Below are 230,686 nucleotides of genomic sequence, written 5' to 3' on the forward strand. Positions count from 1 at the left end.
TTGTATATGAAGCATCAATCGATTCATAAACATGCAAAGCAACTTGATTTAGTTGAATGCTTAGTTAAAATGAACAACGAAAAATCAGACCAATCAGCCCATCTGTAAAGATTTGGAAAACGCAACGTATCACACAGTGAATAAAACGAAGCAAGTATCCATACCAGTTGTGCTGGCGACCATAGCAAGAGTGAACCACCTGATCCCTTCCCGAACTCAGAAGTGAAACCTCTTAGCGCTGATGGTAGTGTGGGGTTACCCATGTGAGAGTAAGTCATCGCCAGCTCATTATTCTAAACACCCCCATTCCAATGAATGGGGGTGTTTTTTATCGCGCGGGAAAAATATATTAGTAGGGAATAAATATAAAATAGTAAGGAAGAGCTGTGCTATAAATAATAAGAAAATTAATCTATTAAGTATGCATAATAAGGGAAGAGCAACTATGATAATTTATGGTGATGTCGGTTCGGGTAATTGCTATAAGATAAAACTATTACTTTCCTTATTAAATATTAATCATAGATGGATCCACGTTGATATTTTAAACAAAGAAACTCAAACAGCTGATTTTTTATCTTTAAATCCTAATGGAAAAATACCTGTATTAGTCCTAGAAGATGGTCGCGTTCTGAGTGAATCGAATGCTATCTTAGGTTACTTGGCTGAAGGAACAAAATTTATTCCTACAGATCCTTTTATTAAAGCCAAAATGTACCAATGGATGTTCTTTGAGCAGTATAGTCATGAACCATTTATTGCAGTTGCTCGTTTTATTAATAAATATTTAGGGTTACCACCAGAAAGAATAGAGGAATACCATAATTTACAGCCAAAAGGCCATAAAGCACTATCTATTATGGATAAAGCTTTAGTAGATCACGACTATCTTGTTGGAGATCAATTAACTATTGCTGATATTGCCTTGTATGCATATACGCATGTCGCGGAAGAAGGTGGTTTTGATTTGGAGCTATATCCAAATATTCAAGCTTGGTGTCAAAGAATTCGAAAATATTTAGGTTATGTAGATATGATTTAAATAAAAAAGAACTCATATAGAGTTCTTTTTTATTTCTGAAACTCTGATTTAGAAATGTGCTTCCAAGCCTACATATGGGCCTTTAAACTCAAATTTAAGGTCATTGTTATCGTAGTCATCTAAGTCGATATTAAGTACGCGATAGCCTGCTGTAAGGCCAAGATCAATTAGTAGGTTATCTGCAAATTTATATTTTACTTCTGCCAGTGCATCTGTAATTCGCGCATCATCAAAGTTTGTATAAGTTGCTTCACCTTTAGCACTTAAGCCTGTAAACGGTAGTTTTACTTCACCTGACAAATAAGCAATAGGATATGTTTTATCAATATCCACGCGCTTACCTGTGTACGCAGTAATATCACCATTTAATATAGTTGCACCAAGACCAGCATCTACACTTACGATATTATCTAGTAACTCGTAGTAGAGGATAAAATCGCTATGATCTAAATCAACTTTATAATTGGCTTGACCTAAAGTTTCTGATTTAGTTTCGGTATCTAAATTTACATAACGAATTTTGGCATTGGGAAGAAATGGAATTGGGTGCTCTACTGCTAATGAGATTTGAGCACTACCTTTTTGGTCTAAGTCTTGATCTTCGGATGATTGAGAAGACATATTCGCTTTACCGTCATAAAACCAGTAACCGACGTCTCCTTTTATTCCTACGAAGTCTGCTTGAGCAAAGCCACTTAAGCCCATCCCGAGCGTTAATAAAGATATTTTTAATATTTTCATTTTTACATCCACATAAAAGAAATCTTTGAGCGCATGATATAGACATCTTGCTACAGATGCATTGATAAAAAATAAGGATCTGAGATGTGTGATATGAATAAATTTTTAATCCTTAAAAAAGTTTATGTATTTCAAAGAATTAATATTTTTTATTTAATTTAAATGAATTTAATCTTTTAGAAAATTTAGTATAAATTTTGTCAATCGTACTGACTTATTAAATTTTAATTGATAACTGGAGAGTTAAAAATAAATTAGTGGATAAGTTGAGTAATTAAAGGAGCTTTTTTAAGAGTTGGCAGAAAATGTCATTGAACAATAATGTTGAGCTACAAGTAGTAGAACGTAAATATTAGCTGAAAAATAACCAATTGTGAAAAAAACTCAGAAAATTCGTAAAATTTCTGACGGAAATTACAGTAAAAAGAAATAAAAACAGGTATTGTTCAGCTATATAGGGGCAAAAAATGGACAAAAATCTTTAAGGAAGAATTTTCTATTTTTGCTTGTTTGTTAAGGGAATAAAAATACTCAAAAGGTGCTTTTTATTTTCTACAAACACAAAAGTATTTTTTGGTTCTTTTTTTGCATGCGGAATAACAATCAACAATAGCAGTAAAAATAAGTAATCTTTTAACATTAGGTGTTCTATGACAGATTCTCGTGAAAACTGGACGTCACGATCTGGTTTTATTATTGCAGCCGTTGGTTCGGCTGTAGGCTTAGGTAATATCTGGCGCTTCCCATACGTTGCTTATGAAAATGGTGGCGGTGCGTTTCTTATTCCCTATCTATTGGCACTCATTACTGCTGGTTTACCGTTGCTATTTTTAGATTATGCGGTAGGTCATCGTAGTACTAACTCCCCGCCTAAAGCTTATCGTGCCCTATTTAAAGGCGGAGAAACTTTAGGTTGGTGGCAGGTTTGTGTCTGTATTATCATTGGTTTGTACTATGCAAGTGTACTCACTTGGGCTGGTAGTTATGTTTATTTCTCTATTGGCCAAATGTGGGGAAGTGATCCAGAAGGTTTCTTCTTTAATACCTATTTGCAAACCACAAAAGCAACTGGTTTTGATTTACAGTTTGTAGGCCATTTATTCTGGCCGATTGTTGGGATTTGGGCACTTACTTTAATCATTCTTTATGGTGGTGTGAAAAAAGGTGTGGAATTATCAAATAAGATTTTCATGCCTTTATTATTTATTCTCTTCACTATTTTAGTGATTCAATCATTACGTTTACCAGGCGCGGTTCAAGGCTTAAATGCTTTCTTTACGCCGAACTGGTCAGCAATGATGGATTATAAAGTTTGGTTAGCGGCTTATGGCCATACTTTCTTCTCCCTCTCTGTCGGTTTCGGGATCATGGTGACTTATGCATCTTATTTGAAACCAAAAACGAATTTAACAGGTTCTGGTTTAATCGTTGGTTTTGCAAATGCATCAACAGAGATTTTGGCTGGTATTGGTATCTTCGCAGCGCTTGGTTTTATGGCACATGCTGCAGGTACTGAAGTTAAAGATGTGGTGAGTGGCGGGATTGGATTAGCATTTATTGCATTCCCTAAAATTATTTCAAGTTTAGGTGCAGGTGCCGATTTATTTGGCTTCTTATTCTTCTCTTCCCTTTTCGTCGCTGGTATTTCTTCGATGGTGAGTATTTTGGAAGTACCTATTGCAGCAATGCAAGATAAATTGAAATGGGGTCGTAAAAAAGCTGTAACCATTATTGGTGGTGGTAGTGCGCTTGTATCAATTATTTTATTCTCAAGTGTAAACGCAATTAAACTGGTTGATATCGTTGACCACTTTATCAATAACATCGGTATTATTGGCGGTGCTTTACTTTCTATTATTACCGTGGCTTGGTTTAAACGTTCTGCTCTAATGGAACTTCGTGATCACGTTAATCGCATCTCAACTATTCAATTAGGTAAGGGATGGGATTTCACTTTAACAGTCATTACATCATTAATCTTGTTAACTACACTCAGTATGACTGTATTTAATTTGATCAAAAATGGCTATGATACTTATAGTATGAGCTTACAAGGTGTATTCGGCTGGGGAAGCGTGATTTTCTGTGCAGTCGTTGCAATCGTTTTAAGCAAAATGAAAGATCGCTAGGAGGATAGAATAATGAATACTTCAGCAATCGTGATGATGGTAATTTCGATGGTGTTTTTATGGGGCGGCTTGGCTTTATCCATTATCCATTTATCGAAACATCCTGAAGAGTTAGATGACGTTTTAGAAGAAGTAAAAGATCAGCACACACTTTAATGCTGATCGAGTAAAAAAGCAGGCTTAAAGCCTGCTTTTTTTTATGCAATTTTTTGGATTTTACAATAATAAAACCCATCACCAGACTGCGCTTCTGGCAGTAATTGGCGACCATAGGTTTGCTCAATTCCCCAATCGGCTTCAATTTTAATCTCTTTTGCATTTGGATTTTCAGCAAAAAATTTCATCATCTGCTGTTCATTTTCAGCTTTTAAAATTGAACAGGTGATGTAAAGCAATGTACCGCCAACTTTGAGTTGTTGCCACATGTGGTCCAAGATCTGCTTTTGTAGCTCAATGGTTTGAGCTATATCACTAGATTGGCGTAATAGGCGTATGTCAGGATGACGACGAATAACCCCTGTAGCAGAGCAAGGTGCATCGAGCACTATACAATCTACTGGCTGTGCAGGTACCCATAGAGTTGCATCGGCTGCTAAAATCTCTGTATGACTTTGATCAAGTGCTAAGCGATTTAAGTTCTCAGTTACACGCACTAAACGGCTTGGGTCCTGATCAATCGCAATGAGCTGAGCAGGTTTAAATTTTTCAAGTAAATGAGCAGTTTTACCGCCTGGGGCAGCACAAGCATCAACTACTATTTTATCGTTCAAATCTGGCAATAATGTTGCGCAAAGCTGAGCGTGTTCATCTTGTACCGAAAACCAACCTTGTTCAAAACCGGGTAGTTGAGTAATTTGTACAGACTGTTCAAGAACAATACCTGTCTCAGACAAAGTACATGCACGTGCCTGAATTTCTAAACTCTGTAATTTTGCTAAATAAGCATCGCGGCCAATATGACGCTGGTTCACTCTTAAGGTTAAAGGAGCGACTTGCATCAAAGATTGGCAGAGAGATTCCGTTTGTTCACCCCAATCCTTTTTTAAGCGTTTGAAAAGCCAACTTGGTAAGCCATGCGCCTGCTGTAAACCTTGCTGAAAGTCATCAGTTTCACGAGTAGCTCTGCGTAAAATTGCATTCACAATGCCGCTGAGTGCAGGGAAACCAAGTTGTTTTGTCGCATCTACTGTTTCTGAAATAGCAGCATGTGCTGCAATACGCGTGCATAAAACTTGATAAAGACCAACATAAAGACAAGTTTCTACTGTTTCATTATTTAAAGGCTTGCTGAGTAGAGGTAGGCTAATTGATTTAAGTGCAAACCATTGGCGCAATGTGCCTAAAACAAGTTCGTGAAACAAAGCACGATCACGCTCTGCGACCTGATTCAGCTGTGTATTTAAAATACTAGCGAGTGATTGGCCTTGCTGAACTTTTAATAATGTCTGGACGACTTGAGCACGCAGGTTAAAACGTGAGGAATTTGAGGTAACCTGACTCATGGCAAAATTTGTCCTACGTGAAGTTTTTGAGTTTGTGCAATTTGTTGAGCGTTTAATGCTTTACCACCCGGCCACTGCACACTAGTCAGACAAATAAATGTATTTTCACCGCAGGCAACATGCACACCTTGTTTATCGATTGCAATAATTTCACCAGCTTGAGCATTCGCTTTGCTTTGGCTAGAAACTAGAGAGTTCCAGACACGCAGAGCATTATTTTCATCTAACTGAATGAAGGCAACTGGCCAAGGGTTGAATGCACGAATATTTCGGTCAACTTGAACAGCATCAATTAACCAATCAATACGAGCTTCTGATTTTATGAGCTTATGAGCATAGACCGTTAAGCTTTCGTCTTGAACTTCGCGTTCTGCCAAATATTTTTGTAGTGTTTCTTCTGACTCAAGTACCGTACAAATTGCTGTTGCACCTTGAGCGGCGAGTTTGTCATGCAAAGTCGCTGAGGTATCTTCGGCAGTGATTGGGCAGTATGTTTTATACATCATATCGCCTGTATCTAAACCAGCAGCCATTTGCATGATGGTGATACCAGTTTCGTCATCACCCGTTGCAATCGCACGTTGAATTGGTGCTGCTCCACGCCAGCGTGGTAATAATGAACCGTGAATATTTAAACAACCATATTTAGGTGTATCGAGCACAGTTTGTGGAAGAATTAAACCATAGGCTGCAACCACCATCACATCTGCGCCTAAAGCTGCCAGTTCTTGTTGAGCTGCTAACCCTTCTTCGGTTGAAGCTTTGAAGTGAAGAGGTTGATAAACAGGGATATTATGCTCAAGTGCAAGTTGTTTTACGGGAGATGGCGTTAGTTTTTGTCCACGACCCGATTTACGATCTGGCTGAGTATAAACCGCGATAATTTCATGGGAAGTTTTTAATAAAGCCGCCAATGCTGTTGCAGCAAATTCGGGGGTGCCAGCAAAAATAATTTTCACAAATGCAATCCAAAAAGAGTTTAGGCGTAGTATACGTGAAAAACGATTGAAGCCCTAAACTCATGGCGATTGAGCATTTTAGTTTTTAAATAGTGAACAAAAAATTATTGAAAAACTTTTATTGATAAAAAAAGGTTATGAAAAAATAAAAAATTATTCATGTAAGTTTTGCTAAATATTGACTGTCTATTACTGTTCTTGGCTTTCAGAATATTATTTGCTTCTATAGAATGGAGAATGATCAAATTATGATGATGAGTCAATATTCCGACTGATCTAACGCTATATCAGTATCATCCGCCAGAGCGGGAAAAATTCCGCTCAAGCACAACTTGTTGGAAACACTAATGCCTGACTATCGTTCAAAAACATCGACACACGGAAGAAATATGGCTGGCGCACGTGGCTTATGGCGTGCAACAGGAATGAAAGATGAGGATTTCGGCAAACCGATTATTGCGGTGGTCAACTCATTTACCCAATTTGTGCCGGGCCATGTACATCTTAAAGATCTAGGGCAGCTTGTCGCAGCAGAAATTCAGGCAGCAGGTGGTGTTGCTAAAGAGTTCAATACGATCGCAGTAGATGACGGGATTGCAATGGGGCATGACGGCATGCTTTATTCATTACCATCACGTGATTTGATTGCTGACTCAGTTGAATATATGGTGAATGCACATTGTGCTGATGCAATGGTATGTATTTCTAACTGTGACAAAATTACTCCGGGAATGCTCATGGCTGCGATGCGCCTGAATATTCCTGTTGTTTTCGTGTCTGGCGGACCAATGGAAGCTGGTAAGGTTAAGTTCCGCGGTAATGAAAAAGCGATTGACCTTGTTGATGCAATGGTTGTTGCGGCTGATGAAAGTTATACAGACGAAGAAGTTGAGGAATTTGAACGTTCGGCATGTCCAACCTGTGGTTCATGTTCAGGGATGTTCACTGCAAACTCAATGAACTGTTTAACCGAGGCTTTAGGTCTATCTTTACCGGGTAATGGTTCGATTGTTGCGACACATGCAAACCGTAAGAAACTATTCTTAAAAGCAGGCCAACTTATTGTTGAATTGGCTAAGCGCTATTACGAACAAGAAGATGCAAGTATTTTACCTCGTTCGATTGCAACAAAGGCTGCATTTAAAAATGCGATGACCCTTGATATTGCAATGGGCGGTTCAACCAATACCGTTCTGCATTTATTGGCTGCGGCAAGTGAAGCAGAAGTTGATTTTACAATGGACGATATTGACGAGTTATCACGTCGAGTTCCTGTATTGTCGAAAGTAGCACCTGCAAAACAAGACGTTCATATGGAAGATGTTCATCGTGCTGGCGGTATTATGGCTATTTTGGGCGAACTTGATCGTGCGAAGTTGCTTGACGTATCTGTACCGACTGTACACGAGAAAACTTTAAAAGATGCGTTGGATAAGTGGGATATTATTCGTACTGAAGATGCAGACGTTTATGAATTCTATCGTTCATCACCAGGTGGTGTTCCAACTCAAGTTGCATTCTCGCAAAATCGCTATTATTCAACGTTAGATGGCGACCGTGAAAAAGGCGTTATCCGTAATGCAGAACATGCATTCTCTAAAGATGGTGGTTTAGCTGTTCTATACGGCAACATTGCGCTTGATGGTTGTATCGTGAAAACTGCAGGCGTTGATGAATCAATCTTGAAATTTACGGGCACAGCACGTGTATTTGAAAGCCAAGATGCAGCTGTAGATGCAATTTTGGGTCATGACATTAAAGCTGGTGATGTTGTTGTGATTCGTTATGAAGGTCCACGTGGTGGTCCAGGCATGCAAGAAATGCTGTACCCAACTAGCTATCTTAAATCGAAAGGTTTAGGAAAAGACTGTGCATTGGTAACAGATGGTCGTTTCTCTGGTGGTTCATCAGGTCTTTCGATTGGTCACGTTTCACCAGAAGCAGCTGAAGGTGGTGCAATTGGTTTGGTTGAAGATGGCGATACCATTGAAATCGATATTCCAAACCGTACCATTCACTTAAACGTTGATGATGCGACTATGGCACATCGTCGTACAGTGCAAGAAGCGAAAGGCTGGCATCCGAAAGAAGAACGTAAACGTAAAGTATCAAAAGCGTTAAAAGTTTATGCAATGCATACAACAAGTGCAGCGAAAGGAGCTGTACGCGTTCTATAAAATATTCAATTTTAATAATTGATTAGGAATCATGCACCCTTTAACACGATGAATTGCTATCATGTTAAGGGTGCATTTTTCATGTCTGGTAAAAAAAATCAGCTTGTAGAAAAAGGTGTTTTTAGATCATTCTATGGGTTTGCCATAAAATGGTGATAAAATCTTCACCTACGTAGAAACTTGCTAAAAACATGACTTATTTTCTGCGTGAACTAAGGTAGTTATATTTCAATCTCGACTACTGTTTTACCTTGCATTATGATCAAAACAATCTTTGATCTCGCTTAGGATTTATTTTTAGAGGCACAACTCATGTCACTGCTACGCCGTTGGTTTGACCCTATTCGATCGAGCTGGTTTTACCAAAAGCCTTCTCGTCAAGCGGTGTTACCCACGGAAAATGGTTTAAGTATTTATTTACGACTTGATGATGTGTATAGCTATTTGGCTGTTCAGCAATTGTCTCAGCTAGATGAAATTTTAAGTGATGAACTTAAGCCTTTAAAAATTATTATTTCCCATACGGCTTCTGAACCTCCAAACAGCATGTCGCATGAAGAGTGGCAGAATTATTGTCTGAATGATGCCAAGATATTAGCCAAACAACATCGTTTCGGTTTTGATGAATTTCCAGAAATCCCAAGCCCAGAATCTTTAAAACAAGCGGCAGTCATATTAAAAAGAACCCCATTACAAGGTCAGAATTTCTTCCATTTACTAGAAGATATTTTCCACATGCTTTGGCAGCAACAATATGGAAAGTTGCGTACTTTACATGCTATGGCAGTTAAACATCAGCTTCCTCAACATTTTTCAGAACGCATTTTTACGGATGAGCCTGTACCTGCGGCATACTTTGAATTTGGTGGACGTAAATATCACGCAGTAGATGATTTATTACGTTTAACTCGTCGTCTGAAGCAGCAAAAGTTACTGACGGGCAATCCAATTTTTTTAATTAATCATATCGAATGGCGTGAACATTTGATTAATGATGCTGAAGCACTTACCGAGATTCAGACCCTTCATCCTGAGCTTGATATCTATATTGCTTTAGAAGATCCAATGAGTTGGCTGTTACTTGCCTATATTAAGGAAGAACTGGCTGATTATTATGATATTCAACTAAAAGTTTACCCTTTAAGTTATCAAGGTCGAGACTGGTTTGACTGGAGTTTGGCGACACGTGTTTCTAAACGAACAGGTGTGGCCTTTACACCATTTTGTCGCCCTACTGAGGAAAGCACATTAGAGATGGCAAAGCTTTTCTATAGTGTGCAAGAGAATCAGCAAATCGATACAATTTTTACGATATTGCAGGCAGTTTGGACAAAAGGAAAAGATTTATCTTTCTTAAAACATTTCCAACAGTTACAGCAACAACTTGGGATTGAGCAGCTAACCGACCAAGATGTGCAATCTGTTTTGGAGCAGAATGATGCACTTTGCAAAGACAAGCATCAGCCTGATTTGCCAGTTTTAGAGCTGCGTATTGATGGTCAGAGCTACGTATTTAATAGCTTGTATCGTGTATGGATGATCGAAAGTATTTTTAGCAATGTATTAGAAGAGAAATATAAAACAGCCTCAACTTTTAATTGAGGCCTACTTCTAAAAACAAGAATAGGGCAATACCTGTTTTTTCCGTAGCATATCCTTTAAGGAATCGGAGATAAACAGTGACTTTTTTAGCAATTATTATGGTGGTCTTTGCCTTCGCTGGCATGATTAAAGGCATGATTGGTTTAGGATTGCCCGCAGTATCTATGGGCTTACTGACCATCGCAATGAGCCCTTTTCAGGCAGCTTCTCTTCTGATAGTTCCTTCAATGGTCACCAATGTCTGGCAACTTTTTGCTGAAGGACATGTCTGGGCTTTTATTCGCCGTTTCTGGACTTTGCTTGTGGGCATTGTTGTGGGCTCAATATGGAGCTTTCTACCCACTTTAAGTCAAAGCCATGGGCATAGTAGTGAGATTTTATTGGGCTGTATGTTGGCCTTATATGGACTCTATGGTCTGTGCGTGAAGAAACTTCCACACTTAGGGAAGTATGAACGTTGGCTATCACCGATTATTGGATATATCGGCGGGGCAGTGACTGTAGCAACTGGTGTCATTATTATTCCAATCGTTCCTTATTTGCAGTCTTTACATTTAAAGCGTGATGAGTTGGTTCAGGCTTTAGGACTAACGTTTACTGTCTCTACCATTTGTCTTGCAGTCTTTTTACACCACAACCCGATGTCGGGAATGGCATTGGATTATCGTTTATCTTTCGCTGCATTGTTGGCGGCGCTCGTTGGAATGTGGTTAGGTAAAAAAATCCGTTATCGGTTAAATGAGCAGTTATTTCGTCGTATCTTTTTTATAGGTTTGGTGTCATTAGGGCTTTATATGATTTTGCACTAAACTAAATTTTTAAGGGCGATGTTGCAATAAAAAATCGGCAAATTGCTTATAACTGTTAGGGAGCTGATTGAAATTTTGTGTAGCCAAAAGCAGTTTACGATTTGCCCAAGCACCTAGCAGTTGAATGGAATGAAAGTCATAGTCCGATTGCAAACGCTGGGCAGCGCGAGCTGGCATAATCGCAATTCCGACACCTTTGGCGACTACCTCAGCAATCGCCCCAAAATTAGGTAAGCGCAAACGGTACTGTATATTAAAGCCTAATAGCTTAGCTTGAGTTTCGATAGACTGTTGCAATGAATGATGGGGTTTAAGACCAATAAAACCATAACTTAAAGCCTCTACCAAATTCAGCTCTTGGTGTTGAGCTAAGTTGTGAGTAGGAGGACAAATCAGAACTAATGGATCGCTAGCAAATTCCTTAGTTTGCAAATGTCTGGTATCAAAAAAACTTGAGACCAGCCCAAGATTTGCAACTCCCTGCGTTAATGCCTCTACAATTTCTGAACTTTCTGCCTCATGTAAATCAATGTTCATTTCGGGATGAAGCACCAAATATTGTGGTAATAACGGAGGCAAATATTCGCTTTGAGCAGAAGAGTTACACCAAAGCGTTAATGACTCTGTGGTAGGCGGCTTAAAACGCTGCATTTCTTGTTCGAGCTGCTCTTTTTGTGCCATAAGTTGACGTGCATGCTCAACAAAAGCGTGTCCTGCTGTGGTGAGCTCTACACCAGTGGTGTGACGAATAAATAAGGGTGTTTCAAAATATTGTTCGAGTTTTTTAATACGTTCGCTTGCGGCTTGAAGTGAAATCGCAGAGCGGTCTGCACCTTTGGTTAGACTACCTGTAGAGACAATATGAAGAACCAGCTGTAAATCAAAAAAATCAAAACGCATGACAGGGAACGTATTGAAGGCTAAAAAGTCATCATACTAAATCGTAATAAAAAAAGGCAGCTTGCGCTGCCTTTTTGAATTTAGGTTTTATCTTTTAAACTAAACAGCCAATTTAAAATAATGGCCGCAAAAGTTGCTGTACCAATACCACCTAAATTGAAATTACCGAACAATAATTCAAAGTTACCAGCACCTAAAATAATCGTGACCGAAGCAACAATCAGGTTTTTATTGTTAGAAAAATCAACTTTGTTTTCAATCCAGATTTTTGCACCGGCAATGGTAATCAAACCAAATACAACAATAGATGCACCTGTTAAAACTGCGCTTGGGATCGTACTAATCACCGCGCCAAATTTTGGAGATAGACCTAAGAAAATTGCAAAGACACCTGCGATCACAAAAACAATGGTTGAGTACACACGAGTGACTGCCATCACACCAATGTTTTCACCGTAAGTGGTCATCCCCGGAGCGCCGACACTACCAGATAGTGTTGTTGCCAAACCATCTGCAACAAATGCTTTACCTAATTGTGGAGTCAGGTTTTCACCAGTCATCGCGCCAACAGCTTTAATATGTCCTAGGTTTTCTGCTACTAAGATAAGTGCAACTGGTGCAATAATTAGCATAGCATTCGTGTCAAAGGTAGGATGTGAAAAGCTTGGGATCCCAAACCATGCGGCTTGTGAGATCTGGCTAAAATCGATTGGTTTACCTAAACCTAGTCCATTAGTGGTGATGGCATAAATTACATAGGCCAAGATCAAACCAATCAATAGAAGTAAACGTTGCAATAGGCCACGAGTAAAGACTGCAATACTGCCCATACAAAGTACTGTAATTAAGGCCATCCACATTTCAAATGGTTGGCCTGCAACACCTTTAATCGTAACAGGTGCAAGGTTTAGACCAATAATCATCACAATGGCGCCAGTCACCACAGGTGGCATGAGTTTTTCAATCCAGCGTGTACCTGTAAGCATCACAATAAAACCGATGATGGCATAAAAAACACCACATGCTACGATTCCACCTAAAGCCATGGATAGATTTGGATTGGCACCTGAACCTGTAATATGTCCAGTTGCAGCTGCAACCACACCAATAAAGGCAAAACTTGAACCTAAGTAACTTGGAACACGACCACCTGTAATTAAAAAGAACAAGATGGTACAGATGCCAGACATTAAAATAGCAAGGTTAGGATTAAAACCCATGAGTAACGGTGCTAAAACAGTCGCCCCAAACATGGCAAATGCATGTTGAATACCCAAAACAGCACTTTGAACGGGTGGAAGATATTCATTGGTAGAGACTGGCCGATGGTCAATATCACCTTGGTAAGGCTGCCATTTTGGAAACCAATTGGACATAAAATGAGCTCATTATTCTTTAATTGCTGCAATGATACTCTTTCTTGGGAAAGCATTTAATCTCTAGTGAGAAGTATGTAAGTGAAAAGTAATTATTTTTTAACGATTGGTATAATTTTTAAAAAACTAAATATCCGTATTTAGTTATTTTTTTCTCATAAAAATTAATTTTATGATTTTTAAAAAATATTCAAAAAAATAGAAAATCGAGGAAAGTTTAAGAAAAATAGAGAATTTTGCAAGTAAAAAGCAGCACATCGGGACGCACTGCTTTATAAAACAATCGGTAAAATCAGCCTAGCCCGTATTACGTAATCCAGCGGCAATACCTGCAATACTCACCATAAGTGCATGGTCGACAGGGGTGTGCTCTGCCTGACGCTGCGCTAGATAATCGCGACGACGCTTCATGAGTTCAGCCTGTAAAAGATGCAAAGGAAGTAGGTATGGCTTACGAACCTGCATAGATTGATCAAGAACATCATTATTACTCAGAAGCTTTGATTCATCTTTTAATGCAAGCAAGGTTTCAACAGCATCTTTTAGTCGTTGGCGTAATTGGTTGCCGAGCACTTTCAAATCTTCATCTTCAGTCAAATGAGACTCGTAATAGAGTGCAATGTTGGCATCGGCTTTAGACAATACCATTTCCAGCATATCAATGAGTGTTTGGAAATAAGGCCATTGCTGGAGCATTTCATCAAGTGTCGCTTTTTGCTGATCTGCAATCACTTCATTAATAGCTGCGCCAGTGCCTAGCCATGCAGGTAACATCAAACGGATTTGAGTCCATGCAAACACCCACGGAATCGCACGTAAAGACTCGATGCCACCACTCACTTTACGTTTTGCAGGACGCGAGCCTAACGGCAACATTTGTAATTCAAGCTCAGGGGTAACCGTACGTAAATACTTCACAAAGTGTGGATTTTCACGGACTGTTTGGCGATAAACCTTAACAGAATGATCTGTCATACGGTTCATGAGTTCACGCCATTCGGCCTTAGGTTCTGGTGGTGGTAATAATGTCGCTTCAAGTGTTGCTGCGGTATAGATTTCAAGGTTTTGCATCGCAATACCTTCTAGACCGAATTTGAAGCGAATCATTTCACCTTGTTCTGTGACACGGATTGCCCCAGAAATTGAACCAGGAGGTTGCGAGAACAAAGCCTGTTGGGTTGGTGCCCCACCACGGCTAATTGAACCGCCGCGACCGTGGAATAATGTCAACTGTACGCCGTGTGTTTGAGCAATTGCTGTTAGCTCTTCTTGAGCACGATATTGCGCCCAGTTGGCAGACATGAAACCAGCATCTTTTGCAGAGTCGGAGTAGCCAATCATGACTTCGTGTTTACCCTGAATGTGCTGTTTATACCAATGCATATTGAACAGCGTATTCATGGTAGTTGCAGCGCCATCTAAATCTTTTAAAGTTTCAAATAGAGGAACTACACGTAAAGGGTGTTGAATACCTGCTTCTTTTTGCAATAACAACACAGCTAAAACATCACTTGGATATTCAGCCATCGAAATAATATATGCCCCTAAGGATTCAGGCGGTTGGTCTGCCAAAGTACGCATGGTTGCAAATACTTCTTGAACATCTGGATGACCAATCAAACTACCTTCAGGCTCATTAATATATTTCGGTAAAAGCGGGCGTTTGCTTTGGAGTTCCTGAATGAGGAAATTTTGGCGCGCTTGTTCAGTCCATGATTCAAAATTACCTAAACCTAAATACTCAGTAATTGCTGAAATTGCTTGGCGATGACGGCCTGATTCTTGGCGAATGTCGAGTTTAAGTAGTTCAATACCAAAACAGTTCACACGATAGATGAAGTCGAGAAGCTGACCATTCGCAATTTCAGGTAGGTTACTGTCGATTAAAGAACGGTAGCACAGCAATAAAGGCTGTAAGAGTTCGTCTTTGCTTTTAATGACATTGCTGTCGTCTGCTTCTAAGCCTTGTAAACGCTGAGCTAACCAGTGGCGAGTTGCTTTTAAACGCTCGCGTGTTGCACGTAAATATTCACGATAAGGTTCTGCATGTTGGCTACCAATTGCTTGAATCATTTCTTCAGAACAAGTCTGGATTGAAAGTTCCCAACGTAAATTTTCGATATCTCTTAAATAGAGGTCCGCAGCTTGCCAGCGTGATAACCAGAGTACTTCTTGGGTAATTTGATGAGTAACATTTGGGTTACCATCTCGGTCTCCACCCATCCAAGATGCGAAACGTACTGGTGCAATATTAAGTGGTAAATTGAGTTGGCAGTTTTCTTGAACTAATTCATTTAACTCGCGAATGAATTTAGGTACAGCATTCCAAAGTGTTTGCTCAATTGTGGCAAATCCCCATTTTGCTTCATCGACTGGAGTAGGGCGGTGCTGTCTAATTTCATCTGTTTGCCAAGCTGAACTAATTTGTTGCTTTAAGTTTGCAAGTGCATTTTGGCGTTCGCGTGGGGTAAGTTTTTGCTGATCAAGCTGTGAGAGGCAAGCGTTAATATCATCGTATTTTTGAATCAGGGTACGACGACTCACTTCAGTTGGGTGCGCTGTAAGTACTAACTCAATCTTAAGATCACAAATTTGCTGGAACAGTTTTTCTGTCGAAATACTTTTATCTTTAAATTTTTGAAATAAGTGAACAAGCGGATTCGGAGAGTTTGCATCCGAATCAAATTCTGCCTGTCTGCGGCTACGGACCACATGATATTGCTCGGCAATATTGGCAAAATTGAGGAAGTGAGAAAAAGCGCGGGTGAGAGGTAATAGCTCTTCATCGGGCAGTTCTAAAAATAATTGTTCTAATTGCTTTTCGGCTTCAGCTTGACCATCACGTGCACCTTTGGCAAGAGCACGGATTTGCTCGATCTGATTAAACAGTTCTTGTCCTGCATGTTGTTTTAGGGTTTCACCTAACAAATTACCAAGTAAGCGGACATCCTCACGCAGTGGCGCATCGATTTGCTGAACCATGCTATTTTCTCCTGTTCTTATTCTTATCGAATATAGCGCGATTAGCGAACATTCCAAGCTTTGAGCGTAAGAAAATGTGAATTTTTGCTTAAAAAATAACATTTAATTCGCTTGTAGCGTCTTAAAAGCTGGCATGCACTCAGCGTAACTTTTGACAATCGGACTTTGGTTTAACTCCCATATTTGAGTAAGAATAAATGAATTGCATCGCGAATAATTTGCTCTAGCTCCTGAGCATTTGGGGCAGCAGTAATGCCCAGTAAAACCTTGTGATGGCGTACACCAAGCAATAAAGACAAAAGAAGCTCGGTTTGATAGGTTGGGTCATCGGCTTGGATAAAACCTAATTCAGCCGCTTTTTGGAAGAATGCGGCTAATTGATTTTGCAGTCGAGTATGTGATGCATCAAAAAACTGTAGGGCGAGTGGGCTCTGTTCTGCTGCAAGCTCTAATAATACGTGATCAAGCTTTAATGCTTCAGGTGAATAAATAATCTGCAAAGCACGTGAACATACGATAAAGAGTGTTTGATAGAAGTCTGCTGATGTATCTAAGTCAAATTGTTTAGTATCCAGTGTCTCTTCACAAGTTTCTGTAATCGCACAGATAAATAGATTCACTTTATCTTGAAAGTGGTTATAAACCGTGAGTTTAGTAACGCCGGCTTCCTGTGCAATCTGGTTCATGCTAGTACCGTGATAACCGGATTTTAAAAAAATAGCTTTCGCGGCTTGTAGGATACGAGCACGCTTTTCCAGATCTTTGGGGCGACCACTTTGATTAACTGTTTGCACAAAATCCTCTAATAAAAGTTTAAAAAAAATAAATATTTATAAGTTTTTTTTAATTAATGTACCCATAGGTATATTAATTAAAAAACAAACAAACTATGATGCAAGCATATTGTGCCTTAAAAAATCAGTTTGAATAAGAGCGATAAGATATGAATCTGTTAAAACCTCTCATCATGAGTATGGTGATTGTTTGTACGGTCACATTAATGGGATGCAGTAAAGAAGCACCCAAAACAGAAGAAATACCCTATGTGATGGTGGCGCAACCATTAACCACACTCAATGAACAAAAAAGCTATGCAGGGGATGTGCAGGCTAGACAACAAACGGCTTTGGCATTTCGGGTTGGTGGACAAGTTACTGCACGCTATGTGGATGTAGGCGACCGAGTTAAAGTTGGACAAGTATTAGCAAAACTCGATGTGGCAGATGCGCAGTTACAATTAAATGCTGCTAAAGCCCAACTGGATAATGCACAGGCTTCAGCGAAAACAGCAGCAGATGAACTTAAACGTTTTCAACAATTACTCCCTATTAATGCAGTGAGCCGTTCGCAATTCGATACGGTAAAAAATCAATACGATGCGGCACAAGCGGCACTACAGCAAGCTCGTTCTAATTATGAAGTTTCTGCCAACCAAACTGGTTATAACCAACTCGTTTCTAATAAAAACGGGGTAATTACTGCGCGAAATATAGAAATTGGACAAGTGGTTGCAGCAGGACAAGCTGCTTATCAACTTGCAATTGATGGAGAGCGTGAAGTTGTTATTGGTGTTCCTGAACAAGCGGTTAGCGAGATTAAAGTTGGTCAAACCGCTTGGATTACCTTGTGGTCTAAACCGAATGACCGATTTGCCGGTTATGTGCGCGAAGTTTCCCCAGCGGCGGATCAGTCCCGTACATTTACAGTGAAAGTTGCACTTAAAGAAGGTCAATCTGTTATTCAGCTTGGACAAAGTGCACGCGTATTTTTTACCTCAGTTCAAACCAATGTGATGAGTGTGCCACTTTCGAGTGTTTCAGCAACAGATAATCAACCTTACGTATGGGTCGTTAATGCGAACCAGACTTTGCGTAAAGTACCTGTAAGGATTGGTGCATATGGCAAAGATAGCGTACCTGTGCTATCTGGTTTGGCTCCAAATGATTGGGTTGTGATTGGCGGTGTACATTTGCTTCGTGATAAACAGAAGATTCATCCGATTGATCGTGAAAACCGTGCGGTGAAAATTCAGGGAGCAACCCAGCCATGAAATTCAATCTCTCGGAATGGGCATTAAATAATAAAGGTATCGTCCTTTATTTTATGCTGTTACTTGGCATTATCGGCGCCATCTCTTATTCAAAACTCTCACAAAGTGAAGACCCACCATTTACCTTTAAAGTCATGGTCGTACAAACCTATTGGCCTGGAGCAACAGCGAAAGAAGTTTCAACGCTGGTGACTGACCGTATCGAAAAGGAACTCATGACAACAGGGCAGTATGACAAGATCATGGCTTACTCCCGCCCGGGTGAGTCGATGGTTACGTTTGTTGCCAAGGACTCGCTGACATCAGCACAGATCCCTGACGTTTGGTATAACGTCCGTAAGAAGGTGAATGATATTCGCCATGAACTGCCAAACGGTGTACAAGGCCCATTTTTTAACGATGAATTTGGGGACACTTTCGGTAATATTTATGTACTGACAGGCAAAGACTTTGATTATGCACTTTTGAAAGAATATGCAGATCGTTTGCAATTACAGCTTCAACGAGTCAAAGATGTCAGTAAGGTCGAATTAATTGGTCTACAAGATCAGAAAATCTGGGTTGAGATTTCTAACACTAAAGCGGTACAGCTCGGAATTCCAGTTACAGCGATTCAAGAAGCCCTACAAAAGCAAAATAGTATGGCAAGTGCGGGCTTTTTTGAAACGAGTACAGACCGTATTCAAATTAGAGTAAGTGGTCATCTGCAAAATATTGATGAAATTAAAAAAACACCTTTATTGGTCGGTGATAAAACAATTCAGCTTGGTGACGTCGCTGATGTCTATCGTGGTTTTAGTCAGCCTGCTCAGCCACGTATGCGTTTCATGGGGGAAAATGGTATTGGCATTGCTGTTTCGATGCGTAAAGGCGGTGACATTATTGCCCTGGGTAAAAATCTAGAAACAGAATTTGCCCAATTACAAAAGACCTTGCCACTCGGCATGAAATTGCAAAAAGTTTCTGACCAACCTGTAGCAGTACAACGTAGTATTCATGAGTTTGTGAAGGTACTCGCTGAAGCAGTCATTATTGTTTTGTTAGTGAGTTTTTTCTCTTTAGGCTTCCGTACGGGATTGGTGGTTGCTTTTTCTATTCCTTTAGTTTTAGCAATGACCTTTGCTGGTATGAGTTTATTCGATGTCGGGCTGCATAAGATTTCACTTGGTGCTCTGATTTTGGCGTTAGGCCTGTTAGTCGATGACGCGATTATCGCCGTCGAGATGATGGCCATTAAGATGGAGCAGGGCTATAGCCGGATTAAAGCCGCCGGATTTGCGTGGAAAACTACCGCATTTCCAATGTTAACCGGAACGCTCATCACTGCGGCAGGTTTTTTACCGATTGCTACGGCTCAGTCTAGTACAGGCGAATATACGCGCTCTATTTTTCAGGTCGTGACCATTGCTTTATTGGTGTCTTGGATTGCAGCAGTTCTATTCGTACCTTATTTAGGTGAAAAGCTATTACCAGATTTTACTAAGTTAGGACATCAGGCGCCTTGGTATGTCCGCTTATGGGCAAGATTAACGAAAAAACCACAACCGCAAACTGTGGCAATTTCACAGGACCATCATTACGATCCTTATCAATCTAGTTTCTATTTACATTTTAGAAAGATGGTCGAGTTTTGTGTGACCTACCGTAAAACCGTGATTGCAACGACGGTGGGGATTTTCGTGCTATCTGTACTCATGTTTAAGATGGTACCTCAGCAGTTTTTCCCACCTTCAAACCGTGCCGAAATTTTAGTCGATTTAAAACTTGAAGAAGGCGCTTCTTTAACAGCAACAGAACAAGCTGTGAAAAAGGTTGAGAACTTCCTGTCTAAACAAAAGGGTATTGATAACTATGTGGCCTATGTAGGGACAGGTTCACCACGTTTTTATTTACCTTTAGACCAGCAATTGCCGCAAGCCAGCTTTGCTCAGTTTGTTGTACTCGCATCATCACTTGATGATCGTGATGACATTCGTCGTTCGTTAGAAACACAAATTAAGCAGTTACTCCCACAAGTCCGTACTCGTGTGTCATTACTCGAAAATGGCCCACCTGTTGGTTATCCATTGCAATATCGTGTGTCAGGTGAAGATTTAAATCTGGTACGTAAAGAAGCGCAGCAAGTCGCTAAAGTGATCAGCGAGAACCCGAATACCACCAATGTGCATTTAGACTGGGGCGAACCAAGTAAGATTATTTCTATTCAAATTGATCAAGACCGTGCTCGACAAATGGGTGTCTCTAGTCTGGATTTAGCGAACTTTATTAATGCATCAATTACAGGTAGTGCGATTGAGCAATATCGTGAAAAACGTGAACTCATTGAAATCCGCTTACGCGGGGACCAAGCAGAGCGCGTTGAAGTGGCTTCACTGGCAAGCTTAGCTGTGCCAACGAACAATGGAACCACTGTACCTTTAGCTCAAATCGCGAAAATTGAGTATAAGTTTGAAGATGGTTTGATCTGGCATCGTAACCGCTTACCGACGATTACTGTTCGCGCAGATATCCGAACTCAACTACAGCCAGCTACAGTAGTTGGTGAGTTAGCTGAATCAATGGATAAGTTACGTGCTGAATTGCCAAGTGGCTATCTAATTGAAGTGGGTGGAACCGTAGAAGAGTCTGCACGTGGACAAAATTCTGTGAATGCGGGTATGCCACTCTTTTTGGCAGTGGTCATGACATTACTGATGATTCAGCTCAAAAGCTTGTCTCGCTCGACGATTGTGCTGTTAACAGCTCCACTGGGTTTAATTGGTGTTGTTTTATTCTTATTGTTATTTAACAAACCATTTGGCTTTGTGGCCATGTTAGGCACAATTGCGCTCTCTGGCATGATCATGCGTAACTCGCTTATTTTGATTGATCAAATTGAGCAGGACCGACAAGCTGGACATCCAACTTGGGAAGCAATTATTGAAGCGACAGTGCGTCGATTCCGTCCAATTATTTTGACTGCTTTAGCCGCAGTTCTGGCCATGATTCCACTTTCTCGAAGTATTTTCTTTGGTCCGATGGCAGTTGCGATCATGGGCGGATTGATTGTTGCCACCTTACTGACATTATTTTTCCTACCTGCACTCTACGCAGCGTGGTTTAAGGTGAAAAAAACCGCATAAAATACATAATTTTTTTGTGAATAAAGGTGCGAAATATTGAAAACTCCAATATAGTAGCACCTGTCTTTACACAAAAAATACAGGATTATTTCGCTGCATAAAAAATAGGCAAAATGCAGTGAATTGAGGTGAAATACAGATGGGGCAAGACCATATCGAACAGCATCGCCGTTATATAGTAATTTCTTATGCGTTCATGTTTCTTGCATTGTTTACGGTTATTTTTGCGGCCTTTGCTTATTTGGTCGCTCGTAAAGTGGCAGTTGTAGATAATGCAGAAGTTTGGATTCATGCGCATGCGCTATGGATTATGCGCAACGGGATTCTATTTCTATTTATGGCAATTTTTGCTGTTGTCTGGTTCATTCCGCTCTTCTTCTTTGCATGGGATAGTAATCTTTGGGTCACAGCCTCTACGGTTGCTGGCGTAGTTTTTAGCGCTATTGCGTGGTTATTTCTATTAAATGCATGGTTAAAAGGCTTGTCTAAATATTTAAAAAATAAGGCAGTTTTTTAATATATCTATTTTTTAAACATTTTCCCCTTGTAAATCCGGCTAAAGCCCCCCATTTAGTCGGCAATAGAGTATTGATAAAATTCCGTGAGGAGCACCGCCAAAAATGGCTAAACGTGATTATTATGAGGTTTTAGGCGTTTCAAAAACCGCAAGTGATGATGAGATCAAAAAAGCCTACCGTAAATTGGCGATGAAATATCATCCTGATAGAAACCCTGACAATGCCGAAGCTGAAGAGAAATTTAAAGAAGCTGCTGAAGCTTATGAAGTTTTATCGGACAGCGAAAAGCGTAGCATGTACGATCGCATGGGTCATAATGCGTTCGAAGGTGGCTTTGGCGGGGGCGGTGGTGGCTTCGGTGGATTTAGTGCAGAAGATATTTTTAGCCAGTTCGGTGATATCTTCGGCGGCGCATTCGGTGGTGGTGGACGTCAACAGCGTCAACGTCGCGGATCAGATCTACGCTATGTAATGGAACTTACCCTTGAAGAAGCTGTAAAAGGGGTGAAAAAAACTATTACCTTTACTGCTCCTGCACCATGTGATGTGTGTGATGGTAAAGGCTCTAAAAATCCAAAAGATGTTGAAACCTGTAAAACTTGTCATGGTTCAGGACAAGTTCGTATGCAGCAAGGCTTCTTCTCTGTACAACAAACATGTGGTACGTGTCGTGGCCAAGGTAAAATTATTAAAAACCCTTGTCAGGCATGTCATGGTTCAGGTGTTGCCGATCGCCAACAAACGTTGGAAGTTACAATTCCAGCGGGTGTAGATAATGGTGACCGCGTTCGTTTGAGTGGTAAAGGCGAAGCAATTCGTGATGGCCAATCAGGTGACTTGTACGTTGAAGTTGTCGTTCGTGAACACGAAATTTTCCAACGTGATGGTGCCGATCTTTATATGGATGTACCAGTAAGCATTGCTGATGCTGCGCTTGGTAAAGAAATTGAAATTCCAACTTTGGAAGGCCGTGTTAGCCTTAAAATTCCTGAAGGAACTCAAACAGGTAAATTATTCCGTTTACGTGGTAAAGGCGTTCGTCCAGTACGTAGCAGCATGGTCGGTGATTTACTTTGCCGTATTGTGGTAGAAACACCAGTCAACTTAAATTCTCGCCAACGTGAATTACTTAAAGAGTTGCAAGCTTCTTTTGATGGCGAAGACAGCGCTTCTTCACCGAAGAAAAAATCATTCTTTGATCGTTTATTTGATTAATACTTGATTAGACAAGAACTTAAAAAGAAGGCGGATATTTTATCAATATCCGCCTTTTTATTGCGCTGATGTATCTTATTATTTTTATTCTGCTTAAAAGAAAAATTATGTCTGTTTACTCTGTAGGGTGAGCAACATCAATATCATTAACACTTACAGTCGGTTCGCTAGAAGCAAGAGTCGGAGCATTTTCGATCACTGTTGCGGCTACTGCTTGTGGCTGTACAGCTGCTTTAGGTGTTTCTGCTGTAGTTTCGCCAATAATCGGGTCAATATCTTCAACTTTAACGTCAGCATTGGCATTGCTTGTTTGAGCTGTAGGCGTTGGTGTTTGGGTATTTACGTTTGTTGTAATACGCGCTTTAGATAAACTTTCTAATGTGTCTCCTGGCTGGATTGCAGGCTCTGCAAATGCCACTGAACTCATAATCCCCATCATCACTGTGAAGCTAATAATTCTCGAATGCATGCTGAACTCCTTTATAGTCATCTTTTTCTCATTCGTGGCTTCGTAGTGTGCCGATCAATTCTTTAACTTTTGTGAAAACAGATTAAATTTTGATTCATCTCAAAAAATAATTTTTACTTTTTAAGATGAGCAAAGAGTTTTGATATAGTAGACAAATTACGTAAAACCGAAGATTGGAAAGGATTATGTCAGCAGCTCCACGCATTGGTATTTTAGGCGCAGGCGGTCGTATGGGCCGTATACTTATTCAGGCAGTTCAACAAGCAGGCTATCAATTAGGAGCAGCCGTTGTACGCCCAGAAAGTACTTTAATCGGTGCTGATGCTGGTGAACTTGCAGGAGTAGGTTCAATTGGAGTGAAGCTTACAGGGAGCTTGGCAGAGGTTCTTAAAGACTGTGACGTCGTAATTGACTTTTCTACTCCTGTTGCAACATCTGAGCATCTAAAGCTATGTCGTGAAGCTGGGGTAGCTATAGTAATCGGGACAACGGGCATGTCAGATGAGCAAAAAGCTGAGTTAGACGAAGTTGCCACCCAGATACCTGTGGTTTACGCTGCGAACTATTCAGTAGGTGTAAATGTATCAATCAAGTTACTTGAGCTTGCAGCAAAAGTATTTGGCGATACAGTAGATATTGAAGTGATTGAAGCTCACCACCGTCATAAAGTAGATGCGCCGTCAGGTACAGCATTAATGATGGGTGAAGCAATTGCAGATACTTTAGGTCGTAACTTAAAAGAAGTTGCTGTGTATGGACGTGAAGGGCATACGGGCCCACGTGACCGTCAAACAATTGGTTTTGAAACTATTCGTGGTGGTGACATCGTTGGCGAACACACAGTGATGTTTATTGGTGAAGGTGAGCGCGTTGAAGTGACTCATAAAGCGACTAACCGTATGAACTTTGCTGCTGGTGCAGTACGAGCTGCTGCATGGGTTGTGGGCCGTGAAGCGCGTAAATATGACATGAAAGATGTTTTAGGATTGAACGACGTACAGGTATAAAACCCTGTACGTATTCCATGTGTAGCGAGAAAAACAAGATAGAGCAGAACATGAATAAAAAACAAATTGCCTTGACCACTCTTCTTTGCTTAAGCAGCCTCTGGACGGGGGCTGCTTCTACAGAAAAAGCTAAACTCAGCTTAGACCGTAATAATATTAAAGTCTGGACCTATCAAAAAACTGATAATCCAGTCTTTCAATATAAAGCAGAAACCACATTTGATGTGCCACTTGAACGCGTTGTTGCTGTGATTTTAGATGTAAATCGTGCTGACCAGTGGGTGCCTTATATGGGCAAAGTTGAAATGTTGTCTCAAGATGAGAAAAAAGGTGAGTTCACACTGTATATGGTGTTGGATTTTCCGTTTCCTTTGAAAGATCGTGATGTCGTTGTAAAGGGAAAAATGAGCAAGGCCGCAAATGGTGTTGTGACAATTAAAAATACTGCAATTAGCGGAAATTATCCGATACAACCTGATGTAGTGCGCTTAACACGCTATGAAGGGGATTGGACATTCCAGAAACTTGCAAATAATAAGGTGAAAGTAACGACCAGTGGTTATGCTGATCCTGCTGGTGCAATTCCGTTGAGCTTTGTAAATATGTTTGTTCAACAGCAACCTTATCAGATGCTGCTTAAAATGAAGCGGGAAGTGACCAGTCCAATTTATGAACACCCTAAATTACCAGATATTTTAAAATAAATAGCTTAAAAAAAGCGCCTGAGATCAGGCGCTTTTTTATTAATCTGAACATTGCTGTAAAGCTTGTGCAGGGCTGCTTTCGCGTTTGATTTGAAATAAAACCAATAACAAACCTAACCCTGCCAACAATGCGCCAGCAAAAGATACTGCGCTATAACCCCAACCTAGATCGAGTACTAACGCGCCTGCTGCTGCTCCTACTGCGTTACCTAAGTTAAATGCACCGATATTCACTGAAGAGGCAAGTCCCGGTGCTTCATGAGCGACTGACATTACACGCATTTGCAAAGGTGGTACTAAAGCAAAGGTTGCTGCACCCCAGATCACTAATGCAATGGCTGCTCCAATCTGGCTTTGTGCAAGAATTGGGAAAGTCACCATCATCACAATTAACAGAACCAAGAAACCAATCAAAGTTTTATTAATCGACAAATCTGCAAAACGTCCGCCTAAATGGTTACCAATTGAGAAACCGACACCAATCAATACCAACATGAACGTAATGAACGTCGGTGAAGCATGGGTAAACTCAGTCAAACTTGGTGCAATATAGGTATAGAGCGTAAACATTGCACCTGCACCGAGTACGGTAGTGAGTAGCGCAAGGACCACAGGAGTACGCGTTAATACCTTCAACTCAGCTTTCACATTTGGTTTTTGAGCAACCATACCTTGAGGGAGCGCTTTCCATAAAGCGAGCATGGTAATTACACCAAGCAAAGAAATCGCAAGGAAAGACATACGCCAGCCAATGTTTTGCCCAACGCATGTTGCTAACGGTACACCACCGATATTGGCAATGGTTAAACCCATAAACATGGTGGCTACAGCACTGGCCTGTTTGTGCGCGGGTACAATGCTTGCCGCTACAACAGAGCCAATCCCGAAGAAAGCACCATGGTTCAAGCTTGTAATGAGACGAGCACCTAATAAGCTCATATAGCTTGGTGAAAACGCTGCGATTAGGTTACCGACCGTAAAGATCGCCATCAGCAAAATAAGTGCATTACGGCGTGCAAAACCACCGAACCATAGGGTCATGAATGGGGCACCTAGCATGACACCAAGTGCATAACCTGTAATTAACATACCGGCCGTTGGAATTGAAATCCCTAAATCATTAGCGATATTCGGCAACAATCCCATTGGTGAGAATTCAGTGGTGCCAATGGCAAAGGCACCAATTGCCAATGCCAATAACGAGAACGCCGTATTTGATTGAGTGTTCATGAGTTTAGTCCCAAACTGGTGCCCATGGCTCTGGGCTAACTTCACGACTGTTACGATCAAGTTCGGCAATCATTTGCATTTCAGCTGAAGTTAACTCGATATCCTGTGCTTTTAAGTTGCTAATCAGGTTTTCACGTTTAGTCGAAGATGGAATGACTGCAAAACCACGTTGCAATGCCCACGCTAGTGCAATTTGCGCTGTCGTTGCTTTATGTGCTGCTGCAATTTCAGTTAAAACAGGGTCTTGAAGCACTTTGCCGTATGCAAGCGTCATATATGAAGTCACATCAATATTCTTCTCTTGTAAGAAATTCACAAGCTTATGGTTTTGAAGATAAGGGCTTAACTCAATCTGGTTGGTTGCAATATGCTCTACACCAATTGTGTCAATTGCTTGTTGAGTAAGCTCAATATTGAAGTTTGAAATACCAATTTGTTTAGTTAAGCCCTGTTGTTTTGCTTCAAGTAAAAGCTTCATAACTTCAGGAATCGAAACGCCTAAATCTGGTGCTGGCCAATGGATCAAAGTGAGGTCAACATGGTCAGTACGAAGCTTTTGTAGGCTCTCTTTTAAGCTTGGAATAAACTTATCTTGAGCAAAATTATCTACCCAGATTTTTGTGGTTAAAAATAAGTCCTGACGTGATACACCGCTTTCGGCAATCGCTTGACCAATTGCTGCTTCATTGTCATAAATTTGAGCAGTATCAATGACACGGTAACCTACGTCTAAAGCAGTTTTAACAGAATCAATAACTGCTTGTTCTTTAAGACGGAAAGTTCCTAGACCAAAACGTGGGATATTCATGTGTTTACCTAAATTTGAATAATCATTTAACTTGATGTGCATTTTGCTTTTTTTATTGTTGCGAAAAAATAGATGAATAAGCAAAATATCTTTGATCATTAGTCAATAATGGAATAAGACATGAAATCAACAATTGAAGAGCTGGTCGCGTTTATCGCAATCGTTGATACGGGCTCTTTTGTTGCGGCGGCAGAACATTTAAAACAAACGCCTTCAGGAGTCAGTCGATCTTTAACACGCCTAGAAGCTAAGTTAGATGTGACTTTGTTAGAACGAACGACACGTAAATTGAAACTCACTCAAGAAGGGCAGCAGTTTTTGGTAAAAGCCCGTAAAATCTTAAATGAGCTAAATGCGGCTGAAGAAGAACTACAAAAATCTGATCAGGGGACTGCGGGACTTATTCGCATTGATTCAGCAACGCCGTTTGTCTTACACGTAATTGCGCCATTAATGCATAAGTTTCGTGAGAGCTATCCAAACATTGAAATTGAGTTAAATAGTAATGATCAGGTGATTGATCTACTACAACATAAAACCGATGTTGCATTCCGATTCGGAGAACTTAATGATTCAAGTCTTCATGCCAAATTAGTATGTAAAAGTCGCTTATTTATCGTTGCAAGCCCTGAGTATTTAGCAATTAAGGGTACACCGACACAACCTGAACAGCTTGAACAACACGATTTGATCGGTTTTACCAGACCTGCATATATCAATAGTTGGCCGATTAAAGTTGGTGATGAATATTTTTTTGCGCAATCAAAAATTAAAGCATCGAGTGGAGAAACGGTACGTCAGCTGACGATTAGAGGACATGGTATTGCACGACTATCTGAATTTGAAATTTGGAAAGATATTGAAGAAGGGCGATTGATTGCCTTATTTGAAGACCAAATTGAACATCAATATCAAAGCATCCATGCTGTGTATTATCAACAAGAGCATCTACCAAAACGAATTCGTTTATTTATTGAGTTTTTGGCAGAACAGTTAAAAGACGGTTTTAAAAACGCTCTCTAAAAGTAGTGTAACTGTCAGTTGGAAAATGAACTTCTAAAAGTGGGGTCGTTTGTCCTTGTGATGAATGTTGAGACAGAAAATAGCTTTTTTGATGTTCTCGGCAGCTAAAATACAAAGTCGAATAAACCGAGTTCACCATTACAACTTCATTTGAGCTATTCCGTTTATATTGATAATGAGAAATCGTAATGGTCTTTTCATCAGTGCGTTGCTCCATTTTATAGTCTTGTTGATTTGTCATTTTTAAATAACCTTCTATGAGACTTTGGCAAACAGTATGTCTGTACTGCTCATCTTTTGGTTGTTGTTGGCAACCAGCTAAAACAATAGTAAATAACAATATAGCTTTTAATTTCATGACCTTGCTACTTTCTGAGTTGATTTCTATAGCCTAAAGGTGTTCTATAAACCAGTACAGATACAGAAATTTTTAAAAAAGCAGCACAGAATGACCTTCCAATATCAGGTTCTTGCCAATCAATTAGCGCATCGTATTTATCAAGATGAGCTTAAACCTCACCAGAAACTTATTTCTTTACGAGATTTTGCTCGTCAGCACAGCATTAGTTTAAGTACAGCAAAAAGTTGTTATGAGTTACTTGAGGCGAGGGGGCTTATTTATGTAAAGCCGAAGTCAGGTTATTTTGTGGTTGCTCGTGCACAATCGGGCCCCATTCCTGAAAGTCCAGATTTCTTGTCTTTACCTCGACAAGTTTCAAATCTGGAATTGCATAATCAAATTCAGGAAGCTGCCTTACAAAGCCATCTTGTACCATTAGGCTCTATTCAGTTAACGCCTCATTTTATTCCTGTGGAAGGTTTACGTCGTTCTATTCAACGGGCTTTAAAAAATTGTCAGCCTCAAGACTTTCTTTATTGTAATAAACAAGGGCATGAGCAATTAAGAAAAGCGTTATCTGATCATTGGCGTGAAGATGGAATTTTTATCGCGGCAGAAGATATTTTTATTACCAATGGCTGCATGCCTGCTTTATCTTTGGTGATTCAACATCTAACAGAAGTAGGCGATAGTATTTTAATTCCGACGCCTACTTTTAATGGACAACTACAGCTTATAGCCAGTTTAAAACGGCAGATTATTGAAATTCCAGCGCATCATCGTGGTATCGATCTTGAGCGCTTAGAATCATTTATGAAGCAGGGTTTAGCCAAGGTTTGCTTAATGACAGCCAACTATCAGAACCCATTGGGATATTGTTTAAGTAATGCAGAAAAGCAAAAGATTGCCGAATTAGCAGCGAAGTATCAGTGCTTTATTATCGAAGATGATATCTATGGGGAGTGTGGCTACAGTGGTGAACGACCATTACCTATTCGCTATTGGGATCGTGAAGGCTATGTAATTTGGTGTGGATCGGTTTCTAAGTCATTGTCGAGTGCGTATCGGGTAGGGTGGTTCTGTTTAAGTGCGAAGCTACAGCATTTAAGGCTTGAGCTGGTAGCCAGTAATATTGGGGTCAATACACCGCTACAATTAGGCCTAGCTGATTTTATTTATAGTCGTGGTTACAGGGAGCATTTAGAGCAGTTAAGACCGAATTTGATGCGGCAAGTCGAGGAATATCGTAGTTGTATTTTAAATGCCTTTGAAGGTATTCCAATTGCACTGAGTCAACCAGAAGGCGGCTATGCACTCTGGATGCAGTTACCTAAAACTGTAGATAGTTTGGCGCTCTATTACACTGCAAAATCTCACGGAATTACCGTAGTTCCCGGGCATGTTTTTGGTGAGGATGAACGCTATCGGCATTTTATTCGTTTAAATGCAGGTCATGAGCTAACAGGAGATGTCCGCCAAGCCATTAAAGATTTGGCGGACTGGTCACGACAACAGATTAAATCAGTGAGTTAGCCTTATTCTGCAAAGTCTGCTTTAAGCACAATGCGGTAGCGTGCCTGACCCGAGTGTAGACGTTCAATTGCTTCATTGAGCTGTGACATTGGAAATAGCTCAATTTGAGGCGCAATTTTTTTGCGTGCAGCAAACTTTAAAAGCTGACGTAGTGCAGCAGGTGAGCCTGTAGGTGAACCAGTCACTGACTTGGCACCACCAATAAGAGAGCCAACAGAAACAGGAACAGGCTCAAGCGTAAGACCTAAGAAATGTAAGGTTCCGTTTGGTGCCAGTGTTGCAATAAAAGCAGACCAATTTAGAGTCACATTCACGGTACTTAGCAATAGATCGAATTTACCTTTTTGAGCTTTTACTGCCTCTGTATCGCGACTATTTACCACATGGTCCGCTCCCATTGCTTTGAGTTCTTCCGTTTTATCTGGGTTAGAACTAAAAGCAGTGATTTCACAGCCCCATGCTTTAAGTAGCTTAATGGCTATATGGCCTAAACCACCAATGCCAATTACACCGACATGATGCGTTGCCTGAATTTTGTGTTTGAGTAGTGGATCAAAAACGGTAATTCCGCCACACAGTAAAGGACCTGCACTTTCAGCATCTAAATCGTCAGGGAGGGGAATGGCCCATTGCCAACCTGCACGGACTTTATCAGCAAAGCCACCAGCATGCCCTACGATTGTTGCAACATTTCCACCTGTACACAGTACTTGCTGACCACCAATACATTCATCACAGGCTTGACAACTTTCAGCTGTCCAACCAATACCGACACGTTGCCCAATTTGTAGACCTTTTGCTTCTGAACCCAAAGCAACAATTCGTCCAATAATTTCATGACCTGCAACCACAGGGTACACGGTCGAACGCCATTCATTATTTAAAACAGAAATATCAGAATGACATAAACCACAATATTCAACTTTTACCTCAACCTGATGCGGTTGTAATTCACCTGCGTCAAATTGATAGGGAACCAGTTTTTCACCTGCCTGCATTGCAGCATAAGCTTGAATCGTATTATTGCTCATCGGAAACTCCTTAAGCGGCTTTGAACCGTTCTGGTGGGTTATGAAGCTTTAAATTGACAATCGTTTTCATGATCATCGACCATGCCTACTGCCTGCATAAAAGCATAGCAGGTGGTTGGGCCAACAAATTTGAAACCATTCTTTTTAAGAGTTTTGGAAAGTTTTACACTCAGTTCGGTTTGAGCAGGGGCCTTACGATAATCTACAACATCATTGTTTTGTGGAGCTGCATCTACAAACTGCCAAAGCCATGTAGGAACATCACCGACTTGTGCTTTGAGCGCTTGCCAAGCAATAGCATTATCACGAATGGCTTTGAGTTTCCCCAAGTGACGAATTAAGCCAGCATCGGATAATTTTAGTTCTAGAAAATCATCTGTAAATGAAGCAATGTCTGCAATCGGATGATTAAAAAAGTGTTGACGGTAGCTTTCTCTTTTTTTTAGTACGGTAATCCATGAGAGGCCGGCTTGCTGACCTTCGAGACAAAGCATTTCAAATAATCGTGCCTCGTCGTGTTCGGGTTTACCCCATTCCTCATCATGGTAGGCAATATAGAGTGGATCGTCGGAACACCATCCGCAACGTTGAGTTTTCATGATAATGCTCCTTATATTTATCTTAGAATTTTAAAGTTTAAATAAGACCCATTCATTTGGGCGAGTATCCCAATAATACAGTTCTGCTTGTGTTAAGTCTTCAAACTTCAGCCAAAAGTCTTTGCCGACTTTGTCTGAAAAACCGGTACTGATTAGTAGGGCATCATCGCTGATTTCCATGATCCAGCCTTGATAGCTATTGCCATTTAAAATGATCTTTTGCTGGTTACCAGACTCGGCAAACTCTACTAAGCGATTGATCAGCGCTTCCGACATAAAATGTTCCTAGCGTAAATATGAATAAGGATTAACAGCACCACGACCTTTACCATCTAGATAAAGACCATAATGAAGATGAGGTGAAGTATAACGTGCATTGCCCGTATTGCCGACATAACCAATGAGGTCGCCCTTTTTGACATAGTCGCCTACATTTAAGCCACGTTTGTGACCATCAAGATGGGCATAATAATGCCATGTTCCTGCTGGACCTAAAATCCAGATCACTTTGCCACCTAGATTATTATTACGAAGATCTGCAACGAGTCCTTCGGTTGCACTGTACACTTTGGTTCCACGTGGAGCCAAAATATCAATTCCTTCGTGACTACGGCCCTGACTCCGAGCAGCTCCCCAAGTGTCTTTTAATTCATCGCGGTCAATACCTTTTACAGGCACAGGCAGTCGATTTGGAAGCTGCATACTTTTGAGTTTGATGACTTGAGCGGGTGGAAGTGGGGCAGGTTTTTTAGGTGCACTGGTACAGGCAGCCAAAAGAATAATCAGAAAACCAAGTGAGAAATGAGAAACAAAACGTCGCACAAAATACTCCCTGTCACAGCCATATCAAAATTATTTTACTCACTATGTCATGAACGGCTTGTCGAGATCAATTTTTTCATCGCGGTTGGAACACCTTTGGCAATGGCTTGTTCCGGACTCAACCATTGGCCTTCAAGTTCAATAGCCAGATGTTCTTTTTGATCAGGTTCCACGTGGAACACATGAGCATTAAGTAACCATGTGAAATGAGTGAAGCTATGACTGATCTGAAAATTTTGTGCTTGAGGTTGTAGTTTGAATTGTTGGCTTAAGCTCAGTCGTTCATGTTCATTTTCTAAAATAGGTAAACAGAATAAACCGCCCCATAGACCATGAGCTTGGCGTTGTTGCCAGAACCATTCACCTTCGCACTGAATAATAAGAACATCTGCTGTTTTAACAGGCGGTGTTTTTTTCGGCTTTTTAAAAGGTAATTCTTGTTCTAAACCTTGCTGATAAGCCTGACAATGAGCTTGCATTGGACAATATAAACAAAGCGGTTTTTTAGGCGTACAAATGGTTGCGCCGAGATCCATAATCGCTTGAGTGTAGTCATGGTTGCGATGTGTAGGGCAAAGCTCTTCAGCCAGTTTCCACATTTCACGTTCGTGCTGTGGTTTGCTTAAATCATCTTCAATGGCAAAGAAACGAGCTAAGACGCGTTTCACGTTGCCATCCATGATGACGCCGTACTGACGTAAACCTAAAGACATGAGCGCGCCTGCGGTAGAGCGACCAATGCCAGGTAACGCAATCCATTCTTCTAACGTTTCAGGAAATTTACCTTGCTGCGTGACAAGACCAGCCGCTTTATGCAAATTGCGGGCACGAGCGTAATAGCCAAGACCTGCCCAATAAGGTGCGACTTCATCCCAAGTTGCATGACCTAAAGCTTCTACCGTCGGGAAGCGTTCCATAAAGCGATCAAAATATTGCAAGACCGTTTTCACCTGAGTTTGCTGTAGCATAATTTCAGAAACCCAAACTTTGTACGGATCATCGGCAACTTGCCAAGGCAAATCGTGACGACCATGTTGGTCGAACCAATTTAAGAGGGCATCAGAAAAAGAAAATTCAGGCATGAACAGCTATAGAAGAAAAGTAAGGGGTAAATTATAGCTGAAATTTAGATGAAATTTTGTTTAAAGCAGGCAAACAAAAAGAGTGTATTGAAACAGAGACTACTTCAAAGCGCGTAATCTCTGTTTCAATCAGATAAAAGGATTAATCCTTTTGTACACCCCAACGTTGATCAAGTTTCAACGGTTGGTTTTTATAGTAAGGAATGACATGAATGTGGAAATGATCTGAAGTTTGTCCAAACACTTCACCATCATTAAAGCCAATATGAAAGCCGTCTGGTTGATGACGAAGCTGTGTCTCATGACGGGCAATTTCAAGAAGTGTAAGTAAGCCTTGATGTTCTTTAGACGTAATGTCAAAAAAAGAACTAACATGGCGTAGTGGTGTTACTACACAGTGGCCTTTAGATAACGGATTAGAATCAGGCAAAATTACGGCAAATTCATTCTTATCAATGATGTCATATTCATCAAATTCGCAATACGGACATTTCTTGTCAGTCATTGTTGTATCCTCTCATGTTATTCCATTAAACCCCGAGTGCGGGAAATAAGACTAGGCTTTGCTCTAGCTCAACGGGAGTATAGTTATTGAAGTATGGTTTAAAAAATACAGTAAAAATATTGCAAAGTCATAAACATTTAAGGGAGCAAATGCAAAAAAACCATTTGCTCCAAATTTGCTTCTTTTATTTTAGAGTACGATCTAATAAAGCGTACATTTTAGCAAGGCCTTGTTTTTCCGCTTCGCTATTGTAGCCAAGGTCCACACCGTTCGCTTTAGCTCTTTCATCGGCAAGCGGGTTACTAAAGCCATGTTTAGCACCTTCTAAAACCACTACCTCGTGTTTAACCTCAGCAGCTTGCATCTCTTTTTCAAAATTAGCAACATCTTCTAAGGTGACCATACTGTCTAGTTCACCATGTAGAACTAAAATTTCACCCTGAATGTTGCCTTTTTGAGCAGGAGCCTTCGGTGCTAATGTGGCATGGAACGTTACAATTGCTTTAAGTGGAGCACCTGAGCGAGCAAGATCCAACACGACTTTACCACCATAGCAAAAGCCAATCGCAGCCAATTTCTCGTTATTTACTTCTGGTTGGGCAGCAAGGGTTTGCAGTGCTGCATTAGCACGATCAGTCACCGTGTCTAAATCTTCAAATGTCTGCATCATCCATTCATAGGCTTGAGCTGCTGTTGTCGTGACTTTTTTATCGCCATACATGTCAATAGCAAGAGCTGCATACCCGTGTTCAGCAAGCTCACGTGCGCGTTGCTCAGTATATTCATTACGACCCCACCACTCAGGACCAATAATGATACCTGGTACCGGTTCTTCACTCTCTGGAGCCGCAAAGTAACCAATTAAATGGCTGCCATCTGGTGCAGTATATTGAATTTCACGGGTTTTAATTGCTGTACTCATGACATTAATCCTGAAATTAAACTTGGTTTAAACACGCTTGATTAAAGCATAAAAAATAAGAAGTAAAATAAAGAACTATGTAAAAAACTACATCAAAATAAAAAGATAGATATTTCTACGCAATAAAAAAGAAGGAAACCAGTTCCTTCTTTTTATATGGTGATGATTAAATTTAAGTCCGGCCTCGGGAAATGAACCCAATTACAGCTAGAATTACAGCCACAACTAATAAAATCACGGCAAAGTCTTTAGATAGTCCTGCAACACCACCAAACCCTAATAGACTGGCAATGAGTGCAATCACTGCAAAAATTATCGCCCAACGGAACATAATGCTGTCCTCCTTATTTTTCATTGTCATTTAACTATATAGTGTGTTTTTTAGCCCGAATGTGTCGTTTATGTGGTTGAAATGTATATTAAACAATCATTTTGTGATGCCATAAATACAGCTTCTTTTTTAGTACAGACCACTTCAATGCTATACTGATACATCGTTTTATCTCATCAGCTGTTAAAAGATTATGTCTACCGAGATCTCACTTCGACCACTCTTTTGGAAAAATTATCCGTTAGAGCAACTAACTCAAACTGAGTGGGAGGCTTTATGTGATGGGTGTGGTTTATGCTGTCTGGTAAAACTAGAAGATGAAGATACACATGAGGTGGCTTATACCAAAGTGGCTTGTAAGTTACTCGATTGTGGTACAGGGCGTTGTACGGACTATCCAAATCGTCAGCAGCAAGTACCTGATTGTTTACAATTAACGGTAGAGTCTCTAAAAACAATTCATTGGCTGCCCTCAAGCTGTGCTTATAAGCGCTTGAATGAAGGCAAGAATTTACCTTCTTGGCATTATTTAAATACGGGTTCTAGACAAAGCGTGGTTAAGGCGAAAAAGTCAGTTGCAGGACGTTGTATTTCTGAAGTTGATGTACATGAAGATGATCTTGAAGATTATGTAGTACGTTGGGTACGTTAAATAGATCTTAAAAGGCGTTGTTTGATTACAGCGTATAATAAAGTAACATTTTTATCGTCATTTTTTTGCTCATCTCCGTTATATAACAATAAAAGCAAAAGGAGATAAAAATGATGAGACGATTAGCAGCCCCCTTATTATGTAGTAGCTTTTTTTTGTTAATGGCCTGTGGGTCTAATAATACCAACTCAAAAAATCTTGAACAAAATACGACTGCGAAAACAGATCAGTCTGTTGCTGTCAAACAAACTTATCAGGTCGAAGCAGTCGCACATTTTAATGAGCCTTGGGCTGTGACCAGTCTGCGTGATCAACGTTTATTAGTGACTGAACGGCAGGGTAAATTAAAAATTTTTAACCCTAAAAATAAACAAATATTAGATGTCCAGAATGTCCCTGCAGTGAACTATGGGGGACAAGGTGGTTTAGGAGATGTCATTTTACACCCTGACTTTACCAAGAATCATTGGGTTTATCTTAGCTATGCTACAAAAGGACAAGGCGGATCTGGAGCAGTGATTTCACGTGCGAAATTAGATTTATCTAATCCTAATCAGCCAAAACTTAACGATATAAAGCAGATTTGGCAGCAAGTACCTAAAGTCTCAGGACAAGGCCATTATGGACATCGCATGCTTTTTGGTACAGATGGTAAGCTGTGGGTCAGTTCAGGTGAACGACAAAAGTTTGATCCTGCCCAAAACATGAAAAGTAACTTTGGTAAAATCTTGCGTTTAAATGAGGATGGCACCGCGGCTGTAGGTAACCCTTTTTATAAGCAAGGCGGGGTAACTGCTGAGATATGGTCACTTGGACACCGTAACCCGTTAGGTATGGCTTTTGACCGCCAAGGACAGTTATGGGTGGTTGAGATGGGGCCTAAAGGTGGTGATGAGCTTAATATTATTACTAAAGGTGAAAATTATGGTTATCCAATTGTTTCAAATGGAGACCATTATTCGGGCCAACCTATTCCAGACCATCACACTCGCCCAGAATTTAAAGCACCAGAAATTGACTGGACTCCTGTAATCTCGCCATCGAGTATGATCATTTATCGCGGACAACAATTTCCTGCATGGCAAAATAAAGCCTTAATTGGCGGGTTATCTTCCGAAGCGATTATTGTGGTGGATTTAGAGCATAAGCCCGTGAAAGAAGTGCAAAGATTGGATATGAAAAAACGTATTCGTGGGTTGCATGAAGCACAAGATGGTTCGATTTGGGTGATTGAAGATGGTTCAAATGCGCGTTTACTCAAGCTGAGTAAGAAATCCTCTTAATGCTAAGCAAGAGCCTGTAAATAAAGAACGTGTCTCATAGATTCAAATTGTAGATTTCTGTGAGACACAATAGACTATAGCGAAAAGACGATAAAGCCATTTGAGATGTCAGACACCCATATTCCACTTCCCGAACGCCTGCGCCCAAGAGACTTGTCTGAAATTATTGGGCAAGATCATTTATTAGGTGAACATGCACCATTGCGTCAAATGATTGATCAGGGTCATTTGCCTTCTATTATTTTTTGGGGACCACCAGGCGTTGGTAAAACAACAATTGCTTTGCTTTTGGCTCAGGCAATAGACCGTCCATTTGTGAGCTTGTCCGCGCTGAATACGGGCGTAAAAGAATTACGTGAAGTGATTGCAGAAAGTGGTGATTTACTGACACCTGTGGTTTTTATTGATGAAATTCATCGTTTTAATAAATCACAGCAAGATGCTTTATTGGGTGCAGTTGAAAAAGGCAAAATTACTTTAATTGGCGCGACCACTGAAAACCCGTCTTTTGAAGTGAATAGCGCACTTTTATCACGCTGTCAGGTCTATACCTTAAATAGTTTAGATAGTGAGGCAATTCAAACACTACTCAACAATGCACTTCAAAGCGATAAATTCTTAAAAGAACGTTATATCCATATTGAAGAATATGATGCACTTATTCAGTTTGCAGCAGGTGATGCTCGAAAAGCGCTTAATTTACTGGACTTGATTGCAAGTACTTTTGAACCAGAAGTTGAAAACACGATTACTAATGCGGTTGTGGTAAAAGTCGCTCAGCAAAATATTGCGCGTTATGACAAATCTGGCGAGCAGCATTACGACCTTGTTTCTGCCTTTATTAAATCAATTCGTGGTAGTGATCCAGATGCAACCCTATATTGGATGGCACGTATGCTTAAAGGCGGAGAAGATCCGGTTTTTATTGCAAGACGTATGCTGATTGCCGCCTCAGAAGACATTGGAAATTCTAACCCTAATGCGCTATTGCTTGCAGGTGAGTGTTTCCGCTCCGTACAAGCGGTGGGCATGCCTGAGGCTCGAATTATTCTAGGCCAAACAGCGGTTTACCTAGCAACGAGTGCAAAAAGTAATAGTACTTATTTAGCGATTAATAAGGCTTTGGAACTTGCTGAAAAAACGGCAAATTTACCTGTGCCTTTGCATTTGAGAAATGCGCCGACCAAGCTTATGAAACAACAAGGCTATGGTATTAATTATCTCTACCCTCATGACTACCCAGAACACTTTGTGCTGCAAGACTATTTGCCGCCTGAGTTGAAGGGAACCAAACTCTATGAGTCTGCAAGAAATAAGCGTGAGGTTGAAGGTGAGCGTTTACAGCAACGCAGATGGCAGCAGGAACAATAGTTCCTGCTTTATGCTATTCCAGCTCTTCAGTGACCTGACCATAAATCAGTAGCGTGAACACACCTGTACCGCCAATAATATTGCCGATAGTGGTTGGGATGAGGAAAGTAAACAGATACTTGCCAATAGAAGCTTCTCCTTGCCAGACCAGGTAGGACATTTCTGTAGAACCAACCACTACATGAGTAAAGTCACCCAGTCCTATCAAATACGTCATAAAAAAGATGAGCAGGAATTTATTACTGACCGAGGGCAACATCCAGACCAATGCTGCAATTAATAGCCCTGACATAATGCCTTTAAGCAGATTCTGGGTTGCAGAAAAGGAGCCCACATGATGTGCGAGTTCATCCAATGCTTTGTCAATATCTGGAGTAAACAGGTGAGTAGTTAGGAAAAATAAACTCGCCAAAGCTGTTCCAATAATGTTGCATAGAATCACAATGCCCCATAAGCGTCCCACTGCTCGTAATTTATCGAAAGTAAAGGGATTAAATAAAGGCACAACTGTGGTGATAGTATTCTCAGTAAAGAGTTGCATGTGACTCAAAATAGCGATCAAGAACCCAATGGTATAACCCACATTAGTGATTAAATCGGTCCAGACTGCATCAGCTGGGAGATAAGCAGCAATAATCGCTTTAAATACAAATGAAAAACTGATGACTAAACCTGCGGCAATCCCTGAAAAGATCAGTGCAGTTGTTGGACGATCAAGCTCTTCGGCACCATCACGGCGGATAATTTCATAAACTAAACGGGGAGACAGTTTCTCATGTTCTTCAACTGCCATTTTTTCACGCCAGCTTAAGGTTTTCTCGACTTTCTTTTCCTCTATTTCATGGTCCATTAGATTTACTCCTCACTGAATAAATATCTTATATTTATTGTTTTATTTATTGTTAAGGCAGTGTTCAGGATAAATCTAGTCTATTCATAACAGCTTTATGTGTCTTTTTATAAATTGAATGCACAATGGCTGGATCATCAACAACAAGATTAAAGAAAAGTATAAGCTCTTAAAGTACGGATGAGCGCCATATAGTCGCCTTGAGAGGCTTTAGCAATAACAGATTCAACCTCTGCCTGACTCCAGCCTTGTTTTAAGGCAGTAGTGCTAAAGTTGTTTAATAGGACCAGAGGATTTTCACCAAAATGGATTGGATGATCCGTTACTCTCTTTTCAAGCTTAGATAATTCCATAGGTTCACCCTAGTTTTTAAATTTAATTATTGTGAAGTACTTTGTGTTTTTCTAGATTTTAGTGTTTTAAATTAAGTTTATGCAAGTGTTAATTTATTGAAATAGACAAATCTGTCTACATTATTGGACTTGTATAGTACTGAACATAAAAAAACCGGGCTTTGGCCCGGTTTTTTATGAAGTTTTACTGATTAGATGTCAGATAAATCTACGCCTAAACGAGCAGCAACTTCTTCATAAGCTTCAACAACACCGCCTAAACCTTGACGGAAACGGTCTTTGTCGAGTTTTTTCTTAGAGTCTTTATCCCATAAACGGCAGCCGTCTGGAGAGAACTCATCACCAAGCACGATACGGTCATGGAAAACACCGAATTCAAGCTTGAAGTCCACCAAAATCATGTTGCCTTCAGCAAATAATGCTTTTAATACATCGTTTACTTTATAAGTTAAAACTTTCATTTGTTCTAACTGTTCAGCAGTCGCCCAACCTAAAGCAATCGCTTGAGATTCGTTAACCATTGGGTCGCCTAGACCGTCATCTTTATAGAACAATTCAAATGTAGGAGGAGTTAACTCTTTACCTTCTTCTACACCTAAGCGACGGCATAGAGAACCAGCTGCGTAGTTACGAATTACACATTCAACTGGAATCATTTGAAGTTTTTTAACAAGCACTTCAGTTGGAGAAAGCAATTTTTCAAAATGCGTTTCAATACCCGCAGCAGCAAGTTTTTCCATGATGAAGGCGTTAAAACGGTTGTTCACCTTGCCTTTACGATCTAGTTGTTCGATTTTTTCGCCGTTGAACGCAGAGGCATCATCACGAAAGACTAAAATCAGATGGTCGGCATTGTCTGTTTCATATACAGATTTTGCTTTACCAGTATAGAGCAAGGTTTGTTTTAACATGAGGGAACCTTTTTAAAAAAAATGCCTAGTAAACGACTAGGCTGGCCAATTTTGGTAAATCTGGTTTAGCACTTCAGCAGCCACATCTGGGCTTGCAAAAGTGTTATCTACATTAAATAAAGCAAGAGTATGACTAGAACCTACACCAGTAAGTTTAAGCACATAAGTATTGTCATTTACTTTAATCGTCGCCTGATTGCTGCCTTGAGCGATGATGTTGAAATTTAAAGTACTTAACGTAGCTTTGGTGTATTGCCAGATCTCGGCTGTATTTCCATCAACTTTTAACAACGGATTTTTATTACCGTCAGTCACAAGCTGAGGACGTCCAAGCGCAGTCGCCGTTTCAGTAGAGGCATCTAGTGTCGCATTACCTTGCGTTTGTTCAGGGCGTGGCAAGGCATAACGGTTGCCACGCTTGTTTTCAAACTTCGGTGCGTTATCGATAGCGCGCTGTTCTACAGTTGGTGCAGGATACAAAGGTGTCGCTGGTCGTACAGTTGCATCGGCAGGATACTCAAGCGGGGCAAGTTGCTTGGCATTTTTATAATCTAAAGAGTGATTATTAATTGCGAAGCGACCACAACCAGCTAAACTTAAGGCTGAAACTGCAAGGACTAAACCAAGACGTAATTGCATCATAAATTGCTCTTATTAAATAATTCCCGCATCTTTTAGGGCATTGCGGAGAGGTTCGCGATATTGCTCAGCGAGAGGAGTGAGTGGTAAACGAATACCAGTATCAATCAGTCCCATCTCATGTAGTGCCCATTTCACAGGAATTGGGTTTGATTCGCAAAATAGAATATTGTGTAAATTTGCAATCTTATTGTTAAGCGTCTTCGCTTGTTGTTCATCTTTGGCAATCGCAACAGCACATACTTCACTCATTGCTTTAGGTGCAATATTTGCAGTAACCGAGATATTACCATCAGCGCCAAGAAGCATTAGTTCCCATGCTGTTTCATCATCACCTGAGTACACAGCCATCTTGCCATTTAACGCCTCAATTAAAGCTTTACCACGAGGTACATCACCTGTTGCATCTTTAATACCAACAATATTCGAGATCTCTGCTAAGCGTACAGCTGTGTCGTTTGAAAGGTCTACGCCAGTACGACCAGGTACGTTATAGAGAATAAGTGGTAATTCAACAGCTTCAGCAATCGCTTTATAGTGTTGGTAGAGGCCTTCTTGGGTTGGCTTGTTATAATATGGTGTTACAAGTAAAGCAGCATCTGCGCCAAGCTCTTTAGCAGCTTTAGTTAATTCGATTGCTTCACGGGTTGAGTTTGCACCAGTACCGGCAATAATTGGAATACGTTTATTGGCTACACGAATAATTTCTTTAATAACCTGTGTGTGCTCTTCCATGCTCAATGTTGAGGCTTCGCCGGTTGTACCGACGGCTACAATACTGTTTGTACCTTGTTCTATGTGCCACTCAACCAGCTTCTCAAGACCCTTCCAATCTACACCACCGTCTTTCAACATTGGTGTGACGATTGCGACGATTGAGCCTTGAATGGTCTGTGCTTGCTGAGTCATTTTTAAAAATATCCTATTTATCCATCCGAATCTGAGGTAAGAAAAACAAAATGTGGGATGGTTGCAGTATTTTGATTGTCCAGTTCTAACAATAACAGATTGTTGAATGACAATTATGCAAATTATGACTGATCAGACGCATAAGAACAATACGCCTAACGGATAATCGCGATGTAAACTTGAGGAAAAGATAGGATGTTTTCGTTATTGCGCATTAAGAACACCCACTAAACACAACAATACAGTCGGATTCAGCTGAGCCTTACTTAATATCGGCTATTTTTGTGGCAAGATAGAATGCAATTTCCCATTTGGGATTGAAGATGACATGAAAATGAATAAACAACCACAAAATGCGGTTTTAATCGTAGTTGATGTACAAAATGGTTTTACACCGGGTGGAAATTTAGCAGTTGCTGATGCCGATAGAATTATTCCAACGATTAACCAACTTGCTGGTTGTTTTGAAAATGTCGTCCTGACTCAGGACTGGCACCCGGATAATCATATCTCTTTTGCAGCCAATCATTTTGGCAAGCAACCATTTGAAACCATTGAACTCGACTATGGACAGCAGGTGCTTTGGCCTAAACATTGTGTACAAGGTACTCAAGATGCCGAGTTTCATCCTGATTTAAATATTCCGACAGCTCAACTGATTATCCGAAAAGGCTTTCACGCTCATATTGATAGCTACTCGGCTTTTATAGAAGCTGATCACTCTACAACGACGGGTTTAACAGGTTATCTAAAAGAGCGCGGTATTGATACGGTTTATGTGGTCGGAATTGCTACGGACTTTTGTGTAGCATGGACTGCTTTAGATGCAGTTAAGCAAGGTTTTAAAACTTTAGTGGTTGAAGATGCTTGTAAAGGGATTGATCTGAATGGTTCTTTAGAACAAGCTTGGCAAACCATGCAGCAACAAGGTGTTATCCGTATTCAATCGAATGATCTGTTGAGCGAGTTTTAAGTATATTGCTCTAGTTTTTAACTTTCATATTTTATTTTTAGGGATAGAAAGTATGGATGCATTCCTGCGCTTTACCCAATTTATTCAAAAAACTTTTGCCCTATGGGTGATTATTTTTGCAGCATTGGCGCTATGGCAGCCTGAACTTTTTGTCTGGCTCAAAGCGTACATTCCATGGATTTTGGGCATTATTATGCTTGGCATGGGAATGACCATGACTGTAGACGACTTTAAAGGTGTATTACAAAGCCCTAAAGCGGTATTGATTGGCGTCGTAGCGCAGTTTGTCGTAATGCCTGGCTTAGCATATGTTCTATGTAAATTATTTAACTTACCGCCTGAAATCGCGGTTGGAGTCATCTTGGTAGGTTGTTGCCCAGGGGGAACCGCTTCAAACGTGATTACCTATATGGCCAAAGGCAATGTCGCTTTATCGGTAGCCTGTACATCGGTATCAACGCTTTTAGCTCCTGTATTAACGCCTGCGATTTTCTATCTGCTTGCTAGTCAATGGCTAAAGATTGATGCAGCTTCGATGTTTATTTCGATTTTGCAGGTGGTGCTACTACCTATTGTAGTCGGTCTAATTTTAAGAACATGGCTTAAACGTCAGGTCGAATCTTATATTCAAGTCATGCCTTTAGTTTCGGTCATTGCAATTGTCGCGATTGTGGCAGCCATTATTGGTGGAAGCAAAGCAGCAATTTTACAGTCGGGTTTGCTTATTTTAGCTGTGGTGATCTTACATAACGGGCTTGGATATTTATTAGGTTTTACCGCGGCACGTTTCTTTAAACTACCTTATGCGGACAGTAAGGCGATCGCTATTGAGGTGGGGATGCAAAACTCTGGCTTAGGTGTTGCACTTGCAGCAGTACATTTTGCTGCTTCTCCGATTACAGCTGTACCAAGCGCAATTTTCAGTCTTTGGCATAATATTTCTGGGCCTGCACTAGCGACTTATTGGGCAAGTAAACACAAACAAGAATAACTGTATAAACAACATACATGACAAAAGAAGGCCAAACGAATAGTTTGGCCTTTTCATTTAAAGCAGATTTTATAGGAGCTTAATTTAGAACTGGTATGTCTTTTGCTTTGGATTGATGCACTAAAAATAACGTGAATATGAGTATAAATCGTAAAGAAAAATAAGGCATTTCCTTGATGAACCAGATTTTTAAATTATTTATTCCCATGCTCTCAAGCAATTTAATTCTAGTTTTAAGTGGATTGGTTGATATTGCTTATGTAGGGCATTTTAGTAACGATCATGTAGCAGCATTATCGGTGACCTTATCTCTATATACAGTGATCTATGTCATTGGTATGGGGATTCTACAAGGTGTGATACTTAAGCTTTCAGAAGCTTATGGTTGCCATGACATACCACGTATTCGTCAAATTTTTATTCAAGGCATTTGGCTGATGTTATGTTCGGCATTGCTGAGTATTGGCTTGCTTTACTTGTTCCGTGATTTGCCCAAATTGTTTGGTGCATCTGAACATGTTGTTTCAATTACTAAAAACTGTATTTGGCTTTTGGTATTTATTTTACCCGCGCATTTATTAATGCGCTTATTTGCAGCTTTGTCTCAGGTCACTGAAAATGCGCATAAGGTTTTATTATCAGATAGTGTTTTCTTCATTCTTAAAATTATTTTGTCCTATCTTTTGATTTATGGTGTCGCTTCATTTTCAATTCCACCACTTGGTGCAATAGGGGCTTTGTTAGCCACTCTCATTGTACGGTGGTTTATGTTGGCTGTTTATTACGTATTTTTCTTGGAAAAAGGATACATCTTTATTGAGCATCCCGAACAGTCGATTGAAGATAGCCGAGAAAGTCTGCGGATGATTTTAAAAATAGGTATCCCGACAGCAATTATGGCGTTGATGGACGTTATTGCATTTTGTTCGGTTGCTATTCTGATTCTGCCTTTTGGGAGTGTGGTGTCAGCAGCACATCAAATTGTCGTGAGCACTGGCGGGTTCATGTTTATTATCCCTTCATCGATTGTATCGGCTTATAGCATTTTGGTATCGCGATCAATTGGCAGCGGGAACATGGAAGAAGCCGATAAAATTGCCAGGCAAAGTATATGGGTAATTATGGCAGTGAGTGGCTGTCTGTCTCTGTGTTTATGGTTGGAGCGGGACTTAATTGTTACGTTCTATTCAGATGATTTGGCCGTGCAGATTTTGGCTGCATCCTTGTTGTTGATTGTCTGTATGTTTCATTTTCTAGATGGCTTAATGGCGTTATTGGCCTCTTTGTTACGCTGTTGGGATGTGTCGATTTTACCGATGCTAATTTTCTTGGTCGTGGTGTTATGTTTCGGATTAGGCGGTGGTTGGTGGATGGCCTATAAAGGGCTGCATTGGCAGGATATCTCGATTTCTGCGATGGGAGTTTATGGTTTTTGGTGGATGGCTGCCATAAGTTATTTAGTTGCTTGTCTATTGAGTGCCATGTGTTTCCGTTTTAGAAAACAATTAAGAGGGTTTTGATTAGGTAGATCAACACAATCTTAAAGAGGATGTTCTACTAACCAATCTTCAATCTCATTTTCAGAAATCACTTCAAAACCATATCGCTGCAAAAGCGCTGTGGTGATTCCAACTCCCGTAATTTTCTCACCTTGAAAAGTACCGTTATAAATTTTTTGGCTACCACAAGATGGGCTATTCTCTTTTAAAACCACACAAGTCGCTTTTATTTGCTGTGCAATTTCTAGAGTGCGGTAAGCACCCTTTAAATATAACTCTGTCACATCTAAACCAGATGAATCAGTAATTTTTGCTTTGCCATCAAGCACATCTTGACCTGTTCCGCCCACAATTTCTGCGGGTAAACGGGGAGTGGTAAAACCACCCAATAGCTCTGGGCATAATGCTTGGGCTTTTTTATTGATTAATAGCTGCTTAAGTAAAGTATTTGGACAGGATTTACCATCATATCGAACAGGTTCACCAATTAAACATGCGCTGACTAAAAGCATAGTTTTCCAAACTCAAAGCAAGAGAGATTTTTGAAGATAAAGAATCATAAACAGAATATCGAATATGACAATTGATTTTAAAAACAGGCAAATTAAAAGATTAATTAAATTATGTAATTCATAATTAAGTTATGTATTGCATAATTTAATTGTTTTTAGTAGCATCTAATTCAAGGTAAATGGCCATTGGAGATCCAACAAGGATGTTGGTCTCCATAAATCTATAAATGATTTTTAGGAAAGACGATTTTTAAAGGTTTATTGAAAAATCTCAATCGTACTTTTAGATAACAAAGGACAGTGTGTATGGAAAACAAACACCACATGGAACGGAAATTAATCATCAAAGGCTCTACGCTCATCATATCTTCGTTTTAATGACTCGTTTTTTTCTCATAGGATGCGTTGGGTTAAGCCAATTTGACGGTTCAGGTCTTCACCCAATGATGACGTATTCTATAGAGAAAGGAGCTGAGTTCATCAGCAATAGAGATAAACGGAACAGGTAATCACCAGAGGGAAACTAGATGGATATTTTAGAGAACCCATTAGAATTATGCGGTTTTGCATTTATTGAGTTTGTTTCAAAAGAAAATGAATTAGATCCAGTTTTTGAAACAATCGGCTTTTCAAAAGTAGCCAAGCATAAATCGAAAGAAGCGTACTTATGGCGTCAAGGAAATATCAATATTATCCTGAATTATCAGCCAGAATCTTATGCTTCATTCTTCTTTAATGAACATGGTCCATCTGCTTGTGCGATGGGTTTTAAAACACGTGATGCAGCAAAAGCTTTCCAAAAAGCAGTAGAGCTTGGTGCTGAACCAATGTATTCAAAAGTTGGGCCAATGGAGCTCAACATTCCGGCAATTAAAGGTATTGGTGGTATGCCAATCTTTTTAGTTGACCGTGATATTTATGAAAATGACTTTGTTTTCTTTGATGATGCCGAGAAACGTCCAGTAGGGGCAGGCTTAAACGAGATTGACCACCTAACTCATAACGTCTACAAAGGCCGTATGGAGTATTGGGCAAACTTCTATGAAAAAATCTTTAACTTCCAAGAAATTCGCTACTTTGATATTAAAGGTGAATATACTGGCTTAACGTCTAAAGCATTAACTGCACCAGACGGTAAGATCCGTATTCCGTTAAACGAAGACTCTGACAAAGGAAACGGCCAAATTGCAGAGTTTCTATCTGACTTTAATGGCGAAGGTATTCAGCATATCGCGTTTATTTGTGATGACTTAATCTCGACTTGGGATAAGTTAAAAGGCCTTGGTCTGAAATTCATGACACCGCCGCCAAATACGTATTATGAAATGCTAGAAGATCGTTTACCTGAGCATGGTGAACCGACTGATGAATTAAAACAGCGCGGTATTTTGCTTGATGGTAATACTAAAGACGGTCAGAAAAAGCTTTTATTGCAAATTTTCTCTGAAAACATGATTGGTCCAGTTTTCTTTGAATTTATTCAACGTAAAGATGATGATGGCTTTGGAGAAGGTAACTTCAAGGCGTTATTTGAGTCGATTGAACGTGACCAGATTCGTCGCGGCGTTTTAGAAGCTAAATAAGCTGAGCTTATCTCTAGTCTAAAAAAACCAAGAGTTTGATCTCTTGGTTTTTTTATCGCTATTGATTAGCGGCTTTTAATATATTGATTAATGAGGTTCACTTCATTTTTTAAGATTTCAATCGTTTTACTATGAGGGTCGACTGGTAAAAACATTTCACTGTCTAGAGCGACAATACAAAACTCAATGCTCTGGTTTGAATTAAATACAGGTAAACCCACCGCATTAATTCCCGTCAGTAAATCACCTTTCGCTGCCGACATTTGTTGCTGGCGAATGGTGTCTTTAAGCTCTGTAAACGCTTGCCAGTTTTGTGGTGCGATGTGCAGACCAAGTTCTTGATGCTTTTGCCATTCTGCTTCCATTAATGGACGAACAAAATGCTCTGGAAGATAAGAAGCAAATAGACGTCCCGCAGCAGAATTGACTAAAGGCATAATCGAGCCGACTTTAGTAACAATCGAAATAGGGTGGTTTGATTCAATCGACTGAACCACGACAGGGCCTTTTGGTGACCATTTACTAATTTGTATACCGCAACCAATTTTGTTTTGTAGGTCGTAAATTAAATGCTGTACCAGCTGTAGTGTGTCGCTATGTTGAACACAGTTGAGACCTAAGCGCCATGCCTGATCACCTAAAGCATATTGTCCATCATCAAGCTGTTTTGCATATTCCATACGAATAAGGCTGACCAGATAGCGGTGAACCTTGGCAGGATGCATTTCGAGCTTGCTCGATAGATCTTTGAGAATAATAGGTTGATTGTGTTCCAAAAGGGCGTTTAGTACAGATAGACCGACTTCAAGTGATTGAACCCCCCCAGATACTTTTTCTTCAATCATTTAAATACCCTTAATAAATTTACTTCAGCTGTTAAACAGTGACGATCAAAACATAAATTGAAATTGGTGCGTTTTACATCATGCCTGAGCCTAGTGAAAAATAGAAATCACCTTTTTCTATTAGCGAAATTGACATGTTTAATAACCAACAACTTTCTAAAATCACTATGCTCTTATTTATAGCGCAATTTTCTAGAAATTTAGCGGTTTTAAATAATATAAATCGGCATTGATATAGAACTGCTCTTAAAACAATTCTAATCAATGCCGATTTTTTATTACGCTCTTTAAAAATTAGGTTCCTAACTCTTCTTCATGCAAGAAATGGGTGTGGTGTGGAGCGCGTTTGGTTTTGCTCCATTCCTCTAGCATTTCAGTTTTCATTTCTTCTGTAATTTTTGCAATTTTTTCTTCAGCATGAGCATCGTTATAAGTCAGTTCTAAACGATGGCCATTTGGATCAAAGAAGTAAATTGAGTGAAAAATACCATGGTTGGTTACGCCTAAAACTTTCACACCATTTTCTTCTAAATGTTGCTTGGCAGCCATCAACGCATTTAAGTCTTCAACTTCAAAAGCAATATGTTGTACCCATTGAGGCGTATTTTCGTCTCGGCCCATTTCTGGTTGAGTTGGCAATTCAAAAAATGCCAAAACGTTACCTTGACCAGCATCTAAGAATAAATGCATATATGGGTCAAAGGCTTTAGTTGACGGCACATGGTCTTCAGCAAAAGCTAAAATGAAATCCATATTGAGCATTTTTTTATACCACTCAACAGTTTCTTTCGCATCCTTACAACGATATGCAACGTGATGTATTTTTTTAATGGCAAATGTCATATTAAAACTCCTTTTTACTATTCCCAATCTGGTTGTTGTTCTGGCGCCGCGTTATAAAAGGCTGGGATAGACAAACAATGGTGATAAATCGATTCAATTTTTGGAAACGCAGATAAATCAATCTTGAAGCGTTTCGCGTTGTAAACCTGTGGGATCAGGCAGCAATCGGCAATGGTTGCTTGTTCTCCAAAGCAAAATTGTCCATTTGAATCTTGAAGTTGCTGTTCGAGATTTTGAAAGCCTTCAATAATCCAGTGTTGATACCAATAATTTTTCTGCTCATCTGAAACATTTAAGTCATTTTTTAAATATTTCAGTACGCGTAAGTTGTTTAATGGGTGAATATCACAGGCGATTGCTTGGGCAAAAGCGCGAACTTTTGCTCTCTCTTGCACATCTCTTGGAAGTAGTTTGGTTTCTGAGTATTGTTCATCCAGATATTCCAAAATACTTAACGATTGAGACAAGGTTAAATCGCCGTCAATTAAAGTCGGAACTAGAGCACTACGGTTTAACTTTAAATAGTCTTCGCTTTGCTGTTCGTTTTTTACCAGATGAACTGGAACAGTCTCATAAGCTAATCCTTTAATGTTTAGACCAATCCGTACTCTGTAGGCTGCAGAGCTACGAAAGTAACTATACAGCTTCATAGTCAGGCTCCGAAGTTTCTGCAAAATCGAAATTTAATGCAGGAAGGACTGTATTTCGAACTTCACCGAAGCCAATGCGAATACCATTTTTCTCACAATGACCTTTCATGATCAGGGTATCGCCGTCTTGCAAGAAACCACGAGTTTCGCCATTGGCAAGTGTTAAAGGCTTGGTGGTGTTCCATGTAAGCTCAAGCAAGCTACCATACGAATCTGGTGTAGAACCTGAAATGGTACCTGAACCCATTAAATCACCAACCTGAACGTTACAGCCGCCAATGGTGTGGTGAGTAAGCTGTTGAGCCATAGACCAATACATATATTTGAAATTAGTTTGGCAAATCACATCAGCTTGCGTCGATTTCGGGCTTTGAATTTCAACACTCAAATTAATGTCGTAACTATTCGCGATATTTTCTTGTAAATACGCTAAAGGTTTAGGCTCTTGTTTTGGGCCTTCCACTTTAAATGGCTCAAGTGCTTCAAGTGTGACTACCCAAGGTGAGATGGCACTAGCAAATGATTTTGAATTGAAAGGACCTAGAGGCACATATTCCCATTGCTGGATATCGCGTGCTGACCAGTCATTGAGTAATACCATTCCAAAAATATGATCCCACGCATTTTCAATTGAGATTGGCTGGCCAAGCTCGGTTGGTTTACCAATAACAAATGCTGTTTCAAGTTCAAAGTCGAGTTTACGCGTAGCTGAGAAAACTGGACGCTCTTCATTTGGAAGTTTAATTTGTCCAGATGGACGCACGACTTGAGTGCCACTGACTACCACAGAGCTAGCACGGCCATTGTAACCAACAGGCAATTCAGTCCAGTTTGGAAGTAAGGCATTTTTAGGATCGCGGAACATACAGCCTACATTGGTGGCATGTTCTTTAGAAGAATAGAAATCGGTATAACCAGGTACTTGAAGTGGTAAATGCAACGTAACGCTGTCTTGCTTAACCAAAACTTCCTGACGCAATGCTTCATTTTCTTGAAGCGTTAAATTTTCAACCGAGAGAAGAGACTGTAGTGTGTTACGAACTTTTGACCAGTTGGCTTTGCCAGACTCGATAAATTTATTGAGTGTTGGCTGGTTAAAATATGTGTCTTGTTCTGAAAGTTTTAAAAGACCGTGCTTTTCAAGAGCAGCGAGATCAATCACCCAATCACCAATAGCTACACCAACTTGACGCTCACTTTCGTTAGCTCTGCTAAAAACACCGTAAGGCAAATTATGAATAGTGAAATCTGATTGAGGTGAAACTTCAATAAAAGAGTTTAGTTTTTGTTCCATTTTCGCTTCCTTGTCTTTATCTCGGGTCTTATACAAATAAAAGTTCGGTCTAGGACTGAGCTACTCAATAAGTTTTAACCTTTGCTTAGATCATCTTTTGTCTTATGAGTTTGATATAGACCGAGCACAACCAATTGCTTCATGTCTCTATAATACTGAATTCATCAAATTACGCAATACATAATTTAATTACACATTTCATAATAATTGTCATTTCTTGTATTTTCTGTTTTCATTCGCGCTTATGAGAAAAGTCACGCAATTATTTTTTTCATGAATCTCTATGAAAATCTGATCAATTTATGATATACGTAATTTATTGGAAAAAAATTACGTGACAAGGATGAGAATAATCATATGTCAGCACAAGAGCAAGGAAACCTGAAACATGGTTTGAGTAATCGGCACATCCAGCTTATTGCATTGGGTGGGGCGATTGGCACAGGGCTTTTTCTTGGTATATCACAATCGATTAAATTAGCAGGTCCATCGGTCATCCTCGGTTATGCCATTGCAGGATTTATTGCTTTTTTAATGATGCGTCAGCTTGGCGAAATGGTGGTAGAAGAGCCAGTCAGTGGATCTTTTAGTCATTTTGCCTACAAATATTGGGGACCATTTGCAGGGTTCATGTCAGGATGGAACTATTGGGTACTCAATGTGCTCGTCTGTATGGCAGAACTAAGTGCAATTGGTCTTTATATTCAATATTGGTGGCCGCAAATTCCGACGTGGGCATCTGCTTTAACCTTCTTTGTCTTAATTAATGGCATTAATTTGCTACACGTTAAGTTTTTTGGCGAAATGGAATTTTGGTTTTCTATTGTCAAAATCTTGGCAATTCTTGCAATGATTGGCTTTGGTTCATATTTACTTGCAACGGGCACAGCAGGTCCACAGGCAAGCATTTCGAACCTTTGGGCACTTGGCGGTTTCTTCCCGTTTGGCGTTGAAGGCTTAGTAATGGCAATGGCAGTCATTATTTTTGCTTTCGGTGGTATTGAGCTTTTCGGTATTACTGCAGCTGAAGCACGTGACCCTGATAAAACTTTACCTAAAGCTGTGAATCAAATTATTTACCGTATTTTGATTTTCTATATTGCGACGCTTTTTGTTTTATTCTCGCTATTCCCATGGAACCAAATGGCACAAGGCGGAAGCCCTTTTGTGATGGTCTTTGCTTCTTTAGATAGCCAAGGCATTGCAACATTATTGAACTTTGTTATTTTGACAGCTGCGGTTTCAGTTTATAACGGCACAAGTTATTGCAGTAGCCGTATGTTATTAGGCCTTGCACAACAAGGAAATGCACCAAAAGTATTTGCACGTATTAATAAACGCGGTATTCCAACCAATGCAGTAATCCTTTCTGCGGCAGTCACTATTTTATGTGTACTGTTAAACTATATTTTCCCTGAAAAAGCATTTGGTTTGCTCATGATGCTGGTAGTTGCAGCGATTGTAATTAACTGGGTAGTAATTTCATGGACGCATTTAAAATTCCGCAAATATATGCAGCGCCAAGGGCAAACAACGAAGTTCCCAAGCTTTATGTATCCGTTTAGCAACTATTTATGCATATTATTTATGCTTGGCATTTTGATCGTGATGTCTTTAACACCAGATATGCGTGTTGCAGTCATGATGATTCCTGGTTGGATCTTATGTTTAATGGTGGCGTACCAATTTAAACGCCGAAAATTAAAAGCTGAGCAGTCTGTACCTGCCTTAGAAGCAGATATTTAATAATTTATTGAGTTGTATCTAAAAAGGACGTCTGACAGGCGTCCTTTTTTATTTTTAAAATTTAGCAACAGAAATTAAAGGATTTTATTATTGTTATAATATAACATTTCATTAATTTAATGATGAGCAATTTTCCCATTTTTGGTGAAGATAGAGCATATTTATGAAGCGTTATTTAGGTTTAATTTTATTATCTCTCACAGCATGTAGCACTCAAACTCCCAAGCCAACAATTCCTCAACACACCCAAACAACTTTACCTCAACCTACAAAAACAGTGGTCAGAATAAAGCCTCAACCCGAGGCGTATGTTGCGTGGTTAGCAACAGCAGACCATCGACAGTCTGTGCAAGCTTACAAGCAATTTCTTAAGCAAAAGGGACTTGCCGATTTAGTGCCAGACCATGAGTTATTACGCTCAGCTCGAGATTGGCAAAAATGTGGAGTTGAGCCTTATGCAGTACCTCCACGCGAGATTTGGTCGAATATTGTTCCGACACTTAGTATTTTAAAAGCGTTAGTTGAGGATGGTGTAATTAATGATTTTGAAGTGACTTCGGTCTACCGAGCGTTATCTCTAAACCGCTGTGCGGGTGGTGCTGATGCTTCTCGACATGTCTTTAATGCAGCGCTTGATTTTCGAATTGGCCCAGAACAGCCGAGTGATTTAGACCAGTTTAATATTCAGCAAACCAAAACCAAACTTTGTCAGTTTTGGGCGACAAAAGGTCAAGCGCTTAATATGGGACTGGGTGTTTATGCTTCAGGACAAATTCATATTGATAGCCAAGGATTCCGTGCCTGGGGGCCTGACCATCATTACAAAACCTCAATTTGTCAGGGATTATAAAAGCAATTTTTTCAACGACTAAGTAAATTGGCTTAAATAAAACTAGAATAAAAACTTGATCCATAGTTATGTTATAACATAACATTATTGTGGTTTAGAAATAGATTACGCCTGTGATCTGGTCATATTAAATGGCCAGCCATGATCAGTTTAAATATTATTCAAAGAGATCAAGCCATGCACACTGCAATCGCCAACTCATTTGCCAAGCTTCCTGTCACTGTTTTATCGGGCTTTTTAGGTGCAGGAAAGACCACATTACTCAACCATATTTTAAATAATCGTGAAGGCCGCCGTATTGCCGTAATTGTCAATGATATGTCTGAGGTGAATATTGATGCGGCATTAGTACGCGAAGGTGGGGCGGAGCTTTCAAGAACAGATGAAAAGCTGGTTGAAATGAGTAATGGCTGTATCTGTTGTACGCTACGAGAAGATTTACTGGTTGAGGTGAGACGTTTAGCTGATGAAGGACGCTTTGACCAGTTAGTCATTGAGTCAACTGGCATTTCAGAACCTTTACCTGTGGCAGAAACCTTTACCTTTGAAGATGAAGATGGAAACTCACTCAATGAGTTCGCTCGACTCGACACCATGGTCACGGTAGTCGATGCTTTTAACTTTCTTAAAGATTACAGTTCAGTTGACTCCCTGCAACAACGCGGCGAGTCATTAGGCGAACAAGATGAGAGAACTGTGGTTGACCTCCTTATCGACCAAATTGAGTTTTGTGATGTGATTGTGCTGAATAAAATTGATTTGATTGATCTGGCGCAGCAAGAGCAACTTATCGCGATTTTAAAAACGTTAAACCCGCGTGCCCGAATTGAAATTGCTCAATTTGGAAAGATCGCTTTAGATAAAATCTTAAATACACAGCTATTTGATTTTGATGAAGCCGCACAAGCACCGGGCTGGTTAAAAGAGTTACGTGGTGAGCATACGCCAGAGACTGAAGAGTATGGCATTAGTAGCTTTGTTTACCGTGCGCGTCGACCTTTCCATCCAGAACGTTTTTATGATTTGGTACAGGCTGAATGGCCGGGAGTCGTGCGTTCCAAAGGCTTTTTCTGGTTGGCTGCCGAACCAACATTGGCTTATTCATGGTCACAAGCGGGTGCAATGGCTCGACATGGCTTAGCTGGTTATTGGTGGGCGGCCGTTGCAGAAGAAGATTGGCCGAGTGACCTAGCCAGCATTGAACAAATTAAGAAAAATTGGGATACCCGCACAGGTGATGCGCGTCAGGAACTGGTTTTAATTGGTATGCAAATGGATGAGCAAGCGTTAATACAGCGCTTAGATCGTTGCTTGTTAAGCGATGAAGAAATGGCTTTAGGACCACAAGTTTGGCAGAGCTGGTCGAACCCTTTTAAGCAAGATGATGAAACCATGTTGATTGCTTAATTAAATAAGCCCCTATTTTAAAGGGGCTTATTTTTATGATTTATCTTTAATGAAAATCTTTCGAATATAGTTGTTGAACGGTGTGGAATAATATTTTTCAATCGCTGCGCTGATGATAAAAGTCAAAACCAGATAGCCAATTAAAAGCATAATTTTGATGCTAGCATCGGTTTGAGCCGGAACGAAGGCAACTTTCATAAGGCCTAGTACTACCAGATGGAACAGATAAGTCTCATAACTTCTTTGCCCCAACCAGACCATCACTTTGGTAAATACATTATGTGCTTGCGTTTCGGACGGATGTTGAAAACACAAAATAAGTAAGCCTGTAGCAAAAGCAAATAAGCTAATACCCCATGTACTGACTTCTTTAATTGGTGCATATAAATAAAGAGCGGCCATACCCAAAATAATCAACCAAGAAAGAGGTTTTTTATAGGGCCAATTTGGCTGATATTTATGAGAGAAAATCGCCGTTAAACAGCCAATTGCTATGCCGTCAAAACTTGAAAAATAATGATATAAATAAGCGCCGCTTTCTTCTCCAAAATGCAGAGATCTAAAATAAGGGCCATATAAAATTACGCCAACAAGTAAAGCAATAAAGACCTTATTACTACGTGTGAGTAGGCACAATAATGGGAAAACAAAGTAAAAAACTTCTTCTACAGAGAGTGACCACAACACGCCCAAAGCGTAGTTTACCCAACCGAATTTAATAATCAGGATATTCATCCAGAAGGTTAAAGCCGCAAAAATTGTTAGTGGATAAGAGACTTCAATGCCATTCGGTGCTTGGTTCATAAAGGGTTTTAAGTCAAATGAACCAAGTACACTTACACCTAAAATGAGTAATACCAGACACGGTAAAATACGCGCTGCCCGTCGGATATAAAAATGCTTGAGGTTAATTGCGGAAAATTGTTTATCTCTTTTTAATGTGTGATGGGTAATTAAAAAACCCGAAATCACAAAAAACATGGTGACGCCATAATTTCCATTTCTTGCGATGACTGTGCTAAATGCTTCACCTAAGAAATCAAAACCTAACCATGTATCTTTGAGTTTATAGGGAATATTAAAATGATGTAAAAGAACCAAAAGGATAGAGATTCCTCGAAGAATATCTATTTTATAATTACGCATTCGATGTGCTTCCAGTTTTATTAATATACTGTGTGGCAGAAGAATACTATCGATCAGTTATTTTAAATAAAAGTTTTAAGCATCATTTCGTAAATTAGAAAAGACGATACTTTTTACATCCTTGAATTGGGCATAGACTTAGCAGAAATAACTATTAAATAAATATTGATAAAATCCTAATATATTTGAATTTCTCTACATAAAACTTTAAATTAGCTCTTATTGAGATATGTTTATTTTTTAAACTTTTTGAAATCTATTTAATTCATAAATTAACATATTGTATGTGGTTGTATATACATAGCATGTCAACTAAAATATCTTTTTGCCTGCTGCCTTTTTGAGTAATTAGTTATGCCCAGAACATCAAAACAAGAACATACTGAGCTTTCGATTGAAGCTGATAGTCCAGTTCCTTTATATCAGCGAGTCAAACAGCTGATTTCACAAAAGATTTATGAAGGTTCGTGGGCTGTAAATAAAAAAATTCCTTCGGAAAGTGAACTGGTTAATCAACTCGGCTGTAGCCGTATGACGGTAAACCGTGCGCTACGTGAGTTAACAACAGAAGGCTTACTTGTTCGAATTCAAGGCGTTGGTTCTTTCGTGGCTGAAGGGCAAGGCCGAACTGCACTTTTTCAAATTAATAATATTGCCGATGAGATTATTGCACGAAACCATAAGCATCACGCTGAAGTTTTAGTCTTAGAACAAATTTATGCAAATGCAGAGCAAAGCGTGTTAATGCAGACTCGCGAAGGCCAAAGATTATTTCACTCGATTATTGTGCATTATGAAAATGATGTACCTGTTCAGGTCGAAGATCGTCTGGTTGATGCAGCATTGATTCCAGATTATTTAGAACAAGATTTTAAAACCATTACCCCAAATGCTTACCTCATGGCAAAAGCACCTGTGTCAGAAGGTGAGCATATTGTTGAAGCCGTTTTAGCATCACCTCAAGAGTGCAAGTGGTTAAAGATTACCAAAGCTGAACCATGTTTACTGATCCGTCGCCGTACATGGTCAAATAAACAACTCATTTCAAGTGCGCGTTTGATCTATCCGGGTAGCCGCTACTATCTCGAAGGGAAATTTAATCCATGATTGAATTGATCAGGGCCGATCAATATACAAAAATGCTTTGGAAAAATGGTGCAGGTTTTACTTTAGAAATTGCCAGAAGCCAAGGTGAAGGAGACTTTGAGTGGCGTATTTCGATGGCAGATGTGACCACTTCTGGGCCATTTTCGCTATTTCCCAATAAGCAGCGCATTATTAGCGTACTCGATGGACAGGGTATGGTATTGCATGTCGATGATCTTCCTGCCAAAACGCTGAACCAAGGTGATATTTTTGCTTTCCATGGTGAGAGTCAGGTTCAAAGTGAACTGGTAGACGGTGCAATTCGAGATTTAAATTTAATTTATGATCCTGCAAAGTTTCATGCCCGTTTTCAGAGAGTAGAGGGTACAGAAGAACAGACTTTTTTAAGTTCGGCAGATCTGATTTTTATTTTTAATCAGGGTGGTGAAACACAAGTAAATGTTGATGATCATTCCTTTCAGATTGCTGCTAATGAGACTTTAAAAATTGAAAAAAATACTGGGGTAACATCGATTCATTTTACTCAAACTCAAGCAAAAAGTTGTTATGTTATTGAGCTAATTCAACGTTAAAACTTAAGTAATTTACTTATTCAAAAGCACATGTCTACTGAAAAGACATGTGCTTTTTTTATACCTGTTATAAAAATAAATTAATTTAATTCATGAGCTTATTAAAATTTTTAAAAAAAATATGAACAAGCCTCTTCACGCCGAAAAATATTTGTGTAGTATATAGATGTATATACAAGTTAATACATTACTATACAAATGCAGAGACAAGTGATGTTCTGCTGATGTAAGCTCAAAGGAAGGAGTCCGCCTGTGACAACAATGACAACAAAATTTCGTGATGTAGAAATTCGTGCGCCACGCGGCACTGAATTGACGGCTAAAAGTTGGTTAACTGAAGCTCCATTACGTATGTTGATGAATAACCTTGATCCGGACGTTGCAGAAAACCCGAAAGAGTTGGTTGTATACGGTGGTATTGGCCGTGCAGCACGAAACTGGGAATGTTTCGACAAAATTGTAGATACGTTAAAAAATCTTGAAACTGACGAAACTTTATTGGTTCAATCAGGCAAACCAGTAGGTGTATTTAAAACTCATAAAGATGCACCACGCGTTTTAATTGCAAACTCAAACCTTGTACCACACTGGGCAAACTGGGAACACTTCAACGAGTTAGACGCCAAAGCACTCGCAATGTACGGTCAAATGACAGCGGGTTCGTGGATCTACATTGGTAGCCAAGGCATTGTACAAGGTACTTATGAAACTTTCGTTGAAGCAGGCCGCCAACACTACAACGGTGACTTAAAAGGTCGTTGGGTTCTTACTGCCGGTTTAGGTGGTATGGGTGGCGCTCAGCCTTTAGCTGCAACACTTGCAGGTGCGTGTTCTTTAAACATTGAATGCCAACAAGCAAGTATCGATTTCCGTTTACGTACCCGTTATGTAGACGAACAAGCGACTGATTTAGACGACGCTTTAGCGCGTATTGACCGCTATACAAAAGAAGGTAAAGCAATTTCAATTGCGCTTCATGGTAACGCTGCTGAAATTTTACCTGAGCTTGTACGTCGTGGTGTACGTCCAGACATGGTGACTGACCAAACAAGTGCGCACGATCCCCTTAATGGCTACTTACCAGTAGGTTGGACTTGGGATGAATACCGTGCACGTGCAAAAACCGAACCAGAAGCTGTTGTAAAAGCTGCAAAACAGTCGATGGCGAAGCACGTACAAGCGATGCTTGATTTCCAAAAAATGGGTGTTCCAACATTTGACTATGGCAATAACATCCGTCAAATGGCGAAAGATGAAGGCGTAGCAAACGCTTTTGATTTCCCTGGCTTCGTACCTGCATACATCCGTCCATTGTTCTGCCGTGGTATTGGTCCATTCCGTTGGGCTGCGCTTTCTGGTGACCCAGAAGACATTTATAAAACAGATGCCAAAGTTAAAGAGTTAATTCCTGATGATGAACATTTACATCACTGGTTAGATATGGCACGTGAACGTATTAGCTTCCAAGGCTTACCAGCGCGTATTTGCTGGGTAGGTTTAGGCTTACGTGCAAAACTTGGTTTGGCATTTAACGAAATGGTTCGTAGCGGTGAATTGTCTGCACCAGTTGTGATTGGTCGTGACCATTTAGACTCAGGTTCGGTTGCAAGTCCAAACCGTGAAACTGAAGCAATGCAAGACGGTTCAGACGCAGTATCAGACTGGCCTTTATTAAACGCGTTGCTCAATACAGCGGGCGGTGCAACTTGGGTGTCTTTACATCACGGTGGTGGTGTAGGTATGGGCTTCTCTCAACACTCAGGCGTTGTGATTGTGTGTGATGGTACAGATGAAGCTGCTGCACGTATTGCTCGCGTTCTGACCAATGACCCTGCAACAGGTGTTATGCGCCATGCCGATGCAGGTTATGAGATTGCGATTAACTGTGCGAAAGAGCAAGGCCTACACTTGCCAATGATCACGCAATAAAAATACACGGAAGAACTGGCGGTGCTTTTTGCAATTGTGAAAAGCACCGTCTCAGCAGAATATAGTGCAAAAAATTAGGAAGCCAACATGGAATTATTGATCCAACCGGGAAAACTGACCTTAGCCGATTTACGTCAAGCTTACCTCAACCCAATTAAAGTTAAATTAGATGAAAGTGCTTCATCTGCAATTAATGCAAGCGTGGCTTGTGTAGAGCAGATTGTAAATGAAGGGCGTACAGCTTACGGCATTAATACTGGTTTTGGTTTACTTGCTTCGACCAAGATTGCTCCTGAAGATTTAGAAAAATTACAGCGTTCATTAGTTCTTTCGCATGCGGCAGGTGTAGGTGAAGCACTTGATGATGCAATGGTTCGTTTAATTATTCTATTGAAAGCAAATAGTTTGGCGCGTGGTTTCTCTGGTATTCGCCGTAAAGTCATTGATGCTTTGTTGGCTTTAATTAATGCTGAGGTTTATCCGCATATTCCTCTTAAAGGTTCAGTAGGTGCATCAGGTGACTTAGCACCACTTGCACATATGTCCCTAATTTTATTGGGTGAGAGTAAAGCACGTTATAAAGGTGAATGGTTACCAGCAGTTGAAGCTTTAAAAATTGCAGGCTTAGAACCAATTTCTTTGGCTGCTAAAGAAGGTCTAGCGCTTTTAAATGGTACACAGGTTTCGACTGCTTATGCTTTACGCGGCTTATTTGAAGCGGAAGATTTATTTGCTGCTGCGACAGTTTGTGGTGGTTTAAGTGTTGAAGCGATGCTGGGTTCACGCTCACCGTTTGATGCACGTATTCACGAAGTACGCGGTCAACGTGGTCAAATTGATGTTGCTGCGGCTTATCGCGATTTATTGACTGATTCGAGTGAAATCTCTCGTTCGCATGAAGAATGTGGCAAAGTTCAAGACCCATACTCATTACGCTGCCAACCACAGGTGATGGGTGCATGTTTAACTCAAATCCGTCAGGCTGCTGAAGTATTAGAAATTGAAGCGAATGCTGTATCTGATAACCCGCTTGTGTTTGCTGAACAAGGTGACGTGATTTCTGGTGGTAACTTCCATGCAGAACCTGTTGCAATGGCGGCCGACAATTTAGCATTGGCAATTGCAGAAATTGGTTCACTGTCTGAACGTCGTATTTCAATGATGATGGACCGTCACATGTCACAACTTCCACCGTTCTTGGTGGCAAATGGTGGTGTTAACTCAGGCTTTATGATTGCTCAAGTTACCGCTGCTGCTCTTGCGAGTGACAACAAAGCGCTTGCACATCCGGCAAGTGTTGATAGTTTGCCAACTTCAGCTAACCAAGAAGACCATGTATCAATGGCTCCGAATGCGGGTAAACGTCTTTGGTATATGGCTGACAACGTTCGTGGCATTTTAGCTGTTGAATGGTTAGGCGCTTGTCAGGGTTTAGACTTCCGTGAAGGCCTAAAAAGCTCGCCTAAACTTGAACAAGCTCGTAAAATCTTGCGCGCTCAAGTGCCTTACTACAGTGAAGACCGTTTCTTTGCTCCTGATATTGAACAAGCAAGTGAATTACTCTCAAGCGGCTGCTTAAACGAGTTACTTATTCCAAAACTACTCCCTAGTTTATCTGAAGTGTGATTAATAAAACGGTCACATGGAGTGGCCGAATCTAACTAAATATCCTCAAGGATTGGAGATTATAATGTCACAAAGCTCCACATTACAGCGGGGGTTGAACACCCGCCACATTCGTTTCTTGGCATTAGGCTCAGCAATTGGAACTGGGCTTTTCTATGGTTCGGCAACTGCCATTAAAATGGCAGGGCCTTCAGTATTACTTGCGTATATCGTTGCAGGGATTGCAATTTATATCGTGATGCGCGCACTGGGTGAAATGGCTGTCCAAAACCCAGTTTCTGGCTCGTTTAGCCACTATGCTTCTCAGTACATTGGTCCTTTAGCGGGTTTTACCACAGGGTGGACTTATGTCTTTGAGATGATCATTGTTGCTTTAGCTGATGTCACTGCTTTTGGTATTTATATGGGGTTCTGGTATCCCGATGTGCCACGGTGGATCTGGATTCTATCGCTGATTATGTTCTTGGGGGCAATTAACCTGATTCACGTTAAAGTCTTTGGTGAACTCGAGTTTTGGCTTTCTATTGTCAAGGTGAGTGCCATTGTTGCCATGATTTTAGGTGGAATAGGCTTAATGTTCTACGGCTTCCATGCTGACCATAGCAGCGTGGTACCGGGGATTCAAAATTTATGGATTTATGATGGCTTTATGCCACATGGGATTGCAGGCCTAGTGGCATGTTTATCTGTGGTTGTATTTGCTTTCGGTGGTATCGAAATTATTGGTATTACAGCAGGTGAATCACAAGATCCAAAAACCACGTTACCAAAAGCAATTAATGCAGTTCCAGTACGTATTTTACTTTTCTATGTACTGACCATTTTTGTACTGATGTCGATTTTTCCATGGAACCAGATCGGTAGCCAAGGTAGTCCTTTCGTACAGATTTTTGAGAATTTAGGCATTCAATCGGCGGCAACAATTTTAAATATTGTTGTTATTACAGCAGCAGTTTCAGCAATTAATAGTGATGTCTTTGGTGCAGGGCGTATGCTTTATGGCATGGCAAACCGTGGTCAAGCACCTCGAATTTTCCAAAAATTGTCACGTAATGGTGTGCCATGGATGACTGTTGTGGTTATGGCTGGTGTGCTATTAATTGGTGTAGTGCTGAACTACCTAATTCCTGAAAATGTATTCATGATCATTGCCTCAATTGCAACTTTCGCAACTGTTTGGGTGTGGCTCATGATCTTGCTTTCACAAGTCGCGATGCGCCGTAAGTTATCTACTGCTGAAATTAAAGCACTTGATTTTCCTGTAATTGGCTGGCCGTATGCTCCTGCTTTTGCAATTGGTTTTATGGTGTTCATTTTAGTCATGATGGGTTATTTCCCAGACTCGCGTCCTGCAATTTATGTCGGAATCACATGGCTTGTTCTGTTAATGATTGCTTATCGTATTTGGGTAAAACCTCAGCAAAATTTGGGAAAGCAAAATAATTCAGTCCCGCAAAATATTGAGATAGAAAGCTAACAAATGAACTGCCCAATGGTTTAACGATTGGGCAGTTTCGAGGAAAGGCGAATGAAAAAACTCTGGCAAAATTGCCACATTGCAACCATGCAAAATGGGCAATATTCCTACATTGAAGATGCTGCAATCGTTACAGATGGGCATCTCATTCAGTGGATTGGAAAACAACAAGAACTTCCTGCCGATACTTATTCAGAAACAGTTGATTTAAAAGGCGCTTGGGTAACCCCAGGGTTTATTGATTGTCATACACATAGTGTATTTGGTGGCAACCGTAGTGTTGAATTTGAAAAGCGTTTACAGGGCGTAAGTTACGCTGAAATTGCTGCAAGCGGTGGCGGTATTGCCAGCACAGTGCGTGCAACGCGTGAAGCAAGCGAAGAACAATTACTAAGCTCAGCACTTAAACGTATTCGCTGTATGCAACAAGACGGTGTAACGACCATCGAGATTAAGTCTGGTTACGGACTGAATTACGAAAATGAACGCAAGATGCTGCGTGTGATTCGTCAAATTGGTGAAGCTTTACCAATGACGGTAAAAAGTACCTGCCTAGCTGCGCATGCTTTGCCGCCAGAATACAAAGACCAAAGCGATGCTTATATCGAGCATATCTGTACAGAAATGCTGCCTAAACTGCATGCTGAAGGTTTAGTCGATGCAGTTGATGCATTCTGTGAGCATTTAGCATTTTCACCTGCTCAAGTTGAACGTGTTTTTAAAACGGCACAATCATTAGGTCTACCCGTTAAGCTTCATGCTGAGCAGCTCTCATCGCTAGGTGGCTCAAGTTTGGCAGCACGTTATCATGCTTTGTCGGCTGACCATTTAGAGTACATGACCGAAGATGATGTTAAAGCTATGGCAGAGTCGGGCACAGTTGCAGTGTTATTACCGGGAGCCTTTTATCTGTTACGTGAAACACAATACCCGCCGATTGAAAGCCTTATTAAACATGGCGTGCGTATTGCGCTATCGAGTGATTTAAATCCGGGTACATCTCCAGCACTTTCTTTACGTTTAATGCTCAACATGGGCAGTACACTTTTTCGCTTAACGCCTGAGCAAGCATTAGCTGGTGTCACCATTCATGCTGCACAAGCGCTCGGTTTAGAGCAAACACACGGCAGTTTAGAGCAGGGTAAAGTCGCTGACTTTGTGGCTTGGGATATTGAGCATCCATCTGAAATAGTTTACTGGCTGGGCGGAGATTTGCCTAAGCGAGTCGTTCAGCATGGAAAAGAAGTTATTTTTTAGACGGTGGCACATGAATCACACATTTAAATGGCAAGGCCGACATGATGGCGAGGGTGAGGCACACCATCGTATCCACCATATCATGAACAAAAACCAACATGCTGAATTTGCCCTGATTGGCTTTAGTTCTGATGAAGGTGTGAAGCGTAACAAAGGCCGAGTTGGCGCTGCCGATGCACCAGATGCAATCCGTACTCAACTTGCTAACTTACCTATTCATCGCCCAGTCAGTATTGTCGATTTGGGTACGGTGACCTGCGAATCTGAGAATTTAGAGCAAGCACAAGCTGAGTTAGCTGAACAAGTCACAAACAGCTTGCAAAATGGTTTAAAGCCGATTGTATTGGGCGGAGGACATGAAGTTGCATTTGGTAGCTTTAGTGGTCTGTTCCAATATATACAAGCCCATGCGCCAGATAAAAAAATAGGCATTATTAATTTCGATGCCCATTTCGATTTGCGTGAAGCAGAGCATGCTACCTCTGGAACACCTTTCTTACAGGCAGCTCGACTTTCAGAACAGCATCAAAAACAATTTAATTATTTATGTATTGGGGTGGCTAACCATGCCAATACTAAAATTTTATTTGATACAGCCGATGCGCTGAATTGTTCATATTTACGCGATCATGAGGTTAATATTTTTAACCTAAACAACGTGCTCGCGGCGGTTGATGCTTTTATTGAAAAAGTAGACTGCTTGTACGTTACGATTGATTTAGATGTCTTCGCTGCTGCGGTTGCACCGGGGGTCAGTGCGCCAGCTGTCAAAGGAATTGATTTGGCGACTTTTGAAGCGATTTTTAAGCATATTCAAGAGACTGGCAAAATCCAATTGTTAGATATTGCTGAGTGCAATCCAAAATTTGATTTAGACAATAGAACAGCAAAACTGGCTGCCTATATTGTTTATCAATATTTGTTTTCTTGAGAAACAATTTTTAATGTAGAAATTCAAAAGTGCACTGAGATTGCTCATGTGCACTTTTTTTTAAGTTCTTGGTCTATTAAAGTCAGATGTGGAATATAGATAGCAACTATAAATAATATAATTAAAAAGAAAATTAATTTATAAAATCATTTAGTTAAAAAAATACTCGATTTTTACACCATTTTATATGCTGCTTGGCACGTAATTTGTTTTGTCTTTATTTTAACCTTTGTTAAATATTTCTGGATAATTAAATGAAAAACAGAACCTTACAATTGGCTTGTATCAGTGTTTTATTTTGGATGTCTCATTCTTCTAATGCTACAACCCCCGAAATAAATACAAATAGCATCGAAAAATCACAATCTAAACAAAAGAGTGATATCTCTGTTCGGGTGAAAGCTTTAAACCAACTTTTACAGGAACAGTGGGAATATACTTTGAAAAATAGTCCTGAAACTGCAACCGTTTTAGGAGATTTACGCTACAACAATCGATGGACAGAGCTTTCAAAAAATCAGATCGAGAAAGATAAAAAAAGTACGCAAAATTTTTTAAAACGTTTTGAAGCGATTGATAGCACAGGATTTTCAGCAACTGATCAATTAAATAAAGATTTAATGATTTATCAGTTGAAAGAGACACTTAAAAATTATGATTTGAAATTGTATGAGATGCCTTTCAATCAAATGTGGGGACTACATTTACAATTTCCGGGATTTATTAGTTCGATTCCATTTGATAATGCTAAGCAATATCAAGACTATATTTCTCGTTTAAAACAAATTCCTCTTATTCTTGATCAAGGTATTCAGTTAGCAAAACAAGGCCAAAAAGATGGTTTGATGCCACCCAAATATTTAATTGAAAAAGTGGCAAAGCAGATTAATAGCATTACAGCTCCCGCAGGGAAGGACAGTGTGTTTGCTTCTCCATTAAAGCAATTTCCAAAAAATATTTCGAAAGCAGATCAAGAGCGTTTAAGCCGTGAATTACTACAGGCCATAGATCAAAATGTTCGACCTGCCTATCAAAAACTCGGGATGTTTATTCAGAAAGATTACTTACCCTATGGACGACAACACGAGGGTATATGGAGCTTGCCAAACGGTGACGAGCTCTATCGCTTTTATGTAGAAAACAATACGACAACTTCTGAAAGCCCTGAAATTATTCATCAGCTCGGACTAAAAGAAGTTGCTCGTATAGAAGCGGAAATGCTGAAAATTGCCAAAGCACAAGGTTTCAATGACTTAAAAAGTTTCCAACAATCCTTAAAAACAAATCCCGCTGTTTTCCCAAAATCTCGTGAAGAAATTTTAGAGATTTATCGGGGATATATTGCCCAAATGCAACCAGAGTTGCCGAAGCTATTTGGTTTATTACCCAAAAATAAAGTCGAAGTTTTGCCTGTAGAGCAATATCGAGAAAAAGAAGCGGCAGGTGCGGAGTATCACCAAGGCACGCCTGATGGTTCACGTCCCGGACAAGTTTATGTGAATACAGGGGATTTCTCTGAGCGTTCAAAAATATCCATGGAAGCGACTGCTTACCATGAGGCAATTCCCGGCCACCATATGCAGATTGATATTGCCCAAAACTTGCCAAATTTACCGATGTTCCGAAAGCAACCCAACCATACCGCCTATATTGAAGGATGGGCACTTTATGCAGAGCAGTTGGGTAAAGATGTGGGTTTCTATAAAGACCCGCTTTCAGACTATGGAAGACTATCGAGTGAGTTGTTCCGTGCTTGTCGTTTAGTGGTTGACACGGGTGTACATTATAAAAAGTGGACCCGTCAGCAAATGATTGATTTTATGCGTGAACACTCAGCTTTAGATGAACCTGATATTCAGGCAGAGGCAGACCGCTATATTGCTATTCCTGCCCAAGCATTGGCATACAAAATGGGCCAACTCAAAATTTTAGAGCTACGGGAGCTTGCGAAACATGAGCTTGGAGATCGTTTTGATATCAAAGCGTTCCATGACATGATCTTAAATGCAGGAACACTGCCTTTAAATATACTCGATGCCCGTATTAAAAATTGGATAAAAGAACAAAAAGCGGCAGCTTAAAATAAAATCCGAAATTTAGGTCAGGTCCTCGTTGGGCCTGATTTAAAAACCAATAAAAAAAAGAATATAATTATAAAAAATATATTTTATTTCAGAACTTTAAAATGGAAAAATCTTTAAAAGAATACCAAGCTATTATTTTTGATATGGACGGTACTTTAGTCGACTCCTTTAGCTTCTTTTTAGGTGCTTTAAATCAGCTTGCCAAGAAATATAAATTTAAATCTGTAGAGCTATATGAAGTAGAGCAGTACAAACATCTTTCACCAAAAGAAATTATGAAAGAGATGAATGTTTCTAGGTGGAAACTGCCTTGGATTGCCAAAGATTTCATTCGTTTAATGAAAGAAAGAGACCAAGAAGTTTACATGTTTGAAGGCATGCGGGACCACTTAATTGAACTCCACAATCGAGGCTATACGCTCGCAATTATTACTTCAAACTCTAAAGAAAACTGTCAAAATCTTTTGGGTGCAGAGCTATGTGAGCTTTTTAGCCATATTGATGGTGGCTCGTCTATATTTGGCAAAGCTAAACGAATTAAGCGTGTTCTCAATATTTTGAATTTAAATAAAGAGCAGGCCATTTATGTCGGCGACCAAACCACTGATGGCGAAGCTGCACATAAAGCAGGTATTGATTTTGCTGCGGTAGGTTGGGGGTATACATCGGCCGAAAAATTAAAAACCATTCAGCCCAAAGTCGTGCTCAATGACTTGGCAACCATGAAAGAATTTTTCTAAATATATGAAATGCAGGACAAACCATGAATAACAATAACAACCCGATTGGAATGATTGATTCTGGTTTAGGCGGGTTGTCTCTCTTTAAGCATATTCGGGAGGCGCTTCCGAATGAAGACATTATCTATTTCGCCGACTCGAAATATGTCCCGTATGGAGACAAAGAAAGCGACTGGATTGTTTCACGAACCACGCATTTAATTTCAAATCTAGTTGCACAGGGTAAATGCAAAGCGATCGTTGTTGCTTGTAACACCATGACGGCTGTAGCGATTGAAACAATCAGAGCGCAAATTAATGTGCCACTTATTGCCATAGAACCAGCGGTAAAACCAGCTGTGGCAATGACCATGAGCAAGCATATTGCGGTTTTGGCAACTGCCACCACAGTGAAGGGCAAAAACTTAAAAAGTTTAATTGAAACATATGCGCAAGATATTAAAGTCTCTTTAGTGCCGTGTATTGGTTTGGCCGAAAAAATTGAAACGGGCAAAGCGCATACCGCTGAAGTTAAGGATTATTTAAAAAATATTTTAGCGCCGTTGGTCGAACAAAAAGTCGATACGATTATTTTAGGATGCACCCATTACCCGTTTGTCTCAGATACGATTCAGGAAATTGTAGGCCGTGATATACAAATTATTGAGCCTTCGGAAGCTGTAACAGCGCAATTAATTCGGCAGCTCAATCAATATCATTTAAGTTCTGAAAGCCCAAATGAGGGGAATCATATTATTTGGACCAGTTCAGACCCGTTGGAAGTTGCGGATGTTAGTTTCTCTTTGTTAGGTAAGCATTTACCTGTAGAAACTACTGATTTTTAAAGCCAAGAAAAACGCCTAGCCCCATAAAAATGAGTCCACCCATCACTGACATAGATTTTTGGGGCTTCTTCGATTTAGTTAATTTTTGACTAATGTAATTGGCTAAAAACACACAAACCACATCAGCAGAAACAAAGATCAGATTCACAATCAGCCCTAAAATGATGAACTGAGACCAAACTGGAAAATCTAATGAGGTATTAATAAATTGAGGTAAAAAAGCGATATAAAAAATAGCGGTTTTAGGGTTTAAAACTTCGACCAGAATGCTCTGCCTCAAAGATAACTGACCATTTTCAACATTTTGCTGAAGAGTCGGGGACGAGGTCGATCTAATTAATTTAATGCCTAACCAAACTAAATACAAAGCACCTAAAATTTTAATAATATCATAGAGTTTTGGAATGATTTGAAAGATGGTCGTTAAGCCTAAAGACGCCGCTATGATATGAAAACAACCTCCTACGAAAATTCCAAATGCAGCCATCAAACCAGATTTTCTACCACGAGAAAGCGTCTGTGCAGCGGTATACAGCATTGCTGGACCCGGAATATAAGCAAAAATAATTGTAGTAATTAAAAATGTAATGAAAAGCTCTAAAGAAATCATGTTTTACCTATCTTATTGTTACTATTTTTGAGTGAATTTTAAACAATTTAAAGTATATGAAATTTATAAGTATTTCAATTTTATAATCAGATTTATGGCTATAAAAACTAAAAATCATCCAAAGAATGATTTAAATTCTTTGGATGATTGAAAATAAGCTTATTTAGCTTTTAGAGTCACTGTCTATTAAGCACTTTTAAGTTCCCAACGTTGGTTTGGGTCATCAGATCGTTGACTAATACCTACAGATGAACCCCAGATATGTGTCAGTACAGCATTTGGTTGGCCTTCTACAAAGATATAACCATCTTCAAATGCCCAATTAGTTTGGTACTGACGACCCGCGCCTTGTAAGAAAACATCGCCACTATGCCAATTCACTGGTTTTATTTCTTTACCATTGGTACTGTTCAATGCTGTTTGCAGTTGTTCAAAAGATTCATTTGATTTTAAGCTGACTTTTAAAATCTTTTTGACCGTATCCATATTTTTTTCATTCGTATGTAAATTTAGAGTTTTTCTAAGCTCTAAAAGGACTTTTACGGCTTCTTTTTTGAGGTCTTGAGTATTTTCATATTCTTTATATGCTTTTACATGAAGCTCCGCCATGCTCTCTTTCTTCATATTTTTTAGTAGAGCATCGATATTGTCATGGCGTAAATGCAATCGGAACTCTGACCTTGTAGTCCAATCTTTTTGATCCAAGACATCTAATTGCACAGAGGCAAGAATAATCTTATAGAGTTGTTCGTTATGCTGAGTGAAAGGGCTATTAGGTAAATCTTTAAGTTCAGGAATATCTAAAAATAGCAACGGAGAGGAAGCATATTCATGGAACTTTTGTTCGATGTGACGAATTGACTCATGAGCGAGTACTGCATCTAAAAAGTCATTCAGCTTAGTCTCATCAAGTTTACCAACAAGCTCCGATTTAATCGTTTCTTCGCCGTTACTATCAATAAAGGTATCTAATAGACTAACGATATCAAGACAATCACTGGTTTTTAAGTGGGCGAGTGTTTCTTCATCTTGCTGTGGTAAAAGACTGAGGAAATGCTCTAAGTCCTTGTCTAATAATTTATATGCAATCGCATCTGTCTTAACATAAGCACCCAGCACCCAACTAGAACGAATATCTTTAACTTTGTTGTATAGCTTATTCTCTCGCCCACTGCGATAGTCGCGGCTGTCAAAATACCAAAGTTCTTCTTCTATGTTTTTAACCTTGTCATGTACTGTAAATAGTCGATCATTTGTATGCGAGTAAGCTATCTTACCCGTTTCTCCAAGTGAACTTACCGCATCTTGTAAGCCATGGGTTTGTCCACCGTATGCGCTTGCGATACATGCACCTGTTTCTTTGTTAACGATTCTAAAGTTTCCACCTGGAAAGCCATTAGCCATGATAAGTCGCTCCTTATAATTAGAAAGTTTTTGTAATAGTCGAAATTTATAGTTATTAGGCAAATTTCGAAGCGTGATTTATATCATGATTTTTCATGTAAAAAGCCAAGTGTTTTTGTTGGTTTTTGTATATAACATGTTGATTTATTTGTATTTATTAGAATGTCTTAATAAACACCAGAGACTATACTTTAGAACTTTATAAATTCAATAAAGCTATAGAGAAATAAGTTCTAGAAAAGATGGGGAGAGAGGGCGCTTATCAACTTATGGAGTAGGGCGTTCTATAAGATGTTTTATCCCTAGATATTCTTCATCTTAGACGTATTTATATAAACTGTTAAATTAAAATTAACGATTAATCTATTTTATTAACTAAGTGTATATAACCAAATTTTATATTTTAAATTTAATTAAAAGCCATAAATATAATAAAGAGATTAATATTATTTAAATGTGAATAAAATTATTATATTTAAACTTTTTTCATTAAAATAAATTGACGTTCTTTATTATACCGATTATGATTTCGTTGCTGGCCTACATTGCCAGTCGGTTTTGACAGACCGTACTTAGCAAATGGGTTATACTTACTCAGTATTTCCCATGTGGAACCTTTGTGCCCCCTTTTTCTCTATGGTAGGGCGGAAGGGGGACGCGTTCGCGCGTGCTGGTCGCTAGGTCTAGTCTGTCAACCCTCTTTCGTTCTGCCACCCTAATCAATTGACGGTGATTTGGTGGTAGGACTCCTTTTTTAAGGAGTTGGCCATGCCACTATTTAAACTTATTTTCTCTCTCAGTTAATAATTTTATTTATTTAAAATATGGATTTTCTATATCCTGATTTTTTAAATTTATAAATTGTTTTTATTTTAAAATTTTAATTATTTTATTTTTCCTGTGTTTTTTTGGGAGGGTTAATCATTATTTAAAAAAATATTTTAATATTAAGGTTGATCGTATTTTTATTTTATTTAAAGATATAAATAATCATGAGAATAATATGAAACTTCATAAATTTATATTAGTTTTAAACCTTGTGTTCGGTGCTTACAGTATTACAAATGATGATGCCAATGCTCAGCAGGAATTTAAAAGAATTTGTTCGTTAGGTGAACACAGGCAAGCCAGTTGCAATTGTATTTGCCAACAGCTTGCACAGGTGTATTCGCCTCAAACCGTACAACGTTTAAAACACACCAGTTTGCAAAGTCCTGATCTCCCACAGGACTTTGCCCCTAACTTGTTCGGCATCATTCGACGCTGCGACAAAACTGAAATGGGCTAAGTTCGCTTAGCTCCTTTATCTCTGTGTCGCAATGATCTCTCAAACTTTAAATCAGCGCAAAAGTAAAAGTCCGTTGTGACATAGGGTCCTAGGAGAGTTCTCTACTATCAAACTAGATTCTCTTTCACGTAAAAGCGTCTGTGTAGCGATATGAACGCAATAAAAAAGCCCGCTATGCAGTTATACATATCGGGCTTAATCAATCAGTTATTAAAGCAAGTGATGCCTTAATAATGATCTTTTTGAATTACTCTACAGTTACTGACTTCGCCAAGTTACGTGGTTGGTCAACGTCTGTACCACGTAATACAGCAACGTGATAAGACAACAACTGAACTGGTACGCTATAAACGATTGGAGCTAGCCATTCGTTTACTGCTGGAATATGCACAACGTGTTGACGGTCTTTTCCACTGATTCCGCTATTTTCGTCAGCGAAAACAAATAATTCACCACCACGTGCCTGAACTTCTTCCATATTTGATTTTAGCTTATCAAGCATTTCATCATTTGGAGCAAGAATGACGATCGGCATTTCATTATCAACAAGTGCTAATGGACCGTGTTTTAACTCACCAGCTGCATAGCCTTCTGCATGAATATATGAAATTTCTTTTAGCTTTAATGCGCCTTCTAATGCGATTGGATAATTCGTACCACGGCCTAAGAATAAGCAGTGATTTTTTTCAACGAATAATTCAGACAAACGCAAAATTTCTGGATCATGTTTAAGCGTATCAAGAATAACTTTCGGGCTGTGCCATAACTCACGCGTAATTTCTTCAAGCAGAGCAGGGCTAATACGTTGTTTCACTTGACCAATTTTCAAGATTAACAACATAAGCGCAGCAAGCTGAGTCGTAAACGCTTTAGTTGATGCAACACCAATCTCAGGACCAGCAAGCGTCAATAAGTGATGATCAGTTTCACGAACCATTGAAGACGTAGCAACGTTACAGATGGTTAAAGTCTGAATGTCGATATTGTTTGCTTTCGCACGTTTTTGAGTTTCGCGTAGTGCAGCTAAAGTATCAGCAGTTTCACCTGACTGTGAAATACAAATATAAAGTGTATTTTCAACAATTACAGGGGTGCGATAGCGGAATTCACTTGCGATTTCAACTTGGCAAGGCACACCAATCAGTTGCTCAAACCAATATTTCGCAATCATTCCTGAGTGGTAACTTGTACCACACGCAATGATTTGTACGCTTTGAATTTTGTTGAAATCTGCATCAGCATTTTTCAAGAAATCATCACGTAAGCTGTTGCCATCAAGCGCTTGAGAAATTGTTTGCTTGATTGCTTCTGGTTGCTCATAAATTTCTTTGAGCATGTAGTGTTTGTATTCACCTTTTGATGCACTACTTACAGTTGCATCAAGCTCTCGTACTGGACGCTCAACGCGTTCGCCATTTGCAAATACTTCAATTGAAGTACGAGTAAGACGTGCAATATCGCCTTCTTCTAGGTACATAAAGCGGTTAGTTACAGGCAAAAGTGCAAGTTGGTCTGAACTAATAAAGTTTTCACCAATACCTACACCAATCACGAGTGGTGAGCCTTCACGTACAGTAATCAGTTCATCCGGATAATCGCTGTGGATAATACCTAGCGCGTAAGCACCTTTAAGCTGAGGTACAACAGTTTCAACAGCTTCTAAAAGGCTATCTGTACTTTTTAATGCTTCAGCAACTAAGTGTGCAACAACTTCAGTATCTGTTTGAGAAGTAAAAACATAACCTAAAGCTTGAAGGTCATCTTTTAATTCTTGGTAGTTTTCAATGATACCGTTATGTACAACAGCAACCTTACCAGACATATGCGGGTGAGCATTGTTTTCAGTTGGTTTACCGTGTGTTGCCCAACGGGTATGTGCAATCCCGATAGCCCCTGTAAGCTGGTGTTCAGCAACTGCATCGGCAAGATTGATTACTTTACCTACACGACGCTCACGTAAAATTTGTTGGTTATTCAGTAAAGCAACACCCGCAGAATCATAACCGCGGTATTCAAGACGTTTTAAACCTTCAATTAAAATCTCGGTTACACAACGTTCTGCAACGCCTCCGACGATACCACACATACTTCAATCCTCTTATTTTTTAACCTTTTGGGGACGTTGATAATTTGCTTTTGAAATTTGTTGCGCACGTTCAAAGGAGAGACTTTGTTCGGCTACATCTTTCGTAATCACAGAACCCGCACCAACTGTTGCGCCATTCCCAATGGTCACCGGAGCAACCAGCGAGCTATTAGAACCGATAAAAACGGCATCGCCAATAGTGGTTTTGTGTTTATTTGCACCGTCGTAATTACAAGTAATCGTACCTGCCCCAATATTCGATTCAGCACCGATTTCTGCATCACCTAAATAGGTGAAATGGTTGGCTTTACTACCCAATCCAATCGTTGTGTTTTTAACTTCAACAAAGTTGCCGATATGTACTTCATTTGCCAATTTAGCGCCTGGGCGTAAGCGTGCAAATGGTCCAATTTGAGCATTTTCACCAACTACTGCACCATCAAAAACGCTATAGGCCTGAACTTTGGTGCCTGCGGCAATTTTTGTATTCTTTAGAATACATCCAGCGCCGATTTCAACAAAATCGCCCAGTTCACAGTCACCTTCAATAATCACATTGACGTCAATACGAACGTCATGTCCAATTTTCACAGAACCGCGTAAGTCAAAACGTGCAGGGTCTGCAAAAGTTACGCCTTGTTGCATAAGCTCTTTTGCTTGCTGTTGCTGGAACTCACGTTCAAGTGCAGCAAGTTGTAAGCGGTCATTGACGCCTTCAACTTCAAAAGCGAGTTCTGGTTGAATAGATGCGATTTCTAGACCATCTGCAACAGCCATTGCTACGATGTCAGTTAGATAATATTCGCCTTGCGCATTTTCATTTGAAAGTTTAGGCAACCACTCATGAAGTTTTGCATTGCTAACACAGTAAATACCTGTGTTGATTTCTTGAATCTGACGCTGAGCTTCTGTTGCATCTTTATGTTCAACAATCGCTTGAATCTTACCTTCTTGACGAACGATACGACCATAACCTGTTGGGTTGTCGACATGTAAAGTAATCATGCCAATGCCCGTTTTACTTGAAACTTCAACAAGTTGCTCTAGCGTTGTTTGACGTACTAAAGGTACATCACCATAAAGAATTAATGAAATACCGTCTTTAGGAAGTACGGGTAAGGTCATTTGTACCGCATGACCTGTACCTAGTTGTTCTGCTTGTTCAACCCATTGAATCTTTTCTTGTGCAAAAGTTTGTTTGACGTGGTCACCACCATGTCCATAAATCGTAATAATATTTTCTGCGTGTATTTTTTTTGCTGTTTGAATGACATGTCCTAAAAGTGGGCGACCCGCTAAAGGTTGTAATACTTTAGGAAGCTGAGAACGCATACGCGTTCCTTTGCCTGCAGCAAGAATAATGACGGTAGTTGACATGAATAACTCTAATGATTTAACTCAAATGGATAATAATTAGTGTACAAAGAGCAGCCCATACACCGGCAATAATATCGTCAAGCATAATACCAAAACCACCATGCACTTGACGATCAATAACGCGTATAGGCCAAGGTTTCCAAACATCGAAAATCCGAAATAATATAAATCCCCCAATCACCCACATCCAATTCATTTGTTGTAAATAAAGCAGGGGAAGGAAGGTAATAGATTGACCTGCAAACTCGTCCCACACAATTCGACCATCATCGTGTACATCAATCACTTTTGCAGTTTGACCACAAATATAAATTCCTACCAAGGACATGATGAGGATAGCGATCAAGCTTAAGTTAAAGCCAAGTGATAACCAGATTGGAACGAAAAGTAGGGCAAAGGCAGAGCCAAAAGTACCGGGAGCTTTAGGTGCGAGACCAGATCCGAAACCAACTCCACAGAAAACGATGCAGCGGTTGAACCAAGACATGTCCTTAAAATGAATCGGTGGCTTATGCAAAGTGTTGGTATCCATGAATTTGCAATGGGTAATCTGAACCCAAGTGCTCAAAAGTTAGTTGTGTTTGCTCAACGATCTCTCCGATCATTGTAATCTTAATGTCTAGTTGTTTTTGCAAAAGTTTTTCATAATTTTGCGGTGTTATTGTAAAACATAACTCGTAATCATCACCACCAGCTAGCGCATATTGCCAGCGCTGCTGTTCCGGTAGTTCTTGTAGTGTTGAATCAATCGGTAACTTTTCTAAAAGTAATCGGGCACCGACCTTTGAAGCTTTTAAAATATGGCCTAAATCTTGGGCTAATCCATCAGAAATATCAATCATACTTGAAGCTAATCCCTTCAGCTGTTGTCCAAGCTGACAACGTGGGATCGGGTAGTCTAGCCTTTTTTGTAATGGATGACCTAGGTGCTGTAAACCATACGCTGCATCACCAACTTGACCGCTCACACAAACATAGTCACCGACTTTGGCACCTGAACGTAACACGGCTTGTCCGGTTTCAATCCAGCCCATGGCTGTGACGGTAATGGTGAGATGAGGGCCTTGGGTCGTATCTCCACCAATGAGAGCAACCCCAAATTGATTACAGCAGTCATAAATTCCCTGACTGAATCCTTCAAGCCATTCATGATCAATTGTGGGTAGGCTGAGCGCAAGTAAAATACTATGCGGTTTTGCCCCCATGGCAGCAATATCTGAAAGATTGACAGCCACACTTTTCCAGCCAATCGCATGGGCAGAAGTATCAAGAGGAAAATGACGTCCAGCAACGAGTGTATCTGCACAGATCACCAATTGTTGGTTTACGGGAGGGGTAATTAAGGCTGAGTCATCTCCAATACCTAAGGTGACATCTGTATAAGATTGTCTGTTAAAGTATTGGTCAATAATAGAAAACTCAGCCATATCAACTTCAAACCTATTAGTTTGCTTGTTGTTTTTCAGCACTACGTAGTGTTGAACTTAAACGATCTAGAACGCCATTAATGTATTTATGGCTATCTGCTCCACCAAAGTGTTTAGCGAGTTCAATAGCTTCATCTAGAACTACTCGGTAAGGTACTTCTAAATGATCACGTAACTCGTAAGCACCCAAGCGTAATGTTGCTAGCTCTACACCATCAAGTGCACTAAGTTCACGGTCAAGTACCGGAATAAGTAATGCATCAAGATCTTCGTGCTGTGCAATCACTTGTGTTAGCAGTTCGTGATAGTAGTTTAAGTCTACCTTGTGCATTGCATTTTCAGCACGGGTGCGTGCTTCGATTTCATGTACAGGGTTGTGACTCATTTGCCACTCATAAATACCTTGTACAGCAAAACGACGTGCTTTACGTTTTGCTGCATAAGCGGCTTGCAGTGTTTGAGACATGCTTTAAATTGCCTTTAATAAATTAACCATTTCAATTGCAGTTAAAGCAGCTTCGCTACCTTTGTTTCCTGCTTTTGTACCTGAACGTTCGATGGCTTGCTCGATGCTATCAGTAGTTAATACACCATTGATGACAGGCAAGCTGCTTTCTAACGCGACTACACCTAAACCTTTTGCACATTCACCAGCAACGAAGTCAAAGTGTGGTGTGCTACCACGAATAACTGCGCCAAGTGCGATAATGGCATCAAACTGGTTTGATGTAGCTAATTTTTTAGCAACAATCGGGAGTTCCCATGCGCCAGGAGCATGAATAACAGTAATGTTATCTTCATTTACACCATGACGTTTTAATGTGTCGATTGCACCATCCAATAAGTGTTCAACAACAAAGCTGTTGAAACGACCCACTAAAATCGCATAACGACCTTCGCTTGCGAGATGTAATAAACCTTCAATACGGCGAATTGCCATAGCAACCTCGATTATTTCGTTGTGATTTGATCAGCAGTGACATATTCCACTACTTCTAAATTAAAGCCAGATAAGGCATTGAAACGTAATGGTGAGCTAAGAAGCTTCATTTTTTCAACACCTAAATCACGCAAAATTTGAGCACCGACACCAATAGTTTGATATTGATGTGAAAGTGCTGCATTGGATTTCACCGGTTTTGGCTTATTTAAATCATCCAACGCTGGTCCCAAGTCTTGCAAATGATCTTGTCCGATCCAGACTAAAACACCGCGATCACTCGCTGCAATCGTCTGTAGGGCACGGTCTAAGTTCCACGCAGGTTCACCATCAGCTTTATTGAGCTTAAGCAAATCGCGAATTGGACTAAAACCATGCACACGTACTGTTGTAACGCCTTCTTTTGGCTCGCCTTTAACTAAAGCCAAATGAATGTCCGGGTTACCAATCTCACGATAACGATAAAGTTCAAATGAACCATATTCTGTTTGAATGGTTTTTTGATCCAGACGCTCAACCGTTTGCTCATTGGTCATGCGGTAGTGAATCAAGTCCGCAATTGTACCAATTTTTAAGCCATGCTTCTCAGCAAAAATTTCTAAATCTGCACGGCGTGCCATTGTGCCATCTTCATTGATGATTTCACAAATGACAGACGCTGGTTCAAGGCCTGCTAAACGTGCTAAATCACAACCTGCTTCGGTATGGCCTGCACGATGTAAAACACCACCTGGTTGTGCCATTAACGGGAAAATATGGCCCGGCTGTACGATATCAGTTGGTTTTGCATGCGCTGCGACAGCAGCTTGAATTGTATGTGCACGCTCTGCTGCTGAAATACCCGTGGTAATACCTTCGGCAGCTTCAATTGATAAGGTAAAGTTTGTACTGTGCTGAGCACCATTTTGGTCAACCATCAACGGAAGGTTTAACTGTTTACAGCGCTCACGGCTTAGCGTTAGGCAAACTAGACCACGTGCATGGGTAATCATGAAGTTAATATCTTCAGGACGAACATGCGTTGCTGCAATGACAAGATCACCTTCATTTTCGCGATCTTCGTCATCCATCAAGATAACCATTTTGCCTGCACGAATATCGGCGACAAGATCTTCAACACGACTCAGCGGCATTCGCTTTCACCTTTTTTTGTCGTAAGACAATTTCTATTTAATAAATTTTGCATAGTTTACGCTGTTTAGAGAATTTTGCCTATGATTCTGATTTATCCAAATTTGTGACATCTAAGAATAGATCGAGATTTATTTATACAAATAAATCATAAGAAAATGGAGTGGTTTTAAATAAAAGCCATGAATTTAAATAAAAAAAACCTAGCCAAAAGGCTAGGTTCTGATGCGCGTAGTAATTTTTTATGAAGCTGCACTACTTGGACTATCATTTTGTGGGATTGATTTTTTCCCCATTAAAATTTCAGTCCGGATATTTTGAGCAAGTTCAGCACATTCTGCATTCATACCATTGATCATAAATGCATGACGTGTCATCACATTGCTTGGGTTTGGCATTGCAACAAGTTGGTAGCTGTCTTGAATTGCTTTGAGCTGTTCATTTTCGAGATATAAAGCTGACTCTTTAGCATGAAGATGCTGTGCTAAACGTTGAGCAGCTTCTTTTGCATCGATTTGCATAGCTTCCACAGCATTACACGTTGCACTACGAGTTTGCAGCGCAAAACGTTTATCTTCACGGTAACGTTTATATAAAACATCTGAAAGTAATTGGAATACGGTTCCAATCATAAGTAGACATTCTACGGCATGCGTATGAGAGGTTGAAATCGCAAGTGTCGCGCCTTCTGCATTAAACTCATCTACTACTTCAATATCTGTGAGCTTCAATTGGTAATGCTTAACGCATAACTCAATACTCTTGTTTAAAAAGAGCTGGCAGAGCTTGAAATAAGGAACAGATACCGATTGGTTAACACTGCTTAATAACTGTTTAGGATCATAAAACTGAATATTGAGTGCCAACGTATGTTGGTCAGCTGAATCTGAAGTTTTCTCGGCTTGTTGGCGAGCTGCTGGTTTCGCTTTCGCTTGTTGTTGCGCTTGTGCAACCAACGTGACCGTATTTTGTTTTTCTAGAGCCAATGCTTGAGTTAACTGCTGAATTTCATGCTTCAAGCGGTTTTCTTCATTAATGCGTGCCAAATATTCGCTTCTTGTTGGACGAGCAACCGCACGATAGGCAAGCCACAATAAAACATGCAAAAACAGAGAAGCTAAAATTGCAAGCCATTGAGTACGAAGAATTTCTCCAATACTTGGCTGAATCAACGTAACTTCGATAGATCCCACTTTCTTTTCATTTTGAAGGGCATCACGAGCAAAAATTTCGCCTTGGCGGGTTTTTGAAATTCCGCTTGTTGCTAGAACCTGTTTGTTCGCATCAAGAATGCGAATAGACGCAACACTTGGATTGGTCGCATAGCGATTGGCAATCAGAGCTAAAGACACCGTATTAGCAGGTTCAAGCTCAGATAAGCTGTCTGCAACGAGCTGACTGGTCATGAGCTGACCTTGACTCGCACGGTTTTCATTAAGCTGGTGTGTCGTTGCAATGACCAATAAAAAGGTATGCAATGCAAAACTAACGATCAGTAGGCTAGCAAATAGCCCTTGTCTAGGCGCAATCAAGTTAAACTTCCAAGGCAATTATATTGAAATTCGATTATGATTCTTACAATAGTTGTCACTCAGACTAGAGTCAATTCATGCGAGAAATCATTCTTATATCCTTTTTAGGACCGGACCAACCAAACCAGTTTACCCGATTAATGCAAGTACTATCCGTACATTCATTGCAAATACTGGATGTAGGTCAGGCTGTTATTCATAATCAACTTACATTAGGCATTGTGGTCGCTTCTGATAATGAAACTGCGACCGCATTGGCAATGAAAGAGATTTTGATTTTAGCACATGATATTGGCTTAACAGTGCGCTTTAAACCAATCACGGGTGCAGAATACGATCAATGGGTAAGTGAAGGTGGTCGGACTCGTTATATCGTCACGGCTTTAGCCCCAGAACTCACTGCGGCACACTTACAAGCAGTTACAAAAATTGTGTCTAGCCAAGGCTTTAACATCGAAACAGTAACGCGTTTATCAGGTCGTGTAGACTTCGAAAGAGATAATAAATTTCCACGTCGTGCCTGCGTACAGTTTGGTCTAAGTAGTGGCCCAACTTTAGATGCACAAGCCATGCGTGCTGCATGTTTACTTCTTTCAAGCGAATTAAATATTGATGTTGCTGTTCAAGAAGACAACGCTTATCGCCGTAACCGCCGTTTAGTGTGCTTCGATATGGACTCAACATTAATTGAACAAGAAGTAATTGATGAGTTGGCGATTGAAGCAGGGGTAGGTGCACAAGTTGCTGAAATTACTGAAAGAGCAATGCAAGGTGAGCTTGATTTCCAGCAAAGCTTCCGTGCACGTGTTGCATTATTAAAAGGGCTTGATGCTGCTGTTTTGCCTAAAATTGCAGAGCGTTTAACCATTACCGAAGGTGCGGAGCGTCTTATCTCGACCTTAAAGGCACTTGGTTATAAAACGGCAATTTTATCTGGTGGATTCCAGTATTTTGCTGAATATTTACAAGGCAAACTCGGTATTGATGAAGTTCACGCCAATATTTTAGATGTGCAAGACGGCTTCGTAACAGGTGAAGTGAAAGGTGCAATTGTAGATGGCGCCCGTAAAGCTGAGCTATTACGCGAGCTTGCAAATAAGATGGGGATTTCTCTAGAGCAAGCGATGGCAGTAGGCGATGGTGCAAACGATTTACCAATGCTTGCGATTGCAGGCTTAGGCGTTGCTTATCGTGCAAAACCATTAGTACGCCAAAATGCAAATCAAGCGATTTCAAGTGTTGGTTTAGATGGTGTGCTGTATTTACTCGGTATGCATGATAAAGATTTAAATCGTGCTTAACCTATGTGGATAAGCTTTAAGCGCTACTTCAGAGTAGCGCTTTTTTTATGCAGAATAGTCATAAAAACAAGCAAGTTATGACAAAATTTTGCACAGAAAAAAGGCAATAAAAAAATCTGAAAAAAACTTATTTTGGGCCTTAAAAACAGCATATTTTTTTGTAATGACACGCCAGAATTGATGCCATATAGGGAATCGAACTTTTTGAATTTTACAAAAATGTAATGACAAAAGAATGTTGCGACAAAGTATGTCGCATTAAGAAAAAACGGGTCTTTTTTTCTAAAAAAAAACATCCATAATGCATCGTAAGCTTCAACACAAATCATGAATTAAAGTTGTTTTTGGAATGAGGTCGGGTATTTAAGACCGAATGTTTTTAGACGTTTTCATTAAGACGGAGGTTTCTATGGTAACAGCGAATTTTGCCGCTATCGCCGGATTCAGCTTAATTGCTGTCGCGCTTGTTGCTGTTTTCTTTTCTCCTTACCGTCGTTGGCTTGGTTTTATGCTTGCAGGGATGTTCTTTTGGGGGCTATTGGAAGTGGTCCGTTTTGGAGTTCAAGTCACTTTTGAAATGCCAGTCACATATAGTTATTTAACTGCACTAAGTCTAGCGATGGTAATGGTTACATTTATTCTGTTACGTGAGGATAAACAAGCACAAAAGGCATTGGCAAATCGCCAATATATAGAACACACGCCAGTATATGAAGATGATCAGCAGCAATGTTCTAGCCGATAATTAAATTGTTATCTAACGGTAAAAAGGTATGCACAGCATGCCTTTTTCATTTACGAAACGTGATTTTTATTATACAAAGCATTTATTAAAAAATAGCCAGTTATGCTACGATAGATGCGTCTGTTGACGTTTCATCTAGATTGCGTTGCCAGCTAAAAAATTATCAATTGATGCATAAAACACAGGCAATGGTATGTCGTTGCTAAGTTTTGCTCTAAAGTTTTCATAAAAATACAATAGGCGTGAATGTTCATGAAACTTTCTTCCATACCTGTAGTCAAGTTACCTCTCGTTGATGTCAGTACAGACCCGTTAGATTTATTGGTAGCAGGTTTAGTGCTGCGTATGAAGCAGTTGGCGCGTACTAGCCCTAAGTTTATTGAACTGATTCATGACCGCACGTTCCGTATTCAGATTGGTACAGATCTAGGCGTTGCACGTCAGATCATTATTAATAATGGTCAAATTGACACGGTTGCAGGTGCACCTGAGAAAGCTGATTTTATTTTGCAATTCGCAGACAGTGAGCAAGGTGTAAAAACTTTGATTAAAGGTGACCCAACAGCATTTATGACGGGTATGCAAGACGGCAGCATTAAAATGGAAGGTGATTTCAGCCTATTGGTATGGTTTAACCAAGTCGCTAAGCTCATTCCACCTAAGTTACCAAAACCAGTAAAAGAAAAAGTACGTCAGGCGCGTGCTTTCATTAAAGAGAAAACTGGACGTTAATTGCTAGACATAAAAAAACTCCCATTTGGGAGTTTTTTTATGTCTATGCTTCAACTTCCAAATTGAAAGTTACTGGCCCATCATTAATGAGGTGTACTTTCATATCCGCAGCAAAAATTCCTGTTTGAACGTTTTCAAATTGAGAATGTGTATATTCAACCAATTGTTCGTATAACGCTTTTGCATCGCTAGGTGGCATCGCTGGGCCAAAGTCTGGACGCAAACCTTTTTGTGTTTGTGCCATTAAGGTAAATTGCGACACAAGCAGGATTCCACCATTTGCTTGAGATACATTCCAGCCCATTTTGCCTTGCTCATCATCAAAGATGCGATATTTCAAAATTTTATCAATAAGCTTTTGGCCAATAGCCAAATTATCATCTCGGCCAATGCCTAAAAAGACTAATAGGCCTTGTTGGATTTCGCCTGTAGTTTCACCGTCTACCACCACTTTGGCTTCAAGAACTCGTTGTATTAAAGCGCGCATAGTTAAAGCAAATTTCTTTAATTAATTGAATTAACGTAGTTTAGCAGAATTTAAATTAAATGATTTTTAAAAGGAAATTTCATGGAACTGCAACAATGGTATAAAACCTCGCAATTCATCCATAAAAATATGCTTTAATGCTAAGAAGCAAGCGAATAATCATTGACTATGTCTCCAATTATCCATTCTTTACTAGATACAGACTTGTACAAATTTACGATGTTACAAGTGGTTTTGCATAAATTCCCGCAAACCCATAGTGTCTATCATTTCCGCTGTAGAAATTTAGAAGATACTGTCTATCCACTAGTAGATATTTTGGATGATTTAAATCAGCAACTCGACTATTTGTGTAGCCTTAAATATAAAGAAGATGAGCTTCAATATTTACGTAAATTACGCTTTATCAAAAGTGATTTTGTTGATTATTTAGAACTATTTCAACTGAAACGACGTTTTATTCAGGCTAGCATTGATGCAGAAGGTCGTTTGGATATTCGTATTGAAGGTCCAATGGTCCAGGCCATGATGTTCGAGATTTTTGTTCTGGCAATTGTAAACGAGTTATATTTTAGCCGTATCAAAACAGACCAAGTTTGGGCTGAAGGCGAACGCCGTTTACAAGCAAAACTCGATTTGATTCAGCAATATGAAAAATCTCAACAGCCGAATGATCCCCCGTTTTTAGTTTCTGATTTTGGTACACGCCGTCGTTATAGCTTTGCATGGCAAAAGCATGTCGTAGCGGCATTTCATAAAACTGTACCAAATGTGTTCCGTGGTACAAGTAATGTGTTGCTGGCTAAAGAGCTTAACATTACACCAATCGGGACCATGGCACATGAGTTCCTACAAGCTTTTCAGGCACTTGATGTACGTTTGCGTGATTTCCAAAAAGCTGCTCTGGAAACGTGGGTACAAGAGTACCGTGGAGATTTGGGAATTGCCCTAACCGATGTGGTAGGGATGGATGCTTTCTTACGCGACTTTGACCTGTATTTTGCCAAACTCTTTGATGGTTTACGTCATGACAGCGGCGACCCGTATGAGTGGGGCGATAAGGCGTATGCACATTACCGTAAATTAAAAATTGATACCAAAACCAAAATGCTGACCTTTAGCGATGGCCTTAATTTGCCAAAGGCTTGGGAGTTGCATCAATACTTTAAAGATCGTTTTCAGGTGAGTTTTGGTATTGGAACTAACCTAACCAACGATATGGGGCAAAAGCCGCTGAATATTGTGTTGAAACTGGTTGAGTGTAATGGTCAGTCGGTTGCGAAAATCTCAGATAGTCCAGGTAAAACCATGACTGACAACGATACTTTCTTGGCCTATTTACGTCAGGTTTTTGAAATCGAAGAACTTGAAGAAGCGGTTTAAGTAAAAAGTAGTCTCGCTATTTTTTATTTTTAAAAGTGAGAATGCTGATATCTGATTTTCTGCTAAAGCGTAGCAGAAAATCAGAGTTTGTTAGATATATGCTTATGCTAAGATTGAAAATAAGCTGGTATAAAAAGAAACCATGACGATGACACTCCCTGATTTTAAACTCGATTTATTAATAGAAGCAGAAGAATTAGTGCCTTATTTAGGCAATGAATATATTCGCATTATAGATTTGAGCCGTGCATCGGTTTATGAACAACTCCATATTCCACATGCCATTCATTTACAGCCTAAATGGTTAGTGGCTCAGCATGAAGAAGCTACTGGTGTTTTGCCGGATGAAGCGGGTTTACAAGCACTGATTGAAAAATTGAATATTTCACCTAATCATCATGTCGTAGTGTATGACGATGAAGGTGGGGCATGGGCTGGACGTTTAATCTGGAATTTGCATTGCCTAGGATTTACCCGTACCAGTTTAATTAACGGCGGTATCCATGCATGGTTAGGGGCAGGCTTACCAACCACAGCAGAAGTCGAAAAAGTTTCTCCTGTTGCAGACTTAATTCAAATTGATTTATCACATGCCGCTCAGTTCCGTGTGAGCTATGAAGAGTTACGCAAACAAGTTGAACAAGAAAGTGTGCAACTATGGGATTGCCGTACGAGTGATGAATATAGTGGTGTCCGTTTAGCAGCGCGACGCGGCGGTCACATTCCAAACGCCCTCCATTTTGAATGGAGTACTGCACTTAATCGTCAAAATCATCTAAAATTGCATCCGCTTGAACGCACGCGGCAGCGCCTTGAACAACTTGGGTTCGATTTACAACAACCTGTAGTTGTGTACTGCCAGTCACATCATCGTTCTGGTTTGGCCTATATTCTGGCTAGACTCTTGGGCTGGGAAGCAAAAGCCTATGATGGTGCGTGGAGTGAATGGGGCAATCGCCTCGATAGTCCTATTATTACTGGAGAATCACCCTCGTGAGTTTCACATCTCGATTAAAAAAAGAATTATTTATTAAGGCACAAAACCTTGTACCACAGCACCAATTGAGCCGTGTGGTAGGTAAAGTTGCTGCGAGTGAAAATCCAGTTGTGAAAAACGCTGTTATTCATGCGTTTAAAGCTAAGTATGGGATTGATTTATCGATTGCTGAACAAGGCAATGCACTGAAATATAAATCTTTTAATGACTTTTTTACCCGTGCATTAAAAGAAGGTGTACGTCTAATTGATGAAAATGCAGATAGTATTGTGTCACCAGCGGACGGTGCAATTTCCCAAATTGGTAAAATTACTGCGGGTGAAGTCTTTCAAGCCAAAGGTCAAAGTTTCTCTGTAGAGAAATTAATTGGCGATCCACAACTTGCTCAGCCATTCCAAGACGGGGAGTTCGCGACAGTTTATTTATCACCACGCGATTACCATCGTGTTCATATGCCGTTTGCAGGTACTTTAACAGAAACGTTATATGTGCCAGGCGAGCTATTTTCGGTAAATCAGGTCACTGCTGAAAATGTACCGGGATTATTTGCTCGTAATGAACGTATGGTGTGTTTGTTTGATACTGAACTTGGCCGTATGGCTGTTGTTCTAGTGGGGGCGATGATTGTTGCTGGTATTGAAACTGTGGCAACAGGCAAGGTAAAACCTTCAGGTCGTATCGAATTACAGCATCATCAGTTAAAGCTAGAGAAAGGTGCTGAGCTTGGACGTTTTTATTTAGGTTCTACAGCCGTTATTTTATTTGAAAAAGATAAGATCGAATGGGAACAACGTTTTAAAGCTGAGTCTGTGGTTGTAATGGGTGAGCGCATGGGACATACAGTTTAGTAAACGATATAATCACCATAAAATAAGTAAACCCTGATTTTAATTATTCAGGGTTTATTTTTTTGATTTAAGTTATATAAAATTAAAATATATAACTATGTTTGGATTTATATTATATAGAAAAATAATTATTATTAAGTGATCTAAATGAGTACGTTATATGAGCTAGTCTATAAATATGTATCTGAAGAGAGCAAAAATATTAATATGATTAAAAATTAATAAATAAAAATAGAATGAAATATTTAAGTTAGACTTAAGTCGAGGTTTTAATTTTATTTGAAGATAAGTTATTAAATCTAAAAAAATTATTTATTTTTTATAACCATGAAGCGCTTTTTTGATATTACACAACTTTAGCCTTGGCACAATGCTTGCTACTTGTTTAGGACTTTACTGTAACTTTCATATTTTTTAGGTTCTGAAATCATGTTAAAAGTTAAACGCCTGACAGCTTCGGTTTTATCTGTACTTTGTATTTCACTCACCCATGCCAATGATTTTAAAGTTTTAAATCAAATTTCAAAACAGCCTACTCAACTTCAAAGTGGCGAATATAAAGGTAATTATTATGTTCCCTCTACTTTAAATACTATTACATGGGGTTATTTGCCGAATCGTGATGCTAAACCTGTGCTTACTGTTCCGTCGGGTAGTGTCGTGACATTCGATACAGTTTCTCATGAAGGTTTGCTTGAAGACCAAGGGCGTAATGCTGAAAAGTTCTTTAAATCGAAGGGTGTAAATTCTAATCAAATATTGGAAGAAGCAAAAACAATTACACAGTCAAATTTAAAGCATGATTTTCATAAAGATGGGCCACATATTGTGACAGGTCCTGTTGCCATTGAAGGCGCACAGCCCGGTGATATTTTGAAAGTTGAAGTACTTAAAGTTGAACCGCGTGTTCCTTACGGTGTGATTTCAAATCGACATGGTAAGGGGGCTTTAGTCGGGGAGTTTCCTAAAAAAGCGAAGCAAGAAAATGCATCGGCTGAACATCCTGAACGCTATGGAAATGTATCGATTTTCACCCCAATTGAAAAAAATGCACAAGGTGAATATGAAGGGGTATTAAAAACAGAATCTGGTAAATCAATACGTTTTCCGCTGTATCCTTTTATGGGAATTATGGGGGTAGCAGCTAATACATCTGAGCCTGTTCACTCTGTACCACCTGCAATGTATGGAGGAAATATTGATATTAATGAACTAGGTGCAGGTTCAACCGCTTATTATCCTGTTCAGGTTAAAGGTGCATTATTCTATACGGGTGATAGTCATTTCGCGCAAGGGGACGGAGAGGTGGCATTAACGGCACTAGAAGCTTCAGCCCGCGCCACGCTGAAATTTACCTTACTCAAAGCAGGTAATGACAAAATACCGGGCAAAGATTTAAAACAACCTTTAGCTGAAAATGCTGAGTTTTGGATTACGCCGGGACTTGATGAAGATCTTGATGAAGCGATGAAGAAATCTACACGTGAAGCCATTCGTTTCTTAAATCAAGAATACGGTATTGACGAAGCAACAGCGTACGCCTATTTAAGTGCCGCGACTGATTTTGAAGTTTCACAAGTAGTAGATAAAACCAAAGGTATTCATGCAAAAATCAGAAAAGCTGATTTTAAAGAATTTGAAAGTAAATAATTGAGATGATCTGAGCTTGGTATTTAAAATATTAAATACCAAGTTAATCTTATCTTAACTATTTATAAGTATTATATAATTTATAATTAAGTATAATAAATATCACACATATTTATTAGTATAAAATCTAATGCAATCACTTCCAAACGTTCTACTATATCTTGCTGCTTTATTAACATTCTGTGCTGCATTACTTCATTTTGTTTGTGTGTTCTGGGGAGCAAATGGTTTTCGGTTTTTAGGGGCGGGGAAAAGTATTGTCCATATGGTTGAAAGAGGGCACTGGTATCCTAATTTTACAGCTATAACTGTGGGGTTAATTCTAACTGTATGTGCTATTTATGCCTTCTTTGCAGCAAAGGGAATACAGGTATTACCATTTACTAAACTTATTTTGTCACTTGTTTCAGCGGTTTTTCTTATCCGTGGTTTTGCTTTTCCATGGTTAAAGTCAAAATTTGTGGGAAATAGTGATTTATTTTGGTATATCAGCTCAGCCTTTTGTTTAATACTCGGTGCTTTATATGCCGCAGGCGTATATTTAATTTGAAACGAATATATTCTAAGTGAACTAGAGTGAATAATTTTAAAAATTAAAAAGAGAGCTTAGCTCCCTTTTTAATTATTTAGTCCAGCCATATTTTTTGAAAATAGTATTGCCTTGCTGTGAAGATAGAAAATCTACAAACCGTTTAGCCTCAGCATCTTTTAGACTATGTTTAGTTAATGCAACACCTATGTCACGATAGACAACTAGCTCTGGTTCGATAGGGATAATTTGTCCAACATCTGGGTTACTAACTCCCCAAATATTAAAGACTAACCAAGCATCATAGCTGCTATTTTCTTCCCAGCTTTTCTTGGCAATCCCTGTATTGGCTGCATAGGTGGCAATATTCTTTCGAAAAGCTTTTGTTAATTGAATATTTCCAGTTCTGCCAGCAATATCTTCCCACATACCGACTTGACCTGCACCATGTGTAACTAAAACTTTAATATTGGGTTTAGCTAGGTCTTTAAATCCTTTAATATTTTTAGGATTTCCTTTGCGTACTAAAATGGCTGCGGGGCGTAAATATAAAGGTTCCACCGAGTCTTTTATAATTTGATCAGAAAAGGTATTTTCGAAATCAGACATCATGGCTTCGGAACCACTATAGATAACATCTGCATCTAGTTTCGCTTTTTCAGACCATTGAGCAGTAGGACCAGAAGTCACATGGACTGCTATGCCAGTTTTATTGGTGAATTGTTTGGCGGCTTCTTTCATGGCGGGTGCGGGCCCACCCGGACCATAGACTTGTACGTTTGCAAAACTATGGATAGATAGAGAACCGAGAATAAGAAAAATCAGGTAGGGTATAAATTTTTGTTTTGACATTTTAATCACTATAGTAATTAAGAAAATATCAGCATATATTTTTTATTATTGAAATTGGATTAATTTTTGCAACGATATTTATAATACATTTCTTTAAAATATATTTAATGAGATTTTAATAGACTATATATAAATGTAAATTATTTTGAGTTAAATATAAATATAGAAGATTCTATGGTAATTTATATTTTATAAATTAATTATTTAAATAGATGTAGTGTAAATAATAGAGGAGTAATCCCTTGATTAAAAAAAGTAATTCTTTTTTTAAAATTTTATTTAGCAGTATTTGTTTGGTGTCTGGCTCTGCTATGGCTGCTCAAATTACCGATTTGGGTAAGCAAATTGTGAACGAAAAACCAGGCTCAATACTCTCTATAGCACAACAAGATGTGACAGATTTATTTCCTCATGCAGATCAGCGCTTGTTAGTTAATTATCGTAGTCGAGGTATTCAGGGCGAGCCTATTGTTGCATCGGCTTTTATTTTATTACCGAAAGGAACACCACCAAAAAATGGCTGGCCGATACTGGCTTGGGCGCATGGTACGACTGGAGTTGCTGATACTTGTGCACCTTCGGGTGACTATGTGGGTGGACCAGTTCACTCATATCAAGAAGTTGCTTCAAAAGCTTTAGATGGTTGGCTTGCACGTGGTTATGCAGTTGTTGCACCTGATTATCAGGGCTTAGGTACACCGGGCGGGCATCCTTATATGAATGCAAAGAGCCAACTACATACGGTTGTCGATGCAGTGCGGGCATTGCATTTGCTTAAGCCCAAGAATTTTAATAAACAGTGGTTGGTGATGGGGCACAGTCAAGGTGGGGCTGCGGCAATTGCAGTGTCTGCCTATGGTCAAAAAGATGCACCTGAACTAGATTTAAAAGGGGCAATTGCTCTTGCGCCAGGCGGCTATCAATATGAAGGCATTGCAGAATATGTGAAAACTAATCCGAACCCAGAACCTAGTGTGGCCGCTTTTTTCCCGATTGTGTTATTGGGAGCACAAGCAGCAGAACCAAGTATTGTTCCTGAAAACTTAGTCAGTGCAGAAATGAATGCGGTGCTAACTCAAGCGCGCAGTCGCTGTTTATCTGAACTTCAATCTGATTTGAAGAAGTCTCCTTCTAGCATATTTCTGCCTAATGCAGACTTAAAACCTCTTCTGGCTTATCTAAAACAACAGTCAATTGAAAATATGGTGCCGACTGTGCCGTTAATGATTGTTCAGGGCTCTAAAGATCATTTAGTCGACCCTAGAGGCACATCTGCTTATTATCAGCAGTTATGTAAATTAAAAAAACCAACTATATATCAAACGATTGATGGCGGAGATCATCGCGATGCATTACGCCAGAGCAATACATTTGCCACTCACTTTTTAAATGTAATAGAGAAAAATCAGACAAAATCGTATTGCTCGAATCTTAAGTAAATTGGTTTAAATAATACAAAAAAGCCGACTTTTCATGAGTCGGCTTTTTAAATGTGAGAGGGGCAAATTTAGGTCATGTTATATAGTCTTTCTTTTGGAAAAACTGCGGTAAATGTTGATCCCTCGTTTTCTTTAGACTGCACATCTAAATACGCACCGTGTTGCATAAGCACGTGTTTTACAATTGCTAAGCCTAAACCTGTACCACCTGTTTGACGGCTACGGTCGCTGTCCACACGATAGAAGCGTTCAGTCAGGCGTGGTAAATGTTTAGGATTAATTCCAATGCCCGTGTCTTGTACACTAAAGTAAGCATGTTCGCCATCATCATGCCAGCCAATGGTAATCGTTCCACCTTTTGGTGTGTACTTAATGGCATTGGTAATTAAATTACTAAATGCACTGGCAATTTCCATGTCGGAACCAATCAAGTCACAGTGGCTATCAATATGTAAATTGAGCGTGTGTCCATAATCGGCATTGTAGGCCTGAGCATCATCAAACAATTGATTCATTAAGCTCGGCATTTCAATAATCTGGTTTTTTGCGATTTTCTTATTATTTTCTAAATTTGATAACAACAGTAAATCATTGACCAAAGCATTCATACGCTTGGTTTGTGATTGCATCTGATCAAATGCACGTTTCCAGCGTGGGCTAATATCTTCCTGATCGGTAAATGTTTCGATATAACCACTCAGTACGGTTAATGGGGTACGAAGCTCATGCGAAATATTATCGACAAAGTCTTTGCGCATTTGCTCAAGGTTATGCATACGAGTCACGTCGTAAGCCACCAATAAACGACTTTCTCCACCAAATCGAGTGAGCTTAACCTGTACATAACGGTCATCATCAAAATTTGAGTGAAGCTTAATCCCATCGGGTGCCTGATCAATATTGTTAAAATATTCAATAAAGGTCGGCTGACGTAAAATCGTTAAGAGGTTTCGGCCACGGTCAAGTGGACTAATCCCTAATAAACGTTCAGCAGCAGGGTTCCACCATTCGATTTGATGTTGGTCATCAATTAGAACTACGGCCTCAGCAAGGGCAACTAAGGAAGATTGCGCTCGGTCAATTAAACCGACCATTTCGGCCTGAACAATTCGTTCCTGACGCTGAGCACGGTAAACATTAAATAATAATGCACCCCAAATCCCGTTAAGATTTGGAGGCACATCATAAGGTTTATTGGCAATCCAGTCATTGACCAGATATAAAGAACGCAACTGGAGTGTAAAAAACACCACAAAGGCGATAAAAATACAGCTCCAGAAATACCCAAGGCCTAAACCGACTAAACCGGCAATAATTAGAAAAAATAATAAGAGCCGTAAATCTTGTTTGGCAAACGTCCATAAACTACTGTAGCGGGAAAGTTTTTGTTCACGTACCTGTTCGGGGACGGGGTAGGGTTCATACATAAATCTTGGTTAACCTGCGGCTAAATCTGCACGTGTTGAGAAACGGTAGCCAGTTCCACGCACAGTCTGAACAAATCGGTCTACACCAAAAGGTTCTAAAACTTTACGCAAACGGCGAATGTGCACATCGATAGTGCGGTCTTCGATATATACATTACCGCCCCACACCTGATCGAGCAACTGGGCACGTGTATATGCACGCTCTGGATGGGTCATAAAAAATGCAAGTAAGCGATATTCAGTTGGGCCCATATCTAAAATGCTGTTGCCAAAGCTAACACGCTGGCTTACAGGATCAAGAATTAAGCCATTGGCATCAATGGTTTTTTCACCACTTAATGCATTAGCACGACGCAGAACTGCCTTAATACGTGAAACCAGTTCACGTGTTGAAAAAGGCTTAGTCATGTAGTCATCTGCACCTGCGTCAAGACCTTGTACTTTGTGGTCTTCTTCTCCGCGAGCAGTCAACATAATGACCGGAATTTCTGCTAGGTTTTCATCTCGTTTTAAGCGGCGACATAAATCGACACCACTTACGCCTCCAGGTAACATCCAATCAAGCAAGATAAGCGCCGGACGTTGGTCGACGATAATTTGATGAGCTTGTTTGGCATCTTCTGCCTGTAAACACTGAAAGCCTGCCATGTCCAAAGACGTATGGATCATTTCGCGAATAGGAAGCTCATCATCGACAATTAAAATATAGTCATCTTTCACAGCGCAATATCCTATAGATTTAACGGTGAACCGTTTTGTAGTTATGACAGGCTTATTACAAAGATTAATTATGACAATTTCATTGCAGAAAAGTCTATAAAATTAAATTTAGCAATAATTTGTGACAAAACTAAGGCAAAGCTATGACCAAATTGTGACATGAAGAATTTAATTTTCTTAAAATTATTCAATAGCTTATAACTTTAATCACTTAACTCGTTTTGCACATTTATGGCTGTCAAAAAACTTTAATATTATTTTGAAACTTGCGCTAATAAAGATAAGAAAACGATACGGCATGCGGTTAAAACCTGCTCAAGCGACTGTTCAAACCCTCCCATGACCCATCGAATCGCAATTTGAGTGACATATCCATTTAAGCCAGTTGCGATTAAAGAGAGCTCATTTTCATGGTGTTGAATTTGCGGCATGGTCAGCATAACAAAGGCTTGAATCATGCGATCAAATTGCGCAAGTGTTTCTTGAATGGTGGCCTGATTATGTAACTCTTGTACCAAAACGGCATCGACATAGATAATACGAGCTAATCTTGGGTCGTCTTTTAAGGTCGTCAGCAGTGCTCTTAAACCAGCATCCACCATTTTTTCTGGATCGGGTGCAGCTTTAATCACGGCTTGCATCAGATTTTGCTGTAATTCTTCAATCATTTTTAAAAAGATGGTTTGGAATAAATCTTCACTTTTCTTAAATGATTCATAAAAATAACGTTCTGTGAGTTTTGCCTCTTGGCAAACATCTTTTACCGTCACTGAAAAAAAACCGAGCGTTCCGTAGGTCGCAATACCTGCTTCAATCAGTTTTTCACGGCGTGCCTCTTTACGTTCAGATAGAGATAACCCTTTGAACTGACGTTCTTTACTCACACTTTTTGTTTTCTTTTTACTGGTTGAGTCGTTAGTCGCCATAAATAAGTCGTTTCCTAAAGAATGGTGTCCTAATTTATAGGTTTTGGCCAAATATGCTCACTATGATAAAGCCCTCAGAAGAATTGTGCCATTCTATCTGAAATTACAGTGTACTATATTGACAATGAGTATTGTCAAAATTATATTGAAGATGTCTGAACTGCACATGCAATGAACCGACTGTGCAAATATCGAAAAACAAAGGATGGACAATGAAAAATTTTAAAAACAAAGTCGCTGCAATTACGGGCGCGGGTTCTGGCATTGGGCAACAGTTAGCAATTCTTTTGGCAAAACAAGGCTGCCATCTTTCGTTGAGTGATATTAATGAAAAAGGATTACAACAAACTGTCGAGCTTTTAAAGCCATACAGTAATATTACTGTTACCACCAAAAAGCTTGATGTATCTGATCGTGAAGCAGTAAAGCAGTGGGCGCAAGAAACTGTGCAAGATCACGGTTCTGTTAACCTGATTTTTAACAATGCTGGCGTTGCATTAGGTTCAACTGTCGAAGGTGCGACCTACGAAGATTTAGAATGGATTGTTGGAATTAACTTCTGGGGTGTTGTGTACGGTACGAAAGAATTTTTACCGTTCATTAAGCAAACTCAAGATGGACACATTATTAACATCTCGAGCTTATTTGGTCTGACTGCCCAACCTACACAGTCTGGCTATAATGCAACCAAATTTGCGGTACGTGGTTTTACCGAGTCATTGCGCCAAGAGTTGGATATTGAAAAAAGTGGCGTGAGTTCTTTGTGCGTACATCCAGGGGGAATTCGTACCAATATTGCTAAAGCTGCAAAAATGAGTGACAGTTTGACTAGTTTAGGTATGGACCCGACTAAATCGATTCAAAACTTTGACAAGCTACTTCGTACTCCTCCAGAAGAAGCTGCCCGTCAAATCTTGGATGCCGTTTTGAAAAATAAACGCCGTTTATTGATTGGTAGTGATGCAAAAATTCTTGATGCATTCCAGCGTTTATTCCCGACCGGATACCAACGTGCTTCAACCATTGTGACTAAGTTAATGAAATAATTTTCAATGCAAAAAAGCCATCAATTGATGGCTTTTTTTATAATATTTAAATAGTTCTAAATAAGAACTTTGATCGTCTTTTTCTTCCAGATAAATTGATAATACAAGCCTTGAATAATACATAGACTGACAAATGCCAAGGCATAGGCAACCCAAATGCCTTTAAGTCCCCACATTGAGCTAAACCAGTAAGCACATGGAATTTCAATAAATAAAATGGCAGAGATGTTAATCAGCATTGGAACGGTCACGGTGCCGCTGGCACGCATGATAGATGCAAAAATGGCACCTGCGCCAAAGAATAAAATTGCCCAAAGTACAATAAATAAAAGCTGCTGTCCTAACACCACCACAGTTGGGTCTGTGATGAATAAAGCCATTAAATATTTTGAAAATAGATAACCAAGTGCAATTAAGGTACCTGTAAATAAAAAGTTCATACCTAAAGCGGTGCGTGTAACACGTGCGAGTAGCTCTGATTTACCCGCACCAATCGCTTGCGCTGCAAAAATTGAGGCTGCGATGGAGATCGAAATCGCTGGAAACTGAATGTAGTTGAGCACCTGATTCACTGCACCATACGCTGCTGTAGCATGTGAACCATAATGGTTAACCAACCCAACAATAACTAAACCCGCCATTGAGGTCGTAATCATTTGAATACCAGTTGGGACGCCTAAGCGTAAAATGATTTTGCTTAGTTCTGGATTATGACGGATATGTTGCAGAAGCTGACGATTCGGCCGAAGTGAATGATTTTTCTTGTTAAGATAAATCGCGAGAAAAATTAATATTGCGATATAACTAATAATTGATGCTATAGCAGGAGCAATAATCCCTAGGGCAGGAAAGCCAAAATAACCTTTGAGAAGAATTGGTGTAATAATTACACCGATGACACTGGTTAAAGCGAGGGCCAGTAAAGGGGTTGTACTGTCTCCCACACCACGTAAAATTGAGGTATAGATAATATAAACGAACAGAAGAGGGCTACCCGCCAACATCCATTGAACATAGGGCAAAGCAAGATGCATTACCTTGGGATCAGTACCCAATAACTCTAAAATATCTTTAGCAAAGAATACACCAAGAATCGCGGTAACGATTCCACCAATGATGGTCATAAACAGGGTAGAACCGACCACACTTTGGACTTTCTCTATATTTTGCGCCCCCCATGCTTGTCCTACTAAAACAGTCGTACCTGTTGAAATCCCGATAATAAAAGCGAGGAGCAAAAATAAGATAGGGAAATATACAGAAACTGCCGCAATTGCATCTACTCCCATCATTTGACCAACAAAGATGGTGTTAATAGTTCCTGACAAGTTCTGCAAAATATTGGTTGCAATCAAGGGTAGCAAGAAAACAAAAAATGTTTTCCATAGATTTTGCTGTTGAATTAAGGACTGTCTTGGTGGCATGTGTTCTCCATCGCCCATCTCTTTGATGAGCGGGGCGGATATTCAACTTAGCATAGTTGGAGCGAATGACTTGTAGTATTTTTACAGGGCTAAGTGGCTAAATTTATTAACATTGATTCAGAATTTCTCCTGCTTTTTGCAGAGTGTCATCATTTTTAGCAAAGCAGAATCGAATCAAGCGTAAAGACTCAGGTGCTTGCTGATAGAAAACCGAAACTGGAATAGCCACAATCTTATGTTGCTCGGCAAGAAACTGGCACATTTCTACATCGTTTAAGTCGGGACGAATTTGACTGTAATCGAGGTTTTGGAAATAAGTACCTTGAGAAGGTTTAAGTAAAAAACGACTATTGTGAATTGCCTGATTAAATCGATCTCTTTTCGTTTGGTAAAACTGCGAAAGCTCTTGAATATGTTCTGGATGTTGCTCCATATATTGTGCTAGAGCAATCTGACAAGGAGTCGTACCACAGAAATTCGCATATTGATAAATCTGGCGGAATAAACGCATCAGCTCAGGTGAAGCGACGCAATAACCTGTTTTCCAGCCTGTCACATGAAAGGTTTTTCCAAAAGAACCAATTACAAAACTACGCTCTCTGAGCTCTGGAAAATGCAATGCACTAAAGTGTTGTTGACCATCAAAAACTAAGTGTTCATAGACTTCATCGGATAAAACCAAAATATTTTTATCTTGAATCAGTTCAATGAGTTCTAACCAGTCTTGTTTATCCCAGATCGTACCTGTTGGATTATGGGGAGTATTCACCACAATCATGCGTGTTTTGTCATTGATCAAATCTTTAACGTGTTGCCAGTTCACCTTAAAGTCGGGTGTTTGCAGGGCAATATGAACCGCTTTACCGCCTGCTAATTCGACAGAAGGGCCATAACTATCATAACTTGGGTCAAAAATAATGACTTCATCACCTGCATTGATGCAGGCTTGTATGGCACAAAAAATTGCAATGGTTGCGCCTGGTGTAATTGTGATTTGAGTAACAGGATCAAGTTGAAGTTGATCACGCTGCTGAAATTGTAAAGCGAGTTGCTCCCGTAAACCGAGAATACCATCCCCAGGCGGGTACTGATTATGTCCAGCTAAAGTCGCTTGAGATAAGGCTTCAAGTAAGGCTTGTGGCGCCGGAAAATCTGGAAAGCCTTGTGACAGGTTGAGCGCACCTAGACGATGTGCCAGTGCCGTCATGGTACTAAAAATAGTCACGCCTTGAGTGGCCAATTTTGACTGTAGCTTAAGCATATTGTTCTCTTATTAAAAATATTTAAAGTTATAAAATTGATTCAATCACTGCCCGAATTACACCGAGTGTCAAACCAATAAATGCACCCACTACCACACCATTTACACGGATCATGTGCAAGTCGCCACCTACTTCATTTTCAATTTTCCCGATCATTTCACGTGAGTCCCATTCATGAATGCGTTCACTCACGTAGCGTATGATTTTATGGCTATATTGATCCGTAAAATTCATGGCAAGTCCTGTCATTTCTTTGTTGAGAACTTCACGTACTTTTACATTTTGAAGAAGGTTTTCACCGAGCTGCTGAATCGCAGCCCGCAGGTTCATTGCAATGCCAGAGTCTTCTTTCATTAAATCCTCTTTAATGGCATCACACAAAATGGTGACAGCACCACTAATAAAATTTAGAACTTGAGGACTATCAAGGAGCGCATCTTTACCACTGTTAAGACGTTGACTGGCAACACTATCGGGTTTCGCTAGTTCCAGCATGAGTGAATGTGCAATTGTTTCAATTTCTTGCCGCCATGGGTGTTCATGGTCTGCCAGCATCGATTCTACTTTTTCAACCAATGAGTCGATGGTACGTTGTTGAACATCAATACCAATCCAGCTTGCGCCTCTTGCAAGTGACCAGACGCCCAGTGCTTTAAACATTTTTCGGGTTAATTCACGGGTTTTATCTGGATTTTGTACGACCCATTCATGAGCGATATCGAGACCACGTTGTAAAACGTCTTGGTGGAAATCATTTTCCAATACTGCACGCAGCATTTCACTGGCGAGTTTGTTGACTTGGGTATTACGTACCCATTGCACACTGTTGTTTTGCACAAAATTAGCAATTTGCTCTTGGCTCACAAACTCAAAAATTTTCGGTACAGTTTGCTGAATGAGCTGCACCACTTGCGTATTGTTTTGCGGACTTGCCAACCATTGACCAATTGCAAGGCTTAAGTCTGTTTTTTCTAAACTTTTTTCGACGACTTGAGGCGAAAGAAAATTTTCCTGTACAAAACGGCCCATTGACTCTGCAATGCGTGCCTTATTGCGCGGAATAATCTCAGTATGGTCCCGTAAAAACTTAGGAATCGGTAACTTACCAAAAGGGTTCCGAAACAGAACTGTAATCGCGTACCAATCAGCTAGACCACCAACTACACCTGCTTCGGCCCCTAGCATTAAAATATGAATAAAACCTGTGTACTCTGGCAGAAAACGGTCGGCTACCATCAGTGCAATCCACAGCACAACGACGATGATCAGCGCTAGGGTAGCAAAATATTTACTACGTTTAAGACTGGGCACGTGGTGAACTTCTTCTGCCATGCTCATAAATTTATCCTATTCATTTTTGTTTTACTGGAGGCTCGGGCGGCGGCAACAGCTCTCCTGTCGGACTCAATCCATATTTTTGTCCGAGTGATTTCAAGATCAAGCTTGCATCAAAAGCGTCTTGAGGAGCCTGCTTTTGATCCCGATAACATTCAATAGTATACGACACTTGAACAGGGTCGATATTGACCACTTGTGGGAAATCATAGAACGGATCATGCCAGAAACCCGGATAGCGACGACCATAGCCATAAGGATAAAAGCTCGGCGCAGATGGATAAACCACAGCCTGACGTGGTGGTTTCTGACTTTGGTTACTTGGGTCATTCAGTACTTTAAAAAAGCGGAAACCTTTTTGCACGGTCGTTTGTGCTGATTTTACCAAAGTGATTTCTTCAGCTGCACCGTAACTCATATTCGGATCGGCTTGGAAACTAATACGAAACGTTTGCGCATTTAAAGGGTATGCGGAAAACTGGCCAAGTTGATCAAAGGTTTTTGGTTTACTTGGAGTCGTCGCACAAGCAGTTAAAGTTAAGGCAGCGCCTAATGCTAAACAAAGAGAGAGATATTTCATGGTGAACTCCCAGCTGAGCATTAAAACAAAGATGACTCAGCATTAAAAATTAATAAGCTTTAAAAACTACTGTTCGGTTCTAATAAAAATTCGGTTTCCTCTGGAGTAGAAACACGTCCAAGAATGGTATTGCGATGAGGATAGCGTCCAAATCGATCAATAATGACTTTATGCTTTTTCTCAAAGCTTAAGTTAATTTCATTGCCAAGACGTTGAAATAGTTTCAAGGCAAATTCATGGATCAATTTTGATTCACTATGCATAAACGGCATATATAAAAAAGAGCGTTGCTCTGGATTAAGCTGTGCATCGAGTTGCAAACTAATTGCTTCTTGTGCCAAAGCTAATGCCAAGCTGTCATAGGCAAAAGATTGGGACTGATCACGATAGATGTTGCGAGAAAACTGGTCTAGTACAATAATCTCTGCCAAACGACCTTCTGCTGTTTTTCGCCAAGACCAGAGTTCTGCTTGAGTTGCCTGTCGATGAACATCAGAAAAATTTTCACGGATTTTTTTGTCAAAATCATCACTTTTTGCAAACCAAAGTGAACGGTGTTCAGGAGAAAACCAGAAGTTTAAAATGTCTTGTTCGTTCATGATATTGACAACTCTTTAGCAATTATTCTTCAATAAAATCACAATTCTTTCGTGTCTTAAATAACAAGATTGTGATAAAAATTGCCAAACTGGAATGATGTGATTATATAAGTAACCGTATCATCTCACGATTTTGTATATAGTGATCTTTAATAAGCGAGCAAATGCATGAGTCAACCCACTACACCATCTCAATCAGTTATTCCTGCTTGGGTGGATTCGTCGCTACTACAAGGCATGTTACGTGGAATAGAGCGTGAAAGCCTACGTATGCAAAGTAATGGGTTCTTATCACAAGAGTTACATCCGAAAGCATTAGGTTCAGCTTTAACACATCCAAAAATTACGACTGATTATTCAGAAGCGTTGATGGAGTTTATTACTTCACCTAAGCCAACCATTGAAGAAGCTTTACATGAGCTCACCGATATTCATGCGGTTGTGCATCGTCATTTAGAAAATGGTGAAAAACTCTGGCCGCTGTCTATGCCATGTATGTTAGACGACAATGAAGAACGCATTCGTCTAGCGCAGTACGGCACCTCTAATATTGGTCGTTTTAAAACACTATATCGCCGTGGGTTAGGAATTCGATATGGTCGTCGTATGCAGACCATTTCAGGTGTGCATTACAACTTATCTTTCCCAGATACACTTTTTGCTGAGCTACAAGCTCATGAAACTGACGAACAATTAAAATCATTAAGTTTGCAGGATTATCGTAGCCATCGTTATTTTGGCCTTATTCGTAATTTTATTCGTTTAACACCATTGGTCATGTTCTTGGTGGGCGCGAGTCCAACAGTATGTCGTTGTTTCTTGACCGGACACAAACATCATTTGTTGCCTTTAATCAAAGGTTCATACTATTTACCGTATGCTACAGCACTCCGTATGGGGCGATTGGGCTATCAAAACTCAGCCCAAAAAAGCTTAGGTATTCATTACAACAATTTGTCTGGCTATCTGGATGGTTTACAAAAAGCCGTTCATTCTCCTTACCCACCATTTAGCCGTTTAGGGTTAAATGATGCATCTGGTGAGCCGTTGCAAATTAATGATCATGTTTTGCAGATTGAGAATGAATATTACAGTCTAGTACGTCCAAAACAGGTGCCTCAAGCAGGTGAAACACCGTCTCAAGCTTTAAAAAATCGAGGCGTGGGCTATGTGGAGTTACGTGCAGTAGATGTAAATCCCTACTCGGCAATTGGCGTTGATGAAACGACAGCAGGCTTTCTTGAAGTGTTAGCACTTTATTGTTTGTTAAGTGATAGCCCCGACTTGTTATGTCCTGAGCAAGACTTGGTTGAGAAAAATCAAACAGAGGTGGTGAACCGAGGTCGAGCGCCAAACGCAACCATTACAGATTTAACTGGGTCATATCACATCGAAGATTGGGCACGTTTACATATTGCAAAAATGCAAGATTGTGCACAGCTACTCGATCAGACCTATGCAACGGACTTGTATGGTTCAGCTTTGGCGGTCATGCAAGCACGAATTGATGAAGTTGATGAAACTTTATCTGCCCATGTCATTGACGATACGTTAAAGCATGGTGGAACTTGGAGTTTTGGTAGCCACATGGCTCAGTTACATGCTGAAAGTTATGAACAGCATGAGCTTAGTGTGGAAACTTTGAAACATTTTGAACAGTTGGCTGCGCAATCTTTACAGCAGCAAGAAAAACTTGAGCAAGATACCAAGATCAGTTTTGATCAATATCTTGAACAATATCGATAATAAAACGAGGTTTTACATGCGATTAAGTTACCGTTTGGTGAGTGGACTACTTGTTTTAGCAAGTATAGTCGGCATGTCTTTTGCGTTGTATCTGGAACATGTAAAAGGTTTAGAGCCATGTCCGCTCTGTATTTTTCAACGTGTTGGCTTAATGGCGATGGGCCTTGTAGCACTCATAGCCTTTTTGCATAACCCAGTTTCCAATGCGTTTAAACGTTTTTATGCATTTTTAGCAGGCATTGGAATTTTATGGTCAGTGGGTGTGGCAGGACGTCATGTCTGGTTGCAACATTTACCACCAGATCAAGTACCAAGCTGTGGCCCAGGTTTAAATTATTTAATTGATGCCTTACCAATGAAAACGGTTTTACAAGAAGTATTGTCGGGTTCAGGTGAATGTGCAGCAATTGATTGGACTTTTTTAGGTCAATCTTTACCAGTTTGGTCATTGGTCTACTTCCTCTTACTATTACTGGTCTGTTTATGGCAGTTATTCCGTTTTTATCCAGTATTTAAGACAACCAAAAAAAGAGCTTAAAGCTCTATAAAAAAGCCCAACACTATGTTGGGCTTTTTATTGCTTGGGAATAGGTCAAAATATAAGAAAACAAATTAAAAAAAAGAATAATGATGTAGACAGATAGGTCTGTTTTTTATAAAGTGCAGCCGTTTTATATCCTTATGATTATAAAAAATGCTTTTTAATATCTTTAATGTTTTGGAAAAAATAGGGTTAAGTGCGCAGAAACGTGCCGTCCATGTGCAATTTTCTAATGAACTACTCAATAGCCAAGTTTTTTTACAACGTATAGAAGGCCAACATCAGCTAAATGGGGGATTGGAAGCTGAGTTGATCTGCCTTTCAACGAGTGCCCAAATTGCATTGAAGCAGTTTATAGGTGTGCAAGTTGCTGTTGATCAGGTCACTGATTCTGGACAATTATTTCGAACTACTGGAATTGTGACAGAAGCGAGTTATGGGCAGAGTGACGGTGCTTTAACACTTTATAAACTCACCTTAAAAGACGCGACAAACTTATGGCACAAGCGCCGTAATAGTCGTGTTTTTATGAATAAAAGCATTATTGAAGTCACTGAAGTTTTATTTAAAGAATGGCAAGAAAGAAGTCCACTTTTTGCGACAAGTTTAAGACTCGACCTCAGTGGTTTAAGTCAGAGTTATGATATTCGCCCATTTATCATGCAACACAATGAATCTGATTATGACTTTCTTACACGCTTGTGGCGAAGTGAAGGCGTTAGTTGGGTAATTGATGAAGCAGAGCTTTTTGTTCTTCACTTTACTGCATCTATACAACCTCAAAAACTTAGATTGGTTGATGATAATAGCCAGTATCAACCTTTAGCACGTCGCAGCATTCGCTATCACAGAAGTAGTGCAACAGAATATCAAGATAGCATTACAGGTTTTGTTGCGGTGCGGACTTTGCAGCCGACTGCTGTACATGTGCAACGTTGGCAACCTGATGCTTTAGCACATGAAGAAGGTGTAGGTTCAGTTATCACTACACACCTACATTCAGAGCAGTTTGATTCAGCGAGTTTGAGTCTTGAACAAGCATGGCATGTAAGTCCTGCTTGGATGCAAGATTTGAAAGGGGAAGATCAGGCCACTGCTTCAACTAGTAATCAGCTAGAGAAATTGAATCAGCAATTTACGGATATGTATGCGAGTCAGGCCAAATACTTTAAGGCGTATAGTAGTGTCCGTGATAGTCAAGTCGGCTATTGGTTTAACCTACAGGAGCATCCTGAAATTGATCAGCATGAAGGGGCTGATCAAGAGTTCCTGATTATTGCTAAAAATTTCTATAACCAAAATAACCTACCGAAAGATTTACATCAGCAAGTTAGCCAGTTGTTAACCCAAAGTCGTTGGGATAAACATGGTTATGATGATATTGAGCGCCAAGGTAATGAGCTGACCCTAATACGCCGTCAGATCAAGACGGCACCTGAATATAATCCAGAACAGCATCGCCCAATTGCTTACCCGCAAAGAGCCAAAGTCGTGGGCCCAGAGGGAGAAACTATTCATGTTGATGAATGGGGGCGCATTAAGGTGCGTTTTCTATTCACCCGTAGTGATGATCATGGGCATGATGGTGGCGCAGGTAGCAATGATAACGATACTGACTCAGCTTGGGTGGATGTACTAACTCCTTGGGCAGGCGAAGGCTATGGAGCACGCTTCTTACCACGTATTGGTGAAGTGGTGGTCATTGACTTCTTTGATGGCAATATTGACCGTCCATTTGTGACTGGGCGCATCCATGAAGCGCAGCGTTCACCAACCAAGTTCGATGTGAAAGGGCAGCTTCCTGATACTAAAAAACTGAGCGGAATTCGCAGTCAGGAAATCAGTGGTAGTGGCTTTAACCAATTACGCTTTGATGACACAACGGGGCAAATTAGTACCCAATTACAAAGTAGTCATGCAGCAACACAGCTGAATTTAGGCAACTTGAGCCATCCGAAAGAACAAGCGACGAGTCAGGGTCGTGGTGAAGGCTTTGAGCTTAGAACAGATGCTTGGGGAGCTGTGCGTGCAGGTAAAGGCATGCTCATTAGTACCTATGCACAAGAGCAAGCTATTGCAGACCATTTAGAGGCGGCACAAGCACAATCCTTACTTTCACAAGGTTATGAAAGCATGAAAATGCTCAGTGAAGTTGCAGCAAAGCAACAGACTGATGCTTTGAACGTGATTAATCGCTTACCCAAATTCATCCAGTCACTTGAGCTAAAAACCACAGGACAGGCATTAAATAGTACGGTAAACCTATTTAAAGAAGGTATTAATAACGATCCTATTCATGCTTTAAAAGACTGTGGCGGCTTTATTCAAGACATTGGTGCACTAGGTGGAAATGCAAAAGGCGTTGTAGACGAATTTAATGCTTTCTTTACTGATGCCAAAGATGCGGTAGAAAATTTAAAAGCATTTATTGAAAATGTTGAAGAGCATGGTGCCGACATCGTTAAAGGAAAACTTGCCAGTATTAAAGACCGCATTCATAAAAATCCATTTGAAAGTATTCAAGAGGTTGGAAAAGTCTTGGCAAATGTCGAGACTAAAGACTTTGACATGATGAGTGTATGTGGAACATTTAGTAAAGGCAGTAAATTGGAAGTATCACCTTCTAAAGCATTAAGTTCTTTGCAAGGCTTTATGGAAGGTTATACCCAAGGTTTAGAAAGTAGTTCCGATAGTAAACAGCAAGAACAAGGCAAAATTTTTAGACAAGCGCTGATGTTATTAGCATCGCCAAATGGCATTGCCTTGACGACACCTGAAAATATTATTTTGCAAGCTTCGCAAGATATTGCAGAAAGTGCTAGTGGCTCCATTAATTTAAGTGCACAGAAAAATATCATTGGGCATGCGCAAGATAAAATAAGCTTGTTTGCCGCGCAAAAGGGTTTCCGTGCTTATGCAGCAAAAGGAAAGCTCGAACTACAAGCACAAGACGATGCTATTGAAGCAATTGCTAAAAAGGTCATCAAGCTCATTTCTACTGAAGAAAAAATCGAGCTTACCAGTCCAAAAGAAATTGTTTTAACAGCAGGTGGATCTCAGCTCAAAATTAATGCGGATGGCGTATTTTCAACAACAGGTGGCAAGTTTGAAAGTAAAGCTGGGCAGCATTTGTTTACGAGTGGGGCAACAGTAAATGCTGAGTTGCCGAAAATGCCTGAGAGTGGAATTTTTAGTCGAAGATTTGATTTTAGTGATATTTTCAATTTAGAAAATTTGAAAGAGGAAATTAGATTTAAAGTTATCAATAAAACAAAGAATACAGAATATGTTGGAATGTTAGATGAAATGGGTCGAACACCAAGAATATTTAGTGATTCATCAGATACTATTGAAATTCAATTTATTAGCAATAATGACAATAAAAGTATTATACCTACGAAGGAATTAAATGAAGATATTTATGATCATGATACTGGGGATTTTGTAGATGATGGAATTCAGAGCCAGCTTGCAGAAGCGCTAGATGATGAATATAAAGATGATCTAGAAGATGATTTTAATAAATTTGGAGTTTAAGAGATGAAACGCAGTCTAATATTGCTACTGAGCACATTTATCTCAATACAAGCTTTTGCTGAAGAAAATGCTTGTGAAAAAATTTGGGATAGCTTCAAAAATAAGAATGAAAGTATCAAAATTGATAAAGTTAATGTCCCATGTAAACAAATTTGGGAAGATAACAATAAAGCAAAGCTTGTAAAGACTATTGGCTTAAACCCAAAAGATCCTCAATGGATGTCAACAGGGGAATGTCAAGTTATTGAAGTGAATAAAAATAAATACCAAGTTTATTATGCTTATCTAAAAAATGATCATAGTGATATAAATATCATTAGTGATACTAATGATAATTATTTTTCATATTTTAGAAATTTAGGTCGCTATGATATGTTTGAAGATAAATTTTTTCCAACAAAAAAAGCGAATAAAAATGGTGTTGAGTTAAGTTGCCCTGGATTGGGGAATTTTGAGAAAATGAAACCTATTTTAAGTTCATATATCAATAATAAAAAAATTGATATTAAACGATTTAGTTTTGAGGACTTAAATAAATGAAAAATGGTAAATCTATAAATCAAAAGTCATATCCATTAACGCGATATGGATTTATTTGTGCCGTTTCAAGAATGGAATCTTCATCAGATTTAAGTTTGCCCTTAACGGCACCAGTAAACATTAGAGCAAGCCAAAATAAAAATTCTCTGGGTTATATTGGTTTTTTCCAGTTTGGGGAAGCTGCACTTATCGATCTTGGTTATTATAAGCATTGGAAAGATAATTCTGATAAAACTGAAGAAAACGATTGGACAGGGAGTTGGACTGGACACAATGGTGTTAATTCTTTATCAGATTTTTTGAAATCTCCTGCTAAGCAGGTTCAAATCATTGGAGAATGGATAGATCTTCTTTGCAAACGATTAAGAAATAGAAGTTTTAATGAATACTATGGGAAAATAATCAATGGAATTGAAATTACTGAATCGGGTGCTATTGCAGGGGCTCATTTAGTTGGTGACGGAGGCTTAGGTTCTTTTTTAGGTATATCAGGTTTTAAAGGAAATTATAAAGAAGTAGATGGAAATAATGTTCATATTAGTAAATATATTGAGATGTTTAACCATTATGACTTAGAAAGCTGTTGTAGTAGAAAAATATATATAAAATTAAAGAACCAAATTGGACAAATAGCAAAAAATAAAAAAGTAACTATTGAATCTGAATATAGTGGTAAGTTTAAACAATCAAAGTTTATTGTAAATGCAGAGTCAGATGAGCAAGGACTATTACCTGTTATTATTAGACATCCAGGCAGTAAAATTATAATTAAGGCAGATGGAAAACAATCAGCTGTTATTACCCAAGCCTCTGATAAAAAACAATCTATTGAATTAAGTGTAAGTGAAGATATTAAAATTCAATCTGTTTTACAAAAACCTGCTGAACCAGAGCCAAAACAAGAAAAAGTTGTTGTTGAACAGAAAACTGTTGATTCGAAGAAAGATGAGGTGAAAACAAATGCTTCTAAAGATATAAAATTTGATATAGCCATAATAGAAAGTGACACAAATAGAAAAATAACGAATATGAGGTTTTTTGTAAGATATAAAGGTAAGATCAAAGAGCATACTTCTGATAGTTCAGGAATAAAAACTGGTATAATTGCAGAAGAGGGTGAAAATTTAGACATATTGGTAAATGGAAGTAAAGGTTACCAAAAAATAAAAACAATATCCGTAACAAAAGGAATGGAAAATAGTTGTATATCAGTCCCATTAGAGCTAGTCAGTGTGAAATTGAAGATACATGATAGTAAAGGTAAAATTTTAAAAAGTACTAAGTTTTTTGTTTCATATAGAGGCAGAGAAATAGAGAAAACAACGGATAATAATGGCTTTATTCAATTAAAAATGTTGAATGCATTTGTTTATAAATTGCTACTTTCAAATAAGAAACCTGTTTTGACATTAAGAAATGATCCAAGTATTTCCGTAATTAATGTCAACTTAAATTCTGCGGCTACAACAATACAGATGCCTCGAGTAGCTCCAAATCCTCCTAGTAAGACAGTACCAGCAAAAGCAACCCCAGCGAAAGAAACGTCATCTAAGAAAGAAGAGAGCTTTGTTGATTACTTAATTGATTTTATTCCTTCATTAGGAAGAATAGAGAATGTTCATACAGAGAAAAATGGTAATCCTTTAACTAAACAATATGGTAGTGATGTCGCTTTTACTATTAAAACAATAAATAAAGAGACAGGTAAGGAAGAAAATCTAGCTTATTCAATTAAATATAATGGCGCAAAAAGAACACATTATACTGGGCAAGATGGGATTGGATTAAAAAAACATCGGGGCGAAGAAGGGAAGAAAATTGAAATTGTTGTAGATGTTGATAGTAAAGAACAAGTACTTTATACCGCTGTATTGAAGAATCCTATGCCAGTTATTGAGTTAAGAATAGATAAGCCAAAAGATGATGGCTCATATTTATTCCCTTTAAAGGCACGGACAAATTCATATAAAAATGGATTTGCTCGATTTGGTTCTAATCGTAGTGGTGGAAAACGTAAACACGCAGGTTGTGATCTGTATGCACCAGCAGGAACCGAAATTAGAGCGATGGCTGATGGTGTAGTAAGAAATATTTATTATTTTTATGATAATACAGATGCTATTGAAATTGTTCATCCAAAACATATCATTCGTTATGGGGAAGTTAGAAAGGGTAAAGCTTTAGTAAAAGCTGGAGATAAAGTTGTAAAGGGTCAAGTAATAGCTTATGTAGGTAGCTTAACAACTAAAGGTATTCCAAGTATGATGCTGCATTTGGAAATGTACTCAAATCCAAATAATAAAGGCACTTTAAACGGTACAAGTGTTTATAAGCGGCGGTCGGATTTAATTGATCCTACACCATTTTTAGATAGCGCATCATTATGAGCATTAAATCATGAAGAATATTTATATCTTAATTTTTATAGGTGCTTTATTTGCATGTAGTAATAAAGACCAAGAGAAAACACCAAGTAGCTTAAATAACGAATCGAATGTAATACATACAGAAGTGTATGAGCAACAATCTCCAGCTATAAGTGAGGCTTTACCAGTAAGTGAACCAACAGTAATTACAGATAAGGTGGTCGATACAAAAGATGATGTTCAAGCAAATCAAATTTCATGTTTAAATAAAAATATTACAGGTTGGTATGGTTTTGATGAAGCTAATGCTGAACCTAAATGTGAAAATTTAAGCAATTTTAGATTGACTTCTTATAAGTGTGATATCTCTAAAAATGCTTTTGGTTCAAATAAAGATGCTCTTTTATTAGAAAATCAAGACAAGCGAATTTTCGCTTATTCTAATGCTAAAGATTGCAATGAGATTCTAGAAATACGAAATTCTAATGCACCATAAAGTTATCTTTTTTAATTTTATTATTTGCAAATAATTTTAGTTTCAAATAAAGATGTATTAGTAATATATTTTTAAACTTAGTATCCGTACTAAGTTTTTATTTATATTTATAAGAAAAATTAATAGATACCCTTGTTATAGATGAGATGGTAATTAAGAGTAAGACTGGACTGTACTAAGTTAACAAAGATTTTAAATACATTATTATGGATATAATTAAAAATTCGATAATATAGAATTTTCCAAAAAAAATTAAAGATAATAAGGATTTAAAAAATTTGATTTTTAAAGAATCTTTTTATTAAATTAAAACCAATTTAATATTTTTAAATTTTTGATTTTAATATTTTTAATTTTATTGTTATCCCCGTTAATTAAATAGGGTAGTTTAGCGCTAATCAAAATAGGTAAGTCATCTTCAATATCATCACTGTATGTTGCAAGCCAAGGTTGTTTGATATCAAGCTTATTCAATCTTCTTACTTTTTCTTCAGACCTACAATGTATCCCACTTATCCATCCTCCCAGCTTGTTTTGTAGAGGAGTACCAATAATTTTTACATTTAGATTGATAGACTCGAGTAAAACATTCGCTAACTTTTCTGGTGCAGCCGTAGCAATAAACACAATTCTTCCATTGGCTAAATGATCTTTAACTTCATTTATACCTTGCTCAAACCAATATAATGAATTGAAAGAATTGTTTTTGATATTCATAGAGAAATTCTTAAAGCTGTATTCTAATTCTTCTTCGTTCAAGCCATACGTTGCAATCCATAAATACAATGAAGCACCTTTAGATTTATATTTCTTAAATTTCATAAGAGGCAAAGCGATGGGCGTAACAATAAGTGCAGCGATAAATCTAAAAATATTGGATTTTAATTTATCTGATAGCCATGCCTTTGTAGAGTCACCCGATAGTAATGTCCCATCCAAGTCAAAAACAACAGTTTCTTTCATATATTTCTCTAGATTTAGTGATAGTGATAAGAATGAATTTTCAAAAAGAGTATTTTTAATAGTTGGTTTATAAAATAATAAAATATTTTATTGTATTGCGATATGGTTATAATAGTTTAACTTGATTATTTATAAATTAATTAAATGAAAAATTTTTGTTTATTATTGCTGGCTTTTTCTGCTAACACATTTGCAAATACAGATAAGTGGAGTGGTACTTATCATTATTATAGTTCAGAAGAACTACCAGGTGGAAATGTTGCGACGATAGAATCTGTCTTAACACTAACACCAAAAAAGTGTGAGTATTCTATTGCTGGCTTTCAAGTTGATAAATCCTATATATGCAAAGTGAAAGAGAAAAATAACGAGCTATATTTATTTAAAGTTCAAAGTGGTGAAAAGTTAGGAAAAGTGGTCTTTAAGAAAGGAAAATACTATCTTTATTCTGATGAAGTTTTAGATATTAAAGACAACTTATTTTTTAAAGATAAACAATAGTTATAGAGCTTTTTTTTAAATATTTTAGATTCTATAAAAAAGCCCAACATAAGTTGGGCTTTTTTTACGTCTCTACAATCCCTTCTAAATCTTCGAGCGTATAGTTCGGCATATCAATAATATGGGTTTGAATACCTTCTTGAACGTAATCATTAGCATGAGGATATAACCAACGAGTAATCTGTTCCGCAACACTCGAGTGATACTGAATCTCAAAGTGATTTAAGCCATAAAACACGGCTTTATGTGAGTCTGGAACTTTAAGCTGAAAACGTGGATTAGGATGTTCGCCGAGTGCACTTTTTACACTCACTAAGTAGTCGCCAATTACTGTTAACGCTTTATTGCGCACCTTTTCAAATTCTAAGGTCCCTGCTACTAAAAAGGTGTTGATGTGTGAAGGCAGTGGAGCAGGCGCGCGGTTATCATCCATCATACCAATACGGGCATCCATATGTTCCCAATCATCATCACGAACGCTACCGTGGCGTAAGTCTAAAATACCATTACTCCGAATATTAACCAGTTGACCGAGTAAGCCCACAAAAGGGAAAGCCCCAAGTTTATCTTGTATGGTAAAGCCAAAGCGCTCTAAAACTGCACCATGATGTGGTGAGCCAATGCAGACTAGATTCTCGACCATATGAATCCATTGATACATATTTTGTTTGCCATAAAACAAGGCACTACGAGATACTAGCCCGCCCATACTATGGCCAATGATATCAATACTGGTAATTCTTGGATTACGTTGGACCAAGTCTTCTAATAAGTTCGAAAAACTGCGTCCATTGGCTGAAATGCGTCGGCCTGTATTGTAATTTAAATACAACATCGTGTTATGGTCACGCTGTGCTAACAGACGTTCCCCAATTCCACCATAATGTGCATTTGACCAAGTCAGATGGTTCATACACAAACCATGAGCTAAAATCACAATACGGCCTGCAAGTTCCCCTTGTTGTATTGCACCGTAGTGATCGTATAACACCATGGGTAAGGCGAGGGGGCTATGCTGTTTCAGTAGATAATCCCCAAAAATCCCATTCAAAATGCCGACTAAAAAATGTAGGCTTGGGGTGAGTGGTTTTTCGTGAAGTGTGGGATATTTTTCAATAATATGACGTAAGCTTGGTGCTAAAAAACAACTACCGTATTTTTGTAAAGCACCATAAGAAAATTGATATGCCTTTTGCACAAATGGTCGTTTTTGAAAGTTTTTAGCATTTTGTGTACTCACACCAAAAGCATTTTTTAATACTTCAATATTAATAACTTGAATTAATTCATGTACACCATTTAAGCTGGTACTGAACAGTTGAGCTAAACCTTCTAATACGTCTGCCTGACTAGGTGGCGTACGATCCCATTTACAATAAGTTTCATGTAGTGGTGTTAAGCTCGGCATATCTTTTCCCCATATACGTTATAACTGACGTTTTAAGCTGTACTTTTTATCAACGGCAGCTAACGTTTCCATCTTAGTAGTTTAAATAACACATGTTTTTAAAATACTGATGAATGGTTAGTTGAGTGGTTTTTCTTGTCTGACAATAGTGTTTTTATATACAAACTGAGAACAAAAATGTGAATTTATTCTCAATTTAGAGGGAAAATATATGAATATTATCTACCTCCATGGCTTTAATAGTAGCTCTCTTTCAATTAAAGGGCTGAGTCTTAGACAGTATTGTAGCGAATTGGGCATAAATGTGCATTTGCCAGACTTAAATAGATCTCCTGATCTAGTGGTTGAGCAAGTTTCAGAGCTGATAGAGTCTTTACAAGATGTAGCCCTAGTCGGTAGTAGCCTTGGCGGGTTTTTTGCGACATATTTTGTCGCGAAATATAATGTTCCAGCTGTACTGATTAACCCTGCTATGCAACCATGGAAACTGTTTGATGAGTTATTTCAAGTTGAAAGTATGCCCTATGTGGTGAATGATCAATGGTCAATTGACCATGTTCAGTTAAGGCAGTTAGAACAACTGGAACTGAATCAACCTGAAAATGCCGACAAAATACTCGTCTTATTGCAACAAGGCGACGAAATTTTGGATTATCGTCAAGCACAACGCTATTATAGTGCTGCAACGCCATCCTCATTGATTTTGACGGATGCTCATGGCAATCATGCTATGGAAGATTTTGAAGAAAAATTACCGTTAGTGATCGAATTCTTTGCGCACACCATCAAATAAGGAAAACGTACAACGTGACACAATATACGGCTCAATCGCTTGAAGTTCTTTCCGGTTTAGACCCTGTTCGTCGTCGTCCAGGGATGTATACCGATACGACTCGACCTAACCATTTAGCCCAAGAAGTTATTGATAATGCTGTTGATGAAGCATTAGCTGGTCATGCCGACAAAATATGTGTCACGGTTTATAAAGATGGTTCGTTGTCGGTTGAAGATAACGGCCGTGGTATGCCAGTCGATATACATCCTGAATATGGACAAAGTGGTATCGAAATTATTCTAACCAAGCTCCATGCTGGTGGTAAATTCAGTACCGATAACTACCAGTTTTCGGGTGGTTTACATGGTGTGGGCATTTCCGTTGTAAACGCTTTATCAACACGGGTTGAGGTCGAAGTTCAACGTCAGGGTAACCTATACCAAATGGCCTTTGAGCAGGGTGAACCAGTAGCACCTTTAGCTGTTCTTGAGGGTAAAGCACCAAAACGTGCGACAGGTACAACTGTACATTTTTGGCCAGAAGCTAAATATTTTGATAGTCCAAAATTTGCGTTAAAAGCACTCAAACACAATTTAAAAGCCAAAGCTGTTTTAGCGGCTGGCTTAAAAATTATTTATATTGATCAAATTAATGATGAAAAAATCGAGTGGCAATTTGAAAATGGCCTCGTCGATTATTTGATGGATGAATTACAAGACCGCGAAATCTTGCCAAACCCTGCATTTGTGAGCAGTGGTCAGGCAGACCGTGCGGCTTGTGAATTTGCGATTTGTTGGAATGTAGAAGGCGGTGAACAGGTTCAAGAAAGTTACGTCAACTTAATTCCAACTGCACAAGGTGGTACTCATGTGAACGGTTTACGCTCAGGTGTAACTGAGGCATTACGTGAGTTCTGTGAGCTGCGTAATTTGCTGCCACGAAACCTCAAACTTTCGGCAGAAGATGTTTGGGATGGCGTGAACTATATCTTGTCGCTCAAGTTCCAAGAGCCGCAGTTTTCAGGTCAAACCAAAGAGCGTCTTTCGAGTCGTGAAGCATCAAATATTGTTTTAAATATTGCTAAAGATGCTTTTTCACTCTGGCTAAACCAACATGCTGAAATCGCGATGCAACTGGCTGAAATGGCGATTTCTAAAGCAGGTCGTCGTTTAAAAGCAGCAAAGAAAGTCGAGCGTAAAAAAATTGTTTCCGGCCCTGCATTGCCGGGTAAGTTGGCAGACTGTGTTGGCCAAACACGTGAGGACAGTGAGTTATTTATTGTCGAGGGTGACTCAGCAGGTGGTAGTGCAAAGCAAGCGCGCGATAAAAACTTTCAGGCGATCATGCCAATTCGTGGAAAAATCTTAAATACGTGGGAAGTTTCTTCAGATGAAGTACTCGCTTCTCAAGAGGTTCACGACATTGCGATTGCCATCGGGGTAGACCCAGGCAGTGATGATTTATCTGAACTACGTTACGGCAAAATTTGTATTTTAGCCGATGCCGATTCTGACGGTTTACATATTGCGACCTTATTATGCGCCTTATTCGTTAAACACTTTCCAGCATTGGTTGAAGAAGGGCATTTGTATGTAGCAATGCCACCATTATTCCGTATCGACATTGGTAAAGATGTCTATTACGCGCTTGATGATGATGAGCTTGAAGCTATTTTGAAAAATGTTAAAGGTAATCGAAATCCGCAAATTACCCGATTTAAGGGATTGGGTGAGATGAACGCGATTCAATTACGTGAAACGACTATGGACCCGAACACGCGTCGTTTAGTTCAGCTTGATTTAGATGATGTTCACTTAACGGCAGGTTTACTCGACAAGTTGCTTGCGAAAAAGCGTTCGGCAGATCGTAAGCAGTGGCTTGAGCAGAAGGGTAACTTAGCTGATATCACTGTTTAGAAAAATGAAAAAATCCCCGTTCAATTGACGGGGATTTTTTATATAAACCTAAGATTGTTAGAAATCACCATAACGATTCCTGCTATTAAGGTTTAGATCATTAAATTAGATAGATCTGTATATTTTAATTTAGGTCGTAATTTTTATAGCCTGTGGAAATTGAAAAATATCACAATTCGCTCCACCTCCAATTCGATCTACTACTGCAAAATCACTTGGTGCCTCAAAGGTAAGCAAAGGATGATGCCATGTGCCTGCCCGATAATTAATACTTTGCTTTCCATTCGAGACGAAAGCACATAGTTTTGAAATATCAGGGGTGTTTTCGTCCAAAGCGGGTGCCACGATAATTAAAAACTTTTGTTGCTGTAGTGGAATAAATGCCTGAGAGCCTTTGGGATGGCGTTCTAGCATTGAAATTTCTAGAGGCAACACACTGGCTTTAATATTACGGAAAATACTAATTCCTGCCTTTGCTTCCCCTTCAATTTCAGTTTCAACGAGCGCATGGTAGCGCTCGGTGTGGGCATCATTAATATGAAAAAAGTCATGCCCGTCACAACAGATGACTTCTCCGAAGGGCTGGAAGTTTTCAATGGTTAAGGGCTGAATTTGAACAGTATTCATCATCATGACTTGGCAATTTTTCCCCATAAACGAACACGGCTAATACCACCATCTGGAATCATGTTAATACGAATATGCGAGATTTTTCCATGTTGTAAAATCTCATTCACATATTCATGAATATGGTCCATTTGCATCGGTTGAGCTTCAAGTAAATAAGACCAGAACATACTTTGAGGAATTAACTGTGCATCGGTTGCGTTTTCAAGGTAAACCGCTTGAATGGATACTTGGGCAGGGAAGTTCCCTTTAAAATGAGCTGTATCAATTTCAAGCTTTTCAATTTTTCCGCTTTTACCCAACGCAAGAATACACCAGTCATAACCCGGTGCACGGCGGCGTTTGGTTTCCCACCCATCGCCCATGTTGACGCCACGGCCTGGGTTAATCAAATTACGCGGGTGTCCAAAATGAGCATCACTATAGGCAACTACGCGGCCACCATTTTCGAGAGCCAATAAATCGAGAGTTTGTTCGCTGTCAGTTACCTGAATATCAACATCACCATAGACACGTAAACGGGCAATACCGCCATCTGGGAAAATATTAAGGCGTATATGAGTGAAAAGTGCATCATTATTGACCATAAAAATATGATGTTGGCTTGGACCAAGTTCAGTATTTCCTAAAACATTCTCCCATTTTGCCCCTGTCAGGTCCCCATTTGGTGCATAACATGCTTCTAATGATGCAGATGCAGGATAATTTCCTGTAAAAAAGCTGGTATCAATATCAAGTGCAGTGATTTTTCCACTTACACCTAACTTCACGATACACCAATCATAGCCTGCGTGACGTTTACGGCGCGTTTCCCATCCGTCCATCCATTTGCCGTTGTCATCAAATTTATCTTCAACAAAAATAGGTGCATCAAATTGCAGCATACGCTTTGCTTCTGCAAAGAAATCATCTGAACACTCAATGACTTGTGCACCAATTCGGGCATCTGCCAAATTGGTTTTCGTATTCAAAATCTCAGGAAGTTCAAAAGCTGGAGCGTGCAATGTTGCCATAGTGGAGTATCCGTATTTCTTGTTAAAAACATGATTTTTCATTTAAAACTGCGCTAACACGGAGCGTGCTGAGACGAGTTTTATACTTAAATATATAAGCATGGTGCATGCCAGTTTTGTGGAAAAGCTAAATAAATTTTGAACGATGGCATGTTTTTAGCATAAGCACCCTATAGGTGAATATCTATAGGAGAGTGTTATGAATGTGGTGATTATTGGTGCAGGAATGGGAGGTCTAACCACAGGCATTGCATTAAAGAAATTTGGTCACCAAGTTCGCATTTTTGAACAAACTGAAAAGATTCTTCCCGTCGGCGCGGCAATTTCACTGTGGTCGAATGGTGTGAAATGTCTGAACTATCTGGGATTAACTGACAAAATCGCCAAACTTGGTGGACAAATGGATGATTTGGCCTATGTGGATGGTTTAACTGGAGATGTGATGACACAATTCAGTTTACTGCCATTAATTGAAGAAGTGGGCCAACGACCTTATCCAGTTGCACGTGCTGATTTACAAAATATGTTAATGGATGAATTTGGTCGTGATCAGATTTATTTAGGCAAAAAAATGGTCAGCCTTGAAGACAAAGCTGATTATGTCGAGGTTCATTTTGCAGATGGTAGCTCAACGCAGGCTGATCTATTAATTGGGGCTGATGGGACTCACTCACTTACACGGGCCTATGTGTTGGGGCAGCAAGTGCAGCGCCGTTACGCAGGTTATGTAAACTGGAATGGTTTGGTTGAGATCTCTGAAGATTTAGCTCCGGCCCAGCAATGGACGACTTATGTGGGCGAAGGCAAGCGAGCTTCTTTAATGCCAGTTGCAGATGGAAAGTTCTATTTCTTTTTAGATGTGCCTTTACCAGCAGGGCTAGATAATAATCGAGATGAATATAAAAAACTTTTAAAACAATATTTTGTTGATTGGTGTCAACCCGTACAGCAGCTTATTGAACGCTTAGACCTGCAAAAGACTAATCGGGTGGAAATCCATGATATTGAACCGTTCACTCAATTTTATAAAGGTCGCGTGGTGATTTTGGGTGATGCTGCACATAGCACGACACCTGATATTGGGCAAGGCGGTTGCCAAGCGATGGAAGACGCGATTTATTTAGCGCGTTCTCTGCAAATTAATACTTTGGGGCTAGAGGACGCTTTACGTCGCTATCAAAACAAGCGGAATGAACGTGCCAATGAATTGGTGCTTCGCGCACGCAAACGTTGTGATGTGACACATATGAAAGATGAAGCGGTTACACAAGCATGGTATGAAGAATTACGTCGTGAACAAGGTGGGCATATTATGCAGGGGATTATTAGTAATATTGTGGGTAATCCACTTGATTAAAAACAAAAACAGCAAGGAACTTTCCTTGCTGTTTTATCTTCTAAATTTGGATTTTAGAAGTGGTATTTAACCAAGGCACTAACGTTATTTTCGTCGGCACCTTTAATACCAAATTTGTTATTCCACACTGAGTGCTCGATACCTAGGTATAGACGTGTATCGGGAGAAATGTGTTTACCTACATTCCATTTCCACTGAGTTGTCCAGTTTAACTCGCTCGCATGGTCGCCTTCAGCAGTTGACCAGTCAAGGAAACCATCTACCAAGAAATCTTCAGATCCTAATTTTAATGGAATACCATAAACGAATGTCATTTGATAATCGTCGTCAATGTTCTCATTATTTGCACGGTAGAAGTTTAAATTTGCATATTGGAAATATGGGATATCTAAATCAACTGCAAAACCATAAAGGAAGTTATCGAAGTTATTGCCGTCTTCACTGTTACCTTCCCAAGTAGTACTAATAAGTACATCTTTGATTGGGCCATACGACAGTTTCTTACCAGATACTTCGCCTAAACTTAGGCGTGGTGATAACTCGAAGTAAGTACTCTTGTGGTCATTTTCACCACGCATGCGGTCCATAAAGAAAAACACATCAGCGTATTTAACTTTTGCTGCATATTCCAAAGTAATGGTGGTTTCTTTGTCATCTACAACTTCATAGTTTTCACCATAAAGTCCAGTCACACTAAAATCTTGCCAGATTGGTTTCGCCTGAACCATGGCAGTTACAGATAACAAGGCACAAGTCGCCGCAAGTTGCTTTAATTGCATTTAAATGATCTCCCCCCAAATAAAGCACGCTAAGGATACAGGGTCTTAAGCAAAAATGAAGCCAAATTTGATCAACGGTTAAAAAAAAGCCCACCGAAGTGGGGCGCTAAAAACTAAATCTTTAATGAATATTTCTTGTGTTTATTGTTTGGCTTAAATGCGCAGTACGTGAGCTGCGAAATGAAGGTAAATGATTAAATAATAAATTCAACAAGATAGCAAAGATACAAGTTGAACTAATGCCTGAATGGAACAAAGTCTGTACCCAAACCGGGAAATGAGCATAAAACTCATGGTTAATAATTGGGATCATCCCTGCTGATAAAGCAGTTGCCACAATAATCAAATTTTTCTGATCGTTATAATCTATCTTTGCCAAAGTACGAATTCCACTCGCTGCAACCGACCCAAACAAGACCAAACCTGCACCACCAAGTACGGGCATTGGAATCGCTGCAATTAAACGACCCATAATAGGTAGTAGACCCAAAATAATCAGAATGACACCGCCTGCTGCGACTACAAATCGACTCTTGATGCCTGTGATCGCAACCAGTCCAACATTTTGGGCAAAAGCGCTTTGCATGAATGAACCAAAGAGAGGGGCAAAAGCACTGGAAAACATATCCGCACGAACACCATTGGCAATACGTTTAGCATCTACCTCAGTTCCTACAATGTCTCCAACAGCAATAATATCGGCTGTGGTTTCAGTCATAATCACCAAAGTGACGATCAACATCGACAAGATAGCGCTGAGCTCGAAAGTCGGTAAACCAAAAGCAAATAAGTGTGGAAATTGGAGCCATGTGCCTGAGCTCACCTGACTAAAATCACCAAAACCCATAAAGTAGGCGAGGATAGTACCGGTAACAATAGCCAACAAAATTGATATGCGACGGATGCCTGCTTGCGGCAGCATATTTAGAACAATCACAATGCCTAAGGTCAGCAGTGCCAAAGAGATATTTTCTACGCTACCCCAGTCAGGCGCTTTATTGTTCCCACCCATCATCCAGCGAATCGCAACGGGTAACAAAGATAGACCAATAATCGTGATGACGCATCCTGTCACAACAGGTGGGAAAAAACGAATAATTTTAGAAAAATAAGGTGCAAGACACAGTCCAATTAGAGATGCAGCAATGACCGCGCCGTAGACAGCAGGTAAACCACCGCCTGTAGTGATAATGGCGACCATCGTTGCAACACCCGCGAAAGATACACCCTGTACCAGAGGTAATTTTGCGCCTAGATATTTGGTACCGATTGTTTGAATCAGTGTTGCCAATCCACCTACAAATAGCGCAGCCGCAATTAACATTCCGATTTGTGCTGAGCTTAAGCCAGCTGCCGTTCCAATAATCAAGGGCGGGGCTACAATACCACCATACATGGTCAGCACATGCTGTAAGCCGTAAGCAAAACTTTTGGAAATTCCTAAATATTCATGCTCTGGAGAAATCGCATTTTTTTGCTGATGATTCATATTTTTCTCCTATTTATATCTGAGTTAGCTACCGCGATAAGTGGAGTAAGCAAATGGGCTGATCAATAAAGGAATGTGATAATGCTGATTGATGTCTTCTATGAAAAATTGGATACAAACACGCGGGAAAAAAGTTTTGACTTGCTGCGATGAAAAATAAGGAGCAATTTCAAATTCAAGTTGATAAGCACCTTCTGCAAAGTCTGTTATGCCAAAATCACTCACTCGACCATCTTGATTGGTGATGGCTGTCGCTATCAGTTCATGGGTTGCTGCATGAAACAACTTTACTTCTACGTCTGCAGCTGGTTTGCCTAAATTCGTATCTAAAATATGAGTGCTGATCATGCTTGTATTTCCTGAGATAGACGTAATAGAGCAATCGCTGCGAGTTGCTCATGTACAATTGTTTTTTCGATAGCTAAGTCGTTTTTTAGTCTTTCATGTAGCTTTTTTAAAATTTCATCACTACTGAGGCCTGCCGCTTTAATTAAAAAAATAAAGCCAAACTTTTGCTCATAATCAAGATTACCTTGCAGCAGAGCTTGTTGTGTTTGTTCATCTAAAGAAATGCCAGCTTGTTCTTTAGATGAAAAATCTTGCTCTTTTGCATTGAGTTGTTTTTTAGCTTCGCGTTCACCAATTTTTGGATGAGTTGCTAAAGCTGCTTGAATCTCTTGCCATGACCACATTTGACTTAATTGTTCTGCATATTCCAAAAGAGATGCTTTTGTTGAATAGGGGCGTTTTGAGATGATTTTTTCGGCCCATGCTTGAATGTGGACACAGTTTTTTAACAAAGTCTTGAGTTGTTCTGGTGGGGCTTGATTAAACTCGGCTAAAAACACTGTTATTCCTAAACTCGTTGTCTTGATATGGAGTTTTAGCAATAACAGTGCCAATAGCGAGTTTTAATTCGCTTATGAATTTTGAAAATTAAAAATCAATTATTTAGTTATGTGATTTTTATACCAATGTTCGGCAATCTCCTGTCGACGACATACCCATACTCGATCATGCATTTGAATATAGTCGAGAAATTTTTGTAATGCTTTAAAACGGCCCGGACGCCCCAAAATGCGGCAATGCATTCCAATCGACATCATTTTTGGTGCAGTTTCTCCCTCTGCATACAGCACATCGAAACTATCTTTCAAATATTGAAAAAACTGTTCTGAACTATTAAATCCGCCTGGTGAGCAGAACTTCATGTCGTTACATTCCAAAGTATAAGGAATAATCAGATGAGAGCGTGATGCACCTGTAGTATCGGTAAGCGTTGTCCAAAAAGGTAGGTCATCGCCATAATAATCAGAGTCATATTGTATTTGTGGAAACTCTGCGAGTAACTGACGTGTATTGGGGCTGTCACGTCCGGTGTACCAACCTATAGTTTTATTTTCAAACAAGTTTTCTAAAACAGTTAAAGCTTGTTCCATATGCTTCTTTTCGACTTCAATATCAGTATCTTGATAGTGAAGCCAGCGGTAGCCATGTGAAACAACATCATAGTCAGCTTGCTTAATTGCTTCTACAATATAAGGATTGCGGGCAAGCGCCATTGCAACTCCGAAAATGGTCATTGGAAGTTTGCGCTTTTGGAATTCATTATGAATGCGCCAAAATCCAGCACGTGAACCATATTCGTACATAGAGTCCATCGACATATGTTTAGCTGGGTAACTTGCGGCACCAATAATCTCTGATAAAAACTGTTCTGAGCCCTCATCGCCGTGCTCAATATGTTTTTCGCCACCTTCTTCATAATTAAGCACAAATTGCACAGCAACCTTGGCATTGTTAGGCCATTTAACCTGTGGCGGTTGCCCGTGATAACCGATTAAATCACGTGAATAAGGAGACTTTTGAATCTGCTCAATAAGTTCTGCTCCAGATAGATAAGATTCGGACACAATTGCTCTCCTTTTGTTCAATTTTTCATAAAAATTTAAAAAATCAGCTTGCATATTTTTATAGATGGACTGATATTGAAGATATGAAGATCTTCAAAATAAATTAAAAGCAGTACGTTTAAGTCAGGAGATAACAAACCATTACACCATCAAAATGTACAATTGAAGTCAGTTCATGCATGCTTAAAACATGCCAACATAAAAAAGTTTTGCATAGAAAAGATCCACAGTAAGAAAGAGAGGATGGTATTTATGAATATTGAAATCCGCACAGATAAAAACATCCATAACAGTGAACGTTTAATTACTTATGTACGTGCAGAACTTACTCAAGAATTCCAACGTCATAGCGAACGTATTACGCATTTCTCGGTTCATTTTAGTGATGAAAATGGGGACAAAGGTGGTGACAAAGATATCCACTGTATGATTGAAGCACGTCCTTCAGGTTTGAAACCAGTTGCAGTACACCATAAAGCAGGAAATATTGATGCTTCAATTCATGGAGCGATTGAAAAATTAAAACGTAGCCTTGAACATACTTTTGAGAAAAAGGAACACCCGAGAGGTGGTCAACCAGAATTCATTGATGATGAAGTTTAATTTAAAATCCTAAAAAGCCCTTCGGGGCTTTTTTTTATATTTAATGAAAATAAAACTATTCACAACATTAGGTTTGCAATGCGATGCAATCAACCTCTAAAATCTTCAGAAGAGATTAGGCATAATAGCCCTAATATATTTTTGAGAGATGGTCATGTTAACCACCCAGCAGCAAGCTTTAATTAAAGCCATAGAAGAATTAGAACTCGCGCAAGTGCAAAAATTACTTGCTGAAGGACTTGATCCGAACTTTATTGATCCGGAACAAGGACCACCTGTATCAATCATTTGTGATGGAATTTTTAAATGGTGGGAAGATGTATCAGAAGCTTATGAAGCGGGTACACCACTATCACAAGAAGAAAAACAACAATCATTACAGGTTTACCTCGATATACTCGAAGCGTTGATTCAAGCCAAAGCGAATGTACACCTTTGGGATGCAGAAGAGTTTTATGGTCCTTTATGGGATGCAGCAAGCTCGGCATGTGCGCCAGCCGTTCAACGTTTATTAAATGAAAAAGTTGATCCAAATACACGTGATGAAGAAGGACTCACTATTTTATCTTCAATCAGTCAGTTGTTCTTTGATTGTGACTTTGATGAAATAGATTGGTCAGAAGCGCTTCAAGAAGAGCGTGAAACATTAGAGTTATTGCGCCAACATGGGGCAAAAATGTCAAAAGAACTAACTACTTGATTGGATAATAGAATGAGAACATTTCAAATTTTAACTTTTGCTCTGACCACTGTTGCTGCTGGAAGTACTTTCGCTGCGGAGTTTTCTTTTGACCGCCCAGGTGCAGGCTTTGGAACAGGGATTACTCCAGTTGGTAAATTGGCTTGGGAACAAGGCTTACCAAGTGCAACTTATACAGAGTCAACGGTTGATGGTGTTAAAGAAAAGACCGTAACTGTAAATGAGGATATGTTATTCCGTACCGGTTTAGCCGACGGCTTGGAATTACAATTAGGTTGGCAAGGTCCAGCATGGACTCAAACCAAACGTGCTGGTAAAAAACATGACACTTCAGGCTTTGGTGATGTCAGCATCGGTTTGAAAAAAGCAATTGATCTAAAAGATGAAAACTTATCAATGGCTGTGTTAGCTGAAGCGATCATTGCCACTGGAAATGATGAATTTACTGCACATGACGATATTTATAGCCTAAGTTCAGCAGTCGCTTATAAATATAATGACTTAGTAGGCACATCAATTACCATGCGCTACGAAGTACAAAATAGTAACTGGGCAGTAACTGCAATCCCGACGATTGATTATAAAATCGCAGGTAAGCTGTCAGGTTATTCTGAGTTTATTTACCGTAAAGCTGAAAGCCAAGACTACGAATATGGTTTAGGGACAGGTTTAGTCTACGCTGTAAATGATCGTACTCAGCTCGATGCAAGTATCGGGGTTGATTTAGAGGGTCAAGATAAGAGCTACAACGGTGGCTTAGGCGTGGCATTCTTGTTCTAATCGAAGCAATTTAAATTTATGTTAATGAAAAAGCTTATTCATCAGGGAATTTTTTATTTTCTAGCAGTTGCTGTTAGTGTCTTTAGCCAGTTGGTTTCTGCGCAAGATAAGCTACTCTCACCCGAACAAGCTTTTTCATTTTCGGTTGAATCTTCTGAGCCGTATACTGCGAGTTTGTCTTGGCAGATTCAGCCAAATTATTATCTCTATCAGCATAAATTTTCCGTACAACAAGGTACTCAACCTTTAACTTTAAAGTTACCTAAAGCGGTTGCCCAATATGATGAAAATTATGGGCAAAGTCAGGTTTACTACCATCAAGTTAATTTCCAAATTAAGACTAAGCCGTCAGAGCACTATAGTGTGACTTGGCAGGGCTGTGCCAAAGACCGTATTTGTTATCCACCTCAAACCATTGAGTTTCAAACCGATGCAGATGGCTTGGTGGGTGTGCAAAACCAAGCAGGAACAGCGCCAAAAAGATTACTAGATTTAGCGAATACACAATCCGACACTTCCTCGGGTTCAGAATCTTTAGAAAAAGAGCAGAGTACAGAGACAGCAGCAGCTACAACTACACCTCAAATTGCGCAAGATCAGATCTGGTCTGCTAAGTTAATTGAACACTCGCTTTGGTATGGAGTTTTATTATTTTTAGGTTTAGGCATGTTGCTCGCATTTACGCCATGTTCTTTACCAATGCTTCCTATTTTAACTTCGCTGATTATTCGAGAACATAAAGGTTTAAAAGCATGGACCATTGCGCTTACTTTTGTGTGTAGCATGGCGTTAGTTTATGCGGGCTTGGGTTTAATTGCTTCTTCGGCAGGTTTAAATTTCCAACGCTGGTTACAACAGCCAGCAACTTTAATTGCTTTTAGTTTGCTGTTTATTGTTTTTGCTCTGAACTTATTTGGTTTGTTTGAGCTTCGTTTACCTCAGACATGGTTAAATCGACTTGACCGTATTCAGTCAATGCAACAAGGCGGCACTTTGGTCGGTGCTGGGGTTATGGGTGTCGTTTCTGCGCTCTTGGTGGGACCCTGTATGACTGCACCACTCGCCGGAACTTTGTTATTTATTTCTCAAACACAAAATCAATGGCAAGGTGCTTTGCTTTTATTCTGCCTAGGTTTTGGAATGGGAATTCCATTGTTACTGGCAAGTATTTTAGGGGCAAAATTCTTGCCTAAAGCGGGCGACTGGATGCATCAGATTAAAGTAATTTTTGCTTTTCTGATGTTGGGTCTAAGTCTTTATTTTATTCGCCCTTTATTACCAGATTGGGGCATGCAAGTACTTAGTTTAGTATTAGGCCTCGCTTTTATAGCCTATGCTGTTTATCAGTTTTTCTGGAAAAAAGGGCAACTACAATGGCTCTACGCGATTTTATTATTAATCGTTACACCTTTTGTAGCCTATAACCAATATCAACATATTCAAAATCGAACCTTGCAAAGTTCTAATCATATGGCCGAGTGGCATATTGCGACTAGTGCAGCAGACTTTGAGAAAATTTTAGCGGCAGCACCTGCTGATCGAGCTATTGTGGTTGATGTCTATGCAGACTGGTGTGTTGCCTGCCAACCGATTGAACACCGTATTTTAAAAGCACCCGAGGTTCAATCTGCTCTTGCGCCATATTATTTAATTAAGCTTGATTTGAGCCATTATGACCAGTCGCATGAAGCACTACTCAAACAATGGAATATTTTAGGACCACCGACCTATTTATTCTTAAGCCCAGAGCAAAAAGAGATTCGTGCTTTACGATTAACGGGTGCTTTTAGTCAGCAAGAACTTTTGCAACAACTCGCGAGTTTGGCAAAGCTCAAAGAATCATAAGGTATTGATAGTTTCGGTCTGATGAAATGTGCGTACCTGATTACGGCCTGAAGCTTTTACCGCATAGAGAGCTTGGTCAGCCTGTCGAATAACAAGATAAGGGTCCTTTGCAAAAGCTGAACTGCTTATTCCAAAACTTGCACTAATATGAATAGGATTATTTTGGGCACTACAGACAGGTAATTCTTGTAAAGCACAGCGACAACGCTCAGCAATTTTTTCAGCTTGAATAATATCGGTGTGGGGGAGTAATAAAATAAATTCTTCTCCACCAAATCGACCAATAATGTCCTCACTGCGCAAATTATCAGAAAGGCACTGCGCAATTTCAATTAAGACCTGATCCCCTTGGTGATGTCCGTATATATCATTAATTTTTTTAAAATGATCGATATCAAGAAGTACCACTGCATAATCAAATTGTTGTTGGTGTAGCGACTCTAAATGTGTGTTTAAACTACGTCTATTTAATACATTGGTTAAAGGGTCGATTTGGCTTAGACGTTGAATATAAGTTTCTCGCTGACGCCATTGGGTGAGTAATATTTCAAATAAAATAAAACAGGCCAATAAAATAGGCATAATAAAAAAAGCCATACTTCCTAACCAAAACGGATTAGTTTGGGCTCGTTGCATAGCAATAAGATTAAATAATGGCGCATAAGGCAAAACACCTTTCATGCTTAGATACGTACATATTGTTAAAATAATCGTCGCAGGTATAAGGGCGCTATAAACAATTTTTCGCTCGAATAACACCAAACCCACACCGATGGTACCTACATAACCGACCATAGTGGCTGGACTGATACTGCCAATTAAATATCCATCGTGGCATAGCATGAGTGCAAAGAACTGTACACTAATCAAAGGAATAACTTTTTGAGCCCATTCATCATTTTTGTAGCGATAACAGGGGATTATCAAAGCGCCTAATAAAAATAAAGTAAATAAATTGAGCAAGATTTGTGATTCAACTAAAGGCAGATTTGCCCATTGCCAAACGCTTGGCGTAATTAAAATATAGCCTTTCCATAAAATCCAACTGAAGTTCATTGCACAGGCAAGTGTGAGCATCAGTGCACTTTTTTGTAATGGAGTCCAGTTGATAATGTGATTATTGTGGATGAAATCGATTATCACCTGTTTTGTTCTATGTATTGGATGAGTGATTAAACGATTTTTCATAGTAAGTAAGGGCTCCTAAATATAGATGCCTCTTTGTTAGACCATCCTAAAATTGGATTGTTTAAATAATTTATATTTTAAACATAACATGATTTTCAATTTATACATGATGTCTTTTATAAAGAAAATGATGTGAAAAGTTTTGGGACTATTCACATCATTTATCAGTAAATTAAGTTTTATCAAGCTCATGAGCAAATTCAGCAATATCTGCCAATGCTTGTTTAGCTTCATCAAACCAAGCATTAAACATCTGGAAGTTATGCCACATGCCCGTATAAAGTTTGAATTGAACGTTAACACCAGCATCTTCAGCTTTTTCTCTAAAACGCTTGGCATCGTCTAATAATATTTCTTTAGAACCCACTTGAACCAAAGTTGGTGGAAGACCATGTAAATCGTCGAAAATAGGGGAAACACGTGGGTCATCGGCTGCGATATGATTGCCTATATAGTACTGAGTACCTGTTTGTAAGGATTCAATAGATAATAAGGCATCATGCTTTTTGTTAAACCGAAGAGACTCACTCGTGAGTGTTAAATCCAAAAATGGAGACAATAAAATTAGGCCACTCGGCATGAGTTCGGGTTGTTCTTTTAAACGCAAGCAAAGTGCTAGCGCTAAATTTGCCCCGCATGAGTCACCCGATAAAATAATATCTTTCGGTTGGATGCCTTGGACCACTAAAGACTGATAGATGTCGTATAGAGCTTCGGTTGCCTCAGGGTAGGGATGCTCTGGTGCAAGAGGATAATCCACATGAATAATCTGCATTTGAGTACGGGCAGCTAAATCCGTCATAAAAGCATGATGTGTTTTGACACTACCAAGGAAAAAAGCACCGCCGTGAATGTGAAAAATTAGTTGAGTCGCAGAATCTTGCGGCTTGATTTCTTCACCTTTAATGCCTGCTAGTCGAATCGGGCGCACGGATACATTTTTTTGTCGTGGGAAAGCACGACACATCTGATCCAGCACAGGGCGTAAGGCAGTAGCCGGCAAATTTAGCTGGCTTGGCTTGCGAATTGTTGTTTTAAGAAAAGTTTCTGTAAAATAATATTTCCAAACATTTGATATATTCATATAGCATCCATTTTTATGCTAGTTTCTTGTTTTCTTGTAAATTTTATTTTGCAAGATTACAAGGTTACACGAAACAGTCACATTCAAAAATTGCAATATCTTTGCGACTTCTGAATACTGAAAATCTTGAAAGACCCAAGGATATTACAAAAATGAAAAAGATTGCTTTAGCTTTAGGACTCATTGGTATGGCTGCATTTGCCAATGCGGCTGATTCACTCAATGGAACGGTATGGAAAACGATTGATGATCAGACCAACAAGCCAAAAGCCGTAGTGAAATTTACGGAACAGAAGGACGGAACCTTAACTGCAACCATTCAGAGCATTTTGACACCAGGTGAAGAAAACACTTGTACAAAATGTGAAGGTCCGTACAAAAACAAACCGCTTAAAGGTGTCACCATTGTACATAATTTAAAAAATGTAGGTGGTAACAGTTATGAAAACGGTACGATTTTAGACCCAAAATCAGGTAAAACTTACAAACTGAAAGGTGAGTTAACCGATGGCGGCAAAAAGCTTAAATTACGTGGTTATATTGGCGTTTCTGCACTTGGTCGTAACCAAACATGGATTCGCGCGAACTAAAAGTTTTAATAAAAAAACGAGCCATTTGGCTCGTTTTTTTATGCTTGAATATTTTGATAGGCGGTTTCATCGAAACCTACAATAAAGCCTTGTGGAGTTTTTAAAACAGGTCTTTTAATCAAACTTGGTTGAGCAATGAGTGCTTCAATGAGGCTTTCTTCACTGCTTAGAGCACGGTTTTGTTCTTCTTCTGAAAGCTTGCGCCAAGTCGTCCCTTTTTTGTTAAGAACGGTATCTTGTCCAATTTCTTTTAACCAGATTTTTAGAGTATCTGCATCAATGCCTTGTTTTTTATAATCATGAAAATCATAGTTAAGCCCTTTAGCCTGCAAGGCATCAAATGCTTTTTTCATTGAGTTACAGTTTTTAATTCCATAAATTTTTAACATTTTATCGGACCATGTCAAAAAGAGAGATCACACAGCCTAACCCAAAATGCTTTTAAGCACTACTTTATACCGATACTTTTAAAACAAATGAAAATTAATGATTAATTGAAAGAGAAATGTCATGTTATTGTCATAAGACAAGGTAATAATGAGCTTAATAAGAAGAAGTTAAAACTAAAAGAACTTAGCGCAAAATAAGAGACAGAAAAGAGAAAACCCGCATTTAATCATCCTGATCATGCGGGTCTCATTTCAACGTCCAATGTCACATCCTTGCAAATAAACTTATCATAAGTTTATTTTATCTTCCTACGGCGTCCTATCCTTTTGCGTCATCCTGACTGCTTCCCTGTGCCGTGGGGCTATAATGCCGTTAAAGCTGTGTAAGAAAAATACTCAAAAACGACATATGCTGTAAGCGAAAACGACAATGTAAGTGAACGAGTGTTCACTTATTCTTGAATTTTATAGTCGATAATAACGGGTGCGTGGTCGCTAAACCATTGATCTTTATAAACCCAAGCATTAATTGTACGTGCTTTCCAGTCTGGCGAGCATGCATGGTAATCAATACGCCAACCTACATTTTTTGCACGAGCTTGACCGCGATTTGACCACCATGAATAAAGTTCTGCTTCTGTGCGAACTACACGGAAGGTATCGACATAACCAAGTTCATCATAGATATGATCAAGCCAAGCACGTTCATGTGGTAAACAACCAGATGATTTCTGGTTACCTGACCAGTTTTTGATATCAATTCGTTTATGAACAATGTTGTAGTCACCACAAATGATGACTGACTTGTTTTCATCACGCCATTGTTTCAAGATTTTTGCGTATTCACCTAAAAATAAATCTTTACGTGCTTGCGCTTCTTCACCACTTGAGCCCGAAGGTAAGTATAATGACGCAATATGTACCGGATGTGACAAACCTAAATCGAATTCCGCAGAAATAAAGCGGCCTTGACTGTCAGCCAGCTCAAACCCTAATCCATCTTTAACAGAGACGAAGGGTAGGCGGCTATATATCGCAGTCCCCGCGTAACCTGCACGCTCTGCTGGAAAGAGATGGGTATGCCATCCTTCGGGTCTGAATTTTTCAGTCCATTGTTCATGGGTAATGCGGCTTTCCTGCATGCATACGACATCGGCATCTGATTGTTCTAACCATTCAAGTAAGCCTTTCGTCACCGAAGAACGTAAGCCATTTACGTTAATGGAAACGACTCGAAGAATTTTTACATCACTTGGATACTGATCCTTTGGTATCATGCGAAAATTTAACCTCAATTGTGAATTTGGAGCACCTCATGACAACGCCTGTGTCATTTCACCCGCAAGCATTTATCGAACTCGCATTATCACGCGGTGTGCTTAAATTTGGTGAGTTTACTTTAAAATCTGGACGCGTGAGTCCTTATTTTTTTAATGCAGGCCTACTCAACGATGGTGAAGCTTTATCTCTTTTAGCACAAGGCTATGCTGATAAATTAACACAATGTGAAAATGTTGATGTGATTTTTGGACCAGCTTACAAAGGTATTCCATTTGTAGCAGCGACTGCTGTGGCTTTATCGCAAGTCCATAATAAGAGTGTGCCATGGGGCTTTAACCGTAAAGAAGCGAAAGATCATGGTGAAGGCGGTGTTTTAGTCGGTGCTGCGGTTGAAGGTAAAAAAGTCTGGATTATTGATGACGTAATTACCGCAGGTACAGCGATTCGTGAAGTGGTAACGATTTTGAAAAATGCTGGCGCAACTATTGCGGGTGTTTTGGTGGCATTAGATCGTCAAGAACGTGGTCAAGGTGAACTTTCTGCAATTCAAGAAGTTCAAAAAGAATTAGAAATTCCTGTGCATGCACTGATTACCATGAAAGATTTAATGGATTATTTAGAAGCGAAAGGCGAAACAGAGGCCCTAGCAAATATGCAAGCGTATCGCGAGAAATATGGTATCTAAGAGTTAGATGTAGAAAAAGGAAGCTAAGGCTTCCTTTTTTGTTTGTCATCCGAACAAATTATTGAGTTGATCTAATAGCACTGGTAATGATAGTCGTGGAACGTGAAAAATCATGAAAAAGCCCGATCGAGTGTGACTGGGTTTTAGTAGGCGAAATAAGAAATTGATTTAAAAGGAATTTTGTATGACTGCATTATGTTAACTCTAGAATTTCTTAAATTAAAAGAAATCAAGTTTTTATTTTTGAGGACTCTTAAATTTTATATATTCCATCTCAATACTAATATAACTGAATTATTTAAATATCTTTATAAAGCATTCAATTTTAGCGTTAATCTTGTAAAATCTAAACATGATAAAAAAAGAGCAGCTATCACATTGGCAAGGTCAGATGGCTATTGGTTTGGGTTACGGTTATTTCTGTGGACAAGCAGGAGATAACAGACCACATCGACATCTTGCGCATCAGATCACTTTTCCCCTCGATCCACTACAATCTATGCAGATTATTGGATACGAGCAGTTACATACGGGTATGGGTTTTTTCATTCCAGCAAATACTGTTCATCAGTTACAGAAAGGCAAGTATTGCTCGATTTATTTGGATGGAACTTATTATTTAGGGCAGGCTATACATCAATTTTTTGCCTCAACATCTCAGATACAAATACTGCCAACAACGCTTCTGGAGCAATTGCGGCTTTATTTTTTGCATACTAATAATATTACCAAAGCCTTTGCTCAATTACAGTGCTATTTTGATTGTATGGTAGCTAGTGAACGTGCTCAATTAATGAATGGCTATATCTATCAACATCTATTATATAATTATGTTCCTTCACGTCAGGAGCTGGCAGCGTTACATCACTTATCTGAAAGTCGTCTAGCACATTGGTTCAATTCCCATTTTGGTATTTCATTACGTAGTTATCGCAAGTGGTTACGCTTGATTATTGCACTTAAAAATCTACATGATGAAAATAATTTAACTGCAGCCGCGTATCAGAGTGGCTTTACCGATCAAGCGCATTTTTCTAGAACCTGTATGCAAATGTTTGGCATACAACCTTCGGCTATCAAAAACATTCAAAACAAGATGATCTTGTTGCCTGAATCTTAAGTAAATTCACTTTTTAAATAAAATATAGCCGTTTTATTCAATTTAAACATCAAACAATCCTGCATGGTAGTGATCAATCTAAATAGAGGACATCATCATGCTAAAGTATAGTCATTTTTTAATACGTTATTTGAGTTATCCGATTTTATCTGTTACGACCTTAGCAATAGTATTATTGATGGCTTATCAAAAAATACCCTATTGGCCATCCGCACTAGTATGCATTGTATCTATTAGCGCTATGGTTGCAATGTTAGAGCGCTTTTTGCCATATCAGCAAAAATGGTTACATGATCAAGACGATACATTCACTGACATTTTTCATGCGATTTTTAATGTAGCACTTATTCTAATAACTGCAACAATTTTACAATTTATCCTGAAATTCGAGTTTTTTTCTAAATTATGGCCTATTCAATGGCCAATATGGGTACAATTTTTACTGGTGGGGATAATTATCGATTTTGGTTTATGGTATATGCATAAACTGAGTCATCGTCGGCGCTGGTTGTGGAAATTACATGCCATTCATCATCAACCTAAACGCTTATATTGGTTAAATGGTGAAAAACGTCACCCATTAAGTGCGATTGCACTAGCAACACCTAGTTTATTGGTGTTAACGATATTAGGGGTACCAACCTTGCTGATAGGTTGTTGGCTAACCTTTACTGCGGTACATTTAAGTTTTCAACACGCCAACTTAGACTATCGGGCAGGGCCATTAAAACATGTATTTGCTGTTGCTGAAGTACATCGTTGGCATCATAAACAGGGCTTTGGCAGTAAAAATTTTGCCGAGGTTTTTGTGATTTGGGATCATATTTTTGGCACTTTTCACTACGAAGAAAAAGCAGTTTCTGCAGATAGTTTGGGCATTCGTACCCCTATATCGAATCGATATTTCAAGCAGCTGTTGTGGCCATTTAAAAAATAGCTGTAATCATAGTTCTTGGACTATGAAATGGTCTAATTAAATCATCAATAACTTTAGAATTATCAGGTATTGATGATTTAAATTTTCATGGATAGAAGTTGAAGTAACTAAACAACAAACTGAAGGGGTGGTGAGAAATCACAGCAAATGCCAATTGGTATATGACTTTTAATTTTAAAAAGTACCGTGCTGAGCTATCTAGAGTTTAGCCTTATTTAATAGTTCATTTAACATAAGGGCGAATCTACGAAATCTTTCTCATCACACTTTTTACACTCCAAGATCCTGCCCAACTTTTCATTACCCCTTATTCACTCATCCCAAAGGCGAAAAGGAAGCGCTAGCAAATATGCAAGCGTATCGCGAGAAATACGGTATCTAAAAAGAAAAAGGCATACTTCTAAAGAGGGTATGCCTTTTTAATATTTTACTTAGAACTGATAATTTAAACGCAATAACACATTACGTGGTGTGCCTGGCATGCTGTCCGAACGCCAGTACTCTTTATTGGTTAGGTTATTTACCGCAAGTGTGACATTCCAAGGGTCTGCACTATAGCCAATTGCTGCATCGACACGGTTAAAGCCTTCCATTTTTACTTGATTATTAATATTTGGATAATAAGAGCCGACATAAGTCACGCCCACCTCGGTATACCACTGTTCAGTTGGTAAATAACGAACAAATAAATTACCAGTGTTCTTAGATGTATTTGCTAAATAGTTACCTTCTTGTTCAGGCTTTTGTTTGTCTTCTTTTACTTTTGCATCTGTATAGCCATAACCACCGCGGACAAAGACATTATCAAGTACACGACCAATAAAACTAAATTCCAGACCGCGTGATTGATGCTGACCCGCAGTTGCCCATACATCTGGTTGTTCATTAGGATTTGGTTTATAGCGGATATTATTTTTACGAATATCAAAGACAGAAAATTGAGTATTTAAACGATTATCTAACCATTCGCTTTTTACCCCAACTTCATATTGCTCGTTATATTGAGGCTCTTTATCCATTTTTGTGACATCGGTGCTTCCAGTAACTTGGTTAACACCCATTTGTCCACCAAATGGTGCAAAGCTCTTAGAGTAAGAGGTATAAAAGCTATGTTCAGGAAGCGGTTGCCATACCAAACCAACATTTGGGCTAAAGCTGCCATCTTTTACATTACGATGTTCTTTAGTCAACTTGTTGGTGGTTGAAAAATCGAAGTAATCGTAGCGCACACCCAGCATGAGTTTAAGTTGGTCATTTAGACCAATTAAATCTTGAATAAATACGCCGTAAGTTGTGCCTTCATTATAGTTATGCTGACTAATCTTTAATGGGCCATTGCCACGACTGTACTCACGTTCACCAGTGATTGGATTAACGTAACCATAAATGGCTGACCCATTTTGAGTTTTATTGGCTAGACGTGGCTCTCGTTGTTCATAAGTCCAGTCTGTACCCACCATAATTTGGTGTTCAAGCTGACCAGTTTTGAACTTACCCTTAATATCAAAGGTATTGGTGGTGGTCTTATTGCTGGTTTGTTGCCAGTAGTAATTTTGGTCGATGTAACCTTTTTTAGTACAAGACTCATTCTTTGAGTTTTTACCATCTAAACCACAATAAGTTCCAAAATAAAAGTGGTCAAAGTTCTGTTCTGCTTGTCGGTAACTTGCTGCCCAGTGAAAGTTCCAATCAGGCGCATATTGATAATTCACATCGGTGCGGACCACTTGCAAAATATCATCAACATAATCGGCGTCTTGGGCAAATCCCATTTTGATTGAAGTTTCCGCAGGCAGAATGTCGCGTGATGGTCCGCGATCAGGCACACGACCTAATTTGTCATAGGTGTATTGTGTGGTCCAAGTGAGTGTTCCATCGTCATTTTTATAAGTGAAACTTGGTGAAAACATTTCAATTTTATTTTCAATGCCAGAGCGGAAGCTGCCTGACTCGCCATATTCTCCAGTTAAACGTACTGCTAAATTGTCATTAATGACTTGGTTAATGTCAGCCGTTGTTCCATAGTTGTCGTAAGAACCTGCATATGCACCAACTGAACTTTTAGAGTCAAAATTGGCGAATTTACTCACCATATTCACAACTCCACCGCCAGCACTACGGCCATATAAAACAGAGGCGGGGCCTTTTAAAATTTCAATACGTTCGATATTTGCTGTACTACGACGTACTTGTCCGCTTTCACGTATGCCATCACGATAAATATCACCTGTATCAGCACCAAAACCACGAATCGTGATCCCATCACCGCGCATATCATAACTGGTTGATACCCCCGGGGTGCCTTGTAGCATAATGCTTAAATCATTCGATCCATAAATTTTATATTTCTGAACATCAATCGTATCAACGGTTTGGGGAATATCTTTTTTGTCTAAACCATTACGTGTGACATTGGCTTTATCGTAGTCGATATAACTTTTAATTGGGTCGAGCTCACTCATTGCCTCAATTTTTATGGTGGGCATGGTAGCTGCCACTTTTGCGGCTGAATCAGTCGGTTCCTCTGCGTAGGCACCTTGAATATTCAAGATCATTAAACTGAGTAAGCTCAGCGGGAAAAGACGCTTCATTTGGGGAGATGGTATAGAAATTCTTAACATAAAAATAAAATCAATTAACAAAAATAAAAGTATAAATGATAATTATAATCATTTAACTGTTTAGAATAAAAGAACTATTACCTTAAAAAATGACATATTTATTTTTTAATAACTGATTTTTAGTAAGTTAATTAGCAAATTAAACGAATTGGATGAGTTGACTCATTAGTTTTTCTTGTTAATTGAGCTTTAAAGGGGGACTTTTCGTTGATTAAAAGCACCCTTCTGGAATTACGCGTTATTTTTGAGAACATCTAAAATATCCATTTCTGGATCATAATTTTCATCAATTGTTTTGCAAATTGCTTGTCCTACAATGACATGCGTGCCGTTAAAAGTCATAGTGGGTGCTTCATATAATTCCCAGCCATGATTCAGAGCTTTAGTCACTCGTGCACAAAAAGCAGAGTCATCAGGACCAGTTAAATAGCGATAAAGTTTCATGTTTAGCCTTTAGAAATAGTATTTTATAGCCTTAGTTTAACTGAATTTACCTTAATTCAAGATAAAGAAATAACCGATAAGGTTTTACTGAAATTAAGAAAAACCAGTGAAAAATCTCAGTTATACTCATGCTAATTTAAATTTTAAGAAGAGCTTGAGCATGCGTGTACTTGTCGTCATGGATCCGATTGAAACCGTAAACCTTAAAAAGGATTCAACCATGGCAATGTTGTGGGCGGCGAGCCGTCGTGGACATGAATTAGGTTATGCATTACAACAAGATTTATATATCGATCAGGGCAAAGCTTACGGCCTCATTTCACCGTTAAAGGTGTTCGAAGATTACAACCATTACTATGAGTTAGGCGAAAAGAAAAAAGAATCTATCGCGGCTTACGATGTTGTGCTGATGCGTAAAGATCCGCCGTTTGACATGAACTTTGTCTACACGACTTACGTGCTTGAGCAAGCTGAGCGCGAAGGTTCATGGATTATTAACAAGCCTCAATCACTGCGTGATTGCAATGAAAAACTCTTTGCAACGCAGTTTCCAGAACTGCAAGTGCCTACACTTGTAACATCACAGCAAAGTTTAATTCGTGAATTTATTAAAGAACATGGCGATGTAATCGTTAAGCCACTTGATGGTATGGGGGGGATGGGCATTTTCCGTTTGTACCAAGACGGTGTAAATATTGGTTCTACCTTAGAAATGCTTACAGAGCTAGGTACTCGTCCAATTATGGCTCAGCGTTATATTCCTGAAATTGTAGAAGGGGATAAGCGTATTTTAATGGTGAATGGTGAACCTGTTCCTTACTGTCTAGCTCGTATTCCACAAAATGGTGAAGTACGCGGTAACTTGGCGGCAGGTGGTTTAGGCCAAGCGCGTCCGCTTACTGAAAATGATAAATTGATCGCAGCTAAAATTGGCCCTTTCCTACGCGAAAAAGGTTTGATTTTTGTAGGCTTAGATGTGATTGGTAATTATGTCACTGAAATTAATGTCACTAGCCCAACCTGTATTCGTGAAATTGATGCTCAATTTGGTACATCAATTGCCGATGATTTATTTGATGTATTAGAAGCTGGTCGCACAGCTTAATTATTTATTTCAGGTGATTTTCAGCGGTATTTATTGGAAATCACCTGAAAATATATGAATTAATAAAATAACAATACTAAATACACCACAGCTTTGTAGGCATATTTTCAAAAAAGCACATCTTTCTGTTATAAACGAGTGAAATTAGCTTTTCGTTAATGAAGCTTTAGGATTAAAATAAACGGCTACAAAAATAGATGACAATTTCCATTGTTTTTTGAGTTGAAGAATTAGACCGTGACCGATTCACAGCAAAGCAAACCTAAACATGTCATGATGATGGCTGCCGGTACAGGTGGACATGTTTTTCCAGCCCTCGCCGTAGCCAAAAAACTTCAACAACAAGGTTGTCAGGTTTCATGGTTAGCCACGCCAACAGGTATGGAAAACCGATTATTAAAAGATCAAAATATTCCAATATATCAAATTGATATTCAAGGTGTTCGTGGCAACGGATTAGTCCGTAAAATTGCTGCACCTTTTAAAATTTTAAAAGCCACTTTAAGCGCAATGCGTTATATGAAACAGCTTAAAGTTGATGCAGTTGCAGGCTTTGGCGGTTATGTTGCGGGACCGGGTGGTTTGGCAGCACGCTTGTTAGGTATTCCTGTACTTATTCACGAACAAAATGCGGTTGCTGGTTTTACCAATGCGCAGTTGTCTCGTGTTGCTAAAGTCGTATGTGAAGCATTTCCAAATACATTTCCTGCTGGTGGAAAAGTCGTTACAACAGGAAATCCTGTACGTCATGAAATCACAGATATTTTAAGCCCAAAGTGGCGTTATGATGAGCGTGCGCAAGCAGGGCAGCCTCTAAATATTCTAATTGTTGGTGGTTCTTTAGGTGCCAAAGCACTCAATGAACGCTTACCTCCAGCATTAAAACAATTACAAGTTCCACTCAATATTTTTCACCAGTGTGGTCAGCAACAAGTTGAGGCAACTCAAGCACTTTATGCAGATGCACCAGCTAATTTAACTGTACACGTTTTGCCGTTTATTGAAGATATGGCAAAAGCTTATAGTGAAGCGGATTTAATTATTTGCCGAGCTGGAGCACTCACAGTAACAGAAGTTGCAACAGCAGGTGTGGCCGCAGTTTTTGTACCACTCCCTATAGCAGTTGATGACCATCAAACTGCAAATGCCAAATTTCTGGCGGATGTCGGTGCTGCGAAAATTTGCCAGCAATCGACCATGACGCCAGATGTTTTAAATGAATTGTTCACTTCGCTGATGAACCGCCAATTACTTACTGAAATGGCAGTGAAAGCGCGTCAACATGCCCAACCAAATGCGACTCAGCATGTGGTTGATCTTATCCAAAAAATGTAATCGGATTTACTATGTCTCCATCAACAGCTGCGAACCAAGCAAAAAAACTGATTAAAGTGCCTGAAATGCGCCGTATTAAACACATTCATTTTGTGGGGATCGGTGGCGCTGGGATGTGTGGCATTGCAGAGGTTTTGGGTAACCAAGGCTATAAAATTTCCGGTTCGGACATTAAAGCGTCTAAAACTACAGAACAATTAGAGAAAAATGGCATCAAAGTTTATATTGGCCATCAACCGGAAAATATTAAAAATGCCAATGTGCTTGTAGTTTCTACAGCAATTGATCCGGAAAATCCGGAAATTAAAGCTGCAATTGAACAGCGTATTCCAATTGTACGCCGTGCAGAAATGCTAGGTGAGCTTATGCGTTACCGTCACGGTATTGCTGTGGCTGGTACACATGGTAAAACCACAACTACAAGTCTTTTGACGACGATGTTGGCGGAAGAAAACCTTGATCCAACTTATGTTATTGGCGGCTTACTTAACAGTACAGGCGTAAATGCGGCGTTAGGTGAAAGCCGTTTCATCGTGGCTGAAGCTGATGAATCAGATGCATCTTTCCTTTATTTGCAACCAATGGCCGCGATTGTAACCAATATCGATGCTGACCATATGGATACCTATGAAGGAAGCTTTGATAAATTAAAAGATACGTTTGTACAGTTCCTTCATAATTTACCATTTTATGGTTTGGCTGTAGTTTGTGGTGATGATGCGAACATTCGTGAAATTCTGCCGCGTGTAGGCCGTCCAGTCATTACTTATGGTTTTAATGAAGATAATGACATTCGTGCAGTTGATATTGAACAAGATGGTATGCAATCGCACTTCACTGTGTTACGTAAAGGTCGTGAACCATTGCGTTTAACAATTAATCAACCAGGCTTACACAATGTTTTAAATGCCTTGGCAGCAATTGGTGTTGCCACAGATGAAGGTGTTTCTGATGATGCAATTAGTCGTGCATTAGAAGGATTTAGTGGTGTTGGCCGCCGCTTCCAAGTGCAAGGTGAATTTGAACTTGCTGATGGCAACGTTAAGTTAGTTGATGACTATGGACACCATCCGAAAGAAGTAGAAGCAACAATTAAAGCTGCTCGTCAAAGTCATCCAGATCGTCGTTTGGTTATGTTGTTCCAACCACATCGTTATTCTCGTACCCGCGATTGTTTTGATGACTTCATTGAAGTGCTCTCTCAAGTCGATCAATTATTATTGTTGGAAGTTTACCCTGCTGGTGAAAAGCCTATTGTGGGTGCAGACAGTCGTACTTTGGCTCGTAGTATTCGTTTACGCGGACAAGTAGAACCAATTTTGGTTGATCCGGTGGAAGGTAATTTGCAAAACATCATGCAAAATGTGTTACAACCAAATGACTTGTTATTAACGCAAGGTGCGGGTAACGTGGGAGCAATTTCAGTAGAACTTGCGCAACACCATTTGTATGTGAAATAAACAAAAAGTATTGAATTATCGGGTTAAGGATTTAAACGTGTCAAATGCTACAAAATTCGGCAAAGTTGCCGTGTTATTTGGTGGGAAATCGGCTGAGCGTGCTGTGTCTTTGGATAGTGGTCAGGCAGTTTTGGACGCTTTGTTACGTTCAGGTGTTCAGGCTGAAGCATTTGATCCACAAGACCGCAGTGTGACTGAACTTGTAAATTATGATCGTGCATTTATTGTATTGCATGGTCGCGGGGGTGAAGATGGCCAGATTCAAGGTGTACTTGAATGGTTAAATCTGCCTTATACAGGAACAGGTGTGCAAGGTTCTGCTATTGGCATGGACAAAGTTAAAACCAAGCAAATCTGGCAAGGTAGCGATTTACCTACAGCGCCATATCGCATTATTACTAAAGAAACAGATTTAGATGCGGTGATTGCTGAGTTGGGCTTACCTGTCATTATCAAACCTGTACATGAAGGCTCAAGTGTCGGCATGAGTAAGGTTGAGAAAGCAGAAGACTTTGCTGCAGCAATTGAAAAGGCGACTCAGCACGATGCTGTGGTGATGGCAGAAAAATGGATCACCGGTCGTGAGTTCACAATTTCATTCCTAAATGGACAACCTTTGCCTGTCATTCGTTTGCAACCACCAGCAGATGTTGCTTTCTATGACTATGAAGCGAAATATCAACGTAATGATGTAGAGTATGGTATTCCTTGTGGTCTTAGTGAGACTGAAGAGAAAAACCTACAAGCATTGTGTTTACGTGCTTTTCAGGCTGTGGGTGCAGAAGGCTGGGGTCGTATTGATGCGATGCAGGATGAGCAAGGCAATTTCTGGCTTTTAGAGGTAAATACTGTGCCAGGTATGACCAGTCACTCTTTAGTTCCAAAAGCTGCTAAAGCTGTTGGTTATAGCTTTGATGAATTGTGCGTTGCAATTCTTGAGCAAACATTGGAAGGTACGGCTTAAATATGGCACAACTTCCGGCTTCCATGCGCCGTAAACGTGCGGCTATCACCTCTATTCATGATAAACCGCCTACGCGTAAGCAGAAGCTTGCGAATGCTGGTGGATGGGTGCTGTTGGTTATTGCTTTTGTAGTGCTGGCAGTCGGAATTTATGGGCTATATAAAGTTATTACAGATGCAACAGTTGCAAAACTAGAAGTTGTAGGTTCGGCGTCTTCGGTTGAAACGCAACAAGTGATGCAACATGTTGCTCCAATTATAAAAGCAAATTATTTCACATCTGATTTAGAACAGATTCGTGACAAAACATTAGAAATTTCATGGGTAGACCGAGTTGTCGTATCTCGTGCTTGGCCCAATGGTATTCGTGTCCGTGTCATGCCTCGCCATGCTATCGCTCGTTGGGGAACAGGTCGCTTATTAAGCGATGGTGGCGATGTATTTAGTGAGGCAGAGCCGACGAATCATCCTGAACTTCCGTTGCTTCATGGGCCGGTAAGTCAGTCAAAAATGATGATGCGACGCTATAATGAAATTAATCAATTATTCCATCCTGTTAATTTACGCTTAAAAGAGTTATATCTGACTGAGCGAATGACTTGGTTTATGCAATTTGATTCTGGTTTACGCATTATTGTTGACCAAGATCAAACAATGAATAAGTTGCAACGTTTAAGTCATCTGGCACAATCTGACTTAAAACCGGTGTGGTCGAAAATCTCAGCCATTGATTTACGATATCGTAATGGATTATCTATTCAATGGAAGAACGCAACACCACCTAAAATTGTGAATGGTCAGTTTGTTGTAACGAGTGATGACACAAGCATTGCAGGTGGAACAAAAGCAAAGCCATAATACGTGGCTTTAAAATAGGCAATTTGCCTGGTATTAAACAACAAAGAAATGGTATGAGTGATGAGTGAAGCTGTTCCCTCAGTTGTTGCGATTGACATTGGGACGCATAAAGTTTCAGTTTTGATTGGAAAAATTCATGCGCCGGATAACATTCAAGTTATCGGTATGGCAACTGCTCGCAATCGAGGCATGAATAAAGGAAAAATTGTAAGCCTCGATAAAGTCATTGCTGCGATTAAAAATGCTGTTGCTGAAGCGGAAAATATGGCCGAATGTCGCATTCATAGCGCATGGGTATCTATTCCGAGTACCGAGTTGCAAAGTTTTTATGCCTCTGGTCGCACACCAGTATCTAATCCAGCACATGTGATTACAACAAATGAAGTCGTGCGCGCGTTAGAATTGGCAAAAGCAAGTCATGTGACTTCTGATTACTATTTAGCAAGTGCAGTGCCGTTAGGCTTTGAATTAGGTGATTCTGCTGAATGGGTGCAGAATCCAATTAATATGACTGCCCATAGTATGACTGGACATTATCAGTTAATGATGATGCCTATAGCGACTATGCAAAACCTTGATCGTGCCATGAAAGGTGCAAATATCGGGGTTGAAAAAATGGTAGTGTCTTGTCTGGCAACCGCTGAGGCAAGCTTACTGAAAGATGAAAAAGAGTATGGTGTTTGTCTAGTTGATATTGGTGCAGGCATTACCAATCTTGCTGTTTATCTAGATGGACGTTTGGCTCTAGCGCGTACGTTGCAGCGTGGTGGTGAACACGTTACACGTGATATTGCTGCTGTATTGCAAACCACGACAGAAGAAGCTGAACGAATTAAAATTCTGCATGGTTGTGTCGATTTAAGTGCTGTTAAGCCAGATCACATGATTCAGGTAGAAGGAATTGATGGCCCTCAAACAATTAGCCGAATTGAGTTGTCAGAAATTATTATTGCCCGTTATGAAGAGATCTTTAGCCAGATTCGCGATGAACTCGAACAAAGTGGTGCAATTCATGGTTTATACCATGGTGTAGTATTGACAGGGGATGCTTGTCAAATAGAAGGTATGGTGAGTTTAGCTCGTCGTATGTTGGGTGTATCTGCACATTTGGGTAATCCGCCGTTACAGGTTTATGCTGATGATCAACATCAAGCAGCCTTACGCCGTTCTATGTATGCAACAGCAGCTGGTTTGCTCATGTTTAGCCAAAGTGAGTTGCAAGATGCTGTTGAAGAGCCTGAAGAGGCAAATGACCGTTCGGTATGGGAACGAATGGTAAATGGCTGGAATGCGTTTAATAGCAAATTAAAAGCCATTTTTTAGGATGTATGTATTTATTGGTAGAATTGTTAGGAAGTTGTAAGAGAAAACCGCTGTACTTGACAAGGTTGGTATTGCACAGCATTCTTAAAATTAGTTATTTTTGAAAATCAAGGCAGTATACGGGCTGAAGTGACTGCCATAATGTATTAGGAACCCTAAAGGTCATGGCCTCATTTGAATTTATAGAAGATGAACTAAACGATGGCAACGGTCAAGCCCGTTTCACTGTATTTGGTGTAGGTGGTGGTGGCGGTAATGCCGTTCAACATATGGTGCAGTCTGATATTCAAGGTGTTAAATTCGTTTGTGCCAATACAGACAAACAAGCACTGGACTGTATGAATGCACCTTTCAAAATTCAGTTAGGCGAGCAAAGTACACGTGGTCTAGGTGCTGGTGCTAACCCTGAAGTAGGGCAAGTTGCAGCAGAAGAAAGCCGTGAAATCATTCGTCACCACCTTGAAGGTACCGATATGGTTTTCGTTACCGCTGGTATGGGTGGTGGTACGGGTACTGGTGCAGCGCCTGTTGTGGCTGAAGTTGCCAAAGAAATGGGTATTTTGACTGTTGGTGTAGTTACAACACCATTTAACTTTGAAGGCCGTCGCCGTTTAAAGTCTGCTGAGCGTGGTATTGAAGCACTTGAAGCACATGTTGATTCATTGATTATTATCCCTAACCAACGCTTACTAAGCGTATATGGCGATATTTCAATGAAAGATGCTTATAAAAAAGCTGATGACGTGTTGTTAAATGCTGTACGTAGTATCTTTGACCTTGTGGTTAACCGTGGTCACATTAACCTTGACTTCGCCGATTTGAAAACTGCAATGAGTACTCGCGGTTACGCAATGATGGGTGCTGGTTTAGGTCGTGGTGAAGATCGTGCGCGTCAAGCTGCTGAACAAGCGATCCGTAGTCCATTACTTGATAACGTAAATATTATTAATGCCAAAGGCGTGTTAATTAACATTACGGGTGGTGATGACATTACGTTACGTGAGACTGAAATCATTACTGATGTTGTGAACCAGATTGTTGACCTTGATGAAGGTGAAATCTTCTACGGTACAGTATTTGACCCAGATGCACGTGATGAATTACGCGTAACAGTGATTGCAACTGGTTTAACTCGTAATGCAGCAGATGCTGAACCGAGAAAACGTAATACGGTAAGCCATGCATCGTCTCAATCAGCTCAATCTGTTGATGAAGATGATGTTCCTGCAATCAATAAGCGTCAAAACGCTGATAATGAAGTCAGTAGCACAGCAAGTTCTACTCCGCGTTCTTCTCCAATGAGTATTCAAGATTACTTGAAAAATCAGCAACGTAAGTAAATAATCGTTAGATTTAATGAAAGGCAGTGTTTAAACACTGCCTTTTTTTATTTTTGATCAATGACTAAATATGCTAACGTATAGCGGTTTTAAAAAAGAAGTTACAAAGCATGGTGAAACAACGTACTCTCAATCGTGTGGTAAAAGCGAGTGGAATAGGTCTTCATAGCGGTCAAAAAGTGATGATCAATTTCATTCCACATACCGTGGATGGAGGTATTGTATTTCGCCGTATCGATTTGGATCCACCTGTCGATATCCCTGCTAATGCTTTATTGATTCAAGAAGCTTTTATGTGTTCCAACTTGGTAACGGGAGATATAAAAGTAGGAACAATTGAGCATGTAATGAGTGCAATTGCAGGTTTAGGAATTGATAACCTGATTGTTGAAGTATCTGCTTCTGAAGTTCCAATTATGGATGGTAGTGCCGGTCCATTTATTTACCTTTTAATGCAAGGTGGATTGCGTGAACTAGATGCACCGAAAAAATTTATAAAAATATTAAAACCCGTTGAAGCACTTATCGATGATAAGAAAGCAATTTTCAGCCCTCACAATGGTTTTCAATTAAATTTCACGATTGATTTTGACCATCCGGCATTTGCTAAAGAATATCAATCTGCCACGATCGACTTTTCGACTGAAACTTTTGTTTATGAAGTCAGTGAAGCACGTACTTTTGGTTTCATGAAAGATCTGGATTACCTGAAGGCAAATAATTTAGCACTAGGTGCAAGTTTAGATAATGCAATTGGTGTAGATGATACAGGTGTGGTCAACGAAGAAGGTTTACGTTTCGCTGATGAATTTGTTAGACATAAAATATTAGATGCAGTAGGTGATTTGTATTTGCTTGGTCATCAAATTATTGCCAAGTTCGATGGCTATAAATCAGGACATGCTTTAAATAATCAGTTGTTACGCAATGTTCAAAGTGATCCGAGTAATTATGAAATTGTAACATTTGATGACGAGAATCAATGTCCAATTCCATATGTGAGCGTGACATAAGTCATTGTCTTTACTTGGCTATGTTATAATGTAACATTAAAAAGTGTGATTTTTATCACATAATAATAATGATTCTAATTAAGAAATATAAAGCTCATCATTTTTTATTGCTTGCCAAACGTAGTAAAGCTTGGCTAAGCTTAGGGTCGCTCACAAAGTCGGCTGCACTACGTAACATTTCTTGTGTTTCCGGGGGGATGGGTTTAGATGGCTCAGATGAAGGTGCGTTTGGAATATTTTTATTTCTTAATCGAACTTGAATTCTTTGTAGGTCTTTTAGCCCTTCGAGCTGAGATAATTTAGATACATATTGGTTCTGTAAATAACTGAGTTGACTAATCATCGCTTGATTTTCACCAGTAATGATTAAAGAGCCATTTTGATAACACACAACCTGCCATTGTTCCGGTTGGGGCAATAAGGGTTGGATAATTTTCGTAAGTCTTTGCCATTGCGCGACTTGCGTTGTTAGAAACGTAAGGTTTCCTGTTTTTATGTGTTTTCCGGTTTGTTGAAAAACGTTATCGGGTTTGGACATGGTCATTCTCGGATAGATTCTTGTCTTAATCTTAAGCGTTCATTTCAATTGATATCAAGGAAGAGATCATAAGGAACTTGAGTAAGAACAGTTTCAAGAGGTTTTTATGCACACGCGTCGTATTTTATTAGCGTTTTCACTTGCCGCTTCGGCAGCATCAGTTGCTTTTGCAGATTATCAAACAATTAACCAATCTACTGATTCAGATCGATTGGAACAGCTATCAAAAACATTATCTCAAGGTTCATATACTCATCCCGATGATTTAGATCTTCCGGCGAGTGCGAAAGTTTCAGTGACCTTACGCCAAAAAACGGTTGAACTCAACAATGAGTCACTTGCAAAGAAGTACGGTAATACAACCGCAAAAAATTCTTTTAATGCCTCTTCTTCAAATTCTTACTCTTGGTTAGTTTCTCATCCTCTTCCTGATACTGTACGAGTTTCTTCAAACTTTGGTGGTCGTACCATGGGTGGCCGTGCAGAACATCATGGTGGTTTAGATATGGCTGCTCCGAGTGGCACGCCAATCTATGCTACAGGCCCAGGTATTGTAACCAAATCTGGCTGGGGCACTGGTTATGGTCAATATGTTGAAATTAACCATGGTAATGGCTATTTAACGCGTTATGCTCATGCTTCACGTTTAATGGTGCGTGTAGGCGATCAAGTATCTGCAGGCGAGCATATTGCTAATGTAGGGTGTACAGGTCGCTGTACAGGTCCGCATTTGCATTATGAAGTTGTAAAAGATGGGCAACGTAAAAACCCAACTACTTACTTGGCGATGCTTCCATAAAAGCATAGTTAAAAAAGTAAGGTTATTAAATTTATGAATCTAAAACTAAGCTAAACCTTTTTTAACGCAAAGATTGTATAAAAAAACGCCATTATTGGCGTTTTTTTGTTATTTTGTTTACTGCTCGGTCAATGACTATTCATTCAGAAAATAATAGGGCCCCCTCACATTCACCCGAGGCAATAACTTGAAAGGGGTAAAACGTGGTAAAAATACAAAGTAGATTAGAGAACAAGGAACAGGTGAATTATGGCGTTTTACGGTGACTCCGACGCACAAGAAACCCAAGAATGGCAAGATGCATTCGATTCAGTTTTACAACATATGGGGACTGAACGAGCGGCATTCTTGTTGGAAAAACTTTACCAACAAGCAATTGCTAAGCATGTTCCAATTCAACGTCTCAATACACCTTACTTAAATACAATTTCTGTTGAAGAACAACCTGCAATGCCAGGCGACCAAGATATGGAACGCCGTATTCGTGCATTGATTCGTTGGAATGCCTTAGCAATGGTACTTCGTGCGAATAAAACAGGTGATGATTTAGGTGGACACTTGGCGAGTTTCGCATCAAGTGCAACATTATATGACGTAGGTTTTAACCATTTCTTCCGCGCAAACAGCAATAGCTTTGGCGGAGATATGATTTATTACCAAGGGCATTGTGCTCCTGGTATTTATGCACGTTCATTCCTTGAAGGACGTTTAACTGAAGAACAGTTAAGTAATTTCCGCCGTGAAGTTGGCGGTAACGGTTTACCAAGCTATCCGCATCCATATTTAATGCCTGACTATTGGCAATTCCCAACTGTATCAATGGGTCTTGGTCCAATCATGTCGATTTATCAAGCACATATTCAAAAATATTTGATGAACCGTGGCTTGATTAAAGAAGAAGATCGTAAAGTTTGGGCTTATCTTGGCGATGGTGAGATGGATGAGCCAGAAAGTACTGGTGCAATTTCACTTGCTGGTCGTGAAAAGCTTGATAACCTTATCTGGGTTGTTAACTGTAACTTACAGCGTCTAGATGGTCCTGTACGTGGTAACGGTAAAATCATTCAAGAGTTAGAATCTTTATTCCGTGGCGCAGGCTGGCGTGTAATTAAAGTGGTATGGGGCCGTCATTGGGACCCACTTCTTGCAAAAGACACCTCAGGCGCTTTGAAAGCGGTAATGGAAGAGACAGTTGATGGTGAATACCAACGCTATCAAGTGAAAGGTGGTGCATACACGCGTGAGAAGTTCTTTGGCAAGTACCCAGAAGCTGCGGAACTTGTAAAAGACCTAAGCGATGAAGACATCGATAATCTCAACCGTGGTGGTCATGACCCTTACAAAGTGTTTGCTGCATATGCAGAAGCAATGAAAGCTAAAGGTCAACCAACAGTTATTCTTGCGAAAACTGTTAAAGGTTACGGTTTGTCTGAAGAAATTGAAGCGGTGAACAAAACTCACCAAATCAAAAAAATGCAGATTGACTCTTTGAAATATGTACGTGACCGTTTCAATCTTCCATTTACAGACGATAAGTTAGAAGAGCTTCCATTCTACCGCCCAAGTGAAAACTCTCCAGAAATGAAGTATATGAAGGCGCGTCGTGAAGCGTTAGGTGGTTACCTACCTGCACGTCGTAAAGAGAGTGAAATCTTAGCGATTCCTGAATTATCTGTATTTGATGCTGTATTAAATGGTTCAGGTGGTAAAGAACAATCTACCACTATGGTGATGGTTCGTTTAATTGCTTCTTTACTCAAAGAAAAAGCAATTAAAGACCGCGTAGTACCAATTGTTCCAGATGAAGCACGTACTTTTGGTCTGGAAGGTATGTTCCGTCAGCTCGGTATCTATGCTGCTCACGGTCAAAAATATACCCCAGAAGACCAAGAACAATTAATGCATTACCGTGAAGCAAGTGACGGTCACATGCTACAAGAAGGGATTAACGAAGCTGGTGCGATGAGTGCATGGGCTGCGTTGGCAACAAGTTATTCAACGAATAACTTGCCAATGATTCCAATGTATATGTACTACTCAATGTTCGGTTTCCAACGTATTGGTGACATTGCATGGGCAGCTGGTGATGCGCAAGCTCAAGGTTTCTTGTTGGGTGCAACTGCTGGTCGTACAACGTTGAACGGTGAAGGTCTACAGCACCAAGATGGTCATTCACATATCTTGGCGAACACTATTCCAAACTGTGTATCTTATGATCCATGTTTTGGTTATGAGTTAGCTGTAATCGTGCATGACGGTTTAAAACGTATGTATGTGAACCAGGAGCGTGTGTTCTACTACTTAACTGTAATGAACGAAAACTACGAGCATCCTGCAATGCCTGAAGGCGCTGAGGAAGGCATTAAACGTGGTATGTACTTGTTCGAAAAAGATGAAAAAGCAACTGTCCAATTACTTGGTTCAGGTGTGATTCTTCGTGAAGTGATCAAGGCTGCGAAAATCTTACGTGATGAATACCAAATCCATTCAAATGTTTGGAGTGTAACAAGCTTCAATGAGTTGTCACGTGATGGTATGGCATGTGAAGAATACAACCGTTTACACCCACTTTCTGAAGAAGTGAAAGAATCTTGGGTATCTAAACAGTTACGTGGTACAGAAGGTATCGTTGTTTCAGCAACAGACCATATGCGTGCTTATAGCGAACAAATCCGTGCGTATCTTCCAGATGGTCGCCCATTTGTTGCATTAGGTACAGATGGATACGGTCGTTCAGATACACGTGCTAACTTACGTAGTTTCTTTGGTGTTGATGCTGCACATATCGTTGTTGCTACTTTGAAAAAATTAGCTGACGAAGGTGAAGTGGACGCACGTTTAGTTAAAGACGCGATTTCTAACTTTGAGTTAGATACTGACCGTCCAGTGGCATGGGCTCCTCAAGCGCATCCAGAAGTTCAGGCAGTTGCTGAATATAATGAAACGCAAACAGGTGAGGGGAACTAAGCATGCAAATTAAGACCCCTGATATTGGTGTAGACAAAGCAGTTGTTGCTGAAATTTTAGTAAAAGTTGGCGACAGCATTGCAGAAAATGACAGCCTTGTTTTGCTTGAGTCAGATAAAGCCTCTGTTGAAGTGCCTAGCACTTCAGCAGGTGTGGTAAAAAGCATCTTAATCAAAGAAGGTGATAGCGTAACTGAAGGTACGGTATTGCTTGAACTTGAAGCTGCTGGTGCTACACCAGTAGCTCAAGCAGAAGAAGCTCCAAAAGCTGCACCAGCAGTTGAACAAACACCAGCACCGGCAGCGACACAACAACCTTCAACGGCTACTCAACCAGCAACGGCAACCACTAGCCAAGTGGTTGAAGTTCAAGTTCCCGATATTGGTGTTGAAAAAGCACTAGTTGGTGAAATTTTAGTAAAAGTTGGCGAACAGATCGATGTTGAACAAAGCATCGTTGTGGTTGAGTCTGACAAAGCAACTGTAGAAGTACCAAGCAGTGTTGCAGGTACTGTAGAAAGCATTCAAGTTAAAGAAGGCGATACAGTTAAAGAAGGTGTTGTGCTCATTAAAGTGAAAACAACATCTGCATCTAGTGCACCAGCTGAGGCACCTGCTTCTACAACAGCAGCTCCGGCAGCAGCAGCTACACCAGCTCAACAAGAAACTGTAGCATCGACTGCTACTCAATCTGGACCAGTTGATATTAACGTTCCTGATTTGGGTGTAGATAAAGCAGTTGTTGCTGAAATCTTGGTTCAGGTTGGTGATAAAGTTGATGTAGACCAAAGCCTTGTTGTGGTTGAGTCAGATAAAGCAACTGTGGAAGTTCCAAGTACTGTTGCGGGTATTGTGAAAGCAATTCACTTGCAAGCAGGCCAACAAGTTTCACAAGGCGTATTGCTGGCAACAATTGAAGCTGAAGGTCAAGCACCTGCTGCTGCACCAGCGGCAAAAGCAGAAGCAGCCCCAGCTCCACAGGCAGCAGCGCCTAAAGCGGCAGCACCAGCTCCGACTCAAGCAGTATCTGCTCCAGCTTCTTCTGGTAATGATAAATTAACTAAAGAACAAGAAGCCGAAAACGCTAAAGTTTATGCAGGCCCTGCTGTGCGTAAGCTTGCTCGTGAGCTTGGTGTAGTTTTATCTCAAGTTAAGACTTCTGGTGAACATGGCCGTGTTGTTAAAGAAGATATCTTTGCGTATGTGAAGACTCGTTTAACTGCGCCACAAGCTGCACCAGTTGCTGCGGCTGCACCAGCAGTTTCAGGTTTGCCAAAGCTTCCTGACTTTACAGCGTTTGGTGGCGTGGAAGAAAAAGTACTGACGCGTTTGCAGCAAGTATCAATTCCGCAATTGTCATTGAACAACTTTATTCCGCAAGTCACCCAGTTCGATTTGGCTGATATTACTGAGTTGGAAGATTGGCGCAATGAGCTAAAAGGCAACTTCAAAAAAGAAGGTATCAGCCTGACGATTATGGCATTCATTATCAAAGCGGTTGCGTATTTGTTGAAAGAAGAGCGTGAATTCGCAGGTCATCTATCTGATGACGGTAAATCAGTGCTCTTGCGCAATGAAATCCATATGGGTATTGCGGTAGCAACACCTGATGGTTTGACAGTACCAGTACTACGTAATCCTGACCAAAAATCAATTAAGCAAATTGCAGTTGAATTGGGTGTGTTAGGTCAAAAAGCACGTGATAAGAAATTAACACCGAAAGACTTGCAAGGTGCGAATTTCACTATTTCAAGTTTGGGCGCAATAGGTGGTACAGCATTTACACCACTTGTGAACTGGCCGCAAGTTGCGATTTTGGGTATTTCACCTGCAACGATGCAGCCTGTTTGGAATGGTAAGGACTTTGATCCACGCTTAATGTTGCCATTGTCATTGTCTTATGACCACCGTGTAATTAATGGTGCAGATGCGGCTCGCTTTACTAATAAGCTTACGAAACTTCTTAAAGATATTCGTACTTTATTAATCTAATATTTTTAAATGAATCATTAAAACCTCGCTTCGGCGGGGTTTTATTTTGATATTTAATTTAATTGGTTTTAAGTTAATCTAAAGACGAAGAATGAAGTGTCGAGAGAGGAGAAATTTCTCGTTATTAGGTAAAGGAGAAAGAATAAATGGTAGGATTTTTAAAAATCATGGTGCCGATCCTATTAATTGTATTTTTATTAATGGGGCTGTGGGTGAGTATTTTACACTTTCCTTGGGAATGGATGACCTACGTTGCAATGGGTTTGGAAGTATTTGTGGCTATGCTTATTTTGCCGTTTGAATTTCAATCACAGCACGTAACTGGTATTAATAATTTTGGATTTATTAACTTAAGCATTTGTTTAGCTTTGTTATTGGGTTTAGGACGCTTATTGGTTTGGGTATGGATAAAATTTTTTATTTGAAAAATAGAATTGCTCGAATATAATGAGCACATACTTCATTGGGGAGTAGCCGCTATTCATTTCTGAATGAATAGGTGATGATCAACATAATTGTTCAACAGAACATGGTCATCATAGCTTAAACGTCTCATCGTTTCCGAGTTGGCAAGACCTTTGATTTACCACTCTGCAGATATTTGGCTAGCAGGAGGGGTAGGTCATGGGCATTTATGCTAGCCAGAGAAACGACATGCAAGAATTTCTGATTTCTACTTCAATTGTTGCCCTCGCTGAAATGGGCGATAAAACTCAATTATTGGCCCTTTTACTGTCTGCACGTTTCCGTAAGCCAATCCCTATTCTTATTGCGATTCTTTTAGCTACTCTAATTAATCATGGTATTTCTGCTGTACTTGGACAGTGGATCACAACTGTGCTGAGCCCCGAAATTTTAGTCTGGGTTCTTGCAGCTGGCTTCATTGGTATGGCTTTCTGGATGCTTATTCCAGATAAGTTAGACGATGAAACGGATAGTATTAACAGATGGCAAAAATTTGGTGTTTTTGGTGCTACCTTCATCTTATTTTTCTTAGCTGAAATTGGTGACAAAACCCAAATTGCAACAGTTGCTTTAGCTGCACGTTATGACAGCATTTTTTGGGTGATGTTAGGTACAACCTTAGGGATGATGATTGCCAATGCACCTGCTGTATTTATTGGTAATAAATTGGCTGAACGTTTATCTATCTCACTTATTCATAAAATTGGTGCTGCTATTTTCTTAATTGTAGGTATCTCTACTTTAGTACAGCATTATTTTTTCTAACGCATTTTAAGCTGCGAAAAAAACGCACTCAATTCGAGTGCGTTTTTTTATAGGTAATTTTAATAGTTAAATTTCACAGTAAAGTTAATTTGGCGGGGGTTACCTAAAGTCACCATATTTTCATTTAAGGCACCTGCATAGTAATCTTTATCGAATAGATTACGGATCGCTAGTTGAGCACCCCAATGTCCTGCATCATAGCCAGCTTCTGTATCAAATACGGTATAGCCTGGAATATGGACATCTAGCTTATCCATAGTTTTATAGGTTTCACCACGGAACCCACCGCCGACATACCAACCAAGTTTTGAGGCAGGATCAAATTTATAACGAGCCGACAGACTGTAAGCATGCTCAGGAATATTGTCGAGTGCTTTTCCTACATTGCTCGCGTTTGCATCTTTACTAATTTCAGCATCAATTGTGTAGGTATAGGCAGCTGTTAATTTCAAACCTTCTAAAATTTCTGCGCTGAGCTCAGTCTCGATACCACGAGTTAACTGCTCGCCACGTTGTACTTTATATCCACTATTCGCAGTATCAGTGACTAAAACATTTTGACGTTTTAAGTCATACCAAGCGATAGCGCCTTGAACTCGTTGATCTGGGCTTTGTAATTTCATTCCGACTTCAACCTGTTTCCCTTCTTCAGGTTTGAACGGATTGTTATTTACATCAATACCGCTATTTGGGGTAAATGAAGTAGCGTAGCTGACATAAGGAGCCACAATGTCATTAAGGGTATACATGAGAGAAGCACTACCTGTGAATGCTTCATCTGTTTGTTTACTCGTATTGCCAGTCACCAAACTTGTAGTTTGAGTTTGCGCCCAGTCTTGACGACCAGATAAGCTTAAAAGTAATTGGTCATTAAGCTGAATGCGATCACGTAAATAAAGTCCTAAATATTTGAGACGGTTGATATCACGAACATTTTGAGTCAATTTTACATTTTGTCCGTAAACGGGATCATAGATATTTAAATCGCCAATATCGTATTTATCATTGGTGTAATCACTTTTTTCCTGAAAAGCATCTACGCCAATATTAAGGTCGTGTTGCATACCATATAAATCAAACTGTTTATTGAAACGGTTATCGATGGCAAAGCTTAAATTATCAATAATTTGGTGGCGGCTATTATTTTTACGGCTAATGGTTGTGTAGTCGATTTCACCTTGTTTGTTTTTTGCCCAAAAGTTGTTACCCGTGCGAGCAAAGACAGCAGTACCATCCATTTCAGTTTTTTGTACGGCAAAGTTCTGATTAAAGTTCCAACCGTTATCAAAAGCGTGTTTGAAGGTATAACCTGTACGGTAAACATCTGCCTCATATTTACCAAAATTAGGATCGCCAATATATAAACTTCGGTCTATAGCGCCGTTAGGGTTATCTTTTAATGTACCAATGACAGGTAAACCTTGTTGACGAATGTATTCGCGATGCTGATAGCTTGCGATGACAGAGAGATCAGTGTTATCCCCTAAGTCAAAGTTATAAGAGGGGGAGATGTAGTAATTTTTAAAATACACATAATCTGTTGGGTCATCTTGATCCGAGATACGACCATTTAAACGGAAAGCACCTTTTTCACTATTATTAGGACTATAGTTTAAATCGAACGTACCTTCTTTAAGGTTGTAGCTGCCATAAGTCATAGTGGCCCGAGCAAAGCTTTCAGCTTGAGGGCGTTTAGTCACTAAGTTGACCATACCCCCTGGAGCAACCAAACCAAAATTAATAGAGGCAGGCCCTTTTAAAACTTGTACCTGATCCATGCCTGATATTTCAGCTGCTACAGATGGAGTTGGAGAGCTTTGACCAATTCTTAAACCATCTACGTAAACTGAATCAGAAGAAGTTTGTCCTCGAATAATGAAATCATCCCAACCACGACGACCAAGTTTCCCAGCTCCAACACCTGCAACGCCTTCAAGTGCATCTGTAAGTGTCTTTGCTTGTTTCTGATCGAGCTGTTCACGTGTTACTACCGAAACCGATTGAGCAGTTTTAAATAAAGGTGCGTCTGATTTTAAGGCCGAGTTTGCTTTCGTTGCGACGTAAGGCGAAGTGCTTTCTTTTTGCGCTTGAACAGAAATAGTGGGGAGAACACTGGTTGAGTTTTGTTGTTCTGTTATTTCTTCAGCGTGACTTGCTGTCATCGAAGTAAAAATAGCAACTGCTAACAATGTTTTTGAGGTTGAAAAACTGAAGAGTTGATTCATGGGAGGCCTAAGCAGCACAAAAAGTAAATTTGATAATGAGAATTATTTTAATTTATTGTGGGTTAATTTTAAATAACATTATGATTCATTTATAAAATAAGAAAATCAAAATCAATTTTAAAATATTATGAGAAAGATAAAGTAATTCATTGCATGAGTTGTTGAATCCCATTATTTTATTATGGATATAAAAATATCTAATATTTAAAGTTTTTTTTGGGGAATTTTATGGGGTTTGAAAAAACAACATCACAGATATTATTTGATAATGGCGTACATAAATGTATTAGTTTTACCAGTTTGGTCAAAGGGGAAGGCATCCAAGCCAATCAATTTTTAATTATTGATCATGAACGTGCTGCTGTAATCGATCCAGGTGGCGATTTGACCTATGTTCCATTAACGATGGAATTAAATAAATATACACGTTTGAAAAATCTGGACTATGTGATGGCCTCGCATCAAGATCCGGACATTATTACCTCAATGCCACGCTGGCTGGTTTATACCGATGCTAAAGTCGTTGCATCAAAATTATGGGCACGTTTTTTACCACACCTAAATTCCTCATTTATGAGTGAACGTATGAAAGGGAATTGGGAAGACCGTCTTATTGAATTACCCGACCGCGGCCAAGTGATTACTCTAGGAGAATCCAAGCTTGTGGTAGTTCCAGCTCACTTCTTACATTCGGTGGGTAATTTTCAGTTTTATGATCCAGTTGCCAAAATTTTATTTTCTGGCGATATGGGGGCATCGATTGTTGAAGATGCTAATCAGCCTTTAAAAGATTTTGATACGCACGTCATGAAAATGAAGGCTTTTCACCAACGCTATATGTGTTCCAATAAGGTTATCCGTTTGTGGGTTAACATGGTGCGGCAAATGGATATTGAAATGATCGTTCCTCAGCATGGCAGTCCATTTATTGGCAAAGAAATGATTAATCAGTTTTTAGACTGGATTGAGGTTTTACCTTGTGGTGTCGACTTGATGACAGAACAAGTTTTTAGTTGTCCAACTTAAAAAATGAGGTCCAATATCTTGAGTCCAATTTGAAATTTTTTTAGTATTTTTCGTCGCAGAAAAATTTTTGATGACGAGAATTTGAATAAAATGTTATCTCAAGTTGCGACTCCTGATGAGTGCCTACGCTGTGGGGCATGTTGTGCACATTTTCGGGTTTCATTTTACTGTGCTGAGGCCGAGTTAATAGATGAACATCTAGTTGAACCTTTAACACCTGTTTATTCTTGTATGCGTGGAACTAATCGGGTTCAGCCACGTTGTCAGGCTTTGACAGGTGAAATTGGTAAAGAGGTGGGGTGTTCTATTTATGCTATACGTAGTTCTACGTGTAGAGAAGTGCAGGTGGGAGATGAGCAGTGTAATAAAGCTCGTTTGGCGCACCAGCTTATTCCTCTTATTCGTGTTAATCCAGCCGATTCTGAGAATGATCATGACTATGATCAGGTGAGTTAAATATGAGCTAACACAATAATAAGTGGGAAATATTTAGAGTAGGCAAATATCTATTGCTGAAAAAGGCAAAGATAATATGAAAATTGCATTGAAATTTGTTTATAATAGCTCACGGAATTTACCAGTGAGATTGTTATGCTGACCATCGTTCAAGAAGCGCTAACCTTCGATGATGTCTTATTACTTCCTGCCTACTCTACTGTTCTCCCAAAAGATGTCTCTTTAAAGACACGTTTAACTCGCGGCATTCATTTAAATATCCCATTAGTTTCAGCTGCAATGGATACAGTGACTGAGTCACGTATGGCAATTGCGATGTCACAAAATGGTGGTATCGGGATTTTGCACAAAAACATGGATATTGCTGCTCAAGCTGCAGAAGTACGCCGTGTGAAAAAATTTGAAGCGGGTATGGTGAAAGATCCTATCACTGTAACGCCTGAAACTACAGTACGTGAACTGATTGCAATTACCAGCGCTAATAACATTAGCGGTGTACCTGTTGTTAAAGACGGCAAGGTTGTTGGTATTGTGACAGGCCGTGATACGCGTTTTGAAACCAATTTAGAACAACCTGTTAGCAACATCATGACAGGCCAAGATCGTTTAGTAACTGTACGTGAAGGCGAGTCTAAAGAAAATATTCAAGCATTATTGCAAAAACACCGTATTGAAAAAGTCTTGGTCGTTGGTGAGAGCAATGAACTTAAAGGCTTAATTACAGTAACTGACTTCCGCAAAGCTGAGAGCTATCCAAACAGTTGTAAAGATGATCTTGGTCGTTTACGTGTTGGTGCTGCGGTAGGTACAGGTGCTGATACACCAAGTCGTGTGGAAGCATTGGTTGAAGCTGGTGTTGACGTAATTGTTGTTGATACAGCACATGGTCACTCTGCTGGTGTAATTGAACGTGTACGTTGGGTGAAACAAAACTTCCCTCAAGTACAAGTGATTGGTGGCAACATTGCAACTGGTGATGCTGCATTAGCATTATTAGATGCAGGTGCAGATGCTGTAAAAGTAGGTATTGGTCCTGGTTCTATCTGTACAACACGTATTGTGGCAGGTATTGGTATGCCACAAATTTCTGCGATTGATAGCGTTGCTAGCGCACTAAAAGATCAAATTCCTTTAATTGCAGATGGTGGTATCCGCTTCTCTGGCGATATGGCTAAAGCGATCGGTGCGGGTGCAAGCACAATCATGGTTGGTTCATTACTTGCAGGTACTGAAGAAGCGCCGGGCGAAGTTGAGTTTTTCCAAGGTCGTTACTACAAAGCATATCGTGGTATGGGTTCATTAGGTGCAATGGCGGGAGCAACTGGTTCTGCTGACCGTTATTTCCAAGATTCAAAAGCGGGTGCAGAGAAGTTAGTACCAGAAGGAATCGAAGGCCGTGTTCCATATAAAGGCCCAATGGGTAATATCGTTCATCAAATGATGGGTGGTTTACGTTCATCGATGGGTTATACAGGTTCAGCTGTGATTGAAGATCTTCGCCAAAATGCAAAATTTGTGAAAATTACTTCAGCTGGTATGTCTGAGTCACATGTCCATGATGTAACGATTACTAAAGAAGCTCCAAACTATCGTGTTGGTTAGATTTTCGTAACCAAAACAATGAAGAAAGCCGTCATTACACTGACGGCTTTTTGTTTTTGGTGTAAAGTAAATCTGACGAAAAGAAATATGGCGGAATTGCCATATATGAAGTAAGCCACGGCTGAAGTGGCGTAAAAATGAGATAAGCTATGAGTTATTTTGGAACGGATGGTATTCGTGGAAAATTTGGGCAAATGCCTATTACTCCAGAGTTTGCTTTAAAACTCGGTTTTGCTGCAGGGAAGGTATTAAAACGAACGAGTCCAAAAAATAAGCCACTTGTTGTATTAGGAAAAGACACTCGTTTATCTGGTTATATTTTAGAGTCTGCTTTGCAGGCGGGGTTAAACGCTGCTGGCGTATATGTTCATTTACTTGGCCCATTACCAACCCCAGCAATTGCGCACCTTACTCGTGCTTTACATGCGCATGCAGGTATCGTGATTTCTGCGTCACATAACCCATATTTTGATAATGGTATTAAATTTTTCTCTAGCGAAGGTAAAAAATTACCAGATTCATTGCAGGAAGAAATTAATAAAGAATTAGAAAAAGATTTATTTATTGAAGACACTGCGAACTTAGGTAAAAGTGTCCGTGTAAATGATGCGAATGGTCGCTATATCGAATTTTGTAAATCTACTTTCCCTTACCACTTTGACTTAAATAATTTAAAGATCGTATTGGACTGTGCTCATGGTGCAGCATATAGCGTTGGTCCTTCGGTTTTCCGTGAGTTAGGGGCAAAAATTGTTGCTTTATATAATGAGCCAGATGGTTTAAATATTAATGAAGGTTGTGGTTCAACACATCCTGAAAACCTACAAAAAGCTGTCGTTGAGCACCAAGCAGATTTAGGGATTGCCTTTGATGGTGATGCTGACCGTGTCGTAATGGTTGATAAGTTTGGTAACTTAATTGATGGCGACCATATTTTATATATTTTAGCGACTCAGGCTCAAAATAAGCCAGCAGGCGTAGTCGGTACTGTCATGAGTAACATGGCACTCGAAGTTGCACTTGAAAAAGCGAATGTTGGTTTTGTTCGGGCTAAGGTTGGCGACCGATATGTATTACAAGCTTTAGAAGAAAATGGTTGGGTTACTGGTGGGGAACCATCTGGCCATATTTTAACTTTAGACAAGAGTACGACAGGTGATGCGATTATTGCAGCCCTTCAAGTTTTAACCGTGATGGTCGAGCAAAATAAAGCTCTTCATGAATTGGTTCAAGATTTTAAATTATTCCCACAAATTCTTGTGAATGTACGTTTAGAACAAATGCTTGATCCGTATTCTATTCCTGCATTGGTTGCCGAGTTTGATAAAGCAGAAGCACAGCTCAAAGGACGTGGACGAATCTTGATTCGTAAGTCAGGAACAGAACCTGTGATTCGAGTTATGGTCGAAGGTGATGATGAGCAAGAAGTGAATGCTTTAGCTCAGCATTTAGCAGATTCAGTTCGTTCACAAGCACAAGTCGCATAAGGTGCATGACATGAGTGATGTCATTAAAGATTTAAGTGAATTACGCTTAAGCTACGAGCAAGGAGAATTGCATGAGGGACAGGTTGAATCTAACCCTCATCTTCAGTTTCTTGGTTGGTTTAACCATGCTCTAGCAGCCAATTTGCATGAACCCTATGCAATGTCATTAGCGACAGCAAGTGCGAATGGCAGACCTCATGTTCGAACCGTTTTGTTACGTGGGGCCACAGAAGCAGGGTATGATTTTTATACTAATTACGACAGTCAAAAAGGTATCGATTTGGCAGAAAATCCATATGCCGAATTATTATTTTACTGGCCAAGTCTAGAGCGTCAGGTACGAGTTGGTGGTCATGTAGTCAAAATTGCTGAGCAAGAATCTACAGATTACTATCGTAAACGACCACGTGATAGCCAGATTGCAGCGCATATCAGTACTCCGCAAAGTGGTAAGATTGAAAGTCGCGAGCTGTTACAGAAACGTTTTCAAGAGTTACAACAGCAAGTTACAAGCCGTGAAGTGCTTGATAAGCCAGAGTTCTGGGGAGGCTATCGTCTGCAGCCAGATTATTATGAATTTTGGCAAGGGCGACCAAATCGTTTACATGACCGCTTGAGTTATGAAAAAATCGACGGTCAATGGATGCTGCACCGACTGATGCCTTAAATGACAAAAATACAAATCAAACAAAGACCTTTATTGACACGCCCTGAACAATTTCAGGGCGTGCCTTCGTTTATTGCCGAAATTTTGGCAAGGCGTGGGGTACAATCTGAACAGGAATTAGAGTTAAAGCTTAAGAATTTATTAGCTCCACAGCTCAAGGGATTAGAGATAGCTGTGGCATTAATAGATCAAGCTATTGATGAGCAGAAAAAAATTGTTATTGTCGGTGACTACGATGCCGATGGAGCAACCAGTACAGCTTTAATGGTATTGGTGCTTCGCGATATGGGAGCACAAGTCGACTATTTGGTTCCAGACCGATTTAAATACGGTTATGGACTTACCCCTGCAATTGCAGAGCTTGCACATCAAACTTATCAACCCGATTTATTAATTACTGTCGATAATGGGATTTCCAGCCATGCTGGTGTTGAAGCGGCACATGCACTGGGCATGCAAGTGGTTATTACAGATCATCATTTAACGACCAAAGAAACACCACTTGCAGAAGCAGTTGTAAACCCAAATCAGTTAGGTTGTGAGTTCCCAAGTAAGGCGCTTGCAGGTGTTGGAGTTGCATTTTATGTGCTGGCCAATTTAGCAAGTTTACGTAACAAGCAAAACAAAAGTACAAGTAAAGTCACTCAATATCTAGACTTGGTTGCTTTGGGAACGTATGCGGATGTTGCTGTTCTAGATTATAACAACCGTATTTTGGTTGATGCAGGTGTAAAACGTATTCAACAACATCAATGCCGAGTCGGAATATTGGCGTTGCTAGATATTGCTGGCCGTGAGGCTTCATCTTTGCGTGCACAAGATTTAGGTTTTGTTTTAGGTCCGCGTATTAACGCTGCTGGACGCATGGAGAGCATGCGTATAGGCATTGAGTGTTTATTAGCTGACACAATGGAATCTGCGTATCCGATCGCGAGACAATTAAATCAATTAAATATAGAGCGCCGTCAAATCGAAGGGGAGATGAAGCAACAAGCTTTATTTGCTTTAGATACCTTGCAGCTCTCAAAAGAAGACATTCCTTCTTCTCTTGTGCTCTTTGAAGAAAACTGGCATCAAGGCGTGATTGGAATTGTAGCAGGGCGTTTAAAAGAACAGTTTCATCGTCCCACTATTGTGTTTGCACCTGATGAAGATGGTATTCATATAAAAGGATCAGCACGTTCAATTGATGGCGTGCATATTCGAGATACGATTGAACAGGTTGCTGAACAACATCCAGAATTGGTGAGCCATTTTGGTGGGCATGCAGCAGCAGCAGGTTTAACTATACGTAAAGAAAACTTCGAAGCTTTTAAAACAGCATTTACCAATTGCATTGCAGCAATGGAAGAATCTTTGTTTCAAGCAACGCTATGGACGGATGGGGAATTACCAGCTTCGGCTTTGCAACTAAATACATTAGATTGGATAGAACAGCTTGGTCCATGGGGACAAAAATTCCCTTTCCCTCAGTTTGAGGGGCATTTTAAAGTTATTGATTATCGCTGGCTTAAAGAAACGCATTTGAAGCTTAAATTAGCACTCGACCAATACAGTTTTGATGCAATTGCTTTTAATGCAGCAGGCCGTTTTGAATTTGACCCAATGCGTGATCATGTACATTTGGTCTATGAAATAGATCGTAACGCATTTAATGGCAATGTGAATTTACAATTACGTATCGTACATTTAAACCAATAAAAAAATCCGCTCAATTGAGCGGATTTTTTTATGACTTTAGGCTTGATTAGAAGCGGTAGCCTGCACGAACACCATAAGTGTTGTCGTTATCACCGAAACCAATACGACCTTCAAGACTTACTTGTTGATTTAAGAATTTTTTAGCATTAATACCAAATTCATCTTTATCAGTTAAGTCATTGTTGTAGTAATCCACACCAAGACTTAAAGTTTTATCGATGTAGTAGTCACCACGAACTTTATATTCGTCTAGGTCACCAAATGCACCGAATGCTTCAAGGTTTACGTCATGTTGACCTACTTGAGTTACGTATTTAGCACGAACTGTTGGATCAGCGCCGTCTTTACCGTCTTTTTCGTCGTAGCCTTTAACACCTAGAGCAAGTAATAAACCTGGAGCTGGTAAATAACCTACTTCAGCTGCATAAGTAGTTACTTTGCTGTCAATATTGGTGTTGTCGACTTCACGCTCATTTCGACCTACATCACCGCTAAGGTAGAAATCTGAGTTAGGAACATAGTATTCAACACCTACGCCATATTGAGTATCTTTTGTACCGCTGTTATCGCCATAGTTGATAAGGGCGTTAACGTTACTTGCACGGCTTAAGAAAGCTGCTTCAGCAAGTGGAGCGTTACGAGTTTGCACAGGATTAAAGTAATAAGTCCCGTCAACACCGAATTTACTTACGCTGCTACCGTTGTCTGGATCAAGATAATTGTAAGAACCACCAACTTCAGCTTGGTAAGCGTTTGCTGCGCCACTCACTGCGAGTGCAGATAAAAGAGCTGATGCAATTGCTAGTTTTTTCATGGAATCTCTCCCCTCTAAAAAGCGATTTTATAAATGTTTTGTTACAACTTTTAGTCTAGACGAAAAAGCTTGGTCGTCAATCTTGCGCAAGTAACCGTAGTGTAACCGTGTGCTATTTATGTAAAGCTATTTAATTTAACAAATTGATTTTAAAGCATAAAAACATAATGTTTTATTTTATTAAAATTGAGGATATTTTGTGTAGATCATAAAAAATGCTGTAAAAGTACCCAATTTTGTATGAGGATGTTACCAATTAATCTTAAATTGAACTGAAGAAAATTTATAAATTAAATTGATGAAATATGATGAGAAATACAAAGCGGGTTCGTAGATAACCGCAGCTATGCTAAAATAATTGACTGTTTATCTGCTCTTATGGGAACACTCGCGTGGAAATTAATCCTTATCTAAACCAATTGAAAGACTTAACTGATCGTAGCCAAACACTACGGGGGTATCTTTGACTACGATCTGAAAAAAGAACGTTTAGAAGAAGTTTTACGTGAGTTAGAAGATCCTGCGATCTGGAATGATCAAAGCCGTGCTCAGGCGATGGCGAAAGAAAAGGGCGAACTAGAAAACGTTATTAATGTATTGGACGGTTTGTCTACACAGCTTGAAGATGCAAAAGCGATGTTAGATTTGGCTGTAGAAGCCGACGATGAAAGCCTGCTTGAAGATGTTCAGTCTGAGCTTGGGGCTGCCGAAGATGAACTGGCTAAACTTGAATTCCGTCGTATGTTTAGTAACCCAATGGACCCGAATCCTTGCTATGTAGAGATTCAATCAGGTTCAGGTGGTACAGAAGCACAAGATTGGGCGTCTATGCTTTTACGTATGTATATGCGCTGGATTGAACGTCATGGTTTTAAAGCAGAACTTATGGAAGTGTCTGACGGTGACGTAGCAGGTATTAAATCAGCAACGATTCGTGTTGAAGGTGAATATGCCTACGGTTGGTTACGCACAGAGTCAGGTGTACACCGTTTAGTTCGTAAATCACCATTTGACAGTGGCAACCGCCGTCACACTTCATTCTCTGCGGTATTTATTTCACCAGAGGTTGATGACAATATTGAAATTGATATTAACCCTTCTGATGTTCGTACTGATACTTACCGTGCATCTGGTGCTGGTGGTCAGCATATTAACAAGACCGACTCGGCTGTGCGTTTGACTCACATCCCAACAGGTATTGTAGTAGCGTGTCAGAACCAGCGTTCGCAACATGCTAACCGTGACCACGCATGGAAACAGTTACGTGCACGTTTGTACGAATTGGAAATGCAAAAACGTAATGAAGCAGCGCAAGCTCTAGAAGACTCTAAGTCTGATATTGGTTGGGGAAGCCAAATTCGTTCATATGTATTAGATGATTCGCGTATTAAAGACTTACGTACGGGTGTTGAAAACTCTAATACAGGTGCTGTTCTTGATGGTGACCTTGATCGTTTTATCGAAGCGAGTTTAAAACAAGGTTTATAAGAGTCTGCTGAACTTTTAGTTTAAATACAGTTCATCTATGAATATGTAGAACTCTTGGATTTTTAGCGATTAAAACGGCAAAGCAGTTCAGCCTTCGAATGTTAATCGAAAAAATGCGATATGAATATCGAAAAAAATAGATATGAATATCGAAAAAATGCGATATTATGTTTTCGAAATGCTGAACAAAGCTTTGTTCGTTTAAAAGACGTGTTGAGCCTATGGATATTGATGCAATTAGCAAAGCCCTTTCCAACCCTCTACGTCGGCAAATTTTGCAATGGTTAAAAGAACCTGCACATTATTTACCGGTGGAAGAATGTGGTGGTAGTTTTGAGAAGGGTGTTTGTGCAGGTCATATTGAACGTTTGGGTAAAGTAGCTCAGTCTACGATGTCTAATCATTTGTCTGTGTTACAACAGGCGGGGCTTATTCAGGTCCAAAAATATGGTCAATGGTCTTATTTTTCACGTAACGAAGCTTTGATTCAGCAATATATCGAACATTTAAAACAAACACTTTAAATTATTAAAAGTGTAAGTCGAGGCGATTATGGCTGAACTCAATACTCCTTTAACGGTTGGTGATTTTGAAATCAAAAATCGATTGGTAATGGCTCCATTAACGCGTGCGCGTAGTGGTGAAAGCCGAGTGCCTAATGATTTAATGGTTGAATACTATCAACAACGTGCAAATGCCGGTCTAATTTTGACTGAAGCAACAGTAATTGGTTCAAAAACTGTGGGTTATGCAGACACCCCAGGGTTATGGTCACAAGAGCAGGCACAAGCTTGGAATAAAATTATTGAGGCAGTTCATGCTCAAGGTTCAAAAATTGTAGCTCAACTTTGGCATGTAGGCCGTATTTCGCATCCTGAACTTTTAGACGGTGATATTCCTGTTGCACCAAGTGCAATTCAACCTGCGGGTGAAGTGAGTTTATTACGTCCTAAACGTCCTTATGTAACACCGCGTGCACTTTCAATTGAAGAGATTCAAGAAGTTATTGCTCAATACAAACATTCAGCAGAACTGGCTAAAGCAGCAGGTTTTGATGGTGTTGAATTACACGCAGCGAACGGTTACTTAATTGACCAGTTCCTTCAAAGTAATACCAACCAACGTGATGACGAATACGGTGGTCCTGTTGAAAACCGTGCACGTTTACTATTAGAAGTCGTTGATGCATTTATTGAAGTGTGGGGCGCTGGGCGAGTAGGTGTTCATATTGCACCGCGTGGTGATTCACACGATATGGGAGATGAAAACCCATTAGCAACTTTTGGTTATGTAGTTGAACAGCTTAACCAACGTAATGTTGCTTTCATTTTCTCTCGTGAATATGAAGCTGCTGACAGCATTAGTCCTAAACTTCGCGAAAAATTTAATGGTGTATGGATTGCCAATGAGAACCTAACACCAGAATCAGCAAAACGTATCTTGCGTGAAGGTCAGGCAGATGCCGTATCTTTTGGTAAAGCATATATTGCTAACCCAGATCTTTTACAGCGCTTAGAACAAGACTTGCCATTAAATGAACTTCAACCAACGACTTTATACGCTAAAGGTGCTGAAGGTTATACAGACTATCCAACGCTGGAAGCGTCATAATATCTTTGAGATTTCGATTTACTGAACTATTTCATTTCTTAAGTCAGTAAATCGCTTTTCTTGTAATGGTAGAGTTTAGGTATCGAAACTCTGCCATTTTTTCTATCTATGTTATATTTTCCCCAGTTTTAAATTTTGACTATTTGAGGCAAACCGCTTGGCGACCCCTTTTTGGTATAACACCGCACTCCATTTATTAAAACCTTTTTACCAATGGCGGATAAAAAAACGTGCAGAAAGCCAGGAATTATATAATCAGGAATGTCTGGAAAGATTTGGGCCGTTTGAATCTCCGAAAAATTTGAGAGCAATTTGGTTTCATGCTGTTTCGGTCGGAGAAACCAATGCAGCGCAGCCCTTAATTGAACATTATCTTAAACTTGGTCAAGCCGTATTAGTTACCAATACAACGAAGACTGGGCAGGCGCGTGCTAAATCGTTATTTTTAAAATCACCTTATTTAGATTTATTTCAAGCAGTTTATTTGCCGGTTGATCAAAAGCACCTCTTAAAGCAATTCTTTGAGTTGTACCAGCCAAAGCTTTTAGCATTGGTTGAAACTGAGCTTTGGCCAAATCTAATTGATCAAGCCAAGCTACAGCATGTACCTTGTTTATTATTAAATGCGCGGTTATCAGAAAAATCAGCGAAAGGTTATCGCCGCGTTTCAGGTCTAACAGCGGAAATGCTGAAACAAATTGACTGGGTGCTGGCACAAGATAATGCTACTCGGCAACGTTATATCGAACTTGGCTTAGATCAACAAAAAAGTCAGGTGGTTGGAAATATTAAATTTGATATTCACGCACCAGAAGTATTTATAAATCAAGCTGAAAAGTTACACCAGCTATGGTATTTGGGGCAACGTAAAATCTTAACAATTGCCAGTACACATGCACCTGAAGAACAACAAATTTTGCAAGCGCTCGGACCTTATCTAAAGTCAGATCCAAATTTAGTTTGTATTGTTGTACCTCGGCATCCTGAACGTTTCGATGAAGTGTTTGAAATTTGCCAAGACCTAGATTTAATTACTCATCGTAGAAGTTTGAATCAAAGTATTCATACGAGTACACAAGTTTATCTGGCTGATAGCATGGGTGAGCTTTGGCTATGGTATGCCTTAAGTCAGGTCTGTTTTGTTGGTGGATCACTTAACGAACCAGGTGGGGGACATAATATTTTAGAACCTATGGTTCTGAATGTGCCGACCGTAATTGGACCGCGTTATTTTAATTTCCAAACCATTGTTGATGAATTTATTGATGAAAATGGTGTACTGATTGCCCAAGACGCCGAGCAAGTTGTAGCAATCTGGATGGCTTGTTTAGCCGAGCCGGAAGAAGCAAAGCAGGTGGTTGAGCAGGCGCATAAAGTTTTGCAGCGTAATCAAGGTTCATTACAGAAACATATTGGAGTAATTAACCGGTATTTGGCCGAAAAATCATGAATATCGTTTTACTAGAATCTGAAGATGTTCAGTCAGAGTTGTGGTCAATCCGTTCAAAGCGCCAATTACAGCATTTGCGTGAACACCTTGATATTACGGTTGGCCAAAATCTAAAAGTTGGTATTCGTAATGGTGCACGTTATACCACTGAAATCGTTTCGATGAATGAGCAAGAAGTTTGTATAAGGCCTATTCGTGATGAAGCAGTACCTGCAAAGCTTCCAGTACATTTAATCGTAGCGTTACCAAGGCCCAAAGTTTTACGCCGTTTAATTATGGACAGTGTGACTTTAGGTGTTGAAAGAATTAGTTTGATTCATAGTTACCGCGTAGATAAAAGCTATTGGCAAACTCCATTTTTACAACAACTTGATAACTATGTGACTTTAGGTCTCGAGCAAGCAGGCGACACCATTGCTCCTGAAATTCAATTATATAAACGCTTTAAACCTTTTGTTGAGGATATCCTACCAAGCTTAATTTCAAAAGAAAGTCCCGCTTATGTGGCTCATCCTTATGCCGGGCAGAGCATGCCAGTTAATATTCCACATGCTTGTAGTGTAGTCGTTGGACCCGAAGGCGGCTTTATTCCGTATGAAGTTGATTTGCTCACAAAAAACGGCTGCCAAGCTGTGAGCTTAGGCAACCGTATTTTAAGAACTGAAACGTCTATTTCTTATATTTTAGGTCGTCTCTTTACTTGATACTTCAGGGTTTAACGGTGGCTGATTTGCAGCCATTTTTAATTCCTGAATAGGGTAAGGAATATTAATGCCATTTGCATTGAACGCTTGTTTGACTTGAGCTTGAATAGTGCTCGTAGATGACGAAATGTCAGTTTCAGTGGTATCCACCCACCAACGGACAGTCAGGTTAACCGAGAAATCTGCTAAAGCTGTAACGTTAACCGAGAAGGCTGGCTGACTCAGTACATTTCGGTCATTATTAAGAATATCTAAAATAATCTGTTTGGCTTTTTGTTCGTCGTCATCATAACCAATTCCGACTACAAACTCACAACGTCGTTGTTGATAGGCAGTATTTACAGTTAATGCACTTGTATAAACAGTTGCATTTGGAATAACGATACGGCGACCATCTGGTGAGCGTAAGAATGTTGCACGAATCTGAATATCTTCAACAGTTCCTTCAAGTGAATTGACCACGATGGAGTCACCAATACGGAATGGCTCACTTAATAAAATCAAAATACCTGAAAGCAAGTTTTGGAAAATATCTTTAAATGCGAAACCAATTGCAACCGAACCGATTCCAAGTGCACTCATGAGTTGTCCTGGTGTAAACCCTGGAACCATGATGACTAATGCAATTAAGAAACCAAAAAATAAAATGGTCGTACTTCCTACACGATTTAGAACCAAAACTAGGTTTTGACGAGTGTAAGAGCGGTTTTCTAAAGTTTTACGAACAAAGAATTTAAATAATTTGGTCAGTAGCCAAAAAATAATAAAAACGATAATCGCGATACAAATATAAGGTACACGTTCCCAGAAGCTATCCACGATTTTATCAATAGTGGTATAGGCATCATGATACTTTTCGGTATGCGCTAGAACCGTTTGAGTGGTTTTAGTACCTGCTTCTTGCAAAAGTTCACCTGTATTTTTTGCAACATCCGTTAAGGAGTTTTGTTCATCAGCCACGACAAGTCTCTATTTAAAAAATGATGAAAGCGATGATCGGCTTTCATTATAGTAGGAGATAAAATGTGCGCCTACTATAATGAGTTCATCTAAATAATAAAGTGTTTTTTAATTAAAAGTATTCCGTTCCTTTTTGTAAGATTTGTGTCGGCGTTTCTATAGTATCGGTACCAGAGAAATAGTAAAAAAAGCCTGCGGTAGAAATAAGGCTAATTAAAATAGCGAATAAGATAAACCAAGCCATTAACTTTTCGATGAATGTTGATGATCGAGCTGGACCATATTGATTTGGACCTGCTGTACCTGAGGCAAGCAGTAAATAAATCATAAAAAAGAATTGAACAATAGGAATGAATAACAGCAACCCCATCCAGCCACTTTTATTTAGATCGTGCAAACGTCGCACGACGAGAACAACATTTAAATAAATCAGGAACAGCCAAAAAGCCCATACCACCAAAGCACTGAGGCCAGAAAGAGAGCTATAAAACTCAAAATTAAATAAATTACTTGAAAGCTGAAAACTTCCAAGAAGTGAGGCCAAAATAAAATAGCCCACGATTGTGACTAAATAAATCAGTCCATACCCACCTAAATAACTCATACGGTTAAAACGGCCATGAATTGAAAAAGGGCTATCTTTTAAAGGGAGTTGTGGTGGACGTGAGGAAGTCGTTTGGGCAAACATATTATTTTATTCCTAGGTTGCATATGAGAGACAAAATAATCTTTGTTGATGATCAAAACCATCAAATATTGAAAAAATTATAAAAGTAAAAGCTATAGACAAATGTTTTAAATCAACTTAATTTTATAAAAATGTTCATAATTTCGTATGCTTGAGTAAGTGGTTAATATATGACCAAAGTCGCATTGTCTAGGCTTTGAAAGAGTCATCATACTGAAAAGGCATACAAATAAGATCCAGTAAAATAATAGCCACAGTCTCGAGATGGGATGCACAAGATCAAGGAAGTTGCGTATGAATGAGATCTATCCAGTACCAGAGGAATTTAAAAAGACAGCTCGTACTGTTGAAGCAGACTACTTTAAACGTTATCAACACTCTATCGAGAACCCGGATGAATTCTGGGCAGAGCAAGCTAAAATTGTCGATTGGATAAAGCCATTTACCCAAGTTAAAAATACCAGTTTTGACAAAGACAATTTCAAAATTGAATGGTTTGCTGATGGTGAGTTGAATGTATCAGCAAACTGCCTAGACAGGCATCTTAAAGAACATCCCCATAAACCTGCGATTATTTGGGAGGGTGACCATCCTTCTCGTCATAAAATTGTCTCTTATAAAGAATTACATGATGAAGTCTGCCGTTTTGCTAACGTTTTAAAGAAATATGGCATTGGTAAGGGTGACCGCGTTGTGCTTTATATGCCGATGGTGACTGAGGCTGCAATTGCTATGTTGGCCTGTGCACGTATTGGTGCTGTTCACTGTGTAGTGTTTGGTGGGTTCTCGCCAGATTCTTTGGCAAGTCGTATTGAAGACAGCCAAGCTAAACTGGTGATTACCGCAGACTCAAGTCTACGTGCCGGAAAACTATTACCACTCAAAGAAAACGTTGATTTGGCCTTAGCATTGCCAGGTACTGAGTGTGTTGAAAATGTGATTGTGGTTTACCGTAATGCAAACCCAATTGAAATGAAGCCGGGCCGTGATTTGTGGTATCACCTCATTATTATGGAAGTGGATGCAGACTGTCCTCCAGAACCAATGAAGGCAGAAGATCCATTATTTATTCTTTATACCTCGGGCTCGACAGGTAAACCGAAAGGTGTGTTGCATACGACAGGCGGTTACTTAGTCTATGTGACAAGTACCTTTAAAGAGGTATTTGATTTAAAACAAGATGATGTGTATTGGTGTACAGCTGATATTGGCTGGATTACAGGGCATAGTTATCTAATTTATGGACCGCTGGCAAATGGTACGACGACTTTAATGTTTGAAGGTGTGCCTCAATATCCAACATGGGCTCGTCTTGGTCATGTGGTCGATAAACATAAAGTTTCTATCTTATATACAGCGCCAACTGCGATTCGCGCCATGATGCGAGAAGGCGATTCGTATGTACGTGAAAGTAACCGTAGCAGTTTGCGTTTACTTGGTTCGGTTGGTGAACCAATTAACCCTGAGGCTTGGAACTGGTACTACAATGTCGTGGGTGAAGGTCGCTGTCCAATTGTCGATACATGGTGGCAAACTGAAACAGGTGGTATTTTGATTGCGCCATTGCCGGGGGCAACAGCGTTAAAACCGGGTTCGGCAACTCGCCCATTATTTGGTGTTCAGCCAGCCATTGTGGATGGTGAAGGTAATGAGCTAGAAGGTGCAGTTGAAGGTAATCTTGTGATAAAAGATTCATGGCCGGGCCAGATGCGTACTATTTGGGGTGATCCAGACCGCTTTATTGAGGCGTATTTCTCCACCTTTAAAAATACTTATTTTACGGGTGATGGTGCTCGCCGTGATGAAGATGGGTATTACTGGATCACAGGCCGTGTTGATGATGTCTTAAACGTTTCAGGCCACCGTTTAGGTACTGCTGAAATTGAAAGTGCTCTTGTTTCGCATGAATCAGTAGCAGAAGCAGCTGTGGTAGGCATGCCGCATGACATTAAAGGGCAGGGTATTTGTACTTTTGTGACCTTGCAAGCGGGCGTTCCAGAGTCGGAAGAACTGCGTAAAGAATTAATTAATTGGGTACGTAAAGTGCTTGGGCCTGTGGCCTCACCAGATGCATTACACTGGGCACCAGCGTTACCTAAAACGCGTTCCGGTAAAATCATGCGCCGTATTTTAAGAAAAATTGCAGCGAATGAGCTAGATAGTTTAGGTGATACCTCAACCTTGGCTGAGCCTGCAGTGGTAGATCAGTTAATTACAACGGTTTATCCTGATAAGCAAAACTAATTTTAAAAAAAGCCCCATCTGGGGCTTTTTTTATTGTGCCTTATTTAAGATTTCGCTAGAAAATCGGCAGTATTTTCTACATTTGCAAATGTACTCAGCGCAGTTAAAAAAGCAGTTTGTACGTCTTCAGCTTTTACAGTTTTTCCAGCATGGCTTAAATCGCGAGTTGCGGTTGCATCTGCAATTAAGATAGGTTGATAGCCAAGTTCTTTGGCTGCACGTGTACCTGAATCAATACACATATGCGTCATCATGCCTGTAATAATAAGTTGCTCAATTTGATGTGCTTTTAAAAGTTCATCTAAATTGGTTTCTAAAAAACTATTTGGATAATGCTTTGTCACGATTAATGAGTTACTGCCAGCACTAAGTTCAGGATGAAGTAAAACCCCATCTGTATTTTCTTGAAAGAAACTCGCTTGTGGCGGGTTAATATGTTGTACATAAATGATTGGTAAATTTTTCTCGTTAAAATATTGTTCAAGCTGCTTTATTTTATCGAGCGCTTGATCTGGCCCAACTAATTCCATTTTGCCATTTTTAAAATAATCATTTTGAACATCGATAACTAACAGTGCTTGTTTCATGAGAACACTCTTGTTGATATGAGATAAAACAAGATTATTCTCTGCTTGAAAAATCGGCTATAGTCAGATGAAAGCATTATCGCCAGTTTTCTTTCGCCATGAAAAATGAATATTGAATTAGACCCGATTGATCTAAAAATTATTGCATTGCTTAAACAAGATTCCCGTCTGACAAATAAAGAAATTGGGCAACGCGTGCACCGGACAGGGCAAGCGGTGGGCGCTCGAATTGCTCAGTTGATGGATGCTGGTGTTATCAAAAACTACACCATTGCTGTGCAATATTCGCATAAACAATTTATTCATTTGCATTTAAATGAACAACGCGCATTTGAAGAAATTGAAAATTTAGTGAAGCAATACGAACAAATCGATGAATGTTTTAAAGTCATGGGTAATGCTTGCTATATGATTGTCAGCCATTTTGAACCCGCTGCCTTAAATGAATTTATCGAAAAACTTTCAAAATGGTGCCGTTACTCGGTTGAAACTGTGATTAGAGAAGTCGAGAAATCTTAAAAATAAAGGCTCCAAGCCGAGTCTTGGAGCCAATAAATTCTTTATTTTTAGTTTATTGTTTTTATTATCTTGCGCTGTTTTAACAGTGGGGGGTTAGGCTGATTTAGCTTGAATTTCTACCTCCTTTTCCTGTTGAAGTTCTAACTGGCGAACGAGTGGTAGAACCTTTTCTCCAAAATATTCCACTTCTTCAATAAAATGTAAGAATCCGGACAGAATCAAATCAACGCCTACATTTTTGAGTGCCACAATACGCTCTGCAATTTGCTGCGGCGTACCAATTAAATTGGTTTTAAAGCCATCATTGTATTGCACTAGATCTTCAAAAGTTGATTTTGCCCAGTTACCTTGTTGCTCTGGTGAGGCTGCTCCAGCTTCACGAGTTGCATCGCCAAATGCATTTACGGCTTCAGTGTTGGCTTTATCAATAATTTCTTGAAGTACTGCTTTTGCTTCTTCTTCAGTATCTCTAGCAATAATGAAAGCATTTACCCCAATTTTGACATGGTGATTATTTACTTTTGCTTTAGTACGAATGTCTTCGACCTGTTTTTGAATTTCTTCGACAGTATTGCCGTTGGTAAAGTACCAGTCAGAAACACGAGACGCCATGTCACGTGCAGCACGTGAACTACCACCTTGGAAAACTTCTATATAAGGCTTTTGCAGAGGTTTTGGTTTAAGTGTGTAGTTTTGGAACTGATAGTATTTACCATCGAAACTATAGTTATCGGTGGTCCAGATTCCTTTTAGAGTGCGAATGAATTCTTCAGAGCGAACATAACGTTCATCATGCTCAGGCCACTCTTCACCAATGGCATCAAACTCTCCTCTAAACCAACCACTCACTACGTTAATCGCAATACGGCCTTCAGTTAGATAATCAATCGTTGCAAGTTGTTTTGCCGCCAACGCTGGTTTCCAGGGGCCGGGGAGAATCGCCGCAATGACTTTCAGTTTTTCAGTTTTTGCTAGTAATGCATGACTGAAACTTACCGATTCATGTTGGTTTTCTGCCCCGTACCCCGCCGTAAAACGAATTTGGGTGAGCGCATATTCAAAACCATTGTTTTCGGCAGCCTGTGCAAGTCGAACATTGTAGTCATAACTCCAGTCTGTACGCTGTTCGATGTTACTCACTACAAGGCCACCGCTTACGTTTGGTACCCAATAAGCAAATTTAATTGGTTGTTGTAATTGCGTCATGGTTCGCTCTCCCCATTCGTTCTTTTTATTTAGCTACATTGCGCTTAGGCAACATGTGTTAATGATTTGCCAGACTTGTGATGCAAACGAGATTCTGCCGCATCAAGGTCTGGTACAGCCGCTGAAGGTAATACTTCTTCTTGTTCAATTTGCTTGTTAATACCAAGCTCTTGATTTGCTTGCTGTGATTTAGATTTAACCACTTCAGCGCGTTTACCTTTCGCTGGCGCCCATTCTAAAATTGGCAATGCGCGTGCCACTGCTAACGTAATCCGGTCTGATAGTTGCTCGCTTTTCACCGTATATTCCGGAGTAAAGTCACGATCTGTCGCATATACGCCAATTGGTAAAGTTTGTGCTTGGAAGAAACTGAACAATGGGCGAAGTTGATGTTCAAGTACAAGTGCATGACGATCACTACCGCCCGATGCTGCTAAAAGTACAGGCACATCGACTAAAGCAGTCTGTTCAACAAAATCGAAGAAATGTTTGAAAAGACCTGTAAAAGAAGCACGGTAAACGGGTGTACCTACAATTAAAGCATCTGCTGCTTCAACTGCTGCAAGGTCATCTTGTACGCGCTGTGGAAGTTGGTTGCGATAAAATGCGCCGCCTAATAGAGGTCCGATTTCGCTTAATTTAATGAAGTGAACTTTAATATCGATTGCTTCTGATAATTCATCAAGAATGGCTTGAACCAGACTTTCTGTTTTAGATGGGGTATTTAAGCCACCAGAAACAGCAACGATATTTAAAGGTTTTGGTGATGTGATACCAGTCATAATTTGGTTCCTAAGCCTAAAACAAGAGATTGGACTTATTAATCAACAACGACGGTAAACTGTAAAATAACGAAATTGGTCAACCTTATCAGTTTTAAATATAAAAGGTAAATAGTGGATTTTTACACTTTGTTTTTCTATTAAGTTGCTGTTTTTATTTTATATAATTATAGGTGATATATTTTTTATAATAAAAAGGAAGCTTATATAAAAAACAGATTAATTTTGATTAAAAGTTAAAAAACATCTGAAAATCTTGGCTAAGTTCTGCATTTATCAACATTTTGCATAAAAATGGATAAGATGAACGTATCTTTCATCTAAATAGTAGGGTTACAATAGGCCATACTTATGCTCAAGATTACTTTAATCGCTTATGAATATTTTAATCGTTGATGATCATCCTTTGTTTCGTCATGCTTTAATTCAAGCAGTACGTTATAGCCTGCCACAGGCACAAATTCATGAAACAGCCTCGGTTGATGAGTTTTATGAGCGTTTGGAAAATGGGGCAGAACCTGATCTAGTATTACTCGATTTAAATTTACCGGGTGCTTCAGGCTTTTCGGCTCTGGTTTATGTAAGAGCACAGTATCCATCTATTCCGATTATTGTGGTTTCTGCACATGAAGAAACTTCAATCATTCAGCGTGCAATCGCTCATGGTGCGATGGGTTATATTCCTAAGTCGGCTCATCCAAGTCATATTGGCGAAGCGATTCGTCAAGTCTTAGAGGGTGATATCTGGTTGCCGCCTAACTTGCCATCTAATCTTAACCTTGACCCGAGAGCAGCAGATGAAACTGCTTTAGCTGAACGTATTCAATCATTAACACCTCAGCAATTCCGTGTGTTGATGATGGTTGCGGAAGGTTTGCTAAATAAACAGATTGCCTATGAACTTGATGTTTCAGAAGCAACGATTAAAGCTCACGTAACCGCTATCTTTAGAAAATTAGGTGTGCAAAACCGTACACAAGCAGTATTAGCCATTAGCGCATTAAATATTGAAGATAAGAAAATCTAAAAAGAAAAAAGACCTCGATTGAGGTCTTTTTTATATGTGCCACTTAAGCAAGGCAATCTTGCTTTGGTGTTAAGCTGTCGCAGTACAATGGATTAAGCGCGCATTGCAAATCATCAATTTGTTCCTGAGTCACATAGCGTTTCATTTTTAAATATTCAGCCACGCGGTCATCACGCAAGCTTAAGAACGCCGCATCATAAACACCTAAATCAACAAATAGAGCAGCTGTTTCTAGGCTGTTGAATCTATCAAGGAAAATATCGTTGCCATACATTAAGAAGATGTGGTCGAGTTTTGCTTTTTCATCAACATGTAGACGTTCAGCAAGTTGATCTGGGTGCGTTTTAATAAAGAGTAAATCAGACAATTCATCAAACTGCGTCATATCTAACTGATTCTCGCCGAGTTTGACATGACCAAGCCAAGCTTTGAAAACGAGTACAGCACCGCCACGAAGTAGCATACTCCAGATTTGATGGCGTGTGTCATGGTCAAGATTTTCACTTTCAGCACTAAGAACTTTTAAGAAATTTTCTTCTTGTTGTGCCAATTTATCAAATAAACCTAAACCTTGGGGATGATAAGCCGCAGGTGCAAATACATCAAAATTTAGATCATGAAATACATTAAGTGCTAGCGGGACGGCACATTGATAAATTGTATTTAACGCTTTGATGTTTGCTTCATTGAGCTTGCTGTGAGGGAAAATACTTTGCCAATCTAGTTCAGGAAGTAAAGCATTGGCACTGTATTGGCGATAAAACTGTTGAGACGAAAGTTGGCCTTGTGGGCTGTTATCAGAAATATTCATGGCAATTGTCCTTTGCATTAATTCGTGAGCAGGGGTGCTTAATATGGAAATGGGTTATAAAAATGACTGTACATTTAAGAAATAGGTTTTGAATATTTATGTGTCAGGAAGAATGCAAGTAGAATACGACTAAAGTCTTATATGGTTGTTTTTGACTAATTATAATTTTAAAAAACAGTAATTTATGAAATTGTAACTAAGTATACAAGTGTTCACTTACAAAAAAGGTGAGCTTTGCCATAGAAAAAGATTCATTGGAAATTTTGGTCAATGATTTACTGGGTAAAAGTAGACTTTTTGAGCAGTTCTGCCTATTGGCTTAAATTAGGTCAATAATTTTTGCCAAAAATCTCTCCCAAACTTATTAAAAGGTTTGGGAGAGAAAATATTTAATCTACCTCACTGGCAATTTTAAGTCCCGATAACCATGCTCTTAGAGAAGCAGGCTTAAGTGGTTTTTTGAGTAAAACAATATTCAGTTCTTTCAATTGTTGAGGTAACTCAGGATGAGAGTCAGCAGTAATTAAAGCAACTGGAACATCATGCTGGCGATTTTGCATAATAAAATCGACACCGAGTTGGTTGTTGTTTAAATGCTGATCGATAAGCCAGACCTGAATATTTTCTTTTTGAATAATTTCAAGTGCTTGTTCAGGTTCAGTGGCTTTAAAAACCTCATAACCCCATCGACCTAATAAGCTACTCATGCCTTCAAGAATAGTTTCATCATTGTCTAAACATAAAATCCGATAGGCTTTGGTTTTTAAAGGTACTGCCTGTACGGTTGGGGTTATCACTTTTGGAGCTTCTACCACCGGAACCTCAATCATAAAGCAGGAACCTTTATCGAGTTGCGAATAGACATGGACTGGATAATTCAACAAACCCGTCATACGCTGCACAATAGCAAGACCCAAACCTAAACCTTGCTCACCCCACGGTGATAAATGCCCACAGCGTTCGAATTCTTGAAATAGTTTAATACGTTGCTCTTCGGCAATTCCAGGACCTGTATCCCAGACACCAATTCGAATGTGTCCAGGTTTTTGAGCTGAACGTAATACACCAACAATCACTCGGCCTTTGGCTGTATAACGCAGTGCATTACTCACAAAGTTTTGAATAATGCGTCGTATCCACTGTGGATCTGTGTCAATCCAGAATGATACATCGTGAACTTTTAATGAAATATTTCGCTGTGCAGCAATCGACTTAAACTGTAGTTCGAGGTCGCTTAATAAATCGTGCAGAGGATAAGGCTGTCTTTTTGGCTGTATGGTGCCGCCTTCTAAACGTGCAATATCGAGCAGGGCAGAGAGCATACTTTCTGCACCATATAGAGCACGGTCAAGTTGTTGCAAAGTTTGACGATCTTCTTCGGTCGCAATGCTTTGTTCAAGAACCGTACTAAACAGACGGGCAGCGTGCATTGGTTGTAATAAGTCATGACTTGCCGCAGCAATAAAGCGGCTTTTTGACATATTAGCCATATCGGCTTGTTCGCGCGCGAGCTGTTGCTCGGTTAAGGCATCGGCAAGTTGTTGGGTTCGGTCTTTTACACGGGCTTCCAGTATTGCCTCATTCGCACGGAAAGCCGTAATGTCGGCGAAGGTAGTCACAAAGCCACCACCTGAAATAGGATTACCGCGCATTTGAATAACGCGCCCGTCTTTACGGATTCGTTCAAATTCATGCGCACTTCCGACTTTCATCCAGTGTAAACGTTTGCGGACATGTTCTTCGACTGAACCGGGGCCGCATTCGCCGCGTTCAGCGTTATAACGAATTAGATCGGCAATTGGACAACCCACATAGACTAAATCTTTTGGATAGCCAAATAGTTTTAAATATTGGTTGTTCCATGCGACTAAACACATGTTTTTATCAACCACACTTACCCCTTGAGTCATGTGGTCAATCATGGTCATCAGCAAGTTTTGATTGAAACGTTGCCATTGCGAGGCTTGGTCTAAAATATTGGCGACTTGGCCTAATGCCAGACCATTATTGATCATTGCTGTAGTGAGCAAAGTACGGGCAGAGGCTGCGCCGATAATGCCAGCTAGATATTGCTCGGTGAATCGCCACCACATGCCATTGGCGATACTATTGGGGTTGAGCGTGAGATGATTTTGCTCGCAAAAGTTCTCGAACGCTTGTGTTGTGGGTTGCTCACCCGTAATTCTTTTAGCAAGGGCAAATAAATCGCCTACTTTTAAACGTGCAGCATCGTGCGGTAAATAAGTTAAATCGGTAGAGGTATGCGGTGATGGCAGAGGTTTAGTTTCATAGTAGAAAAAGCTTTCTGCCTGAATTTGTTCTGCCACACTTGGACGGTAAAGTTTAGAAATCCAAATATATAAAACAATATTCAAACCGAGAGACCAAATAACGCCGTGGGTTAAAGGTGCAAATGACTCAAAGCCAAAAAGTGATTCTGGACGTAATGCATTAATTCCCAAAGGACCAAAAAGCAAAATACTTTGGGCTGTTTCTTGATAGGCTTCCGGCAAACTACGTAAGATGGTTGGAAATAGTAAGGTATAACTCCACATTAAAAATCCAACAATAAGACCTGCATAAACGCCTTGGCGACTTCCGCCTCGCCAATACAATCCCCCAATCAGTGCGGGAGCAAATTGAGCAACCGCACTAAACGCTAATAAACCAAATACTGAAAGCTGGTTAATATCATTAAAGAAATGGAAGAATAAAAAGCCAAGTAGCATCACCGCGACAATACTAATACGACGGCTAAATTTAAGAACTTTAGGTAAGTGTTTATCGTGTCGTGAAAGCAACTTGAAGCGCCATAGGGCAGGCATAATCAAGTCATTACTGAGCATGATAGACAGGGCAACAGATGAAACCAGTAACATGCCTGTTGATGCAGAGAACCCACCTAAAAAGGCCAGTAGGGCTAACCACTCTTGGTTATAACTCAATGGTAATGAGAGTACTGCTACATCAGGCACAGTTAGGAATTTTGGCGCTGCATGCAAAGCCCAGCTTGCAATCGGGATAATAGCTAAAATCGTTAAAATGAGATAAGCCGCAAACCATTTACGTGCACCGCGAATGTGCTTTTCATCGCGTAATTCGACAACAGCCACATGAAACTGGCGGGGTAAACAGATTATTGCCAGACCTGCCAATAATGTCTGAATCCAGAAAGTTTCAGGCACCCCAAATAACTGAACTTCTTGAAAGGTTTGGTTTACGTCGGCTGAGACTTGTACTAAGTTCGCGGGTGCTTCAAAAATAAAAAATAAAGCGACACAGATTAGGGCGAATAATTTTACAAAAGATTCAAATGCCACCGCTAACATGAGGCCACCATGCTGTTCGGTATTCGCGATCTGCCTCGTACCAAAAATCATGGCCAAGATCGCAAGGACACTGGTTAAAAGCAAAACGCTATTGGTGGTCGTATGAATATGAGCATTTTGCTCCAATATGACTGATGTACTTAAGGCAATTGCACGTAATTGTAGGGCCAGGTAGGGAATAATCGCAATAACTGCCAAGATCGTAACCAGCGATGCCAATACCCCGCTTTTGCCATAACGCGCAGCAACAAAGTCGGCAATTGAGGAAATCGCGTGGTGCTGACGTACTCGGCCTAAACGTCGCCAGATATCGTAACCAAACCAAACAAATAACAGCGGACCTAAATAAATAGGTAAGAAAATGACGCCTTCTCGGACGGCAGCTCCAGTTGCACCGTAAAATGTCCAAGATGAACAGTAAACACCTAAGGTCAAACTAAACAAGAACATCCGGCCACGTGTACTCAGGCGGCTAGCATGCTTCTCGCCAAAAAAAGCACAAATAAATAAGAGTGCTATATAAAGAGTGAGTACCCCAATAATCAGCCAGCTGTTCATATGACCTACATGATTAAAACCTTGCGCCTATCATACCGCAAGCAGAAACAAAGCTATAAATTGATTAAATTTTAACGACCAAAGTCTAAGTTACGAATTACACGTTATTTTGCTAATTTTAATAATGAGAAACTACTATTAAAAAAGTGACCAAGGTTGGGCACAGGCAAGGAGTTTGGTTATGGATCAGAGCCAAGTAGAACAGATTCTACGCAATCCAAAGTTTCAAAAGATGGTCAAGAAAAAAAGTGCATTAAGCTGGACGCTCACAATCATTATGTTAGTGCTTTATGTGGGCTTTATGCTACTTGTTGGCTACAACAAAGAATTTTTAATGAGTTCATTTAGTGGTGGTGTAACGACATGGGGTATTCCACTAGGCTTAGGAATTATTGTTTTATCTTTCCTACTGTGTGGCGTGTATTCCTATATCGCAAACAATACCCTTGACCAGTTGAGTGAAGAAGCGTTGAAGGAAGTTGAAGCCATCACGCATGAGAAAGGATTACACTAATATGAAATGGAATTCATTAAAAGCGAAAGCCTTATTGGCAGCAGCATCGCTATATTCAACTGTTGCTATGGCAAGCCCGGACTTAGGTGAAGCAGAGCAACAAGCCACTAACTGGCACGCTATCATCATGTTTGTCATCTTTGTTGGTTTCACTTTGTTTATTACTAAGTGGGCTGCAAAACAAACTCAATCAGCACAAGATTTCTATACCGCAGGGGGCGGAATCAGCGGTTTCCAAAACGGATTGGCAATTGCCGGTGACTATATGTCAGCAGCATCTTTCCTTGGTATTTCCGCGATGGTGTTTAGTTCGGGTTTTGATGGCTTACTGTATTCTCTTGGGTTTATGGTAGGTTGGCCAATCGTTTTATTCTTGGTTGCAGAGCGTTTACGTAACCTTGGTAAATACAACCTTTCAGATGTAGTGTCATTCCGTCTTGAAGAAAAACCAGTCCGTACCTTAGCTGCCTTGAGCTCGCTTGTGGTTGTGGCATTCTACTTGATCGCTCAAATGGTAGGCGCGGGCCAGCTCATCAAATTACTATTTGGTTTGAACTATAACATCGCTGTTGTCATCGTTGGTCTATTAATGATGGCATACGTAATTTTTGGTGGCATGCTAGCAACCACATGGGTACAAATCATTAAAGCTGTTATGTTGCTTAGTGGTGCGACTTTCATGGCATTCATGGTGATGAAAGCGGTTGGTTTTAGCTTCAGCAACATGTTCACTCAATCAATTGAAGTATTCAGTAAAGTTCACAGCGTAAGCTTTGAAGAAGCTGCAAAAATTATGGGTCCAGGTAAACTGGCCGCAAACCCGATTGATGCATTGTCTCTTGGCTTGGCACTCATGTTTGGTACAGCGGGTCTTCCACATATTCTTATGCGTTTCTTCACTGTAAAAGATGCAAAAGAAGCGCGTAAATCGGTTGTAGTAGCGACAGGTTTCATTGGTTACTTCTATCTTCTAACTTTCATTATTGGTTTCGGTGCGATCCTTTTCGTATCAAACAACCCTCAATTCCTTGATGTTGCAAAAATGGCAGTATCAGGCAAGCTTGAACTTGTTGGTGGTAACAACATGGCAGCCGTGCATTTAAGTGACGCTTTAGGCGGTGACTTATTCATGGGCTTCATTTCAGCAGTAGCCTTCGCAACGATTCTTGCTGTTGTTGCTGGTTTAACACTTTCAGGTGCATCTGCAATCTCACATGACTTATACGCTAACGTATTCAAGAAAGGTCAAACGACTCCAGCTTCAGAACTTCGTATGTCAAAAATTGCGACACTTGGTTTAGCAATCTTTGCCATGATTTTGGGTATTTTGTTTGAAAAACAAAACGTAGCATTCATGGTGGGCTTAGCATTCTCTGTGGCATGTTGTGCGAACTTCCCGATCCTTGTTCTTTCAATGTTCTGGAAAGGTTTGACGACTCGTGGTGCGGTAATTGGTGGGGTAGTTGGTCTTGTAACAGCGGTAGTACTTATTGTTCTGTCTAAAGCGGTTTGGGTAGATACTTTAAAAATCTCTGATACACCAGTTAACCCATTCAATGGGCCTGCATTATTTGCGATGCCATTATCATTCCTGTGCTGTTGGTTCTTCTCGGTGACTGACAACTCTGCACGTGCTAAAAAAGAGCGTGCTGCATTCGATGCCCAATATGTTCGTTCAATGACAGGTATTGGTGCTTCTGGTGCATCAGATCACTAAAATCAAAATGGATTAAATATCTATCTCATTAAAAGCCTTGCGGGGCTTTTTTTGTTGATCTCAAACATTAAAGTGAAAGAAGCTCTTTAATAAAGAACAACTTGTTTGTCCTATTTTTTGTACAGTATGATTTCCTATAATTCAAAACATAATGAAAAAGGAAAATAATTAAATGCGATCTATCATGGACTTCTGGGCGAGCTTTCGATTGCTACCTTCTGCATGGTTGCTGCTTGTGCAATTTATCCTACTCATTTTGGCCATGCTCACTTTTCATGATGTATTTTACCGGACCCTAATGTGGGCTTTAGGAGTGCTTGCCTTACTTATTATTGCCAAGGTCATTCGTCAAACCCCAATGTTTACTTTTCTGGGATTAACTTTTGTCAGTGGAGCGATTATATCCTCAGTCTTTATTTTATTAGGCTATAACAATTTAACGATCCAGATTTTTGCCCATAGCTGTGAAGCGCTAGCTTACTTTTCGGCTGCTTACGGTTTATTTCGTTATATGTTTGCTGATCGATATTTAACAAGAGATGAATTATTTGCAGCCGCCGCGGTTTTTACTTTGCTTGCTTGGGGCTTTGCATTCCTCTACAACATTTGTCAGCTATTGATTCCTGCGAGCTTCCAAAATCCAAACAATGTTCATCATTTGCAGACTTGGTTAGATCTACTGTTCCTGAGCTTTAGCTTACAGTCAGCAACAGGCTTATCTGATTTAATGCCGCTTAGTCCACCAGCACGCGTTTTAGCCATGCTACAAATGTTTTGTGGTGTGATGTATCTCGCTTTGATTGTCACACGTTTAATTGCTCTACAGTACATTGCCCATCCAACAAAAAAGGATTCTGACAAATAAAGGAGAAGGTGTTTTAATTTTTTACACCTTTGTAACTGCAATATTATTTAAGTTTATTTAAAGTATTATCGGCTTTCTCTATTGAAAGATTTAACTTTGTTCATTCTGTAAATGTCTTTATTGGCTTTATGCCTGTCACTTTTCATTAAAATAACATGGAGGAGTTATGCCTTCCAAACAACCAAGTTGGTTCGCAAACGTTAATCCTAACGTATTTTTTGGTACGGTCATTATCATTGCTTTGTTCTTGGCAGTTGTGGTGATCGCCCCGAGTTCTTTTGAACTTCTAACGCAGCAACTAAAACAATGGATCACCGATTCATTTAGCTGGTTTTATGTTTTATCTGTAGCCTTCTTTCTCATTTTATTGATTTATATCGCCTGTTCATCAATAGGTCGAATTAAATTAGGACCTGACCATAGTCAGCCTGAATATAATAATGGGTCTTGGTTTGCCATGCTGTTTACAGCAGGGATGGGTATCGGTCTCATGTTCTTCGGGGTTGCCGAACCTGTCATGCATTATGTTAATCCACCAAGTGGAGATGCTCAGACTATTGAGGCAGCACAGCAAGCATTAAGGGTGACCTTCTTCCACTGGGGCTTGCATGCGTGGGCTATTTACGCAGTGGTCGGATTGGCATTGGCTTATTTTGCTTATCGACATAATTTACCGTTAAAGACCCGTTCAGCCCTTTATCCACTCATTGGTAAGAAGATTTATGGGCCTTGGGGCGACAGCATCGATATATTCGCGACCATTGGTACGGTATTTGGTGTAGCAACTTCTCTAGGGTTTGGCGTTACCCAGATTAACTCGGGTTTACATTATTTGTTCGGTGTCGAGCAAAGCACCCATATTCAAGTATTACTGATTATTTTTGTGAGCATTTTAGCTTCCTTGTCTGTGTTCTTAGGTCTTGATAAAGGGGTTAAACGTTTATCAGAGCTAAACTTAGTCTTAGCCTTAATATTATTAGTCTTTGTTTTTATCGCTGGTCCTAGTATTTATTTACTCCAGACTACTATTCAAAACACTGGGCAATATATCTCTAACCTTTTTACCATGACATTCAATTTATACGCTTATCAGCCGAATGGATGGATTGGTGGTTGGACAATTTTATATTGGGCTTGGTGGATTTCTTGGTCGCCATTTGTGGGTATGTTTATCGCAAGGGTTTCACGTGGTCGTACCATTCGAGAATTTATTGTAGGGGTTCTCCTCATCCCGACAGGCTTTACCATTATCTGGATGGGCTTTTTAGGAAACGCTGCATTATTTAGCATTATTCATGAACATCAAAACACTCTTATTCAGGCTGTTCAGCAAGACTCATCAGTAGCTCTATTTGAGTTTTTAGGACACTTACCGTGGTCAGGTGTCATGAATATTTTGGCTACCGTTTTAGTTGTTTTATTCTTTGTGACCTCTGCTGACTCGGGAGCATTGGTAACAGACTACTTAACTGCAAAAACTGAAAATTCACCAACTTGGCAGCGTTTGTTCTGGACAGTACTGATGGCTGTACTCGCCATTATTTTATTGTTAGTCGGTGGTTTGGCTGCGCTTCAATCTTCAATCATTATGAGCGCATTGCCATTTACTGTGGTTATGCTGTTCATGAGTTGGGGATTAATAAAAGCATTGCATCTTGATGTCACGAAAATGCAAGCAATTCAGGAAGCTCGAATTACCCCACGTGCCATTCATAATCCAAGAAGCTGGCAACAGCGGCTAGGTTTAATCATGCACTATCCTCATAGTGAAGAAGAGGTTAGAGAATATATCGAAAAACAAGTGGCTCGTGCGTTTGAAAATATCAAACATGAATTTAGACGCCGTCATTTAGAAGTTTCAATTACTCAACTTGAGGATGGGATGCAACTTCGAGTCGATCATCACAATGAAATTAATTTTATTTATAAAGTTGTTTCACGTGAAACAGTGCCACCAAGTTTTTTAATTGGACGTACTGAAGCCGAAGATGGGCAATATTTCCAAGCTGAAGTGTTTTTAAGAGAAGGTGGACAGAACTATGATGTAATGGATTGGACTCAAGAAGATTTAATTCAAGACATTATCGATCAGTATGAACGTCATCTATATTTCTTAAATATTGTACGAAGCTAAATTTAGTTGTAAAAAAAGGACTCATTTGAGTCCTTTTTTAATTCGATTTCTAAATTAAATTAGAAACGGAATTTAGCATTTAAGCCGATAGTTTGTGTATCGTAGCTAGACTTTTTAACGTCAGCTTTCATGTACGATGCACCAACTGCTACAGCTGGAGTAATGAAGTAGTTTACGTTACCACCCCAAGCTTGACGGAATTCACCAAGGTCATTGCCTTTGATGTCAGCTGAACCATCGTTACCAACGAAAGAAGCGCCAACGCTTAACTTAGGAGTTAAGTAAAGGTCAGTTTTCAAACCGTATTGGTTTTCTTGACCGAAAGCACCAGCAGCTTCAAAACCAATTGCCATGTTAGTTCCATCGATTGGACCTACATATTTAGCACGAGCTGTAACAGCATCTTGGTCGTCTTGAATCGCAGCAGTTTGGTTCGCAGCAGTGTAGATACCGTTGCTGATGATACCGAAGTTATCTAAAGCGAATTGGTTAGCAACGCTTGTATAACCAACAGTCATCAAGAAGTTAGGTAACAACATAGCACCAACTTCTAATGCATAACGGTCACCGTTGTCATCTTTAGAGAAGTTGTTTTTACCATCAACATCAGTGTGGTTATAAGTTGCGCTAGCGTATACAGGAAGGTAAGGAGTAGGAACGTAAGCCTCACCTTTAACGCCGTATGTACCAACGTGGTAGTTCAAACCGTTGTTTTGGTCATACTGTTGGTAGCTATAACCTAAAGATACGCTAGAAGCTTGGTTCAAGAAAGCTGCTTCAGCTAAAGGACCCTTAGCGGTATCAACATTTTTTAAATAGAATGTACCAGCAACGTCACCAGTGAAGTTTTTATCGTTTGCAGTTGTGTCAACATATTCAGATTGACCTTGAACTTCAAATTGATAAGCATGAGCACCGGTCATGGCTAATAATACAGCAGTGGCTAAACCAAGTTTTTTCATAATCATTTCCAGCATTAACAAGAGATAAAGCTGGGGTCATTGTATTGTAACAATTTATGAAGTCAATAATCTAGAAAAGGTAATGTTAAAGATATTTGACACTTATGTTAAAATTGGTGAAAAACTAATCAAATGAAAAGTGGTTTGTCAACCTGATAAAAAAATGAACATTTACAATAAGCTAATAATTATATTTCATTAAGAATTAAGAAGTAAATGTTAAAAAGATATTACAATTGTGATTGGAAAAATAGATTGAATTAATCGGTTTTAACATTAACAAAAATATAGCTGTGTTTACAATGTGAATAAAAAACCGCCATTTTATTGTCAAATTCGTTTTATTTTGAGGAATAGTTAACAATATTTGGATTAGTTTAACTAAAAAATTTAACTATTCTTAATTATTATATAAGTGAATAAAATAAAAGAAATCTGTATTTTAAGTTGAAAAAACGATTAAAATTTCAATCCTGATTAATTTAATCAACTTTACAAAGGTAGAAGTAAATCACATAATTCGATTGCAAAGTTCACTGCCTAACGTTTTTTAGGATTTAAAGTGCTTGCCCAGATACGATGTGTAGAACACATCAGATTTTACGAGCTCAGCTTTCCCCAAGGTTGAGCTTTTTTTTATCTGTAAGAAAATCTAAAAATTAAAATAAGAGTTATGTGAATTTTATTGAAAAAATAAGAGGCCAAAAAGAGCCCAGCTTAAAGCTGGGCAGTGGATGCTGGGAGAGGCATCCAAGAGGACAAGTAAATACTGTTTTTACTATCATGATTAAAAATCTTTAATCTGTAAAATAGAGTTTTTTTATAAAAAGCATTCAATTTTTCGATTCATTTTGTTATTTAAGCTGACAAAATTTAGGGATCGTATAATTATTAAAAAAGAAATGAAGGGGTTAATGATGAAATTTTAGTTATTAAAATGCTAGGATGGATTTAAGCCTAATTTATATCGTATTAAAAATGGCAGGACATTTACGGAGTACCAGCTAGAAATGTCAGGATTACGTTCAGAGCATATTAGTAATCGACTGTTCTTTTTTATGCTGGTTATTATTTTATCCTTATTATTCATGGCAGTACCTCTTATTGTGGGAAGCTATCAGGATTATATAAAAACTAGACAAGCCCTAGCTGAAATAAAAAGTTTAAGAGCAGTAGCCGATATTGCCTATAAAGTTTCTAAGGAACGTGCTCCTGCTAATAAAATGATGTCGAGTGGTCCTCATGATTTGGTAAAAAATCAGCAAGAATTAAAAAAATTTCGTTTAATCGTTGATGCGCAAATTGATACAAGCATTTTAATTTTAAAACAAGCTGGTTATGTTTCCTTAGCAAATGAGCTGCAAACCAATTTCAAAGAAAATCTTAGACAAGCCCGACGTGTCGTTGATTATTATGGTGAAACTCCATATGCAGCCAGAACTTCTGTTCAACTGGATAATGCCATTTTAGGAATGTTTGGCGCATGGGATAACTGTAGAGAAATACTACAAAAACTAATGTTGCAGTTAAAAAGTAAAGACAGCCGCATTTCTAATTACTTTACGCTTATTATCGTTCTAACTGATATGCGTGATCAGGCTGGGCGTATGGCCTCTAACATTATTGCTCCCGTCAGTTTTAATGAAGAGATTCCAAGTAATAATCGTGCTCGTTCATTACAAACTCAACATCAAGCTAGATATTTATGGGTTTTGGTCGATACCTTACAGCCTGAACAAGCAAAAACTCCAGAATACCGTCGGTTATATTCTAGAGTGAAAACAGAGTTTATAGATCAGGGTATTCCGATTGTAGAAAGGCTATTAGAAGAAAGCCAAAAGAGCGAACCATATTTTTTAAGTGGTACACAGTTAACCGAAGCAATTGTAGGTAAATTTACCACTGTGGTTGATTTGCAGAGTTATATTCTTAATGAGAGTGTAGTCATTGCCACTCAAGAAAATGCAATTGCTCGAAATGGTTTCTTTTTAACTTTATTTATTTCTCTAATTTCTTTAGCAACAGCATTACTTACTCTGATATATGCGCAAAGACGAGTATTTTCGCCTTTAATTAAAGCGAGAACTTTAATTTTAGATTTATCGCATAGTTCTGATCATTGTAAAGATGAGATGAATGTCACCACCAAAGGTGAATTTTTTTCCCTATTTGAAGCAATTGACCGATTACAACGTATGTTGCAACAACGGGACGCTTTTGAATTTCAGTTAAAGAATATTGCCAATACTGATCCACTCACCGGAGTCTCTAATCGTTTAGCTTTATCTGAATATTTAAAAATTGTTGAAAGTTACCCTCAAAAATTTACGCAAACCTGTTTAATGATTATAGATATTGATCGTTTTAAACAAGTGAACGACCAATATGGGCATATTGTAGGTGATCGTGTCATTGTCAGTATTGCCGAGCAATTAAAGCAAAATATTCGAAGTTCGGATTTAATTGTTCGTTATGGCGGAGATGAATTTTTAATATTGCTAGAACAGGTGCAATTTATAGATGCTCGTCTTTTAGCAGAGAAAATTCGGATTGCGATTTCTTTAGAAGAAATTTATTTATCTGGTTCAGATGAAAAATTACATGTCTCTGTCAGTATTGGTTTTGCTATCGGAGCAGCGAGTTGGATAGATCTTTTAGAGAAAGCTGACCGTTCACTTTTAAGAGCAAAGGCCCGAGGACGGAATGCAGTTGAGGGGTAAAAAAGCCGGAAATAATTTCCGGCTTTTTATTTAATAAATCACTTCAACATCGGTTTTAAGAAACGACCTGTATGGGAAATCTCAACTTCTGCCACTTGTTCAGGTGTACCTTCGGCAATGATCATACCACCGCCCGAACCACCTTCAGGACCTAAGTCGACAACCCAATCGGCTGTTTTAATCACATCAAGGTTATGTTCAATCACCACAATGGTATTACCCTTGTTACGTAGCTCATGCAAAATATCGAGTAACTTGGCAATATCATGGAAATGTAGACCTGTTGTTGGTTCATCCAAGATATATAAAGTTTTACCCGTATCTCGTTTTGCTAACTCACGTGCAAGTTTTACACGTTGCGCTTCACCACCAGAAAGTGTAGTCGCAGCTTGACCTAAACGAATATAGCCTAAGCCCACCTGAGTTAAGGTTTCTAAGCGGCGGTGGATGACTGGAATGGCACTAAAGAATTCAGCAGCATCTTCGACAGTCATTTCTAGAACATCAGAAATGTTTTTGCCTTTATAGCCGACTTCAAGCGTTTCACGGTTATAACGTTTGCCATGACATGCATCGCATGGAACATACATGTCTGGTAAGAAGTGCATTGCGACTTTAATCATGCCGTCGCCTTCACACGCTTCGCAGCGTCCGCCTTTTACGTTAAACGAGAAACGACCAGCACTATAACCACGGGCTTTTGCCTCTGGGGTTTGAGCAAATAACTCACGGATTGGCGTAAATAACCCTGTATAAGTCGCTGGGTTAGAACGCGGTGTACGGCCAATCGGGCTTTGGTCAATATCAACAACTTTATCTAGATGTTGAAGTCCATCAATTGAGTCAAACTTCTCAGCTGTTAATGTCGTTGCGCCATTGAGTTGGGTTGCTGCTAATGGAAGCAAAGTACGGTTAATCAGCGTTGACTTACCTGAACCTGAAACGCCAGTCACACAAGTCATAATGCCGAGTGGAATCGTTAAATCGACATTTTTTAAGTTATGGCCTGCTGCACCTGAAAGTTTGATGACTTCATCTGGACGTGGTGATTCAGTACGTTTTTTTGGCACTTCAATTTTGAGTTTGCCAGAAAGATACTGTCCTGTAAGAGAATCAGCATGTTTAGCCAGTTCATCATAAGTACCTTCAGCAATAATTACACCGCCGTGTACACCGGCACCTGGACCGATATCAATAATATGGTCAGCAGCACGGATTGCATCTTCATCGTGTTCAACGACTAATACCGTGTTACCTAAATCACGTAAGCGAATCAGGGTCTGTAATAAACGATCATTATCGCGTTGATGTAGACCAATTGAAGGTTCATCAAGCACATACATGACGCCCATTAAACCTGCACCAATCTGCGAAGCTAGACGGATACGCTGCGCTTCACCGCCTGATAAGGTTTCTGCAGAGCGAGCTAGACTTAAATAATTCAGTCCAACACTCACCAAGAAATGTAAACGCTCTCGAATCTCTTTAAAGATTTTATCTGCGATTTCACCTTTAGCACCTTCAAGGTTTAAGCCCTGATAGTAGCTTTCAGCATCACCAATTGACATGCGGGTAATGTCAGCAATGGTTTTATCTTTCACACGAACATGACGTGAAATTTCATTAAGACGTGAACCATCACATGCATCACACGCTGCATTAGAGAGATATTGCGCTAAATCATCTCGTACATAGTTACTTTCAGTTTCACGGTAACGACGTTCAAGGTGCGGCAAAATTCCTTCAAATGGTTGTACGCGAGTGTGTTTACGGCCACGTTCGTCGATATAGCTTAAATCGACTTTTTCTTTACCTGTACCTTGTAAGAATTTCTTTTGAGTGTCTTTATCTAGTTGGTTCCAAGGTGTATCAAGTTGAAAACCAAAATGATCGGCAACTTTTTGCAGCATCGAATAATAATATGGACGCTGACGATCCCATCCACGGATCGCGCCTTCACTAATCGCAAGATCAGGATTTGGAATCAGCTTTTCAGAGCTAAAATGACTACGGGTACCTAAGCCATCACAAACAGGGCAGGCACCAAACGGGTTGTTAAATGAAAACAAACGCGGCTCAAGCTCTGCGACTGCGCGATCACATTCAGGACACGAGTGCTTTGCAGAAAAAACGCGATCAGCATGTTCACCATTCATCCATGATAAAACTGCAATATCGCCACCTAAACGTAGTGCGGTTTCAAATGATTCTGCAATACGGTTACCTAAGTCTTCACGTACTTTGAAGCGGTCAACAACGACTTCAATGGTATGTTTTTTCTTTTTGTCGAGTTCTGGTGGTGTATCAATATCAATGATTTCGCCATCCACACGGGCACGAACAAAACCTTGGCCTTGTAGTTGTTCGAACAGGTTACTGTACTCACCTTTACGCTCACGAACGACAGGGGCAAGCAACATAAGTGCTGTGCCTTCTTCAAGCGTTTTTACCGCATCGACCATTTCAGAAACAGTTTGCGCGACCATTGGTAAGTCGTGTTCAGGGCAGTAGGGCGTGCCAACACGTGCATAAAGCAAACGCAAATAGTCATAAATTTCGGTAATCGTACCAACCGTTGAACGTGGGTTATGACTGGTAGATTTTTGCTCAATGGCAATCGCTGGTGATAAACCTTCAATCGAGTCGACTTCAGGCTTTTCCATTTGCGATAGAAACTGACGGGCATACGCTGAAAGTGATTCGACGTAACGGCGTTGTCCTTCGGCGTACAGGGTATCGAAGGCAAGAGAAGATTTTCCTGAACCTGATAACCCCGTAATTACCACAAATTTGTCGCGTGGAATATCGAGAGACACATTTTTTAAATTATGGGTACGTGCGCCTCGAATACGGATATGACTTTGGCTCATAGAACATCTCAATTATGTATTGATGAAAATTTAGGTGTTGATTGATCAGTCACAAGGGGTGACTGGTTATAAACAACAGACCCTATATATGATAACGATTTAAAATTGTTCAAGTGGTACAAAATGATTTAAAGCGACAAATTGTGACGGTTAAACGACAATCGACAAAATTTGTTTAATTAAGCAGGTTGTATTTTTAACATTCCTCACTTCAGATTTCTACTCTAAGCAAAATTAAACCAGCAACATAACTTTACTAGACGACTGGTCTAATAGTTGTTTATGATGTATGCATGAAACGATTAAATAAAAGTGAAACCACACGACAACACATTTTAGATACGAGCTTTGAGCTGGTACTACGTAAAGGTTTTGTCGGTGTTGGTTTGCAAGAGATCTTAAAAGCTTGTGATGTACCCAAAGGTTCGTTCTATCACTACTTTGCTTCGAAAGAGGCGTTCGGCTGTGCGCTGTTAGAGCAATATATGGCTGATTATAAAGTTCGTATGGAACAACTTTGGCAACGCAGTGAGCAAAGTGCCCATGCTCGTTTAATGGCCTTATGGCAGGCATGGATTGATGATCCTGTAAACGGTAGTTGGGCTGAAAACTGTCTGATTGTGAAGTTGGCGGCAGAGGTTTCTGACTTGTCAGAAGACATGCGTCAAATTCTCAATGATGGCGTGCACAAACTAACGCAACGTTTGGCTTTGCTACTCAAGGAAGGGCAACAAGAAGGATCAATTCCAAAACATATTGAGCCTTTAAAAACGGCGCAAGTCATGTATCAGTTATGGTTAGGTGCTGCTTTACTCACAAAATTGTCGCAACACAAAGCACATCTACATCTAGCTTTAGAAACGACCCAACAACTCATAAAACCGATAGAGGAATAAAGCATGCGAAGTATTATCCATCGTAATTTTGGCGAGCCTGTAGACGTTTTAGAGCAGGCGGATATGCCAAAGCCAGAACCAAAAGCAGGCGAAGTGCGTATTAAAACTATCATGTCTCCAATTCATAATCATGATGTATGGACAGTACGTGGAAGCTATGGCTACAAACCGACCTTACCTGCGATTGGTGGTAGTGAAGCGGTTGGTATTGTTGATGCATTGGGTGAAGGCGTTTCTCATGTACAGGTAGGGCAGCGTATTGCAGTGGCAGCTGTGCATGGCAGTTGGGCTGAATACTTTATTGCACCTGCTCATGGAATTATTCCACTCAATAATGAAATTGATGATGAAACTGCAGCACAGCTGATTGGTATGCCAATTAGTGCTCTCATGCTACTCGACTTTGTAAATGTTCAACCGGGTCAATGGCTCATTCAAAACACGGCAAATGGTGCAGTCGGTAAAACAGTTGCGATGATTGCACAGGCACGTGGCTTACCTGTCATTAATCTGGTCCGTCGTACTGATGCGATTACAGAGATGCAAGCACTAGGTATTCAGCATGTTGTTGCGACTGATCAGCCTAACTGGAAAGAGCAAGTTAAACAGATTCACGGCGACCAACCTCTTATTGCTGGTGTGGACTCGATTGGAGGAACCGCAAGTGGCGAAATGCTGAATTTACTCAGTGAAAATAGCCTACTCGTTTCGTTTGGCAGTATGACTGGCGAAACCATGCAGATTTCATCGGGCGATTTGATTTTCAAACAAGCGACAGTAAAAGGTTTCTGGGCGAGTGTGGTCAATAAAGAAATGCCAGCAGCTCGTAAAAAGGAACTGATCGTTGAGCTGCTAACACTAGCGACTCAGAAAAAATTAATTCTTCCTGTAGAAGGTGTATTTAGTTTTGATGAGATTAAAACTGCCGCTCAAAGAGCAACGCAAGGTGCTCGTCAAGGCAAAGTGTTGTTAAAACCGTAACACATTAAAAGATCAGTCGAGAGGCTGATCTTTTTTCATATCTTTAAAATAAAAAGGAAAATTGTATGATCGGACAAATTTTAATTGCACTTATCGCAATATTACATGTCTATATTTTAGTACTAGAGATGTTTTTGTGGGACAAGCCTTATGGCATGAAAGCCTTTGGAAATAATGCAGAAAAAGCAAAACTCACCAAAGTCATGGCACAGAACCAAGGTCTTTATAATGGCTTTTTAGCGGCGGGTTTATTTTGGTCTTTATTGGTAGATGCACCATTTGCCACATCACTTGCCAATTTCTTTTTAGGCTGTGTATTCATTGCAGGTATTTATGGTGGTCTAACTGCCAGCAAAAAGATTATTTATATTCAGGCAGTTCCAGCTTTGATTGCATTGGTTGCTGTTAATTTTCTTTAAAAAGCGCAAAATACAGCGTTTTGGGCTGGAATGACCAGATAGGATCAGCGCATGTGGGCGTTATTTTTAAAATGTATGTTGGGGGCTGGGGTTGTCCTCATTATTTCGATTTTATCGAAAAGTAAGGCATTTTATATTGCAGGCTTAGTCCCGCTTTTTCCTACATTTGCTTTGATTGCTCACGTGATTGTTTTTCAGCAAAAAGGGGCGGAGGCGTTACAAAAAACAGCTCTGTTTGGTCTATGGTCACTTATTCCCTATGCCATTTATTTAATTGCTGTTTATGTGCTGGCAACGCGTATGTCGATGTGGTCTTGTCTAGGACTGGCAACTTTATGTTGGGTTGTGGCCGCGGCAGGTTTGATTTACGGTTGGCAGTTGTTTCAAAGTTAAATTTAAGGCTGACCATTTAAATAATTAAATGGTCAAAGCCTCATCTTGATTTAGATATGATCTAAACCTAACCATTGTCTTTGATGGTAGGCGCTATCCCAAAACAACCATTCAAGTTTTGCACCCATGGTGTAAGCAGCATGCATTTTTTCTAAAGTGTCTGTATCACAACGTGCAGCAACTTTATCTACAGTCGCAATCACATTACGAACGGCGGTATGGAACTCTTCACCTGCGTAAGTATCAATCCATGCTTGGTAAGGATTATTAGGAATTGATTTGTTCACAATATCTTTACCGACTTCGGCGTAAATCCAGAAGCAAGGTAAAAGCGCAGCGAGTACAACAGGATAGCTTTCAGACCAAGCAGTGGCTGTCAAAAATGAAGTGTAATGGTGGCCTGCTAATGTTAATGGGGTATTTTTAAATTCTTCTTTAGTTACACCAAAATTTTTCATGAAGTCATCATGCAAACTACGTTCCACCACAATTGCAATTTTAGCTGCATCTGAAAATTGCATAATATCGTCGGCCTCGAAAGCTTTTGCAGCTGCAACGGCAAGCACACGGCCATAGGCCACTAAATATTGAGCATCTTGAATAACATAATGACAAAATGCTTCTTTATCTAAAGTACCGTTAGCAAGTTCCTGATTAAAAGGCAGGTCGAGAATTTTTTGATATAAATTTAAATTACGTTGCCAGAGTTCTTGAGAAAAAAGCATAAAATCATTCCATTTAAAATTAGACAGCTAAACTGGATTTTAAATCAATTTTAAAATACAAAAATAAGAATGATAGATATATCGAAAGAAAATATTTAATCCGATTAATAAGTTAATTGAATATTACAAATTTCTTTATTAAACAGAGAGATAAAGTAAAGGGAATAACGGCACAAAACAACATCGTTTTGTGGTTAATTATCGATATAATAGCGGCGGTTTTAAGAAAGATTAAATTTAGTTCTTGGTATAGGTCTGATCCATGAAGCATTTCCGATTTTCGATATTTTTTACGGTGGTGTGTTTAGCACTGTCCGCGTATTGGGGTTTTACCCACGGACCTGAAGCAGGCGTGTCTACCATGCTTAAAGCTTTAACAATTACAGCTATTTTAGCTGTAATGGAGGTCTCTTTATCTTTTGACAATGCTGTCGTAAATGCATCGGTTCTACGTAATTGGGATCCGTTCTGGAAAATGCTCTTTTTAACGGTTGGTATTTTAATTGCCGTTTTTGGTATGCGTTTAATTTTCCCAGTAGCGATTGTTGCCGTGACTGCGGATATGGGAATGATTGAAGTGGCTAAATTGGCACTCAATGATCCGAAAACTTACTCTGAACGTTTAATGGCACACCACGCAGAAATTTCAGCTTTTGGTGGAACATTCTTATTATTGGTATTCTTAAACTTCTTCTTTGATGAAGAGAAAGAAACCCATTGGTTTAGATGGCTTGAAGCTAAACTTTCTAGCTTGGCCAGCGTACCGGCAATGTCTGTTTTTATTGCTTTAATTGCGATGTTAATTATGGCAGCAAATGTTGATGAATCGCAGCGCCTTGCTGTGACTATGGCCGGTATTTGGGGCATTGTAGTTTATATTGGCGTTGAAGTTTTAAGTCATATGTTAGGTGGCGAACCTGAAATTGATGAAGATGGTAATGCCATTATGAAAGATGGATCAGGTGCTGCTTCTGGTGTAGTTAAAGCCGGCATAGGTGGTTTCTTGTATCTTGAAGTATTAGATGCATCATTCAGTTTTGACGGTGTGATTGGTGCTTTTGCAATCACTAGCGATGTTGTCGTGATTATGCTGGGTCTTGCAATCGGTGCTATTTTTGTCCGTTCAATGACAGTTTATCTTGTAGAAAAAGGCACGCTAGATGCTTATGTGTTCTTAGAACATGGCGCACATTATGCAATTGGTGCTTTAGCATTCATTATGATTGCAAGTGGTACAGGCGTACATGTGCCTGAAGTGGTAACAGGTTTAATTGGTGTAGCGTTTATTGTTTGGGCTGTCATTGCTTCAATTCAATATTCGAAGCGCGAGCATCAGTCGCCTTAAGCTAATTTTCAGTAAAGTTCGATAGAATGAAGAGGCTAAATGCCTCTTTATTTTTTTAAGCCCAAATCGTTATTTTAAATAAGGTGTTTCGTATTTTTAGAAACGAATCGGCTTATAATTTACCTAGTTTGATAACGTGTATTGATATGATGAATGCTTTGGAACGTCGCTCAACTTTTGCCTTAAGTAGTATTTTCGCACTACGCATGTTGGGCTTGTTCATGATTATTCCTGTCTTTTCTGTAGTTGGACAGTCATATCAATATGCGACTCCAGCACTCATTGGTTTGGCTGTAGGTGTCTACGGCTTAAGCCAGGCGATTTTACAAATTCCATTTAGCTTATTGGCAGACCGTTTTAGCCGTAAACCGCTTGTAGTATTTGGTCTATTACTGTTTGCGATTGGTGGTGCAGTTGCAGGTTTATCCGACACCATTTATGGCGTAATTATTGGCCGTGCTATCGCTGGTGCTGGTGCAGTTTCAGCTGTAGTCATGGCGCTTTTAGCCGATGTGACGCGCGAAGAGCAGCGTACTAAAGCCATGGCTGCTATGGGCATGAGTATTGGCCTGTCTTTTGTGGTGGCTTTTAGCCTTGGGCCTTGGCTCACTAGCCTTGTCGGTATTTCGGGCTTATTCTTTGTCACGACCATTATGGGCTTGATTGCGATTGCGATGTTATTGCTTGTACCTAAAGTGACTCGCCACCATCGTAATTATCAGCAAGGCTATATGGCACAGCTTAAGCAAGTCATTCAAATGGGTGATTTAAACCGTTTGCACGTTTCGGTTTTTGCACTGCATTTATTGCTGACCGCCATGTTTATTTATGTACCTTCACAACTCATCGAGTTTGCGCATATTCCTTTGGCGAGCCATGGTTTGGTTTATTTGCCACTCTTGGTTATTAGCCTGTTCTTTGCATTTCCAAGCATCATCATTGCTGAAAAATATCGCAAAATGCGCGGGATTTTTTTAACAGCAATTACAGGCATTATTGCAGGTTTGCTGCTGCTTATATTTGGTTATCAATCCAAATATGTATTACTTGCAGGTCTAGGTATTTTCTTTATTGCATTTAATGTGATGGAGGCTTTATTGCCTTCTTGGCTGTCGAAGTCTGCTCCAATTCAGTCAAAAGCAACGGCTATGGGCGTAAATGCCAGTAGTCAGTTTTTAGGCGCTTTTTTTGGTGGCACACTAGGTGGTCAATTATTGATGTTACATAATACTGCGATTGGATGGAGTGTCTTAGCAGGGATTGCTATAATATGGTTGCTAATTAGTTTTGGTTTAGCTCAGCCGCGGTATTTGTCATCAATTGTGTTGCCATTGCCGCAAGTGCAACAGGTGAATGAGTGGACCACACAGCTATTGGCAATTCGTGGTATCGAAGAAGTTGTGGTGATGCCTGACCAGCAAGTTGCTTATATTAAAGTCGATAAACAGTCTCTAGATGATGCTGCGCGACGTGATTTAACGCAGTTGTTCGGTAAAGAGGTAGCCATTTAAGCATAACTCTTATAAAGTAAAACATAGAAATGTATAGGATGAAGACAGCTAATGCGTGGTGTAAATAAGGTTATTTTGGTTGGTACTTTGGGTCGTGATCCTGAAACAAAAACTTTTCCAAATGGGGGCTCGTTGACCCAATTTTCAATCGCGACAAGTGAAGCTTGGACTGATAAAAATACCGGTGAACGTAAAGAACAAACAGAATGGCACCGTATTGTTTTGCATAACCGTTTAGGGGAAATTGCTCAGCAGTTCTTGCGTAAAGGTTCTAAGGTTTATATTGAAGGTTCACTACGTACGCGTCAGTGGACAGACCAAAATGGCCAAGAGCGTTACACTACAGAAATTCGTGGCGACCAGATGCAAATGTTAGATGCTCGTCAACAAGGTGAACAAGGTTTCGCTGGCGGTAATGATTTTAATCAACCACGTTTTAACGCACCTCAACAAGGTGGTAATGGTTATCAAAATAATAACAACCAAGGTGGCGGCTATGGCCAAAACAGCGGTGGTTATGGTAACCAAGGTGGTTTCGGTAATGGTGGAAGCAACCCTCAAGCGGGTGGTTTCGCTCCTAAAGCGTCACAACAACCGGCTTCTGCACCTGCTGATTTAGACGACGATTTACCGTTCTAATCAAAGTTGCAAAAAAGGCGAGTTTATCTCGCCTTTTTTATTACTCAATTCCAAGCAAACGTATCAGTGCCGTGCCAGCGGCTGCCAAGCAAATCACCAATAACAGCGGTACTTTTTTCCAAACCAAGAACAGTGCTAAGCCAACACCAAATATACGCGCGAACCCCGCAAAATGTTGACCTTCAAAAAATGTTGTCGTCACTGCAATCGCACAGAGCAAAACAGTCGCACCGTTTGAGAGTAAAACTTGGTATTTTTCAGAAAATGAGAACTTGGCACCCAAATGAAAACCAGCGAAACGAATCCCATAGGTTCCAAGTGCTAGTAAGCCGATACCTAAAATAATTAATAATTGTTGATTCATTTCTTTCTACCAAATATCAAGCCAAAAAGTGAAATCAGAATTGGAAGTCCTGAGGCCAAAAAAGGTGTGGTGATCAGCGCTAAAGTTGATCCGGCAAATGCAGCTTTTCGAGTAGATTTATTCTTTAAGGCATTAAAAGTAAGTGCAATTAAAATCGCTGGGAAAATGGCATCTAAGCCGAATGTTTTTGGGTCTGGAATCGCACTTCCAATGAAATAACCCGCCGTTACACCAAGTGGCCAACTGAGCATGATGCCTATACCACATAGCCAGTAAGCAGCTTTTTTCGTCTCAAAATCGGGCTGTGCCATACCAAACAAAACGCTTTCATCATTCATGATATGTGCCCCAAAATATCGAGAGAATTTGCCTCGGATTAGTTCATTGACTGCAATACCAAAAGGTAGATGTCTTAAATTGACGAGTAGTCCTGCAATTGCCGCTGCAATTGGGCTACCACCTACAGCCAAGAAACCAATAAAGATAAATTCGGCAGTTCCTGCGAGCACAAAAACGGATAGGCAAAGCGGGATCCAGAGCGCTAAGCCATAACTTGCAGCAAGTGAACCTAAAGACATACCAACGACACTCGTCGCTAGGCACACAAAGAAAATCGAGCGGGTAGTGTCTTTACTTAGTTTTTTAATCAGAGAGTATGTGGACATAGCATGATATAACGAACGATTTTCCATTATAATGAATAAGTCTGATCGTTTTGTCAAAACGAACGATCGTTTTTTTTATAGAACGGATGTGGTGAATGTCTCAGCCAATTGAAATTATTGCCAAAGGTTTAACGCGTGAACGTCAAAGAGCAGGGCTTTCATTGGCAGAGGTTGCTCGTCGTGCAGGTGTCGCTAAATCTACACTGTCACAATTAGAGGCAGGGCAAGGCAACCCTAGCATTGAAACTTTATGGGCGCTTTGTGTTGCACTGAATATTCCATTTGCACGCTTGATGGAAGAACCAAGTAATCAGGTACAAGTGATTCGCTGTGGCGATGGGCCAACAGTGAGTTCTGAGATTGCCAACTACAAAGCAATTTTGTTAGCGACTTGTCCGCCACATGCGCGCCGAGATGTTTATTTACTGATTGTTGAACCAGGCGAAGATCGTCTTTCAGAACCACATCCAGTGGGCTCTGTGGAGCATATTATTGTGGTTGAAGGTAAAGCTTTGGTGGGCTTAATTGATGAAGCTGTTGAGCTTGGTGTTGGAGACTATATTTGTTATCCAGCTGACCAGAAACATATATTTAGAGCTTTGGAAACAGGCACAAAGGCATTATTAATTTCTGAACAAAACTAAAGAAATTCAATCTCATTAAAATAAAAACTAAAAGCCATTTACCAGCATCCCCTACAAAAAGGGCCAATTTTGCGTATAAATTTTGCAATTGGCTCTCTCTTTTATTACAAAAATGGCTCTCGTTTCTTGAGTGCCGAAACGACAAATTAAAGCTATTGGAAGTATGCATACGGAAGCGCCGGATAAGCTCAGTGAATTTACTGTTTTAGGAATTGGGCAGAACGGCTAAATTTTTAGGGGATATTTTTTGGCTTCGGAGGATTTCCGAGACTAGCCGATATCCTCCATATATTAAGGAAAATGATATGGCAGCTCATCAAAATGGTTCTGAAGCCAATCACTCCCAAAGTTTAAAACATGGACTCAAATCACGCCACCTGACCATGATCTCGATTGCAGGGGTTATTGGTGGTTCTCTATTCGTCGGCTCAGGCAGTATTATTTACAATACCGGACCTGTAGTTTTCTTAACTTACGCTTTAGGTGGTCTACTTGTTTGGTTCATCATGCGTATGTTAGGCGAGATGGCCGTTTTAAACCCTGATAGTGGCTCTTTTTCAACTTATGCTGACCGTGCGATTGGCCGTTGGGCAGGGTTTTCAATTGGTTGGTTGTACTGGTGTACTCTGGCCATGCTCATGGGGTGGGAAGCCTATGTGGCAGGTAAAATTCTAAACAATTGGTTCCCGTTTATACCGATCTGGGTCTATATGGTCGTGGTGATTGGCGCACTGGTTGTTGTTAATTTACAAAACGTGAAAAACTATGGTGAATTTGAGTTTTGGTTCGCCCTCATCAAAGTCATTGCGATTGTTATTTTCCTTGTGATTGGTAGTTTAGCCATCATGCACTTGTGGCCTTGGGGTAATCCGGCTGCTTCTGGTATGAGTCATTTAACCTCTCAAGGCTTTATGCCAAATGGAGGTTCATCTGTTATCACAGCTTTGCTTGGGGTGATGTTTGCCTACATTGGTGCTGAAATTGTTACGGTAGCGGCAGCAGAGTCGGCAAATCCATCGAAAGAAATTCGTAAAGCATCAAACTCGGTGGTTTGGCGAATTATTTTATTCTACGTAGGCTCTATGTTTGTGGCGGTATGTTTGATTCCTCACAACAATGAACTTTTGAAAGATTCAACTTGGGGAACCTATAGCGTAACTCTGTCTGCACTTGGTATTCCAGGGGCGCGCCATATCGTAAACTTTGTGGTTCTAACCTCAGTATGTAGTTGCTTTAACTCAGCTCTTTATACGTGTTCACGTATGTTGTTCTCTTTAGCTAAACGTGGTGATGCACCGAAAAGTTTTGGCTCTGTAAACAGTAAAAGTAGTCCGTGGGTGGGCGTGATTGTGTCATGCTTCTTCTCTGTGATTGCGGTAGTTTTAACTGCAACCGAGAGTATGAATGTTTATGACTTTTTCATGTTAACAACAGGCGCGGCAACACTCTATGTGTATTTGACTATTGCTTATTCTCAGCTTCGTATGCGTAAAAAGTTAGAAGCTGAAGGCGTGAAAATTGACTTTAAAATGTGGATGTTCCCTTATCTAACTTACGTGGTGATTTTTGCAATTATTGGTGCAATTCTTACCATGTTGATTGAAGGCACCTATTTTAAAGAAGTGATTTACACCACAGCTCTGTTCGGCATTATTGTGTTCTTCGGCTTGTTGTCTGAAAAACTGGGTTGGGGTAAAGAGCGTAGAGCGACTCATTTAACTCATAGCCATGAAGAAAAGTTAGTTTAAATTTTTTAAATAAAAAAGAGCCTTACAAACAGGCTCTTTTTTATTTGTCTTATAAGAAAACAGTTAATTCAATGTGGGTACACCTGCTTCACGTAAGCATTGAAGCAAGACACCAAAAGCCATCACCATATCTTTTTCATTTACACAGGCAAAGCCCATGAGCAGTCCACGTTCGGCATGTGCATGCGACTGCATGTAATACTGCGAAAGAGGACGAACTTTGACACCACGTTCAAGTGCAGTGGCTGCAATGGCGACATCATCGCAAGCGTTTGGTAGTTTTAAAACCAGATGCAATCCTGCCGCTTCATCATATTCATGAATAAATTCGGGACCAAGGTAGCGTTGAATTAAGCTCACCAAGTAGTCACGGCGCTTGCCATAAAGTAGGCGCATACGGCGAATATGCGCTTCATAATGGCCTTCACGAATAAATTCAGCTAGGGCTTTTTGCTCAAGCAAGTGCCCACCACGATAAAGCTCGGCTGCAACAATACGTAATGGTGAAAATAACGGCTTAGGCACCACTAGATAGCCAATTCTTAAGGATGGATAAATGGTTTTACTAAACGTGCCCATGTACAGCACAGGCGCATCATTTTCTAAACCTTGTAAAGAGGGGTAAGGCTGACCCGAGAAACGGAACTCACTGTCATAATCATCTTCTACAATCCAGCTATTGTGCTGACGTGCAATCTCAATCAGTTTACGTCGGCGGTTGAGGCTTAAATGAGAGCCAAGCGGATATTGGTGTGAAGGCGTGACAAAAATGAGTTTTGGTGGCTTTGCCGGATTTTCCTCAGGAATAATGCCTTCAGCATCGACAGGCATTGGTTGAATATCAAGGCCATTAATTCGTAACGTATTACGCATTCCCCAATAAGCAGGATCTTCAATCCAGATTTTATCCCCCATATCACTGAGCGCACGCGAGACTAAATCAATAGCTTGGTGAATGCCTTCGGTAATAATAATCTGGTCCGCATCGCACTGGACTGAACGTGCAACACGCAAGTAATCTGCCAATGCACTTCGAAGCTCTATACATCCACCTGCATTGCTATAAATCAGGCGGTTAATGTCGGGTTCGCGGCTTAAGCGTGCTTGAATACGACTAAAAATATGATGTGGGAACTCGGTCACATCCGGTGCTCCCGGCACAAAAGCGCCCCATTGGTGTGGCGACGCTGCTGCATAGCCTAATAAGTTGGAACCACGCTGCGATAGTGCATAGGAGCTTTGAGCTTTCGGGCTAGAAACCACTTTTTTCTTGTTTTGTGTATTTAAAAAACTCTCTGGTAATTTTTCGGCAACCCATGTGCCATGTCCTGTCCGTGCTTCTAAGTAGCCTTCAGCTTGTAGCTGTTCATAGGCACTAAGCACCGTATTTCTTGAAACATGAATTTCACTGGCTAAGTCGCGTGACGCAGGTAGACGAGTCTTGGGCTGGATGACTCCATCAATAATGGCACCACGCAGACAACGGAAAAGGCGTTGATGTAGTTTCCCTTCAGTGTCCTGTTGGAGTCGTTGTAGCAAATGATCTCCAAGTAAACTACGCAATTGGCTCTCTCCTACAGTTAAAAAGTGGCTCTCGTCAGTTGGCATCAGACGAGCGAAATTACATGCATAGGCAGTCGTTGTAAAGCACCCTGAAAATTAAGCACAGGATGCAAGAAACCAAAGCTGCAACTGATGATGAAAATATGAGGGAATCAAATGGATAATCAACATTCTGCACTTAACGCACGTAAACAGCAAGCAACTCCACGTGGTGTAGGCGTGATGTGTCAGTGGTATGCGGAAAAAGCTGAAAATGCCACGCTTTGGGACAAGGAAGGCAACCAATTTATCGACTTTGCTGGTGGTATCGCGGTTTTAAATACAGGCCATCGCCACCCTAAAGTGATTGCAGCAGTAACTGAGCAACTTACTAAATTTACTCACACTGCCTATCAAGTAACACCATATGAAAGCTATGTCGCTTTAGCTGAGCGTATTAATGAACGCGCGCCAATTGCGGGTCCTGCGAAGTCAGCTTTTTTCACTACTGGTGCAGAAGCAGTTGAAAATGCGGTGAAGATTGCTCGTTCTTATACAGGTCGTCACGGCATTATCACTTTTGGTAATGGTTTCCACGGTCGTTCATTTATGACGATGGCAATGACAGGTAAAACAGCGCCTTACAAACGTGATTTCGGTGTAATGCCAGCGGGTGTGTTCCACGCGCGTTACCCAGTGCCTGCTAAAGGTATTTCAGTAGACGCGGCAATTGAAAGCGTTGAAGATATTTTCAGTGAAGATATTGCACCACATGATGTTGCGGCAATCGTACTTGAGCCAGTACAAGGTGAAGGCGGTTTCAATGTTGTGCCAGCTGAGTTCTTAAAACGTTTACGTTCAATTTGCGACAAGCACGGTATTTTATTGGTTGCTGACGAAGTGCAATCAGGTTTTGCCCGTACTGGTAAATTGTTCGCAATGAACTATTACGAAACTAAAGCAGATCTCATCACGATGGCGAAAAGCTTGGGCGGCGGTTTCCCTATTTCAGGTGTTGTTGGCCGTGCAGAAGTGATGGATGCGCCTAACCCAGGTGGATTAGGTGGTACTTACGCAGGTAGCCCGATTGCGGTTGCTGCTGCGCACGCGGTTATTGATGCGATTGAAGAAGAAAACCTATGCGACCGTGCAAATGAATTAGGTGCAGAGTTAGTCGCTACCCTTAAAGATATTCAGCAAGCAACAGGCGACGTCGTAACTGATATTCGTGCATTAGGTTCAATGGTTGCAGTAGAGCTTGAAACAGCTGAACAAGCAAAAGTTGTACAAAACTATGCAATGGAAAACGGGTTGTTACTTCTTACTTGTGGTAAATACGGTAATGTAATTCGTTTCTTATATCCATTAACCATTCCTGCTGAACAATTCCGTCAAGGCCTTGATATCTTGAAACAAGGTTTTGCAACTCTAAAAGCAGGTAGTGCAAAAGCAATGGAGCAATCTGCATGATTCAAAATAATTTGCAGTATTTATTAAAACATCCTGATATTTCATTAGAAGCACCTGCATCAAATGACTATATCGAAGTTAATGATGCTGCTACAGGTGAAACTTTGGCATGGGTAAAAACCTATGACCGTGCAGGAGTTGAAGCCGCAATTAACCGTTCAGCAAAAGCGCAGGCTGCTTGGAAAAAGCAAACTGCCTTGGCTCGTGCTGATGTGCTATTGGCATGGTACAACCTCATGCTTGAGCACAAAGAAAATCTGGCTCAAATCTTAACAGCTGAGCAAGGTAAGCCATTAGCAGAAGCACGTGGTGAAATTGGTTATGCAGCATCTTTTATACGATGGTTTGCCGAGCAAGCTCGCCGTATTGATGGTGAAGTGTTGACGCCAACCTTGCCAAACCAACGTCTGCTCGTGATTAAACAAGCGATTGGAGTTACTGCTGCCATTACGCCGTGGAACTTCCCTGCTGCCATGATTACGCGTAAAGCAGGTCCAGCCATTGCTGCGGGTTGTTCAATGTTGGTTAAACCAGCAGAACAAACGCCGTTAACCGCCTATGCACTTGAAGTATTGGCTTTACAGGCAGGTTTACCAGCTGATGTTTTAATTAACATTAGTGGTGATGCGGTTGAAGTGGGTAAAACACTATGTGAAAGCGATATTGTTCGTAAGTTAAGCTTCACAGGTTCAACTCAAGTTGGCTGTATCTTGATGCAACAATGTGCGCCAACCATTAAAAAGCTTTCGCTTGAACTCGGTGGTAATGCACCAGTTGTGGTATTTGACGATGCTAACCTTGAGCAAGCAGTTCAGGGCATTATGGCAAGTAAATATCGTAACAGCGGTCAAACTTGTGTATGTGCTAACCGTATTTATGTTCAAGACGGTATTTACGATGCATTGGCAGAGCGTTTGGTTGAAGCTGTGTCTAAGCTTAAAGTTGGCGATGGCCGTCAAGAAGGTTCAACTCAAGGGCCTTTAATTGATGAAGACGCGATTGCAAAAGTTCAGTCTCATATTGCAGATGCAACTGAGAAAGGGGCAACAGTTCGTATTGGTGGTCAACGCTCGGCACTGGGCGGTACATTCTTTGAACCGACTGTGTTAACAGGCGTAACGCAAGACATGAAAGTGTCTAAAGAAGAAACTTTTGGTCCGCTTGCACCACTATTCCGCTTTAAAACTGAAGATGAAGCAGTGGCAATGGCGAACGATACCGAGTTTGGTTTAGCTGCTTATTTGTTTACGCAAAGCACAGCTCGTCAATGGCGAGTAGGTGAAGCACTCGAATACGGTATGGTCGGCATTAACACGGGCGCGATTTCAAATGAAGTTGCTCCGTTTGGTGGCGTAAAACAATCAGGTCTAGGCCGTGAAGGTTCAAAATTCGGCATCGAAGAATATGTCGAAATGAAATACCTCTGCGTAGACTTATCTGAGTAAGGAATAAAGCGAGTTCGCTTTGTTCTGAACGAAAACATACAGTTATGCTGTATGTGATGTTTCACAAAAAAACCGGTCATGCCCATTCATGACCGGTTTTTTATTTTAAGTCGATAGATAGCCATCACGACTTTCAGGCAAACGCCTGAGTTCATCAATCAGCGTTTCAATGAGTTTTTCAACCACAAGACGTTGGCCTTTTCTCGAAACATAAACCAATTGCAGCGTACCAATATTCGACTTCCAGTCAGGAAGAATATGGATAAGCGTACCTTTACGAATTTCAGATTCGACGGTTAAAAAAGGAAGGTCGGCAATGCCTAAACCATCCATTACAGCATAGTAAACACCTGCCAAATCATTACTTTTTATTCGTGGTTGATAAGGCACATCAACCGATTCACTATTACGAATATTGCATAAATGCCAAATAGGATTTTGTTTTTGAGTACCTAAGCTAATACTCGGAAAGTCCTGTAATTCAGAATAATGTTCAATGATGCGACCTTGAAGTAATTCAGGCGAAGCCACCAGACAATGATCGGTTTTAATCACATCACGAACAATTAAATTTGAATCTTCATTGGGTTCAAAATTGGTACGAATCGCGAGGTCGATGTCATCATGCAAGATATCTACTCGACGGCTGGTTAGCTCGAGTGCTATTTCAACTTTGGGGTAGGTTTTTAAAAACTGATTTAAAATTTTTCTAATTTGAAAATGCATCATCAGAGGTGGGCAACTTACTTTTACCAAACCTTGAGGCTCACTTTTTTGCTTTAATAACACGTTTTCTGCACATTCAACTTGAGTAATAACTTTGCAGCATTCCTCGTAAAATTCTTGACCTAAATCGGTCACCTTAAAATGACGTGTTGTTCTTTGAATCAGGCTGACATTAAATTTATTTTCAAGGTCAATAATGCGTCGGCTGAGCTTAGATTTACTAATATTTTCAGCATCACTGGCCGCACTAAAGCCGCCGTGTTTTACGACCAAATAGAAATAATAAAAATCATCAAAAGAGCTTATCAATGTCCGATCAATCCATTTAACTTTAAGATTAGAGCGCTTAAGCACTCTAATCTTGGCAATAGAACTTATTTTTGTGAGGTATTAAAGCTATAGCTTGTCATCAGGTTGCGGTAATCAGGGATATGATTTGAGAACAACGCACCTAAACCTTCCACATCATTACGCCAGTCGCGGTGTAACTCACACGCCATACCAAACCACGTCATAAGCTGAGCACCTGCTTTTGACATACGGTCCCAAGCAGCATCACGTGTTAATTCATTGAAAGTACCAGAAGCATCGGTAATCACAAACACTTCAAAGCCTTCAGCGAGTGCAGATAAAGCTGGGAATGCCACACAAACCTCAGTCACTACCCCTGCAATAATCAGTTGTTTTTTACCTGTCGCTTTGACAGCTTTTACGAAGTCTTCATTGTCCCATGCATTGATTTGACCAGGACGTGGAATAAATGGTGCATTTGGGAAAAGTTCTTTTAATTCTGGAACTAAAGGACCATTTGGACCGTTTTCAAAACTAGTGGTAAGAATAGTTGGTAAATTAAAATATTTAGCAGCATCTGCAAGTGCTAATACATTGTTTTTAAATTTATCCGGATCGATATCTCGAACTAAAGAAAGTAAACCTGCTTGATGGTCAACCAAAAGAACCGCAGCATTATCCTTGTCTAAACGCACGTAATCTTGAGCCATTTTTTATGTCCTCATGTTATCAAAATAAATAATCAAAAATTATTGAGTAGGTCGTTATTGCCTAAAATTATGCTAGTTGAGTTTTATGTCGTGATTAAGTCTAAAAAATAGGATTAAGAATTTTAAAAATAGGACGATCTTAAAAAGAGCACATTAAATTCTTAGATTGTCTCATAGATGAAATAATGTGTTGCTAATCCTGATCTATAAACTGCAATTATTGAGGCGTAAAATCAATACCAGTTCAAGAAAATCCTACATATATAGGAGAGATCAGATGAAGAAATTTCTTGGTGCATATCAAAATAACCACATGCATTGGGTGGGTGATGGTTTCCCTGTATATAACCTATTCTCTTATGACCGTTTAGGCCAAACCTTAAGCCCATTTTTGCTACTCGATTATGCAGCGCCTTATACATTCTCGCCAACGACTGAACAGCAAGGCGTAGGTTCGCATCCTCATCGTGGCTTTGAAACAGTGACCATCGCCTACCAAGGTGAGGTGACCCATAAAGACTCAAGTGGCGGCGGCGGAACCATTAAAACTGGTGATGTTCAGTGGATGACTGCGGGTGCAGGCGTGTTGCATGAAGAGTTCCATTCTCCTGAATTTGCAGAGCACGGTGGTCTTTTTGAAATGGTGCAATTGTGGGTAAATTTACCTGCTCATTCAAAAATGACGCCTGGAAAATACCAAGCGATTGAAGCGAAAGATATTCCAGACATTGCACTAGACGAAGAAGGCAGTCATTTGCGGGTTATTGCAGGTGAATATGCAGATGCAAAAGGTGCTGCAACTACATTTAGTCCATTAAATGTATGGGATGGTAAATTGGTTAAAGGCCAAAAACATACCCTCTATGTACCTGAAGGTCACACCACGCTTGTTGTGATATTAGATGGCGCGGTTGTGGTTAATGATGCAAATCGTCTTGAAGGTAAAACCGTTGCGATTTTGTCTCGTGAGGGCGTTGAGTTTAGTTTAAATGCTGAAGAAGATACTAAGTTTTTAGTGTTAACTGGCCAACCACTCAATGAACCAATCGAAGGTTATGGACCATTCGTCATGAATACCAAAGCCGAGATTATGGAAGCGATTAATGATTTTAATCGTGGAAAATTCGGTTCACTCATGCAAGAAGGTTAAATTGTTTAATTGTGCTTAATTGGCTATTAAAGCAAAGTAATAAAAAGCCCGCTATCAAGTGTGAATAGCGGGCTTTTTCGCTGTAAAGATTCTATTTTTATGATGGTTTTCATTATTCTCTCGGCATTGTTTTGTGTGATTTGCTTCTCATTATTATGGGCTAATGATATCTTAAAAAAAGATAGTTGTAAAACAAATGATATAAATATAGTTAAATTATCTTATTTTATTTAAAAGATTTTTTTTAAATTTTTAAAAAATATAGATTTTTATATACTCATCCTCTTTTGTAAAATTTTATGAAAAACTTTTGGGCGGATCTGTTAAATTTTTTCTATATAAATTGATGCAAAAAATAAAAATCTGGTAGTTTTTAATACGGTGTTTTTTGGGGGTATGAGTGATAATCAAAAAAATTCTCGAAAAATGGGACATCATTTTGAATATCGCAATTATTGGCAGTGGAATGGCAGGGCTTGCGGCAGCAAGAATTCTGAAAGATGCAGGGCATACGATCACGATATTTGAAGCACTTCCTGGCCGGGGAATGGATAGCCATAGCATTGAGTTCGATGGTGGAATTATTGATGCACCGCTACGTGTGATGAATCCACATCTGTGGAAGAATACACTCAGCCTTGCTGCTCATTTAGGCATTAAAACCTTCCCAGTTCGTACTTATATGTCATGTAGCTGGTTATTCGAAGATCGTACGGAAACATGGTTAACGACATCTCGTAGCCGTATTGGTAATTTCCCGATTATTAATAACCGTAAAGGCATTCAGCAATATGGCTGGCGTCTTGTGAAAGGGATGTTGCAACTAAAAACTGCGATTCACCAGTTTTTCAAATCCAAAAATCAAGATATTACCCTCGCTGAATTTATTAATCAGAACGATATTGAAGAAGTATTCTGGCACGGTGTGGTTATGCCAGTGCTCTATACAATTTGTACGTGTAATCCAAAAACAATTGGCGATTGGCCTGCAAAAAACTTACTTGAGTTTTTACGTCACTTAACTGATGGCGACATGTTATTGCGCATGAAAGGTGGCACACCTGCATTTGTAGATAGCTTGATTAAAGGCATCGATATCCATAGCGGATCAGCAATTAAAAAAGTTGAATTACAAGGCGAAAAAGTACTGGTTGAAAACAGCCAAGGCGAACAGAACTTATTTGATCGAGTAATTGTTGCAACGCCAACCTCTAAAATCGATGAGTTTTTAAATCCTGAACAATTTGCAGAAGATATGAACCTGCTTAAGCAATTCCGCTTTGAGCAAGGCGATCTTGTCATTCATACCGATGCGACCGTTATGCCACCACGCCGTAAGGACTGGTCAGTGCTGAGCTACATGATGGACCGTAAGTTTACGCGTCAGCAATTTACAGTTTGGATGAATGCGGTTGAGCCAACACTCGTGGGTAAAAATCCTGTATTCCAAACTTGGCGTCCAGTGGTTGATATTGACCCTAAAAAAGTTATTTCAAAAGTGACTTTAACGCGTGCGGTTGTAGACTCACAAACGGTTGCTTTAAACAAAGAATTGCAACAACGCCATTTAGACCCAAGCCGTAAAGTATTCTACTGTGGTTCATGGTCGTGTGATGGCTTGCCAATTTTAGAGTCAGCAGTTACTTCTGCCATGCATATTGCTGAAATTTTAGGTGCACCTTTACCATTTGTAGGCTTAAAACCTAAGGTGGAAGTTGCCCCAGAACTCGGCTACTAAAATTGTGAAAACAAAAGTTCGAGCAGCTCTCTCTCGATTCATCCCTCATAAATATGCAATTGATGCATCAAGCTTAGGGGATGATCAAGAGCTTGCTTGGACAAATTTGGGTTTTTGGAAAAATACCCAAAACTACCGTGAAGCTTGTCGCCAATTGGCTGACCATTTGGCACAAGCTATCAATTTAAATTCAAAAGATCATCTCTTAGATTTAGGCTGCGGACAGGGTGCAAGTTTGTTGCACTGGTTACAGCATTATCAGCCTAAAAGCCTCAGTGCAGTTGAATTGCAAACCCAATGTGTTCATAAAATTCAAAAGCTTATTCCCGAAATAAGCCAGATTTTCTGTGGTTCATTTTTAAATTTAAAACAATTTGAATTTAAACAATACTTCGATGTGGTGATGTGTATTGATGCGGCTTATCACAGTCATTTAAATTCATTTCTAGATTCTATCGCGCCAGTTTTGAATTCAAAAGGACGATTAGGTTTTCACTACCTAATGCGTGCCGATTCATGTCAAAACATGACCATTTTACTAGAACAAAAGCATCGTTATTTACTCAAAGCAGCAAATGTCGCTTGGGATAGTGTGCCAAATGAAAAAATGCTCAGAGCTACCTTGGAACAACAAGGTTTTGTCGATATTCAAATTGAAGATTTATCTGAGCAAGTGTTACTCGGTTTTTCGCAATATATTCAAAATCAACAAGGACAAAAGCAAAGCCGAGGATTGGCAAATTTTAAAATTCAAATGACTGCAAAGTTATGCCAACAACTCTACCAAAATGGATATGTACGTTATATTCAAATCACAGCAATAAAAAAATAGGATGAGCCATGTCAGCCAAATATCAAGGATCGTGTTTATGTGGAGCTGTGAGCTACCAAAGTGAAGCAGAGCCACGCTATAGCTTTAATTGCCACTGTCGAGATTGCCAAAAGGCCACAGGTTCGGCCTATGCACCAATCGCTTTTTTTCACCAATCTGAATTGAAAGTAAGTGGTGAGCTTAAATATTTTGAGACTTTGGGATCTTCTGGGCGACCTATTAAACGAGCATTTTGCCCGACTTGTGGTTCTCAGCTTTTTGGCTTACCTGAAATTGCGCCTGAAATGATTTCAATACGTGCAGGTACGCTTGATGACCCGAGTCTGTATCAGCCTAGAGCAGAGGTGTTTGTGAGCCAAGCCTATGCATGGGATACACTGAACCCAAACCTTAAACACTTTGAAAAAATGATAGAGAAGAGCAAGAAATAAGGCTTAATTAAAAAAGCCAAATATTGCCAAAGTACAGATTAAAGTAAAGCTGACAATGGCGAAAAATAATATGGTTTTTCTAAATTTTAGCTGAGGCATTTTACTTACAATGAAAATAAGGCATGTAAGTATGGTCACTAAAGGTTGAAAAAGATTTGATGGAAAAGTAAACATCTCGTTCATTGTTGTTTTTAAATTTATTCTAGAAATAAAGTAATAAACTCATTATATCGTTTTCTTATTTAATTGACGAACAGAACTTGTTTATAAATTCATATTTTTATTTCAATGATAGTAAATCAAGTTTTAAATTTAAAAGAACCATGTACGCTTTTTCGTACATATATTCGGGAAATTGACGTCTTTTTATGACGTGATAAATTGCCTATGATGAACTCATCAGGAACAGGAAGTTCCGAAACGTAAAACAACAATAATAAGTTTAAGCATCAGGACGTGAGGTATTACAGGAAGTGTACCTAGTAACGAAATACGAAAAAAGCCCAACAGGATGTTGGGCTTTTTTCATTTCTTATTAACGAATTTCTTTGCCACCTAAGACAATAGAGTCACAAGATAGATTGTAAAATCTACAGACAACAAAAAACCCCATAAATCAAATATTCATGAGGTTTAATGATGGTGCCGGCACACGGATTCGAACTGTGGACCTACTGATTACAAGTCAGTTGCTCTACCAACTGAGCTATGCCGGCGATGTGGAGTGAATTTTACAGTTTCTTAAAAAAATTACAAGCCAAAAAATGAGCATTTAAATTTTTTCATATCATTTTTAAATGCTCATAGGGGCTAGCCTGAAAAAGTTAGAGTTTTACTACATTAATGTGCTTTGGCATGTGAAGTATAAACCGCTAAAAATATTCCAATTAAAGACAAGACCACGGTTAAACCTACAATGGCACTCCAACCACCGTGCAACCAGAACCATCCGCCTGCTGAGCCGACAATACTTGAACCCATATAGTAAAAAAGTAAGTAGAGCGAACTGGCATGGGCTTTAGCTTGTTTGCTTTCAGCGCCCACAGAACTACTGGTAAGTGAGTGGGTAATAAAGAAACCTGTGGTAATAAATGCAATACCAATAATAATGCCGAAAAGCGAGCTGAGTAGGGTCATGAGGCTCCCTACAATCATTAAGACAAAACCACCCATCATCATGGTTTTTTTACCAAAGCGATCCGCTAAGCTACCTGCCAACGATGAAGACACCATGCCAAAGCTATACGACAAGAAAATAAGGCTAATTTGTGTCTGACTGAGTGAATAAGGTGCTCCACTTAAACGGAAAGTGGCATAGTTAAACAAAGTCACAAAAACACTAGTCAGCAAGAAACCAATCGCAAATAAGCGTAATAATTTTGTATTGCTTAAATGAGCGCGCCACATTTGCATGTGAAAATCTAAATTTAGCCCTTTTTTCTGCACAAAATTACGCGATGCGGGAAGTAGTTTTAAAAAAGCAATTGAGCAAACAAAACAGATTGCCCCAAGTAAGCCTAAGGCGGTGCGCCATGAAAAATATTCAACCAAAATACCCATGCCGACACGGCCCATCATGCCACCAAAAGCCGTACCTGCAATATATAAACCCATAGTTTTACCTAAGTGCTCAGGTGCGATTTCTTCGGCAATCCAAGCCATCGTCACTGCGGGTACGCCACCAAGTAATAAACCTTCTAACGCACGCGCCATCAATAAACTGTGCCAGTTCGGTGTGAACATAGAGACAATATTTAAAATTGCGGCGCATAGCATTGATGTAAAGATCACGCCGCGACGGCCAAGGGCTTGTGAAAAGGCGCTTGATAGCACAATCGAAATCGCTAAAAAGGCAGTCGTTAATGACAGTGCCAAAGAGCTACTCGCAGGGCTAATCTGGAAGCTTTGGCTAAATGCGGGCAGGAGTGGCTGTACACAATAAATCAGTGAGAAACTGGCAAAACCTACGAGGAATAAAGCAAATCCTGCGTGTTTATAGGCTTTAGTCCCTTTGTGAATCCACTCACGGGAAAGAACAGACGTTGCCTCAGTGTTTAAGGTACTGGGTGTAGATGAAGAGTTCATATCATGACCATGACAGAAAAAGAGCAGTGCCTAAAGGCATGCTGCATCGAGAAAATTCGATAAATTAAAATTAGCAATTTGAGAGGTATTTTTCTAATATATTTAACAATGGATCATGATATGTTTTATATATAGCAATGGAACTCAGGCATATACGCTACTTTTTAGCGGTAGCAGAAGAAAAAAACTTTACCAAAGCTGCGCAACGTTTAAACATGAGCCAGCCGCCTTTAAGCATGCAAATGCGAGACTTAGAAGAAGAGCTAGGTGCAGATTTATTTATTCGTTCTCCACATGGGGTGGAGCTGACCGAAGCAGGGCTTGCCTTTTTAAATGCCATTCAGCCTGTACAGCAGCGTGTAGAAGATGCAGCGAGCTTAGTTAAACAAGTGGCAAATGGCGAAGTGGGCCAATTGCGATTAGGCTTTACAGGCACTTCAATGTTGAACCCTCTCATTCCTAAATGCGTTCGTTATTTTCAGCAGCAATATCCGAAAGTGAATTTAAAACTTGAAGAAGCCAACACTTTACTGCTCATCGATTTGTTGCTTGAAGATCGCTTAGATGTCGCGATTATTCGTTCACCACGAAATATTCCAGATAGTTTAATTATTCAAGAATTATTAGCAGAACCACTCATTGCGGCTTTGCCTTCCGAGTCTTTGAGTTTAGATGATTCAACGCAAGAAATTGATTTAACCACACTGCGAGAGCTTGATTTTATTGTCTCGCCACCATCCATTAGCGCAGGGCTTTTCGATGCGATTAAACAAGCCTGTCATGAGCGTGGTTTTGAACCGAAAATTGGACAAAATGCTCCGCAAATTGTGTCGATTTTATCGTTAGTGTCTGCAAATTTGGGGGTGTCTTTGGTTCCCGAGTCGACCAAACAATTGCAAATACAGGGTGTGGCTTATCGCTCTTTGAAAGCGCCTGTTCCTACGGTGGGTTTAGGGCTTGCCTATAAAAAACATGCCCCTTCACAAATGGCGATTAACTTTGCCAGTGTGGTGCAAGTCGCTTGTCATCACGCCAACGAAATAGATGAAATCGACTAGCTTGATTTCGGTGCTTTGTTCATCAATAAGATGCCTAAAATAATAAAAATCGCGCCATATAAAAACGATAAAGTCGGCTGTTCATGAATGAAAACCCAAGCCATAAGCGCTGCAAAAATCGGTTCAGAAAGTTCAGTGACTTGTACCTTTGCGGCACTCATATAAGACAACGCTTTGGTGGTACAGAAAAAGCCGAGGATGGTTGGCAGAACAGCTAAACCAATCAAGCCTAAAACAATGTCACTATTAAAATTAATACTGTGAAAATTAATTAAAAACGGAACGGCAAGATAAACACTGCCAAATAACAATAAATACTTGGTAAGAAACAGCCCGCCGTTTAATTTGAACTTTTTAACTAAAACCGAAAATAAGCCATAACCTGTGCCGGCAATAGAAGCATTGATCAGCATTAAAAGGCTATTTTCACCTTTCCATGAAATAATACTAATACCAGCAACTGCTAATAATGTTCCAATAAGAGAGTGAATATAGATGCTTTCTTTTAAAATGAACCGACCAAAAAATAGGGCCGAGATGGCAGCCGAAGCCATGAGTACCACCACAACATTCGCCGCAGCGCCGTGGTTGTAGGCAATGGTCTCGAAAAAGAATAAAGAGAAGATTCCTAGAAAAGCACATATGGCAATTTGAGTAAAAACGCTGAGTTTACTTGGCGTGCTGCTAATAAAAGCAATCTTTTGGCTAACAGGGACTTTGAATAAAAAAACACTTAAAAAGAAAAAGGCGATAATGGTTTTTAAAAAGGCAATGTCTTGTGGGTTTAAACCACTGTGCATGAGTAATTTGCTAATCACACCAATAGAGGCATTTAAAGCCGCTGCACAAAGTGCAAATAGGGTTCCAATAATTAAATTATTCACTCTTATAATTCTTCCTAAGTTTTACACATGCAGTCTACATTATTTTTTAGATGAATATTCAATTAAAATAAGCAGTTAAGGTTTAATATTTTCGATGGGTTATTCTGTATGGATTTAACCAGTTTTATAAAAACATAAACTCTTCTAAGAGACTTTTGTTTCAGAGAATTGTGATTTATGGAGCTTACTCATATTATATAATTAGTTAATTATTAAAGAATTTTAAAAATGATTAAATCGATTATTTCAGGTTGCGCGGTTCTCACACTTTCGGCTTTGGCGGTCACGCATGCAGAGTTTTCTTTTGAACAAGAATTACAACAAAGCTGTAATAAAGTGAAGCAATACGCGAGCTTAGGTAAGAAAAACTACGACCAAAAACAATATAAAAAAGCGCTCGAAAATTTCCAGAACCAAGCCTCTTGGACAGCATTTTGTAAAGCTAATGCAGACGAAACCACAGTTAAATTTACCGACCGAGATATTGAAGTTGCCAACAATAATGTGGGCTTAGCCTATGCTAAATTGGGTCAACCACTTTGGGCGAGAGCATGGTTTATGCTTGATGAAAAATCAAAATCTAGCCAGTTTAATCTTAAACAGTTACCTGCCCCTAAAGCATCAAATGACCTATCAGGTGAATATGTCCGTTACTCTGGTTTTGGGGAGTGGGATCACATCACGGTAAGCCGTAAGCAGGGCCAATATGCAATCAGCTATGCCGGTTTATATATGGGACTTAGAAGCTTGATCTATGGCCCAAATATGGGTGAGTTTGACACCAAAATGCCGAGCAATAAAAAGCAAACGGTTTATAAAAATGAAGACTGCCGCATTCAACTCGATTTTAAATCTAACGCAAAATTAGGTAACTATATTCAGGTCAAACAAAGCGAAGGCGAGTCGGGTTGTGGCTTTGGACATAACGTCTATGCAGATGGAACGTATTTAAAAGTTGAGTCTGGAAAATAAAAACGATAGGAACTAAATAATGAAAAATATATTTGCACCTCTAATACTTCTTTCGACGGTTATTTTTTCTGCCCACATTTATGCAGAGCCAACCAACACCTGTAAAGAAGTGAAATTCCAAAAAGCCGATCAGGTATGGAGTGGGCACTATTATTTAAATGGCGTGATGGAAGTGGGTTCGGAGCTTTTACTTCAACCAGATGGCAAGTTTCAATGGATGCTCGCTGTTGGCGCTTTAGACCAATATGCCGAAGGCACATGGTGGAAAAATGGTGACTGTATTGGTTTAAAACCAGAGGCTAAATTTAAAAAGGATTTAAGGATTTTCCCTGAAAGCCTAACGATTTCGGATAAATCCTTAGATGCGATCTGGGAAGGTGGACGCCAGCAGGGCACATATAGCAAAAATTAAATTAAAAAGTCCGACACAGAGTCGGACTTTTTTATAGCTTCGTTTTTAATGATTGACCGCAGCAAGTTGTTGAGCGTTATAGCGTGCGCCCATGTTTGGATATCTCGCAATAATCGCGTCGATTTCTGCCAAATCTGCCGCTGTTAAATGAAGGTCTACAGCACCTGCATTTTCCACAAGTCGCTCGATTTTACGCGTACCCGGAATTGGCATAATGTCGTCACCTTGCGCTAAAATCCAAGCCAAAGCCAGTTGAGCCGCTGTTGCGTTTTTGCTTTGGGCAAACTCGCTAAATGCTTGCGCCAAGCTTTGGTTATTTTTCCAGTTATCGCCTTGATAGCGTGGCAACTGACGACGGAAATCGTTTTCATCTAGGCTACCCACATCAAGCGTATTGGTGATTAAACCACGTGACAGCGGTGAATACGGCACAAGGCTAATGCCTAACTCGCGAATGGTTTGCAAATGGGTTTGCTCAAACTCACGGGTAAGTAGCGAATATTCATGTTGAACCGCTGCAATCGGGTGAATCGCATGTGCTTTACGAATGGTTTCAGCCGACGCTTCACTGAGTCCTAGGTAACGAACTTTACCTTGCTTGACCAAGTCCGCCATTGCGCCAATGGTATCTTCAACCGGAACATTCGGGTCTATACGGTGCGCATAATACAAATCAATCACGTCTGTATTTAAGCGTCTTAAGCTGTTTTCGACCGCGACTTTAATCCACTCAGGAGAACCGTCGATATAAGACTCTAAAGAGTTTTTCGGGTTAAGGTTGTCTTCTTTATAACGAAAGCCAAATTTGGTCGCCAAAAATACTTTGTCGCGGTGTTTTTCTAAAACTTTTGAGAGTAAAACTTCATTTGCGCCGTTGCCGTACATGTCGGCAGTGTCCCAAAAGTTAATGCCGAGGTCTAAGGCCTTTTCTAGAGTTGCAATGCTTTGTGTGTCATCTGAGGCACCATAGGCAAAGCTCATTCCCATGCAACCTAAACCAAGTGCTGATACTTTTTCGCCTGTTTGTCCTAAAGTTCTATATTTCATTTTTCACACTCTTTTTGCAAAATCACTTGAGTAGAAAAACTATAAAATGCTTTGGTTCAAACTGACGTATAACATTCAAACCAATAATTATAAAATTCAAACAATCTGTTTTTAGGCCACACAGTCTTCACGGAACTTTTTAGGTGAAAAGCCAGTATTTTTCTTAAAGAAATTGGTGAAATACGCTGAATATTCAAAGCCTAAGCTATAGGCAATTTCAGAAATATTCCAACTGGTGTGCTGTAGCAGCGCTTTGGCTTCTTGCGTAATACGCGAGCTAATATGCTCAGAGGTGGTTTTACCTGTGGCTTCTTTTACAGCTCGGTTTAAATGGTTTACATGCACAGACAGACCGTAGGCATAGTCATTTGCAGTTTTGAGTTTAAGCTGAAAATGGGGCGAGTCGATCGGGAACTGGCGTTCTAATAATTCAAAGAATAAATGGCAAATCCGAACCGCAGCATTGCTATGTTTTTCAAACTGTTGGGTCGGTTGCATTTTCATGGCTTCATGCACAATTAGGTGCAAATAATTTCTTAAAACGTTGTATTTATGAATATAGTCTGAATTTATTTCAGTCATCATCTTTTTGAAAATAAATGAAATTTCTTCAACTTGTTGATCATTTAAAAAATATAGCGGGTCGCCGTCGACTTTAAACAGCGGTGAGTCTTTTAAAAAACTTTGTCTTGATTCTTGGTTTACAAACTCTTCGGTAAATAGACAAAACCAGCCTGCTTGTTCAGGCGAATTAATTTCCCATGCATAAGGAACCATTGGGTTTGAAAACAGTAAAGCAGGGCGGTCGACTCGTATCCAGCGGTTGGCGTAGTGAAGTTCACCTGTGCCTAAAACCAGTGAAATTTTATAATAATCGCGGCGGCTATAAGGTGTGAGAAACGAGCAGGCATCGCGTTGGAACACGTTAAAATGTCCAAACGAAGTGGATGGAACCGAGTAATCGCTATCTCTGGTTAAAGAAAAGCGGCGATAAAAATCATGTATGGTTTCCATGTTTTTGCCTGCATGCCTTATTAATTTACTTAAAGTTATAAAATTCAAACTTTATTTACTGTAGCTTTTATTTATAACGTGATCAATCAGTACATTTAAGCAGTTTTGAAAATGAATGATTTTTTATAAATACTCTGGGTAAGCAATGTAAGAAGACTCCACACATTCGAAGCCCATTTGCCGATAAAGACTAACCGCTGGGGTGTTATCAACGTCAACAATTAAGTGGGCAATCCTTCCAGTTGCAACAATCCGATTAACTGCAAATTTTAAGATGCGTTCGGCAAAACCTTTTCGGCGATAAGTAGGGAAAGTATATGTGCCGCCAATAGAAACCAGACGATCGGTTTCTATGCCTAAACGCACAATAGAAACGATTTGTTGATCTGCTTCAAGCACAATAATTTTTTGTTGTTGAATTAGAGATACCCAGTCAGGTGTTTCATTTACGGATCGCTCTTTATTGTATTGATGTTGATATTCATCAAGACGGGCAATATCCGAAAGTTCAGCCAAGCGGCCTTGAGCTTCAGAAAATTGGCCTGAGCAAACCATGATCCATTGATCATATTCTCGTAAAATGCGTCCTTTTTGTTTTATCTCGACATGTAATAAGTCTCGTCCGATTGCGGTCGTTACAATCCGACGCGGTTGAAGCTGTAAAATTGAGGTACAGAGCAATGAACCAGATGATGCCTCTGACGGAACCCAGAAACAGGTGCCACCAGCAACGATGACCGCGACTCCTAGCAGTTGCTCGGCGTTTTGTGAGTTATACAACCGCAAGAGTTGCCACTCTGCATTGGTAGCTTGTGTTTGAGCAAGAAAGGCCATCGCCCCAATAGAATAATTGGACCGTTCATCAAGCCACTGAAAGATAAGTTGGTATTCTTCTGAACTGGTGGGAGGTCCCTTTATTATCATTATTAATTACCTATTCAAGTAATGAACTCAATCATAATTCACTATCCTACATTTTTATTATCATGACATCGTTAAATTTAAGTTGAAGGTCTTTTTAGCTTAAATATCTAATTGAATAAACAACAATAATTATTTAACCAATTTCTATTCAACCTTACATTGACACTCAAAAACTCGCGGATTATCCTTTGCCTGCTGGTCACATTGCCAGTGGGTTTTAGCAGACCCTTTTACACAAGAGTACTAAAAGCTTGCTTTTCAGTACTGGATCCTTACGTCCCCCTTTTTTCTATGGTAGGACGGAGGGGGACGCGCTTGCGCGTGCTGGGTCCTTGTGTACCAGTCTGCTAACCCCCTTCGTTCTGCCACCATTATTTAGCAGTAATCGTGGTAGTTCTTCTTTAATACACAAGGAGTTCGCCATTATGCGTACTATTTCATCTCTCTCATTGGCAACCTTTGCCAAAATCTTTGACTCTATACCCAACTGGTCTTTAAAACGGTTTAACCGACTCTAGGTTTTAAGCCATAGGTCATTACGACTAAAAAATCATAGCAACAATAAAACCCGAGATAGGCGAGCACACCATTTTTGTGCGGCTTTCGCATGCCTGTTTTTAGCGCTCAATTTAAGAGCGACGGCATTTCTATCTCTTTTATTTACAACAAGAAATTATTTTAAACGGTATACATGAAAAATTTAGAAGCTTCCTTTCGAGCGACGCGAGCGCTATACACAGCAGCAGAGTTATTTAAACAACATGGCTTCAACAAGGTCGGGGTGGACCGAATTGTTCGCGAGGCCAAAATGACTAAAGCCACCTTTTACAACTACTTTCACTCCAAAGAAAGACTGATTGAAATGTGTTTGTTGGTTCAAAAGGAACAGTTAAAAGAAAAAGTGCGGGCGGTAAGCGAGGCTCGCCAATATCCAGATTTGGTTCATCAACTCAGGCAAATTTACCTTTTACATGCCGATTTAAAAGGTGCTTATTACCTGTTGTTTAAAGCGATTTTTGAAATTAAAAAGCTTTATCCAAATGCCTATCAAACTGCACTCAGATATAGGCGGTGGCTTAAAAATGAAATTTTTTGGGTACTGAGGGAATCTAAAAAAAGAGCCACATATGAAGAGTCTGATATTTTTGTATTTATGATTGATGGCGCGATTTTTGGACTTTTAGGTTCAGATCAGGCAAAGGACAGAGATACATTGCTTGAGTATTTTTTAAGGCGGGTTTGATGGAGGGAAGGCCCGACGGGAGTTGGGCTTTTGGAAGAAATCCATATCAAAATTAGATTAGACTAAAAAAGAAAATCTTCATACATAAATACTTTAATTAATGAATAAAGTAGATAAAATACTTTTTATTAAAAAACAAGGTACTAAAGTTATGGCTATAGGAATCTCGACTGTTGCTCTTAAGGCTGCTGCTCCAACTATTCTTAAAGAAGTAACAACTTTTATAAGACGAAAATATGATAATTATAAAATATTAAATAATCTTTCTGAAAATAATGAAGACTTAGTTTGTTCAATTTCTAAATTAATGTCTGTTAAAACTTTATTAACAGGTGCAGATAGTCCTGTTAATCTATTTGATTTTTTTCAACAACCACAATTAGAATATAAAAAAATAAATTTTTGTATAAATCATATAGAACAAATTAAAGATAAACTAGAAATAGATTCTAATAATATAGTATTCAAAGGAACAGTTGGTCAAGGTAAATCAATATTTTTAAGATCTTTGGCTATTGAAGATTTTATTGAAAATAAAAGAATACCAGTATTTATAGAATTAAAAAATATTTCAAAAAGTAAGGGGTTAATTAGATTAATTAAAGATTATTTAAGTCCATGGGTAGGAGATAATGAGGAAATTTTTAAATTAGTATTGAAGAGTGGAAAAATATCAATATTTCTTGATGCTTTTGATGAGGTGGATTTAGACCTATATCAAGAAACATATAATAGTATTGATAATTTGACTAAAAATTATCCTGAACTGAAAATTATTATTACAAGTCGTCCTGAGACAATAATACTTCAAAATCCAAATTTTTATACAATTTCGTTAAAGCCATATAGTTTTAAAGAACAGAAAGGATTAATAGAAAAAATTGTTGATGATAAAGAGAATCAACAAAAGTTAATTGATTCAGTCCGTTCGTCTAGTTTTGAGGTAAGATCCGTTTTAACTACCCCATTAATGGTCGTCTTATATATTAAACAATATACTTTTGGTTTTTCTGTTCCGCAGCATGTTTCTGATTTTTATAAAAATATTTTTGATGTTGTTACTTTTACTCATGATAAGTCTAAGGGGATAGAAAAGAGAAAATCCTTTTCAAATCTTAACCAAAACCAACTAGAAAAAGTTTTTGAAAGATTTTGTTTTGAATCATTTTTGGTAAGGAAAACTGTTTTTGATAAAACTTTATTTGTAAGTTTATTACAAAAAAGTTTAAAGAAAAATAATATATCTGTTGATATTGATTATACTGACTTAATAAATGATTACACAAGATTTGCTTGTTTAATTTTAAAAGATGGATCAGACTATACTTTTATACATAAAAGTATCCAAGAATATTATGTTGCTAGTTTTATTACTAATTTGCCAGAAGCTTTAGCAAGAGATGTTATTGAAAGGAAATTTATTAAAGAAAGTTATTTTCGATTTTCAAATACTAACTATATCGATTTTTTGCAAGTATTAAGACCTTATTTTTTTAAAAAATATTATCTATTGGGCGGTTTGAATATGTATAAAGAGGAAATGAATATAGATTTTAAAAAAGATGAAATTAATTTTAATAAATTTATGGGAAGTTTATATAAATGTTTAGAAGAGTTTGAAGGGGGTAAAGAAACACATTTTGGAATAAACTACGGTACTTCTCCAGTATTTTTTCAAACATTTGATAATGAAATTAGAGATGGTTTTTCATATGCTTATGATGAAAAATTAGTAGACAGTCAAATGATACAATTAATCAATCAACGCCAGTTAGATGATTTTTTGATTAATCATGAGAATGATATTGATAAAGTTACAGATGTAATTGAGGATAAAAAGTTTTTTATAGAAATGGAAAAGGCTTGGTTCAAAATATGCGATAGATTTGAACAAATAGTTCAGGAAGTAGATCAGATAGAGACATCTGTTCTCAGTGATGATTTTGATGATATCTGATATATCTCAAATTAACCATTGTAGTTGTCTTAGGGAAGGGCTTAAATTGTTTAAATTTAAGCCTTTTCGAATAACTCTAATTACCGCTCATTTAAAACCAACTGTTTAATCTTAACTGCCTTCTCGAAGTGATCTAGCTTGTGTACCATAATCCACCAATGCGCTGCTTCCATCAGTAGCTCAGGATTATCGTTCTTATTTTTAAAAAAAGCGTAAAAAGACAGGCCAACATTGTCTCCCTTCTTTTCAATTTTCTCGTCGCATCCCTTAATAAAAATTTCTCTTAATTCATGTCTCATATTGAGTATCACTTTCAGTCTATAAAACTAAGAATTCATATTCCGCTCGCCCCATTGGCACATCATATCTAACAAAGGAATTAAAGATTGTCCTTTTTCTGAAAGTCGATACTCAACTTTAGGCGGAATTTGAGGATATTCCTTGCGGGTAATCAGCCCATCTCTTTCCAATTCTTTAAGAGTATTACTGAGTGTTCTAAATGAAATATTGCCAATGCAGCGTTGCATCTCATTAAAACGCATGACATTTTTTTCATAAAGCCAATACATAATAATCATTTTATATTTGCCATTAATTAAAGAAAGGGTGTACCCAAAACCTGTCTCTTCTAACGGCGTATATGATGGAACGCATTCAGTCATTTTTAAAACCTACACTATCTTTTAGTATAGTATATAACACAAATTACCGTACTTATATTTAGGAAAGCACACTTCTATAATCGACTTATCTACTTTCCGATAAGAGTGTTTTTATAATGAGAAAGACATTAGTCATTGTTACTCACCCTCACATAGACCAGTCTGTTGTAAATAAAAGATGGGTAGAGGAACTAGAAAAACACCCAGACCAATTTACGGTTCACCAAATTTATCAGGCTTACCCAGACGGGGTGATTGATGTTGCTAAAGAACAAGCGCTTGTAGAAGAACACGAAAATTTAGTGTTTCAATTTCCAGTGTATTGGTTTAACTGTCCACCGCTTTTGAAACAATGGCTTGATGAAGTTTTGACCTATGGGTGGGCGTATGGTTCAACAGGCGACAAACTTAAAAATAAGAAATTTATGTTGGCTGTGTCTGCTGGTGTAAAAGAAAAAGTTTATTCAGAGTATGGTGAATACAAGCTTTCTTTAGAGCAGATTTTTACTCCCTTTAAGCTAACAGCTTTATATGTTGGGGCGGACTATCAACCACTTCATGCATTTTATGGTTTAGATACCAATCCATCAGAAGATGATGATGTTCCGACGCACCAAGATATAGAAAATAATGCGGTTCAGTATGTTCAGAAGTTATTCGCGTTGTCTGAGTAATTTTTAAGGTAGGGAGGCCTGAACGGGTGAGTTTGGGTCTTTAATAATTGTACTTCTAAGAGAACTTGGACATTTTAAATAAGAATAGTAGAGTAGATTTTTAACATATTATTTTAATTATTTATTTAACACGGCATTTTAAAAATTAGAAAGGAAGCCAAATGCTAAAGTCTAGAATCTTTATAACTATCGGACTACTTCTTGCTGGACTATGTTTATTTGCAGCCTTTAAATCATACGAGAAAAAGGCTAACGCTGAAAAAGAACAAGCGAGTCGAGTTGCTATTTCCTTTTTTGATTCACTTTCTAATGGAGATGCAGCTACAGCATATAAATATGTTTGGTTAGGCGAGAACTTAAATATTCGAAATGCTGAAATACCCCAAATTTATAAAGATTCAAAAGTTATAGAAGTGCTAAAAGTTCGTTACGACTCAGCAAAAAATAGACCTGATTATTATCAACAATTTTATAAAATTATTTTACTCGTCATAAAGATAAAAACAGTACATGCGGATCTTGCTGGTAACCCTGCGGGAACCTATATCGTGTTTGTAACTGTTGTAAAAAAAGATCCGAAATCTAATTGGCTCGTTACTGAGTTAGGTAGTGGGGCTTAATTGGGATAATAAAATATTTAGCCAATAAAAAAGACCTAAATCAAAATGATTTAGGTCTTTTTTGAATTCTGGCGGTGAGAGAGGGATTCGAACCCTCGATACGCGCAAACGTATACACACTTTCCAGGCGTGCTCCTTCAGCCACTCGGACACCTCACCAAGGCGTGCGATAGTAACTAAAAAAACGAGTCCTGCCAAGATTTAAGACGAGCATTACAGAAAAAAAATAATAGAGGTGATAAGATTGCGCTAAAAATCATATTGGTTTAATTACACAATGCAAAATACGGCCAAAAAAGCGACCTTGCCTGCCACGGCTTTGGCAGCTCTTGGAGTGGTCTTTGGAGACATCGGAACAAGTCCGCTCTATGCCTTGAAAGAGTCCTTCCATGCAGCGCATGGGTTGGGTATTCAGCCTGAAAACGTATTAGGAATTTTATCTATTATTTTTTGGTGCTTAATGCTGATCATCAGCATCAAGTATGTCGCCATTGTCATGCGTGCAGACAACAACGGCGAAGGCGGGATCATGGCCTTACTCGCATTGAACTTACGTAAAGCCAAAATTGCCGACAACAAAAAAATCTACATGATTGCCATTGGATTTATCGGCGCATCGCTGTTTTTTGGTGACGGTATTATTACCCCAGCCATTTCGGTATTGTCAGCCGTCGAAGGCTTGTCTATTGCCACCGATGTGTTTGACCCGTTTATCATGCCGATTGCGATTACCATTATCATCTCGTTGTTTTTGGTACAAAAACACGGTACGGCCTTTGTCGGTAAGTTTTTTGGCCCGATCACCATGGTGTGGTTTTTATCTTTAGGATTATTAGGCCTTCACAGTGTTATTCAGACCCCTGTGGTGTTGGGTATGTTCAGTCCACACTGGGCCATTCAGTTTATCTATCATCATCCAGTAATGACCTTTTTCATTATGGGCGCTGTGGTGTTAACGGTAACGGGTGGTGAAGCACTTTATGCGGATATGGGCCACTTCGGACCAGTACCAATACGTATGGCATGGTTCTTTGTGGTGTTGCCATGCTTGGTTTTAAACTACGCAGGACAGGGCGCATTATTGCTCAGAGACCCAGCGGCAATTGAAAACCCGTTCTATTTATTGGTGCCGCAATGGGCACTTTACCCAATGATTATTATGGCGACCATGGCAACGGTAATTGCTTCTCAAGCTGTAATTTCTGGGGTGTTTTCTCTTGCGCGCCAAGCGATTCAATTGGGTTATTTACCACGTTTAAGTATTAAACATACGTCTGAGTCTGAAGAAGGCCAGATCTATATTCCTTTCTTAAACTGGTTACTTTTAATCGCAATTATTATCCTAATCTTGATCTTCAAAAGCAGTTCGAACCTTGCAAGTGCGTATGGTTTAGCTGTCACCTTAACCATGCTGTGTGACACGATTTTGGTTGCGGTGTTTATCTATTCAGCTTGGAAGTGGAGCCTGCCAAAAGTGCTGCTCCTGATTATTCCGTTCTTTATTTTAGAGTCGGTATTAGTCGGTGCAACTTCACTTAAAATCTTGTCTGGCGGTTGGGTACCACTACTCATTGGTGCGATTGCCGTGACCATTTTAATGACATGGAAACGTGGTCGTGAGCTTACTTTTGCCAAGCTTGAACACGATACATTGTCGCTCGATTTGTTTGTAAAAAGTATTGGTAATAGCGTGCACTGGGTGCCGGGTGATGCAGTATTTATGACGGGTACGCCAAACGTTGTGCCACATGCCATGCTGCATAACATTAAGCATAACAAGGTGCTGCATCAGCGTAATATCTTGGTCACTGTAGTGATTGAAGATGTGCCTTATGTTGAACCCGAAGAGCGTATTACGACAGAAACATTAGCTGAACATTTCTTCCGTATTAAAATCTTCTACGGTTTTAAAGATGAAATGAATGTACCAAAAGCATTGATGCAAGCCTATGAACAGCTTGGTCTTGAGTATGACTTGATGCACATCAGCTTCTTCATTTCCCGTGATCGTATTGTGCATTCAGTGGGCGATGGTATGTCTCCATGGAGAGAGAAACTCTTTATCTCTATGCAGCGTAATACTAGTCCAGTGAGTGACTTCTACCAAATTCCAACCAACCGTGTGGTT

At 39.6% G+C, this 230,686-nt stretch carries 208 protein-coding genes, 2 tRNA genes, 1 rRNA gene, 1 pseudogene and 1 riboswitch (1 of these 213 cut by a window edge); of the genes and pseudogenes, 119 read left to right on the forward strand and 93 right to left on the reverse strand.

Going from position 1 to position 230,686, the window contains the following annotated elements; translation table 11 throughout:
- Positions 1-171: 171 nt before the first annotated feature.
- Both rrf and KTJ10_RS10545 read left to right on the forward strand, forming a co-directional pair.
- A 5S ribosomal RNA gene (rrf, locus tag KTJ10_RS10540) occupies positions 172-286 on the forward strand.
- Between the two features lie 159 nt (positions 287-445).
- Positions 446-1,042 (forward strand): glutathione S-transferase family protein, encoded by a 597-nt coding sequence (locus KTJ10_RS10545; protein ID WP_199977253.1) that lies wholly within the window; start codon positions 446-448, stop codon positions 1,040-1,042.
- 48 nt (positions 1,043-1,090) lie between these two features.
- Here KTJ10_RS10545 and KTJ10_RS10550 read toward each other — a convergent pair whose 3' ends face one another.
- Positions 1,091-1,795 carry a TIGR04219 family outer membrane beta-barrel protein gene (locus KTJ10_RS10550; RefSeq protein ID WP_262441982.1) on the reverse strand — a complete coding sequence of 235 codons (705 nt, stop codon included), beginning with the start codon at positions 1,793-1,795 and terminating at the stop codon, positions 1,091-1,093.
- A gap of 638 nt (positions 1,796-2,433) precedes the next feature.
- Between KTJ10_RS10550 and KTJ10_RS10555 the strand changes: the two genes are divergently transcribed.
- A complete protein-coding gene (locus tag KTJ10_RS10555; protein WP_086375991.1) occupies positions 2,434-3,912 on the forward strand; it encodes a sodium-dependent transporter in 1,479 nt (492 codons plus the stop codon).
- A 12-nt stretch (positions 3,913-3,924) separates the two neighbouring features.
- The gene (locus tag KTJ10_RS10560; protein ID WP_002119126.1) at positions 3,925-4,068 is read left to right on the forward strand and encodes a methionine/alanine import family NSS transporter small subunit; all 144 of its coding nucleotides are present in this window, start codon (positions 3,925-3,927) and stop codon (positions 4,066-4,068) included.
- Between the two features lie 41 nt (positions 4,069-4,109).
- On the opposite strand, the gene rsmB is transcribed toward KTJ10_RS10560, so the two are convergent.
- On the reverse strand, positions 4,110-5,414 hold the full coding sequence (gene rsmB, locus KTJ10_RS10565; protein WP_262441983.1) for a 16S rRNA (cytosine(967)-C(5))-methyltransferase RsmB: 1,305 nt from the start codon (positions 5,412-5,414) through the stop codon (positions 4,110-4,112).
- Complete coding sequence (fmt, locus tag KTJ10_RS10570; protein ID WP_262441984.1) at positions 5,411-6,373, reverse strand: methionyl-tRNA formyltransferase; 963 nt, start codon at positions 6,371-6,373, stop codon at positions 5,411-5,413. Before fmt ends, rsmB begins: the two co-directional genes overlap by 4 nt.
- A 347-nt stretch (positions 6,374-6,720) precedes the next feature.
- Here fmt and ilvD point away from each other — a divergent pair, with 347 nt between their 5' ends.
- The 3 genes from ilvD to KTJ10_RS10585 all read left to right on the forward strand — a co-directional run bounded on the left by ilvD (position 6,721) and on the right by KTJ10_RS10585 (position 10,961).
- Positions 6,721-8,550, forward strand: a complete 1,830-nt coding sequence (gene ilvD / locus KTJ10_RS10575; RefSeq protein ID WP_013196516.1) for a dihydroxy-acid dehydratase — start codon at positions 6,721-6,723, stop codon at positions 8,548-8,550.
- Positions 8,551-8,862: 312 nt separating this feature from the next.
- Entirely contained in the window at positions 8,863-10,152 is a 1,290-nt protein-coding gene (locus KTJ10_RS10580) for a hypothetical protein (protein WP_086375994.1), read from the forward strand.
- Positions 10,153-10,229: 77 nt separating this feature from the next.
- Positions 10,230-10,961, forward strand: a complete 732-nt coding sequence (locus KTJ10_RS10585; protein ID WP_262441985.1) for a sulfite exporter TauE/SafE family protein — start codon at positions 10,230-10,232, stop codon at positions 10,959-10,961.
- 9 nt (positions 10,962-10,970) lie between these two features.
- Here the strand turns inward: KTJ10_RS10585 and KTJ10_RS10590 are convergent, their stop codons facing one another.
- The 4 genes from KTJ10_RS10590 to KTJ10_RS10605 form a co-directional block, all read right to left on the reverse strand.
- The gene (locus KTJ10_RS10590) at positions 10,971-11,861 is read right to left on the reverse strand and encodes a LysR family transcriptional regulator (RefSeq protein WP_262441986.1); all 891 of its coding nucleotides are present in this window, start codon (positions 11,859-11,861) and stop codon (positions 10,971-10,973) included.
- A gap of 80 nt (positions 11,862-11,941) precedes the next feature.
- Entirely contained in the window at positions 11,942-13,237 is a 1,296-nt protein-coding gene (locus tag KTJ10_RS10595) for a solute carrier family 23 protein (protein WP_002119102.1), read from the reverse strand.
- Positions 13,238-13,534: 297 nt separating this feature from the next.
- Positions 13,535-16,219: a phosphoenolpyruvate carboxylase gene (gene ppc, locus KTJ10_RS10600; protein ID WP_032052352.1), complete on the reverse strand. Its 2,685-nt coding sequence runs from the start codon at positions 16,217-16,219 to the stop codon at positions 13,535-13,537.
- A 170-nt stretch (positions 16,220-16,389) separates the two neighbouring features.
- The gene (locus KTJ10_RS10605) at positions 16,390-17,013 is read right to left on the reverse strand and encodes a TetR/AcrR family transcriptional regulator (RefSeq protein WP_199977239.1); all 624 of its coding nucleotides are present in this window, start codon (positions 17,011-17,013) and stop codon (positions 16,390-16,392) included.
- Between the two features lie 149 nt (positions 17,014-17,162).
- Here KTJ10_RS10605 and KTJ10_RS10610 point away from each other — a divergent pair, with 149 nt between their 5' ends.
- The 4 genes from KTJ10_RS10610 (at position 17,163) to dnaJ (ending at position 23,124) form a co-directional block, all read left to right on the forward strand.
- Positions 17,163-18,269, forward strand: coding sequence for an efflux RND transporter periplasmic adaptor subunit (locus KTJ10_RS10610; protein WP_262441987.1), 1,107 nt, complete (start codon positions 17,163-17,165; stop codon positions 18,267-18,269).
- Positions 18,266-21,391 (forward strand): efflux RND transporter permease subunit, encoded by a 3,126-nt coding sequence (locus tag KTJ10_RS10615; RefSeq protein WP_262441988.1) that lies wholly within the window; start codon positions 18,266-18,268, stop codon positions 21,389-21,391. The genes KTJ10_RS10610 and KTJ10_RS10615 overlap by 4 nt, the downstream gene beginning before the upstream one ends.
- 139 nt (positions 21,392-21,530) lie before the next feature.
- Complete coding sequence (locus KTJ10_RS10620) at positions 21,531-21,908, forward strand: membrane protein (protein WP_005804326.1); 378 nt, start codon at positions 21,531-21,533, stop codon at positions 21,906-21,908.
- Between the two features lie 103 nt (positions 21,909-22,011).
- Positions 22,012-23,124 (forward strand): molecular chaperone DnaJ, encoded by a 1,113-nt coding sequence (gene dnaJ / locus KTJ10_RS10625; RefSeq protein WP_002119101.1) that lies wholly within the window; start codon positions 22,012-22,014, stop codon positions 23,122-23,124.
- Positions 23,125-23,239: 115 nt separating this feature from the next.
- Here the strand turns inward: dnaJ and KTJ10_RS10630 are convergent, their stop codons facing one another.
- Positions 23,240-23,593: a hypothetical protein gene (locus KTJ10_RS10630; RefSeq protein WP_086265732.1), complete on the reverse strand. Its 354-nt coding sequence runs from the start codon at positions 23,591-23,593 to the stop codon at positions 23,240-23,242.
- A 185-nt stretch (positions 23,594-23,778) separates the two neighbouring features.
- Here KTJ10_RS10630 and dapB point away from each other — a divergent pair, with 185 nt between their 5' ends.
- Entirely contained in the window at positions 23,779-24,600 is an 822-nt protein-coding gene (gene dapB, locus KTJ10_RS10635) for a 4-hydroxy-tetrahydrodipicolinate reductase (protein WP_262441990.1), read from the forward strand.
- A gap of 50 nt (positions 24,601-24,650) precedes the next feature.
- Positions 24,651-25,304: an START domain-containing protein gene (locus KTJ10_RS10640; protein ID WP_262441991.1), complete on the forward strand. Its 654-nt coding sequence runs from the start codon at positions 24,651-24,653 to the stop codon at positions 25,302-25,304.
- 39 nt (positions 25,305-25,343) lie between these two features.
- Here the strand turns inward: KTJ10_RS10640 and KTJ10_RS10645 are convergent, their stop codons facing one another.
- Positions 25,344-26,534 (reverse strand): MFS transporter, encoded by a 1,191-nt coding sequence (locus tag KTJ10_RS10645; RefSeq protein ID WP_262441992.1) that lies wholly within the window; start codon positions 26,532-26,534, stop codon positions 25,344-25,346.
- A gap of 4 nt (positions 26,535-26,538) precedes the next feature.
- Positions 26,539-27,342, reverse strand: a complete 804-nt coding sequence (gene dkgB, locus KTJ10_RS10650; RefSeq protein ID WP_060465150.1) for a 2,5-didehydrogluconate reductase DkgB — start codon at positions 27,340-27,342, stop codon at positions 26,539-26,541.
- A 120-nt stretch (positions 27,343-27,462) separates the two neighbouring features.
- On the opposite strand from dkgB, the gene KTJ10_RS10655 reads away from it, so the two are divergent.
- Positions 27,463-28,365 (forward strand): LysR family transcriptional regulator, encoded by a 903-nt coding sequence (locus tag KTJ10_RS10655; RefSeq protein WP_063097630.1) that lies wholly within the window; start codon positions 27,463-27,465, stop codon positions 28,363-28,365.
- On the opposite strand, the gene KTJ10_RS10660 is transcribed toward KTJ10_RS10655, so the two are convergent.
- On the reverse strand, positions 28,349-28,723 hold the full coding sequence (locus tag KTJ10_RS10660) for a hypothetical protein (protein WP_032005060.1): 375 nt from the start codon (positions 28,721-28,723) through the stop codon (positions 28,349-28,351). The two genes, KTJ10_RS10655 and KTJ10_RS10660, sit on opposite strands and share 17 nt — an antisense overlap.
- Positions 28,724-28,813: 90 nt before the next feature.
- Between KTJ10_RS10660 and KTJ10_RS10670 the strand changes: the two genes are divergently transcribed.
- Complete coding sequence (locus KTJ10_RS10670; protein WP_262441993.1) at positions 28,814-30,238, forward strand: PLP-dependent aminotransferase family protein; 1,425 nt, start codon at positions 28,814-28,816, stop codon at positions 30,236-30,238.
- A gap of 2 nt (positions 30,239-30,240) precedes the next feature.
- Here the strand turns inward: KTJ10_RS10670 and KTJ10_RS10675 are convergent, their stop codons facing one another.
- The 8 genes from KTJ10_RS10675 to KTJ10_RS10710 form a co-directional block, all read right to left on the reverse strand.
- Entirely contained in the window at positions 30,241-31,269 is a 1,029-nt protein-coding gene (locus tag KTJ10_RS10675; protein WP_032063522.1) for an NAD(P)-dependent alcohol dehydrogenase, read from the reverse strand.
- A gap of 38 nt (positions 31,270-31,307) precedes the next feature.
- Complete coding sequence (locus tag KTJ10_RS10680) at positions 31,308-31,868, reverse strand: DNA-3-methyladenine glycosylase I (RefSeq protein WP_005066585.1); 561 nt, start codon at positions 31,866-31,868, stop codon at positions 31,308-31,310.
- 30 nt (positions 31,869-31,898) lie between these two features.
- Complete coding sequence (locus KTJ10_RS10685) at positions 31,899-32,144, reverse strand: hypothetical protein (RefSeq protein WP_001287364.1); 246 nt, start codon at positions 32,142-32,144, stop codon at positions 31,899-31,901.
- A 9-nt stretch (positions 32,145-32,153) separates the two neighbouring features.
- Positions 32,154-32,690, reverse strand: coding sequence for a M23 family metallopeptidase (locus tag KTJ10_RS10690; protein WP_032063520.1), 537 nt, complete (start codon positions 32,688-32,690; stop codon positions 32,154-32,156).
- Positions 32,691-32,737: 47 nt separating this feature from the next.
- Positions 32,738-33,772 carry an A/G-specific adenine glycosylase gene (gene mutY / locus KTJ10_RS10695; protein ID WP_033849195.1) on the reverse strand — a complete coding sequence of 345 codons (1,035 nt, stop codon included), beginning with the start codon at positions 33,770-33,772 and terminating at the stop codon, positions 32,738-32,740.
- 142 nt (positions 33,773-33,914) lie between these two features.
- Positions 33,915-34,277 carry an HIT family protein gene (locus KTJ10_RS10700; RefSeq protein WP_005066600.1) on the reverse strand — a complete coding sequence of 121 codons (363 nt, stop codon included), beginning with the start codon at positions 34,275-34,277 and terminating at the stop codon, positions 33,915-33,917.
- A 184-nt stretch (positions 34,278-34,461) separates the two neighbouring features.
- On the reverse strand, positions 34,462-35,199 hold the full coding sequence (locus KTJ10_RS10705) for a dienelactone hydrolase family protein (protein WP_033849192.1): 738 nt from the start codon (positions 35,197-35,199) through the stop codon (positions 34,462-34,464).
- A gap of 172 nt (positions 35,200-35,371) precedes the next feature.
- On the reverse strand, positions 35,372-35,530 hold the full coding sequence (locus KTJ10_RS10710; protein ID WP_002053759.1) for a DUF1328 domain-containing protein: 159 nt from the start codon (positions 35,528-35,530) through the stop codon (positions 35,372-35,374).
- 193 nt (positions 35,531-35,723) lie between these two features.
- Here KTJ10_RS10710 and KTJ10_RS10715 point away from each other — a divergent pair, with 193 nt between their 5' ends.
- The 3 genes from KTJ10_RS10715 (at position 35,724) to KTJ10_RS10725 (ending at position 38,836) form a co-directional block, all read left to right on the forward strand.
- On the forward strand, positions 35,724-36,182 hold the full coding sequence (locus KTJ10_RS10715; protein WP_262441994.1) for a YcgN family cysteine cluster protein: 459 nt from the start codon (positions 35,724-35,726) through the stop codon (positions 36,180-36,182).
- Between the two features lie 110 nt (positions 36,183-36,292).
- Entirely contained in the window at positions 36,293-37,465 is a 1,173-nt protein-coding gene (locus tag KTJ10_RS10720) for a PQQ-dependent sugar dehydrogenase (protein WP_262441995.1), read from the forward strand.
- Positions 37,466-37,570: 105 nt separating this feature from the next.
- Positions 37,571-38,836, forward strand: a complete 1,266-nt coding sequence (locus KTJ10_RS10725; RefSeq protein WP_002119242.1) for a replication-associated recombination protein A — start codon at positions 37,571-37,573, stop codon at positions 38,834-38,836.
- A gap of 13 nt (positions 38,837-38,849) precedes the next feature.
- On the opposite strand, the gene KTJ10_RS10730 is transcribed toward KTJ10_RS10725, so the two are convergent.
- The 5 genes from KTJ10_RS10730 to dapA form a co-directional block, all read right to left on the reverse strand.
- Positions 38,850-39,686 (reverse strand): formate/nitrite transporter family protein, encoded by an 837-nt coding sequence (locus tag KTJ10_RS10730; protein WP_060465143.1) that lies wholly within the window; start codon positions 39,684-39,686, stop codon positions 38,850-38,852.
- A gap of 149 nt (positions 39,687-39,835) precedes the next feature.
- Entirely contained in the window at positions 39,836-40,039 is a 204-nt protein-coding gene (locus tag KTJ10_RS10735) for a hypothetical protein (protein ID WP_075383276.1), read from the reverse strand.
- Positions 40,040-40,230: 191 nt separating this feature from the next.
- Positions 40,231-40,950, reverse strand: coding sequence for a phosphoribosylaminoimidazolesuccinocarboxamide synthase (purC, locus tag KTJ10_RS10740; RefSeq protein WP_002119240.1), 720 nt, complete (start codon positions 40,948-40,950; stop codon positions 40,231-40,233).
- Positions 40,951-40,986: 36 nt separating this feature from the next.
- Complete coding sequence (locus KTJ10_RS10745; protein WP_075383299.1) at positions 40,987-41,589, reverse strand: lipoprotein-34 precursor (NlpB); 603 nt, start codon at positions 41,587-41,589, stop codon at positions 40,987-40,989.
- Positions 41,590-41,604: 15 nt separating this feature from the next.
- The gene (dapA, locus tag KTJ10_RS10750; protein WP_002119253.1) at positions 41,605-42,498 is read right to left on the reverse strand and encodes a 4-hydroxy-tetrahydrodipicolinate synthase; all 894 of its coding nucleotides are present in this window, start codon (positions 42,496-42,498) and stop codon (positions 41,605-41,607) included.
- Between the two features lie 328 nt (positions 42,499-42,826).
- Here dapA and pncA point away from each other — a divergent pair, with 328 nt between their 5' ends.
- The 3 genes from pncA (at position 42,827) to KTJ10_RS10765 (ending at position 45,982) form a co-directional block, all read left to right on the forward strand.
- Positions 42,827-43,471, forward strand: a complete 645-nt coding sequence (pncA, locus tag KTJ10_RS10755; RefSeq protein ID WP_033849174.1) for a bifunctional nicotinamidase/pyrazinamidase — start codon at positions 42,827-42,829, stop codon at positions 43,469-43,471.
- A 52-nt stretch (positions 43,472-43,523) separates the two neighbouring features.
- The gene (locus tag KTJ10_RS10760; protein WP_033849173.1) at positions 43,524-44,462 is read left to right on the forward strand and encodes a bile acid:sodium symporter family protein; all 939 of its coding nucleotides are present in this window, start codon (positions 43,524-43,526) and stop codon (positions 44,460-44,462) included.
- Between the two features lie 176 nt (positions 44,463-44,638).
- A complete protein-coding gene (locus tag KTJ10_RS10765) occupies positions 44,639-45,982 on the forward strand; it encodes an MATE family efflux transporter (RefSeq protein ID WP_262441996.1) in 1,344 nt (447 codons plus the stop codon).
- A 20-nt stretch (positions 45,983-46,002) separates the two neighbouring features.
- On the opposite strand, the gene KTJ10_RS10770 is transcribed toward KTJ10_RS10765, so the two are convergent.
- Positions 46,003-46,473: a DUF523 domain-containing protein gene (locus KTJ10_RS10770; RefSeq protein WP_262441997.1), complete on the reverse strand. Its 471-nt coding sequence runs from the start codon at positions 46,471-46,473 to the stop codon at positions 46,003-46,005.
- Positions 46,474-47,000: 527 nt separating this feature from the next.
- On the opposite strand from KTJ10_RS10770, the gene hppD reads away from it, so the two are divergent.
- Positions 47,001-48,056 carry a 4-hydroxyphenylpyruvate dioxygenase gene (gene hppD, locus KTJ10_RS10775; protein ID WP_086265719.1) on the forward strand — a complete coding sequence of 352 codons (1,056 nt, stop codon included), beginning with the start codon at positions 47,001-47,003 and terminating at the stop codon, positions 48,054-48,056.
- Positions 48,057-48,121: 65 nt separating this feature from the next.
- On the opposite strand, the gene KTJ10_RS10780 is transcribed toward hppD, so the two are convergent.
- The 4 genes from KTJ10_RS10780 to fahA form a co-directional block, all read right to left on the reverse strand.
- Positions 48,122-48,901, reverse strand: coding sequence for an IclR family transcriptional regulator (locus KTJ10_RS10780; RefSeq protein ID WP_002119135.1), 780 nt, complete (start codon positions 48,899-48,901; stop codon positions 48,122-48,124).
- Positions 48,902-49,195: 294 nt separating this feature from the next.
- A complete protein-coding gene (locus tag KTJ10_RS10785) occupies positions 49,196-49,744 on the reverse strand; it encodes a VOC family protein (protein WP_002119119.1) in 549 nt (182 codons plus the stop codon).
- A gap of 17 nt (positions 49,745-49,761) precedes the next feature.
- The gene (gene maiA, locus KTJ10_RS10790; RefSeq protein WP_262441998.1) at positions 49,762-50,394 is read right to left on the reverse strand and encodes a maleylacetoacetate isomerase; all 633 of its coding nucleotides are present in this window, start codon (positions 50,392-50,394) and stop codon (positions 49,762-49,764) included.
- Positions 50,381-51,688 (reverse strand): fumarylacetoacetase, encoded by a 1,308-nt coding sequence (fahA, locus tag KTJ10_RS10795; RefSeq protein ID WP_262441999.1) that lies wholly within the window; start codon positions 51,686-51,688, stop codon positions 50,381-50,383. The genes maiA and fahA overlap by 14 nt, the downstream gene beginning before the upstream one ends.
- Positions 51,689-52,045: 357 nt before the next feature.
- On the opposite strand from fahA, the gene KTJ10_RS10800 reads away from it, so the two are divergent.
- From KTJ10_RS10800 to zigA, 3 genes are all read left to right on the forward strand, one after another.
- The gene (locus tag KTJ10_RS10800; RefSeq protein ID WP_262442000.1) at positions 52,046-53,434 is read left to right on the forward strand and encodes an amino acid permease; all 1,389 of its coding nucleotides are present in this window, start codon (positions 52,046-52,048) and stop codon (positions 53,432-53,434) included.
- Positions 53,435-53,597: 163 nt separating this feature from the next.
- Positions 53,598-54,284 carry a D-Ala-D-Ala carboxypeptidase family metallohydrolase gene (locus tag KTJ10_RS10805; RefSeq protein ID WP_086376015.1) on the forward strand — a complete coding sequence of 229 codons (687 nt, stop codon included), beginning with the start codon at positions 53,598-53,600 and terminating at the stop codon, positions 54,282-54,284.
- 141 nt (positions 54,285-54,425) lie between these two features.
- Positions 54,426-55,691: a zinc metallochaperone GTPase ZigA gene (gene zigA / locus KTJ10_RS10810; RefSeq protein ID WP_262442001.1), complete on the forward strand. Its 1,266-nt coding sequence runs from the start codon at positions 54,426-54,428 to the stop codon at positions 55,689-55,691.
- Between the two features lie 33 nt (positions 55,692-55,724).
- On the opposite strand, the gene KTJ10_RS10815 is transcribed toward zigA, so the two are convergent.
- Complete coding sequence (locus tag KTJ10_RS10815; protein ID WP_262442002.1) at positions 55,725-56,837, reverse strand: acyltransferase family protein; 1,113 nt, start codon at positions 56,835-56,837, stop codon at positions 55,725-55,727.
- Positions 56,838-57,191: 354 nt separating this feature from the next.
- Here KTJ10_RS10815 and hutC point away from each other — a divergent pair, with 354 nt between their 5' ends.
- The 10 genes from hutC to murI all read left to right on the forward strand — a co-directional run bounded on the left by hutC (position 57,192) and on the right by murI (position 69,384).
- Positions 57,192-57,944, forward strand: a complete 753-nt coding sequence (hutC, locus tag KTJ10_RS10820) for a histidine utilization repressor (protein WP_130120512.1) — start codon at positions 57,192-57,194, stop codon at positions 57,942-57,944.
- A complete protein-coding gene (locus KTJ10_RS10825; protein ID WP_262442003.1) occupies positions 57,941-58,516 on the forward strand; it encodes a HutD family protein in 576 nt (191 codons plus the stop codon). Before hutC ends, KTJ10_RS10825 begins: the two co-directional genes overlap by 4 nt.
- Positions 58,517-58,777: 261 nt before the next feature.
- A complete protein-coding gene (gene hutU, locus KTJ10_RS10830) occupies positions 58,778-60,445 on the forward strand; it encodes a urocanate hydratase (protein WP_080947673.1) in 1,668 nt (555 codons plus the stop codon).
- Positions 60,446-60,532: 87 nt separating this feature from the next.
- Complete coding sequence (gene hutH, locus KTJ10_RS10835; RefSeq protein ID WP_046812104.1) at positions 60,533-62,071, forward strand: histidine ammonia-lyase; 1,539 nt, start codon at positions 60,533-60,535, stop codon at positions 62,069-62,071.
- A gap of 64 nt (positions 62,072-62,135) precedes the next feature.
- Positions 62,136-63,548, forward strand: coding sequence for an amino acid permease (locus KTJ10_RS10840; RefSeq protein WP_199992289.1), 1,413 nt, complete (start codon positions 62,136-62,138; stop codon positions 63,546-63,548).
- A gap of 51 nt (positions 63,549-63,599) precedes the next feature.
- The gene (gene hutI / locus KTJ10_RS10845) at positions 63,600-64,805 is read left to right on the forward strand and encodes an imidazolonepropionase (RefSeq protein WP_262442004.1); all 1,206 of its coding nucleotides are present in this window, start codon (positions 63,600-63,602) and stop codon (positions 64,803-64,805) included.
- A 10-nt stretch (positions 64,806-64,815) separates the two neighbouring features.
- Positions 64,816-65,736, forward strand: coding sequence for a formimidoylglutamase (gene hutG, locus KTJ10_RS10850; protein WP_262442005.1), 921 nt, complete (start codon positions 64,816-64,818; stop codon positions 65,734-65,736).
- Positions 65,737-65,990: 254 nt separating this feature from the next.
- Positions 65,991-67,817 (forward strand): DUF885 domain-containing protein, encoded by a 1,827-nt coding sequence (locus tag KTJ10_RS10855; protein WP_262442006.1) that lies wholly within the window; start codon positions 65,991-65,993, stop codon positions 67,815-67,817.
- Between the two features lie 104 nt (positions 67,818-67,921).
- Positions 67,922-68,560 (forward strand): HAD family hydrolase, encoded by a 639-nt coding sequence (locus tag KTJ10_RS10860; RefSeq protein ID WP_262442007.1) that lies wholly within the window; start codon positions 67,922-67,924, stop codon positions 68,558-68,560.
- A gap of 23 nt (positions 68,561-68,583) precedes the next feature.
- On the forward strand, positions 68,584-69,384 hold the full coding sequence (gene murI / locus KTJ10_RS10865; RefSeq protein WP_262442008.1) for a glutamate racemase: 801 nt from the start codon (positions 68,584-68,586) through the stop codon (positions 69,382-69,384).
- On the opposite strand, the gene KTJ10_RS10870 is transcribed toward murI, so the two are convergent.
- Positions 69,371-69,994 carry a LysE family translocator gene (locus KTJ10_RS10870; RefSeq protein ID WP_000624238.1) on the reverse strand — a complete coding sequence of 208 codons (624 nt, stop codon included), beginning with the start codon at positions 69,992-69,994 and terminating at the stop codon, positions 69,371-69,373. The two genes, murI and KTJ10_RS10870, sit on opposite strands and share 14 nt — an antisense overlap.
- 186 nt (positions 69,995-70,180) lie before the next feature.
- Positions 70,181-71,398 carry a hypothetical protein gene (locus tag KTJ10_RS10875; protein WP_060465130.1) on the reverse strand — a complete coding sequence of 406 codons (1,218 nt, stop codon included), beginning with the start codon at positions 71,396-71,398 and terminating at the stop codon, positions 70,181-70,183.
- 1,003 nt (positions 71,399-72,401) lie between these two features.
- On the opposite strand from KTJ10_RS10875, the pseudogene KTJ10_RS10880 reads away from it, so the two are divergent.
- Positions 72,402-72,696: pseudogene (locus tag KTJ10_RS10880) on the forward strand (hypothetical protein).
- 237 nt (positions 72,697-72,933) lie between these two features.
- Here the strand turns inward: KTJ10_RS10880 and glmS are convergent.
- From glmS to KTJ10_RS10920, 8 genes are all read right to left on the reverse strand, one after another.
- Positions 72,934-74,772 carry a glutamine--fructose-6-phosphate transaminase (isomerizing) gene (gene glmS / locus KTJ10_RS10885; protein ID WP_016142702.1) on the reverse strand — a complete coding sequence of 613 codons (1,839 nt, stop codon included), beginning with the start codon at positions 74,770-74,772 and terminating at the stop codon, positions 72,934-72,936.
- A gap of 12 nt (positions 74,773-74,784) precedes the next feature.
- Positions 74,785-76,149, reverse strand: a complete 1,365-nt coding sequence (gene glmU, locus KTJ10_RS10890) for a bifunctional UDP-N-acetylglucosamine diphosphorylase/glucosamine-1-phosphate N-acetyltransferase GlmU (protein ID WP_262442009.1) — start codon at positions 76,147-76,149, stop codon at positions 74,785-74,787.
- Between the two features lie 16 nt (positions 76,150-76,165).
- On the reverse strand, positions 76,166-76,681 hold the full coding sequence (locus KTJ10_RS10895; protein ID WP_016143831.1) for a phosphatidylglycerophosphatase A: 516 nt from the start codon (positions 76,679-76,681) through the stop codon (positions 76,166-76,168).
- Positions 76,659-77,576: a thiamine-phosphate kinase gene (gene thiL, locus KTJ10_RS10900; protein WP_262442010.1), complete on the reverse strand. Its 918-nt coding sequence runs from the start codon at positions 77,574-77,576 to the stop codon at positions 76,659-76,661. Before thiL ends, KTJ10_RS10895 begins: the two co-directional genes overlap by 23 nt.
- Before the next feature lie 16 nt (positions 77,577-77,592).
- Positions 77,593-78,042, reverse strand: coding sequence for a transcription antitermination factor NusB (gene nusB / locus KTJ10_RS10905; protein ID WP_002119137.1), 450 nt, complete (start codon positions 78,040-78,042; stop codon positions 77,593-77,595).
- A gap of 3 nt (positions 78,043-78,045) precedes the next feature.
- Positions 78,046-78,516 (reverse strand): 6,7-dimethyl-8-ribityllumazine synthase, encoded by a 471-nt coding sequence (gene ribE, locus KTJ10_RS10910; RefSeq protein WP_002119264.1) that lies wholly within the window; start codon positions 78,514-78,516, stop codon positions 78,046-78,048.
- Between the two features lie 11 nt (positions 78,517-78,527).
- On the reverse strand, positions 78,528-79,649 hold the full coding sequence (gene ribBA / locus KTJ10_RS10915; protein WP_002119278.1) for a bifunctional 3,4-dihydroxy-2-butanone-4-phosphate synthase/GTP cyclohydrolase II: 1,122 nt from the start codon (positions 79,647-79,649) through the stop codon (positions 78,528-78,530).
- Positions 79,650-79,889: 240 nt separating this feature from the next.
- On the reverse strand, positions 79,890-81,197 hold the full coding sequence (locus KTJ10_RS10920; RefSeq protein WP_199992279.1) for a hypothetical protein: 1,308 nt from the start codon (positions 81,195-81,197) through the stop codon (positions 79,890-79,892).
- 59 nt (positions 81,198-81,256) lie between these two features.
- Here KTJ10_RS10920 and serB point away from each other — a divergent pair, with 59 nt between their 5' ends.
- Positions 81,257-82,480: a phosphoserine phosphatase SerB gene (gene serB, locus KTJ10_RS10925; protein ID WP_046812091.1), complete on the forward strand. Its 1,224-nt coding sequence runs from the start codon at positions 81,257-81,259 to the stop codon at positions 82,478-82,480.
- Between the two features lie 23 nt (positions 82,481-82,503).
- On the opposite strand, the gene KTJ10_RS17980 is transcribed toward serB, so the two are convergent.
- A complete protein-coding gene (locus KTJ10_RS17980) occupies positions 82,504-82,776 on the reverse strand; it encodes a hypothetical protein (protein ID WP_046812146.1) in 273 nt (90 codons plus the stop codon).
- 113 nt (positions 82,777-82,889) lie between these two features.
- On the opposite strand from KTJ10_RS17980, the gene aciT reads away from it, so the two are divergent.
- Positions 82,890-83,225, forward strand: a complete 336-nt coding sequence (gene aciT / locus KTJ10_RS10930) for a ciprofloxacin tolerance protein AciT (protein ID WP_002119105.1) — start codon at positions 82,890-82,892, stop codon at positions 83,223-83,225.
- A gap of 252 nt (positions 83,226-83,477) precedes the next feature.
- On the forward strand, positions 83,478-83,957 hold the full coding sequence (locus KTJ10_RS10935; RefSeq protein ID WP_262442011.1) for an SCP-2 sterol transfer family protein: 480 nt from the start codon (positions 83,478-83,480) through the stop codon (positions 83,955-83,957).
- A gap of 43 nt (positions 83,958-84,000) precedes the next feature.
- On the opposite strand, the gene dtd is transcribed toward KTJ10_RS10935, so the two are convergent.
- Entirely contained in the window at positions 84,001-84,444 is a 444-nt protein-coding gene (gene dtd, locus KTJ10_RS10940) for a D-aminoacyl-tRNA deacylase (RefSeq protein WP_046812090.1), read from the reverse strand.
- A 168-nt stretch (positions 84,445-84,612) separates the two neighbouring features.
- Here dtd and pncB point away from each other — a divergent pair, with 168 nt between their 5' ends.
- The 5 genes from pncB (at position 84,613) to KTJ10_RS10965 (ending at position 89,872) form a co-directional block, all read left to right on the forward strand.
- Positions 84,613-85,827 carry a nicotinate phosphoribosyltransferase gene (pncB, locus tag KTJ10_RS10945; protein ID WP_046812089.1) on the forward strand — a complete coding sequence of 405 codons (1,215 nt, stop codon included), beginning with the start codon at positions 84,613-84,615 and terminating at the stop codon, positions 85,825-85,827.
- A gap of 148 nt (positions 85,828-85,975) precedes the next feature.
- Positions 85,976-86,824 carry a sulfurtransferase gene (locus KTJ10_RS10950; protein ID WP_262442012.1) on the forward strand — a complete coding sequence of 283 codons (849 nt, stop codon included), beginning with the start codon at positions 85,976-85,978 and terminating at the stop codon, positions 86,822-86,824.
- Positions 86,821-87,672: an archaetidylserine decarboxylase gene (asd, locus tag KTJ10_RS10955; protein WP_014207963.1), complete on the forward strand. Its 852-nt coding sequence runs from the start codon at positions 86,821-86,823 to the stop codon at positions 87,670-87,672. The genes KTJ10_RS10950 and asd overlap by 4 nt, the downstream gene beginning before the upstream one ends.
- A 429-nt stretch (positions 87,673-88,101) precedes the next feature.
- A complete protein-coding gene (locus tag KTJ10_RS10960; RefSeq protein ID WP_262442013.1) occupies positions 88,102-89,322 on the forward strand; it encodes an acetamidase/formamidase family protein in 1,221 nt (406 codons plus the stop codon).
- 130 nt (positions 89,323-89,452) lie between these two features.
- Positions 89,453-89,872 carry a hypothetical protein gene (locus tag KTJ10_RS10965; RefSeq protein WP_139841482.1) on the forward strand — a complete coding sequence of 140 codons (420 nt, stop codon included), beginning with the start codon at positions 89,453-89,455 and terminating at the stop codon, positions 89,870-89,872.
- A gap of 72 nt (positions 89,873-89,944) precedes the next feature.
- Here KTJ10_RS10965 and KTJ10_RS10970 read toward each other — a convergent pair whose 3' ends face one another.
- Entirely contained in the window at positions 89,945-90,703 is a 759-nt protein-coding gene (locus KTJ10_RS10970; protein ID WP_262442014.1) for an AcfC family putative adhesin, read from the reverse strand.
- Between the two features lie 242 nt (positions 90,704-90,945).
- Here KTJ10_RS10970 and KTJ10_RS10975 point away from each other — a divergent pair, with 242 nt between their 5' ends.
- Positions 90,946-92,142 carry a lysophospholipase gene (locus tag KTJ10_RS10975; RefSeq protein ID WP_262442015.1) on the forward strand — a complete coding sequence of 399 codons (1,197 nt, stop codon included), beginning with the start codon at positions 90,946-90,948 and terminating at the stop codon, positions 92,140-92,142.
- Positions 92,143-92,210: 68 nt separating this feature from the next.
- Here the strand turns inward: KTJ10_RS10975 and phoR are convergent, their stop codons facing one another.
- From phoR to KTJ10_RS10990, 3 genes are all read right to left on the reverse strand, one after another.
- A complete protein-coding gene (gene phoR / locus KTJ10_RS10980; protein ID WP_004790120.1) occupies positions 92,211-93,569 on the reverse strand; it encodes a phosphate regulon sensor histidine kinase PhoR in 1,359 nt (452 codons plus the stop codon).
- Between the two features lie 9 nt (positions 93,570-93,578).
- Positions 93,579-94,289, reverse strand: coding sequence for a phosphate regulon transcriptional regulator PhoB (phoB, locus tag KTJ10_RS10985; RefSeq protein WP_000650776.1), 711 nt, complete (start codon positions 94,287-94,289; stop codon positions 93,579-93,581).
- A gap of 254 nt (positions 94,290-94,543) precedes the next feature.
- Entirely contained in the window at positions 94,544-95,215 is a 672-nt protein-coding gene (locus KTJ10_RS10990; protein ID WP_031949648.1) for a TetR/AcrR family transcriptional regulator, read from the reverse strand.
- A 212-nt stretch (positions 95,216-95,427) separates the two neighbouring features.
- Between KTJ10_RS10990 and KTJ10_RS10995 the strand changes: the two genes are divergently transcribed.
- Positions 95,428-96,261 carry an SDR family NAD(P)-dependent oxidoreductase gene (locus tag KTJ10_RS10995; protein ID WP_039766441.1) on the forward strand — a complete coding sequence of 278 codons (834 nt, stop codon included), beginning with the start codon at positions 95,428-95,430 and terminating at the stop codon, positions 96,259-96,261.
- 56 nt (positions 96,262-96,317) lie between these two features.
- Here the strand turns inward: KTJ10_RS10995 and KTJ10_RS11000 are convergent, their stop codons facing one another.
- The 5 genes from KTJ10_RS11000 to KTJ10_RS11020 form a co-directional block, all read right to left on the reverse strand.
- On the reverse strand, positions 96,318-97,685 hold the full coding sequence (locus KTJ10_RS11000) for an MATE family efflux transporter (protein WP_262442017.1): 1,368 nt from the start codon (positions 97,683-97,685) through the stop codon (positions 96,318-96,320).
- Positions 97,686-97,791: 106 nt separating this feature from the next.
- Entirely contained in the window at positions 97,792-98,946 is a 1,155-nt protein-coding gene (locus KTJ10_RS11005) for a pyridoxal phosphate-dependent aminotransferase (RefSeq protein WP_262442018.1), read from the reverse strand.
- A 28-nt stretch (positions 98,947-98,974) separates the two neighbouring features.
- Complete coding sequence (locus tag KTJ10_RS11010; RefSeq protein ID WP_262442019.1) at positions 98,975-100,285, reverse strand: DUF445 domain-containing protein; 1,311 nt, start codon at positions 100,283-100,285, stop codon at positions 98,975-98,977.
- Positions 100,286-100,298: 13 nt separating this feature from the next.
- On the reverse strand, positions 100,299-100,862 hold the full coding sequence (locus KTJ10_RS11015) for a CC0125/CC1285 family lipoprotein (RefSeq protein ID WP_086376037.1): 564 nt from the start codon (positions 100,860-100,862) through the stop codon (positions 100,299-100,301).
- A 59-nt stretch (positions 100,863-100,921) separates the two neighbouring features.
- Entirely contained in the window at positions 100,922-101,461 is a 540-nt protein-coding gene (locus KTJ10_RS11020; RefSeq protein ID WP_044102731.1) for a DUF924 family protein, read from the reverse strand.
- A gap of 168 nt (positions 101,462-101,629) precedes the next feature.
- Here KTJ10_RS11020 and gshA point away from each other — a divergent pair, with 168 nt between their 5' ends.
- The 6 genes from gshA to KTJ10_RS11050 all read left to right on the forward strand — a co-directional run bounded on the left by gshA (position 101,630) and on the right by KTJ10_RS11050 (position 110,687).
- Positions 101,630-103,207 (forward strand): glutamate--cysteine ligase, encoded by a 1,578-nt coding sequence (gshA, locus tag KTJ10_RS11025; RefSeq protein WP_199977171.1) that lies wholly within the window; start codon positions 101,630-101,632, stop codon positions 103,205-103,207.
- A gap of 16 nt (positions 103,208-103,223) precedes the next feature.
- The gene (locus tag KTJ10_RS11030; RefSeq protein ID WP_199977170.1) at positions 103,224-103,745 is read left to right on the forward strand and encodes a disulfide bond formation protein B; all 522 of its coding nucleotides are present in this window, start codon (positions 103,224-103,226) and stop codon (positions 103,743-103,745) included.
- 156 nt (positions 103,746-103,901) lie between these two features.
- The gene (locus tag KTJ10_RS11035; RefSeq protein ID WP_262442020.1) at positions 103,902-107,285 is read left to right on the forward strand and encodes a type VI secretion system Vgr family protein; all 3,384 of its coding nucleotides are present in this window, start codon (positions 103,902-103,904) and stop codon (positions 107,283-107,285) included.
- Between the two features lie 3 nt (positions 107,286-107,288).
- On the forward strand, positions 107,289-107,825 hold the full coding sequence (locus KTJ10_RS11040) for a hypothetical protein (protein ID WP_086265693.1): 537 nt from the start codon (positions 107,289-107,291) through the stop codon (positions 107,823-107,825).
- On the forward strand, positions 107,822-110,212 hold the full coding sequence (locus tag KTJ10_RS11045) for a M23 family metallopeptidase (protein WP_262442021.1): 2,391 nt from the start codon (positions 107,822-107,824) through the stop codon (positions 110,210-110,212). The genes KTJ10_RS11040 and KTJ10_RS11045 overlap by 4 nt, the downstream gene beginning before the upstream one ends.
- A gap of 10 nt (positions 110,213-110,222) precedes the next feature.
- On the forward strand, positions 110,223-110,687 hold the full coding sequence (locus tag KTJ10_RS11050) for a hypothetical protein (protein WP_262442022.1): 465 nt from the start codon (positions 110,223-110,225) through the stop codon (positions 110,685-110,687).
- Positions 110,688-110,993: 306 nt separating this feature from the next.
- On the opposite strand, the gene KTJ10_RS11055 is transcribed toward KTJ10_RS11050, so the two are convergent.
- Positions 110,994-111,650, reverse strand: a complete 657-nt coding sequence (locus tag KTJ10_RS11055; protein WP_086266287.1) for a haloacid dehalogenase-like hydrolase — start codon at positions 111,648-111,650, stop codon at positions 110,994-110,996.
- A gap of 144 nt (positions 111,651-111,794) precedes the next feature.
- Between KTJ10_RS11055 and KTJ10_RS11060 the strand changes: the two genes are divergently transcribed.
- Positions 111,795-112,151, forward strand: a complete 357-nt coding sequence (locus KTJ10_RS11060; RefSeq protein WP_086266286.1) for a DUF5991 domain-containing protein — start codon at positions 111,795-111,797, stop codon at positions 112,149-112,151.
- 64 nt (positions 112,152-112,215) lie between these two features.
- Here KTJ10_RS11060 and KTJ10_RS11065 read toward each other — a convergent pair whose 3' ends face one another.
- Complete coding sequence (locus KTJ10_RS11065; RefSeq protein ID WP_199992268.1) at positions 112,216-113,559, reverse strand: hypothetical protein; 1,344 nt, start codon at positions 113,557-113,559, stop codon at positions 112,216-112,218.
- 211 nt (positions 113,560-113,770) lie between these two features.
- Between KTJ10_RS11065 and KTJ10_RS11070 the strand changes: the two genes are divergently transcribed.
- Both KTJ10_RS11070 and parE read left to right on the forward strand, forming a co-directional pair.
- Complete coding sequence (locus KTJ10_RS11070; protein WP_206235666.1) at positions 113,771-114,352, forward strand: YqiA/YcfP family alpha/beta fold hydrolase; 582 nt, start codon at positions 113,771-113,773, stop codon at positions 114,350-114,352.
- A 14-nt stretch (positions 114,353-114,366) separates the two neighbouring features.
- Positions 114,367-116,250, forward strand: a complete 1,884-nt coding sequence (gene parE, locus KTJ10_RS11075; protein ID WP_086266283.1) for a DNA topoisomerase IV subunit B — start codon at positions 114,367-114,369, stop codon at positions 116,248-116,250.
- Between the two features lie 129 nt (positions 116,251-116,379).
- Here parE and KTJ10_RS11080 read toward each other — a convergent pair whose 3' ends face one another.
- Together KTJ10_RS11080 and alc are read right to left on the reverse strand one after the other, a co-directional pair.
- Positions 116,380-116,883 carry an ureidoglycolate lyase gene (locus KTJ10_RS11080; protein ID WP_199964082.1) on the reverse strand — a complete coding sequence of 168 codons (504 nt, stop codon included), beginning with the start codon at positions 116,881-116,883 and terminating at the stop codon, positions 116,380-116,382.
- Positions 116,880-117,890, reverse strand: a complete 1,011-nt coding sequence (gene alc, locus KTJ10_RS11085) for an allantoicase (protein WP_262442024.1) — start codon at positions 117,888-117,890, stop codon at positions 116,880-116,882. The genes KTJ10_RS11080 and alc overlap by 4 nt, the downstream gene beginning before the upstream one ends.
- Positions 117,891-118,089: 199 nt before the next feature.
- On the opposite strand from alc, the gene hpxO reads away from it, so the two are divergent.
- Positions 118,090-119,247, forward strand: coding sequence for an FAD-dependent urate hydroxylase HpxO (gene hpxO, locus KTJ10_RS11090; protein WP_262442025.1), 1,158 nt, complete (start codon positions 118,090-118,092; stop codon positions 119,245-119,247).
- Positions 119,248-119,300: 53 nt separating this feature from the next.
- Here the strand turns inward: hpxO and KTJ10_RS11095 are convergent, their stop codons facing one another.
- The 5 genes from KTJ10_RS11095 to puuE all read right to left on the reverse strand — a co-directional run bounded on the left by KTJ10_RS11095 (position 119,301) and on the right by puuE (position 123,428).
- Positions 119,301-120,026 carry an outer membrane protein OmpK gene (locus KTJ10_RS11095; protein ID WP_086266279.1) on the reverse strand — a complete coding sequence of 242 codons (726 nt, stop codon included), beginning with the start codon at positions 120,024-120,026 and terminating at the stop codon, positions 119,301-119,303.
- A gap of 121 nt (positions 120,027-120,147) precedes the next feature.
- Positions 120,148-121,515 (reverse strand): nucleobase:cation symporter-2 family protein, encoded by a 1,368-nt coding sequence (locus KTJ10_RS11100; RefSeq protein ID WP_130173111.1) that lies wholly within the window; start codon positions 121,513-121,515, stop codon positions 120,148-120,150.
- 24 nt (positions 121,516-121,539) lie between these two features.
- Positions 121,540-121,863 carry a hydroxyisourate hydrolase gene (uraH, locus tag KTJ10_RS11105; protein WP_130173110.1) on the reverse strand — a complete coding sequence of 108 codons (324 nt, stop codon included), beginning with the start codon at positions 121,861-121,863 and terminating at the stop codon, positions 121,540-121,542.
- On the reverse strand, positions 121,860-122,363 hold the full coding sequence (uraD, locus tag KTJ10_RS11110; protein ID WP_002121920.1) for a 2-oxo-4-hydroxy-4-carboxy-5-ureidoimidazoline decarboxylase: 504 nt from the start codon (positions 122,361-122,363) through the stop codon (positions 121,860-121,862). The genes uraH and uraD overlap by 4 nt, the downstream gene beginning before the upstream one ends.
- 99 nt (positions 122,364-122,462) lie before the next feature.
- Positions 122,463-123,428, reverse strand: coding sequence for an allantoinase PuuE (gene puuE, locus KTJ10_RS11115; protein ID WP_199964051.1), 966 nt, complete (start codon positions 123,426-123,428; stop codon positions 122,463-122,465).
- Positions 123,429-123,680: 252 nt separating this feature from the next.
- Here puuE and KTJ10_RS11120 point away from each other — a divergent pair, with 252 nt between their 5' ends.
- The 4 genes from KTJ10_RS11120 (at position 123,681) to dsbD (ending at position 127,356) form a co-directional block, all read left to right on the forward strand.
- Positions 123,681-124,031: an HPF/RaiA family ribosome-associated protein gene (locus KTJ10_RS11120; protein WP_001019316.1), complete on the forward strand. Its 351-nt coding sequence runs from the start codon at positions 123,681-123,683 to the stop codon at positions 124,029-124,031.
- Between the two features lie 154 nt (positions 124,032-124,185).
- Positions 124,186-124,731, forward strand: coding sequence for an ankyrin repeat domain-containing protein (locus KTJ10_RS11125; RefSeq protein ID WP_032062527.1), 546 nt, complete (start codon positions 124,186-124,188; stop codon positions 124,729-124,731).
- A 12-nt stretch (positions 124,732-124,743) separates the two neighbouring features.
- The gene (locus KTJ10_RS11130) at positions 124,744-125,511 is read left to right on the forward strand and encodes a transporter (RefSeq protein WP_005066775.1); all 768 of its coding nucleotides are present in this window, start codon (positions 124,744-124,746) and stop codon (positions 125,509-125,511) included.
- 18 nt (positions 125,512-125,529) lie between these two features.
- Complete coding sequence (dsbD, locus tag KTJ10_RS11135) at positions 125,530-127,356, forward strand: protein-disulfide reductase DsbD (protein ID WP_262442026.1); 1,827 nt, start codon at positions 125,530-125,532, stop codon at positions 127,354-127,356.
- Here dsbD and KTJ10_RS11140 read toward each other — a convergent pair.
- Together KTJ10_RS11140 and KTJ10_RS11145 are read right to left on the reverse strand one after the other, a co-directional pair.
- Positions 127,351-128,544, reverse strand: a complete 1,194-nt coding sequence (locus KTJ10_RS11140) for a GGDEF domain-containing protein (protein ID WP_032052383.1) — start codon at positions 128,542-128,544, stop codon at positions 127,351-127,353. The two genes, dsbD and KTJ10_RS11140, sit on opposite strands and share 6 nt — an antisense overlap.
- Positions 128,545-128,716: 172 nt before the next feature.
- Positions 128,717-129,628 carry an alpha/beta hydrolase gene (locus tag KTJ10_RS11145; RefSeq protein WP_068555517.1) on the reverse strand — a complete coding sequence of 304 codons (912 nt, stop codon included), beginning with the start codon at positions 129,626-129,628 and terminating at the stop codon, positions 128,717-128,719.
- Positions 129,629-129,780: 152 nt separating this feature from the next.
- Between KTJ10_RS11145 and KTJ10_RS11150 the strand changes: the two genes are divergently transcribed.
- Positions 129,781-130,218 carry a DUF2147 domain-containing protein gene (locus tag KTJ10_RS11150; RefSeq protein ID WP_032052385.1) on the forward strand — a complete coding sequence of 146 codons (438 nt, stop codon included), beginning with the start codon at positions 129,781-129,783 and terminating at the stop codon, positions 130,216-130,218.
- Between the two features lie 38 nt (positions 130,219-130,256).
- On the opposite strand, the gene KTJ10_RS11155 is transcribed toward KTJ10_RS11150, so the two are convergent.
- Together KTJ10_RS11155 and KTJ10_RS11160 are read right to left on the reverse strand one after the other, a co-directional pair.
- Positions 130,257-130,607, reverse strand: coding sequence for an arsenate reductase (locus KTJ10_RS11155; RefSeq protein WP_262442030.1), 351 nt, complete (start codon positions 130,605-130,607; stop codon positions 130,257-130,259).
- Between the two features lie 452 nt (positions 130,608-131,059).
- Positions 131,060-131,884, reverse strand: coding sequence for an exodeoxyribonuclease III (locus KTJ10_RS11160; RefSeq protein WP_002122009.1), 825 nt, complete (start codon positions 131,882-131,884; stop codon positions 131,060-131,062).
- Positions 131,885-131,922: 38 nt separating this feature from the next.
- Between KTJ10_RS11160 and pyrE the strand changes: the two genes are divergently transcribed.
- From pyrE to KTJ10_RS11175, 3 genes are all read left to right on the forward strand, one after another.
- Complete coding sequence (gene pyrE / locus KTJ10_RS11165) at positions 131,923-132,573, forward strand: orotate phosphoribosyltransferase (RefSeq protein ID WP_002121863.1); 651 nt, start codon at positions 131,923-131,925, stop codon at positions 132,571-132,573.
- 352 nt (positions 132,574-132,925) lie between these two features.
- Positions 132,926-133,693 (forward strand): helix-turn-helix domain-containing protein, encoded by a 768-nt coding sequence (locus KTJ10_RS11170; protein ID WP_126645418.1) that lies wholly within the window; start codon positions 132,926-132,928, stop codon positions 133,691-133,693.
- Positions 133,694-133,790: 97 nt separating this feature from the next.
- Positions 133,791-134,630: a sterol desaturase family protein gene (locus KTJ10_RS11175; RefSeq protein ID WP_126645417.1), complete on the forward strand. Its 840-nt coding sequence runs from the start codon at positions 133,791-133,793 to the stop codon at positions 134,628-134,630.
- A 431-nt stretch (positions 134,631-135,061) separates the two neighbouring features.
- On the opposite strand, the gene KTJ10_RS11180 is transcribed toward KTJ10_RS11175, so the two are convergent.
- Both KTJ10_RS11180 and KTJ10_RS11185 read right to left on the reverse strand, forming a co-directional pair.
- Positions 135,062-137,251: a TonB-dependent receptor gene (locus KTJ10_RS11180; RefSeq protein WP_262442031.1), complete on the reverse strand. Its 2,190-nt coding sequence runs from the start codon at positions 137,249-137,251 to the stop codon at positions 135,062-135,064.
- A gap of 231 nt (positions 137,252-137,482) precedes the next feature.
- The gene (locus tag KTJ10_RS11185; RefSeq protein ID WP_002122004.1) at positions 137,483-137,695 is read right to left on the reverse strand and encodes a DUF1737 domain-containing protein; all 213 of its coding nucleotides are present in this window, start codon (positions 137,693-137,695) and stop codon (positions 137,483-137,485) included.
- A 160-nt stretch (positions 137,696-137,855) separates the two neighbouring features.
- Between KTJ10_RS11185 and gshB the strand changes: the two genes are divergently transcribed.
- The 8 genes from gshB (at position 137,856) to lpxC (ending at position 147,092) form a co-directional block, all read left to right on the forward strand.
- On the forward strand, positions 137,856-138,800 hold the full coding sequence (gene gshB, locus KTJ10_RS11190) for a glutathione synthase (RefSeq protein ID WP_262442032.1): 945 nt from the start codon (positions 137,856-137,858) through the stop codon (positions 138,798-138,800).
- Positions 138,801-139,037: 237 nt separating this feature from the next.
- On the forward strand, positions 139,038-140,135 hold the full coding sequence (gene murG / locus KTJ10_RS11195; RefSeq protein ID WP_032036138.1) for an undecaprenyldiphospho-muramoylpentapeptide beta-N-acetylglucosaminyltransferase: 1,098 nt from the start codon (positions 139,038-139,040) through the stop codon (positions 140,133-140,135).
- Between the two features lie 11 nt (positions 140,136-140,146).
- Positions 140,147-141,595 carry a UDP-N-acetylmuramate--L-alanine ligase gene (gene murC, locus KTJ10_RS11200; RefSeq protein ID WP_057075488.1) on the forward strand — a complete coding sequence of 483 codons (1,449 nt, stop codon included), beginning with the start codon at positions 140,147-140,149 and terminating at the stop codon, positions 141,593-141,595.
- Between the two features lie 37 nt (positions 141,596-141,632).
- A complete protein-coding gene (locus KTJ10_RS11205; RefSeq protein WP_002121862.1) occupies positions 141,633-142,559 on the forward strand; it encodes a D-alanine--D-alanine ligase in 927 nt (308 codons plus the stop codon).
- A 2-nt stretch (positions 142,560-142,561) separates the two neighbouring features.
- Complete coding sequence (locus KTJ10_RS11210) at positions 142,562-143,416, forward strand: cell division protein FtsQ/DivIB (protein ID WP_002122049.1); 855 nt, start codon at positions 142,562-142,564, stop codon at positions 143,414-143,416.
- 60 nt (positions 143,417-143,476) lie between these two features.
- Positions 143,477-144,739 carry a cell division protein FtsA gene (gene ftsA, locus KTJ10_RS11215; RefSeq protein WP_002122057.1) on the forward strand — a complete coding sequence of 421 codons (1,263 nt, stop codon included), beginning with the start codon at positions 143,477-143,479 and terminating at the stop codon, positions 144,737-144,739.
- A gap of 164 nt (positions 144,740-144,903) precedes the next feature.
- The gene (gene ftsZ, locus KTJ10_RS11220) at positions 144,904-146,079 is read left to right on the forward strand and encodes a cell division protein FtsZ (RefSeq protein WP_002121912.1); all 1,176 of its coding nucleotides are present in this window, start codon (positions 144,904-144,906) and stop codon (positions 146,077-146,079) included.
- A 110-nt stretch (positions 146,080-146,189) separates the two neighbouring features.
- Positions 146,190-147,092, forward strand: a complete 903-nt coding sequence (gene lpxC / locus KTJ10_RS11225) for a UDP-3-O-acyl-N-acetylglucosamine deacetylase (protein WP_199977150.1) — start codon at positions 146,190-146,192, stop codon at positions 147,090-147,092.
- A 97-nt stretch (positions 147,093-147,189) separates the two neighbouring features.
- Here lpxC and KTJ10_RS11230 read toward each other — a convergent pair whose 3' ends face one another.
- On the reverse strand, positions 147,190-147,636 hold the full coding sequence (locus KTJ10_RS11230) for a DciA family protein (RefSeq protein WP_005804431.1): 447 nt from the start codon (positions 147,634-147,636) through the stop codon (positions 147,190-147,192).
- Positions 147,637-147,736: 100 nt separating this feature from the next.
- Between KTJ10_RS11230 and KTJ10_RS11235 the strand changes: the two genes are divergently transcribed.
- The 5 genes from KTJ10_RS11235 to KTJ10_RS11255 all read left to right on the forward strand — a co-directional run bounded on the left by KTJ10_RS11235 (position 147,737) and on the right by KTJ10_RS11255 (position 154,617).
- On the forward strand, positions 147,737-148,429 hold the full coding sequence (locus KTJ10_RS11235; RefSeq protein WP_002121983.1) for a M23 family metallopeptidase: 693 nt from the start codon (positions 147,737-147,739) through the stop codon (positions 148,427-148,429).
- A 249-nt stretch (positions 148,430-148,678) separates the two neighbouring features.
- Positions 148,679-151,396 (forward strand): pyruvate dehydrogenase (acetyl-transferring), homodimeric type, encoded by a 2,718-nt coding sequence (aceE, locus tag KTJ10_RS11240; RefSeq protein ID WP_014207931.1) that lies wholly within the window; start codon positions 148,679-148,681, stop codon positions 151,394-151,396.
- 2 nt (positions 151,397-151,398) lie between these two features.
- Complete coding sequence (locus KTJ10_RS11245) at positions 151,399-153,387, forward strand: 2-oxo acid dehydrogenase subunit E2 (protein ID WP_262442033.1); 1,989 nt, start codon at positions 151,399-151,401, stop codon at positions 153,385-153,387.
- A gap of 146 nt (positions 153,388-153,533) precedes the next feature.
- Positions 153,534-153,812, forward strand: a complete 279-nt coding sequence (locus KTJ10_RS11250) for a hypothetical protein (protein ID WP_262442034.1) — start codon at positions 153,534-153,536, stop codon at positions 153,810-153,812.
- A 28-nt stretch (positions 153,813-153,840) separates the two neighbouring features.
- A riboswitch (yybP-ykoY riboswitch) is annotated at positions 153,841-154,026 on the forward strand.
- A 15-nt stretch (positions 154,027-154,041) separates the two neighbouring features.
- Positions 154,042-154,617, forward strand: a complete 576-nt coding sequence (locus tag KTJ10_RS11255; protein ID WP_005804434.1) for a TMEM165/GDT1 family protein — start codon at positions 154,042-154,044, stop codon at positions 154,615-154,617.
- A gap of 59 nt (positions 154,618-154,676) precedes the next feature.
- Here the strand turns inward: KTJ10_RS11255 and KTJ10_RS11260 are convergent, their stop codons facing one another.
- Entirely contained in the window at positions 154,677-156,842 is a 2,166-nt protein-coding gene (locus KTJ10_RS11260) for a TonB-dependent siderophore receptor (protein ID WP_262442035.1), read from the reverse strand.
- 228 nt (positions 156,843-157,070) lie between these two features.
- On the opposite strand from KTJ10_RS11260, the gene KTJ10_RS11265 reads away from it, so the two are divergent.
- The 6 genes from KTJ10_RS11265 to recJ all read left to right on the forward strand — a co-directional run bounded on the left by KTJ10_RS11265 (position 157,071) and on the right by recJ (position 163,781).
- Positions 157,071-157,868, forward strand: a complete 798-nt coding sequence (locus tag KTJ10_RS11265) for an MBL fold metallo-hydrolase (RefSeq protein WP_161282666.1) — start codon at positions 157,071-157,073, stop codon at positions 157,866-157,868.
- 90 nt (positions 157,869-157,958) lie between these two features.
- On the forward strand, positions 157,959-158,324 hold the full coding sequence (locus tag KTJ10_RS11270; protein WP_199977141.1) for a YkgJ family cysteine cluster protein: 366 nt from the start codon (positions 157,959-157,961) through the stop codon (positions 158,322-158,324).
- 135 nt (positions 158,325-158,459) lie between these two features.
- Complete coding sequence (guaB, locus tag KTJ10_RS11275) at positions 158,460-159,926, forward strand: IMP dehydrogenase (RefSeq protein ID WP_002121951.1); 1,467 nt, start codon at positions 158,460-158,462, stop codon at positions 159,924-159,926.
- 149 nt (positions 159,927-160,075) lie between these two features.
- Positions 160,076-161,413: a phosphoglucosamine mutase gene (gene glmM, locus KTJ10_RS11280; RefSeq protein WP_262442036.1), complete on the forward strand. Its 1,338-nt coding sequence runs from the start codon at positions 160,076-160,078 to the stop codon at positions 161,411-161,413.
- Positions 161,414-161,423: 10 nt separating this feature from the next.
- Positions 161,424-162,080 carry a pyridoxamine 5'-phosphate oxidase gene (pdxH, locus tag KTJ10_RS11285; RefSeq protein WP_262442037.1) on the forward strand — a complete coding sequence of 219 codons (657 nt, stop codon included), beginning with the start codon at positions 161,424-161,426 and terminating at the stop codon, positions 162,078-162,080.
- Positions 162,081-163,781 (forward strand): single-stranded-DNA-specific exonuclease RecJ, encoded by a 1,701-nt coding sequence (recJ, locus tag KTJ10_RS11290; RefSeq protein WP_262442038.1) that lies wholly within the window; start codon positions 162,081-162,083, stop codon positions 163,779-163,781. It abuts the gene before it with no gap.
- A 46-nt stretch (positions 163,782-163,827) separates the two neighbouring features.
- Here recJ and KTJ10_RS11295 read toward each other — a convergent pair whose 3' ends face one another.
- Positions 163,828-164,595 (reverse strand): putative porin, encoded by a 768-nt coding sequence (locus KTJ10_RS11295; RefSeq protein WP_060465084.1) that lies wholly within the window; start codon positions 164,593-164,595, stop codon positions 163,828-163,830.
- A 392-nt stretch (positions 164,596-164,987) separates the two neighbouring features.
- Between KTJ10_RS11295 and prfB the strand changes: the two genes are divergently transcribed.
- The 5 genes from prfB to KTJ10_RS11320 all read left to right on the forward strand — a co-directional run bounded on the left by prfB (position 164,988) and on the right by KTJ10_RS11320 (position 169,848).
- A protein-coding gene (gene prfB, locus KTJ10_RS11300; RefSeq protein ID WP_099475557.1) for a peptide chain release factor 2 occupies positions 164,988-166,083 on the forward strand; the annotation gives its coding sequence in 2 pieces (ribosomal slippage) (positions 164,988-165,059 and positions 165,061-166,083; 1,095 coding nt in all).
- A gap of 221 nt (positions 166,084-166,304) precedes the next feature.
- Positions 166,305-166,607, forward strand: coding sequence for an ArsR/SmtB family transcription factor (locus KTJ10_RS11305; protein ID WP_002121891.1), 303 nt, complete (start codon positions 166,305-166,307; stop codon positions 166,605-166,607).
- Between the two features lie 28 nt (positions 166,608-166,635).
- Positions 166,636-167,694, forward strand: coding sequence for an alkene reductase (locus KTJ10_RS11310; RefSeq protein WP_057068976.1), 1,059 nt, complete (start codon positions 166,636-166,638; stop codon positions 167,692-167,694).
- A gap of 157 nt (positions 167,695-167,851) precedes the next feature.
- A complete protein-coding gene (locus tag KTJ10_RS11315) occupies positions 167,852-169,144 on the forward strand; it encodes a 3-deoxy-D-manno-octulosonic acid transferase (protein ID WP_262442039.1) in 1,293 nt (430 codons plus the stop codon).
- On the forward strand, positions 169,141-169,848 hold the full coding sequence (locus KTJ10_RS11320; protein WP_262442040.1) for a 16S rRNA (uracil(1498)-N(3))-methyltransferase: 708 nt from the start codon (positions 169,141-169,143) through the stop codon (positions 169,846-169,848). Before KTJ10_RS11315 ends, KTJ10_RS11320 begins: the two co-directional genes overlap by 4 nt.
- Here KTJ10_RS11320 and KTJ10_RS11325 read toward each other — a convergent pair.
- Positions 169,828-170,808, reverse strand: coding sequence for a mechanosensitive ion channel family protein (locus KTJ10_RS11325; protein ID WP_130119644.1), 981 nt, complete (start codon positions 170,806-170,808; stop codon positions 169,828-169,830). The genes KTJ10_RS11320 and KTJ10_RS11325 overlap by 21 nt on opposite strands.
- Positions 170,809-170,920: 112 nt before the next feature.
- Complete coding sequence (locus tag KTJ10_RS11330; RefSeq protein WP_130119645.1) at positions 170,921-171,496, reverse strand: DUF805 domain-containing protein; 576 nt, start codon at positions 171,494-171,496, stop codon at positions 170,921-170,923.
- Positions 171,497-171,790: 294 nt separating this feature from the next.
- Between KTJ10_RS11330 and acs the strand changes: the two genes are divergently transcribed.
- The gene (gene acs / locus KTJ10_RS11335; RefSeq protein WP_170248022.1) at positions 171,791-173,740 is read left to right on the forward strand and encodes an acetate--CoA ligase; all 1,950 of its coding nucleotides are present in this window, start codon (positions 171,791-171,793) and stop codon (positions 173,738-173,740) included.
- 44 nt (positions 173,741-173,784) lie between these two features.
- On the opposite strand, the gene KTJ10_RS11340 is transcribed toward acs, so the two are convergent.
- Positions 173,785-174,327, reverse strand: a complete 543-nt coding sequence (locus KTJ10_RS11340) for a cysteine hydrolase family protein (RefSeq protein WP_262442041.1) — start codon at positions 174,325-174,327, stop codon at positions 173,785-173,787.
- A gap of 105 nt (positions 174,328-174,432) precedes the next feature.
- Here KTJ10_RS11340 and KTJ10_RS11345 point away from each other — a divergent pair, with 105 nt between their 5' ends.
- The gene (locus KTJ10_RS11345; RefSeq protein WP_005066843.1) at positions 174,433-174,846 is read left to right on the forward strand and encodes an Lrp/AsnC family transcriptional regulator; all 414 of its coding nucleotides are present in this window, start codon (positions 174,433-174,435) and stop codon (positions 174,844-174,846) included.
- A gap of 93 nt (positions 174,847-174,939) precedes the next feature.
- On the opposite strand, the gene sfnG is transcribed toward KTJ10_RS11345, so the two are convergent.
- Positions 174,940-176,052, reverse strand: a complete 1,113-nt coding sequence (sfnG, locus tag KTJ10_RS11350; protein ID WP_262442042.1) for a dimethylsulfone monooxygenase SfnG — start codon at positions 176,050-176,052, stop codon at positions 174,940-174,942.
- Positions 176,053-176,096: 44 nt separating this feature from the next.
- The gene (gene msuE, locus KTJ10_RS11355; protein ID WP_005066848.1) at positions 176,097-176,834 is read right to left on the reverse strand and encodes an FMN reductase; all 738 of its coding nucleotides are present in this window, start codon (positions 176,832-176,834) and stop codon (positions 176,097-176,099) included.
- Between the two features lie 376 nt (positions 176,835-177,210).
- On the opposite strand from msuE, the gene KTJ10_RS11360 reads away from it, so the two are divergent.
- Complete coding sequence (locus KTJ10_RS11360) at positions 177,211-177,861, forward strand: response regulator (RefSeq protein ID WP_002122041.1); 651 nt, start codon at positions 177,211-177,213, stop codon at positions 177,859-177,861.
- A gap of 43 nt (positions 177,862-177,904) precedes the next feature.
- Here the strand turns inward: KTJ10_RS11360 and KTJ10_RS11365 are convergent, their stop codons facing one another.
- Both KTJ10_RS11365 and KTJ10_RS11370 read right to left on the reverse strand, forming a co-directional pair.
- A complete protein-coding gene (locus KTJ10_RS11365) occupies positions 177,905-178,672 on the reverse strand; it encodes a hypothetical protein (protein WP_064784689.1) in 768 nt (255 codons plus the stop codon).
- A 389-nt stretch (positions 178,673-179,061) separates the two neighbouring features.
- The gene (locus tag KTJ10_RS11370; RefSeq protein ID WP_068539700.1) at positions 179,062-182,559 is read right to left on the reverse strand and encodes a PAS domain-containing hybrid sensor histidine kinase/response regulator; all 3,498 of its coding nucleotides are present in this window, start codon (positions 182,557-182,559) and stop codon (positions 179,062-179,064) included.
- 181 nt (positions 182,560-182,740) lie between these two features.
- On the opposite strand from KTJ10_RS11370, the gene KTJ10_RS11375 reads away from it, so the two are divergent.
- The 4 genes from KTJ10_RS11375 (at position 182,741) to KTJ10_RS11390 (ending at position 187,789) form a co-directional block, all read left to right on the forward strand.
- Complete coding sequence (locus KTJ10_RS11375; protein WP_000372818.1) at positions 182,741-183,073, forward strand: DUF485 domain-containing protein; 333 nt, start codon at positions 182,741-182,743, stop codon at positions 183,071-183,073.
- A gap of 1 nt (position 183,074) precedes the next feature.
- Positions 183,075-184,790, forward strand: coding sequence for a cation acetate symporter (locus KTJ10_RS11380; protein WP_005078627.1), 1,716 nt, complete (start codon positions 183,075-183,077; stop codon positions 184,788-184,790).
- A 172-nt stretch (positions 184,791-184,962) separates the two neighbouring features.
- Entirely contained in the window at positions 184,963-185,655 is a 693-nt protein-coding gene (locus KTJ10_RS11385; RefSeq protein ID WP_262442044.1) for an ion channel, read from the forward strand.
- A 166-nt stretch (positions 185,656-185,821) separates the two neighbouring features.
- Positions 185,822-187,789 (forward strand): BCCT family transporter, encoded by a 1,968-nt coding sequence (locus KTJ10_RS11390; protein ID WP_068614246.1) that lies wholly within the window; start codon positions 185,822-185,824, stop codon positions 187,787-187,789.
- Between the two features lie 59 nt (positions 187,790-187,848).
- On the opposite strand, the gene omp33-36 is transcribed toward KTJ10_RS11390, so the two are convergent.
- Complete coding sequence (gene omp33-36 / locus KTJ10_RS11395; protein WP_005066862.1) at positions 187,849-188,751, reverse strand: porin Omp33-36; 903 nt, start codon at positions 188,749-188,751, stop codon at positions 187,849-187,851.
- Between the two features lie 1,010 nt (positions 188,752-189,761).
- On the opposite strand from omp33-36, the gene KTJ10_RS11400 reads away from it, so the two are divergent.
- Positions 189,762-191,471 (forward strand): GGDEF domain-containing protein, encoded by a 1,710-nt coding sequence (locus KTJ10_RS11400; protein WP_262442046.1) that lies wholly within the window; start codon positions 189,762-189,764, stop codon positions 191,469-191,471.
- A 38-nt stretch (positions 191,472-191,509) separates the two neighbouring features.
- On the opposite strand, the gene uvrA is transcribed toward KTJ10_RS11400, so the two are convergent.
- Positions 191,510-194,341: an excinuclease ABC subunit UvrA gene (uvrA, locus tag KTJ10_RS11405; protein ID WP_262442047.1), complete on the reverse strand. Its 2,832-nt coding sequence runs from the start codon at positions 194,339-194,341 to the stop codon at positions 191,510-191,512.
- A gap of 293 nt (positions 194,342-194,634) precedes the next feature.
- On the opposite strand from uvrA, the gene KTJ10_RS11410 reads away from it, so the two are divergent.
- The 4 genes from KTJ10_RS11410 (at position 194,635) to KTJ10_RS11425 (ending at position 197,030) form a co-directional block, all read left to right on the forward strand.
- A complete protein-coding gene (locus KTJ10_RS11410; RefSeq protein WP_262442048.1) occupies positions 194,635-195,237 on the forward strand; it encodes a TetR/AcrR family transcriptional regulator in 603 nt (200 codons plus the stop codon).
- A gap of 3 nt (positions 195,238-195,240) precedes the next feature.
- Positions 195,241-196,218: a zinc-binding dehydrogenase gene (locus KTJ10_RS11415; protein WP_262442049.1), complete on the forward strand. Its 978-nt coding sequence runs from the start codon at positions 195,241-195,243 to the stop codon at positions 196,216-196,218.
- 65 nt (positions 196,219-196,283) lie between these two features.
- Positions 196,284-196,637 carry a DUF1304 domain-containing protein gene (locus KTJ10_RS11420; protein WP_086264742.1) on the forward strand — a complete coding sequence of 118 codons (354 nt, stop codon included), beginning with the start codon at positions 196,284-196,286 and terminating at the stop codon, positions 196,635-196,637.
- Between the two features lie 51 nt (positions 196,638-196,688).
- Positions 196,689-197,030, forward strand: coding sequence for a GlpM family protein (locus tag KTJ10_RS11425; protein ID WP_005804458.1), 342 nt, complete (start codon positions 196,689-196,691; stop codon positions 197,028-197,030).
- A gap of 50 nt (positions 197,031-197,080) precedes the next feature.
- Here the strand turns inward: KTJ10_RS11425 and tenA are convergent, their stop codons facing one another.
- Positions 197,081-197,755 carry a thiaminase II gene (gene tenA / locus KTJ10_RS11430; protein WP_262442051.1) on the reverse strand — a complete coding sequence of 225 codons (675 nt, stop codon included), beginning with the start codon at positions 197,753-197,755 and terminating at the stop codon, positions 197,081-197,083.
- Between the two features lie 262 nt (positions 197,756-198,017).
- Here tenA and KTJ10_RS11435 point away from each other — a divergent pair, with 262 nt between their 5' ends.
- From KTJ10_RS11435 to ssb, 3 genes are all read left to right on the forward strand, one after another.
- Positions 198,018-199,100, forward strand: a complete 1,083-nt coding sequence (locus KTJ10_RS11435) for a DUF475 domain-containing protein (RefSeq protein WP_017399821.1) — start codon at positions 198,018-198,020, stop codon at positions 199,098-199,100.
- A gap of 146 nt (positions 199,101-199,246) precedes the next feature.
- On the forward strand, positions 199,247-200,611 hold the full coding sequence (locus KTJ10_RS11440; protein ID WP_262442053.1) for an MFS transporter: 1,365 nt from the start codon (positions 199,247-199,249) through the stop codon (positions 200,609-200,611).
- Positions 200,612-200,662: 51 nt separating this feature from the next.
- Positions 200,663-201,250: a single-stranded DNA-binding protein gene (ssb, locus tag KTJ10_RS11445; RefSeq protein ID WP_262442055.1), complete on the forward strand. Its 588-nt coding sequence runs from the start codon at positions 200,663-200,665 to the stop codon at positions 201,248-201,250.
- Positions 201,251-201,290: 40 nt separating this feature from the next.
- On the opposite strand, the gene KTJ10_RS11450 is transcribed toward ssb, so the two are convergent.
- Positions 201,291-201,614, reverse strand: coding sequence for an AzlD domain-containing protein (locus KTJ10_RS11450; protein WP_262442056.1), 324 nt, complete (start codon positions 201,612-201,614; stop codon positions 201,291-201,293).
- Positions 201,611-202,306: an AzlC family ABC transporter permease gene (locus KTJ10_RS11455; RefSeq protein ID WP_029768967.1), complete on the reverse strand. Its 696-nt coding sequence runs from the start codon at positions 202,304-202,306 to the stop codon at positions 201,611-201,613. Before KTJ10_RS11455 ends, KTJ10_RS11450 begins: the two co-directional genes overlap by 4 nt.
- Before the next feature lie 68 nt (positions 202,307-202,374).
- On the opposite strand from KTJ10_RS11455, the gene KTJ10_RS11460 reads away from it, so the two are divergent.
- Positions 202,375-202,923 carry a helix-turn-helix domain-containing protein gene (locus KTJ10_RS11460; RefSeq protein ID WP_002117406.1) on the forward strand — a complete coding sequence of 183 codons (549 nt, stop codon included), beginning with the start codon at positions 202,375-202,377 and terminating at the stop codon, positions 202,921-202,923.
- A gap of 305 nt (positions 202,924-203,228) precedes the next feature.
- Entirely contained in the window at positions 203,229-204,671 is a 1,443-nt protein-coding gene (locus KTJ10_RS11465; protein ID WP_046811772.1) for an amino acid permease, read from the forward strand.
- Positions 204,672-204,734: 63 nt separating this feature from the next.
- Here KTJ10_RS11465 and KTJ10_RS11470 read toward each other — a convergent pair whose 3' ends face one another.
- Positions 204,735-206,234: a PLP-dependent aminotransferase family protein gene (locus KTJ10_RS11470; RefSeq protein WP_068564493.1), complete on the reverse strand. Its 1,500-nt coding sequence runs from the start codon at positions 206,232-206,234 to the stop codon at positions 204,735-204,737.
- Between the two features lie 156 nt (positions 206,235-206,390).
- On the opposite strand from KTJ10_RS11470, the gene gabT reads away from it, so the two are divergent.
- Both gabT and KTJ10_RS11480 read left to right on the forward strand, forming a co-directional pair.
- Entirely contained in the window at positions 206,391-207,683 is a 1,293-nt protein-coding gene (gabT, locus tag KTJ10_RS11475) for a 4-aminobutyrate--2-oxoglutarate transaminase (protein WP_002117401.1), read from the forward strand.
- Positions 207,680-209,128: an NAD-dependent succinate-semialdehyde dehydrogenase gene (locus tag KTJ10_RS11480; protein WP_262442057.1), complete on the forward strand. Its 1,449-nt coding sequence runs from the start codon at positions 207,680-207,682 to the stop codon at positions 209,126-209,128. Before gabT ends, KTJ10_RS11480 begins: the two co-directional genes overlap by 4 nt.
- A gap of 105 nt (positions 209,129-209,233) precedes the next feature.
- Here the strand turns inward: KTJ10_RS11480 and KTJ10_RS11485 are convergent, their stop codons facing one another.
- Both KTJ10_RS11485 and ycaC read right to left on the reverse strand, forming a co-directional pair.
- Positions 209,234-210,208 carry a LysR substrate-binding domain-containing protein gene (locus tag KTJ10_RS11485; RefSeq protein WP_262442059.1) on the reverse strand — a complete coding sequence of 325 codons (975 nt, stop codon included), beginning with the start codon at positions 210,206-210,208 and terminating at the stop codon, positions 209,234-209,236.
- A gap of 20 nt (positions 210,209-210,228) precedes the next feature.
- Positions 210,229-210,855 (reverse strand): isochorismate family cysteine hydrolase YcaC, encoded by a 627-nt coding sequence (ycaC, locus tag KTJ10_RS11490; protein ID WP_182917740.1) that lies wholly within the window; start codon positions 210,853-210,855, stop codon positions 210,229-210,231.
- A 277-nt stretch (positions 210,856-211,132) separates the two neighbouring features.
- Between ycaC and KTJ10_RS11495 the strand changes: the two genes are divergently transcribed.
- The 4 genes from KTJ10_RS11495 (at position 211,133) to KTJ10_RS11510 (ending at position 215,006) form a co-directional block, all read left to right on the forward strand.
- Entirely contained in the window at positions 211,133-212,005 is an 873-nt protein-coding gene (locus KTJ10_RS11495) for a pirin family protein (protein ID WP_068564491.1), read from the forward strand.
- 439 nt (positions 212,006-212,444) lie between these two features.
- A complete protein-coding gene (locus KTJ10_RS11500) occupies positions 212,445-213,743 on the forward strand; it encodes an FAD-dependent oxidoreductase (protein ID WP_050501297.1) in 1,299 nt (432 codons plus the stop codon).
- Positions 213,744-213,747: 4 nt separating this feature from the next.
- Positions 213,748-214,575, forward strand: a complete 828-nt coding sequence (locus KTJ10_RS11505) for an SAM-dependent methyltransferase (protein ID WP_262442060.1) — start codon at positions 213,748-213,750, stop codon at positions 214,573-214,575.
- Between the two features lie 8 nt (positions 214,576-214,583).
- Entirely contained in the window at positions 214,584-215,006 is a 423-nt protein-coding gene (locus KTJ10_RS11510; RefSeq protein ID WP_002117390.1) for a GFA family protein, read from the forward strand.
- Between the two features lie 640 nt (positions 215,007-215,646).
- On the opposite strand, the gene KTJ10_RS11515 is transcribed toward KTJ10_RS11510, so the two are convergent.
- Both KTJ10_RS11515 and KTJ10_RS11520 read right to left on the reverse strand, forming a co-directional pair.
- Positions 215,647-215,722 (reverse strand) — tRNA-Thr (locus KTJ10_RS11515).
- Between the two features lie 124 nt (positions 215,723-215,846).
- Entirely contained in the window at positions 215,847-217,091 is a 1,245-nt protein-coding gene (locus tag KTJ10_RS11520) for an MFS transporter (protein WP_262442061.1), read from the reverse strand.
- 137 nt (positions 217,092-217,228) lie between these two features.
- On the opposite strand from KTJ10_RS11520, the gene KTJ10_RS11525 reads away from it, so the two are divergent.
- Positions 217,229-218,149: a LysR family transcriptional regulator gene (locus tag KTJ10_RS11525; protein ID WP_262442063.1), complete on the forward strand. Its 921-nt coding sequence runs from the start codon at positions 217,229-217,231 to the stop codon at positions 218,147-218,149.
- Here KTJ10_RS11525 and KTJ10_RS11530 read toward each other — a convergent pair.
- Positions 218,146-219,033 carry a DMT family transporter gene (locus KTJ10_RS11530; RefSeq protein ID WP_262442064.1) on the reverse strand — a complete coding sequence of 296 codons (888 nt, stop codon included), beginning with the start codon at positions 219,031-219,033 and terminating at the stop codon, positions 218,146-218,148. The two genes, KTJ10_RS11525 and KTJ10_RS11530, sit on opposite strands and share 4 nt — an antisense overlap.
- 228 nt (positions 219,034-219,261) lie before the next feature.
- Here KTJ10_RS11530 and KTJ10_RS11535 point away from each other — a divergent pair, with 228 nt between their 5' ends.
- The gene (locus tag KTJ10_RS11535) at positions 219,262-220,005 is read left to right on the forward strand and encodes a hypothetical protein (RefSeq protein ID WP_262442065.1); all 744 of its coding nucleotides are present in this window, start codon (positions 219,262-219,264) and stop codon (positions 220,003-220,005) included.
- 19 nt (positions 220,006-220,024) lie between these two features.
- On the forward strand, positions 220,025-220,417 hold the full coding sequence (locus KTJ10_RS11540) for a hypothetical protein (RefSeq protein ID WP_262442066.1): 393 nt from the start codon (positions 220,025-220,027) through the stop codon (positions 220,415-220,417).
- 45 nt (positions 220,418-220,462) lie between these two features.
- Here KTJ10_RS11540 and KTJ10_RS11545 read toward each other — a convergent pair whose 3' ends face one another.
- The 3 genes from KTJ10_RS11545 to KTJ10_RS11555 form a co-directional block, all read right to left on the reverse strand.
- The gene (locus tag KTJ10_RS11545; RefSeq protein ID WP_262442067.1) at positions 220,463-221,464 is read right to left on the reverse strand and encodes an aldo/keto reductase; all 1,002 of its coding nucleotides are present in this window, start codon (positions 221,462-221,464) and stop codon (positions 220,463-220,465) included.
- A 111-nt stretch (positions 221,465-221,575) separates the two neighbouring features.
- Entirely contained in the window at positions 221,576-222,478 is a 903-nt protein-coding gene (locus KTJ10_RS11550) for a helix-turn-helix domain-containing protein (RefSeq protein WP_002052189.1), read from the reverse strand.
- Positions 222,479-222,601: 123 nt separating this feature from the next.
- Positions 222,602-223,402 carry a GNAT family N-acetyltransferase gene (locus tag KTJ10_RS11555; protein ID WP_262442068.1) on the reverse strand — a complete coding sequence of 267 codons (801 nt, stop codon included), beginning with the start codon at positions 223,400-223,402 and terminating at the stop codon, positions 222,602-222,604.
- Positions 223,403-224,093: 691 nt separating this feature from the next.
- Between KTJ10_RS11555 and KTJ10_RS11560 the strand changes: the two genes are divergently transcribed.
- Both KTJ10_RS11560 and KTJ10_RS11565 read left to right on the forward strand, forming a co-directional pair.
- Positions 224,094-224,645, forward strand: coding sequence for a TetR/AcrR family transcriptional regulator (locus tag KTJ10_RS11560; protein WP_163119872.1), 552 nt, complete (start codon positions 224,094-224,096; stop codon positions 224,643-224,645).
- Between the two features lie 100 nt (positions 224,646-224,745).
- On the forward strand, positions 224,746-226,602 hold the full coding sequence (locus KTJ10_RS11565; protein WP_262442070.1) for an NACHT domain-containing protein: 1,857 nt from the start codon (positions 224,746-224,748) through the stop codon (positions 226,600-226,602).
- A gap of 80 nt (positions 226,603-226,682) precedes the next feature.
- Here the strand turns inward: KTJ10_RS11565 and KTJ10_RS11570 are convergent, their stop codons facing one another.
- A complete protein-coding gene (locus KTJ10_RS11570) occupies positions 226,683-226,901 on the reverse strand; it encodes a DUF6500 family protein (RefSeq protein WP_262442071.1) in 219 nt (72 codons plus the stop codon).
- A 27-nt stretch (positions 226,902-226,928) separates the two neighbouring features.
- On the reverse strand, positions 226,929-227,264 hold the full coding sequence (locus KTJ10_RS11575; protein WP_262442073.1) for a winged helix-turn-helix transcriptional regulator: 336 nt from the start codon (positions 227,262-227,264) through the stop codon (positions 226,929-226,931).
- A gap of 116 nt (positions 227,265-227,380) precedes the next feature.
- Between KTJ10_RS11575 and KTJ10_RS11580 the strand changes: the two genes are divergently transcribed.
- Both KTJ10_RS11580 and KTJ10_RS11585 read left to right on the forward strand, forming a co-directional pair.
- A complete protein-coding gene (locus KTJ10_RS11580; RefSeq protein ID WP_262442074.1) occupies positions 227,381-227,938 on the forward strand; it encodes an NAD(P)H-dependent oxidoreductase in 558 nt (185 codons plus the stop codon).
- Between the two features lie 161 nt (positions 227,939-228,099).
- The gene (locus KTJ10_RS11585) at positions 228,100-228,558 is read left to right on the forward strand and encodes a hypothetical protein (RefSeq protein WP_262442075.1); all 459 of its coding nucleotides are present in this window, start codon (positions 228,100-228,102) and stop codon (positions 228,556-228,558) included.
- A gap of 69 nt (positions 228,559-228,627) precedes the next feature.
- Here the strand turns inward: KTJ10_RS11585 and KTJ10_RS11590 are convergent.
- Positions 228,628-228,717, reverse strand: a tRNA-Ser gene (locus KTJ10_RS11590).
- 118 nt (positions 228,718-228,835) lie between these two features.
- Between KTJ10_RS11590 and KTJ10_RS11595 the strand changes: the two genes are divergently transcribed.
- A protein-coding gene (locus KTJ10_RS11595) for a potassium transporter Kup (protein WP_032053315.1) crosses the window boundary here: on the forward strand, positions 228,836-230,686 show its 5' portion. Its footprint extends 27 nt past the window's final position; the window shows 1,851 of its 1,878 coding nt (coding positions 1-1,851); its start codon is at positions 228,836-228,838; the stop codon falls past the right edge of the window.

It is taken from the genome of Acinetobacter sp. WU_MDCI_Abxc222 (assembly GCF_025514755.1).
GTDB classification, from domain to species: domain Bacteria; phylum Pseudomonadota; class Gammaproteobacteria; order Pseudomonadales; family Moraxellaceae; genus Acinetobacter; species Acinetobacter geminorum.

What these genes read in the sequence shown, in the direction of transcription:
- KTJ10_RS10545 (WP_199977253.1), top strand. Translation starts at nt 446, where the DNA reads ATGATAATTTATGGTGATGTCGGTTCGGGTAATTGCTATAAGATAAAA.
- KTJ10_RS10555 (WP_086375991.1), top strand. Translation starts at nt 2,434, where the DNA reads ATGACAGATTCTCGTGAAAACTGGACGTCACGATCTGGTTTTATTATT.
- KTJ10_RS10560 (WP_002119126.1), top strand. Translation starts at nt 3,925, where the DNA reads ATGAATACTTCAGCAATCGTGATGATGGTAATTTCGATGGTGTTTTTA.
- rsmB (WP_262441983.1), bottom strand. Translation starts at nt 5,414, where the DNA reads ATGAGTCAGGTTACCTCAAATTCCTCACGTTTTAACCTGCGTGCTCAA.
- ilvD (WP_013196516.1), top strand. Translation starts at nt 6,721, where the DNA reads ATGCCTGACTATCGTTCAAAAACATCGACACACGGAAGAAATATGGCT.
- KTJ10_RS10580 (WP_086375994.1), top strand. Translation starts at nt 8,863, where the DNA reads ATGTCACTGCTACGCCGTTGGTTTGACCCTATTCGATCGAGCTGGTTT.
- KTJ10_RS10590 (WP_262441986.1), bottom strand. Translation starts at nt 11,861, where the DNA reads ATGCGTTTTGATTTTTTTGATTTACAGCTGGTTCTTCATATTGTCTCT.
- KTJ10_RS10595 (WP_002119102.1), bottom strand. Translation starts at nt 13,237, where the DNA reads ATGTCCAATTGGTTTCCAAAATGGCAGCCTTACCAAGGTGATATTGAC.
- ppc (WP_032052352.1), bottom strand. Translation starts at nt 16,219, where the DNA reads ATGGTTCAGCAAATCGATGCGCCACTGCGTGAGGATGTCCGCTTACTT.
- KTJ10_RS10610 (WP_262441987.1), top strand. Translation starts at nt 17,163, where the DNA reads ATGAATCTGTTAAAACCTCTCATCATGAGTATGGTGATTGTTTGTACG.
- KTJ10_RS10615 (WP_262441988.1), top strand. Translation starts at nt 18,266, where the DNA reads ATGAAATTCAATCTCTCGGAATGGGCATTAAATAATAAAGGTATCGTC.
- KTJ10_RS10620 (WP_005804326.1), top strand. Translation starts at nt 21,531, where the DNA reads ATGGGGCAAGACCATATCGAACAGCATCGCCGTTATATAGTAATTTCT.
- dnaJ (WP_002119101.1), top strand. Translation starts at nt 22,012, where the DNA reads ATGGCTAAACGTGATTATTATGAGGTTTTAGGCGTTTCAAAAACCGCA.
- KTJ10_RS10630 (WP_086265732.1), bottom strand. Translation starts at nt 23,593, where the DNA reads ATGCATTCGAGAATTATTAGCTTCACAGTGATGATGGGGATTATGAGT.
- dapB (WP_262441990.1), top strand. Translation starts at nt 23,779, where the DNA reads ATGTCAGCAGCTCCACGCATTGGTATTTTAGGCGCAGGCGGTCGTATG.
- KTJ10_RS10640 (WP_262441991.1), top strand. Translation starts at nt 24,651, where the DNA reads ATGAATAAAAAACAAATTGCCTTGACCACTCTTCTTTGCTTAAGCAGC.
- KTJ10_RS10645 (WP_262441992.1), bottom strand. Translation starts at nt 26,534, where the DNA reads ATGAACACTCAATCAAATACGGCGTTCTCGTTATTGGCATTGGCAATT.
- dkgB (WP_060465150.1), bottom strand. Translation starts at nt 27,342, where the DNA reads ATGAATATCCCACGTTTTGGTCTAGGAACTTTCCGTCTTAAAGAACAA.
- KTJ10_RS10655 (WP_063097630.1), top strand. Translation starts at nt 27,463, where the DNA reads ATGAAATCAACAATTGAAGAGCTGGTCGCGTTTATCGCAATCGTTGAT.
- KTJ10_RS10660 (WP_032005060.1), bottom strand. Translation starts at nt 28,723, where the DNA reads ATGAAATTAAAAGCTATATTGTTATTTACTATTGTTTTAGCTGGTTGC.
- KTJ10_RS10670 (WP_262441993.1), top strand. Translation starts at nt 28,814, where the DNA reads ATGACCTTCCAATATCAGGTTCTTGCCAATCAATTAGCGCATCGTATT.
- KTJ10_RS10675 (WP_032063522.1), bottom strand. Translation starts at nt 31,269, where the DNA reads ATGAGCAATAATACGATTCAAGCTTATGCTGCAATGCAGGCAGGTGAA.
- KTJ10_RS10680 (WP_005066585.1), bottom strand. Translation starts at nt 31,868, where the DNA reads ATGAAAACTCAACGTTGCGGATGGTGTTCCGACGATCCACTCTATATT.
- KTJ10_RS10685 (WP_001287364.1), bottom strand. Translation starts at nt 32,144, where the DNA reads ATGTCGGAAGCGCTGATCAATCGCTTAGTAGAGTTTGCCGAGTCTGGT.
- mutY (WP_033849195.1), bottom strand. Translation starts at nt 33,772, where the DNA reads ATGCCTGAATTTTCTTTTTCTGATGCCCTCTTAAATTGGTTCGACCAA.
- KTJ10_RS10700 (WP_005066600.1), bottom strand. Translation starts at nt 34,277, where the DNA reads ATGACTGACAAGAAATGTCCGTATTGCGAATTTGATGAATATGACATC.
- KTJ10_RS10705 (WP_033849192.1), bottom strand. Translation starts at nt 35,199, where the DNA reads ATGAGTACAGCAATTAAAACCCGTGAAATTCAATATACTGCACCAGAT.
- KTJ10_RS10710 (WP_002053759.1), bottom strand. Translation starts at nt 35,530, where the DNA reads ATGTTCCGTTGGGCGATAATTTTTGCAGTGATTGCACTCATTGCCAGT.
- KTJ10_RS10715 (WP_262441994.1), top strand. Translation starts at nt 35,724, where the DNA reads ATGTCTACCGAGATCTCACTTCGACCACTCTTTTGGAAAAATTATCCG.
- KTJ10_RS10720 (WP_262441995.1), top strand. Translation starts at nt 36,293, where the DNA reads ATGATGAGACGATTAGCAGCCCCCTTATTATGTAGTAGCTTTTTTTTG.
- KTJ10_RS10725 (WP_002119242.1), top strand. Translation starts at nt 37,571, where the DNA reads ATGTCAGACACCCATATTCCACTTCCCGAACGCCTGCGCCCAAGAGAC.
- KTJ10_RS10730 (WP_060465143.1), bottom strand. Translation starts at nt 39,686, where the DNA reads ATGGACCATGAAATAGAGGAAAAGAAAGTCGAGAAAACCTTAAGCTGG.
- KTJ10_RS10735 (WP_075383276.1), bottom strand. Translation starts at nt 40,039, where the DNA reads ATGGAATTATCTAAGCTTGAAAAGAGAGTAACGGATCATCCAATCCAT.
- purC (WP_002119240.1), bottom strand. Translation starts at nt 40,950, where the DNA reads ATGTTAAAACAAACCTTGCTCTATACTGGTAAAGCAAAATCTGTATAT.
- KTJ10_RS10745 (WP_075383299.1), bottom strand. Translation starts at nt 41,589, where the DNA reads ATGCAATTACGTCTTGGTTTAGTCCTTGCAGTTTCAGCCTTAAGTTTA.
- dapA (WP_002119253.1), bottom strand. Translation starts at nt 42,498, where the DNA reads ATGACTCAGCAAGCACAGACCATTCAAGGCTCAATCGTCGCAATCGTC.
- pncA (WP_033849174.1), top strand. Translation starts at nt 42,827, where the DNA reads ATGAAAATGAATAAACAACCACAAAATGCGGTTTTAATCGTAGTTGAT.
- KTJ10_RS10760 (WP_033849173.1), top strand. Translation starts at nt 43,524, where the DNA reads ATGGATGCATTCCTGCGCTTTACCCAATTTATTCAAAAAACTTTTGCC.
- KTJ10_RS10765 (WP_262441996.1), top strand. Translation starts at nt 44,639, where the DNA reads ATGAACCAGATTTTTAAATTATTTATTCCCATGCTCTCAAGCAATTTA.
- KTJ10_RS10770 (WP_262441997.1), bottom strand. Translation starts at nt 46,473, where the DNA reads ATGCTTTTAGTCAGCGCATGTTTAATTGGTGAACCTGTTCGATATGAT.
- hppD (WP_086265719.1), top strand. Translation starts at nt 47,001, where the DNA reads ATGGATATTTTAGAGAACCCATTAGAATTATGCGGTTTTGCATTTATT.
- KTJ10_RS10780 (WP_002119135.1), bottom strand. Translation starts at nt 48,901, where the DNA reads ATGATTGAAGAAAAAGTATCTGGGGGGGTTCAATCACTTGAAGTCGGT.
- KTJ10_RS10785 (WP_002119119.1), bottom strand. Translation starts at nt 49,744, where the DNA reads ATGACATTTGCCATTAAAAAAATACATCACGTTGCATATCGTTGTAAG.
- maiA (WP_262441998.1), bottom strand. Translation starts at nt 50,394, where the DNA reads ATGAAGCTGTATAGTTACTTTCGTAGCTCTGCAGCCTACAGAGTACGG.
- fahA (WP_262441999.1), bottom strand. Translation starts at nt 51,688, where the DNA reads ATGGAACAAAAACTAAACTCTTTTATTGAAGTTTCACCTCAATCAGAT.
- KTJ10_RS10800 (WP_262442000.1), top strand. Translation starts at nt 52,046, where the DNA reads ATGTCAGCACAAGAGCAAGGAAACCTGAAACATGGTTTGAGTAATCGG.
- KTJ10_RS10805 (WP_086376015.1), top strand. Translation starts at nt 53,598, where the DNA reads ATGAAGCGTTATTTAGGTTTAATTTTATTATCTCTCACAGCATGTAGC.
- zigA (WP_262442001.1), top strand. Translation starts at nt 54,426, where the DNA reads ATGATCAGTTTAAATATTATTCAAAGAGATCAAGCCATGCACACTGCA.
- KTJ10_RS10815 (WP_262442002.1), bottom strand. Translation starts at nt 56,837, where the DNA reads ATGCGTAATTATAAAATAGATATTCTTCGAGGAATCTCTATCCTTTTG.
- hutC (WP_130120512.1), top strand. Translation starts at nt 57,192, where the DNA reads ATGCCCAGAACATCAAAACAAGAACATACTGAGCTTTCGATTGAAGCT.
- KTJ10_RS10825 (WP_262442003.1), top strand. Translation starts at nt 57,941, where the DNA reads ATGATTGAATTGATCAGGGCCGATCAATATACAAAAATGCTTTGGAAA.
- hutU (WP_080947673.1), top strand. Translation starts at nt 58,778, where the DNA reads ATGACAACAAAATTTCGTGATGTAGAAATTCGTGCGCCACGCGGCACT.
- hutH (WP_046812104.1), top strand. Translation starts at nt 60,533, where the DNA reads ATGGAATTATTGATCCAACCGGGAAAACTGACCTTAGCCGATTTACGT.
- KTJ10_RS10840 (WP_199992289.1), top strand. Translation starts at nt 62,136, where the DNA reads ATGTCACAAAGCTCCACATTACAGCGGGGGTTGAACACCCGCCACATT.
- hutI (WP_262442004.1), top strand. Translation starts at nt 63,600, where the DNA reads ATGAAAAAACTCTGGCAAAATTGCCACATTGCAACCATGCAAAATGGG.
- hutG (WP_262442005.1), top strand. Translation starts at nt 64,816, where the DNA reads ATGAATCACACATTTAAATGGCAAGGCCGACATGATGGCGAGGGTGAG.
- KTJ10_RS10855 (WP_262442006.1), top strand. Translation starts at nt 65,991, where the DNA reads ATGAAAAACAGAACCTTACAATTGGCTTGTATCAGTGTTTTATTTTGG.
- KTJ10_RS10860 (WP_262442007.1), top strand. Translation starts at nt 67,922, where the DNA reads ATGGAAAAATCTTTAAAAGAATACCAAGCTATTATTTTTGATATGGAC.
- murI (WP_262442008.1), top strand. Translation starts at nt 68,584, where the DNA reads ATGAATAACAATAACAACCCGATTGGAATGATTGATTCTGGTTTAGGC.
- KTJ10_RS10870 (WP_000624238.1), bottom strand. Translation starts at nt 69,994, where the DNA reads ATGATTTCTTTAGAGCTTTTCATTACATTTTTAATTACTACAATTATT.
- KTJ10_RS10875 (WP_060465130.1), bottom strand. Translation starts at nt 71,398, where the DNA reads ATGGCTAATGGCTTTCCAGGTGGAAACTTTAGAATCGTTAACAAAGAA.
- glmS (WP_016142702.1), bottom strand. Translation starts at nt 74,772, where the DNA reads ATGTGTGGTATCGTCGGAGGCGTTGCAGAACGTTGTGTAACCGAGATT.
- glmU (WP_262442009.1), bottom strand. Translation starts at nt 76,149, where the DNA reads ATGTCAACTACCGTCATTATTCTTGCTGCAGGCAAAGGAACGCGTATG.
- KTJ10_RS10895 (WP_016143831.1), bottom strand. Translation starts at nt 76,681, where the DNA reads ATGGATACCAACACTTTGCATAAGCCACCGATTCATTTTAAGGACATG.
- thiL (WP_262442010.1), bottom strand. Translation starts at nt 77,576, where the DNA reads ATGGCTGAGTTTTCTATTATTGACCAATACTTTAACAGACAATCTTAT.
- nusB (WP_002119137.1), bottom strand. Translation starts at nt 78,042, where the DNA reads ATGTCTCAAACACTGCAAGCCGCTTATGCAGCAAAACGTAAAGCACGT.
- ribE (WP_002119264.1), bottom strand. Translation starts at nt 78,516, where the DNA reads ATGGCAATTCGCCGTATTGAAGGTTTATTACATCTCGCAAGCGAAGGT.
- ribBA (WP_002119278.1), bottom strand. Translation starts at nt 79,649, where the DNA reads ATGCCGCTGAGTCGTGTTGAAGATCTTGTCGCCGATATTCGTGCAGGC.
- serB (WP_046812091.1), top strand. Translation starts at nt 81,257, where the DNA reads ATGCGAGAAATCATTCTTATATCCTTTTTAGGACCGGACCAACCAAAC.
- KTJ10_RS17980 (WP_046812146.1), bottom strand. Translation starts at nt 82,776, where the DNA reads ATGTTTTTTTTTAGAAAAAAAGACCCGTTTTTTCTTAATGCGACATAC.
- aciT (WP_002119105.1), top strand. Translation starts at nt 82,890, where the DNA reads ATGGTAACAGCGAATTTTGCCGCTATCGCCGGATTCAGCTTAATTGCT.
- KTJ10_RS10935 (WP_262442011.1), top strand. Translation starts at nt 83,478, where the DNA reads ATGAAACTTTCTTCCATACCTGTAGTCAAGTTACCTCTCGTTGATGTC.
- dtd (WP_046812090.1), bottom strand. Translation starts at nt 84,444, where the DNA reads ATGCGCGCTTTAATACAACGAGTTCTTGAAGCCAAAGTGGTGGTAGAC.
- pncB (WP_046812089.1), top strand. Translation starts at nt 84,613, where the DNA reads ATGTCTCCAATTATCCATTCTTTACTAGATACAGACTTGTACAAATTT.
- KTJ10_RS10950 (WP_262442012.1), top strand. Translation starts at nt 85,976, where the DNA reads ATGACACTCCCTGATTTTAAACTCGATTTATTAATAGAAGCAGAAGAA.
- KTJ10_RS10960 (WP_262442013.1), top strand. Translation starts at nt 88,102, where the DNA reads ATGTTAAAAGTTAAACGCCTGACAGCTTCGGTTTTATCTGTACTTTGT.
- KTJ10_RS10965 (WP_139841482.1), top strand. Translation starts at nt 89,453, where the DNA reads ATGCAATCACTTCCAAACGTTCTACTATATCTTGCTGCTTTATTAACA.
- KTJ10_RS10970 (WP_262442014.1), bottom strand. Translation starts at nt 90,703, where the DNA reads ATGTCAAAACAAAAATTTATACCCTACCTGATTTTTCTTATTCTCGGT.
- phoR (WP_004790120.1), bottom strand. Translation starts at nt 93,569, where the DNA reads ATGTATGAACCCTACCCCGTCCCCGAACAGGTACGTGAACAAAAACTT.
- KTJ10_RS10990 (WP_031949648.1), bottom strand. Translation starts at nt 95,215, where the DNA reads ATGGCGACTAACGACTCAACCAGTAAAAAGAAAACAAAAAGTGTGAGT.
- KTJ10_RS10995 (WP_039766441.1), top strand. Translation starts at nt 95,428, where the DNA reads ATGAAAAATTTTAAAAACAAAGTCGCTGCAATTACGGGCGCGGGTTCT.
- KTJ10_RS11000 (WP_262442017.1), bottom strand. Translation starts at nt 97,685, where the DNA reads ATGCCACCAAGACAGTCCTTAATTCAACAGCAAAATCTATGGAAAACA.
- KTJ10_RS11005 (WP_262442018.1), bottom strand. Translation starts at nt 98,946, where the DNA reads ATGCTTAAGCTACAGTCAAAATTGGCCACTCAAGGCGTGACTATTTTT.
- KTJ10_RS11010 (WP_262442019.1), bottom strand. Translation starts at nt 100,285, where the DNA reads ATGAGCATGGCAGAAGAAGTTCACCACGTGCCCAGTCTTAAACGTAGT.
- KTJ10_RS11015 (WP_086376037.1), bottom strand. Translation starts at nt 100,862, where the DNA reads ATGAAATATCTCTCTCTTTGTTTAGCATTAGGCGCTGCCTTAACTTTA.
- KTJ10_RS11020 (WP_044102731.1), bottom strand. Translation starts at nt 101,461, where the DNA reads ATGAACGAACAAGACATTTTAAACTTCTGGTTTTCTCCTGAACACCGT.
- gshA (WP_199977171.1), top strand. Translation starts at nt 101,630, where the DNA reads ATGAGTCAACCCACTACACCATCTCAATCAGTTATTCCTGCTTGGGTG.
- KTJ10_RS11030 (WP_199977170.1), top strand. Translation starts at nt 103,224, where the DNA reads ATGCGATTAAGTTACCGTTTGGTGAGTGGACTACTTGTTTTAGCAAGT.
- KTJ10_RS11035 (WP_262442020.1), top strand. Translation starts at nt 103,902, where the DNA reads ATGCTTTTTAATATCTTTAATGTTTTGGAAAAAATAGGGTTAAGTGCG.
- KTJ10_RS11040 (WP_086265693.1), top strand. Translation starts at nt 107,289, where the DNA reads ATGAAACGCAGTCTAATATTGCTACTGAGCACATTTATCTCAATACAA.
- KTJ10_RS11045 (WP_262442021.1), top strand. Translation starts at nt 107,822, where the DNA reads ATGAAAAATGGTAAATCTATAAATCAAAAGTCATATCCATTAACGCGA.
- KTJ10_RS11050 (WP_262442022.1), top strand. Translation starts at nt 110,223, where the DNA reads ATGAAGAATATTTATATCTTAATTTTTATAGGTGCTTTATTTGCATGT.
- KTJ10_RS11055 (WP_086266287.1), bottom strand. Translation starts at nt 111,650, where the DNA reads ATGAAAGAAACTGTTGTTTTTGACTTGGATGGGACATTACTATCGGGT.
- KTJ10_RS11060 (WP_086266286.1), top strand. Translation starts at nt 111,795, where the DNA reads ATGAAAAATTTTTGTTTATTATTGCTGGCTTTTTCTGCTAACACATTT.
- KTJ10_RS11065 (WP_199992268.1), bottom strand. Translation starts at nt 113,559, where the DNA reads ATGCCGAGCTTAACACCACTACATGAAACTTATTGTAAATGGGATCGT.
- KTJ10_RS11070 (WP_206235666.1), top strand. Translation starts at nt 113,771, where the DNA reads ATGAATATTATCTACCTCCATGGCTTTAATAGTAGCTCTCTTTCAATT.
- KTJ10_RS11080 (WP_199964082.1), bottom strand. Translation starts at nt 116,883, where the DNA reads ATGATGATGAATACTGTTCAAATTCAGCCCTTAACCATTGAAAACTTC.
- alc (WP_262442024.1), bottom strand. Translation starts at nt 117,890, where the DNA reads ATGGCAACATTGCACGCTCCAGCTTTTGAACTTCCTGAGATTTTGAAT.
- hpxO (WP_262442025.1), top strand. Translation starts at nt 118,090, where the DNA reads ATGAATGTGGTGATTATTGGTGCAGGAATGGGAGGTCTAACCACAGGC.
- KTJ10_RS11095 (WP_086266279.1), bottom strand. Translation starts at nt 120,026, where the DNA reads ATGCAATTAAAGCAACTTGCGGCGACTTGTGCCTTGTTATCTGTAACT.
- KTJ10_RS11100 (WP_130173111.1), bottom strand. Translation starts at nt 121,515, where the DNA reads ATGAATCATCAGCAAAAAAATGCGATTTCTCCAGAGCATGAATATTTA.
- uraH (WP_130173110.1), bottom strand. Translation starts at nt 121,863, where the DNA reads ATGATCAGCACTCATATTTTAGATACGAATTTAGGCAAACCAGCTGCA.
- KTJ10_RS11120 (WP_001019316.1), top strand. Translation starts at nt 123,681, where the DNA reads ATGAATATTGAAATCCGCACAGATAAAAACATCCATAACAGTGAACGT.
- KTJ10_RS11125 (WP_032062527.1), top strand. Translation starts at nt 124,186, where the DNA reads ATGTTAACCACCCAGCAGCAAGCTTTAATTAAAGCCATAGAAGAATTA.
- KTJ10_RS11130 (WP_005066775.1), top strand. Translation starts at nt 124,744, where the DNA reads ATGAGAACATTTCAAATTTTAACTTTTGCTCTGACCACTGTTGCTGCT.
- dsbD (WP_262442026.1), top strand. Translation starts at nt 125,530, where the DNA reads ATGTTAATGAAAAAGCTTATTCATCAGGGAATTTTTTATTTTCTAGCA.
- KTJ10_RS11140 (WP_032052383.1), bottom strand. Translation starts at nt 128,544, where the DNA reads ATGAAAAATCGTTTAATCACTCATCCAATACATAGAACAAAACAGGTG.
- KTJ10_RS11145 (WP_068555517.1), bottom strand. Translation starts at nt 129,628, where the DNA reads ATGAATATATCAAATGTTTGGAAATATTATTTTACAGAAACTTTTCTT.
- KTJ10_RS11150 (WP_032052385.1), top strand. Translation starts at nt 129,781, where the DNA reads ATGAAAAAGATTGCTTTAGCTTTAGGACTCATTGGTATGGCTGCATTT.
- KTJ10_RS11155 (WP_262442030.1), bottom strand. Translation starts at nt 130,607, where the DNA reads ATGTTAAAAATTTATGGAATTAAAAACTGTAACTCAATGAAAAAAGCA.
- KTJ10_RS11160 (WP_002122009.1), bottom strand. Translation starts at nt 131,884, where the DNA reads ATGATACCAAAGGATCAGTATCCAAGTGATGTAAAAATTCTTCGAGTC.
- pyrE (WP_002121863.1), top strand. Translation starts at nt 131,923, where the DNA reads ATGACAACGCCTGTGTCATTTCACCCGCAAGCATTTATCGAACTCGCA.
- KTJ10_RS11170 (WP_126645418.1), top strand. Translation starts at nt 132,926, where the DNA reads ATGATAAAAAAAGAGCAGCTATCACATTGGCAAGGTCAGATGGCTATT.
- KTJ10_RS11175 (WP_126645417.1), top strand. Translation starts at nt 133,791, where the DNA reads ATGCTAAAGTATAGTCATTTTTTAATACGTTATTTGAGTTATCCGATT.
- KTJ10_RS11180 (WP_262442031.1), bottom strand. Translation starts at nt 137,251, where the DNA reads ATGTTAAGAATTTCTATACCATCTCCCCAAATGAAGCGTCTTTTCCCG.
- KTJ10_RS11185 (WP_002122004.1), bottom strand. Translation starts at nt 137,695, where the DNA reads ATGAAACTTTATCGCTATTTAACTGGTCCTGATGACTCTGCTTTTTGT.
- gshB (WP_262442032.1), top strand. Translation starts at nt 137,856, where the DNA reads ATGCGTGTACTTGTCGTCATGGATCCGATTGAAACCGTAAACCTTAAA.
- murC (WP_057075488.1), top strand. Translation starts at nt 140,147, where the DNA reads ATGTCTCCATCAACAGCTGCGAACCAAGCAAAAAAACTGATTAAAGTG.
- KTJ10_RS11210 (WP_002122049.1), top strand. Translation starts at nt 142,562, where the DNA reads ATGGCACAACTTCCGGCTTCCATGCGCCGTAAACGTGCGGCTATCACC.
- ftsA (WP_002122057.1), top strand. Translation starts at nt 143,477, where the DNA reads ATGAGTGAAGCTGTTCCCTCAGTTGTTGCGATTGACATTGGGACGCAT.
- ftsZ (WP_002121912.1), top strand. Translation starts at nt 144,904, where the DNA reads ATGGCCTCATTTGAATTTATAGAAGATGAACTAAACGATGGCAACGGT.
- lpxC (WP_199977150.1), top strand. Translation starts at nt 146,190, where the DNA reads ATGGTGAAACAACGTACTCTCAATCGTGTGGTAAAAGCGAGTGGAATA.
- KTJ10_RS11230 (WP_005804431.1), bottom strand. Translation starts at nt 147,636, where the DNA reads ATGACCATGTCCAAACCCGATAACGTTTTTCAACAAACCGGAAAACAC.
- KTJ10_RS11235 (WP_002121983.1), top strand. Translation starts at nt 147,737, where the DNA reads ATGCACACGCGTCGTATTTTATTAGCGTTTTCACTTGCCGCTTCGGCA.
- aceE (WP_014207931.1), top strand. Translation starts at nt 148,679, where the DNA reads ATGGCGTTTTACGGTGACTCCGACGCACAAGAAACCCAAGAATGGCAA.
- KTJ10_RS11245 (WP_262442033.1), top strand. Translation starts at nt 151,399, where the DNA reads ATGCAAATTAAGACCCCTGATATTGGTGTAGACAAAGCAGTTGTTGCT.
- KTJ10_RS11250 (WP_262442034.1), top strand. Translation starts at nt 153,534, where the DNA reads ATGGTAGGATTTTTAAAAATCATGGTGCCGATCCTATTAATTGTATTT.
- KTJ10_RS11255 (WP_005804434.1), top strand. Translation starts at nt 154,042, where the DNA reads ATGCAAGAATTTCTGATTTCTACTTCAATTGTTGCCCTCGCTGAAATG.
- KTJ10_RS11260 (WP_262442035.1), bottom strand. Translation starts at nt 156,842, where the DNA reads ATGAATCAACTCTTCAGTTTTTCAACCTCAAAAACATTGTTAGCAGTT.
- KTJ10_RS11265 (WP_161282666.1), top strand. Translation starts at nt 157,071, where the DNA reads ATGGGGTTTGAAAAAACAACATCACAGATATTATTTGATAATGGCGTA.
- KTJ10_RS11270 (WP_199977141.1), top strand. Translation starts at nt 157,959, where the DNA reads ATGTTATCTCAAGTTGCGACTCCTGATGAGTGCCTACGCTGTGGGGCA.
- guaB (WP_002121951.1), top strand. Translation starts at nt 158,460, where the DNA reads ATGCTGACCATCGTTCAAGAAGCGCTAACCTTCGATGATGTCTTATTA.
- glmM (WP_262442036.1), top strand. Translation starts at nt 160,076, where the DNA reads ATGAGTTATTTTGGAACGGATGGTATTCGTGGAAAATTTGGGCAAATG.
- pdxH (WP_262442037.1), top strand. Translation starts at nt 161,424, where the DNA reads ATGAGTGATGTCATTAAAGATTTAAGTGAATTACGCTTAAGCTACGAG.
- recJ (WP_262442038.1), top strand. Translation starts at nt 162,081, where the DNA reads ATGACAAAAATACAAATCAAACAAAGACCTTTATTGACACGCCCTGAA.
- KTJ10_RS11295 (WP_060465084.1), bottom strand. Translation starts at nt 164,595, where the DNA reads ATGAAAAAACTAGCAATTGCATCAGCTCTTTTATCTGCACTCGCAGTG.
- KTJ10_RS11305 (WP_002121891.1), top strand. Translation starts at nt 166,305, where the DNA reads ATGGATATTGATGCAATTAGCAAAGCCCTTTCCAACCCTCTACGTCGG.
- KTJ10_RS11310 (WP_057068976.1), top strand. Translation starts at nt 166,636, where the DNA reads ATGGCTGAACTCAATACTCCTTTAACGGTTGGTGATTTTGAAATCAAA.
- KTJ10_RS11320 (WP_262442040.1), top strand. Translation starts at nt 169,141, where the DNA reads ATGAATATCGTTTTACTAGAATCTGAAGATGTTCAGTCAGAGTTGTGG.
- KTJ10_RS11330 (WP_130119645.1), bottom strand. Translation starts at nt 171,496, where the DNA reads ATGTTTGCCCAAACGACTTCCTCACGTCCACCACAACTCCCTTTAAAA.
- acs (WP_170248022.1), top strand. Translation starts at nt 171,791, where the DNA reads ATGAATGAGATCTATCCAGTACCAGAGGAATTTAAAAAGACAGCTCGT.
- KTJ10_RS11340 (WP_262442041.1), bottom strand. Translation starts at nt 174,327, where the DNA reads ATGAAACAAGCACTGTTAGTTATCGATGTTCAAAATGATTATTTTAAA.
- KTJ10_RS11345 (WP_005066843.1), top strand. Translation starts at nt 174,433, where the DNA reads ATGAATATTGAATTAGACCCGATTGATCTAAAAATTATTGCATTGCTT.
- sfnG (WP_262442042.1), bottom strand. Translation starts at nt 176,052, where the DNA reads ATGACGCAATTACAACAACCAATTAAATTTGCTTATTGGGTACCAAAC.
- msuE (WP_005066848.1), bottom strand. Translation starts at nt 176,834, where the DNA reads ATGACTGGTATCACATCACCAAAACCTTTAAATATCGTTGCTGTTTCT.
- KTJ10_RS11360 (WP_002122041.1), top strand. Translation starts at nt 177,211, where the DNA reads ATGAATATTTTAATCGTTGATGATCATCCTTTGTTTCGTCATGCTTTA.
- KTJ10_RS11365 (WP_064784689.1), bottom strand. Translation starts at nt 178,672, where the DNA reads ATGAATATTTCTGATAACAGCCCACAAGGCCAACTTTCGTCTCAACAG.
- KTJ10_RS11370 (WP_068539700.1), bottom strand. Translation starts at nt 182,559, where the DNA reads ATGAACAGCTGGCTGATTATTGGGGTACTCACTCTTTATATAGCACTC.
- KTJ10_RS11375 (WP_000372818.1), top strand. Translation starts at nt 182,741, where the DNA reads ATGGATCAGAGCCAAGTAGAACAGATTCTACGCAATCCAAAGTTTCAA.
- KTJ10_RS11380 (WP_005078627.1), top strand. Translation starts at nt 183,075, where the DNA reads ATGAAATGGAATTCATTAAAAGCGAAAGCCTTATTGGCAGCAGCATCG.
- KTJ10_RS11385 (WP_262442044.1), top strand. Translation starts at nt 184,963, where the DNA reads ATGCGATCTATCATGGACTTCTGGGCGAGCTTTCGATTGCTACCTTCT.
- KTJ10_RS11390 (WP_068614246.1), top strand. Translation starts at nt 185,822, where the DNA reads ATGCCTTCCAAACAACCAAGTTGGTTCGCAAACGTTAATCCTAACGTA.
- omp33-36 (WP_005066862.1), bottom strand. Translation starts at nt 188,751, where the DNA reads ATGAAAAAACTTGGTTTAGCCACTGCTGTATTATTAGCCATGACCGGT.
- KTJ10_RS11400 (WP_262442046.1), top strand. Translation starts at nt 189,762, where the DNA reads ATGTCAGGATTACGTTCAGAGCATATTAGTAATCGACTGTTCTTTTTT.
- uvrA (WP_262442047.1), bottom strand. Translation starts at nt 194,341, where the DNA reads ATGAGCCAAAGTCATATCCGTATTCGAGGCGCACGTACCCATAATTTA.
- KTJ10_RS11410 (WP_262442048.1), top strand. Translation starts at nt 194,635, where the DNA reads ATGAAACGATTAAATAAAAGTGAAACCACACGACAACACATTTTAGAT.
- KTJ10_RS11415 (WP_262442049.1), top strand. Translation starts at nt 195,241, where the DNA reads ATGCGAAGTATTATCCATCGTAATTTTGGCGAGCCTGTAGACGTTTTA.
- KTJ10_RS11420 (WP_086264742.1), top strand. Translation starts at nt 196,284, where the DNA reads ATGATCGGACAAATTTTAATTGCACTTATCGCAATATTACATGTCTAT.
- KTJ10_RS11425 (WP_005804458.1), top strand. Translation starts at nt 196,689, where the DNA reads ATGTGGGCGTTATTTTTAAAATGTATGTTGGGGGCTGGGGTTGTCCTC.
- tenA (WP_262442051.1), bottom strand. Translation starts at nt 197,755, where the DNA reads ATGCTTTTTTCTCAAGAACTCTGGCAACGTAATTTAAATTTATATCAA.
- KTJ10_RS11435 (WP_017399821.1), top strand. Translation starts at nt 198,018, where the DNA reads ATGAAGCATTTCCGATTTTCGATATTTTTTACGGTGGTGTGTTTAGCA.
- KTJ10_RS11440 (WP_262442053.1), top strand. Translation starts at nt 199,247, where the DNA reads ATGATGAATGCTTTGGAACGTCGCTCAACTTTTGCCTTAAGTAGTATT.
- ssb (WP_262442055.1), top strand. Translation starts at nt 200,663, where the DNA reads ATGCGTGGTGTAAATAAGGTTATTTTGGTTGGTACTTTGGGTCGTGAT.
- KTJ10_RS11450 (WP_262442056.1), bottom strand. Translation starts at nt 201,614, where the DNA reads ATGAATCAACAATTATTAATTATTTTAGGTATCGGCTTACTAGCACTT.
- KTJ10_RS11455 (WP_029768967.1), bottom strand. Translation starts at nt 202,306, where the DNA reads ATGGAAAATCGTTCGTTATATCATGCTATGTCCACATACTCTCTGATT.
- KTJ10_RS11460 (WP_002117406.1), top strand. Translation starts at nt 202,375, where the DNA reads ATGTCTCAGCCAATTGAAATTATTGCCAAAGGTTTAACGCGTGAACGT.
- KTJ10_RS11465 (WP_046811772.1), top strand. Translation starts at nt 203,229, where the DNA reads ATGGCAGCTCATCAAAATGGTTCTGAAGCCAATCACTCCCAAAGTTTA.
- gabT (WP_002117401.1), top strand. Translation starts at nt 206,391, where the DNA reads ATGGATAATCAACATTCTGCACTTAACGCACGTAAACAGCAAGCAACT.
- KTJ10_RS11480 (WP_262442057.1), top strand. Translation starts at nt 207,680, where the DNA reads ATGATTCAAAATAATTTGCAGTATTTATTAAAACATCCTGATATTTCA.
- ycaC (WP_182917740.1), bottom strand. Translation starts at nt 210,855, where the DNA reads ATGGCTCAAGATTACGTGCGTTTAGACAAGGATAATGCTGCGGTTCTT.
- KTJ10_RS11495 (WP_068564491.1), top strand. Translation starts at nt 211,133, where the DNA reads ATGAAGAAATTTCTTGGTGCATATCAAAATAACCACATGCATTGGGTG.
- KTJ10_RS11510 (WP_002117390.1), top strand. Translation starts at nt 214,584, where the DNA reads ATGTCAGCCAAATATCAAGGATCGTGTTTATGTGGAGCTGTGAGCTAC.
- KTJ10_RS11520 (WP_262442061.1), bottom strand. Translation starts at nt 217,091, where the DNA reads ATGAACTCTTCATCTACACCCAGTACCTTAAACACTGAGGCAACGTCT.
- KTJ10_RS11525 (WP_262442063.1), top strand. Translation starts at nt 217,229, where the DNA reads ATGGAACTCAGGCATATACGCTACTTTTTAGCGGTAGCAGAAGAAAAA.
- KTJ10_RS11535 (WP_262442065.1), top strand. Translation starts at nt 219,262, where the DNA reads ATGATTAAATCGATTATTTCAGGTTGCGCGGTTCTCACACTTTCGGCT.
- KTJ10_RS11540 (WP_262442066.1), top strand. Translation starts at nt 220,025, where the DNA reads ATGAAAAATATATTTGCACCTCTAATACTTCTTTCGACGGTTATTTTT.
- KTJ10_RS11545 (WP_262442067.1), bottom strand. Translation starts at nt 221,464, where the DNA reads ATGAAATATAGAACTTTAGGACAAACAGGCGAAAAAGTATCAGCACTT.
- KTJ10_RS11550 (WP_002052189.1), bottom strand. Translation starts at nt 222,478, where the DNA reads ATGGAAACCATACATGATTTTTATCGCCGCTTTTCTTTAACCAGAGAT.
- KTJ10_RS11555 (WP_262442068.1), bottom strand. Translation starts at nt 223,402, where the DNA reads ATGATAATAAAGGGACCTCCCACCAGTTCAGAAGAATACCAACTTATC.
- KTJ10_RS11560 (WP_163119872.1), top strand. Translation starts at nt 224,094, where the DNA reads ATGAAAAATTTAGAAGCTTCCTTTCGAGCGACGCGAGCGCTATACACA.
- KTJ10_RS11565 (WP_262442070.1), top strand. Translation starts at nt 224,746, where the DNA reads ATGAATAAAGTAGATAAAATACTTTTTATTAAAAAACAAGGTACTAAA.
- KTJ10_RS11570 (WP_262442071.1), bottom strand. Translation starts at nt 226,901, where the DNA reads ATGAGACATGAATTAAGAGAAATTTTTATTAAGGGATGCGACGAGAAA.
- KTJ10_RS11575 (WP_262442073.1), bottom strand. Translation starts at nt 227,264, where the DNA reads ATGACTGAATGCGTTCCATCATATACGCCGTTAGAAGAGACAGGTTTT.
- KTJ10_RS11580 (WP_262442074.1), top strand. Translation starts at nt 227,381, where the DNA reads ATGAGAAAGACATTAGTCATTGTTACTCACCCTCACATAGACCAGTCT.
- KTJ10_RS11585 (WP_262442075.1), top strand. Translation starts at nt 228,100, where the DNA reads ATGCTAAAGTCTAGAATCTTTATAACTATCGGACTACTTCTTGCTGGA.